Annotated in this window: 170 protein-coding genes, 1 tRNA gene and 21 pseudogenes (2 of these 192 running past the window's edge); 120 read left to right on the top strand and 72 right to left on the bottom strand. The window is 36.4% G+C overall.

Translation table 11 applies throughout. The annotated features are described in order from the left end of the window. From dapE to BAR153v2_RS06835, 3 genes and pseudogenes are all read right to left on the bottom strand, one after another. A pseudogene (gene dapE / locus BAR153v2_RS06845) lies at positions 1–494 on the bottom strand (succinyl-diaminopimelate desuccinylase); it reaches 672 nt to the left of the window's first position. 199 nt (positions 495–693) lie between these two features. Then, on the bottom strand, positions 694–1,422 hold the full coding sequence (locus tag BAR153v2_RS06840) for a M48 family metallopeptidase (RefSeq protein ID WP_078680854.1): 729 nt from the start codon (positions 1,420–1,422) through the stop codon (positions 694–696). 34 nt (positions 1,423–1,456) lie between these two features. Continuing rightward, a pseudogene (locus tag BAR153v2_RS06835) lies at positions 1,457–2,235 on the bottom strand (alpha/beta hydrolase). Positions 2,236–2,430: 195 nt separating this feature from the next. Between BAR153v2_RS06835 and infC the strand changes: the two are divergent. Further along, positions 2,431–2,949, top strand: a complete 519-nt coding sequence (gene infC, locus BAR153v2_RS06830) for a translation initiation factor IF-3 (protein ID WP_078680853.1) — start codon at positions 2,431–2,433, stop codon at positions 2,947–2,949. 199 nt (positions 2,950–3,148) lie between these two features. Then, complete coding sequence (locus tag BAR153v2_RS06825; RefSeq protein WP_078680852.1) at positions 3,149–4,915, top strand: ABC transporter ATP-binding protein; 1,767 nt, start codon at positions 3,149–3,151, stop codon at positions 4,913–4,915. A gap of 34 nt (positions 4,916–4,949) precedes the next feature. On the opposite strand, the gene BAR153v2_RS06820 is transcribed toward BAR153v2_RS06825, so the two are convergent. Continuing rightward, positions 4,950–9,605, bottom strand: coding sequence for a translocation/assembly module TamB domain-containing protein (locus tag BAR153v2_RS06820; protein ID WP_078680851.1), 4,656 nt, complete (start codon positions 9,603–9,605; stop codon positions 4,950–4,952). Beyond that, positions 9,605–11,572, bottom strand: a complete 1,968-nt coding sequence (locus BAR153v2_RS06815) for an autotransporter assembly complex family protein (protein WP_078680850.1) — start codon at positions 11,570–11,572, stop codon at positions 9,605–9,607. Before BAR153v2_RS06815 ends, BAR153v2_RS06820 begins: the two co-directional genes overlap by 1 nt. A 425-nt stretch (positions 11,573–11,997) precedes the next feature. Between BAR153v2_RS06815 and BAR153v2_RS06810 the strand changes: the two genes are divergently transcribed. After that, positions 11,998–13,530 (top strand): YifB family Mg chelatase-like AAA ATPase, encoded by a 1,533-nt coding sequence (locus BAR153v2_RS06810; protein WP_078680849.1) that lies wholly within the window; start codon positions 11,998–12,000, stop codon positions 13,528–13,530. Between the two features lie 12 nt (positions 13,531–13,542). Here BAR153v2_RS06810 and BAR153v2_RS06805 read toward each other — a convergent pair whose 3' ends face one another. Then, on the bottom strand, positions 13,543–14,406 hold the full coding sequence (locus BAR153v2_RS06805; RefSeq protein ID WP_078680984.1) for a transporter substrate-binding domain-containing protein: 864 nt from the start codon (positions 14,404–14,406) through the stop codon (positions 13,543–13,545). A 677-nt stretch (positions 14,407–15,083) separates the two neighbouring features. Between BAR153v2_RS06805 and gyrB the strand changes: the two are divergent. The 16 genes and pseudogenes from gyrB (at position 15,084) to rlmN (ending at position 41,719) form a co-directional block, all read left to right on the top strand. Further along, a pseudogene (gene gyrB / locus BAR153v2_RS06800) lies at positions 15,084–17,512 on the top strand (DNA topoisomerase (ATP-hydrolyzing) subunit B). 121 nt (positions 17,513–17,633) lie between these two features. Continuing rightward, positions 17,634–18,416, top strand: a complete 783-nt coding sequence (gene ubiE, locus BAR153v2_RS06795) for a bifunctional demethylmenaquinone methyltransferase/2-methoxy-6-polyprenyl-1,4-benzoquinol methylase UbiE (protein WP_078680848.1) — start codon at positions 17,634–17,636, stop codon at positions 18,414–18,416. 3 nt (positions 18,417–18,419) lie between these two features. Continuing rightward, on the top strand, positions 18,420–20,006 hold the full coding sequence (gene ubiB, locus BAR153v2_RS06790) for a 2-polyprenylphenol 6-hydroxylase (protein ID WP_078680847.1): 1,587 nt from the start codon (positions 18,420–18,422) through the stop codon (positions 20,004–20,006). Positions 20,007–20,078: 72 nt separating this feature from the next. Continuing rightward, positions 20,079–21,476 (top strand): bifunctional phosphopantothenoylcysteine decarboxylase/phosphopantothenate--cysteine ligase CoaBC, encoded by a 1,398-nt coding sequence (gene coaBC / locus BAR153v2_RS06785; RefSeq protein WP_078680846.1) that lies wholly within the window; start codon positions 20,079–20,081, stop codon positions 21,474–21,476. 131 nt (positions 21,477–21,607) lie between these two features. Then, positions 21,608–22,330, top strand: coding sequence for a sulfate transporter family protein (locus BAR153v2_RS06780; protein ID WP_078680845.1), 723 nt, complete (start codon positions 21,608–21,610; stop codon positions 22,328–22,330). Positions 22,331–22,755: 425 nt separating this feature from the next. Beyond that, complete coding sequence (gene accD / locus BAR153v2_RS06775; RefSeq protein ID WP_078680844.1) at positions 22,756–23,661, top strand: acetyl-CoA carboxylase, carboxyltransferase subunit beta; 906 nt, start codon at positions 22,756–22,758, stop codon at positions 23,659–23,661. A gap of 18 nt (positions 23,662–23,679) precedes the next feature. Continuing rightward, positions 23,680–24,999, top strand: coding sequence for a folylpolyglutamate synthase/dihydrofolate synthase family protein (locus BAR153v2_RS06770; RefSeq protein WP_078680843.1), 1,320 nt, complete (start codon positions 23,680–23,682; stop codon positions 24,997–24,999). Between the two features lie 42 nt (positions 25,000–25,041). Beyond that, positions 25,042–26,040, top strand: coding sequence for a complex I NDUFA9 subunit family protein (locus tag BAR153v2_RS06765; RefSeq protein WP_078680842.1), 999 nt, complete (start codon positions 25,042–25,044; stop codon positions 26,038–26,040). A gap of 297 nt (positions 26,041–26,337) precedes the next feature. Continuing rightward, positions 26,338–27,735, top strand: coding sequence for an adenosylhomocysteinase (gene ahcY, locus BAR153v2_RS06760; RefSeq protein ID WP_078680841.1), 1,398 nt, complete (start codon positions 26,338–26,340; stop codon positions 27,733–27,735). A gap of 36 nt (positions 27,736–27,771) precedes the next feature. Next, positions 27,772–30,234 (top strand): PAS-domain containing protein, encoded by a 2,463-nt coding sequence (locus BAR153v2_RS06755; RefSeq protein ID WP_078680840.1) that lies wholly within the window; start codon positions 27,772–27,774, stop codon positions 30,232–30,234. A 32-nt stretch (positions 30,235–30,266) separates the two neighbouring features. After that, entirely contained in the window at positions 30,267–31,787 is a 1,521-nt protein-coding gene (tsaE, locus tag BAR153v2_RS06750) for a tRNA (adenosine(37)-N6)-threonylcarbamoyltransferase complex ATPase subunit type 1 TsaE (RefSeq protein WP_078680839.1), read from the top strand. Between the two features lie 179 nt (positions 31,788–31,966). Next, positions 31,967–35,089, top strand: a complete 3,123-nt coding sequence (addB, locus tag BAR153v2_RS06745; protein ID WP_078680838.1) for a double-strand break repair protein AddB — start codon at positions 31,967–31,969, stop codon at positions 35,087–35,089. After that, positions 35,086–38,541: a double-strand break repair helicase AddA gene (gene addA / locus BAR153v2_RS06740; RefSeq protein ID WP_078680837.1), complete on the top strand. Its 3,456-nt coding sequence runs from the start codon at positions 35,086–35,088 to the stop codon at positions 38,539–38,541. Before addB ends, addA begins: the two co-directional genes overlap by 4 nt. Before the next feature lie 105 nt (positions 38,542–38,646). Then, positions 38,647–38,970, top strand: coding sequence for a thioredoxin (trxA, locus tag BAR153v2_RS06735; protein WP_078680836.1), 324 nt, complete (start codon positions 38,647–38,649; stop codon positions 38,968–38,970). Between the two features lie 976 nt (positions 38,971–39,946). Further along, positions 39,947–40,450 carry an invasion associated locus B family protein gene (locus BAR153v2_RS06730; protein WP_078680835.1) on the top strand — a complete coding sequence of 168 codons (504 nt, stop codon included), beginning with the start codon at positions 39,947–39,949 and terminating at the stop codon, positions 40,448–40,450. A gap of 39 nt (positions 40,451–40,489) precedes the next feature. Continuing rightward, positions 40,490–41,719, top strand: coding sequence for a 23S rRNA (adenine(2503)-C(2))-methyltransferase RlmN (rlmN, locus tag BAR153v2_RS06725; protein WP_078680834.1), 1,230 nt, complete (start codon positions 40,490–40,492; stop codon positions 41,717–41,719). A gap of 347 nt (positions 41,720–42,066) precedes the next feature. Here rlmN and BAR153v2_RS07655 read toward each other — a convergent pair whose 3' ends face one another. After that, positions 42,067–42,192: a hypothetical protein gene (locus BAR153v2_RS07655; protein WP_256385942.1), complete on the bottom strand. Its 126-nt coding sequence runs from the start codon at positions 42,190–42,192 to the stop codon at positions 42,067–42,069. Between the two features lie 237 nt (positions 42,193–42,429). Between BAR153v2_RS07655 and BAR153v2_RS06720 the strand changes: the two are divergent. The 3 genes and pseudogenes from BAR153v2_RS06720 to BAR153v2_RS06710 form a co-directional block, all read left to right on the top strand. Further along, positions 42,430–43,491, top strand: a pseudogene (locus tag BAR153v2_RS06720) (argininosuccinate synthase); the annotation flags it as partial. A 115-nt stretch (positions 43,492–43,606) separates the two neighbouring features. Further along, complete coding sequence (locus BAR153v2_RS06715) at positions 43,607–45,265, top strand: lysine--tRNA ligase (protein ID WP_371325863.1); 1,659 nt, start codon at positions 43,607–43,609, stop codon at positions 45,263–45,265. Next, positions 45,265–46,842, top strand: coding sequence for a peptide chain release factor 3 (locus BAR153v2_RS06710; RefSeq protein ID WP_078680832.1), 1,578 nt, complete (start codon positions 45,265–45,267; stop codon positions 46,840–46,842). Before BAR153v2_RS06715 ends, BAR153v2_RS06710 begins: the two co-directional genes overlap by 1 nt. A gap of 289 nt (positions 46,843–47,131) precedes the next feature. On the opposite strand, the gene lptB is transcribed toward BAR153v2_RS06710, so the two are convergent. The 3 genes from lptB to lptC all read right to left on the bottom strand — a co-directional run bounded on the left by lptB (position 47,132) and on the right by lptC (position 49,249). Beyond that, positions 47,132–47,926, bottom strand: a complete 795-nt coding sequence (lptB, locus tag BAR153v2_RS06705) for an LPS export ABC transporter ATP-binding protein (RefSeq protein WP_078680831.1) — start codon at positions 47,924–47,926, stop codon at positions 47,132–47,134. Positions 47,927–47,932: 6 nt separating this feature from the next. Continuing rightward, positions 47,933–48,532 (bottom strand): LptA/OstA family protein, encoded by a 600-nt coding sequence (locus BAR153v2_RS06700; protein WP_078680830.1) that lies wholly within the window; start codon positions 48,530–48,532, stop codon positions 47,933–47,935. 66 nt (positions 48,533–48,598) lie between these two features. Further along, positions 48,599–49,249, bottom strand: a complete 651-nt coding sequence (lptC, locus tag BAR153v2_RS06695; protein WP_078680829.1) for an LPS export ABC transporter periplasmic protein LptC — start codon at positions 49,247–49,249, stop codon at positions 48,599–48,601. 218 nt (positions 49,250–49,467) lie between these two features. Between lptC and BAR153v2_RS06690 the strand changes: the two genes are divergently transcribed. The 7 genes from BAR153v2_RS06690 (at position 49,468) to BAR153v2_RS06660 (ending at position 54,960) form a co-directional block, all read left to right on the top strand. After that, entirely contained in the window at positions 49,468–49,746 is a 279-nt protein-coding gene (locus BAR153v2_RS06690; protein WP_078680983.1) for an integration host factor subunit beta, read from the top strand. Between the two features lie 8 nt (positions 49,747–49,754). Beyond that, a complete protein-coding gene (locus BAR153v2_RS06685) occupies positions 49,755–50,066 on the top strand; it encodes a LapA family protein (protein ID WP_078680828.1) in 312 nt (103 codons plus the stop codon). A gap of 159 nt (positions 50,067–50,225) precedes the next feature. Further along, positions 50,226–51,158, top strand: coding sequence for a class I SAM-dependent methyltransferase (locus BAR153v2_RS06680; RefSeq protein ID WP_078680827.1), 933 nt, complete (start codon positions 50,226–50,228; stop codon positions 51,156–51,158). 2 nt (positions 51,159–51,160) lie between these two features. Next, complete coding sequence (locus BAR153v2_RS06675; protein ID WP_078680826.1) at positions 51,161–52,009, top strand: RNA methyltransferase; 849 nt, start codon at positions 51,161–51,163, stop codon at positions 52,007–52,009. Next, entirely contained in the window at positions 52,006–52,509 is a 504-nt protein-coding gene (lspA, locus tag BAR153v2_RS06670) for a signal peptidase II (RefSeq protein ID WP_078680825.1), read from the top strand. The genes BAR153v2_RS06675 and lspA overlap by 4 nt, the downstream gene beginning before the upstream one ends. 702 nt (positions 52,510–53,211) lie before the next feature. Beyond that, on the top strand, positions 53,212–53,985 hold the full coding sequence (locus BAR153v2_RS06665) for a Bax inhibitor-1/YccA family protein (RefSeq protein ID WP_078680824.1): 774 nt from the start codon (positions 53,212–53,214) through the stop codon (positions 53,983–53,985). A 96-nt stretch (positions 53,986–54,081) separates the two neighbouring features. Further along, the gene (locus BAR153v2_RS06660; protein WP_078680823.1) at positions 54,082–54,960 is read left to right on the top strand and encodes an endonuclease/exonuclease/phosphatase family protein; all 879 of its coding nucleotides are present in this window, start codon (positions 54,082–54,084) and stop codon (positions 54,958–54,960) included. On the opposite strand, the gene polA is transcribed toward BAR153v2_RS06660, so the two are convergent. From polA to BAR153v2_RS06635, 5 genes are all read right to left on the bottom strand, one after another. Then, positions 54,957–57,863, bottom strand: coding sequence for a DNA polymerase I (polA, locus tag BAR153v2_RS06655; RefSeq protein WP_078680822.1), 2,907 nt, complete (start codon positions 57,861–57,863; stop codon positions 54,957–54,959). The genes BAR153v2_RS06660 and polA overlap by 4 nt on opposite strands. Before the next feature lie 307 nt (positions 57,864–58,170). Continuing rightward, entirely contained in the window at positions 58,171–58,878 is a 708-nt protein-coding gene (dnaQ, locus tag BAR153v2_RS06650; RefSeq protein ID WP_078680821.1) for a DNA polymerase III subunit epsilon, read from the bottom strand. 3 nt (positions 58,879–58,881) lie between these two features. Then, positions 58,882–59,484, bottom strand: coding sequence for a dephospho-CoA kinase (coaE, locus tag BAR153v2_RS06645; RefSeq protein ID WP_078680820.1), 603 nt, complete (start codon positions 59,482–59,484; stop codon positions 58,882–58,884). A 764-nt stretch (positions 59,485–60,248) separates the two neighbouring features. After that, positions 60,249–60,845: a Maf family nucleotide pyrophosphatase gene (locus tag BAR153v2_RS06640; RefSeq protein ID WP_078680819.1), complete on the bottom strand. Its 597-nt coding sequence runs from the start codon at positions 60,843–60,845 to the stop codon at positions 60,249–60,251. Next, positions 60,811–61,674 carry a pyruvate, water dikinase regulatory protein gene (locus BAR153v2_RS06635; protein ID WP_078680818.1) on the bottom strand — a complete coding sequence of 288 codons (864 nt, stop codon included), beginning with the start codon at positions 61,672–61,674 and terminating at the stop codon, positions 60,811–60,813. Before BAR153v2_RS06635 ends, BAR153v2_RS06640 begins: the two co-directional genes overlap by 35 nt. 585 nt (positions 61,675–62,259) lie before the next feature. On the opposite strand from BAR153v2_RS06635, the gene rho reads away from it, so the two are divergent. The 6 genes from rho (at position 62,260) to BAR153v2_RS06605 (ending at position 69,260) form a co-directional block, all read left to right on the top strand. Next, on the top strand, positions 62,260–63,525 hold the full coding sequence (rho, locus tag BAR153v2_RS06630) for a transcription termination factor Rho (protein ID WP_078680817.1): 1,266 nt from the start codon (positions 62,260–62,262) through the stop codon (positions 63,523–63,525). Positions 63,526–63,554: 29 nt separating this feature from the next. Further along, the gene (gene mnmE, locus BAR153v2_RS06625; protein WP_078680816.1) at positions 63,555–64,862 is read left to right on the top strand and encodes a tRNA uridine-5-carboxymethylaminomethyl(34) synthesis GTPase MnmE; all 1,308 of its coding nucleotides are present in this window, start codon (positions 63,555–63,557) and stop codon (positions 64,860–64,862) included. 126 nt (positions 64,863–64,988) lie between these two features. Beyond that, entirely contained in the window at positions 64,989–66,857 is a 1,869-nt protein-coding gene (mnmG, locus tag BAR153v2_RS06620) for a tRNA uridine-5-carboxymethylaminomethyl(34) synthesis enzyme MnmG (protein WP_078680815.1), read from the top strand. Next, positions 66,857–67,516 (top strand): 16S rRNA (guanine(527)-N(7))-methyltransferase RsmG, encoded by a 660-nt coding sequence (gene rsmG, locus BAR153v2_RS06615; protein ID WP_078680814.1) that lies wholly within the window; start codon positions 66,857–66,859, stop codon positions 67,514–67,516. Before mnmG ends, rsmG begins: the two co-directional genes overlap by 1 nt. Next, a complete protein-coding gene (locus BAR153v2_RS06610; RefSeq protein ID WP_078680813.1) occupies positions 67,513–68,310 on the top strand; it encodes a ParA family protein in 798 nt (265 codons plus the stop codon). The genes rsmG and BAR153v2_RS06610 overlap by 4 nt, the downstream gene beginning before the upstream one ends. Before the next feature lie 41 nt (positions 68,311–68,351). Beyond that, positions 68,352–69,260 (top strand): ParB/RepB/Spo0J family partition protein, encoded by a 909-nt coding sequence (locus BAR153v2_RS06605; protein WP_078680812.1) that lies wholly within the window; start codon positions 68,352–68,354, stop codon positions 69,258–69,260. A gap of 88 nt (positions 69,261–69,348) precedes the next feature. Here BAR153v2_RS06605 and gloB read toward each other — a convergent pair whose 3' ends face one another. The 5 genes from gloB to dapF form a co-directional block, all read right to left on the bottom strand. Further along, positions 69,349–70,110 carry a hydroxyacylglutathione hydrolase gene (gene gloB, locus BAR153v2_RS06600; protein WP_078680811.1) on the bottom strand — a complete coding sequence of 254 codons (762 nt, stop codon included), beginning with the start codon at positions 70,108–70,110 and terminating at the stop codon, positions 69,349–69,351. Between the two features lie 75 nt (positions 70,111–70,185). After that, positions 70,186–70,860: a septation protein A gene (locus tag BAR153v2_RS06595; RefSeq protein ID WP_078680810.1), complete on the bottom strand. Its 675-nt coding sequence runs from the start codon at positions 70,858–70,860 to the stop codon at positions 70,186–70,188. Further along, a complete protein-coding gene (gene ftsY, locus BAR153v2_RS06590) occupies positions 70,857–72,089 on the bottom strand; it encodes a signal recognition particle-docking protein FtsY (RefSeq protein WP_078680809.1) in 1,233 nt (410 codons plus the stop codon). Before ftsY ends, BAR153v2_RS06595 begins: the two co-directional genes overlap by 4 nt. 14 nt (positions 72,090–72,103) lie before the next feature. Continuing rightward, positions 72,104–73,387, bottom strand: a complete 1,284-nt coding sequence (gene mtaB, locus BAR153v2_RS06585) for a tRNA (N(6)-L-threonylcarbamoyladenosine(37)-C(2))-methylthiotransferase MtaB (protein WP_078680808.1) — start codon at positions 73,385–73,387, stop codon at positions 72,104–72,106. After that, on the bottom strand, positions 73,384–74,238 hold the full coding sequence (gene dapF, locus BAR153v2_RS06580; protein WP_078680807.1) for a diaminopimelate epimerase: 855 nt from the start codon (positions 74,236–74,238) through the stop codon (positions 73,384–73,386). The genes mtaB and dapF overlap by 4 nt, the downstream gene beginning before the upstream one ends. Positions 74,239–74,500: 262 nt before the next feature. Here dapF and BAR153v2_RS06575 point away from each other — a divergent pair, with 262 nt between their 5' ends. The 8 genes and pseudogenes from BAR153v2_RS06575 (at position 74,501) to lpdA (ending at position 85,620) form a co-directional block, all read left to right on the top strand. Beyond that, positions 74,501–75,031, top strand: a complete 531-nt coding sequence (locus BAR153v2_RS06575) for an AprI/Inh family metalloprotease inhibitor (protein ID WP_078680806.1) — start codon at positions 74,501–74,503, stop codon at positions 75,029–75,031. 128 nt (positions 75,032–75,159) lie between these two features. Beyond that, a complete protein-coding gene (zapE, locus tag BAR153v2_RS06570; RefSeq protein WP_078680805.1) occupies positions 75,160–76,326 on the top strand; it encodes a cell division protein ZapE in 1,167 nt (388 codons plus the stop codon). 296 nt (positions 76,327–76,622) lie between these two features. Beyond that, positions 76,623–77,585, top strand: a complete 963-nt coding sequence (gene mdh / locus BAR153v2_RS06565) for a malate dehydrogenase (RefSeq protein WP_078680804.1) — start codon at positions 76,623–76,625, stop codon at positions 77,583–77,585. Between the two features lie 81 nt (positions 77,586–77,666). Continuing rightward, a complete protein-coding gene (gene sucC, locus BAR153v2_RS06560; protein ID WP_078680803.1) occupies positions 77,667–78,863 on the top strand; it encodes an ADP-forming succinate--CoA ligase subunit beta in 1,197 nt (398 codons plus the stop codon). A 3-nt stretch (positions 78,864–78,866) separates the two neighbouring features. Then, positions 78,867–79,767: pseudogene (gene sucD / locus BAR153v2_RS06555) on the top strand (succinate--CoA ligase subunit alpha). Positions 79,768–79,906: 139 nt separating this feature from the next. Beyond that, a complete protein-coding gene (locus BAR153v2_RS06550) occupies positions 79,907–82,906 on the top strand; it encodes a 2-oxoglutarate dehydrogenase E1 component (protein ID WP_078680802.1) in 3,000 nt (999 codons plus the stop codon). Positions 82,907–82,950: 44 nt separating this feature from the next. Next, positions 82,951–84,180: a 2-oxoglutarate dehydrogenase complex dihydrolipoyllysine-residue succinyltransferase gene (gene odhB / locus BAR153v2_RS06545; protein ID WP_078680801.1), complete on the top strand. Its 1,230-nt coding sequence runs from the start codon at positions 82,951–82,953 to the stop codon at positions 84,178–84,180. Between the two features lie 33 nt (positions 84,181–84,213). Beyond that, positions 84,214–85,620 (top strand): dihydrolipoyl dehydrogenase, encoded by a 1,407-nt coding sequence (lpdA, locus tag BAR153v2_RS06540; protein ID WP_078680800.1) that lies wholly within the window; start codon positions 84,214–84,216, stop codon positions 85,618–85,620. Positions 85,621–85,753: 133 nt separating this feature from the next. Here lpdA and BAR153v2_RS06535 read toward each other — a convergent pair whose 3' ends face one another. Both BAR153v2_RS06535 and BAR153v2_RS06530 read right to left on the bottom strand, forming a co-directional pair. After that, positions 85,754–86,992 carry a saccharopine dehydrogenase family protein gene (locus BAR153v2_RS06535; protein WP_078680799.1) on the bottom strand — a complete coding sequence of 413 codons (1,239 nt, stop codon included), beginning with the start codon at positions 86,990–86,992 and terminating at the stop codon, positions 85,754–85,756. Positions 86,993–87,048: 56 nt separating this feature from the next. Further along, on the bottom strand, positions 87,049–88,146 hold the full coding sequence (locus tag BAR153v2_RS06530) for a carboxynorspermidine decarboxylase (RefSeq protein WP_078680798.1): 1,098 nt from the start codon (positions 88,144–88,146) through the stop codon (positions 87,049–87,051). 167 nt (positions 88,147–88,313) lie between these two features. Between BAR153v2_RS06530 and BAR153v2_RS06525 the strand changes: the two genes are divergently transcribed. The 7 genes and pseudogenes from BAR153v2_RS06525 (at position 88,314) to mnhG (ending at position 94,993) form a co-directional block, all read left to right on the top strand. Beyond that, positions 88,314–88,796 carry a BA14K family protein gene (locus BAR153v2_RS06525; RefSeq protein WP_078680797.1) on the top strand — a complete coding sequence of 161 codons (483 nt, stop codon included), beginning with the start codon at positions 88,314–88,316 and terminating at the stop codon, positions 88,794–88,796. Positions 88,797–88,984: 188 nt separating this feature from the next. Next, positions 88,985–91,905, top strand: a pseudogene (locus BAR153v2_RS06520) (monovalent cation/H+ antiporter subunit A). Beyond that, on the top strand, positions 91,905–92,246 hold the full coding sequence (locus BAR153v2_RS06515) for a Na+/H+ antiporter subunit C (protein ID WP_078680796.1): 342 nt from the start codon (positions 91,905–91,907) through the stop codon (positions 92,244–92,246). The pseudogene BAR153v2_RS06520 and the gene BAR153v2_RS06515 overlap by 1 nt, the downstream one beginning before the upstream one ends. Next, the gene (locus BAR153v2_RS06510) at positions 92,246–93,865 is read left to right on the top strand and encodes a monovalent cation/H+ antiporter subunit D (RefSeq protein WP_078680795.1); all 1,620 of its coding nucleotides are present in this window, start codon (positions 92,246–92,248) and stop codon (positions 93,863–93,865) included. Before BAR153v2_RS06515 ends, BAR153v2_RS06510 begins: the two co-directional genes overlap by 1 nt. Continuing rightward, complete coding sequence (locus tag BAR153v2_RS06505) at positions 93,865–94,350, top strand: Na+/H+ antiporter subunit E (RefSeq protein WP_078680794.1); 486 nt, start codon at positions 93,865–93,867, stop codon at positions 94,348–94,350. Before BAR153v2_RS06510 ends, BAR153v2_RS06505 begins: the two co-directional genes overlap by 1 nt. Next, positions 94,347–94,628 carry a K+/H+ antiporter subunit F gene (locus BAR153v2_RS06500; protein ID WP_078680793.1) on the top strand — a complete coding sequence of 94 codons (282 nt, stop codon included), beginning with the start codon at positions 94,347–94,349 and terminating at the stop codon, positions 94,626–94,628. The genes BAR153v2_RS06505 and BAR153v2_RS06500 overlap by 4 nt, the downstream gene beginning before the upstream one ends. Beyond that, positions 94,625–94,993, top strand: a complete 369-nt coding sequence (gene mnhG, locus BAR153v2_RS06495) for a monovalent cation/H(+) antiporter subunit G (RefSeq protein ID WP_078680792.1) — start codon at positions 94,625–94,627, stop codon at positions 94,991–94,993. The genes BAR153v2_RS06500 and mnhG overlap by 4 nt, the downstream gene beginning before the upstream one ends. Positions 94,994–95,025: 32 nt before the next feature. On the opposite strand, the gene BAR153v2_RS06490 is transcribed toward mnhG, so the two are convergent. Further along, the gene (locus tag BAR153v2_RS06490; protein WP_078680791.1) at positions 95,026–95,391 is read right to left on the bottom strand and encodes an MliC family protein; all 366 of its coding nucleotides are present in this window, start codon (positions 95,389–95,391) and stop codon (positions 95,026–95,028) included. A gap of 1,416 nt (positions 95,392–96,807) precedes the next feature. Between BAR153v2_RS06490 and BAR153v2_RS06485 the strand changes: the two genes are divergently transcribed. From BAR153v2_RS06485 to BAR153v2_RS06475, 3 genes are all read left to right on the top strand, one after another. Then, positions 96,808–97,746, top strand: coding sequence for a site-specific tyrosine recombinase XerD (locus BAR153v2_RS06485; RefSeq protein WP_078680790.1), 939 nt, complete (start codon positions 96,808–96,810; stop codon positions 97,744–97,746). A gap of 76 nt (positions 97,747–97,822) precedes the next feature. Beyond that, positions 97,823–98,779: an acetyl-CoA carboxylase carboxyltransferase subunit alpha gene (locus BAR153v2_RS06480; protein WP_078680789.1), complete on the top strand. Its 957-nt coding sequence runs from the start codon at positions 97,823–97,825 to the stop codon at positions 98,777–98,779. A 29-nt stretch (positions 98,780–98,808) separates the two neighbouring features. Further along, entirely contained in the window at positions 98,809–99,558 is a 750-nt protein-coding gene (locus tag BAR153v2_RS06475) for a murein L,D-transpeptidase family protein (protein WP_078680788.1), read from the top strand. A gap of 96 nt (positions 99,559–99,654) precedes the next feature. On the opposite strand, the gene BAR153v2_RS06470 is transcribed toward BAR153v2_RS06475, so the two are convergent. The 3 genes from BAR153v2_RS06470 to BAR153v2_RS06460 all read right to left on the bottom strand — a co-directional run bounded on the left by BAR153v2_RS06470 (position 99,655) and on the right by BAR153v2_RS06460 (position 102,733). Then, on the bottom strand, positions 99,655–100,710 hold the full coding sequence (locus tag BAR153v2_RS06470; protein WP_078680787.1) for a GTP-binding protein: 1,056 nt from the start codon (positions 100,708–100,710) through the stop codon (positions 99,655–99,657). A gap of 8 nt (positions 100,711–100,718) precedes the next feature. Further along, positions 100,719–101,822: a D-alanyl-D-alanine carboxypeptidase family protein gene (locus BAR153v2_RS06465; protein WP_078680786.1), complete on the bottom strand. Its 1,104-nt coding sequence runs from the start codon at positions 101,820–101,822 to the stop codon at positions 100,719–100,721. Positions 101,823–101,917: 95 nt separating this feature from the next. Then, positions 101,918–102,733 carry a 1-acyl-sn-glycerol-3-phosphate acyltransferase gene (locus BAR153v2_RS06460; RefSeq protein WP_078680785.1) on the bottom strand — a complete coding sequence of 272 codons (816 nt, stop codon included), beginning with the start codon at positions 102,731–102,733 and terminating at the stop codon, positions 101,918–101,920. Between the two features lie 146 nt (positions 102,734–102,879). Here BAR153v2_RS06460 and thiD point away from each other — a divergent pair. Further along, positions 102,880–103,705, top strand: a pseudogene (gene thiD / locus BAR153v2_RS06455) (bifunctional hydroxymethylpyrimidine kinase/phosphomethylpyrimidine kinase). A 51-nt stretch (positions 103,706–103,756) separates the two neighbouring features. Here thiD and BAR153v2_RS06450 read toward each other — a convergent pair. Next, positions 103,757–103,831: transfer RNA gene (locus tag BAR153v2_RS06450), tRNA-Gly, on the bottom strand. A gap of 499 nt (positions 103,832–104,330) precedes the next feature. Here BAR153v2_RS06450 and BAR153v2_RS07595 point away from each other — a divergent pair. Continuing rightward, positions 104,331–104,666: pseudogene (locus BAR153v2_RS07595) on the top strand (integrase); the annotation flags it as partial. Positions 104,667–105,218: 552 nt separating this feature from the next. Further along, a complete protein-coding gene (gene holA, locus BAR153v2_RS06440; protein ID WP_078680784.1) occupies positions 105,219–106,262 on the top strand; it encodes a DNA polymerase III subunit delta in 1,044 nt (347 codons plus the stop codon). Positions 106,263–106,701: 439 nt separating this feature from the next. Here holA and BAR153v2_RS06435 read toward each other — a convergent pair whose 3' ends face one another. Together BAR153v2_RS06435 and BAR153v2_RS07590 are read right to left on the bottom strand one after the other, a co-directional pair. Next, positions 106,702–107,808, bottom strand: coding sequence for a hypothetical protein (locus BAR153v2_RS06435; protein ID WP_078680783.1), 1,107 nt, complete (start codon positions 107,806–107,808; stop codon positions 106,702–106,704). Between the two features lie 179 nt (positions 107,809–107,987). Then, a complete protein-coding gene (locus tag BAR153v2_RS07590; RefSeq protein ID WP_078680782.1) occupies positions 107,988–108,659 on the bottom strand; it encodes a hypothetical protein in 672 nt (223 codons plus the stop codon). A gap of 409 nt (positions 108,660–109,068) precedes the next feature. Between BAR153v2_RS07590 and tsaD the strand changes: the two genes are divergently transcribed. Both tsaD and BAR153v2_RS06420 read left to right on the top strand, forming a co-directional pair. Then, entirely contained in the window at positions 109,069–110,163 is a 1,095-nt protein-coding gene (tsaD, locus tag BAR153v2_RS06425) for a tRNA (adenosine(37)-N6)-threonylcarbamoyltransferase complex transferase subunit TsaD (RefSeq protein WP_078680781.1), read from the top strand. 35 nt (positions 110,164–110,198) lie between these two features. Next, the gene (locus BAR153v2_RS06420) at positions 110,199–110,627 is read left to right on the top strand and encodes an EVE domain-containing protein (RefSeq protein WP_078680780.1); all 429 of its coding nucleotides are present in this window, start codon (positions 110,199–110,201) and stop codon (positions 110,625–110,627) included. Here the strand turns inward: BAR153v2_RS06420 and BAR153v2_RS06415 are convergent. Further along, positions 110,624–111,186: pseudogene (locus BAR153v2_RS06415) on the bottom strand (L,D-transpeptidase). The gene BAR153v2_RS06420 and the pseudogene BAR153v2_RS06415 overlap by 4 nt on opposite strands. Before the next feature lie 67 nt (positions 111,187–111,253). On the opposite strand from BAR153v2_RS06415, the gene BAR153v2_RS06410 reads away from it, so the two are divergent. Beyond that, complete coding sequence (locus BAR153v2_RS06410; protein ID WP_078680779.1) at positions 111,254–111,937, top strand: response regulator transcription factor; 684 nt, start codon at positions 111,254–111,256, stop codon at positions 111,935–111,937. Between the two features lie 62 nt (positions 111,938–111,999). On the opposite strand, the gene BAR153v2_RS06405 is transcribed toward BAR153v2_RS06410, so the two are convergent. The 5 genes and pseudogenes from BAR153v2_RS06405 to argH all read right to left on the bottom strand — a co-directional run bounded on the left by BAR153v2_RS06405 (position 112,000) and on the right by argH (position 118,454). Continuing rightward, positions 112,000–112,734, bottom strand: a complete 735-nt coding sequence (locus BAR153v2_RS06405) for a class I SAM-dependent methyltransferase (RefSeq protein ID WP_078680982.1) — start codon at positions 112,732–112,734, stop codon at positions 112,000–112,002. A 261-nt stretch (positions 112,735–112,995) separates the two neighbouring features. Continuing rightward, positions 112,996–115,413: a TIGR02302 family protein gene (locus BAR153v2_RS06400; protein ID WP_078680778.1), complete on the bottom strand. Its 2,418-nt coding sequence runs from the start codon at positions 115,411–115,413 to the stop codon at positions 112,996–112,998. 115 nt (positions 115,414–115,528) lie between these two features. Continuing rightward, positions 115,529–116,803 (bottom strand): diaminopimelate decarboxylase, encoded by a 1,275-nt coding sequence (gene lysA / locus BAR153v2_RS06395; RefSeq protein ID WP_078680777.1) that lies wholly within the window; start codon positions 116,801–116,803, stop codon positions 115,529–115,531. Positions 116,804–116,812: 9 nt separating this feature from the next. Further along, positions 116,813–116,992, bottom strand: coding sequence for a hypothetical protein (locus BAR153v2_RS06390; protein WP_078680981.1), 180 nt, complete (start codon positions 116,990–116,992; stop codon positions 116,813–116,815). A 64-nt stretch (positions 116,993–117,056) separates the two neighbouring features. Continuing rightward, positions 117,057–118,454 (bottom strand): annotated as a pseudogene (argH, locus tag BAR153v2_RS06385) (argininosuccinate lyase). Between the two features lie 33 nt (positions 118,455–118,487). On the opposite strand from argH, the gene BAR153v2_RS06380 reads away from it, so the two are divergent. Continuing rightward, complete coding sequence (locus BAR153v2_RS06380) at positions 118,488–119,186, top strand: TlpA disulfide reductase family protein (RefSeq protein WP_078680776.1); 699 nt, start codon at positions 118,488–118,490, stop codon at positions 119,184–119,186. Positions 119,187–119,658: 472 nt separating this feature from the next. On the opposite strand, the gene BAR153v2_RS06375 is transcribed toward BAR153v2_RS06380, so the two are convergent. Beyond that, positions 119,659–120,516, bottom strand: coding sequence for a YihY/virulence factor BrkB family protein (locus BAR153v2_RS06375; RefSeq protein WP_371325868.1), 858 nt, complete (start codon positions 120,514–120,516; stop codon positions 119,659–119,661). Positions 120,517–121,210: 694 nt separating this feature from the next. On the opposite strand from BAR153v2_RS06375, the gene BAR153v2_RS06370 reads away from it, so the two are divergent. The 3 genes and pseudogenes from BAR153v2_RS06370 (at position 121,211) to BAR153v2_RS06360 (ending at position 124,809) form a co-directional block, all read left to right on the top strand. Next, complete coding sequence (locus BAR153v2_RS06370) at positions 121,211–122,383, top strand: COG4223 family protein (protein ID WP_078680774.1); 1,173 nt, start codon at positions 121,211–121,213, stop codon at positions 122,381–122,383. Positions 122,384–122,395: 12 nt separating this feature from the next. Further along, positions 122,396–123,940, top strand: a pseudogene (locus tag BAR153v2_RS06365) (heme biosynthesis protein HemY). An 88-nt stretch (positions 123,941–124,028) separates the two neighbouring features. Then, positions 124,029–124,809, top strand: a pseudogene (locus tag BAR153v2_RS06360) (gamma-glutamyl-gamma-aminobutyrate hydrolase family protein). Positions 124,810–125,128: 319 nt separating this feature from the next. On the opposite strand, the gene BAR153v2_RS06355 reads toward BAR153v2_RS06360, so the two are convergent. Then, positions 125,129–129,844, bottom strand: coding sequence for an NAD-glutamate dehydrogenase (locus tag BAR153v2_RS06355; RefSeq protein ID WP_078680773.1), 4,716 nt, complete (start codon positions 129,842–129,844; stop codon positions 125,129–125,131). A gap of 262 nt (positions 129,845–130,106) precedes the next feature. Between BAR153v2_RS06355 and BAR153v2_RS06350 the strand changes: the two are divergent. The 4 genes and pseudogenes from BAR153v2_RS06350 to rpsP form a co-directional block, all read left to right on the top strand. Beyond that, positions 130,107–130,670, top strand: a pseudogene (locus BAR153v2_RS06350) (carbonic anhydrase); the annotation flags it as partial. Positions 130,671–130,988: 318 nt separating this feature from the next. Then, positions 130,989–132,547: pseudogene (gene ffh, locus BAR153v2_RS06345) on the top strand (signal recognition particle protein). 24 nt (positions 132,548–132,571) lie between these two features. Continuing rightward, a complete protein-coding gene (locus tag BAR153v2_RS06340; protein WP_244548644.1) occupies positions 132,572–132,832 on the top strand; it encodes a chorismate mutase in 261 nt (86 codons plus the stop codon). A gap of 81 nt (positions 132,833–132,913) precedes the next feature. After that, positions 132,914–133,282, top strand: a complete 369-nt coding sequence (rpsP, locus tag BAR153v2_RS06335; RefSeq protein WP_078680772.1) for a 30S ribosomal protein S16 — start codon at positions 132,914–132,916, stop codon at positions 133,280–133,282. Positions 133,283–133,410: 128 nt separating this feature from the next. On the opposite strand, the gene BAR153v2_RS06330 is transcribed toward rpsP, so the two are convergent. After that, a complete protein-coding gene (locus BAR153v2_RS06330) occupies positions 133,411–133,626 on the bottom strand; it encodes a DUF1674 domain-containing protein (protein ID WP_078680771.1) in 216 nt (71 codons plus the stop codon). 82 nt (positions 133,627–133,708) lie between these two features. Between BAR153v2_RS06330 and htpX the strand changes: the two genes are divergently transcribed. From htpX to BAR153v2_RS06305, 5 genes and pseudogenes are all read left to right on the top strand, one after another. Next, on the top strand, positions 133,709–134,749 hold the full coding sequence (gene htpX / locus BAR153v2_RS06325; protein WP_078680770.1) for a zinc metalloprotease HtpX: 1,041 nt from the start codon (positions 133,709–133,711) through the stop codon (positions 134,747–134,749). Between the two features lie 42 nt (positions 134,750–134,791). Beyond that, complete coding sequence (locus tag BAR153v2_RS06320) at positions 134,792–136,159, top strand: RsmB/NOP family class I SAM-dependent RNA methyltransferase (protein ID WP_078680769.1); 1,368 nt, start codon at positions 134,792–134,794, stop codon at positions 136,157–136,159. A gap of 57 nt (positions 136,160–136,216) precedes the next feature. After that, positions 136,217–137,928, top strand: a pseudogene (locus BAR153v2_RS06315) (heparinase II/III family protein). A gap of 151 nt (positions 137,929–138,079) precedes the next feature. Beyond that, positions 138,080–139,696: a bifunctional phosphoribosylaminoimidazolecarboxamide formyltransferase/IMP cyclohydrolase gene (gene purH / locus BAR153v2_RS06310; RefSeq protein WP_078680768.1), complete on the top strand. Its 1,617-nt coding sequence runs from the start codon at positions 138,080–138,082 to the stop codon at positions 139,694–139,696. A 157-nt stretch (positions 139,697–139,853) separates the two neighbouring features. Next, complete coding sequence (locus tag BAR153v2_RS06305) at positions 139,854–140,006, top strand: DUF1127 domain-containing protein (RefSeq protein ID WP_078680767.1); 153 nt, start codon at positions 139,854–139,856, stop codon at positions 140,004–140,006. Between the two features lie 279 nt (positions 140,007–140,285). Here BAR153v2_RS06305 and BAR153v2_RS06300 read toward each other — a convergent pair whose 3' ends face one another. Then, entirely contained in the window at positions 140,286–141,062 is a 777-nt protein-coding gene (locus BAR153v2_RS06300; protein ID WP_078680766.1) for an SURF1 family protein, read from the bottom strand. A 246-nt stretch (positions 141,063–141,308) separates the two neighbouring features. Between BAR153v2_RS06300 and rpmB the strand changes: the two genes are divergently transcribed. Both rpmB and BAR153v2_RS06290 read left to right on the top strand, forming a co-directional pair. Further along, complete coding sequence (gene rpmB, locus BAR153v2_RS06295) at positions 141,309–141,602, top strand: 50S ribosomal protein L28 (RefSeq protein WP_078680980.1); 294 nt, start codon at positions 141,309–141,311, stop codon at positions 141,600–141,602. A gap of 106 nt (positions 141,603–141,708) precedes the next feature. Continuing rightward, positions 141,709–142,362, top strand: coding sequence for a VUT family protein (locus BAR153v2_RS06290; protein WP_078680765.1), 654 nt, complete (start codon positions 141,709–141,711; stop codon positions 142,360–142,362). A 169-nt stretch (positions 142,363–142,531) separates the two neighbouring features. Here the strand turns inward: BAR153v2_RS06290 and cobT are convergent, their stop codons facing one another. The 3 genes from cobT to BAR153v2_RS06275 form a co-directional block, all read right to left on the bottom strand. Continuing rightward, entirely contained in the window at positions 142,532–144,409 is a 1,878-nt protein-coding gene (gene cobT / locus BAR153v2_RS06285) for a cobaltochelatase subunit CobT (RefSeq protein WP_078680764.1), read from the bottom strand. A 14-nt stretch (positions 144,410–144,423) separates the two neighbouring features. Beyond that, positions 144,424–145,413, bottom strand: coding sequence for a cobaltochelatase subunit CobS (gene cobS, locus BAR153v2_RS06280; protein WP_078680763.1), 990 nt, complete (start codon positions 145,411–145,413; stop codon positions 144,424–144,426). A 184-nt stretch (positions 145,414–145,597) separates the two neighbouring features. Continuing rightward, positions 145,598–146,218: a J domain-containing protein gene (locus BAR153v2_RS06275; RefSeq protein ID WP_078680762.1), complete on the bottom strand. Its 621-nt coding sequence runs from the start codon at positions 146,216–146,218 to the stop codon at positions 145,598–145,600. 130 nt (positions 146,219–146,348) lie between these two features. On the opposite strand from BAR153v2_RS06275, the gene BAR153v2_RS06270 reads away from it, so the two are divergent. After that, entirely contained in the window at positions 146,349–146,627 is a 279-nt protein-coding gene (locus tag BAR153v2_RS06270) for a BolA family transcriptional regulator (RefSeq protein WP_078680761.1), read from the top strand. A gap of 26 nt (positions 146,628–146,653) precedes the next feature. Here the strand turns inward: BAR153v2_RS06270 and BAR153v2_RS06265 are convergent, their stop codons facing one another. Continuing rightward, positions 146,654–147,619, bottom strand: a complete 966-nt coding sequence (locus BAR153v2_RS06265) for a tyrosine recombinase XerC (RefSeq protein ID WP_078680760.1) — start codon at positions 147,617–147,619, stop codon at positions 146,654–146,656. Between the two features lie 2 nt (positions 147,620–147,621). Beyond that, complete coding sequence (locus tag BAR153v2_RS06260) at positions 147,622–148,440, bottom strand: SapC family protein (protein WP_078680759.1); 819 nt, start codon at positions 148,438–148,440, stop codon at positions 147,622–147,624. Positions 148,441–148,618: 178 nt separating this feature from the next. On the opposite strand from BAR153v2_RS06260, the gene rimM reads away from it, so the two are divergent. From rimM to BAR153v2_RS06225, 7 genes and pseudogenes are all read left to right on the top strand, one after another. Beyond that, on the top strand, positions 148,619–149,128 hold the full coding sequence (gene rimM / locus BAR153v2_RS06255; RefSeq protein ID WP_078680758.1) for a ribosome maturation factor RimM: 510 nt from the start codon (positions 148,619–148,621) through the stop codon (positions 149,126–149,128). Between the two features lie 42 nt (positions 149,129–149,170). After that, the gene (gene trmD / locus BAR153v2_RS06250) at positions 149,171–149,869 is read left to right on the top strand and encodes a tRNA (guanosine(37)-N1)-methyltransferase TrmD (RefSeq protein WP_078680757.1); all 699 of its coding nucleotides are present in this window, start codon (positions 149,171–149,173) and stop codon (positions 149,867–149,869) included. Between the two features lie 200 nt (positions 149,870–150,069). Beyond that, a pseudogene (rplS, locus tag BAR153v2_RS06245) lies at positions 150,070–150,500 on the top strand (50S ribosomal protein L19). A 732-nt stretch (positions 150,501–151,232) separates the two neighbouring features. After that, entirely contained in the window at positions 151,233–151,634 is a 402-nt protein-coding gene (sdhC, locus tag BAR153v2_RS06240) for a succinate dehydrogenase, cytochrome b556 subunit (RefSeq protein ID WP_078680756.1), read from the top strand. A gap of 15 nt (positions 151,635–151,649) precedes the next feature. After that, positions 151,650–152,036, top strand: a complete 387-nt coding sequence (gene sdhD / locus BAR153v2_RS06235; protein ID WP_078680755.1) for a succinate dehydrogenase, hydrophobic membrane anchor protein — start codon at positions 151,650–151,652, stop codon at positions 152,034–152,036. 4 nt (positions 152,037–152,040) lie between these two features. Continuing rightward, entirely contained in the window at positions 152,041–153,885 is a 1,845-nt protein-coding gene (gene sdhA, locus BAR153v2_RS06230; protein WP_078680754.1) for a succinate dehydrogenase flavoprotein subunit, read from the top strand. Positions 153,886–153,899: 14 nt separating this feature from the next. Further along, on the top strand, positions 153,900–154,679 hold the full coding sequence (locus BAR153v2_RS06225; protein WP_078680753.1) for a succinate dehydrogenase iron-sulfur subunit: 780 nt from the start codon (positions 153,900–153,902) through the stop codon (positions 154,677–154,679). A gap of 1,324 nt (positions 154,680–156,003) precedes the next feature. On the opposite strand, the gene BAR153v2_RS06220 is transcribed toward BAR153v2_RS06225, so the two are convergent. Beyond that, a complete protein-coding gene (locus tag BAR153v2_RS06220; protein WP_078680752.1) occupies positions 156,004–157,248 on the bottom strand; it encodes a ubiquinone biosynthesis hydroxylase in 1,245 nt (414 codons plus the stop codon). A gap of 190 nt (positions 157,249–157,438) precedes the next feature. On the opposite strand from BAR153v2_RS06220, the gene BAR153v2_RS06215 reads away from it, so the two are divergent. The 6 genes and pseudogenes from BAR153v2_RS06215 (at position 157,439) to BAR153v2_RS06190 (ending at position 166,140) form a co-directional block, all read left to right on the top strand. Then, complete coding sequence (locus BAR153v2_RS06215; RefSeq protein ID WP_078680751.1) at positions 157,439–159,862, top strand: DNA translocase FtsK 4TM domain-containing protein; 2,424 nt, start codon at positions 157,439–157,441, stop codon at positions 159,860–159,862. 90 nt (positions 159,863–159,952) lie between these two features. Then, positions 159,953–160,573 (top strand): outer membrane lipoprotein carrier protein LolA, encoded by a 621-nt coding sequence (locus BAR153v2_RS06210; RefSeq protein ID WP_078680750.1) that lies wholly within the window; start codon positions 159,953–159,955, stop codon positions 160,571–160,573. Positions 160,574–160,579: 6 nt separating this feature from the next. After that, the gene (locus BAR153v2_RS06205) at positions 160,580–161,398 is read left to right on the top strand and encodes an exodeoxyribonuclease III (RefSeq protein WP_078680749.1); all 819 of its coding nucleotides are present in this window, start codon (positions 160,580–160,582) and stop codon (positions 161,396–161,398) included. A 184-nt stretch (positions 161,399–161,582) separates the two neighbouring features. Beyond that, positions 161,583–162,934: pseudogene (locus BAR153v2_RS06200) on the top strand (efflux transporter outer membrane subunit). Continuing rightward, a complete protein-coding gene (locus BAR153v2_RS06195) occupies positions 162,931–164,154 on the top strand; it encodes an efflux RND transporter periplasmic adaptor subunit (protein ID WP_078680748.1) in 1,224 nt (407 codons plus the stop codon). Before BAR153v2_RS06200 ends, BAR153v2_RS06195 begins: the two are co-directional and overlap by 4 nt. A gap of 3 nt (positions 164,155–164,157) precedes the next feature. Beyond that, positions 164,158–166,140, top strand: coding sequence for a MacB family efflux pump subunit (locus tag BAR153v2_RS06190; RefSeq protein WP_078680747.1), 1,983 nt, complete (start codon positions 164,158–164,160; stop codon positions 166,138–166,140). Positions 166,141–166,325: 185 nt separating this feature from the next. On the opposite strand, the gene BAR153v2_RS06185 is transcribed toward BAR153v2_RS06190, so the two are convergent. The 5 genes from BAR153v2_RS06185 to BAR153v2_RS06165 form a co-directional block, all read right to left on the bottom strand. Next, the gene (locus tag BAR153v2_RS06185; protein WP_078680979.1) at positions 166,326–167,006 is read right to left on the bottom strand and encodes a YdcF family protein; all 681 of its coding nucleotides are present in this window, start codon (positions 167,004–167,006) and stop codon (positions 166,326–166,328) included. Between the two features lie 4 nt (positions 167,007–167,010). Next, entirely contained in the window at positions 167,011–167,985 is a 975-nt protein-coding gene (locus BAR153v2_RS06180) for an ABC transporter permease (RefSeq protein WP_078680746.1), read from the bottom strand. Continuing rightward, a complete protein-coding gene (gene ftsE, locus BAR153v2_RS06175) occupies positions 167,978–168,637 on the bottom strand; it encodes a cell division ATP-binding protein FtsE (protein WP_078680745.1) in 660 nt (219 codons plus the stop codon). Before ftsE ends, BAR153v2_RS06180 begins: the two co-directional genes overlap by 8 nt. Before the next feature lie 104 nt (positions 168,638–168,741). Further along, positions 168,742–170,697 carry an acetate--CoA ligase gene (acs, locus tag BAR153v2_RS06170; protein ID WP_078680744.1) on the bottom strand — a complete coding sequence of 652 codons (1,956 nt, stop codon included), beginning with the start codon at positions 170,695–170,697 and terminating at the stop codon, positions 168,742–168,744. A 225-nt stretch (positions 170,698–170,922) separates the two neighbouring features. Further along, entirely contained in the window at positions 170,923–171,603 is a 681-nt protein-coding gene (locus BAR153v2_RS06165; RefSeq protein WP_078680743.1) for a YggS family pyridoxal phosphate-dependent enzyme, read from the bottom strand. A gap of 130 nt (positions 171,604–171,733) precedes the next feature. Here BAR153v2_RS06165 and leuS point away from each other — a divergent pair, with 130 nt between their 5' ends. Together leuS and BAR153v2_RS06155 are read left to right on the top strand one after the other, a co-directional pair. Then, entirely contained in the window at positions 171,734–174,376 is a 2,643-nt protein-coding gene (leuS, locus tag BAR153v2_RS06160) for a leucine--tRNA ligase (protein ID WP_078680978.1), read from the top strand. Further along, a complete protein-coding gene (locus BAR153v2_RS06155) occupies positions 174,363–174,953 on the top strand; it encodes a hypothetical protein (RefSeq protein ID WP_078680742.1) in 591 nt (196 codons plus the stop codon). Before leuS ends, BAR153v2_RS06155 begins: the two co-directional genes overlap by 14 nt. A gap of 186 nt (positions 174,954–175,139) precedes the next feature. Here BAR153v2_RS06155 and fsa read toward each other — a convergent pair whose 3' ends face one another. Further along, a complete protein-coding gene (gene fsa / locus BAR153v2_RS06150) occupies positions 175,140–175,793 on the bottom strand; it encodes a fructose-6-phosphate aldolase (protein WP_078680741.1) in 654 nt (217 codons plus the stop codon). 291 nt (positions 175,794–176,084) lie between these two features. Between fsa and BAR153v2_RS06145 the strand changes: the two genes are divergently transcribed. The 9 genes from BAR153v2_RS06145 to BAR153v2_RS06105 all read left to right on the top strand — a co-directional run bounded on the left by BAR153v2_RS06145 (position 176,085) and on the right by BAR153v2_RS06105 (position 187,009). Then, positions 176,085–178,313 (top strand): primosomal protein N', encoded by a 2,229-nt coding sequence (locus BAR153v2_RS06145; RefSeq protein WP_371325867.1) that lies wholly within the window; start codon positions 176,085–176,087, stop codon positions 178,311–178,313. A 75-nt stretch (positions 178,314–178,388) separates the two neighbouring features. After that, positions 178,389–179,003, top strand: coding sequence for a hypothetical protein (locus BAR153v2_RS06140; protein WP_244548643.1), 615 nt, complete (start codon positions 178,389–178,391; stop codon positions 179,001–179,003). A 185-nt stretch (positions 179,004–179,188) separates the two neighbouring features. Continuing rightward, a complete protein-coding gene (gene atpH, locus BAR153v2_RS06135; protein ID WP_078680739.1) occupies positions 179,189–179,773 on the top strand; it encodes an ATP synthase F1 subunit delta in 585 nt (194 codons plus the stop codon). Beyond that, a complete protein-coding gene (atpA, locus tag BAR153v2_RS06130; RefSeq protein ID WP_078680738.1) occupies positions 179,773–181,308 on the top strand; it encodes a F0F1 ATP synthase subunit alpha in 1,536 nt (511 codons plus the stop codon). Before atpH ends, atpA begins: the two co-directional genes overlap by 1 nt. 20 nt (positions 181,309–181,328) lie before the next feature. After that, entirely contained in the window at positions 181,329–182,240 is a 912-nt protein-coding gene (locus tag BAR153v2_RS06125) for a F0F1 ATP synthase subunit gamma (RefSeq protein WP_078680737.1), read from the top strand. Between the two features lie 19 nt (positions 182,241–182,259). After that, positions 182,260–183,852, top strand: a complete 1,593-nt coding sequence (gene atpD / locus BAR153v2_RS06120) for a F0F1 ATP synthase subunit beta (protein WP_078680736.1) — start codon at positions 182,260–182,262, stop codon at positions 183,850–183,852. 47 nt (positions 183,853–183,899) lie between these two features. Beyond that, positions 183,900–184,316, top strand: coding sequence for an ATP synthase F1 subunit epsilon (atpC, locus tag BAR153v2_RS06115; protein WP_198934329.1), 417 nt, complete (start codon positions 183,900–183,902; stop codon positions 184,314–184,316). A gap of 23 nt (positions 184,317–184,339) precedes the next feature. Next, positions 184,340–185,998 (top strand): MFS transporter, encoded by a 1,659-nt coding sequence (locus BAR153v2_RS06110; RefSeq protein ID WP_078680976.1) that lies wholly within the window; start codon positions 184,340–184,342, stop codon positions 185,996–185,998. Between the two features lie 6 nt (positions 185,999–186,004). Further along, positions 186,005–187,009: an HlyD family secretion protein gene (locus BAR153v2_RS06105; protein WP_078680734.1), complete on the top strand. Its 1,005-nt coding sequence runs from the start codon at positions 186,005–186,007 to the stop codon at positions 187,007–187,009. Positions 187,010–187,174: 165 nt separating this feature from the next. On the opposite strand, the gene BAR153v2_RS06100 is transcribed toward BAR153v2_RS06105, so the two are convergent. Then, positions 187,175–187,462, bottom strand: coding sequence for a hypothetical protein (locus BAR153v2_RS06100; RefSeq protein WP_078680733.1), 288 nt, complete (start codon positions 187,460–187,462; stop codon positions 187,175–187,177). A 256-nt stretch (positions 187,463–187,718) separates the two neighbouring features. Between BAR153v2_RS06100 and ispG the strand changes: the two genes are divergently transcribed. Beyond that, complete coding sequence (ispG, locus tag BAR153v2_RS06095; RefSeq protein ID WP_078680732.1) at positions 187,719–188,957, top strand: flavodoxin-dependent (E)-4-hydroxy-3-methylbut-2-enyl-diphosphate synthase; 1,239 nt, start codon at positions 187,719–187,721, stop codon at positions 188,955–188,957. 170 nt (positions 188,958–189,127) lie between these two features. On the opposite strand, the gene BAR153v2_RS06090 is transcribed toward ispG, so the two are convergent. Beyond that, on the bottom strand, positions 189,128–190,030 hold the full coding sequence (locus BAR153v2_RS06090; RefSeq protein ID WP_078680731.1) for a polyprenyl synthetase family protein: 903 nt from the start codon (positions 190,028–190,030) through the stop codon (positions 189,128–189,130). A gap of 124 nt (positions 190,031–190,154) precedes the next feature. On the opposite strand from BAR153v2_RS06090, the gene mtgA reads away from it, so the two are divergent. Both mtgA and rpmF read left to right on the top strand, forming a co-directional pair. Beyond that, on the top strand, positions 190,155–190,817 hold the full coding sequence (gene mtgA, locus BAR153v2_RS06085) for a monofunctional biosynthetic peptidoglycan transglycosylase (protein ID WP_244548661.1): 663 nt from the start codon (positions 190,155–190,157) through the stop codon (positions 190,815–190,817). A gap of 163 nt (positions 190,818–190,980) precedes the next feature. Beyond that, the gene (gene rpmF, locus BAR153v2_RS06080; RefSeq protein WP_035006774.1) at positions 190,981–191,160 is read left to right on the top strand and encodes a 50S ribosomal protein L32; all 180 of its coding nucleotides are present in this window, start codon (positions 190,981–190,983) and stop codon (positions 191,158–191,160) included. Between the two features lie 566 nt (positions 191,161–191,726). Here the strand turns inward: rpmF and BAR153v2_RS06075 are convergent. From BAR153v2_RS06075 to BAR153v2_RS06065, 3 genes are all read right to left on the bottom strand, one after another. Continuing rightward, positions 191,727–192,302 (bottom strand): CarD family transcriptional regulator, encoded by a 576-nt coding sequence (locus BAR153v2_RS06075; RefSeq protein WP_078680729.1) that lies wholly within the window; start codon positions 192,300–192,302, stop codon positions 191,727–191,729. Between the two features lie 278 nt (positions 192,303–192,580). Then, complete coding sequence (gene fdxA, locus BAR153v2_RS06070; RefSeq protein ID WP_078680728.1) at positions 192,581–192,919, bottom strand: ferredoxin FdxA; 339 nt, start codon at positions 192,917–192,919, stop codon at positions 192,581–192,583. A gap of 40 nt (positions 192,920–192,959) precedes the next feature. Next, positions 192,960–194,483 carry a hypothetical protein gene (locus BAR153v2_RS06065; RefSeq protein WP_078680727.1) on the bottom strand — a complete coding sequence of 508 codons (1,524 nt, stop codon included), beginning with the start codon at positions 194,481–194,483 and terminating at the stop codon, positions 192,960–192,962. Positions 194,484–195,033: 550 nt separating this feature from the next. On the opposite strand from BAR153v2_RS06065, the gene BAR153v2_RS06060 reads away from it, so the two are divergent. Next, positions 195,034–195,945: an RNA polymerase factor sigma-32 gene (locus BAR153v2_RS06060; RefSeq protein ID WP_078680726.1), complete on the top strand. Its 912-nt coding sequence runs from the start codon at positions 195,034–195,036 to the stop codon at positions 195,943–195,945. Between the two features lie 72 nt (positions 195,946–196,017). On the opposite strand, the gene BAR153v2_RS06055 is transcribed toward BAR153v2_RS06060, so the two are convergent. Then, positions 196,018–197,520 (bottom strand): M48 family metalloprotease, encoded by a 1,503-nt coding sequence (locus BAR153v2_RS06055; RefSeq protein ID WP_078680725.1) that lies wholly within the window; start codon positions 197,518–197,520, stop codon positions 196,018–196,020. A 149-nt stretch (positions 197,521–197,669) separates the two neighbouring features. Between BAR153v2_RS06055 and BAR153v2_RS06050 the strand changes: the two genes are divergently transcribed. From BAR153v2_RS06050 to BAR153v2_RS06040, 3 genes are all read left to right on the top strand, one after another. Then, on the top strand, positions 197,670–198,305 hold the full coding sequence (locus tag BAR153v2_RS06050; protein WP_078680724.1) for a thiamine diphosphokinase: 636 nt from the start codon (positions 197,670–197,672) through the stop codon (positions 198,303–198,305). Positions 198,306–198,444: 139 nt separating this feature from the next. Next, positions 198,445–198,837 (top strand): glycine zipper domain-containing protein, encoded by a 393-nt coding sequence (locus BAR153v2_RS06045; protein WP_078680723.1) that lies wholly within the window; start codon positions 198,445–198,447, stop codon positions 198,835–198,837. Positions 198,838–198,845: 8 nt separating this feature from the next. Then, a complete protein-coding gene (locus BAR153v2_RS06040; RefSeq protein WP_078680722.1) occupies positions 198,846–200,669 on the top strand; it encodes an ABC-F family ATP-binding cassette domain-containing protein in 1,824 nt (607 codons plus the stop codon). Here the strand turns inward: BAR153v2_RS06040 and BAR153v2_RS06035 are convergent. Then, entirely contained in the window at positions 200,666–200,923 is a 258-nt protein-coding gene (locus BAR153v2_RS06035; RefSeq protein ID WP_078680721.1) for a DUF2312 domain-containing protein, read from the bottom strand. The two genes, BAR153v2_RS06040 and BAR153v2_RS06035, sit on opposite strands and share 4 nt — an antisense overlap. A 295-nt stretch (positions 200,924–201,218) precedes the next feature. On the opposite strand from BAR153v2_RS06035, the gene BAR153v2_RS06030 reads away from it, so the two are divergent. Then, on the top strand, positions 201,219–201,773 hold the full coding sequence (locus tag BAR153v2_RS06030; RefSeq protein ID WP_339373811.1) for a DUF1036 domain-containing protein: 555 nt from the start codon (positions 201,219–201,221) through the stop codon (positions 201,771–201,773). A 250-nt stretch (positions 201,774–202,023) separates the two neighbouring features. Here the strand turns inward: BAR153v2_RS06030 and BAR153v2_RS06025 are convergent, their stop codons facing one another. Together BAR153v2_RS06025 and BAR153v2_RS06020 are read right to left on the bottom strand one after the other, a co-directional pair. Next, positions 202,024–202,389 carry a cell division protein ZapA gene (locus tag BAR153v2_RS06025; RefSeq protein WP_078680719.1) on the bottom strand — a complete coding sequence of 122 codons (366 nt, stop codon included), beginning with the start codon at positions 202,387–202,389 and terminating at the stop codon, positions 202,024–202,026. 12 nt (positions 202,390–202,401) lie between these two features. Beyond that, positions 202,402–202,677, bottom strand: a complete 276-nt coding sequence (locus BAR153v2_RS06020; RefSeq protein WP_078680718.1) for a DUF4164 domain-containing protein — start codon at positions 202,675–202,677, stop codon at positions 202,402–202,404. A 310-nt stretch (positions 202,678–202,987) separates the two neighbouring features. On the opposite strand from BAR153v2_RS06020, the pseudogene tkt reads away from it, so the two are divergent. From tkt to BAR153v2_RS06000, 4 genes and pseudogenes are all read left to right on the top strand, one after another. After that, a pseudogene (tkt, locus tag BAR153v2_RS06015) lies at positions 202,988–204,993 on the top strand (transketolase). Next, entirely contained in the window at positions 204,990–205,997 is a 1,008-nt protein-coding gene (gap, locus tag BAR153v2_RS06010; protein WP_078680717.1) for a type I glyceraldehyde-3-phosphate dehydrogenase, read from the top strand. The pseudogene tkt and the gene gap overlap by 4 nt, the downstream one beginning before the upstream one ends. 227 nt (positions 205,998–206,224) lie before the next feature. After that, the gene (pgk, locus tag BAR153v2_RS06005) at positions 206,225–207,418 is read left to right on the top strand and encodes a phosphoglycerate kinase (protein WP_078680716.1); all 1,194 of its coding nucleotides are present in this window, start codon (positions 206,225–206,227) and stop codon (positions 207,416–207,418) included. A gap of 80 nt (positions 207,419–207,498) precedes the next feature. After that, positions 207,499–208,530: a class I fructose-bisphosphate aldolase gene (locus BAR153v2_RS06000; RefSeq protein WP_078680715.1), complete on the top strand. Its 1,032-nt coding sequence runs from the start codon at positions 207,499–207,501 to the stop codon at positions 208,528–208,530. A gap of 274 nt (positions 208,531–208,804) precedes the next feature. Here the strand turns inward: BAR153v2_RS06000 and tolB are convergent. From tolB to BAR153v2_RS05950, 10 genes and pseudogenes are all read right to left on the bottom strand, one after another. Next, positions 208,805–210,126, bottom strand: a pseudogene (gene tolB, locus BAR153v2_RS05995) (Tol-Pal system beta propeller repeat protein TolB). A 41-nt stretch (positions 210,127–210,167) separates the two neighbouring features. After that, entirely contained in the window at positions 210,168–211,301 is a 1,134-nt protein-coding gene (locus BAR153v2_RS05990; RefSeq protein WP_078680714.1) for a cell envelope biogenesis protein TolA, read from the bottom strand. Between the two features lie 85 nt (positions 211,302–211,386). After that, on the bottom strand, positions 211,387–211,839 hold the full coding sequence (gene tolR / locus BAR153v2_RS05985) for a protein TolR (protein WP_078680713.1): 453 nt from the start codon (positions 211,837–211,839) through the stop codon (positions 211,387–211,389). 11 nt (positions 211,840–211,850) lie between these two features. Then, positions 211,851–212,564 (bottom strand): protein TolQ, encoded by a 714-nt coding sequence (gene tolQ / locus BAR153v2_RS05980; RefSeq protein WP_078680712.1) that lies wholly within the window; start codon positions 212,562–212,564, stop codon positions 211,851–211,853. A gap of 150 nt (positions 212,565–212,714) precedes the next feature. Further along, positions 212,715–213,188, bottom strand: a complete 474-nt coding sequence (gene ybgC, locus BAR153v2_RS05975; RefSeq protein WP_078680711.1) for a tol-pal system-associated acyl-CoA thioesterase — start codon at positions 213,186–213,188, stop codon at positions 212,715–212,717. Then, positions 213,181–214,263, bottom strand: a complete 1,083-nt coding sequence (gene ruvB, locus BAR153v2_RS05970) for a Holliday junction branch migration DNA helicase RuvB (RefSeq protein WP_078680710.1) — start codon at positions 214,261–214,263, stop codon at positions 213,181–213,183. Before ruvB ends, ybgC begins: the two co-directional genes overlap by 8 nt. Beyond that, positions 214,263–214,907: a Holliday junction branch migration protein RuvA gene (gene ruvA / locus BAR153v2_RS05965; protein ID WP_078680709.1), complete on the bottom strand. Its 645-nt coding sequence runs from the start codon at positions 214,905–214,907 to the stop codon at positions 214,263–214,265. The genes ruvB and ruvA overlap by 1 nt, the downstream gene beginning before the upstream one ends. Then, positions 214,904–215,413, bottom strand: coding sequence for a crossover junction endodeoxyribonuclease RuvC (gene ruvC, locus BAR153v2_RS05960; RefSeq protein ID WP_078680708.1), 510 nt, complete (start codon positions 215,411–215,413; stop codon positions 214,904–214,906). The genes ruvA and ruvC overlap by 4 nt, the downstream gene beginning before the upstream one ends. 214 nt (positions 215,414–215,627) lie before the next feature. After that, on the bottom strand, positions 215,628–216,146 hold the full coding sequence (locus BAR153v2_RS05955) for a DUF1465 family protein (RefSeq protein ID WP_078680975.1): 519 nt from the start codon (positions 216,144–216,146) through the stop codon (positions 215,628–215,630). 176 nt (positions 216,147–216,322) lie between these two features. Then, on the bottom strand, positions 216,323–217,444 hold the full coding sequence (locus BAR153v2_RS05950; protein ID WP_078680707.1) for an OpgC family protein: 1,122 nt from the start codon (positions 217,442–217,444) through the stop codon (positions 216,323–216,325). 119 nt (positions 217,445–217,563) lie between these two features. Here BAR153v2_RS05950 and BAR153v2_RS05945 point away from each other — a divergent pair, with 119 nt between their 5' ends. The 4 genes from BAR153v2_RS05945 to BAR153v2_RS05930 all read left to right on the top strand — a co-directional run bounded on the left by BAR153v2_RS05945 (position 217,564) and on the right by BAR153v2_RS05930 (position 220,821). Continuing rightward, complete coding sequence (locus tag BAR153v2_RS05945; RefSeq protein ID WP_078680706.1) at positions 217,564–218,238, top strand: thiamine phosphate synthase; 675 nt, start codon at positions 217,564–217,566, stop codon at positions 218,236–218,238. Then, positions 218,235–219,305: a tetratricopeptide repeat protein gene (locus BAR153v2_RS05940; protein ID WP_371325866.1), complete on the top strand. Its 1,071-nt coding sequence runs from the start codon at positions 218,235–218,237 to the stop codon at positions 219,303–219,305. The genes BAR153v2_RS05945 and BAR153v2_RS05940 overlap by 4 nt, the downstream gene beginning before the upstream one ends. Positions 219,306–219,438: 133 nt before the next feature. Next, on the top strand, positions 219,439–220,011 hold the full coding sequence (gene efp, locus BAR153v2_RS05935; RefSeq protein WP_078680704.1) for an elongation factor P: 573 nt from the start codon (positions 219,439–219,441) through the stop codon (positions 220,009–220,011). 18 nt (positions 220,012–220,029) lie between these two features. Then, entirely contained in the window at positions 220,030–220,821 is a 792-nt protein-coding gene (locus BAR153v2_RS05930) for an inositol monophosphatase family protein (protein WP_078680703.1), read from the top strand. 187 nt (positions 220,822–221,008) lie between these two features. On the opposite strand, the pseudogene BAR153v2_RS05925 reads toward BAR153v2_RS05930, so the two are convergent. Further along, positions 221,009–222,855 (bottom strand): annotated as a pseudogene (locus tag BAR153v2_RS05925) (ABC transporter transmembrane domain-containing protein). A gap of 188 nt (positions 222,856–223,043) precedes the next feature. Between BAR153v2_RS05925 and rpmE the strand changes: the two are divergent. Next, positions 223,044–223,265, top strand: coding sequence for a 50S ribosomal protein L31 (gene rpmE / locus BAR153v2_RS05920; RefSeq protein WP_078680702.1), 222 nt, complete (start codon positions 223,044–223,046; stop codon positions 223,263–223,265). Positions 223,266–223,717: 452 nt separating this feature from the next. Here rpmE and BAR153v2_RS05915 read toward each other — a convergent pair whose 3' ends face one another. Further along, positions 223,718–224,464: a YebC/PmpR family DNA-binding transcriptional regulator gene (locus BAR153v2_RS05915; RefSeq protein WP_078680701.1), complete on the bottom strand. Its 747-nt coding sequence runs from the start codon at positions 224,462–224,464 to the stop codon at positions 223,718–223,720. 331 nt (positions 224,465–224,795) lie between these two features. Here BAR153v2_RS05915 and BAR153v2_RS05910 point away from each other — a divergent pair, with 331 nt between their 5' ends. The 4 genes and pseudogenes from BAR153v2_RS05910 to ftsH all read left to right on the top strand — a co-directional run. Further along, the gene (locus BAR153v2_RS05910) at positions 224,796–225,491 is read left to right on the top strand and encodes a DUF1013 domain-containing protein (RefSeq protein WP_078680700.1); all 696 of its coding nucleotides are present in this window, start codon (positions 224,796–224,798) and stop codon (positions 225,489–225,491) included. A 214-nt stretch (positions 225,492–225,705) separates the two neighbouring features. Continuing rightward, complete coding sequence (pal, locus tag BAR153v2_RS05905) at positions 225,706–226,212, top strand: peptidoglycan-associated lipoprotein Pal (RefSeq protein ID WP_078680699.1); 507 nt, start codon at positions 225,706–225,708, stop codon at positions 226,210–226,212. 1,070 nt (positions 226,213–227,282) lie between these two features. Next, positions 227,283–228,740, top strand: a complete 1,458-nt coding sequence (gene tilS, locus BAR153v2_RS05895; RefSeq protein ID WP_078680697.1) for a tRNA lysidine(34) synthetase TilS — start codon at positions 227,283–227,285, stop codon at positions 228,738–228,740. A gap of 152 nt (positions 228,741–228,892) precedes the next feature. Continuing rightward, positions 228,893–230,686, top strand: a pseudogene (ftsH, locus tag BAR153v2_RS05890) (ATP-dependent zinc metalloprotease FtsH); it runs 296 nt beyond the window's last position.

Genomic DNA, 230,686 nt, shown 5'->3' with positions numbered 1-230,686 from the left:
GGCTGCATTCCATTTTTCACCTTTTTGTACTGCCCATTCTAAAAGCTTGACTGTACCGTTTATCGCAGGACCTTCTTCATCACCGGTTATTAAAAAGCTTACCTTTCCCTTGAGTGTTTTTTTCTCCAGAAACCGAGCCAGCGCCGCTATAAAACAAGCGATCCCACCCTTCATATCAACAGCGCCTCGCCCATATAATTTTCCCTGATTTATTACTCCCTCAAAAGGAGGATAAGTCCAATTTTCTAGTTTACCGGGTGGTACTACATCACTATGGCCAGCAAACATAAGATGCGGACCTTCACTGCCTATCTTTGCATAAAGATTTTCAACATCTTCTGTATTTTTATCAACAAAAACAGGACGCTCAACACAAAATCCCATTTTTCTTAAAAAGTGCTCCAAAGTGGATAAAGCTCCTGCTTCATGGGCGTAATAGAAGGGCAACGAATAAGTATCTGTAAAAGCTGAACAGGATCTGTAAGAACAAGCATAAATGCTATTCCAATCTAAAAAGAGCAATTTTAAAATGCTAAACTTAATCACACAAAAGATAAAGTAAAAATATTGAGTCTATCACCAAATAAAGCAAAGCTTCGTTATTTCATCCCCCCTATAGCCCAGATTATATCACGTAACACTATCCAGCATACAAAAACAATACATACATAAAAAAAGAATCATATTTTTACATTAGTGAAAATTAATCCTTTGAAGTGTATAGCCATTTTTCTTTAACCAAGCTTGATAGGTTTTTCTCTCAGGACACAGCTTTTCACAAAGAGACCAAAATCGTTCTCCATGATTCATTTCAACAAGGTGAGCTACTTCATGTGCAACAACATACTCAACAATTTCTTTTGGCGCCATAATAAGACGCCATGAAAAAGAAAGACGACCACCTGTTGAGCATGATCCCCAACGTGTTCTAGTATCTTTATAACTAATTGATTTAACCTTTCTCCCCACCTTGTTTGCATAATGAACCACTAACGGTGCTATAATAATTTTAGCTTGTTTTTTTAAAACATCAGCAACACGTCTTGGAAGATGTTCTGATCGACTGTAAATAATGATCTGTGATTCTTGTCCAGCATCACCTGTAATAATTTCAGCTACTCCACGTTTCTCTTTACGCAATATAACATGTGAAGCCCCCAATACAGGAATTCGTGACCCCTCTTTGAGATGAGAATCTTCGTTGATAATTCCTCCACGAGCAAAATGCTTTTCAATCCAAGATCGATGTTTTGCAATGAACCACTGAATCACACTTAGCGCTACTGCAGGCGGAGTTATCAAATAAATCTCTTGTCTGGCTACATCAATACGCAAGGTAAGACGGCGTGCATTTTTGTGTTCTTTTACCCGCAAAGGTACACGACAACTAGAGAGAATAAAGTCCTCTTCATACACAACCATATATTATATCTCTCATAATAAATGAACATAACCTTTATTCAGCATTGAATCGATCAATCAAAGACATCAACACCTTTTCAAGACAATCCAAATCTTGGGGACGTGAAAATCGGTGATCTGCATCACGCACAAGAGTTAATGTTACATCATGCAAAGGCAAATAATCAAGTAAAGTCAATGTATGCTGATAAGGTATCTTATCATCTTCCATCCCTTGCAGAATATGAATTGGACATCCAACATCTATGCATTCTTTCATAACACTGTTGTTTCGCCCATCTTCAATTAATGCCTTTGTAAAAAGTAATGATTCTAAACCATCCACCGAAGGTCGTTCACAATAGCCTTTTTCCTCGAGCATCCTCCATTCCTCTACGCTTAAAGCAGGTTCCACCAAAGTCTGCGTAAAATCAGGAGCAGGTGCAATTAAGATCATCCCAACAGGCGCCTTGTTTTTTTGCGCGAGTATCATAGCAAGCCTTATAGCAATCCACCCCCCATAGAAGAACCAATCAAAATTTGCGGACCTTCACAATAAGCCTCAATAACAGCTAAACTCTCTTTAACCCAGCGCGAAATTGTTCCTTGAAAAAAATCTCCTTTCGACTCTCCATGACCAGAATAATCAAAACGCAAACAAGAAAAATCATTTTTTTGCGCAAAACTATTAACTACCGTCGCTTTACTCCCTAACATATCAGATCTATAACCAGATAACCAAATTAAACCAGGAGAGCGACTGCCTTTGTGGTGACGAACAGCAAGAATCGTATTTTCAAATGAAAAAAATTGGCAAGGAATATTCTGATCCATTATCACCCTTTCTTCAGAGAATATTCTTTTTACAAAAAGGGAATCACTGTATTTCAAAGTAATATAACAAATAATCTTTATAATGATAATGAAAAAAGCGCGAATTTCTGTTGTTTTTCTCTCTATATATTGTATACTGCTCCGTTAGGAATTAATTGATATTAAGGAGCATAAACCATTCGTCGACCATTTAAAATAACCCCTAGCCCCAAAGATGGGTTGCGTTCAAATCGCGATATTCGAGTGCCTCATGTCCAATTAATTAATGATGAAGGACAACATCAGGGGATTGTTACAACACAAGAAGCGCTCTCTATGGCAGCAGATGCTGGGCTTGATTTAGTTGAGATTGTGCCAAATGCAGAGCCACCTGTATGTAAAATTATTGATTTAGGCAAACTAAAATATCAAAATCAAAAAAAAGCAGCTGAAACGCGTAAAAAACAAAAAACTATCGAAATTAAAGAAATTAAAATGCGACCTAATGTTGATATTCATGATTATGAGGTCAAGCTAAAAGCGATCCGTCGTTTTATTGACAATGGTGACAAAGTGAAGATTACTTTGCGTTTTCGTGGTCGTGAAATGGCGCACCAAGATCTTGGAATAAAGCTTCTTCAGCGGGTTAAAGAAAATACAAGCGAAATTGCCAAAATCGAATCTGAACCAAAGTTTGAAGGTCGTCAAATTATGATGGTAATAGCGCCTAAATAATTTTAATGACAATTTCAACCTTATAAAGCTTATTGAAAATGTATAAATGTAGTTTTGTACATTGCAGGGTTGTCGCGTTATACTTTTTTAATAAGAAATTAATGATTAATCCGTAGAAAAAAGGTTATTTATCAGAAGCCCTCAAACTCTCCTATAAAGGATGATTTGATATTGCATAAAAAAGTGATAGAAGTGCTGCATGGCCAAAACACAAATATCCTCTTCTGATAAACATCTCATCATTCGGCTTTTAAAAGAAAATTTTCATAAACATATATGCTGCTATAGTGTAGCCATTGTTTCAATGATCATTATTTCCTTTACCACTGTCATCAGCGCATGGATTATGCGCGATGTGGTCAATCATATTATTGATGGACAAAATTTTCATATGATTGTTTTTATTTCCAGTGTTATTGCTTTTATTTTCATTCTTAAGGGGATTGCAACTTTTACTCAAACTTATTTTCTAAGCAAAGCAGGCAATAGTATTGTTGCTGAACAACAACGTAAAATTTATAGACATCTCATCAAACAAGGCGTCTCTTTTTATCAAAATAATACTTCATCTGATCTTCTTGTCCGTGTAACCCACAGTGCAACAGCAGCGCGCAATATTATTGATATTATTATCACAACATTTGTGCGTGATTTACTTTCTGTTACTGGTCTTTTGTTTGTTATGTTTATTCAAAATTTCACATTAATTGCCATTACCTTAATAGTGGGTCCATTAGCATTTTTAGGAATTCGAATAGCCTTAAAGCATGTTCGTAACCTTATGGAAAAAGAACTTCTTTCACTCGGAGAAATTATCAAAATCGTACAAGAAACAACGATTGGTATTCATGTCATAAAAGCTTTTTCACTCGAAAAATTGATGCAAAAACGCATGAATAAAGCTATTTATGATGTTGAACAACAAGCAAATAGTATCGCAATGCTTGAAGCTGCTACAAATCCAATTATGGAAACACTGACTGGCATTGTGATTGCAGGTATTATTTGTTTTACCGGCTATCTTGCAAACCAGCGTACAGGCGTTCAAGGTGAATTAATGTCCTTTATTGTTGCTTTACTTTTAGCCTATGAACCAGCCAAAAGACTGGCAAATGTGCGTGTTAAAATTGAATCTGGTCTGGTTAGCATCCATACAATGTTCGAAATACTCGATCATCCTCTTACAGTTATGGAACATAAAGAAGCTAAAGATCTTAATAAAATAAAAAATTCTATACGCTTTGAGCATGTTTCCTTTGCTTATACTGATAATCATATGGTGCTAAACGATATTAATCTAGAAATTGAAGCAGGAAAAATGACAGCATTAGTGGGGCCATCGGGTTCAGGAAAATCAACCTTTATTAACCTTCTTATGCGTCTTTATGATCCCACTCAAGGCCGTATATTGATTAATGATCAAGATATCCGCTACGTCACATTTCGTTCCCTTAGAAACCTTATGGCCTACGTAGGACAAGATACTTTTCTATTTCAAGGAAGTGTTAAATACAATATCAGACTTGGAAAAGAAGGAGCAAGTGATAACGATATTATTAAAGCTGCAAAAGCAGCCAATGCTCATGACTTTATTATGGCGTTACCCAATGGGTATGATACACAAGTTGGAGATAATGGTAATAATCTGTCAGGTGGACAAAAACAACGTATTGCCATCGCTCGCGCCATGCTTCATGATAGTGAAATCTTGCTTCTTGATGAAGCAACAAGTGCATTAGATTCACAAACTGAGATACAAATCAATGAAGCTCTTGATCAGCTTACACAAGGGCGTACAACTATTGTTATTGCTCATCGTCTTTCAACGATTGCACGTGCTCATAAAATTATTGTGATACAAAATGGGCGTCTCATTGAACAAGGAACCCAACAAGAATTACTAGCAAAGAAAGAAGGCGTCTATAAAAAACTTCATCACATCCAATTTAAAGAACAGAACTTTTAAATAATAAACTTTATCACTATCACTAATTCTTAAGTTAATAATCTTTTTCATAAAACAAGCCAAAACTCCTATTTTCTTCACTGCCTATAGCCCCTTTAGCTTTAAGATGGCGTGAAATATCCAAATTAATTGTTCCTTTCGTTGTTCCATTGGATCCTGCTTCAAAACCCAAGTAAATATTATCATGGATATAGCGTCCAACACGTAAACCTGTGTTGCCTTTTTTATCGACAACAACATCAAGATCATCGAGACCAATATGGGTGCGTAAAGTATTCAATAAAGATGTATTAGAAGCACCAGCAAACTCAGCTGCCGCTGCTGTAAGCTGAACAATTTGAAATGGCGATAATTCGTTAAGGGAGCGATTGAAAATCAAACGTGCTAATACTTCATCCTGTGGCAAAATAGGCTGTGAAGAAAACTGAATATCAAGATTATCAATTGTCCCTCTTACTATCACATTAACACGAATATCGCCATTATTATTATTGGTAATAAAATAAACAGTAGGATTAAGATTACCGTTAAAGCTTGCCTGTCCTTTTTCGAAATTGAGACGTTGTGAAAGAATATCAAACCTTCCGCGAATCATTTGTAATTCACCAACCGGACGCATAGCTTGTAAAGGACCTTTTAAATTAATACTCCCTCCTAATTCAGCATCTACCCCTCGACCACGTACAAAAAACTTGTTGTGTGCATTAATTTTTACATCCAACCGCACAACAGAAGAAGACTTTTCAGAAACATTTTGATTATGACCATAAGTTTTAACATTAGCTCGTTCAAGTGTTTTTTGAATCGGTGCAATTAAATTCTTATGTTTAAGATCTAAAAAAGCCGAATTTTTAAAATTATCAGGGATAAGAAACTCTGCTTTTTCAACTGTGATATCTCCACCAATAACAAGATCACGCAAAAAATAACCAGTTACTGTCATTTCGCCTGTTAATGTTGCAAAAACCATAGATCCATCATTATAATGGGCATGATCAAGATAAATCACTAAATTGGTCTGTAAATCATTAGAAATGCGGCCTGAAGCAGAAAGAGACCCTCCATAAGATGAAGAAGCATAAGCATTCTCTAAAATTATATGATCGCCATTCAGTTTGGCTTCAAACCTTATATTATTCAATTCTAAATTTGTTTGTGTATCCAAAAAATGACCATTAGATACAGAAAAGTGTCCTTCTAATTGTGGCTGAGACAATGCACCACTGATGGTGCTATCTATTTTTACTATTCCCGCTACATGCGCACCACGTTCAGCTACAAATTGATTCATAAAGCCAAGAGGCATCATGCCTTTAATACGCAATGCAACTTTCGAATTATTCAAAGAAATTTGTCCATTAACAGAAAGATCCAAATCCTTAGCACCTGATGCTATTATATGCTCAATATGAAATATCGATTGTTTATAAAAACCACGGATATTCATATTAATTGACTCTTGTCCTTTATGAGTCATAACTGTCAAATTTTGACTAGAGAAATCAAAATGGGTAGACAAACTCTTCCAATCTCCACCAATATCAACCTTACCAACCACTTCTCCTCCAAGAAGCTGTCTCTTAATAAAACCATTGATCAAATGTGCAGGAAAATTTTTTAAATTAACATGTAAATCAAAACTGCTCTTATCTAGAGGGACTTTTCCTTGTGCTTGCGCTTGCAATCCATCTCCACTCAGCTCAGCATATAAAAGAAGGTCCTGATTAACCGTTTTACCCTTAGCAGAAAAAGCAAAAGGCTTTACTTTCTTTTCTTGAAAAGAAGCAATCGTCAACTCTTGACCCCTTATATCATAAATTATCTCAGGCTTTGTAAAACTCCCATGAACCATAATATATCCTGTTAAAGTCCCGGCAGCATCAAGATCTGGTTTCCAAAGATTCGCTAATGTGGCAGGAACGGCACTCATTGTAAGATGCAAACTAAGAGTATCTTGAATATTGCCTGAAAGCGCGATCTCACCTTCATTGATAGAAATTCCTAACTTACTCATCGTTATTCCATTTTTATCGAAGAGGATGCTCACTGGTTTAAGTAACGCTGCGTGCAAACTGGCTTGTTTCAAATCTATAGTTTCAAGCTGCACTTTTTGTTTCACATCTGCAGGTAGCCCTTCTGTTATAACGCGTCCAGAAAGCTTTGCATTCGTATCATTATGCAATACTGCCTGAACATTAAAAACTGTTTGTCCATTGTTATTCACAGCTTGAGCATTCAAATGATTTACCATCACGAATGGTGTCCGAATATGTTCTGCATTAACGGAACCTTTAAATTGTATCGCACCAAAAGGATTAAATATATCAGCTTGTATAGCCAATTTTTTTATTTCATTTTTTGCAAGTATAAAATGGTTAACATCAGCTTTTAAATTTGCTATTTGTTGGTTATTTACTTTATCAAAGATAAAATCTCCTTTCACTTTCCCACTCCCTTTTTGCAAAAATAATGCAGAAAGAATTGAAATATCGTCCGCATCAATATGCAAATTTCCTTTTAAAAAACGTTCAAACGTTTGAGCAATATCACCGGTTATACGCGCACTACCCCCTTTAATATTTATATCCTGAAGTTTCCAGATATGGGCGGTATTGTTAAAAGCAGCGGATAGCTCTAATGGTTTCTCAGCAAAAGTCCCCTTTCCCTCTATAAAGCCCGTTAAATAGGAGTCAACTGGTGATGTATTATCCATAAGCGCATTAACATTGAATATTGTATTTTGAAGCTTTTTCCCAACCAAAAAAGCTTCAACAATTTGAGCCTTTGTACTGATTGTTATAAGACTATTATGTCCTCTAGCTGCACCTTTAATTGTAGCAGAGCCCTCCATTTTTGGATCTAACAGAGTAAGATTAGATATTTGGGCAGAAAAATCCATTTTAGCACTTTCTCTGCCAAAATAGCCATCAGCTTTTATATTGGCAAACTGATTTTTTAAATGGAAATCGTTTACAATTAAACCTATTGCATTCCGCGCAATATCACCTGAAAGAAAAAGCTCTCCCTTTAATAAATGATCAATTGCTCCCCTTCCTATTGTAGCATTGTCAGTTATGCCTAAAAATTTAAGATCAAAAGTACCTTTAATTAAATTAAAATTTCCTTTTGCTTTAATATCCGCACTACCAGAAAATGACTGCCCATTCAACAAACCCAAAGGTGCTAATGTCCGCGCTTTTACGCTAAGATCGCCTTTAAAAATGAAAGAATCCATTTGTCCTTTTAACCAAATAGAAAAATCCTGAGCTGTAATACTAAAATTATGGATTGACATTGGTTTTCCAGAAAAAATATCCGTATCAAGATGCATATAAATCGGTTGATTTAGATCTTCTGAAAAACCATCCTTAATCTTTGTAACTCCCTGAAGAGTACCATTAATCTGAATACCTACATGACGAGAAACTAAATTATCAAGATTTTCACTCACACCCCCCATATCAAAAACGGCATCACGAATATGAACATTGTCATTGCTCAAATGATGTATGGCAAGCCGTCCTTTCCAAGTTTGTTGTCCTTTACGGCCATAATCAACTGTTAAAGCAAGATTATCTAGGCGTGTTCGTGTCTCTAATTGTGGTAAGGGAGCTGATGATTTTTCTTTATCAAAAGCTATTTTGCCATCAATAAAAAGACGTCGTAAAAATCCATCATTCGCTATTTCAGCATTAGCTACAACATCAATTGCATCTCCTTGAATAGTCATATGATTAAGCTGCATTGCACCTTCGTTTGTCACCGTTGCTTTTGCTTTTAAAGCAACATTAGATTCAAAGAAACTACGATATTGAGATTGAGCAGGCATTAAAAAACCGATTATTCCTTCTAAATTCGTTATAAGACTATAACCTTCTAGAACTCCTGCAAGAATAAAATTGCCCTCTACAATAGGTTGCTGATTAGCTTTTAAGTTAATCATAATAACCAAATCATCAAAAGTTCCATTACCTTTAATTGAGAGGTTTAATGCAGGACGCTTTTCAAGATCAAGAATATTAGCCATAATACCATTTTGCGGTTCGTCAGCAATAATATCAATTGTAGCTGTACGATCGTCCTTGGATATTTTTGTCAAGATAGAAAAATAACCTAATTCATCTAAACGTTGAAACTCTATATTGGTATCCAGCTCATTATTATCTAAGGTTAAATGCCCTTTTAATGATACATCAGAAGCAAAGCCAAAAATGTCCTTTTCAAAAGTCAGGCAATCAACCATTAATGTATTAACAAAAATTGCCATAGGCAATTTGGGTATAGAAAACTGATCAGCTTCAAAAAAATAAATTGAGGATGAGTTTTGTGGTTGGCGTAAAAATATAATTTTTTCTGCTGAAAGTTGATTAATTTCAACATGTCCTCGCAACAAAGCTAAACGATTCCAATCGACCTTAGCGTTGTTAATTTTAAGCCAAATACCTTTGTTATCACTTATAGTAATTGTATCAATAGAGGCCTGTGAAGATAATACTCCCTGGACGTTATGCAAACGAATTTGTCGATTAGGTGCTGAAATTTTACGTTCAATAAAAGAGACAAGCCATGAACGATCATTTCTTATTTCTTCTCCAGTGAATGAATTTCCTCTCTGAACAAGTAAAAAAAAGCTTATCATCAAAAGAGAAAATCCAAATAAAAAAAACCTCAAATACCACATTTTTTTCATTAGAACGCTTGTCCTATACCCACATAAAAACCAACACGAGGATCACCTTTCTCTCGCTTAAAAGGAAAAGCTACATCAAACCGAAAAGGGCCAAAACCAGTCATATAACGACCTCCAATACCCATTCCCCATTTCATTTGTTGTGAAAAATTAAAATGCGTTTTTTCCCCTACAAAACCGCCATCAATAAAACTCACAAATCCTATTTTATTGTTAAAGAAAAAGCGTAATTCAGCTGACCCTTCAACAATAGAACGCCCACCAATAATAGTATCATTTTCTGTTTTTATGCCAATATTGCGATAAGCATAACCTCTAACAGATCCACCACCACCAGCAAAAAAAAGAGTACCTGAAGGCAATTCAGCTATATTACCTCCAATAATCGTACCAAACTTTACTCGTGTTGAAAAAATAAAATGATCTTTTACATCAAACGCCCAATAAGACCGACCTTCTATTGTCATTTTTGTCACAAAACTATCAAAACGCATTTCATAAAGCGATTCAAGAACTGCTTCACCATATAGGCCTTTTGTTGCATTAACTGTACTATTACGGCCATCATAAATCATACCACTCAATAATCCAATTGTAGTGAAATGACGGTTCCCAAAATAATCATCACGTGAATAACCATTAAAAGTAGCTAAAGCAACTCGCCCTGATAACTTATCATTAAAGATATGCGTAATCCCTAACTGCGCTTTGAGAGCTGTCGTAGTATAATTATCTAAAACATCTTGTTCTCCTTTCAGTTCTGCCGCAAAATCCGTATCAGGAGTAATGATGCCAGGCTTAATGAATGTCGCTCCCAAAAGATAATCAAAATTTTTCGGATGATAAGATTCTTCTTTTCTACTACCAATATCACTTATTTTAGTCTCAATTTTAAGGTGTTCTGCCTGCCCAAAAAGGTTATTGTGCATCCAATAGGCTTCAAGCCCTGCACCATCTAATGTTGAATAGCTACCACCAATGCCAAAACGTCGTGGTTTACGTTCTTCTAAAGTAAGTGTCAGTGGTAAATGACCATCGGAACTAATTGTTTCAGCCTCACGCAAAGTCACTGCACGAAAAACATCAAGTCGTGCAAGCCGTTTATTTGCTTTGATCAACGCATCAGGATTATATTGTTGACCTAATTTTAATCCTGTCATCCATGCAATATAGGCTGAATCCATACGTGGTTGTTCACTCACATTACGCACATTTAAAGAGCCGTAATAAGCCTTTTTTCCAGGATTAACTGTAATCTGCGCATCAACAAAGCGCGCTGCATGATCAGCAACCATATCACGATTCACAATATTTGCCTTAGCATAACCTTGTTGGCGCCATCTTTCTATTAACCACCGTTCTGCTTTAAGAACAGTCTCAGATTTTGCAACAGCACCAACCTTATAACCTAAATTTTCCACTGAAAGAATTTCACCTATTTTATACTTTTCAAGAGAAAAATCTTTATTGAAATTCGCAACATTAAAAACATATTGTGGACCAGCATCAATTGTAATGATAATACTCGACTGGGCAGGTAATTGAGCCAAAGGGCTTAAGTCAGAAACTTCTAAACCATTAATTTTAATACTAATGATACCACCATAACGTCCATCAGCATAGAGAGCTGCAAGTATCGTCCGATAATCTGAACGGGCTTTAGCTAACAAACCAGATGAATTTGCTACTGTTTTACCTTGATCAGAAACAAGAGAAGACGCAGCTTTAGCTATTTTAATCCCTTCTGATGAAGCCTCCGGTGGAGCAACTACCTTAATTGTATAAGATTTTTCTGCACTATTTATTCCATATGGAAAAGAAGCTGAATTTTTTTTTCCAAATAAATGAAAACCAAAAAGCTCAAATGCTACAACTGACCGTGTAAAAGTAAAAATTAGGCATAAGGCTACCACTACGCTATATGCGGTTATTAATTTCAGCGAAATTCTTGTCTGACATATTACCAAATTAGGTACCCTTAACAAACATTTTAACGTTTTTTCTTATAAATAAAATCGACTAAAGAATGATAAACATTGTTTTTTATTTAAATTCTTCACCCCTTTAATTACATTAAGTAATATACTTTTCTTAAATATGTTATTTCATAGCTCTTTTCCCTTTTTTCTTCGTATTCACAAGATTTTCAAGAACTGTGAAACAAGGCTTTGTGTAGTGTTATATTTTTATGTTTTTAATACATTCATTTAATTGATTTTAAATACTTTATTGAAGCATATATTATTATAGTTAAATTTATACAAATGGTCCTCCATTACAGTGCTATCAAATCTTTCTATATAACTTCATTAAAAAGCGTGTAGAAGCACTTCTTGATTTTTATACATAGATATGATTGTGTCTTTCAAATAAAAGAAGGGGGGAAAAAATAATGGTCGCGCATATTACAACGGTTGCTTTTCGTGGTTTAGAAGCAATTCCTGTTGATGTACAGGTTATGATTTCCTCTGGTAAAATAGGAATGGCTATTGTTGGATTAGCCGACAAAGCAGTCGCAGAAAGCCGTGAACGGATACAAGCAGCTCTTCATGCTTGCGGACTTTCTATGCCAAACAAACGAGTTACTGTTAATCTTGCACCAGCTGATTTACCCAAAGAAGGTTCACATTATGACCTTCCCATTGCCATAGGCTTAATGCTTGCTATGAATCTTCTCCCTTCCGAGATAGGTCAAAAATACATCATTTTAGGTGAATTATCACTTGATGGATCTATTAACTCTGTTAATGGTGTTTTACCTACTGCAATGACGGCATTATCGCTTGATAAAGGGTTAATTTGCCCTCACAAATGTGGTCCCGAAGCAGCATGGGCAAATGCAGAAATGGATATCCTTGCTCCTGAAACTCTTCTTACTATAATCAACCATTTTAAAGGAACACAGATTCAAAAAAGACCACAACCACGTCAATATACCACATTAACCGAATTACCAGATCTATGTGAGATTAAAGGACAACAATCTGCAAAACGGGCATTGGAAGTTTGTGCAGCTGGACGGCATAATCTTCTATTCGTAGGTCCTCCTGGTGCAGGTAAATCCATGTTAGCCCAATGCTTACCCTCCATTTTACCACCTCTTGATAGCCGTGAGCTTTTAGATGTCGCTCTCATTTCTTCTATTACAGGAGAAACAACACATAATGCTATATCACGCCATTGTCCCTTTCGTTCCCCACATCATTCTGCCTCTATGGCGGCAATGATCGGTGGTGGGCTCAAAGGACGACCAGGAGAAGTATCACTTGCTCATAACGGTGTTTTATTTCTAGATGAATTTCCTGAATTTTCTCCTCAAGTTCTTGATTCTCTTCGTCAACCTTTAGAGAGCGGAGAATGTGTTATTGCCCGTGCCAATCATCATATAAGCTATCCTGCTCGTATTCAACTCATCGCTGCAATGAATCCTTGTCGATGTGGTATGGCTGGTGAAAAAGGCTATGTTTGTTCCAAAGGTATACGGTGCCAAATTGATTACCAATCCCGTATTTCTGGTCCTCTACTTGATCGCATTGACTTACGTATTGAAGTTCCTGCTTTAACAGCTATGGATCTCATGCAACAAAAACAATCAGAAGAAAGTTATAAGGTCGCAAAACGAGTCGCACAAGCGCGTTCTATTCAAGCTGAACGTTTTGCAACACTTGATCTTCCCCACATCCGCACTAATAGCGACTGTCCTGCAAAAATCATTGAACAAATTGCTATTCCCGATCAAAATGCAGCTACATTACTACGCGATGTTAGCGAAAAGATGCACCTTTCCGCACGTGCTTATCATCGTATTCTCAAAGTCGCACGTACTATTGCTGATCTTGATCAAGCACAGCACCTTGCACGCCATCACCTTGCAGAAGCCATTTCCTATCGGTTAAACAATGAAAGACTTGTAACTATCACTTAATGAGTTTTTGAATTAATAAAAACTAACTGGAAAATAACGTAAATAAAGCTCTGTAAGCTTTCCATCACGCTCCAAAGATTTTAGAGCATAATTAAGAATATCAACTAATTCTGCATTCTTTTTTGCAACAGCGATTCGCATTCCTGCTCCTAAAAATTGTGGAGCTATGTAAGCTTCACCAACAAAAAGACAACAATCTATTGATTGCGGATCATTTATCCATAAAGACAAAGCCAGCCCATCATCAAAAATAAGATCAATTTCATGATCCTGTAATGCTTTATAGAGCATTTTTCTATCATTAAACCCTTGCCATTTAGCTTTAGGAAAATAACTATGAAATAGTTTTTCATATGCACTATTAATCAAAAATCCACTCTTTAAATACTCAAGTTTATTATTTATCAGGTCATTAAGATTCAAAGATTTATATGATACAAAACGTGCAGGAAAACGCAAATAAGTTTGGGTAAAAGCAAAATATTGATGCATTTCCGTTGTTTCTTCTAAACCAGCAATCATTGCCTCTGCTTCATCGCTGTTGAGATGATTTACCAATTCCTCCCGAGGAACAACTTCTACTTCACACAGTTTTTCAAGTGTCAGCTTTATGCAAATAGCACGTAATAAATCAGCATTATAACCTGCAAGATGGCCTGTTTTATCAAGAAAGTTAAAAGGAGGAAAATCAAACGTTGTAACAAAACGTAAACGTGCTATATTGGCTATATCAGGCTGTATCAAATGTTCGTGCGCATTAAAAAAAGAAGGGAGCCTTCCTCCCATCCCAGCCTGTATAAAAGGTGAAAAAAAAAGGATTAACGTTATAAACAAAATTCTAATAAAAGAATTTAACATATTAATATATATATTCATTTTTAAAATCTTTCCCCATAAATTATTCATAGCTAAACTGCTTTTTTCTCTTTGTCATAATGCTAAAAACTCAACTAAAAAGAGTTGGTATTTTAAATAGGTTAAAGTATTTCATATTCCTCACAATTATTAAAAAATTTAATAGTTTCCATGTATTTTTAGAATATCTATAATATGGGCTTTATAGCGTGCTTTTTGTAGATAAAAATATGGAAAACAAGAGTTCTTTTAGTGCAGAATAAATTTCTATAGTAGTATTGGCTTTATTCCAGTTTTCCTTGTAACTATTGTGACTTTTATGTAAAAATGATACCTTAATTTTGTAAATACCATTTCTAGACACGATCAATTTAAAACAGTAAGGCAATAACTTCCTTTTAAGGAACGTAAATCTTATTTTAAAGCTATAAAATATAACCAAGGTAACCCTTCACTTTGTTACAATAAAGGTCTTTTTTCCTCATCATTTTATGATATCGTGCAATACGTATCGACAAAACATCACCATTTCAATACGAAAAAACCTTTATATCTATTCTAGACATGACACATGTTGAATATAGATTTGATATACGATAAACATCTAATATTGTTATTCGATAAATAACCAGCTAAAATATCCAAGCGCACAAAAAATTGATGAAATATTGAAATTAAATACAGAAATGGATTGACCTATGAGTGATGAAACAACTTCGCCAATGTGTGGTGACTATGGTGCATCTTCCATTAAAGTGCTTAAAGGTCTTGACGCTGTGCGCAAACGTCCTGGCATGTATATTGGTGATACCGATGATGGTTCAGGCCTGCACCATATGGTTTATGAAGTTGTAGATAACGCTATTGATGAAGCTTTAGCCGGCTACGCTACTCTTGTAAATGTCACGCTTCACGCTGATGGATCCTGTTCTGTTCATGATAATGGACGTGGAATTCCAACAGATATTCATCCAACTGAGGGTGTTTCAGCCGCTGAAGTCATTATGACGCAACTTCATGCTGGTGGAAAATTTGATCAAAACTCTTACAAAGTTTCTGGGGATTGCATGGTGTTGGTGTCTCTGTGGTTAATGCACTTTCTGTTTGGTTGCGGTTACGCATTAAGCGTGATGGCAAAATTCATGAAATGTCGTTTACCCATGGAGTCGCCGATTCCGCATTAAAAATTATTGGTAATTGCGATTCAGAAAGCGGGACAGAAATAACTTTTTTACCAAGTTCTGAAACCTTTACAATGGTTGAATTTAATTTCGAAACTTTAGAACGTCGTCTACGGGAATTAGCTTTTTTAAATTCGGGCATACACATTCTTCTTACTGATCAACGTCGTGCAGATGTTCAATCAGTAGAATTGCATTATGAAGGTGGATTAATTGAATTTGTCAAATATATAGATCAATCAAAAAAAGCTCTCATTGATAATCCTATTTATATCACAAACGAAAAAGATGGCATGAGTGTAGACGTTGCTTTATGGTGGAATGATTCCTACCACGAAAAAGTATTGTGTTTTACTAATAACATTCCACAACGAGATGGAGGAACTCATTTAGCAGGTTTTCGTAGCGCTTTAACACGTCAAATTAATGGTTATGCAGAATCCTCAGGGATTGCTAAAAAAGAAAAAGTTAGTTTAACCGGTGATGATTGTCGTGAAGGCTTAACAGCTATTCTTTCTGTTAAAGTACCTGATCCAAAATTTTCCTCTCAGACAAAAGATAAATTGGTTTCTTCAGAGGTGCGCCCTATTGTTGAAAATTTGGTAAATGAAGGTCTTTCAGCGTGGCTAGAAGAACATCCTAATGAAGCAAAAATTCTTATTAGTAAAGTAGTAGAAGCTGCAGCAGTCCGTGAAGCGGCCCGTAAAGCACGCGAACTTACACGACGTAAAGGAGCTCTCGATATCACTTCTTTACCAGGAAAACTTGCTGATTGTCAGGAACGTGATCCTACAAAATCAGAAATCTTTATTGTTGAGGGAGATTCAGCCGGTGGATCCGCTAAAAGTGGGCGTTCACGTCAAAATCAAGCAATTTTGCCCTTGCGTGGTAAAATTCTTAACGTCGAACGAGCACGTTTCGACCGAATGCTCTCATCTGAAATGATCGGAACACTCATCACCGCTCTTGGTACTTCGATTGGAAAAGACGAATTTTCACCAGATAAGGTACGTTATCATAAAATTATTATTATGACAGATGCAGACGTTGACGGAGCACATATTCGTACCTTACTTCTCACCTTCTTTTTTAGGCAAATGCCTGAATTAATTGAACGCGGATATTTGTATATTGCCCAACCACCTCTTTATAAAGTATCACGTGGTAAATTTTCTCAATATATAAAAAATGAAGCAGCATTCGAAGAATTTTTAATTGATAGTGGATTAGAGGAAACAACATTAGAACTTTCAACAGGTGAAATTTTTGCCGGCACTGATTTGCGTAAACTTGCTGAAGATGCTCGTATGTTACGCCAACTTCTGAATGGTCTTCACACACGCTATGATCGTAATATTGTTGAGCAGGCAGCAATTGCTGGTATTTTTAGCTTTGAAGCCTTTACGACACCAGAAAAAGCTCAAGAAATAGCAGACAATGTAGCAAATCGCCTGGATTTAATTGCTGATGATATGGAGCGTGGTTGGAAGGGTATCTGTACACCAGAAGGAGGACTGTATTTTGAGCGTATTTTGCGTGGTGTTAAAGAAATTATCACGCTCGATGCAGGGCTTATAAATTCATCGGATGCGCGTCAAATTGATCGTATTGCTCAAAATCTCATAGAAGTCTATAGTTTCCCTCCTCTTTTGCATCGCAAAGATAAGTCAGAGCGCATTTTTGGACCTATTGGTTTATTAGAAAGTATTTTTAAAAATGGCAAAAAAGGTTTGACTTTACAGCGTTATAAAGGTCTTGGAGAAATGAATGCCGACCAATTGTGGGAAACGACCCTTGATCCTGATGCACGGACTCTTTTACAAGTTAAAATTAATGACGCAACTGATGCAGATTCACTCTTTTCTCGCTTAATGGGTGATGAAGTTGAACCACGGCGCTCTTTTATCCAAGATAATGCTTTAAGTGTTGCTAATCTGGATATCTAAAAGCACTTTTTTATCTTAAACTGTATATAAACATTATGATTTTATCTGTTATTTTTTCGTATTTGGGTACTTTTTCCACATGTCGTTTACAATAAAAGAAAAATAAGAAAGGTCATGTATTATGGCAGCGGAAACAGAACGCATAGGAGTCGAAGGAGGCATGGAACATTCTTTTGGCTTCACAAAAGTTGACGAAATGCAAAAACAATCTATGGTTGATAATGTATTTCATTCTGTCGCTGAAAACTATGACAAAATGAATGATATCTTATCTCTTGGACTCCATCGTATATGGAAAAATTCCATGGTAGCATGGCTGTCTCCCCCAGCCATTTCTAACTGGAAAGCTCTTGATGTAGCTGGTGGTACCGGTGATATTGCTTTTCGTATTCTCAATGCCTCACGTAAAAAAGCTCATGTTACAATCCTTGATATTAATGGCTCAATGCTAAGCATTGGTAAAAAACGTGCACAAAAAAATAATCTTGCTTCCCTTATTGACTTCATTGAAGCCAATGCAGAACTTTTGCCTTTCGAGGATCAAAGTTTTGATGCTTATACTATCGCCTTTGGAATTCGTAATATACCACATATTGATAAAGCTCTCAGAGAAGCTTTTCGTGTTTTAAAACCAGGTGGACATTTTTTATGTTTAGAATTTTCAAATGTTGAAATGCCTCTACTTGATAAAATTTATGACCTTTGGTCTTTCCATGCTATTCCAAAACTGGGTCAATTCATTACAGGTGACCGTGATGCATATCGTTATTTGGTTGAATCAATTCGTAAATTTCCTAAACAAAATGACTTTGCCCATATGATTAGAAAAGCAGGTTTTTCCTCGGTATCATATCGCAATCTTACAGGTGCTATTGCAACACTGCATTCAGGTTGGAAGACTTAAAAAATGGTGCAAATTTCTACCTATTTTCAACTACTACGTGCATTGTTTATCTTTACGCGAGAAGGAGTTATTAGCGCTCTCCCTTGCGATGACCTTCAAGGATTTCCAGCAGTATACCACCGTATAGCGAGCGCCTTAGCGCGCCGCAAAACGAAAAAAAAGCACCGATCTGAAAATATATCATATGCTATCAATAAACTTGGCCCGTCTTACGTCAAACTTGGTCAATTTCTTGCTACTCGGCCAGATATTGTCGGACGCGATATCGCAGAGGACTTAGCTCAACTCCAAGATCGTGTTCAAACTTTCCCCTGTACTGATGCAATTATTCAAATAGAAAATTCTCTTGGCCAATCTATTAATGATTTATTCACAGATTTTCACCCACCTATTGCAGCCGCTTCTATTGCCCAAGTTCATCCAGCTGAATACTATGATAAAGTAGGTCACAAAAAAAAATGCGCTGTTAAAGTTATCCGTCCTAATATTAGAAATCGTTTTGCAAAAGACCTTAAAGGCTTTTATCTCATTGCCCATTTACAAGAACGTTATATACCTGCCTCCCGACGTTTATGTCCTGTGCGTGTTGTTGATACTTTGGCACAAACAACACAAATTGAAATGGATTTGCGCTTAGAAGCTGCCGCTATATCAGAAATGGCTGAAAACATCCAATATGATGCAGGTTTTCGGGTACCTAAAATTGATTGGGAACGAACAGGAAGAAATGTTTTAACAATGGAATGGATCGATGGCATAAAAATGTCTGATATTCCAGCACTTAAAAAAGCTGGTTTTGATTTAAAAGCTTTAGCCATTACGCTCATTCAATCCTTTCTCCGTCATACTTTACGAGATGGCTTTTTTCATGCTGATATGCATCCTGGTAATTTATTTGTTGATCCACAAGGATGTATTGTTGCAGTTGACTTAGGAATTACAGGACGGCTTGGAAAAAAAGAAAAGCATTTTCTTGCTGAAATTCTTTATGGTTTTATTACTCGCGATTATCATCGTGTAGCACACGCCCATTTTGAAGCAGGCTATGTCCCATCACATCATAATATGGAGAGTTTTGCTCAAGCTAACCGAGCTATTGGTGAGCCTATTCACGGACAATCTGCACAAAGTATTTCTATGGCCAAATTGCTTACACTCTTATTCGAAGTCACTGAACTATTTGATATGAAAACGCGACCTGAACTTTTATTATTGCAAAAAACCATGGTTGTTGTTGAAGGAGTAGCACGCTCATTAGATCAAGATTTTAACATGTGGAAAGCCTCTGAACCAATTGTCAAAGAATGGATTAGCAAAAACCTGGGACCGGTTGGACTTGTAAAAGATTTGAGTGAAGGAACACAAGCATTGCTTTCACTCGTACGTCAAACTCCACAATTGATACAAAATTTCCAACAGATAGAAGAAGGATTAAGTAAAATGACAAAGACAGGACTTTATCTTTCTCCTGCTACGCTTAAACAACTTGCTTTTGAACAAAGTCGCACTAACCGTTATGGCCGCTATAGCTTATTCATTATTGCTTCTTGTTTGCTTCTTGTCACTTTTTTTCTTTTTCCTTCTTTCTAACTTACGCAATATATTAAAGGAAACACAATTAATGAAATTATTGCTATCATTTTAATATCTCGGAGATATATTATGGCCAATATTACCCTTCGAAATGTATCACTTGAGATTCAAGAATTTCTACGTATACGCGCTGCACAAAAGAATATTTCTATAGAAGAAGAAATTTTTCACCTATTAAATAATCTCGCAGAGACATCTATTATATCACCACGACAAGCAAGTGCTACTGAACAACAATCATTAAAATCAAAATCGATTCTTCTTATTATTGGCGGAAGTATTGCCGCATATAAAGCGCTTGATCTGATTCGCCGTTTGCGAGAACGTGGAGCTCATTTAAACATTGTTATGACAAGAGCAGCTCAAAAATTTATTACCCCTCTATCCGCTGAAGTTCTCAATGGTGGTAATGTATATAACGATTTATTTTCACGTGAAGAAGAACAAGACGTCGCTCATATCCGATTAGCGCGTCAGGCAGATTTAATTATTGTAGCTCCAGCCACTGCGAATCGTATTGCAAAAATAGCTACTGGAATAGCAGATGATTTAGCCAATTGCACCATTTTAGCAGCACGTTGTCCACTTTTGATTGCCCCTGCAATGAATCAAACTATGTGGACACATCCAGCAACTATTCGTAACATTGCAAAATTGCGTGAGGATGGAGTTCACATAGTAGGACCAGAAGTGGGTGAAATGGCTGAACAAAACGAAAGAGGTTGTGGACGTATGAGTGAGCCTCTAACCATCGTAGCTTCAACAGAAGCGCTTTTAGGTGCACAAAAAAAACCACTTTCTGGTCGTTACTTCACTGTAACTTCCGGGCCTACTCATGAACCAATAGATCCAGTACGTTATTTAGCTAATCGCTCATCAGGTAAACAAGGACATGCCATTGCAATAGCCTTAGCTAACTTAGGTGCAACCGTGACGCTTATTTGTGGACCTGTTGATCTTATGGATCCAGAAGGAGTAAAAACTATTCACGTGAAAACAGCTTGCCAAATGTTACAAGCCGTACAAGAAACACTCCCTGCTGATGGTGCTATTTTTGTTGCTGCTGTTTGTGACTGGCGCAGCCAAACACAATCTTTACAAAAAATAAAAAAGGAATCCAACAAAACACCATTTTCTCTGCAAATGGTTGAAAATCCTGATATTCTGGCTACAATCGGTCATGCTACAAATCGTCCCCCACTTGTGATTGGCTTCGCTGCTGAGACATGCGATATCATTGCTAATGCACAAAAAAAATGTATTCAAAAAGGGGCAAACTTCATTCTTGCAAATGACGTTTCTCTTCATGCGGACGGTACAAACATCATGGGTTCTGATACAAATGAAATTTTTTTCGTTAGCAAAGACAACGTCGAACATTGGCCATATATGAGCAAACAAAAAATAGCTGAGAAATTAGCAAGTGTTATTGTATCATTTTTTTCTTCTCTTACTCTCATTTCATGAATAACAGATAAAATCTTATTCTAAATGAAAATAATTGATCCTAAAGATATAATTTACGCAATAAATATCATATATAAAATACTTTTCACTCTATCTCTTGTTTTTTATTCTTCATCTCTTACTTATTGCTCATGATTTTTACAGCTGCTTATTATGCTCTACAACGTCTTTTCACTCAGCAATATCGCTCAATGATATGGAAAGTATTAGGGCTCACTTTTATCATCCTTGTTATTATATGGTTATGTACATACCAGTTGTTTATGTCCTACTTTTGGCTTTGGATTGCTCATTTTTCTTCTGGATTAACTAATTGGGAAAACTGGATAGAGTTAAGCATACTTATTATTTTTAACCTTGGTTTGTCTTTATTGATAGCCTTTTTTATTGCTCCAATCGCAGCAATGATTGGCAGTTTTTTTATTGATAACGCCGCTGCAATTATTGAAAAAGAGGATTATCCCAATGAGTCTACTGGACAAGCTATGTCATGTGGATATTCTTTTATTTTTGCTTTTAAATTTCTTATTTTAAGCCTTTTCGGAAATGGAATTGCTTTTTTCTTGTTTTTTATACCGAATATTAATTTAATTGCCTTTTATATAATTAATGGATATCTCTTTGGCCATGAATATTTCGTATTTGCTGCTTATCGTTTTCGATCTAAACAAGAAGCTCATGCTTTTTTACATACCCACCATACCACTGTTTTTTGTGCAGGCTTATTGATAGCGTTTTTTGTTTCTATTCCTATCCTTAATTTAGTCACGCCGCTTTTTGCAGCTGCCTTTATGACGCATTTACATAAAATACTTTCTTCCACACCAGTCTCTACATCCGTCAGACTGAAATAATAGCATTTGATCAATTAAAATAAGAATATACTTATATAAAACTAACACAACTTAATACATTTTTATAATATAAAAAACATGCACTCAAATTTAGAATATGCCATCTTAAAATTATTGAAATAATCAATGTTAGGATAAAAGATCACATCTGTTTTCTAATTATATTTTCTCAAAAATCCCTTACAATAAAGTTATTATTGCCAATTACTCACATAATAGCACCGCAATGTAATTTGACACTAAAATAAAAAACTAACAAAATAAATTATCTTAATTATAGAAAACATTTTTATTTGAGCTATTATCATCGCATTAAATGAAGCAGTTTATTGTCTGTTTGGAGCAAAGATAAGTTTAATCATTCGGTCCTACATTCCCTCAACCCACACATAGAGTATATAATATTTCATAGAGAGGTGACAAAGATGAACTGGATTACAAATTATGTTCGTCCTAAAATCAATTCCATATTAGGGCATCGTGAAATTCCAGATAATCTATGGATCAAAGACCCCACTAATGGTCAAATGGTCTTCCATAAAGATCTGGAAGCTAATCAATATGTGATTCCTAACTCTGGCTATCATATGCGTATTAGTGCCAAAAATCGCCTTATGCATTTCTTTGATGATGGAAATTACACACTAATTGAAAATCCGAAAGTTGTCATAGATCCATTAAAATTTCGCGATGAAAAACGTTATATTGACCGATTAAAAGATTATCGTTCTAAGCTTGGTGTTGAAGATAATATTTTAAATGCACGAGGAACTATTGAAGGTTTACCAATTATTGCTACTGTTCAAGATTTCGCTTTTATGGGTGGATCACTTGGCATGGCTGCAGGAGAAGCGATCATAAAAGCTTTTCATACTGCCATTAAAGAAAAATGCCCTTTAGTTCTTTTTGCAGCTTCAGGTGGAGCAAGAATGCAAGAAGGAACATTATCATTGATGCAAATGCCGCGTACAACGGTGGCAATTGAAATGATAAAAGAAGAAAAAATACCTTATATTGTGGTTCTTACCAATCCGACCACTGGTGGTGTTACTGCTTCTTATGCTATGCTAGGCGATGTCCATATTGCTGAACCTGGTGCTATGATTGGCTTTGCAGGACCACGTGTCATTCAACAAACAATTCGTGAAACTTTGCCCGAAGGTTTCCAAAGTAGTGAATATCTTTTTGAACACGGTATGATTGATATGGTTGTCTCTCGTTTGCAAATGAAAGCTACTATTGCACGACTTTTACGCTTAATGACAAAAAGTCCTGCAATTCCTAAATCTTCTAATCCATCGCCAATTAAATCTGCAAAAAGTGCCTTCTAAAAACAAGTCTATCAAATTATGAAAAAAAGCTGCATGCAACAAGTGATAGACGATCTACTAAAAATCTATCCGCAAAAGTGTGATCTTTCTTTAGACCGTATTTTACGTCTTTTAAAATGTCTTGATAACCCACATTTAAATCTTGCTCCTGTTATTCATATTGCTGGAACAAATGGTAAAGGATCTGCTTCAGCTATTTGTCGTGCTCTCTTAGAAAGTGCAGGCTATCGTGTTCATGTATATAGTTCTCCTCACTTAGTTAATTGGAATGAGCGTTTTCGACTAAATTACAAAGGAGAGAGTCAATTTGTCACAGATAGCCTATTAATCAAAACAATTCATCAAATTATAGAAATAAATTACAACAAACCTATCACTATTTTTGAAGTTTTTACGGCTGCTGCCTTTATGCTATTTAGCACATACCCAGCTGATGTTATTATTTTAGAAGTTGGATTAGGAGGACGTTTTGATGCTACGAATGTCATTAACAAGCCAGCTGTATCACTTATCATGCCTATTGATTATGATCATGAATCTTTTCTTGGTAACACAATTGAACAAATTGCCTTTCAAAAAGGAGGAATCATTAAATCAGAAGTTCCCGTAGTTATTGGTAAGCAAGATCATGATATAACTTATTCTTTTCTCAGTTCTCTCGCTGTCAAAAATAAAGCACCTTATCATCTTTTTGACCAAGATTATCAAAGCTATGAAGAATACGGGTATATGATATTTCAAAATAATCAAGGTCTAATGAATCTTCCGCTCCCTAAGCTTATTGGTGCTCATCAAATTGCCAATGCTGGTGCTGCTATCGAGGCAATTTACCAAGCAGGTTTTCAACTTTCAGAACAAGCCATAAGCAACGCTTTGCAAAATATTTATTGGCCAGCACGAATGCAGCATCTTACTTACGGAAAATTAGTCGATCAACTTCCTCCTGATTTTGATTTATGGTTAGATGGAGGTCATAACCCTGCCGCTGGAAAAGCCATTGCAAAAATATTAACCCAATGGAAAAAAAAATCAAATTATCCTATTGTGATGATTGCTGGTATGCTTAATACTAAAGACAACATTGGTTATTTTCGCCCTTTAGTCAATCTCGTTAAGAAAGTATATACAGTTCCTTTAACTTCCAGTAATGCAGGCATTTGTCCTAAAATTTTAGCAGAATTAGCTCAAAAAGCAGGGCTTATCGCCAATCCACAGGCTAATCTACAAGCTGCATTTCACAAAATTAGTTCAGAATACAAAGAAGCAATTGTCCTAATTGGTGGTTCTCTGTACCTTGCAGGCGAGATTTTGCGTGACAATCAAACGCCGCCATGTTAGCAATCAGGTGTTTTTAGCATTTTAATGATAGAATTTTTGATCATGAAACTTGATTACGCTCTTTATCAAAATCCTAAACTTATTACTGTTTTTGGTGGATCCGGTTTTGTAGGACGACATGTTGTGGAAACCTTAACTAAGAGAGGTTATCGGGTGCGTATTGCTGTGCGTTGTCCACAAAAAGCTTATTATATGTTACAAATAGGCGAAGTAGGACAAACACAAATGCTTAAAACTGATGTCAGGAATTATGCTTCAGTTAAACATGCATTATTCGGAGCAGATGGTGCAGTTTTTCTTCCTGGAAGCTTAGCCCAAACAAACAAGCCAAATTTTCAAAATATACAGGTTGATGGTACGAAAAATGTTTCTGAGTTAACAGCTAAAGCTGGAATTCCTCTCATCTATATGTCAACACTTATTACTGATGAAAATGCCTCATTTTCTTATGCACGTACTAAAGCTATAAGCGAACAAATCGTTCGCAATACGCATTCTCAAGCAGTTATTATGCGTTCATCTGTTATTTTCGGACCAGAAGATTATTTTTTTAATTTTTTAGCAAATTTATCTCGTTTTATGCCAATCATGCCACTTTTTGGTGGTGGACAAAATAAATTGCAACCTGTTTATGTTGGTGATATTGCTAAATTCGTTGTATATGCTTTAGAAAAACGTGTTATCTTAGGAAAAAATTATGACCTTGGTGGACCCAAAGTTCTTACATTCGAAAATACTCTTGAAGAGATATTAAAAGTTATTCACCGCAAAAAAAGAACATTTCCTGTACCTCTTGCTATTGGATTTTTTATCGGAGGTTTCTTCGGAGCTCTTGGCAAATTACCCTTTTTTCCAACACTCATAACAGCTAATCAAATACGTTTTTTACAGAAGGACCATATTGTTTCCCAAGAAGCTAAAGATAATGGATATACTTTAGAAGGAGTAGGAATTACTCCTAAATCAATAACTGCTATCTTGCCAAGTTATCTGTGGCGATTCCGTCCGCAAGGACAGTTTTCTCATAATTTATCAATTTAATGTATTTCGCTTTTATAACCTAATTCACTTTCCTATAAAAAAGAAAAAGTTTAGAAATATCTGTAAGTTTTACATTTTACTCAAAATAAAATTTTATAAGAGTTTTGCTTGTATCTAAAAAACTTTAAAATTTTCTACTCAGCTTCTCACATCACTATTTAAAACGTTAATACATATTTGTTGCGCAAACTTATGTACGTTTAAAAAGGTTTTTTCATATAGACAAATATTTGTATTCGCTTGCATTTCTTTTTAATTTCTCCTACCGTTTCGGAAAAATAATTTTGAAAGAAAAAAATGACTGCTCAAGATTATGTTATCAAAGATATCGCACTTGCTGCTTATGGTCGTAAAGAACTTGATATTGCAGAAACGGAAATGCCTGGTTTAATGGCTTGCCGTAAAGAATTTTCTTCCAGCCAACCTTTACGTGGAGCGCGTATTTCCGGTTCATTACATATGACCATTCAAACAGGCGTTTTGATTGAAACATTAAAAGCAATTGGTGCCGATATACGGTGGAGCTCTAGTAATATTTTTTCTACACAAGATCATGCAGCAGCAGCTATTGCAGCGATGGGGATCGCCGTCTTCGCAGCCAAGGGGGAAACACTTGAAGAATATTGGACCTATATTGATGCAATCTTTCAATGGCCTGATGGTAAACTTTCTAATCTTATATTAGATGATGGAGGCGATGCCACCAACTATATTTTAATAGGTAGCTGTGCAGAGGAAAATAAAAACATCCTATCCAATCCTAAAACAGAAGAGGAAGAATTATTTTTCAAACAAATTCAAAAACGTATAGCTACCACACCAGGATTTTTTACGCGTCAGTGTGCAGCAATCAAAGGTGTAAGCGAAGAAACTACAACGGGAGTACACCGTCTTTATCAATTACAGAAAAAAGGGCTTTTGCTTTTCCCTGCTATTAATGTCAATGACAGCGTTACAAAATCAAAATTTGATAATAAATACGGATGTAAAGAATCATTAGTCGATGGTATCAGGCGTGGAACAGATGTGATGATAGCAGGTAAAATAGCCATTATCTGTGGTTACGGTGACGTCGGCAAAGGGTCAGCAGCTTCTCTTTCAGGTGCTGGAGCACGTGTAAAAATAACAGAAATTGATCCAATTTGCGCTCTTCAAGCCGCTATGGATGGTTATGAAGTTGTTACTTTGGAAGACGCAGCTTCTAGCGCCGATATTATTATAACAACTACTGGAAACAAAGATGTTGTCCGCTTAGAACATATGCGACAAGTTAAAGATATGTGTATTCTAGGAAATATTGGTCACTTTGACAATGAAATACAAGTATCAGCTCTTAAAAATCTACCATGGACAAATATTAAACCACAAGTTGATATGATTACATTTCCTGATGGTAAACGCATAATTCTATTATCTGAAGGACGTTTATTAAATCTTGGTAATGCCACAGGCCACCCTTCTTTTATTATGTCCGCTTCATTTACTAACCAAGTATTAGCGCAAATTGAACTATTTACCAATGCAAAAAACTATAAAAATGAAGTAACATGTTTGCCTAAACATCTTGATGAAAAAGTTGCACGTCTTCATCTTGATCGGCTAAAAATAAAATTAAGCGTTTTATCAGAAGAACAAGCAGCCTATATTGGGGTTCCCCTACAGGGACCGTATAAGCCAGAACATTATCGTTATTAGGATATTGTCTTAGTGCAAAAGAAAAAAAGACGCATTATGCATAGCTTTGATGACTATACATTCAAAAAAAAACTACAAAAAATTACTCGAATTTGTGTTGGCGTTTTGTGTCTCTTATTTCTTTTATTTCTAGCACATGCTGCCACTCAAATCTCAGTATTTCATTTATTTTCTTTTTTCGCTCGGCCAAATGAACCGTGGCTTATCATAGTAATCTTTGGAAGTATTGCTTGCTCATCACTTCTTATATGTGTAACAATTATTATAAATACAAAAAGAGCTTTATGGAAATCTTGGACAATGATTCAGGCTCATCTTTCTGAAAAGCTTGAACAGTATGAATGGCTTCTTGAAAAAACAGGACAATGCCTCTTTATTTGGGACAATCCAACAGCCTTACCTTATACAGTTGGTAATATTCCTACATTACAAAAAGCAGGTATTTATAAAAAAGATTTTCAGTATTTTGATAAATGGCTTGAAAAAAGCTCTTTGCAGCAACTTGATCAAGCACTCATTGAACTACGTTATAACGGTTGCTCTTTTGAATTTTCTGTCACTACTACAACTAAAATACTCTTGCAAGTTACAGGAATTATTGCTGGAACAGCAGCCATTGTGCGATTTCAAGATATTTCAGTACAGCAGAGTGAAAATATCCGATTACAGAAAGAAGTAACCCAAATTCTCACGGAGTTGAAAATACAGCATAATCTTCTTGAGCATATTCAAGAACCAGTATGGATTCGAGATTGTGAAGGAAAAATTTGTTTCACCAACCGCGCTTTTCGGGAAATGACAAATTTTCAAGAAAAGAATAACACTGTTGATCTTTTTGATGAAACAACACAATGCACAACAGATGAAACAGAAACAATTTTTCAAAAGCATGTTTATACAGTGGTTAAAGGAGAACGACATCATTTTCATCTCACACGTATTACAACAAAAGAAGGAATGGCAGCCTTTGCGCGTGATGATAGTGCGTATGAAAATCTTGTCAAAGAAATGGAACGAATTCTTCAAAGTCATTGTGAAACACTTGACCAAATTTCAACGGCTGTAGCAATTTTTGATGCCAACCAAAAATTAAAATTCTGCAATCATGCTTTTAAAATTTTATGGCCATTGGAAATTTCTTTTCTAGAAAATGAACCAAGTCATTCATTGCTTCTCGAGCATTTGCGTGAGAAAGGTTTTATTGGTGAATATCCTGATTGGCGTGCATGGAAAGAAGAACTTTTTAAAGCTTATCGACAAACAGAATCGAATCAACAAATTTGGAATCTTCCTGATGGACGTACAGTACGTGTCATTTCTAGTCCTCATCCTCAAGGAGGTATTACCTGGCTTTATGAAAATCTTACAGAAAAAATTGATCTTGAGCGACGTTATAATACACTCATTAAAATACAAGGTGAAACACTTGACAAACTATCTGAAGGAGTTGTGGTTTTCGGTACTGATGGGCGTCTGCGTTTATCAAACCCATCTTTATCGAAATTGTGGTCACTCCCTCATAATTTACCTGTAGAAGGAACACATATTACCGAATTAGAAAACCACTGTTCTGCTTTAACAATAGGAGAAGAATGGAAACAATTTACACAATTCATTACTGGTTTTGCTGAAAAACGTGATATCTATTCAGGCCGCATAGATTTAAAAAGTGGAATAATAATTGATTATACACTTACACCTTTATCTAATGGACAAACAATGCTCACATTTGCTAATGTCACTGACACTATCCATATCGCACGAGCCTTACAAGAAAAGAATGAAGCCCTAGAAAAAGCTGATCGTCTACGCAACGAATTTGTTCAGCATGTTTCTTATGAATTACGCACGCCTCTTACTAATATTATCGGATTTTCTGATATTTTACGCGATCAAATTTTTGGCTCTACCAATGAGCGTCAAAAAGAATATCTCGGTTATATTCATTCAGAATCAGGCGTTCTTTTGAATATTGTTAATGATATTCTTGACTTAGCAACTCTTGATGCGGGTATTATGATATTAGATATAAAACCAGTTCAAATTGCTGAAGCGATGGCACAAGCAGTCGCACGAGTAGAGGAACGTCTCCATGGACGTCACATCACACTTTTACAAAACATTTCTCCTTCCTTGAAATTTATGTCTGCAGATGCAACACGTTTACATCAGATTTTCGTGAATGTTCTGAGTAATGCTATCAATTTTGCAACGGAAAAAAGCACAATTGAATTTTGTGCAGATACACAAGATAATTATATAGTCTTTAGTGTTCATAATGAAGGATCTGATATTCCAACCGATATTCTTGATCGGATTTTCAAACGTTTTACTTCTCATTCCCATCATGGTGGACGTGCAGGAGCAGGTCTCGGTCTTTCTCTTGTTAAAAGCTTTGTTGAACTGCATAATGGACGCGTTGAAATTTTTACTGGTATGGGCAAAGGGACAACAGTTCGGTGCTTTTTCCCTAATCAAAAAGACACAGGAGTCTTATAATCTTGTTTTTTGTTGTTTTTATGGAAATTTGAATGAATTTTAGTTTTTTTCTTGAAAATGAAGAAGCAACTATACTTTTCGCACAAGATTTAGCTCTTGCTTTAAAATCGGGTGATCTTGTTACATTTCAAGGTGACCTTGGAGCAGGAAAATCGACTCTTATACGCGCACTTATTCGTGCACTTGCCAATAATTGTACTATGGATATCCCAAGTCCTACTTTCACTCTTGTTCAAAGCTACCAACTTCCACAATTTGAAGTTCTTCACGTTGATTTTTATAGGATTTCAAGCATTGAAGAAATTTATGAATTAGGGCTTCATGAATCACGTAAAGAAAATGTTTTGCTCATTGAATGGCCAGAAAAAGGAGTAGAGGTTTTAGGACCGGTTACTTTTGCTATCACTTTACAACACAAAGGATGTGGACGTCATATCACCCTTGCCTCTGCGGAAAATGCTACTGAACGTTTGCAACGATCTTTTGCAATTCGTACCTTTTTAACAATACATGGACGCGGCCATATTCAACGTCGTTTTTTAGCTAGTGATGCCTCAGCACGTTCTTATGAACTGTTAGATAATGGAAAGAATCAAGAAGTCCTTATGAATGCACCAACCATGCAAATGGCGCAAAACATAGATTCTTCCTATGCAGATACAACACATCTTGCGAAAGATATCAGCCAATTTGTAGGTATTAGTCAGATCATTTTAGATAATGGTTTCTCTGCTCCCCGTATTTTTGCTCAAGATCTTGAAAATGGTATTTTGATTTTAGAAGATTTAGGATGCGAAGGAATTGTAGATCAATCAGGTAATCCTATAGAAGAGCGTTATATTGCTTGTAGTGAATTGCTCGCTACTTTTCATCAAAAGCCATGGCCTTTTAAAAAAAAATTTGCAACATTCCAGCTTCAGATCCCCTTTTATGATTGCCAAACTATGCAAGCAGAACTTTCTTTATTACTGGACTGGTATCTTCCTTTTCAGCAGAAAAAAACTTTAAACATAGAACAGCGTAAAGCTTTTTTTACCTGTTGGCAACCTTATCTCGATCTTTTAACTCAAGGAGAAAATACCTTTGTTATGCGCGATTATCACTCACCGAATATTCTTTGGCGTCAACATAAAAAGGGTATTGACCGCATTGGTCTCATTGATTTTCAAGATGGTGTAAGTGGACCAACAGTCTATGATCTTGTTTCTTTAGCACAAGATGCACGTATTTTTATTCCACCAGAACTTGAAGATAAAATTTTTAACACCTATTGCAGTGCACGCAATCAAACAGTCCGCCCCTTTGATGAAGATGAGTTCCACAAACTTTACGTACTTGCAGGGACTCAGCGAGTTTCGAAAATTTTAGGAATTTTTGTACGACTTCACCAACGAGATGGGAAATCATTTTATCTTAAACATCTATCCCATCTTCAAAGTTATCTCATTCGTAATCTTTCACATCCAATCCTTGCTCCTTTAAAAAGCCTTTATCAAGAAATGGGGCTTTTATCAGAAAATGAAGCGCTTAACAGAGATATTTTAAACACCTAACTATTTTATTCCCCCAAAAAAACATCCTCTAGGTAATTATGCATGCATTTTTTTATATTCACTTCCGCTCAACTTTTGACAAAAATAAATAAACAGGACTTTTTGGTTTCCTCTTGAATAAAAATTGATATACAGTGGAAAATAATCAATACAGTAAATTATGCACAAAATGAAGCAAAATGACTCATAAACCCCGTGTATTTTCTATTTCTCCCGGAACCCCTTTTCTGCCTCATTTTGTTGATGCACTCCTTTCTGGAACTCTTATTGATAACTTTGCACCAAACGGGAATATCCAAATAGCTCTTACTGACACTCTTATTTATGTACCAACACGTCGCGCCGCTCGCGCTTTACGTACAGCTTTTTTTGAAAAAAGCCATACGCAATCTAGTTTTTTGCCTACTATATGCCCTTTAGGGGATATAAATGAAGAAAGTTATTTTTTTACTGAAAATAATACAAATACTCTGGTCAATACTTCCCCTATTGGAGAGAGTGAACGTCTCCTTCTTTTAGCACGTCTCATCCGCCTTTGGCGTGAAAACTTGCCAACTCATCTACGGTCTATGTTTGGCACAGAAGATATTTTTATACCTGCCACTACTGCTGATGCAGTCTGGCTTGCCCAAGATTTAGCACGCTTGATGGATGAAGTCGAAACAGAAGACGTGGATTGGTTAAGACTTAAAGAAATTGTACCCGATATGGTTGCCGAATGGTGGCAAATAACCCTAGATTTTCTCACTATTGTGACACAAAGCTGGCCACAAATTTTAAAAGAAAGACAACAATGCAACCCTGTTGAATGGCGTAATCAAGCATTTAAAATACATACAGATATTTTATACCGCACACAACCTCATAAAACTATTATTGCTGCTGGTGTAACAAGCTCCATTCCTACAATTGCAAATCTTTTAAAGGTAATTGCCTGCTTACCAAAAGGAGCTGTGATTCTTCCAGGCCTTGATCTTCAAATGGATGAAACACAATGGAACGCCTTAGGTGCGCTTAATAAAGAAAAAACAATCTTTGATCCTTCTCACCATATTGCTGCTTTTAGCCATCCTCAATATCATTTAAAAAAACTTTTATCTCTCATGGAGTGCCAACGCATTCATGTCCGCGAAATTGGTCAGCAAAACACTATAAAAACCCAACGTGCTGCTCTTTTATCGGAAGCATTACGACCAGCCTCTACGACAGATTTATGGGCCAAAATCATACGTGATGATTATGAAAATATTTGCGCAGATTGGTCATTGATTGAAGCTCCCAATGAGCGCGAAGAAGCTTTAGCTATTTCTATTGCTTTACGCAATGCCATTGAGGACCCTAAAAAAACTGCAGCACTTATTACAAATGACCGCAATTTAGCACGTCGTGTAGCAGCTGAATTACAAAGATTCGGAATTGAAGCCAACGATTCAGGTGAAATACCACTTGCACAAACTTTACCTTCAACTCTATTACGACTTCTTTTAGAAAACATTTTTAAACCTGGTGATCCCATTGCTTTTCTTTCTCTTCTTAAACATCCACTCACAACATTAGAATATAATCGTAATTATTTGCGTGAGATGGCTGAAAATTTTGAATTACTTGTTCTTCGAGGGAATGCTTGTCGTATTAATCTTTGTGAATGTGATCAATTTTTTAGAACATGGAAGCAAACACATTCTCATGAAATTTCTAATAATTGTATCTCTGATTTACAAAAGATTGAAGAAGCAGATTTTCTTTGTCATCTTTTAGTCAAAGCAGTTGAACCTTTAGTATCCTTAATAAAACAAGAGAGAGAATGCACCATCAATGAAGCTGCTATAGCAACTGTTGAAGTTTTTGAAAATTTTGGTCGTGATGTTGATAATTCTCTCGCACATCTTTATCAAAATGAAGCAGGAAAAGCCTTAGTAACTTTTTTGCGTGAATTGGTTAGTGATCAATCAGGATTAAAATTTTGTCTTCACGAATGGCCCGCTCTGTTTTCAGCTCTTATGGCCACCCGTTCTGTGAGTCCTTCTCCTGGAGGACATCCGCGTTTGTTCATCTGGGGAACTTTAGAATCACGATTACAAACCGTTAATACAGTAGTTATCGGTAGTTTGAATGAGGGATCATGGCCGATAAAAACCCACAACGATGCTTTCTTATCACGGCCAATGAAAATAACTTTAACTCTTGAACCACCAGAACAACGTATTGGCCTTTCTGCCCACGATTTCCAATGGGCTATGGGAATGGATAAAGTGATTATGAGTCGAGCCACACGTGTTAATCATACTCCCTCTGTTCCCTCACGTTGGTTACAACGTTTAGAAACAGTTGTAGGGAAACAAGTTTGGAAGCAAATCTGTACACGAGGAGAACTATTACTGCATTGGGCAAAAATGCTGGATAATACAAACAGCATCACCCCTGCAGAACGACCTTGCCCTGTACCACCACTCGATATACGCCCACGCCATTTTTCAATCACTGAAATAGAAACATTACGGCATGATCCTTATGCCATTTATGCAAAAAAAATCTTGCGACTCAAACCACTTAAAGCACTCATTCATGATCCTTGCTCTGCTGAACGCGGAACACTTTATCATACCATTCTAGCTGCTTTTTGCACACAAATAAAAAATCACAACGCTACTGATATGCTCGATATATTGCTCACTATTGGACGTAAAGAATTTGATAAATTAAATTTACCTCCTGATATTGAAGCAGTTTGGTGGCCGAATTTTGAAAATTTTGCTCCTTTTCTGATTCAATGGGAAAAAAGCCTTGGACCACGAAAGCGATATGCTGAAGTCATTGCCCAAAACACGCTTATAGGAGAAACAGGAGTAACTCTTTCAGGACGCGCTGATCGTCTTGATATTTTGCCAGATAAAACAGTTGAAATTATTGATTTTAAAACCAGTATTCCCCCTTCAGCAACACAGGTTATTAACTTATTTTCTCCACAATTAGCATTAGAAACAGCTTTATTAATGCAAGGAGCTTTTATAGACTTTAAAGGTCTCATTCCCTCAAATTTACTTTATATTCCCTTAAAAAGAAAAGGGGAAATTAAACCCATAACCGTTATAAATAAAAAGACAAAAGACCAAGAAAATGCAATCTCTCTTGGTAAAAAAGCATGGAAGTACCTTATCTCACTGATTAATTATTATCAGAATCCACAACAAGGCTATCTTTCACATGCAGTTCCTTTAAAAAAATCTTATGAAGGTGACTATGACCATTTAGCGCGATTGTTGGAATGGTCTATCGGTTTCGATAAAGCAGATCAAGCATGACTATTTTTTCTATTCCTCAAACAGCTCTTGATACACAAGCAAAAGCTACCCATCCAACAACAAGTGTATGGGTTTCTGCTAATGCAGGATCCGGAAAAACACATGTTTTAACCGAACGTGTCATCCGCTTACTTTTAAATGGAACACCTCCAGCGCGTATTTTATGTCTTACCTATACCAACGCAGCCGCTTCTGTTATGCAATCGCGTATTTTTTGTACACTTTCCAGTTGGAATGAGTTTGATGATAAACAGCTTCAAACAATCTTATCGAATCTCGAAGATAAACCTGCTAATGCACAAAAACTTGCCAATGCACGTCAATTATTTGCCCGTGCTCTTGAAACACCAGGTGGCTTAAAAATTCAAACTTTTCATGCATTTTGTGAATCTTTATTACATCAATTTCCACTAGAAGCTAACATTGCTGGCCATTTTGAACTGTTAGATGATATAAACCGAAAAAAATTATTACAACAAGCTCGTCGCAAACTTTTAACCCATCGTGATGCGCAATTAGTATTAAAAAAATTGTTTAAAATCATCAGTGAAAATACACTTTATCAATTGCTCTATGAGGCTGCCCAAAAACAGCATGAATTATCTGATTTTTTTCCTTTTATCTTTTCTGAAAGTGGAAAAGAGAAATTTCGTGCATTTTTTAATTTAGCACCCGACGAAACAAACCAACAACTGCTAGACAAAATCCAACAAACTGCTGCACTCCCTTCTTATGCAATCAAACATTATCAAACCTATAATACCTCAAAAAACAAACACATAATTGAGAAATTTGTACAGTTAGCAACAGCATCTGATGAAGAAAATATCATCAATCTTGTTTCAAATATTTATTTTGAAAAAACAGGAAAACCACGTAATTTTTCACGCTTATTCTCTAAAAAATCAGACGAAATCTGGCCTTTTGTTGAAAAGGAAATTGAAAACAAACAAAATCAACTTCTTATCCTTTTAGAGAAATATCAATGTGTAAAACTTATTACACTTAATATGGCTGTTTTTCAGCTTTGTGATATTTATCTCAAAATCTATGCTGATTTAAAAAAAGCCAATAGCTTTTTAGACTTTGACGACCTTATTGAACGTACACTCAATTTATTACAGCACAAAGATGCAAGCCAATGGGTACAGTATAAACTCGACCGTGGAATTGATCATATTTTGCTTGATGAAGCACAAGATACCAATCCTAAGCAATGGCAAATTATTCAACTTTTAGCGCAAGAATTTTTTACAGGTCACAGTCAACGCACAAATACACGAACTGTTTTTGCTGTTGGTGATGAAAAACAATCTATCTATTCTTTTCAAGGAGCTGTACCAGAAAATTTTGCTGAAAATGGCCGAATGTTTCAAAAGAAAGCTCAACAAATTGAACAAAAATTTGAAAAGATACAACTCAATTATTCTTTTCGCTCTACAGCTGATATCCTTAAAAGTGTTGATCTTGTGTTTGAAATACCCGAAAATTATAAAGGGCTTTCAGCAGAACATGTAAAGACAGTGCATGAACCTATCCGTACTCATAGTCCAGGTGATGTCATTATATGGGACGCCATTTCTCAAAAAACAAATGAACTTCCTGATGACTGGCTCTCAACTGTTGATCATCTAAATACACCTCAAATACGTTTAGCAGAAAAAATTGCTGAAACAATTGCCAATTGGTTAAAAAATGGTGAAATTCTCTCAGCAAAAAAACGTTTATTGCGTGCCGGTGATATTATGGTTTTGGTGCGTAAACGTGACCAATTTGTTCCTGCCCTTTCTCGTGCACTCAAACTACGTCATGTTCCTGTAGCTGGTGCTGATCGTTTACAACTAACTGCCCATATTAGTGTACGTGATTTAATGGCACTTGCGCGTTTTGTTTTGCAACCACAAGATGATCTTTCTCTTGCCTGTGTTTTAAAAAGTCCACTTTTTGCTCTTAGCGAAAACGAACTTTATCAGCTTGCCGCTCAACGAACGGGATCTCTTTGGGAAAGCCTTTGGACTCATGCTTCATCACATACCTCTTTTAAAACTATTTTTGATCGTCTAAACACATATCGCTCTTTAGTTGATAAAATGCCTGTTTTTGAATTTTATAGCTATATTCTCAACAACGATAAAGGACGACAGAAAATCCTTGCCCGTTTAGGAACTGAAGCAAATGAAGTGCTTGATGCTTTTATGGATCACACGCTCGCTATTCAAAAAACTGGACTACCAGGATTACAAGCTTTTTTAGAAATATTGAGTATAAATGAGCCAGAAATCAAACGTGAACTTGATCAAAACTGTGAAGAAGTAAGAATTATGACAGTTCACGCTGCCAAAGGACTTGAAGGAGCTGTTGTTTTTCTGGTTGATCCAGGAAGTGCAATATGGCATCCACAATACGCACCATACTTTCTTAAATTTTCTTTAGGAGATAAACAAGCTTTCATCTGGCGTCCAAATGCACAACACCACACAAAGCATTTTGACAAGTTGCTCTCACGTTTAAAAGAACGTGCCGAAGAAGAATATAAACGTCTTCTCTATGTCGGGATGACGCGTGCTGAAGATCGACTCATTATTTGTGGTTATTCTAATCAGAAAGAAACCCCAAACACATGGCTACAATTAGTGAAGAAAGCCCTTAAACCTCATGCAGTTCCTATAAAAGGTCCTGCAGAAGATATTGCAGCTTGGCGTTATTGTATCACCTCCTCCTGTTCAACACCAACGTATAAAGAAATGCCTTGTGAAACTCACCAAGCTTTTCCACCTTTACCTGCTTTTTTTCATGATAAAATGCCTACAGAATCAACCTTATCAAAACCTTTAAGACCTTCTGTTGCGGATATCATTGATACCAAGACTAAATTTTCCAATAATAAACACTTTAGCCTCTCACCTGTTTTAGGAGAAAAAAATACCAAAAGAACTTTTTCTATTGAATATGGTAATTTTATTCACCAATTACTGCAACATCTGCCTGATCTCCCCCCTATAAAACGCCACGATTATGCGCAATTTTATTTAAATACCAAAGCTTCTCATTGGCATAAAAGCCAAAGAGAAAATGCTCTTCATCATATTTGGACAATCTTAGATAATCCGCAACTTATACCACTTTTTTCTAGCCTTTCACACGCTGAAGTTGCGCTCATAGGTATCGTAAAAATTAATGGTAAAGAACAAATGGTTTCTGGTCAAATTGACCGCTTATGTATCACCCATAATAGTGTTTTTTTTGCTGATTTCAAAACTGGTCTTCCACCCAAAAATGATACAGATATTGCGCAACGCCATTTATTACAAATGGCTCTTTATCAAAAATTGTTGCAAGCTATTTATCCTAATAAAAATATGCAGGCTCTTCTCATTTATATTAAAAAAGCCAAAATTTTTAAACTGATTCCTGAGAAACTTGACCTACTCCTTGATGAAATCATTTTATAAAAATAAAAGGGAAAATTTTTTCTAAAAAATCTAGTATAATTTATTTTTGCAATAATTTACATAAATAAATCATACTCATGTATAAAAGTAGTAAAGGATAAATCAATGACATGTATAAAAATTGATAGTAGCAACTTTGAAAGTGAAATTCTCACTTCTCCTCTTCCTATCGTTGTTGATTTTTGGGCAGAATGGTGTGGTCCTTGTAAAAGCATTGCACCAATCCTTGATGAAATTGCAACAGAAATGCAAAGTCAAATTAAAGTTGCTAAAATTAACATTGATGAAAATCCAGAATTGGCTACCCAATATGGAATACGATCGATTCCTACTTTATTGATGTTTAAAAATGGAAAGGTATCATCCAATAAAGTTGGCGCTGCTTCTAAAGGACATCTTGTTGAATGGATTAAAAATAACCTTAATTAAATTCCTTCGTGACTCTTTTTCTACAATAAAGGAGCTCAAGTCGCTCCTTTTCATAAAAAAACAGCTTTTTAGAATTGTAAGCTTAAGCTATTAAAATTCTTCACAATAATTATGTTAAGTGTTCTATGTATCAAATTGTTTATTGTATTATTGATCACGATATATAATAAATGGTAAATAAGATTATGAGCTTATATTTTTTAAAAAATATGAGCCTTAAAATACTAATGTTGTTTTAGCTTACTATGTATCAACTTTATTAATACAATTTAAGAAAAAGAAAATCATTTAAAAGATGATGAATTATTATTAAAGTTGAAAAAACTGATAAATGCATCAAATAATAACTGTTATTGTTGATGTAATTATAACGGTTAATGTTTCTTTGTTTTTTCAATTTCTACTTAGATTAACTTTTAAAATGATTATTGTAGTGATTATTTTTTATCTTTTATAAAGTAAAAATAAATATGTATGTAAATATTAAAAATTTTTAAAATTATTATTGCTTAAGTAAGTATGTAGACGTTTAAAAAGAAAATAAACCATAGATCCAAATAAATTAATTGCAACGAACATAACTATTTCAATATTTAAGGAAAATTGGAAAAAATTTACAAATGTTAGTTAAAAAAGTTGTATTGTTACAAATTATCCTTCAATCAAAGTAGCTTTATGGAGAAAAAAGTTATTTTTGTGAATATTCTTCTTCCCTATTTTATTTTGTGTCATTCTGATTGATGATTTTATAACAGATACAAAAGTCTTAATGTTAAAAAAAACTAGCTATTGAATAAAAAATTCATGTTTTAGTAATAACTAAAAGGTCACAATTGAACGAAAGACTTATTTTAACTAGAATAATATTTTCTTTTATGAACAATTGAAAAAATTACCTTATATATTACACTAGCCTTTACTAAACATTTGCTAATGTAAAGAAATTTAAAAAAATAAAAAAGTGAGCGAGATGAAGATGTTGAAAAAGATTTTTATTGTTGTATGTACTATAATCATGCCTCTTATTGGTCCAACTTGGGCACAAACACCAAACCGTTTACAGCAGTTTGAAGCTTGGGGAGCTTATTCTTATAAATCACCAGAAAATATGATTTGTTATATATTATCAGTTCCTTTAAAAGCGCTCCCAACAACCGTTAAGCATGGCGATAATTTCTTTTTGGTAACCAAACGCTCTAATTCCCCTATTTCGTTTGAACCACAGTTTATGGCTGGTTATACCCTTAAAGAGGGATCAAAAGTTACTGTCACTATTGGAGATAAGAATTTTGACTTTTTTACAAAGGATTCATCTGCTTGGTTAATGTCATCAGGAATGGAAAAACAGCTCGTTGCGGCTATGCGTTCAGGAGCAAGCATGACAGTAAGAGCTATATCAAAACGAGGGACGCACACTACCTATACTTATTCTTTAAAGGGAGTAACTGCTGCGCTAAATATGGCACAAAAATGTTACTAAATATTTGCAATTCTAAAATAGCTGATAAAATGGAAAACCATGGCCATTTCATATGACCTTAGATCTGTTAAAACAGATCAAATACTAAAAGCAAAGAGTACTATAGTAACGAAACAACCTAAATTACCTTTAATTGGTTTATCGCAAGATGAAATGGCACAGGCTTTACGGATTATTGGTGTTCCAGAACATCAAACGCGAATGCGTGTACATCAACTTTGGCATTGGCTTTATGTACGTGGAGTTTCTCATTTTGATGAGATGTTAAATATTTCTAAGCCAATGCGAAAGATGCTCAAAGATCATTTTTCTATTGCGCGTCCCGAAATTGTTGCGGAACAAATATCACAAGATGGTACTCGTAAATGGCTTTTACGATTTCCAGCTTCTGGAACTGAGAGACCTGTCGAAATTGAAATGGTTTATATCCCTGAAGAAGGGCGTGGTACTTTGTGTGTTTCATCTCAGGTAGGATGCACATTAACGTGTTCTTTTTGTCATACGGGAACACAAAAACTTGTTCGCAATCTAACAGCTGAAGAGATTTTAGTGCAATTACTGGTTGCTCGTGATTGTTTAGGTGATTTTCCTGATAAGAATACACCTAATGGTGCAATTATTCCAATTGAAGGACGTAAAATTACTAATATCGTTATGATGGGCATGGGAGAACCGCTTTATAATTTTGAAGCAGTTAAAAAAGCTTTATTAATTGCTTCTGATGGTAATGGATTTTCTTTGTCGAAACGTCGAATTACCCTTTCAACCAGTGGAGTGATTCCTGGAATTATACGGACAGGAAAAGAAATTGGTGTTATGTTAGCGATTTCGCTTCATGCAGTGCATGATACATTGCGAGATATACTTGTTCCAATTAATAAAAAATATCCTCTTGCTTTGTTAATGGAAGCTTGCCGTAATTATCCTGGCCTTTCGAATGCTAAGAGAATTACATTTGAATATGTTATGCTGAAAAATGTTAATGATAGTTTAGATGATGCGAAAAAATTAATTCAATTGCTTAAAGGTATTCCTGCTAAAATAAATCTGATTCCTTTTAATCCATGGCCTGGAAGTAATTATCAATGTTCTGATTGGGAACAGATTGAACGTTTTGCGGATCTCATTAATAAAGCAGGTTATGCTTCACCTATTCGTATGCCACGTGGACGTGATATTTTGGCGGCATGTGGGCAGCTTAAATCAGCTTCAAAGCGTTTATGTAAATCTGAACGTATGCGACTTGAAAACATCACTAATAATGAATAGATTCAATTTTTTCAGATAAGATTAAGAGTAGAACAAAACTGGTAAAATTCCTACAATCAATCAAGAAAACAAACGCCAAAAGGATTGTGCAGAAAATTTTTAAAAAGTTTATTTGTCACAAAAACTATAGAAATTATAATGGGAAAAGAAATAGGAATATTAAGAAATTCCCTAAATAAGAAATTTTTGTGTAACCATAGGATCATCAACATTGATAAATTGTGGCAAGAAAGTTTCTATAAAAAAATAACTTTAGGATTTAAGAGATTTATTGCAATATCGGTTAAGTAGTTGCATTTAAGATTATGGCGTTCTGAAAATGTTTCTTCTAGATAAAATATTGAGTGTTAACGCAAGATTTGAAAAGTGAGCCATAAAAGCGCATAGTGATGTGAAAAATGCTGATAAGCCGTAACTGCAGCAATAACTTCGATAGTAAAACAACCTATTGCATTTGCGAAAGCGCATACCATTTCAGTTTATTTACCTTATGTAATAACAAGCTCCACTGAGAAAATAATATCATGTTCTGGAATAAGAACAAAAATTAACATCACTATAGCTAAATTGTGCAAGAATAAACTATTCTCGAGTAAAAATGACACACTAATTTCTTTTATGCTTTAAAATAAGTGGTCGTGACTTATATCTTCTATAGACTTTTTCTTTACACTTTTTCATTTTTTTGCATCTTTTTTATGTTGCTTTAAAAAGTTGTTTTAGCTTATTCAGGAGGATTAGACACATCAATCATTCTCAAATGGTTCAAAGTAAACTAGAGGCTAAAATTGTAACTTTTACGGCAGATTTAGGTCAAGGAGAGGAACTAGAACTTGCAAGTCGTAAAACCGAAATGTTTGGTGTTAAAGAAAATAAATTTATATTGAAAATTTACAGGAAGAATTTGTACGTGATTTTGTGTTCCCGATATTTCGAGTAAATGCGGTTTATGAAGGAGTTTATCTTTTAGGAACGTCGATTGCTCGTCTACTTATTTCAAAACGTCTTGTTGAAATTGCCCAAAAAACCAATGTAGACGCTATCGCTCATGGAGCAACGGGAAAGGCAATGATCAAGTACGTTTCGAATTTTCTGCTTATGCTCTTAATCTTGATATTAAAACTATTGCTCCTTGGCGTGATTGGAACTTGAAAAGTCGAACAGATTTAATTGAATTTGCACATACGCATCAAATTCTATTAGAGCAAGATAAACAAGGTGAAGCGTCTTTTTAGTGTATGTAAATTTATTGCACTCATCATCGGAAAGAAAGATTTTAGAAGATCCAGCAGTTTCTGCTTCTGAATATGTCATATGCACACTCTTTCACCAGAAGTTGCACCAGATCAAGCAATCATAATCACGATTTTAAAAAAAGAGATGCTATTTCAATTAATGGGGAAGTTTTATCTCTTGCTGATTTGTTAGATCAATTAAATAGTTATGGGCGTGAAAATGGTATTTGGCCGGTTAAATTTAGTAGAAAATCGCTTTGTAGGTATGAAATCACGTGGTATCTATGAAACACTAGGAAGAACTGTTCTTTTAATAGTTCATCGAGCAATAGAATCCTTAATACTGGATCGTGGTGCAACTCACTTAAAAGATGAATTAATACCACGTTATGCGAAACTTATTTATTACGTTTTTTTTCACCTGAGCGTAAAATGTTACAAGCAGCTATTGATTTATCTCAAGAAAATGTTGAAGGAGAAGTAACACTAAAACTTTATAAAGGAAATGTGATTGTTGAAGGTCGCCAAAGCAAAAAATAACTTTATTCTGATAAGTTGGTGATTTTTGCTGCTTTTAAATGACTATTATTGACGAAAAAGTTTAACAATCATACACCTTGTTATTAAGTAATTAATTTTTAGGACAAAGATGATGGATAATCCGTATGGTACCTATAACCTTCCACTTGAATTAATAGATTCAGCAGCTCAATCAAAAGCTTGGCCGTTTGAAGAAGCGCGTAAGCTTATTAAGCGTTATGAAAAAACCGGCCATCCAGAGCATATTTTATTTGAAACAGGTTATGGACCTTCTGGTTTACCGCATATTGGAACTTTTGGAGAAGTTGTACGTACAACTATGGTGCGTCATGCGTTTCATATTCTTACCAAAAACAAAATTAAAACAAAACTTCTTTGTTTTTCTGATGATATGGATGGTTTGCGCAAAGTTCCTGATAACGTGCCTAATCGAAAAAAAATGGAAGACTATCTTGGTCAACCGCTTAGCCGCGTTCCTGATCCTTTCGGAGATGTATATCCTTCTTTTGGAGCTGCTAATAATGCACGCTTACGTACTTTCCTTGATCGTTTCGGTTTCGATTATGAATTTGCTAGTGCTACTGATTATTATAATTCAGGCCGTTTTGATGAAATACTTTTAAGAATACTTTCCTATTATGATAAGGTTATGGAAATTATTCTACCAACATTGGGTGAGGAGCGGCGGGCAACTTATTCACTTTTTTTACCTATTTCTCCACTTTCTGGAAAAGTATTACAGGTCCCCATGATTGCTCGAAATGTTGAGAAAGGAACTATGACCTATATCGAACCTGAAACAGGTGATGCCATTGAAACAGAAATTACAGGTGGAAAAGTTAAGTGTCAGTGGAAAGTGGATTGGGCAATGCGCTGGACTGCACTTGGAATTGATTATGAAATGGCGGGAAAAGATCTTATTGATTCAACAAATCTTTCTTCTAAAATTTGCAAAATTCTTGGTGGAAAGCCTCCTGAGGGATTTAACTATGAGCTTTTCTTGGATGATAAGGGACAGAAAATTTCTAAATCTAAAGGAAATGGTTTGACTATCGATGAGTGGTTAACTTATGCACCAACAGAAAGTTTAGGACTCTATATGTTTTTAAAACCAAAAACAGCAAAACGGCTTTATTTTGATGTTATTCCAAAAGCTGTTGATGAATATTATGCACATCTTTCAGCTTATGAGCATCAGCAATGGAAAGAGCGCCTTAATAATCCCGTATGGCATATTCATCATGGGCGTCCTCCTAAGGTCAATTTACCTGTTTCTTTTGCTATGCTGTTAAATTTGGTCAGTGCTTCTAATGCTGAAAATAAAGAAGTTCTTTGGGGATTTATTTCTCGTTATGCTAAAGAAGCTAACGCGCAAATATATCCAATGCTTGACCAGTTAGTAGAGTTTGCTCTTAAATATTTTGATATTTTCGTAAAACCAAACAAAAAATTTCGTATACCTGATGAAAATGAACGCTCAATATTGATTCAAATTGATGCAAAATTGGCTAGTTTGTCAAAAACTGTTGATGGAAATACCATTCAAAATGCACTTCTTGATATCGCACGCTTGACGGAACGTTATCAAGATCATAACAAAAAAGGTCCAGAAGGGGGACCTGGTGTTTCAAGTTTATTTTTTCAAATGCTTTATGAAGTACTTTTAGGACAGGAACGAGGACCACGGTTTGGATCATTTATAGCGCTGTATGGAGTTGATGAGACACGCGCACTCATTGTTGCAGCACTCGCACGATCGGTGGAGGAATAATGGAACGTAGAGTGCAAGAAGTAAAACGACGGCGTACATTTGCGATCATTGCGCATCCTGATGCGGGAAAGACAACCCTAACAGAAAAGCTGTTATTATTTGGCGGTGCTATTCAGCTGGCTGGTGAGGTGAAAGCAAAAAAAGACCGTATTCAAACCCGTTCTGATTGGATGAACATTGAACGTGACCGTGGTATTTCTGTTGTCACATCAGTAATGACATTTGAATATCAAAATCATATTTTTAATTTGTTAGATACCCCAGGTCATGAAGATTTTTCGGATGATACATATCGTACTTTAACAGCTGTTGATAGTGCAATTATGGTACTCGATGGGGCACGCGGAATTGAACCGAGAACACTCAAACTGTTTGAAGTATGCCGACTGCGCGATATTCCTATTGTTACTTTTGTTAACAAAATGGACCGAGAAGCGCGTGATCCCTTAGAAATTTTAGATGAAATTGAAGAAAAACTTGCACTTGATACTGCTCCAATTACTTGGCCTATTGGTATAGGAAAGAATTTTGTTGGCACTTTTGATCTTCATCATAATTGTTTTCGCCAACAAGACCATGAGGTTATTTCACAAACGATTTCTGATCTTCGTGAAGTCGCAAATTTACTTCCTGAAAATCAGCAGGCACTCTTTGTTGAAGGAGTAGAGCTTGCTCGCAGTGCTTGTAAAAAATTTAATCTTCAAGCTTTCTGTGAAGGGCATATGACACCTGTTTATTTCGGCTCAGCTTTACGAAATTTTGGTGTTCGTGATTTGATTAATGCATTAGTTGATTTTGGTCTAAGTCCTCGTGATCAGGTAGCCGATCAACGCAACGTAGTGGCTACTGAAGCCAAAATGACCGGTTTTGTCTTTAAAATTCAAGCTAATATGGATCCCAATCATCGTGATCGTATTGCATTTTTGCGGGTGTGTTCAGGAACACTTGAACGCGGTATGAAAACGAAATTAGTACGGACAGGAAAATCAATGACACTCTCAGCACCGCAGTTTTTCTTTGCTCGTTCACGCCAAATTGCTGATCAAGTGTATGCTGGTGATATAGTAGGTATTCCTAACCACGGAACTTTGCGTATTGGAGATACTTTGACTGAAGGAGAAGATATTCTCTTTAAAGGTGTACCAAATTTTGCACCAGAAATTTTACGTCGTGTCCATTTAAGCGATCCTATAAAAGCAAAAAAACTAAAAGAAGCTTTGCAACAAATGGCTGAAGAAGGAGTAGTACAATTATTTATCCCTTATGATGGTTCGCCTGCTCTCATTGGTGTAATTGGTGCTTTGCAAATTGATGTTTTGACAGAACGGCTTAAAGCAGAATATTCTCTACCTGTAAGCTTTGAAGCATCGCGCTTTAACATATGTCGTTGGATTTCTGCAGAAAATAAAGAAGAACTTAAAAATTTTCTTGCTTGTCATCAATCCGTTGTTGCATATGATTTGGACAATGATCCAGTTTTTTTAGCAGAAAATCATTTTTCGTTAAATTATGAAGCAGAAAGAGCACCAAAAATTAAATTTTTAGCCTTTAAAGATTATCAGGTACGCTCTAAATAAAAAACGTCAAAAATGAGCTATGATTCTTTCGTTAAGTTTAAAAAGTTTATAATGAACTAGGCTATTGTTATAATCCTTATAAAACACTTATACTTTATACAACAATACTTTTATTAATTTGAATGTTTTAACGATAGCATCATGATTTCTTACAAAAATATACATTTATATTGCTTATATTAAAACAGAATAAAGCCCCCTTTAAAATCAATAAACGCTATTGACTACGATAAAAAATTGTATTTATTGTAAGATTTTTAAACTTGAATATTCTTTAGAAACGAAGAAACTAAAGAGAAAACTGATTTCCCAAATAAATTTCACGAACATCAGCATTATTGATAATGTCGTTCGGGCAACCGTGAACTAACACTTCTCCTGCGTGAATAACATAAGCACGATCAACAAGCTCCAATGTTTCGCGCACATTATGATCCGTTACTAAAACGCCGATACCACGTTGAGTTAAATGACGAACAAGCTGTTTAATATCAGAAATCGCGATGGGATCAATTCCTGCGAATGGTTCATCAAGTAACATAAAATTAGGGCTAGAAGCTAAAGCACGCGCAATTTCAAGACGCCTGCGTTCACCTCCCGATAAAGAAAGAGCTGGCATTTTGCGTAAATGATCAATTTTAAATTCATGCAAAAGCGCATCCAACTCTTCACAGCGTTTCAAGCGATCTTTTTGAATTAATTCCAGAACAGCTTTAATATTATTTTCTACTGAAAGACCACGAAAAATTGAAGCTTCTTGCGGTAAATATCCAATCCCTAAACGAGCACGCCGATACATTGGCAAATGGGTAATGTCAAACCCATCAATCTCGATTGAACCACCATCCGATTTAACTAAACCTGTAACCATATAAAAACAGGTCGTTTTTCCAGCACCATTAGGACCTAAAATGCCGACAATCTCTCCAGCACAAATATTAAAAGAAACACAATTAACAACCTGTCTTCCTCGATAAACTTTAATTAAATTATGAGCAACTAAAGTCCTATTTGAGTTTTTTTTCAAAGCCTTACTCATAAGGTTATGTTCAATTATTTGCTTTTCTCTTTTGATTCCAAACATGAAATCTTAACGACCATTCTTTGAGCTTGCTTCTAAAATAATCGAAACACGATTCTTCTTTCCAGGCTCCTTACATCCTTCAAGAGAAGCTTTTCCTGTTTTCATATTAGCTGTTAATATGCACCCTTCAGCCACATTATCACCATCGGTTAACACAACATTATTACCTGTTAAGATTATCATATTCGATTGTCCATCAAAAATAGCTTTATCACCCTTAGCAGTTTGTGTTGCTACTTTGATATAAACTTCACCTAAAGCTTCTACTTTTTTAATATCTGTTGAACCAATCTTTTCAGGAAAAATTGATTGTGTTCTCAACTGATTTATACCACCTGTTATATGTGCTTTATTATAATAAATAGCTAATTTTGACGTTTGTAAAAGTCGCTCGCCCTGCATCACTGAAACATTGCCATTTAAAATAGCAATGCCTTCTTTATCACGTATTTCTAAAGAATCTGCGTAAAGTTCCATTGGCTCTTTTCCATTTAACCCATCAAATCCGAAATGAGTTACTGCAGCATATCCATTAATTGATCCTAATATAGCCAAACTTAAAGCTAAAATACTCACTCGCTCTTTACACGATTTTTTTGCCTTCATTCTTGATCTTTTTTCTCGTATAAACCTACATATGCCTTCTATAAACACTACTCCAAATTCCTTCTGTTATTTTTCCTTCTGATCAAGAACAATACGTACTCCTTTTTGAAAATACATAACTTGCTCTTTCCCATAAATTTGCAGAGCATTCGCCATAAGATGAAAACCCGCACTTTGAATATTTACAGGTTGATCTGTATTAAATTGACTTTTAGATAAATCAATCTTTGCAGTTGTAAATTTTGCAATTATTCCATCTTGCGTTGTAACCGTAAAAGGTTCATCCAATTTTAAATGACTCTTAATATTGTCATAAATTCCTCCTTGTGCATCAATAAAAATTTGCCCCCGTCCTTCTGTAGGCACTTCAGCTGTAATATTCTTTAATCCAATAATTCCAGAAGACTTACGATCTTGAAACGCTTTTTCTGCTTTAATCTTGTAAGGCTTATGAAAATTTGTATAGCCTTCTAATCTCGGATTAAGCATTGTTAATTGTGCTATTTCCTCTTCTTCATGATTCAAAAGGACCTTATCAAAAGAAACAAAAATAGAAAAAAATGTAAACCAGCAAAAAATTAACGCTATAATCAATGCAAGAAGTGGTAAAAAAATTTTTAGCAAGCGAACTTGATGGGAATGAAAATATGTTTTTTTTAAAATATTGCTAAAAGGTGATTCTATCGAAAAAAATTCATATTGATCATGCACAGTCATGTTTTTAATTTCTCAGATATTTCGTTTTTTTATTTATAGAGTTTTTATAAGACATATTTTAAATTTTATTTATTGCAATCTTCCTTTTACTAGCTTTATTTTACTTTTAATAATTTATATATTGGAATATGCATATTCTATATATGTAACGTGCATATATGAAACACACAATTGCAACAAAAAATCTTTTTTCGTATGAATATGAAAGAGAGGCTATTTTGGTTAAATCGAAACTTGTACAAATCATTGCTCGTCATAATCCGCATCTTATGCAACGCGATGCAGAAAATGTTGTAAGTGCTATTTTTGAAGAAATTTCAGCAGCTCTTGCCAATGGTCAACGTGTTGAACTCCGCGGTTTCGGTGCTTTTTCTATAAAAGCACGTTCAGCCCGCAATGGCCGCAATCCACGAACAGGTGAAGCTGTTATGGTTGAAGAGAAATGGGTCCCTTTTTTCAAAACAGGTAAAGATTTACGCGACCGGCTTAATAAATGAGTAAATCCATGATCATTAAACGCTTTCTCTTCGCGGTTATTTTGGTGCCTATTACAGCTTTCTTAATCAGCTTCATCGTTGCTAATCGCCAAATCGTTATACTAACTCTTTATCCTTTTCAAAACAACTCTGAATATTTTACTTATCAAGCCCCTCTTTTTGTTTGGCTTTTTATTTTTTTTTGTTTTGGTATTTTGTTGAGTAGTATAATCAATTGGTTTGCACAACATAAAAACCGCAAAGCCTTAAAAGAAAGCAAAACTGAGATAGAAAAATTAAAAATATCAATTGCTAATAAATCTAATATAACGGCACTCTAGGAAAATTTCCTCTATAGTGCCCGAAAGATAATAAATCTAAAGATATTTTCTCTTGTTTCCTATACATAGTTTAATTAACTTATAGCTCTTAACCTCGTAAGGATTTTAGCGAATATTTAAAATAATCCCTTTTTAGAATAATATATTACGACACTTAATATGCATGCACAATGTTTCCAACCACTCTCTAGTAAAGTATACCCACGAGAGAAATTACCTTTTATTTTAGAAACAAAAACGAGCACAGATTATGCTTTAATTGATTCTGGTAATCGAAAAAAACTAGAGCGTTATGGTTCCTACCGTATTATTCGACCAGAAAATCAAGCGCTATGGCAACCAGCTTTATCACAAAAAAATTGGGCTAATGTCGATGCAATTTTTACAGGTAATCGAGATGAAGAAGGGATTGGTCGCTGGTATTTTCCTAAAAAGCCTCTTGGTGAAACATGGCCACTTTCTTGGAATGGTTTATCTTTTCTGGGACGTTTTACTTCCTTTCGCCATGTAGGTGTTTTTCCTGAACAAGATGCTCATTGGCGTTCACTAGAAGAACAAATTATTAAAACAAACCGTCCTGTCAAATTGTTAAATCTCTTTGGCTATACAGGCATTGCTTCTCTAATTGGGGCACGTTCAGGTGCAATTGTTACCCATGTTGATGCTTCCAAAAAGGCTATAATCTGGGCGAAAGCTAATCAAGAAAAAGCAGGATTATTAAATCGTCCCATTCGTTGGATATGCGACGATGCAATAAAATTTGTTGAACGTGAATTACGCCGTCAAAAAAGCTATGATTTGATTCTTCTCGATCCTCCTGTTTATGGACGCGGACCTCATAACGAAATTTGGCAATTGTTTGATCACTTACCAACCATGATTAAAAACTGCCGCAAACTTTTATCGAACAAACCACTTGCCGTCGTTCTCACAGTTTATTCTATTCGTGCTTCCTTTTATACATTTCATACTTTAATGCGTGATGCATTTACAAATCTTGGTGGTACAATAGAATCAGGAGAATTGATTTTGCGTGAAGAATCGGCTGGACGTGCTCTTTCTACTTCTCTTTTTAGCCGTTGGATTGCTTAAACATGTGTAAACAAAAAATCGGCAAAGTTAAAGAAATTACATCCCTTAGCAATCCTATCATTAAAGATCTTAAAGCGCTAAACAAAAAGAAAAATCGCAATCGAGAAGGTATTTTCATGGCAGAAGGACTAAAACTAGTCATTGATGCTTTCAATCTTGGTTGGACAATTCACACACTTATCGTTTCTAGAAATTCACTGCGTAATTCCATCATTGAAAACACCGCTGCAAACACTATAGCCAATGGTGGTTCTGTAATTAAAGTCTCACAAAAGGTTCTAGAATCCATTACCCACCGTGACAATCCGCAAACAGTTGTTGGTATTTTTAAGCAACAATGGCACTCTATTGAAAAAATAATCAGACGAGTCGATGATGTCTATATCGCACTTGATCGTGTGCGTGATCCTGGAAATCTTGGAACTATCATCCGTACTGCTGACGCAGCAGGAGTAAAAGGAATTGTTTTGATTGGAGAAACAACAGATCCTTTTTCACCAGAAACAGTACGTGCAACAATGGGATCTATATTTTCCATCCCACTTTATCGTTGTAATGAAAGTACTTTTCTAAATTGGTCTACCCATTTTAGAGGTATGATTGTTGGTACGCACCTTAAAGGACCTGTCGATTACCGCACAATTGATTTTAAAAATGGTCCGATTATACTTTTAATGGGAAATGAACAACAAGGTTTATCGGATGTTCTCGTAAATCACTGTAATAATCTTGCGCGTATCCCACAATGTGGACATGCAGATTCACTTAATTTAGCAGTAGCAACAGCTATTATGCTCTATGAAATTCGCCGTTCTTACTTAACTTTTGAATCATGCAAGGATCAAAAATGACACGCAAGTCATTGCTCTTTCTTTTTTTCACCTTAATCTTTACAGTAGGATTTGATCAGGCAATCAAATATTGGATTATACATACCCTACAATTAGGAGAAGAAATACCGATTTTTTCTTTTATTTCTCTCTATCATGTCCGAAATTCTGGCATTGCATTTTCATTTCTTTCTTCGTATCCTCATTGGGGGATTGTTGCTCTTACGCTCCTTATTATTGTTTTTCTTTTATGGTTGTGGAAAAATACTGAAAATGACAAATTTTTATCGCATTTTGGTATTACCTTTATCATTGGTGGAGCGGTTGGTAATCTCATTGACCGCATTCGTTTTCATTATGTCATAGATTACCTACTATTTCATATTAGTGATATCTTTTCTTTTGCTGTTTTCAACCTTGCTGATGCTTTTATCACGCTTGGTGTTGTTGCTGTTTTAATTGACGAATTTTGTATACGGACTAAAAAAAAATGTTATTCTAACAACACACCTCTTGAATAAAGAAAATCAGATTTTTTCAAATTCTACATTATTAGTTTCTGACTTTTTTCTATGGGACTATAACAACGTGAGAAAAAAGTGTTTTTCAGTGTTAGTGCATAAACAGAAGTAAATAGAAAGGTCATACTTTCTCCTAAATCTGTTAAGTTTTTTATGATTCTAGGATATAGATAAAAACTATTTACAAATTCTAAAACTAAAGATTAACGCTCACAGAAATCATCTTTATAACTAATTATAAAAAATTAATAGAGCTTACTCAAAAGAAAAAGAATTCAAAAGCGTTCTTGCCTCTTATGAAGCGCAGTGTATTCACTTTTTTCATTTTACAAGTGTATAGAAAACATCAACCATATTATATTTCTTTGAGTATCCATTTTATTTTTCTTTAACCATTAAAACTGACAAAATCTGTATTATTGTCATGATACCGTTTTTTACATCAAGCACATTACACTTCATTTTAATAATTTAGAAAAAAATAACCTTTCACTACTAATTTTAAACTTTATTTCCAACAAAAAACTCTTGTAATTTTCAAATAAATCCCCATAATAGAGAGAAGTGTGCTAGAATTCTGTTAGGGTCTTAAGAGTATTTATATTTGCCTTATAAATAAAGGCTTATATTGTAGAGCATAAAGGAGTGTAAGCTTCTTTTAACTTAAGTGCCTTGCAGAAAATATGCTAAAGGACTTATATTATGGCTGATTTTAAAAATTTACGTTCGGCATCTGTTTCTCATGCCGATGCATCAATTGATCAAGGCTTGCGCAATTACATGCTAGGCGTCTATAACACAATGGCCATTGGTTTGCTTGTTACAGCTGTTGCCGCTTACGCGATTGCCTCATTAGCTACAACAACAAATATGAGTCAAGCTGCAGCTCAAATTAATGGAAGTGTTTATTTAACATCATTTGGTGTGACGTTTTATATGTCACCGTTTTCTTATGTTATTATGTTTGCACCGCTCGTAGCTGTATTATTTCTCAGTTTTAAAATTAATGCGCTTAGTACTGGTGTGGCGCGGAGCCTCTTTTTTGCTTACGCTACTCTCGTAGGACTCTCGCTATCGTCGATTATTCTGCGTTATACGTCAGAAAGTATCGTACAGACATTTGTTATTACTTCTGCTGCTTTTGGTTCTTTATCACTATACGGTTATACTACAAAACGTGATCTCACCGCTGTAGGGTCATTTTTGTTTATGGGTCTAGTTGGTTTAATGCTTGCTGCAATTGTGAACATTTTTCTTGCATCAAGTGCCTTGCAATTTGCGATCTCTGTGATTGGTGTTCTCGTTTTTGCTGGTTTAACAGCTTACAATACACAAAACATAAAGTTGATGTATTATGAAGGAGACGGATATGATACTCGCGGCCGTAAAATTATAATGGGTGCGCTAAATCTTTATCTTGATTTCATTAATATGTTTGTTTTTTTGTTGCAATTTCTTGGTTCAAACCGCGATTAATAGAACTATTTAATTTAGAAGCCTTGCTTTCTTTGGAAAGCAAGGCTTTTTATCTTTAATACTAAATGCTGTCTTTAAACACATTAACATGATTAAATATTAGAAAATAACAAAAAACTAGAATTTTATTGGCTTTTTATATTGATCCAGAAAAAATTTCATAATCCTTCACTAAGGACAACTTATAATCACTCTGGTTATCATAAAAATGTAACCAATCGTAATGATAGCTATGATCTTACTGTAGCCTCTTATAATATCCATAAATGTGTTGGTGTTGATAAAATTTTTAATCCTGTTCGTATTGTACGTGTTATTACTGAATTACAAGCAGACATTCTTGCTCTTCAAGAAGCGGATAGGCGTTTTGGAAAACGCACAGGTTTGATTGATCTTCAACTCTTAAAAGCTGAAACAGGATTAATTCCAGTCCCTCTAAAAACTATGTCACCAAACGGCCATGGCTGGCACGGCAATGCTCTTTTTTTGCGCCAAGGACGTATACATAATATCTCACAAATCACTTTACCTGGTTTTGAACCCCGTGGTGCTATAATTGTAGAATTAAAAATGAAATCAGGTTTTATTCGTGTTATAGCAGCCCACTTTGGTTTGTTCCGCCATTCTCGTAATAAGCAAGTAAAAATGCTTCTTGCACTTCTTAAAAAATATTCTGTTATGCCTACACTTCTTGTTGGTGACTTAAATGAATGGCGTAAAGGTAAAAGTTCATCATTAAACTTTTTTTTCCCTTACTTTGATATCACATTTGGTAGCGTACCAAGCTTTCCTTCTCCCTTTCCTTTTTTAGCTCTTGATAGAATTTTTGCTTTTCCTCATCAATTAATAATAAATGTTGAAAACCATTATTCACCACTCGCGCGTATTGCCTCTGATCACTTGCCTATCAAAGCATATCTTAACCTTTCAAAAGCAATGGCTACTCTTAAACATAAAATAAATGAAACAAATTAATGTGCTTCGTCCCAATTTTGAGCTGTTATAACTTTTACTTCAAGCGGTACAGATAAAGATAATGCAGGCATTGTAGCATTTTCCATAACTTTTCTAACGAGAATCGCAGTTTTTGTACTTTCGGATTTAGGTACTTCGAAAATGAGCTCGTCATGTACTTGTAATAACATTTTAGCTGATAATTTTTCTTTTTCTAAAGCATTTTCCATTTGAATCATAGCACGACGAATAATGTCTGCTGCTGATCCCTGGATTGGTGCATTGATAGCAGCTCGCTCATTAAAGGCACGAACTTGTGGATTAACTGCTTTTATTTCAGGACAGTGGATACGACGTCCAAAAATGGTCTCTACATAACCATGATGACGTGCAAACATTTTTGTTTTTTCCATATAATCCTTTATTCCCGGAAATCTTTCAAAATATAGCTGAATATAATGGCTAGCTTCCTTGCGCGAAATTCCTAATTGGTTCGCTAATCCAAAGGGCGAAATTCCATAAATAATACCAAAATTAATGGCTTTTGCACGCCGACGTATCTCTGATGACATTCCTTCAACCGCAACTCCAAACATTTGAGCTGCAGTCATAGCATGAATATCCTGACCTTGTGCAAATGCTTCTTTTAATGCCGTTATATCAGCAAAATGTGCAAGGACACGTAATTCAATCTGACTATAATCAGCTGATAACAGTAAATATCCTTTTGAAGCAATAAAAGCTGTCCGGATTTTTCGTCCCTCAGCAGTTCGTACTGGAATATTCTGCAGATTAGGTTCTGATGATGACAATCGTCCTGTCGATGTTGTTGCTAGAGAATAATTTGTGTGAACACGACCAGTTTTAGGCAAAATATAAGAAGGTAAAGCATCTGTATAGGTAGATTTTAGTTTTGTAAGTTGACGCCAATTAACAATTTTTCTTGGTAAAATATGGCCTTCAGCAGCTAACTCTTCTAAAGTTTGTGCTGATGTTGACCATTGGCCATTTTTCGTCTTAGAACCACCAGGTAAGCCTATTTTACCAAAAAGGATATCTCCTAGTTGCTTTGGTGAAGCAATATTAAACTTTTCACCAACGAGCTGATAAATTTCCTCTTCTAAATTTAAAGCAGCCTGTGCCAACTCTCCTGAAAGGCGTGATAAAATCTGTCGATCAACAAGAATTCCACGTTCTTCCATTCTTGCGAGAATTTCTATTAATGGACGATCAAGACGTTCATAAATTTTTGTCATCCTTTGCGCAACAAGCTGTGGTTTTAATACTTGCCATAGACGAAGCGTTATATCAGCATCTTCTGCTGCATATAGAGTTGCTTGTTTCAAATCTATTTGGGCAAAAGAGTTTACTTTTCTTCCATTATAAGTCAAATCTTTATAGGTGATCGATTTATGCCCAAGCCAACGTTCAGATAAAATATCCATACCATGTGTTGAAATTCCAGCCTCTAAAGCATAAGATAAAAGCATTGTATCGTCAAAAGAACGCATTACAATATTGTATTGTTTCATCACTAACCAGTCATATTTTATATTTTGGCCAATTTTTAATATGGCTTGGTTTTCCAGTATAGGCTTTAAAAGTGCTAAAGCTTTTTGTGTCTCAATTTGTTGAACAATACGCCTATCTCCCCAAAGATCATCCTCTCCTGCAACATGTTCAAGCGGAATATAGGCTGCTTTCCCAGGCTGTAAGGCCAATGAAAAACCAATAAGTTTTGCCTGCATAGGATCGAGAGAAGTTGTTTCAGTATCAAAAGAAAAATAACCTTGTTCTTTTGCTTCTAGCAGCCATTCTTTTAAAGTTTCCTCATCAAGAATAGTCTTATAAGCACCTCTTACAATTTTTTGAATGAGAACTTGATCTTTGCGTTTTTGTGCTAAATTCTGTGGAGAATTATCAGAAAAGTCGTGAAATAAGGCTGTATCATCTTCCTTGGCTCTCAAATCAGGCTCGCACGTAATTTTTTTCCACTCAATATCTATCTCTAACGCATCAATAACCGCAGCATTACATGATGTCTCTTTTGCTACACGACGTGTTAGTGCTGTAAACTCCATAGCTTTCAAAAAAGCGATCAAACGCGGACCGTTCTGTGGTTCCAAAACAAAATGATCTAAATTTTTATCTATAGGAACATCTTTTTTAAGTTTAACTAGTTCACGAGAAATTTTTGCTTGCTCACTATAAGCTTGGATATTTTCACGCCGCTTTATTTGCTTAATTTCTGTCACACGTTGTAGTAAAAGATCAAGAGAACCAAATTGATCTAATAACTGTGCTGCAATTTTGGGGCCAATACCTGGTATGCCTGGTATATTATCTGTTGGATCTCCAGTTAAAGCCTGAAAATCAATCATTTTTTCAGGCATTACACCCCATTTTTCTATGACTTCAGAGATACCTATATGCTTATCTTTCATGCTGTCATATAAAGACACATGCGTGTTTACTAATTGCATCAAATCTTTATCAGAAGAAATAATAGTTGTTTTTGCTCCAACCTGTGTCGCTAATTGCGCATAGGTAGCAATTAAATCATCTGCTTCAAATCCTTCTTTTTCGATACAAGGTAAATTAAAAGCTTCTGTTGCTTGTCGAATTAGTGCAAACTGAGGAATAAGATCCTCTGGAGGTGCTGTCCGATTGGCTTTATATTGAGGATAAATTTGCTTACGAAAAGTGTTAGATGAATAATCAAAAATGATAGCAATATGAGTTGGGACAATACCAATAGCGGTATTACGAGCATCACAGAGTAATTTCCATAGCATATTACAAAAACCAGCTACGGCTCCTACAGGAAGCCCATCCTTTTTGCGTTTTAAAGGTGGTAGAGCATGATAAGCACGAAAAATATAGCCTGATCCATCAACTAAAAAAAGGTGATCATTTTCTTTCATAACGATTTTCTCTCTCCCTTTTCATACAAATAAAATATACTTTTATGTTTTTATTGATCCTATTTTAAAATTCACTGGTTTTGCCTCTAAAAAGCCATTTTTTATTGTCATAGATTTAGGATATCGTTGCATTTTATGTTCAGTACCTAGAGCTTTTCTTTGCTGTTACAGGATATAATAGCTTTATTTTGTTCCTCCTATGATAGCTGAGGTACAATGTAGCGATGAGGCCGTTGTGGTGTTCCCCTCCCCACAACGGCCGTATTTTTTGAGAAATTTTCTGACAAAAACGCAGAACAGCTTTTATTTAAGTGATTTCGAAGCGATTCCACAAAGCCTTATCACCTATCTTTTTGATTAAATTAGCATGCATATTTTTTTCCTGTTTACTTAATCTTTGAGGCAAAGCCTGGGAGCGCATTTTGACTGTATAAAAAACATTTTTGCTATCTTGAACATTCATAACATCAAAATTTTCATAATTATCAAAACTAAATATTCCTTGTTTCCCACCAATTAACTCGATATATACATCGGCAAGAATTTCTGCATCAAGTAGAGCCCCATGAAGTACACGATGACTATTATCAATTCCAAAACGTTTACATAAAACATCAAGGGAGTTAGGCCCCATAGGAAATCTGCGTCGTGCTATGGATAATGTATCAATGACATTATCACTACTGACAAGAGGTTTATTAACCCGTCCTAATTCTGCGTTAAGAAAACCGATATCAAAATTTGCATTATGAGCAACGATTGTTGCATTATCAATAAAATCCAAAAGCGCATCGACAATATCTTCAAAATTTTTTTCATCTTTTAAGTGTTCATTGGTTAATCCATGAATAGCGATAACTTCATCAGGAATAACAACTCCTTGTGGATTTAAATAAACATGGAATCTGCGTCCTGTAAGATAACGGTTGATCATTTCTATACAACCTATTTCAATTATGCGATCACTTTCTTTATTTAATCCTGTTGTTTCAGTATCAAAAATAATCTCACGCATTCTTTAACTCTCTTTAGAAGCATCTTTTAATAGGCTTTTTATCACCTGTAAAACTTGTTGACGAGTATCTTCCAAATCTTTCCCCGTATTAATAACAAAATCAGCACATTTTCGTTTTTGTTTATCAGATACTTGTCTAGTATTAATAATTGAAAATTTTTCTTCGTTCATATTCGGTCTGTTCATCGCACGTGCCTTTTGTATTTCTGGTGGAGAAGATACAACGACTATGCTATTAACACGATTTTCACTCTTTGTTTCAAAAAGAAGAGGAATATCAAGAACAACTAATTTTTTTTTCTGCTGACGTGCTATGTTAATAAACTCCTCTTCTTTTTTTTGTACCAAAGGATGAATTATTTTTTCTAAAATCTTTAATTTTTTACTGTTGTTGACTAAAATGTCAGAAAGTTTCATACGATTAACCAGATTGTTTTCAGTAACACCAGGAAAAGCGCGTTCTATAAGAGACACCGTTAGTTCACTGCTGTAAAGTTTGTGTACAGCTTCATCTGCACTGAAAACAGGAACACCTGCTTGTTTAAAAAAATCAGCCGCTGTTGATTTTCCCATTGCTATTGATCCAGTTAGTCCTATAATTTTCATAATTTATCTTCACACACGCTTTCTACAATCGCTTTCCGCTCTTTCTTTGTTATCAAAGATTTCATTCCAAACGACTGTTTTAAATAAGGAACAACTTAGTGTAAAAGCATTCTAAATCCATCAACCATTTTTATTTACCTGTTATAAAAGATATTATTAATGAAATATAAAGAATACCTGTTGCTAATATTATTGGCTCAGTTTTATAAAAATCACATTTTTTTCATTTTTACAAATACTTGGCATAAGCTATCGACGTCCCAGAACATTTAACCATCCCCTCTGTATGTTGTTTTATACTACCAAGTAAAGAATTTGTTCAATTTTATGTTTTTTAAAAGTATACAGAATAGCACTTACAATCACCACCCATATAAAAACGAGAGTTATTTCCCCAACGCATTTAGGAAAAAAATCATCAAGATTAGCAAAAAAACATAAGTATCGTAATTTGTGGTGTAAAGCTTTTTCCTAAAAATCATATTGTATTAACAACACCAACAACGGCAGCTATCTGATCTTTATAAGTTACTAAATGGAAAGCATCCTGCTTAATATAATAAAGTAACATCACGTTCATGAAAGTTTCTTCTTTTTATAGATATAGGGAGAATTTTTGAATTTTACCCAAATTACTTTTGTGCAATCTATTCATTTATCAAATTGTATTACTTGAGCTCAAAACTATGAATTTAAAATGATAAATTAAATAATCAATAATAAAAGCACGTAGATACATTCCCTTTTTATAATTCATTACCCAATCAGTCATCAATAATTCCTAAATGACGTAATTTTATTAATAAAGGTAGTAAAGGTAAACCAACAATAGTAAAAAAATCTCCTTCAATTTTTTCAAAAAGGCGGATTCCTTCTCCTTCAATCTGATAGATTCCTGTACTTCTTAAAACATCTATTCCTACACGTGCTAAATAACTTTCAATAAATTTGGGTGAAAGAGAACGTACCATCATGTAAGCACTAAAAACCTCAGTCCAAATTTCTTCACCATTTCGAACTAAAGAAATGGCACTATGAAGAATATGTTTTTTTCCTGACAAAATAAGTAAACGTTGATGTGCTTCCTGATCGTTTTTTACTTTATGAAGAATTTTACCTTCAAAATCAAAGACTTGATCACAACCAATTACTAATGTGTTAGGAAAACGATCAGAAACATTTTTTGCTTTCATATTTGCAAGAAAGCAACTGAGTTTTTCAGGTTTCTCTATTTTTGCTATTTTTTCTATTTCTCTTTCGTCAAAAGAAGCTCCTTCAACAGAAAATTTTAAACCGGCTTTTTTTAATAGCTGGGCGCGATAAGGACTAAGAGATGCTAATATTAATGATTTTTTTATCATTTTTTTCTTTTTTTCCTTCGCGAAATTGTGATAAAAGTTCAAGAACAGCCGCGGCTGTCTCTTCAATGGAACGCCTTGTAACATCAATAATAGGCCAAGAAAAACGTTCACAAATACGTTTTGTATAAATAAGCTCTTCCGCTATACTAATACGATCAGTATAACTCTCTATAAAAAAATCATCTCCTAAATCTCTATTTTCACGAATATGTGAAATTCTTTCAGCTGAAGCAATAAAACCAACAATTAAAGCATTACTTGCTTCAAAAATGGTTTTTGGTAAATCAATTCCTTGAATAAGAGGAATATTAGCGGTTTTAACTCCACGATTTGCTAAGTAAATACTTGTTGGTGTTTTAGAAGTCCTTGAAATACCTATAAGAATTACATCCGCATCTAATAAACTATTAGGAGATTGCCCATCATCATGCTCTATTGTAAAATCTAAAGCCTTAATACGACGAAAATAATCTGCATTAAGTTCATGTTGTGCACTTACACGTAAATTTTTAGGTATTCCAATATAAGATTGAAAAACATTAAAAATAGGATCTAATATATCAACACAAGGGATAGATATTTTTGCGCAAGTCTCATCAATCAACTGTTTAATTTCTTTATCTATAATAGTGTAAAGAACAATCCCTGGTTTTTTTCTTATCTCATTAATAACTCGCTGCAACTGCATTTTACTGCGAATCATTGGATAAACATGTTCTATAGCCTGCCTTATCTTATATTGCGATGCTACAGCTCTTCCAGCAGAAATTAATGTCTCTCCTGTTGCATCAGAAATCATATACAAATGGAAAAATTTTTTTTCACCCACAGAAAATTTAATCCCTTGTTAATAAATGTGTATAAAATTTTATAAATTTTAGAAAACTAAATTTTTTTATAAAAATTATTATAATTATGCACAAATTCAAAAAAAATAATAAATAAATTCACCCTGTGGAAAAAAACAAAGATAATACTCTTAAAAGTTTATTTATTATTGTTATTTTTTCTTTTTCCTTGTTGATAAAATTGAGGATAAATAAAGTGTAAATAATAATTCACACTAAACACAGGTTTTAATAAGAAGAATCTTTTTAAATTTTAAATTTATTTATTATATATTCCAGCGTCTAATCAATATGCTTTTATTAAGGTATGAATGATATATACTCTAACTATTAAGTTCATTTGAGCTTAAATAGGATCTTATTATAAAGGGCTAAAGGATATATTACCTAAAATAACTTATGAAAAAACTCTTTCAGAGAACAAATCTGTTTTTTCTTTAATATTTATGATTGAGTAATGCTTGCAGTTTAAAAAAGTTGAGTATATGATATCCTTATCTATAGGAATATTCTTTTCCTTTTTAAATTCTAGAAACAGTTCCCCCATTAATCAAAGAGCATATTTTATGCAAGAAATGAAATTACAAGAACTCAAAAGTAAAAATCCAGTTGAACTTGTTTCTTTTGCTGAAACATTAGAAGTTGAAAATGCTTCATTAATGCGCAAACAAGAATTAATGTTTGCTATTTTGAAAAAACTTACCTTACAAAAGGTAGAAATTATAGGTGAAGGTGTTGTTGAAGTTTTACAAGATGGATTTGGATTTCTTCGATCGGCTGATGCTAATTATCTTCCAGGACCAGATGATATTTATCTTTCACCAACACAGATACAAAATTTTTCATTAAAGACAGGAGATACCGTTGAAGGTCCGATACGAGGGCCAAAAGAAGGAGAGCGTTATTTTGCCCTTCTTAAAGTTAATACAATTAATTTTGAAGATCCTGAAAAAATTCGTTATAAAATTCATTTTGATAATCTTACTCCTCTTTATTCAAATGAACGTTTCCAGATGGAAGTGCAAAACCCTACAGATAAAGATATGTCATCGCGAGTAATTGATTTGATATCTCCTTTAGGAAAAGGGCAAAGAGGTTTGATTGTTGCACCACCGCGAACAGGAAAAACAGTTTTATTGCAAAATATTGCTCATTCTATTACAACAAATCATCCTGAATGTTATCTTATTGTTTTGTTAATAGATGAGCGGCCAGAAGAAGTTACTGATATGCAACGTTCTGTAAAAGGAGAAGTTATTTCTTCTACTTTTGATGAACCAGCAATACGTCACGTACAAGTAGCCGAAATGGTTATTGAAAAAGCTAAGAGATTAGTTGAATACGGACGTGATGTCGTTATTCTTCTTGATTCAATTACACGTCTTGGACGTGCGTATAATACTGTTGTTCCTTCATCAGGAAAGGTTTTAACAGGTGGTGTGGATGCGAATGCTTTACAACGTCCTAAGCGTTTTTTTGGTGCAGCTCGTAATATTGAAGAAGGTGGATCTCTAACTATTATAGCAACAGCTTTAATAGATACGGGAAGCCGTATGGATGAAGTTATATTTGAAGAGTTTAAAGGAACTGGTAATTCAGAAATAGTTCTTGATCGTAAAGTTGCTGATAAACGTACTTTTCCAGCTATGGATATTCTAAAATCAGGGACACGTAAAGAAGAACTTTTAGTAGCTCGTCAAGATTTACATAAGATTTTTGTTCTTCGTCGTATATTAGCACCTATGAGTGTAACAGATGCTATTGAATTCTTAATAGATAAATTAAAACAAACAAAAAATAATAGTGAATTTTTTGATTCAATGAATACGTAATTTTTTTGTTTTGAATTAGGATTAAATCTGTGGATACAATCTTTGCTATCTCAAGTGGGTTGTTGCCTTCAGGAGTTGCAATTGTTCGACTTTCTGGTCCTCAGGTTAGGAATATTGTTAAGACACTTTGTGGTTGTTTGCCTAAAGCGCGATTGATGCATTATGGAGATCTTATTGCTCGTGATGGAAGTTTCTTAGATTCTGCTTTAACAGTTTTTTTTCCTGCACCTCATAGTTTTACAGGAGAAGACTGTGCAGAATTTCATTTACATGGAAGCAAAGCTGTCGTTAATCGTTTTTTTGATGAATTAATTACTTTTGAAAACTGTCGTCTTGCAGAAGCGGGAGAATTTTCACGTCGAGCATTTGTTGAAGGTAAATTAGATTTAATTCAAGCAGAAAGTCTTGCTGATTTAATTCAAGCAGAAACGGAAAGTCAAAGACGTTTAGCTATTATAGGAACAAATGGTACTTTAACAAAACTTTATCGTGATTGGCGCCAAAGACTCATAACAGCGCGTGCTTTAATAGAAGCAGAGCTCGACTTTTCTGATGAAAGTGATATTCCTAATTCTGTGTCTGGTAAGGTTTGGCAAGATATAGAGAAACTGCGAGATTCACTATATGAACATATTTCTGCAGGAGAGCGTGCAAGTATTTTAAATGATGGAATTAGAATTGCTATCGTAGGTGCTCCAAATTGTGGAAAATCAAGTATTATCAATCGTCTTTCTGGAAGATCTATTGCTATTGTATCAGAAGAAGAAGGAACAACACGTGATGCTTTAGAAGTTAGATTGATACTTGGTGGTTTGCCTGTTTTTTTTACCGATACTGCTGGGTTAAGAGAGACAGAAAATAAGATAGAATTATTGGGAATAGAAACTACAAAAAAAAACATTATAGAAGCTGACTTAGTTATTTTTGTTTATGATATGAATAATCCTCAAGAAGTTCTTTTACCAAAGACTTCAGCTGAGATTTGGCATGTAGGTAATAAAATCGATCTTTGTGAAGGCGATAAAACACGCTGGCCAATACAATTTTCGACATTAAATGGCTTAAATTTTGATTATTTTATAAAAGAAATTGAATTATTTTGTTTGCGTCGTAATACTGAAATTGGAAATGTTATTCCAGCAAGAAAAAGGCAACTTCAATTATTGAAGGAGGTTGTTGAGGAAATTAATGCATCATTGAATTCTTTTTCTCTTGATTTAAGTTTACGCGCAGAACACCTCCGTCGAGCAAGTCATGCGCTTGGACGAATTACAGGTGATATTGATATTGAAGATTTACTTGACACTATTTTTTCGCGATTTTGTGTCGGTAAATAATGATTCACGTGAAACATTTTAATTTTTCTGTAATTATTGATAGACAGATTTATAATATAATATTATGTATTTTATACATTCTCTTTTATATGAGATTTAAAATCAATTCTTTATGGAATGAATTAAATGCAATCATATGATGTCATTGTTATAGGAGGTGGACACGCTGGTTGTGAAGCAGCTTCAGCTTCAGCACGTGTTGGAGCAAGGACAGCACTTGTTACATATCAAGTATCAACACTTGGAACGATGTCATGTAATCCAGCTATTGGTGGACTTGGAAAAGGACATTTAGTTCGTGAAATAGATGCTTTAGATGGTTTGATGGGGCAAGCTGCAGATGCTGCCGGAATTCAGTTTAGGCTTCTTAATAGACGAAAAGGACCAGCAGTGAGAGGTCCACGTACACAAGCTGATAGAGAATTGTATAAAAATAAAATTCAACAACTATTACAGAAACAAGATAATTTAATTCTTATTGAAGATGAAGTTATTGATTTAATTGTTAAAGATGATCATATATCAGGTGTCTTTTTAAAAAAAAAGGGAAAGATTCTTTCGAATGCAGTTGTTTTAACAACGGGCACGTTTTTACGTGGACTTATCCATATTGGTAATAAAATATGGCCTGCTGGTCGCATGGGGGAGAGAGCAAGCATACAACTCGCTGAACATCTGGAAAATTATGGTGTGCATCTTAGACGATTAAAAACAGGAACACCTGCTCGTCTTAGCAAAAAAACAATTTCTTGGAATAAACTTCCTAAACAACAGGCTGATGAAGAACCTATTCCGTTTTCTTTATTAACAGAGAAAATTGAGCAGCCTCAAATTGAATGTGCAATAACACGAACAAATGAAAAAACGCATCAAATCATTCGTGAGAATATTCATAAATCAGCATTATATTCTGGAGCTATTGAAGGATTAGGACCACGATATTGTCCTTCGATTGAAGATAAAATTATCAAATTTGGTGATCGTGATGGACATCAAATTTTTCTGGAGCCAGAAGGATTAGATAATGATACGATTTATCCCAATGGTATCTCCACATCTCTTCCTGAAGAAATACAATTCTCTTTTTTGAGAACAATTGAAGGACTAGAAAATGTCGAAATTTTACAACCTGGCTATGCAATTGAATATGACTTTGTTGATCCTAGACAACTTTCCAAAACTTTAGAATTAAAATCTTTGCCAGGTTTATTTTTAGCCGGACAAATTAATGGTACAACAGGCTATGAAGAAGCAGCTGCTCAAGGTCTTTTAGCTGGCTTAAATGCGGCTCGTCAGGTTGGTGGTTTGGAAGAAATTATTTTAAGTCGTTCTACAGCTTATATAGGTGTTATGATAGATGATTTAGTTTCACGAGGGATTTGTGAACCTTATCGAATGTTTACATCACGGGCTGAATTTCGTTTATCACTTCGAGCTGATAATGCGGATACTCGTTTAACACCTTTAGCCCAAAAATGGGGAATTGTTAGCCAGATTCGTTGGATTCGTTATCAACAAAAACAACAGCTTCTTGATCAAGCACGTTTAATGTGTCAAAAACTTTTTTTAACACCTAACGAAGCATCTATTCATGGCTTGCAAATAAATCATGATGGAATTAGACGTTCTGCTTATGATCTTTTAGCACGTCCTCATATGAGTGTAGCTCGTCTTGCACATTTTTGGCCACAATTACGTTCAATTGACGCTAAAACAGCTGAAGCTTTGGAAATTGAAGCTCAGTATGCGGTCTATTTAGAAAGACAAACACAAGATATTATAGCTCTTCAACGAGATGAGCGTTTAGAAATACCTTCTTCTCTTAATTTTCAAGAAATTTCTGGTCTTTCGAATGAGTTAAAAGCAAAAATTCAACAAATATCACCGCGGTCAATTGCTGATGCACAGAAAATTGATGGTATGACACCAGCAGCATTATCATTAATCCTTACATATATTCAACGCCAACGACGTGAAAAAGCGAAATTAGCTTAATGATTATTTCTTCAGAACAAAAATATCAAGATACTTTAAAAATAATACCCTCCGTTTCACGTGAAACGATAAAACATTTAATAGAATTTGAAACTTTAGTAATTCAATGGAATATACATATTAATTTGATCTCTGCTACAACAATACCAATTTTATGGACACGTCATATTTTAGATTCTGCACAAATTTATCCTTTAAAAAGTCAATTTTTACATTGGTGTGATCTTGGATCAGGAGGAGGTTTTCCTGCTATTGTTATTGCTATTTTTCTCAAGGAGAAAAAAGGTGGACATATTGATTTAGTTGAAAGTAATGGAAAAAAAGCAGCTTTTTTACGAAATGTTATTGCACAACTTAACCTTCCAGCAACAGTTCATCATTGTAGAATCGAAGATGTATATGAAAAAATAAAAAAACCGGATATCTTAACAGCAAGAGGTTTAGCTTCATTAGACACTCTTTTACACTTTATGTCACCTTGGTTAACACAAAAAACAATTGCTCTTTTGCAAAAAGGTAGGGATTACGTTAAAGAAATAAAAAATGCTACTGCCAATTGGCACTTTGATCTGCTAAAACATGAAAGTAAAATTGATGAAAATTCTGTTATCTTAGAAATTTCTCATGTTCGATCATGTAAAAAGGGTAAAGCAAAATGAGCGAAACACGAATTATCGCTATTGCAAACCAAAAAGGTGGGGTAGGAAAAACAACAACAACAGTTAATCTTGCAACAGCTTTGGCTGCTGTTGGTAAAAACATTCTTATTATGGATATTGATCCACAAGGAAATGCAAGTACAGCTTTGGGAATAGATCGTAATAGTCGTCCTTTATCATCTTATGATGTTTTAGTTTCTGGAGTTTCAGTTGCAGATGCTGCTTTGAATACAGCTGTGCCTAATCTGCATATTGTCCCGTCTACACTTGATTTATTAGGCATTGAAATGGAAATTGCTTCTTCACAAGATCGTATTCAACGATTGCGTAAGGCTCTTTGTCATGACGACAAAATAACCACAAAATTTAACTATATTTTAATTGATTGTCCTCCTTCTCTTAATCTTTTGACATTAAATGCTATGGGAGCTGCAAATTCTGTTCTAGTGCCAATGCAATGTGAATTTTTAGCTCTTGAAGGTTTAAGCCAATTACTTGAAACTGTAAAACAAGTACGGTCTGTTTTAAATACATCTTTAGAAATTCAGGGTATTGTTTTAACAATGTATGATGGACGGAATAATCTTTCAAATCAAGTTGTTGAAGATGTTCGCTCTTTTATGGGAGAAAAAGTTTATCGTACTGTTATTCCACGTAATGTACGTGTATCTGAAGCTCCTTCTTTTGGCAAACCAGTATTACTTTATGATCTCAAATGTGCTGGTAGCCAAGCCTATTTGCGGTTAGCATCGGAAGTTATTCAACGTGAAAAACAAGGACAAGTTGCAGCTTAGAAAGTGTAAAAAATAATTGTAAAAAGTTAAAGAGAAAAATTATGAGTGATGATCAATCAAAAAAAAGACTAGGACGTGGGTTAGCGGCATTGATTGGGGATATCAACTTAAACGGCAATCCTGCATATTCAGCAAGTTTTGACAAATTCACGTCAAAACCAAGTGTTGCTCCTATCGCTTCTGAAAGGTTTGTTCCTATTGAATTTATTTCTCGTAATCCAAATAATCCAAGACGTCAGTTTACCGATGCGGAACTTGATGATTTAGTGCAATCAATTCGCCAGCATGGGATTGTTCAACCCATTATTGTTAGACCTTCACGTACTCACCCTAATCAATTTCAATTAATTGCTGGTGAACGAAGATGGCGGGCTGCACAACAAGCTAATTTAAATCAATTACCGGTTATTATTCGCGATGTAGATGATAAAACTGCTTTGGAATTAGCAATTATTGAAAATGTTCAACGGACTGACCTTAATCCTATTGAAGAAGGAATGGGATATGAGCTTTTATTAAATGAACATGGATATACTCAAGCAGATTTAGCTGAAATTATTGGAAAAAGTCGTAGTCACGTTACAAACACCCTTCGCTTGTTAAAGCTGCCACAAAAAGTGCAACAATTTTTAATAAGCGGTCAAATTTCGACTGGCCATGCACGCTGCCTTATTACAGTTGAAAATCCACAAGAATTAGCTGAAAAGGTTATTCGTGAAGGACTCTCTGTGCGTCAAACAGAAATACTTGTACAAGAGTACGGAAATTCTAAGATAAAAAAACAAATTCCATTTAAAAAAGATATAGAAACACAATCCTTAGAAAAATTACTTACCGATGTGATCGGAATGAAAGTCATCATTCGTCATGGTAAAAAAGGTGGTGATTTAAAGATTCATTATTCTTCATTAGAGCAATTAGATGATATTTGTCGACGCTTGCAAAGCTAATCTAAAGATAATAAATCCAATTAGATGTATTTAAAACTGAATTTCAGATTGTTCTTTAAGAAAGAGAGGATAATTATCATGAATATAGCTAAAAATTATCTTTTCTTCTACGGATTTCAGCAAAAACTTCTTCATCTGTTGCTTTTTCCATTGCAAGATTTTTTCGTAAAATAGAAGCATCCCAACGAAGAAATGGATTCGTTTCTTTTTCTTTTCCTAAAGTTGTTGGTAAAGTCATAGCATTTTGTGCACGTAACGAAAAAACCTCTTCTACTCTTTGATGAAGTTTTCTATTTTGGGGATCAATAGTCAATGCGAAAAGAGCATTTATTTGAGTGTATTCATGTCCGCAATAAAGAATTGTTTCATCAGGAAGTTGACGGAGTTTTTTTAAGGATGTTAACATTTGTGAAGGTGTTCCTTCAAAAAGACGCCCACAACCAAGCGAAAAAAGTGTATCTCCAGTAAAGAGTAAATTGGCCTGAGAAAAATAATAGGATAATGCTCCTAATGTATGTCCAGGTGTTGAAAGAGCCGTAAGAGTGTATGTCCCAAAACAAAAATTTTCGTCAGGTTGTAGTGCATAATCAAGAGGGGTAATTTTTTTTCTTTCTGCTTCTGGTCCAATAATCATAGCATTATAGACTTGTTTTAATTCTGCCAGTGCTTCTATATGATCATGATGATGATGAGTGACAAAAATAAATTGAAGTGTCCAGTTACGCTGCTTTAACATGTCGTGAATTGCATTGCTTTCAGGCGCGTCAATCGCAGCTGTGTAACCGCTTTTTTCGTCATGAATGAGAATACCGAAATTATCTTTTCGACAGATAAATTGTTCAATTAACATCTATCTTCTCTACAGTATATGTTAAACTTATGACGCAATTCATTGTGATGAATTCGCGATGTAAAAATAGGATTGTTAATCTTCTTTTGTTAAATTTTTTGAATGTTTTATGATAAGAGGCATTTGTGTAAGCATAAATAGAAATGTTATAGGCATAACACCAAATACTTTAAAGTTGGTCCAAAAATTATCACTAAAATTACGCCAAATGAGTTCATTCAAAACAGCAAGAAAAATAAAAAAATATGCCCAACGATAGGTAAGTTTATTCCATCCATAATTATCAATTTTTAGACCGGAATCAAAGACATAACGCAAAAGCGGTTTTTTAAAAAATAAGCCACCCAATAAAATAAAAGAAAATAAGCCATTAATGATCGTAGGCTTCATCTTAATAAAAGTATCATCGTGAAGCCAAAGAGTTAGAAAACCAAAAACAAGGATGAATATTCCTGAAATAAGTGGAATTATAGGAATTACACGCGCAAGAAACCATGATAAGCTTAAGGCAAAAGTGATTGCTATCATAAAAAGAGCTGTTGCAGGGAAAATCGGTTTATCAAAGTTTTTAAAAAGCTCAATATTATTTATCAACCACTCACCTTTATAGTTAGCAAGGAAAAAAACAACTAGTGGTCCCATTTCCAGAAGAAATTTAAGAATTGGCAGAGAGGTTTTTTTTTGAGTGTTATCATTTTTTTTAAAATTAGAGTCATTAGGTGAATTCGGTTTTAAAAGAGAAGTTTTCATGCATATTTTCCTATAATAGCCTCGGCAAAATCAGAGGCAGAAAAAGGCTCAAGATCCTCAACATTTTCGCCTATACCAATAAAATGAACAGGTAGTTTATGTTTAGATGCAATAGCAACAAGAATTCCCCCACGGGCACTACCATCAAGTTTTGTCATAACTAAACCATTCACACCAGCAATATCACGGAAAACATTCACCTGATTAAGTGCATTTTGCCCCGTGGTTGCGTCAAGTGTTTGAAGAACTGTATGAGGTGCTTGAGGATTATGTTTCCCTAAAACACGAATAATTTTTGCCAATTCATCCATTAATTCAATTTTATTCTGCAAACGTCCTGCTGTGTCAATAATTAAAACGTCACTATTTTCTTTTTTAGCTTTTCCATAAGCATCGAAGGCTAAGCTTGCAGCATCTGCACCAAGTTTACCTGAAATAACAGGAGCTTTTGTGCGTTCACCCCAAATATGTAATTGTTCAATAGCTGCAGCGCGAAATGTGTCTCCAGCAACAAGCATAACTTTTAGACCTCCTGCAGTTAGTTTAGCAGCTAATTTTCCTATGGTTGTGGTTTTTCCAGTTCCATTTACGCCGACTAATAAAATCACATGGGGTTTATGATTAAGATCTATTTCTAATGGAAATGCAACTGGTTCGAGTACTTTTTTGATTTCGTCAGTTACAATAGTATAAATATCTTTTGAAGAAAAATTTTTTTCATAACGACTAGTAGCTAAGATATCAATAATACGTGTGGTTGTTTCTATACCAAGGTCTGCTTGAATGAGGATATCTTCTAATTCTTGTAGTGTGTTTTCATCGAGTTTTTTCTTGACAAAAAGTGTACCAATTGAATCACTTAATTGCTGTGAAGAGAGAGATAATCCTTTTTTAAGGCGTTCAAACCACACTGCTTTTTTTTGTTCAACAGTTGGGATAGATAAAGACGTTTCAATTTTTTTTTCTATAATCGTATCAGAAACGATCACTTTACGAGAAGATTCCTCAGAAGGAAAATTTTTAGTGAGTGTGATCTCTTCTATTTTCTTTTGCTCTTGTTTTTCTTTTTTTACATCTATGGAAGAAACTTTGCTTTTTGTGTTTTCATTTTTATATTCATTTTGTTTTTCCTCATCGATTTCGTGAGGGGTAAGAATCTGCCTTTTTTTAATTTCTTTTTCTTTAGATGTATTAAAGGAGAATATTTTTTTGATAAAAGACTTTGTCATGAAGACTTTCCCGCTTAGGCTGCATTCGATTCAGGAAGTGCGGCAATTAATTTATTTCCATCGTGACCAATAATGAGAGCTTTAACAATTGTTCCAGCTTTAGCACCTTTTATTTGTGTAAGTGTATAATCCTCTGTTCGTCCAATTTCGTCTTTTTCAACAAGAATTGTTTGTTGACTATTTTTTAGATGCATGAGATGTTTTTTGTATGCTTTTTCTCCCTCTTTACGTAATTTTTCTGCGCGAATTTTGATTGTTTTATGGTTAATTTGTGGCATACGCGCAGCTGGTGTTCCCTTCCTTGGGCTGAAAGGGAATACATGGAGATGCGTCAAACCACATTCGTTAATTAAATTAAGACTATTTTGAAACATTTCTTCTGTTTCGGTAGGGAAACCAGCAATTAAATCAGCACCATATACTATTGTGGGGCGTTTAGCACGTAAGCTTTGGCAAAACTCGATAGCATTTTCCCGCAAATGTCGTCGTTTCATTCTCTTTAAAATCATATTATCGCCTGCTTGTAAGGATAAATGCAAATGTGGCATTATTCTTTTTTCATAAGTTAAAAGATTAATCAATTCTTGATCCACTTCAATGGAATCAATGGATGAAAGACGCAATCTTGGTAAATCAGGAACATGGTGCAAAATAGTTGAGACCAGTTTTCCTAAAGTAGTTTTTCCAGGTAAATCGGGGCCATAACTTGTTAGATCAACTCCTGTTAAAATAATCTCTTGAATACCATTGTCTACGAGCTTTTTAATTTGTTCAATAATGATCCCCATGGGGACAGAACGTGATGGTCCGCGGCCATAAGGGATTACGCAAAATGTACAACGATGATCACATCCATTTTGCACTTGGACAAAGGCACGTGTACGTCCTTCTAATGCATTAATCATATGTGGAGCAATTTTATGGACTTCCATAATATTATTGACGCGGAGTTTCTCATCATGATTAATACCGAAATCAGGAAGCTGACGATAGGAATCGGCGTGAAGTTTTTCTTCATTGCCTAAAATCAGGTCGACTTCTTTCATAAGAGCAAAATTTTTTGCTTCTGTTTGTGCTGCACATCCCGTAACAATAATGCGGGCATGAGGATTTTCACGTCTCGCTTTTCGAATTGCTTGTTTCGCTTGTCGTACAGCTTCAGCGGTAACTGCGCAAGTATTGAAAATAATGGTGTCATCTTTAAGTTTATCAAGGCCAGCGGAAGTACTTTCTTTGCGTATGATCTCCGATTCATAACTATTGAGGCGACAACCAAAAGTCATAATTTCTATTGTCATTTAAAAGCATCCTTTTTGTAGTCTCCCGTTAAAGGATTTAAAAGACCGCTAAATTCATGTTCTACTGGGCCTGTCATAATGATATGATTATTTTCTTGATAAAAAATAGAAAGATTTCCTCCCGGTGAATTAATATCAATACGGCGTTCTGTTAACCCGCGGCGATAGGCCGCTACTGCACTAGCGCAGGCTGCACTGCCACATGCTTTTGTTAAACCTACTCCACGTTCCCATGTTCGTAAAATTAAACTGTTTCGTGATGTTACAAAGGCAATAGAAATATTACACCGTTCTGGAAAAAGTGGATCATGTTCGAGTTTGGGTCCGTATTTTTCTAAAGGAATATGCTGAATGTTGTTCTCAACAAAAAAAATAGCATGAAGATTTCCAATAGAAATAAGAGAAGCATCTTTTAAAGGTCCAGCTGTTATTTCTACGTGATTGGTATCAGCTATTTCATGAGCAATAGGCATGTTTTTTGCATCAAAATTTGGGCACCCCATGTTAACAGAGATCAGACCATTGGTTTGACGTTTTCCTTTAACAATACCAACAGGTGTTTCTAGTTGAAAACTTTCACCAAGATTATGATTTGTAAGCCATTCGACAACGCAACGCGTACCATTACCACAAGCTTTTGCTTTTGAACCATCAGCATTCCAGATTTCAATGCGAAAATCAATTTCACTTTTGGTTGACGGATGAATCGTCATGATTTGATCAAAATGAGTTTGTGGATTTTTAGCTAAAGTAAGAATTGCTTGCAATGTAATATTATGTGTGCTTTCACGCATATCAGCAACAATAATTTTGTTTCCAAGACCGTTCATTTTGCTGAATGGTGTTTCCATAAGATTTCTCTATTTTTTGTGCAATAGTAAGTCTAGCAGAAAATATAATGACTGAAAATTTTCAAAATTACCAGTATTGACAGAAATAAAATGAGTGGGAGTGAATATGTTATTAAAGATGAATAATTTTCGTTGTGATCACATATTTTTTATTAGGTTTTTCTTATTTATTAATTTATCCTTGTAAAATGGCATATTTATATAAAATATGCTCACTTATTTTTTGAGTGAGTTTGTCATTGTCATGAGAAAGAGTAAAAATATGACATTTTCAAAAATTTCATTTTTCGTTGCATTGTCCATTATAACGATCTTAAGTGGTTGTTCAACGTCAAGGTTTGGTAAAAGTGATGGAAATAACATAGCGGAAGTTTTTTATCCTGTTCAGCAATTATTAGAACCTGAAGCATCTGATATATTAAAGTCTGAAGTGTTAACTTCCTCAAGTGATGAAAAAGAATATACTCAAAATGATGCACAGTTAACTCGCTTTGAAGTACCAAACAATGCGATTGATTTGTTCCCTGCAAATATTGCTGGTGTATGGAATCTCTCTATTGGTGGTGAGTCTTGCCGAATAGCAACCCCACAAACAAAGTTTGGTTTAGGGTATCGTGCTGGTCCTTTAAATTGTCCAAGAATATTTGCTAAAGTCAACTCATGGGCTGTTAAGGGAAAAAAATTATATTTTTATGATCGATCTGGAAGTGTTGCTGCAGTTTTTTATTCCTTTGGGAGAGATTATTTCGAAGGACATACGTTCGATAACCAACCCGTTGTTTTAGATCGTTAATTTCTTTATAAAAAGGGAGATATATGTGCACAAATTTGCATCATTTAATCACAGAATGATGCAAAAGGGAGTATTTATGTCTATGAAATTTGTATTTGTTGAGAATGATTTGAAAAAAGGATGTTTGGATGGTTTTAGTTTCAGAGCGTTATGAAGAACTTGTTTCCAAAGGAGAAATTAGTTTTGATACAGCTCAACGGAATTTAACAAAACATTTTGATTGTTTATTACAAGAAATTTCAACACAAAAGATTTCTCGACCTTGGATGTTCTGGCGTTTTTTCAAAAAACAAACGCATTCTCATGCCTCAAAACAATGTGGTACTGATGATTTTGTCCAGGGATTGTACATTTATGGTGAGGTCGGGCGAGGCAAAACCATGCTTATGGATTTGTTTTTCTCTTGTTTGCCAGAAGAGAATAAAAAACGCGCTCATTTTAATGATTTTATGGCTGATGTGCATGAGCGTATTAATGCACATCGGCAAACGTTTAAACATGCAAAATCCGAGCAAAGTGATCCTATTTTAGTGGTTGCAGAAAATCTTGCACGAGAAGCACGTGTGTTTTGTTTTGATGAATTCACGGTAACAGATATTGCAGATGCGATGGTTCTAGGTCGTCTTGTTACTGCTTTATTCAAGCAAAGAGTTATTTTTGTTGCTACGTCAAATGTTGCTCCTGATAATCTTTATTACAATGGTTTGAATCGAGAGCTTTTTATACCTTTCATTCAAATTTTGAAAAAACATGTTCGTGTTATTAATCTTGACGCAAGGACGGATTATCGTCTTGAAAAATTAAATCCACAACATGTGTATACAACCCCATTGGGGAAAGCTGCAGATGAAAATATGGATCAAGCATGGATATTAGTTTTACAAGGACAAAAAGAAATGTCTGGTGATCTACCTGTAAAGGGACGTTCTATTCATATTCCACGTTTTGGTGCAGGATGTGCACGCTTTGATTATCAAGATCTTTGCGCAAAGCCTTTAGCAGCAGTAGATTATTTAACGTTAGGAGAGCATTACCATACGATTTTTATTGATCATGTTCCTGTTATGGATGATGCACATCGCAATGAAACTAAACGATTTATTTTGCTTATTGATGTTCTTTATGAACGCCATATAAGACTCTTTATGTCGGCGGAAGCAGAACTTGAGCAGTTATACAAAGGGCAGGCACAAACAACAGAAACATTTGAGTTTCAAAGAACGCAATCGCGCCTTTTTGAAATGCAAAGCCAGAGTTATCTCAATAGTTGGGCAGAACAATTTTTAAAACAATAAATGAATCTTTACTTTACCTTTACGTAAACTGCTAAAATAATAACCCATTGAATTTAAAAATGTTGTAATAATTCTGTTGTATTTTTTTTTGATTCATTTTATCGATATTATTATAATCAATCACTAACTTTAATATTTAGGAATCAATTTCTAGCAGTTTAAAAGGAGTTTGATTAATTTTGATTATCTTATTTCTAAGTTTATTCTTAAGTGGTCTTATAAAAAAGGATTAGATTTAAGGGAAAATATTTAATCTGTTAGCGCAGGGGATCTTGCGTTTAATAAAAGGAAATACAATGGCACGAAAGAAAATAGCTTTAGTTGGCTCAGGTATGATTGGTGGTACTTTAGCGCATTTAATAGGACTCAAGGAGCTTGGAGACGTTGTTTTATTTGATGTCGCAGAGGGAATGCCGCAGGGTAAAGCTTTGGATATTGCGGAATCATCACCAATTGAAAATTTTGATGTAAATTTAACAGGGACCAGTACTTATGAAGCTATTGTAGATGCTGATGTTGTTATTGTAACAGCAGGTGTTGCACGTAAACCTGGTATGAGTCGTGATGATCTTTTGGCTACTAATTTAAAGGTTATGGAACAAGTTGGTACGGGAATTAAGAAATATGCGCCTTCAGCGTTTGTGATCTGTGTTACCAATCCTCTTGATGTAATGGTGTGGGCATTACAGAAGTTTTCTGGTCTTCCAACACAAAAAGTTATTGGTATGGCTGGTATTCTTGATTCAGCACGTTTTCGTTATTTCTTATCTGAAGAATTTAAAGTTTCTGTTAAAGATGTGACAGCATTTGTTTTGGGAGGTCATGGTGATTCGATGGTCCCTCTGATTCGTTATTCCACTGTTGCTGGTATTTCTTTACCCGATCTTGTGAAAATGGGCTGGACGACACAGGAAAAGCTTGATCAAATTATTCAACGTACAAGGAATGGAGGGGCAGAAGTTGTGAATTTGCTAAAAACAGGTTCTGCTTTTTATGCGCCGGCTTCTTCCGCTGTTGTGATGGCTGAGGCTTATTTAAAAGACACTAAGCGTGTTGTTCCTGTTGCTGCTTACCTTTCAGGTGAATATGGAGTTAGGGATACGTATGTTGGTGTTCCTGTCGTTATTGGTGCTGGTGGTGTTGAACGGGTTATTGAAATTGATTTTAATGACGATGAAAAAGCTGCTTTTGAAAAATCAGTAAATGCAGTGCACGAGCTTTGTAAAACATGTGTTGCTATCGCACCTAATCTCGGATGACACAAAAGAGTTTTGCTAGGTAAAGTGTCTTAAATGTTTTTAGGATCAATTTAGTCTTGTATAGAAGAAAAGGACAAATAAATGAATATCCATGAGTATCAGGCCAAACGTCTGCTTTATGAATATGGTGCACCAATAGCGAATGGTGTTGCTATTTATTCTGTAGAACAAGCTGAAAAATGGGTGAAAAAATTACCAGGACCACTTTATGTGGTTAAAAGTCAAATTCATGCTGGAGGTCGTGGGAAGGGGAAGTTTAAAGAACTTGGTCCTAATTCAAAAGGTGGTGTTCGGCTTGCAAAATCAGTTGAAGAAGTTATTACTAATGTAAAAGAAATGCTTGGTAAAACTTTGATAACTAAGCAAACAGGTCCAGAAGGTAAGCAGGTTAATCGTCTTTATATTGAAGATGGAGCTAATATTGAACGGGAACTGTATCTTTCACTTTTAGTTGACCGTACAGTTGGGCAAGTTTCTTTCGTTGTGTCGACAGAGGGAGGCATGGATATTGAAACGGTTGCTGAAGAGACACCGGAAAAAATATTTACTCTTCCTATTGATCCTACAAAAGGTGTTACTCCTACTGATTGCACGAAACTTTGTGACTCATTAAAATTATGCGATAGTGCACGTGAAGATGGCGAAAAGCTGTTTCCAATACTCTATAGGGCTTTTTGTGAAAAAGATATGAGCCTTCTTGAAATCAATCCCCTTATTGTAATGGATAATGGCCGTTTACGTGTTCTTGATGCGAAAGTTTCTTTCGACAATAATGCTTTATTTCGTCATCCAGATATTTTGGAGTTACGCGATCTTTCAGAAGAAGATCCAAAGGAAATTGAAGCATCAAAGCATGATCTTGCTTATGTTGCTCTTGATGGGACGATTGGTTGTATGGTGAATGGTGCTGGTCTTGCTATGGCAACAATGGATATCATCAAACTCTATGGGGCTGAACCAGCAAATTTTCTTGATGTTGGTGGTGGTGCTTCAAAAGAAAAAGTAACTGCTGCTTTTAAAATTATTACGGCTGATCCGAATGTCAAAGGCATTTTGGTCAATATTTTTGGTGGGATTATGCGTTGCGATGTTATCGCTGAAGGTGTGATTGCCGCTGTTAAGGAAGTTGGTTTAAAAGTTCCTTTAGTTGTTCGCCTTGAAGGGACTAATGTTGAACAAGGTAAAGCAATTATCAGTGAAAGTGGTTTGAATGTTATTTCTGCTGATGACTTAGATGATGCTGCACAAAAAATTGTTGCAGCAGTGAAGGGAGCTTAAACCATGTCAATTCTTATTAATAAGGATACAAAAGTTCTTGTTCAAGGACTTACGGGGAAAACGGGGACATTTCATACAGAACAAGCGCTTGCTTACCATGGTACGCAAATGGTTGGTGGCATTAATCCCAAAAAAGGGGGAGAGACATGGAAGGGATTAAAAGGTGAAACTCTTCCTATTTTTGCTAGTGTTATGGAAGGTAAAGAAAAGACTGGAGCTGATGCTTCTGTTATTTATGTTCCTCCTGGGGGGCTGCTGATGCTATTATAGAAGCTATTGAAGCTGAAATCGGTTTAATTGTCTGTATTACAGAAGGTATACCGGTTATGGATATGGTTAAGGTTAAAGCTAAATTAGAGCAATCAAAATCACGTCTAATTGGTCCTAATTGTCCAGGTATACTCACTCCTGATGAATGTAAAATTGGTATTATGCCAGGTTCTATTTTCAGAAAAGGTTCTGTTGGAGTTGTATCGAGGTCAGGAACTCTAACGTATGAGGCGGTTTTTCAAACGAGTCATGAAGGACTTGGACAGACGACAGCTATTGGTATTGGGGGGATCCTGTTAAGGGGACTGAATTTATTGATGTGTTGGAAATGTTTTTAGCTGATGAGGAAACCCAATCTATTGTTATGATTGGTGAAATTGGTGGTTCTGCTGAAGAAGAAGCGGCACAATTTTTAAAGGATGAGGCAAAAAAAGGCCGCAAAAAACCAATAGTTGGCTTTATTGCTGGTCGGACAGCTCCTCCAGGACGAACAATGGGACATGCTGGCGCAGTGATTTCTGGTGGTAAAGGTGGTGCAGAAGATAAAATTGCTGCAATGGAAGCAGCAGAAATTCGGGTTTCTCCTTCACCGTCACAAATAGGCAAGACTTTAGTTGCAGTGTTGAAGGGTTAAAGGAAAATTTTATCTGAATGGGTGATATCCATTCAGATAATATAGAAAAAAATAAAAACTTTTTACAATTTTCCGGTTCTTATTTTAAAAAGAAAAGCGGGTATATTGAGGAGACGGAACAGCTGTTCCGGAAATATATATGGCAAGGCAGGATGAGAAGAATGATCTTTTTACACAAACATCATTTTTATATGGTGGAAATGCGGATTATATAGATCAACTTTATGCTGAATACAAAAAAAATCCTACCAATTTTGATCGACAATGGCATGATTTTTTTGAAACTTTTCAAGATAGTAAAGAAGATGTGTTTAAAAATGCTGAAGGAGCAACCTGGCAACGGGATCATTGGCCATTAAAAGAAAGTGGGGAGCTGGTTTCTGCTTTAGATAACGATTGGTCTGCACTCGAGAAGCATTTGGGGGATAAATTAAAAGAAAAAGCAGCCGTTAATGCTGTACAAAATGGAAAGACGTTTCGCAAAGAAGATATTATTCAAGCAACACGTGATTCTGTTCATGCACTTATGATGGTTCGTGCTTTCCGAATTCGAGGACATCTTCATGCGCAGCTTGATCCGCTTCAACTGGCTGAAAATTCAAAAAACTATGAAGAATTATCTCCAGAAGCTTATGGTTTTAGTCCTGCTGATTACGAACGTCCGATCTTTATTGATAATGTTTTGGGATTAGAGTACGCAACCATTCCACAGATGCTTGAAATTCTTAATCGTACGTATTGTTCGACGATTGGTGTAGAATATATGCATATTTCAGATCCTGCTCAAAAAGCATGGATTCAGGAGCGTATTGAGGGAACAGATAAACAAATTGCTTTCACACAAAAGGATAAAAAAGTTATCCTTAACAAGCTTATAGAAGCGGAGGGTTTCGAACAATTTTTGGATACAAAATATAAAGGGACAAAACGTTTTGGTCTTGATGGGAGTGAAGTACTTATCCCAGCTCTTGAACAGATTATTAAACGTAGTGGTGCTTTAGGGGTACAAGAAATAGTTTTGGGGATGGCTCATCGTGGTCGTTTAAATGTTCTTGCTCAAGTTCTTGAAAAACCGCATCGTGCTATTTTTCATGAGTTTAAGGGTGGTTCTTATAAACCTGATGATGTGGAAGGATCAGGTGATGTAAAATATCATTTGGGGACTTCTGCTGATCGTGAATTTGATGGTAAAAAGGTTCATTTGTCACTTTTACCTAATCCATCTCACCTTGAGATTGTTGATCCAGTTGTGATTGGAAAAACACGTGCTAAGCAAGATCAACTTGTTGGTTCTGAGCGTACAGAAGTTATACCATTAAGTGAACGTTCAAAAGTTTTGCCGCTTCTTATTCACGGTGATGCGGCTTTTTCAGGACAAGGCGTTATTCAAGAAATGTTTGGTCTTTCAGATTTGAGAGGTTACCGTGTTGCTGGCTCAATTCATGTGATTATCAATAATCAAATCGGATTTACAACTGATCCACGCTTTTCACGTTCGTCGCCTTATCCATCAGATGTTGCGAAAATGATCGATGCACCAATTTTCCATGTAAATGGAGACGATCCTGAAGCTGTTGTGTTTGTAGCAAAAGTAGCAACAGAATTTCGTCAAATCTTCCATAAACCAGTGGTTATTGATATATTCTGTTATCGTCGTTATGGACACAATGAAGGCGATGAACCTTCTTTTACACAGCCGCTTATGTATAAAGCGATTCGTAATCATAAAACAACAGTTCAACTTTATAGTAGTCAGCTAATAGCTGAAGGAGTTATTGATTCTCAAGAAGTTGAACAAAAGAAAAAAGTGTGGCGTGATAAGCTTGAAAGTGAATTTGAAGCCAGTGCTTCTTATAAACCTAATAAGGCTGATTGGCTTGACGGGAGCTGGACGGGTTTTAAAGCTGCCAGTAATAGTGATGAACAACGTTGTGGAACAACAGGTGTTGAATTAAAAACTTTAAAGGAAATTGGACGAAAACTTGTCGAGATTCCATCAGGGTTTCATATACATAAAACGATTCAGCGTTTTTTAAATAATCGTATTCAAATGTTTGAAACTGGTGAGGGCTTTGATTGGGCAACAGCTGAAGCTTTAGCTTTTGGTTCTTTGTGTTTAGAAGGGTCACCTGTTCGCCTTTCTGGTGAAGATGTTGAACGTGGAACTTTTTCACAACGTCACGCGGTTCTTTATGATCAAGAAAATGAAGACCGTTATATTCCTTTAAATAATTTACAACAAGGGCAAGCTATTTGTGAAATCGTAAATTCCATGCTTTCCGAAGAAGCTGTTCTTGGTTTCGAATATGGATATTCACTTGCTGAGCCACGTGGTTTAACACTTTGGGAAGCACAATTTGGTGATTTTTCTAATGGTGCACAGGTCGTTTTTGATCAATTTATTTCATCTGCTGAGCGTAAATGGCTTCGTATGTCTGGTCTTGTGTGTTTATTACCTCATGGTTTTGAAGGACAAGGACCAGAGCACTCTTCAGCGCGTTTAGAGCGTTTTCTGCAACTCTGTGCAGAGGATAATATGCAGGTTGCAAATTGTACGACTCCTGCAAATTATTTTCATATTTTGCGTCGCCAAATTAGACGTGATTTTCGTAAACCATTGATTTTAATGACACCAAAATCACTTTTGCGTCATAAACGAGCGGTTTCTTTTTTAAGTGAAATGGGGCCTGAAACAAATTTTCATCGTTTATTATTTGATGATGCAGAATTCCTTAAGAACTCTGTGATTAAATTACAAAAAGACAATAAGATTCGTCGTGTTGTTCTTTGTACAGGTAAAGTTTATTATGATCTTTATGAAGAGCGTGAGAAGAGAGGAATTGATAATGTTTATTTGTTACGTGTTGAACAGCTTTATCCTTTTCCAGCAAAAGCTTTGGTAAATGTGTTGTCGCGCTTTTTAAAGGCAGAAATTGTTTGGTGCCAAGAAGAACCCAAAAATATGGGTGCGTGGTCATTTATTGAGCCTTATTTAGAATGGGTTCTAACTCATATTCGTGCACGTTATTCACGTGCACGTTATGCTGGGCGTCCTGCAAGTGCATCGCCTGCAACTGGTTTAATGTCGAAACATCTTGAACAGCTTGCCGCGTTTCTTGAAGACGCGTTAGGTTCTTAATTTATTATTATATTTATTATTACTCTGATGTATGGAAAAATATTATGGCTACTGAAATCCGTGTTCCTATTTTGGGCGAATCAGTTACTGAAGCAACAATTGGCAAATGGTTTAAGAAAATTGGTGAAGCGGTGGCTATGGATGAGCCTTTGGTCGAATTAGAAACTGATAAGGTAACTGTTGAGGTTCCTTCTCCTGTTGCTGGAAAGTTATCTGAAATCATTGCAAAAGAAGGTGATACGGTTGAAGTGAATGCTCTCTTAGGGATGGTTGAAGCAGGAGCTGATGGTGTTTCTGCATCACCTGCTGTTTCTGCATCACCTGCATTGTCATCTTCTGTAACATCTACACCAACATTTGCTCCTATGGCAGCGTCTGTATCAGCCTTCTCTTTAGGAGGAACAATGCCTCCTACACCTTCAGCAGCAAAATTAATGGCTGAAAATAACATAGAGAAAAGTGATCTTGCAGGTTCTGGGAAGCATGGACAGATTCTCAAGGGAGATGTTCTTGATGTTTTAGCACAAGGGAAAGAAACATCAGCTTCTGTTTCTTCTGTTGCATCTATGGATGCAGTGAATGAAGAGCGTGTTCGTATGACAAAATTGCGTCAGACAATTGCACGCCGTCTTAAAGATGCGCAAAATACAGCAGCAATGTTAACCACATTTAATGAAGTTGACATGTCTACTGTGATGGATTTGCGTAAACGTTACAAAGATCTTTTTGAAAAAAAACATGGTGTTAAGCTTGGCTTTATGGGCTTTTTTACCAAAGCTGTTTGCCATGCGTTAAAAGAACTTCCTGCTGTTAATGCGGAAATTGATGGAACAGATATTGTTTATAAAAACTATGTTAACGCTGGGATTGCTGTTGGAACAGATAAAGGGCTTGTGGTTCCGGTTGTTCGCAATGCAGATCAAATGTCAATTGCAGAAATTGAAAAAGAAATTGGTCGTTTAGGGCGTCTTGCTCGCGATGGAAAATTGGCGGTCGCGGATATGTTGGGTGGAACATTCACTATTACTAATGGTGGTGTTTATGGGTCGTTGATGTCGACACCGATTTTGAATGCACCACAATCCGGTATTTTGGGAATGCATGCGATTAAAGAACGTGCGATGGTGGTTGGAGGACAAATTGTAATTCGTCCAATGATGTATTTAGCGCTTTCTTATGATCACCGTATTGTAGATGGACAAGAAGCTGTTACTTTCCTTGTGCGTGTTAAAGAAAGTTTAGAAGATCCGGAACGTCTTGTTCTTGATTTATAAATAACCAGTTTTTGAGGATGAAAGGGGAGACAGATGTCTTATGATATTGTTGTGATTGGAGCTGGTCCAGGTGGTTATGTAGCAGCAATAAAAGCTACTCAATTGGGTCTCAAAACTGCGATCATCGAAAAACGTGCAACATTGGGTGGTACGTGTCTTAATATTGGCTGTATTCCTTCTAAAGCATTGTTACACGCCTCAGAATTATTTGCTGAAACACAACATGGCTTTGATAAGTTAGGTATTTCTGTTTCTCAAGTTAAGCTTGATCTTGATAAAATGATGGCACATAAAAAGGCTGTTGTGACAGCCAATACAAGTGGCGTTTCTTTTTTGATGAAAAAAAATAAAATTGATACTTTTCATGGCCACGCGAAAATTTTAGGTGCAGGTCAGATTGAAGTTCTTACCAAAGATGGGAATCAACACAAGGTTGCAACAAAAAATATTATTATCGCTACGGGTTCAGATGTATCAGGTATTCCAGGTGTGAGTGTTGAAATTGATGAAAAGGTGATTCTGTCTTCGACAGGAGCGCTTGCACTTGAAAAAGTTCCTACACGCATGGTAGTTATTGGTGCGGGTGTTATCGGTTCAGAGCTTGGTTCAGTGTGGAGTCGTTTGGGCGCTAAAGTTACTATTGTAGAGTTTCTTGATAAAGTTTTAGGATCAATGGACGGTGAAGTTTCACGGCAATTTCAGAAGTTGATGGAAAAACAAGGAATTGAATATAGGCTTGGTGCGAAGGTAACAGCCGTTACTCAATCTAATTCAGTTGCTAAGGTAACTTTTGAAGCTGTTCGAGGCGGTGCTGCAGAGACTTTAGAAGCTGATGTTGTTTTGATTGCCACAGGACGCTCTCCCTATACAAAGGGGCTTGGTTTAGCTGAAGCAGGTGTTCAGATGGATGAACGCGGTTTTATTAAGATAGATGCACAGTGGCAAACCAATATTCCAGGAATTTATGCGATTGGTGATGTCGTCAAAGGTCCAATGTTGGCCCATAAAGCTGAGGAAGAAGGTGTTGCTGTGGCTGAAATTTTAGCTGGTCAAAGAGGTCATGTTAATTTTGATGTTATTCCCAGTGTTGTTTATACACAACCAGAAATCGCTAGTGTAGGTAAAACAGAAGAAGAGCTTAAAGCGTTAGGTATTAATTATAACATTGGAAAGTTTCCCTTTATGGCAAATGGGCGTGCTCGCGCAATGCAAAAAAATGATGGATTTGTTAAAATTCTTGCTGATAAAAAGACAGATCAGGTTTTGGGTGGGCATATTCTTGGGTTTGGTGCGGGTGAAATGATTCATGAAATCGCAGTTCTGATGGAATTTGGTGGTTCATCGGAGGATTTAGGGCGTTGTTGTCATGCACATCCTACCTTATCGGAAGCAGTGCGGGAAGCAGCTTTAGCGACATTTTCTAAACCTATTCATACCTAAAATTACTTTTTAACAGGGTTTCGTAGTCCTTTTTGAAAGCAGGATGGAGGATTTGTCCCCCCTAATATCTTTATGTTTTGATAAAACCGCCTTTAAAAAAGCGGTTTTATTGTATTTTCGTTGTACGAATAAACTAAAATTGTAATTTCTTATCGTTCTGTTGTTCTCTTACATAAGTTGGAAGTCCCATATGATCGAGATATTTTAGAAAAGGATGTGGTGGCAGTTCTTCCACATTCACCATAGTTTTTACATCCCATTCGCCTGTAGCAATAAGGATGGCAGCAGCTGCTGCAGGGACTCCAGCTGTATAAGAAATTCCCTGTGCACCAGTTTCGTTAAAAGCTTGTTTATGGTCAGCTATATTATAAATAAAAACTTCTCTTGGATTTCCATTTTTTGTGCCTTTCACAAGATCTCCAATACAAGTTTTTCCTGTATAATTTGGTGCTAAAGAGGCTGGATCAGGTAAAACAGCTTTTACAACTTTTAAAGGAACAACTTCTTGACCCTCTGCTGTTTTGATAGGCTGTTCGGATAAGAGACCAAGATTTTTAAGAACGGTAAAGACAGTAATATAACGTTCACCAAAACCCATCCAAAAACGAATATTGGGAACATCAAGATTTTTGGACAATGAATGGATTTCATCATGTCCTGTCATATAAGCTTTTTGTTTTCCAACGATGGGTAAATCCCATTCACGACTGATTTCAAACATTTGGTTAGAAGTCCATCGTCTATTTTGCCATGACCATACTTGTCCTGTAAATTCCCGAAAATTAATTTCTGGATCAAAATTTGTAGCAAACCAACATCCATGATTTCCAGCATTGATATCAATAATATCAATATCGGTAATCGTATCAAAATAATTATCACGTGCTAATGCTGCATAAGCGTTAACAACACCAGGATCAAAACCTGCTCCTAAAATAACAGTGATGCCAGCTTTTTTGCATTCTTGACGTCTGGGCCATTCATAATTGCCATACCAAGGGGGGGTTTCACAAATTTTCAAAGGGTCTTCATGAATTGCTGTATCTATATAAGCGCATTTGGTTTCAGTACAGGCTGAAAGAACTGACATATTAAGAAAAGAGGAACCAACATTGATAACGATTTCGCATTTTGTTTTTTGAATAAGTTTGACAGTTTCTCCGACATTCATTGCATTGAGTGCATGGCTTTTAATTGTGCCCTCTATTTTCATGGCTTTTTTTTCTTGAATGGAAGAAATGATTGCATCACATTTTTTTTGTGTTCGTGAGGCAATATGGATTTCACCAAGAATATCATTGTATTGGGCACATTTATGTGCAACAACTTGTGCAACACCGCCAGCACCAATAATGAGAACGTTTTTTTTCATTGTGAGTTCATCTCCTTTTAATATTGCTGCATGATGATTTTTATCTGTTATGTTCGTTATGAAAGGCTATTTTTATAGTCGTTATAGCTAAATTTACGTTGAAGTGTTAAGACGCCATTGCATTCTTTAGTAACAATGGCAGGCATTGCAACGCCATTAAACCAGTTTTTTTTAACCATTGTATATCCTGCAGCGTCTTGAAAGGATAGTTTGTCACCTATTTTCAGAGGTTTAGGAAATTGAAATGTTCCAAAAATATCTCCAGCAAGACAGGATTTACCGCAAACCATAATCTCATAGGGACCGTGATTTGGTTCTAATTTGGCATTTTCACGATAGATTAAAAGATCAAGCATATGCGCTTCAATTGAACTGTCAACAATAGCGAGATTTTTTTTATTATATAATGTGTCAAGAACGCTAACTTCTAATGTGGTGCTTTTGGTAATAGCGGCTTCTCCTGGTTCCAAAAAGACAGTTATGCCATAAGTTTGAGAAAAACATTTTAAACGTTCTGCTAAATCTTCTAAAGGGTAATTTTCAGCGGTAAAGTGAATTCCCCCGCCGAGGCTAACCCAGTCAACTGCAACAAAGAGGTCTTTAAATTTTTCCTCAATTTGGTTAAGCATTTGATTAAAAAGATTAAAATTACTGTTTTCGCAATTGTTATGGATCAGTAAACCGTTAATGAGAGGTAAGACTTTTTTAATAGCATCCTGATTGGTTTCTCCTAAACGACTAAAAGGACGAGAGGGATTTGCAAGATCAAAATTTGATGCACTTATCCCTGGATTCAATCTTAAACCCCGTTGAATATTTTTTGTTGCGTTAGCAAAACGTTGCAATTGTTGAATTGAATTAAAAATGATTTTATCTGCATAACTACAGGCTTCATCAATTTCATCATCGGCCCATGCAACTGAATAAGCATGAGTTTCTTTGCCAAATTTTTCTTTTCCTAAACGGAGTTCATAAAGAGATGATGATGTGGTGCCATCCATATACTGGGACATAATATCAAAGAGACTCCATGTTGCAAAACATTTTAAAGCAAGTAAAACTTTCACTCCTGATATTGCTCGTAAATGAGCAATAGTCTTCATATTTTTTATGAGTTTAGATTTATCGATAAGATAATAGGGAGTCTCAATCATTTGTTATTTGTTCTCATTTGAAGGATCTTATTGTTCATATTAACGTTTAGTACATATAGCAACAGAATGTCTCAAGGAAAAAATAGCAGTGAGAAAATCTATTTTTATTTGGCAGTAAGAAGACTTTCTGTAATTTGTTTTTATTCAATTGTTTTGAGATGTATATTATGTTTACTATTAAAAACTTAAATTCCATTTTGTCTATTGTAACGATTGTCAGTATTTTCATTATAACGACCAATATTTCTAATATTGTGTACAAGAATGATGCTAAGGCAAAAGCGGTTGATCAGCTTTCTGTTCAAAATGATTCACCTCTTTTGACAATTACTGGGCGTAAGGAACTGAATGGTTTTAAAGGTTATCGTCATTATCGGCATGGTTATCGCAAATATAGCGATGGCTGGTGGTATCCTGAAAAAGCATTTGTTGCGTATACATCTTCAGATGTGAAAGATATGCCCCTAAAGATTATATCAACTCAAAAAGATAAATTCATTACTTCTTTAGAAAAAAAAGAGCTGTGGAATGTGAAGCAACATATTGATTATTGTAAAGCTCATTATCGTTCTTATACTCAAAATGATAATAGTTATCAACCTTTTCATGGGCCCCGCAAGCAATGTTTGTCAAGTTTTTTCAAAGGGTAAAGAATATAAAAGGTAAAAACTTTGAAATATTTTATATGGGTTTTGTGCATGAAGTGATCATTTTGTAAAAATTTTTTACATTTTTAAGTTTTATTTAAATCTATTATTGTAAGTGTGAAAGGAAGAATGATTTTACATTTTTTATTTTACCAATGATAGAATATTAAAAATAAAATGGAGTTCAGCTAATGACAACACGGGAAGCAATATTAATATTGCTTGTTTTGCTTCCTTTTAGTGGTAGTGTTATCATTGGTTTTTTTCGTTCAACTGCTAGAAATAATGAAGCCTGGTTTGCCGGAGCTGTTGCACTTTTTAGCCTTCTTTTGACAATTATGCTGTATCCAGCGATTTGTAGAAGCGGTGTGGTACGTTTAGATCTTGCTTGGATTCCAGAGTGGGGAGTTAATCTAACCCTCCGCATAGACGGTTTATCATGGCTTTTTTGCCTTTTAATTACAGGGATAGGATTTCTTGTTGTTGTTTATGCGCGCTATTATATGAATCCAGCAGATCCAGTTCCACGATTTTTTTCCTTTTTTCTAGCCTTTATGGGATCAATGACAGGAATAATTTTATCAGGAAATCTCGTATTTTTGGTGATTTTTTGGGAACTTACCAGTATTTTTTCTTTTTTATTGATTGGTTATTGGTATCATAATGCCAGTGCACGTGATGGTGCGCGTATAGCTTTAACAATTACCGGTTTAGGGGGTTTTGCACTGCTGATCGGAGTTTTATTGATTGGCCATATTGTTGGCAGTTTTGATCTGGATAAGGTGTTAGAATCTGGAAATCTCATTCGGTCGAGTTCTCTTTATATTCCGGTTCTTATTTGTGTTTTATTAGGGGCATTAACAAAAAGTGCACAATTTCCATTTCATTTTTGGTTACCCAACGCAATGGCTGCTCCAACACCCGCATCGTCTTATTTACATTCGGCGACAATGGTAAAAGCGGGTTTATTTTTACTTGTTCGATTATGGCCTGTTTTATCTGGAACAGAAGTTTGGTTTTGGCTTATTGGGATTTCGGGATTGATAACATTGCTTCTTGGTGCTTATTGTTCAATGTTTCAGCAAGATTTGAAAGGGCTGCTTGCTTACTCAACGCTTAGCCATCTTGGTTTAATTACCACGCTTTTGAGTCTTGACAGTCCCCTTGCTTGTGTTGCAGCAATTTTTCATATGGCTAATCATGCTACTTTTAAAGCATCATTATTTATGGCAGCTGGTATTATTGATCATGAAACAGGTACGCGTGATATGCGTAAACTGACAGGCCTTTTTCGTTATATGCCTATTACAGGAACTCTTGCTTTAGTTGCGAGTGCTGCAATGGCTGGTGTTCCTTTACTTAACGGTTTTTTATCAAAAGAAATGTTTTTTGCTGAAACAGTTGAAATTCATATGGAATCTTGGTTGAATAGGATCACACCTTATATAGCAACATTAGCCAGTTTGTTTAGTGTAACCTATTCTATACGCTTTATTTATAGTGTTTTTTTTGGATCTGATCCTGTTCATTTATCCAAACAACCGCATGAACCACCACGTTTTATGCGTTTTCCAATAGAATTATTAGTTTTTATTTGTTTGGCAGTGGGTATTTTTCCTAATTTAACAATGGGAGCTATTTTAGATAATGCTATAGTAGCTGTTTTAGGACCAACAACATTTTCCTATAATTTGGCTGTTTGGCATGGTTTTAATGCTCCATTAATTATGAGTTTTGTTGCTTTATCAGGGGGGCATTGCTTTATATTTTAGGTCATCGCTATTTTCTATCATGTGATGAGGGAGTTCCTCTTTTTCGTTCTTTAAAAAGATTGCGTATTTTTGAGCGAATTTTTATAATTATTTCTTGGAAATGGGCATGTGCAGCAGAATCTCTTTTATCAACACGTCGTTTACAAGTTCAATTATGTTGGGTACTTTACGTGTGCTTTGCATTTGTTGGTCTTTTACTGTGGCGTGACGGGTTAGTTTTAGCAGGACCAGTGCCGCTTTTTCCTCTTGATTTTCCTTTTATTGTTATTTGGTTGATTGGTGGATTTTGTGCATTTTTAGTTGCCTGGCAGGCAAAGTTTCACCGTTTTGTGTCATTAATGCTGCTGGGAGGTGCTGGTTTAATGACTTGTGCAACATTTTTGTGGCTTTCTGCTCCTGATTTAGCGGTAACACAATTGGTTGTTGAAGTAGTGACAACAGTATTGTTACTTCTTGGTTTGCGCTGGTTACCTAAGCGTTTGCATTATTCTACCTCTTCTGTATCTGTTGGATCTTTAGTGTATTTACGTCGTGTTCGTGATTTTATCATAGCATTTGTCAGTGGTGCAGGTATAGCATGGTTATCATTTGCGGTAATGACGCGTCCACAAAGAATGACAATTTCTGATTTTTTTCTAACACGAGCTTATTCTGATGCTGGTGGGCGCAATGTTGTAAATGTTTTGTTAGTTGACTTCCGTGGTTTTGATACAATGGGAGAAATAGTAGTTTTAGGCGTTGTTGCACTTACTGTTTTTGCGCTTTTACGACGTTTTCGTCCTGCACCTGAAAGCATAACTCCTTTTCAACAACATACGCATATGACTTTTAATAAAGAACAGCTTAATCGTCAAGACGAGGATACTTTGTTCGATTATTTAGCCGTTCCTTCTGTTATTATGCATTGGCTTTTTCCTATTATTATTACTTTTGCAATTTATTTATTTATGCGTGGCCATGATCTTCCAGGAGGTGGATTTGCTGGAGGTATTACTTTGGCAATAGGATTTATTTTACAATATCTCGCTACTAATATTCGTTGGGTGGAGAGTCATTTAAGGGTTTTGCCTTTGCGTTGGATGGGTTTCGGTTTATTATTATCGGTAGCAACAGGGGTCGGTTCTTGGTTTTTTAAATATCCTTTTTTAACGTCTTTTTTTCAATATACGAATCTTCCTTGGATTGGGAAAGTTCCTACTGCATCTGCCTTTTTATTTGATTTAGGTGTGTTTTCTTTAGTGATGGGCGCGACTGTTCTTATTTTAATTGCAATTGCGCACCAATCAATTCGAGTTTATCGAATTGGTAAGAAACCTAATTTGAAGAAAGGGGAAAATTAATGGAAGTGGTTCTTTCTTTAGCCATTGGTGTTCTCGTTGGGTCAGGTATTTGGCTTCTTTTACGTCCACGAACTTTTCAGGTTATTCTTGGTTTGTCATTAATTTCTTATGGAATAAATCTTTTTATTTTTTCAGTAAGTAGACCTCGTAGTAATGCAGCCCCTATCGTTGATCCATCTCATACGATCAATCCAGCAAATTATGCTGATCCTCTTCCGCAGTCTTTGGTTTTAACAGCAATTGTGATTAGTTTTGCGACGACAGCTTTATTTCTGGTTATTCTCTTGGTATCACGTGGCTTAACGGGTTCGGATCACGTTGATGGACATGAGGCAAAGTGATGGAAGCCTGGTTACATCATTTACTTATTTTGCCTATTCTTTTGCCATTAAGTACTGGAGCATTTCTTCTTTTTTATGATGAACGTAATTCACAGCTTAAATCGCTTATTAGTCTTTCTTCTGCGGGTTTGTTGATTATTATTTCTATTTTGCTGTGTATGCGTACTCTTGAGGTAGCGCCGGCTTCAGATGTTTATCGGCTTGGTAATTGGCCTTCTCCTTTCGGTATCATTTTGGTTCTTGACCGTTTAAGTGCTTTGATGCTTTTACTTTCAAGTTTATTGATTGCCGCTACATTTGTTTTCTCACAAACTTATTGGTGTAAGGTAGGGCCTCATTTTCAGTCATTGATGCAGTTTTTAATAGTAGGGATTAATGGTGCTTTTTTAACAGGTGATTTATTCAATTTATTTGTATTTTTTGAAGTTATGTTAACCGCTTCTTATGGGCTTGCTTTACATGGATCGGGACAGTCACGAGTTCGTGCTGGTATGCATTATATAGTGATTAATCTTTTTGCTTCATTTTTGTTTTTAACTGGTACGGCTTTGATTTATGGAGTAGTAGGCACGCTTAATATGGCTGATTTGGCAATTAAAATAAAATATATAGCTTCTACAGATATTATTTTATTTGAAATAGGTGCAGCACTTTTGAGTGTTGCTTTATTGCTTAAAGTGGGTATGTGGCCACTTAATTTTTGGTTGGTACCAACTTATGATGCAGCAGCAGCTCCTGTGAGTGCTTCTTTCGCGATTTTGAGCAAGGTGGGCATTTATGTTATTTTACGTTTAACATTGTTATGGTTTGGTCCTGAAAGTGGATATTTTACCCATTTCGGTTATACGATTTTATTTTATGGTGGACTTGCGACTTTAACTTTCGGTTTTATTGGAGTATTGGCGAGTCAAGCTTTGGGACGTTTAGCGGCTTATAGTGTTCTTGTATCTTCTGGAACATTGTTAACAGCAATTGGAACAGGAAATATAGGGTTAACAGCGGGGGCACTTTTTTATATTGTTTCTTCAACTTTAGCCTTGGGAGCTTTTTTTCTTTTGATAGAATTAGTTGAGCGGAATCAGGATGTCGCTGCTGATGTTTTAGCTGTTACAACAGAAGCGTATAATGATGAAGAAGAGGAAGAGGAGGATGAAGTAGGTACTTATTTACCAGTAACTTTAGCAATTCTTGGTGCTTGTTTTGGTATTTGTGCTATTTTAATTATTGGATTACCACCTTTGTCTGGTTTTATTGCGAAATTTATGATGATTATGGCAATTTTTAATCCAAAAGAAGGGGGTTCTGCTGTATATATACCAGGTGTACAAGATTGGCTTTTTATAATTTTTGTTATTATTTCTGGTTTTTCAACTTTAATTTCAATGACAAGAGCCGGTATTCGGATTTTTTGGGTTTCTCTTGAAGGTAAAATTCCACATGCGCAAGTAACCGAATTTACACCTATTGCTGCTCTTTTAGCATTATGTTTTGTTATAACAATTATGGCTGGATTTGTTAGCCATTATATGTATGAAACGGCTAAAGTTTTACATTATCCTAAAAATTATATCAGTAGTGTTTTAACTGATTTTTCTCTACAAAATATGGAGAAAAATTGATGAATCGTTTTTTTTCTTATCCTTTTTTTAGCTGTGCGATTGTTTTAATGTGGATGATTTTAAACGGTTTTAATTTAGGTCAATTTCTTTTAGGCATTATTATTGCTTTGTTAAGTAGTTTTATGATGCAGCTTATTGAGGTGAAGACAGCCACCATTAAAAATTGGAAAGCGGTTTTTCTATTATTATTTCGGGTATTTATAGATTCTATTTCTTCAAATATTTCAGTCGCTTGGTTAATTTTAACAAAAAGGTGTAAAAAACAAAAATCTGGTTTTGTTGTTATCCCTCTAGTGCTTGAGAGTCAGATAGCTTTAACTATTTTAGCATGCATCTTGGCAGTAACTCCAGGCACCGTTTGGATTGCTTATAATAGCAATAATAGTGAACTTTTAATTCACGTCTTAAATTTAATAGATGGGAATGATTATGAACAGTTGATCAAACAGCGATATGAGCAGTTACTTTTGGAGATTTTTTCATGAGTATGGTTATTCTTTATTGGGGACTTTATTTTTCACAGCTTTTTTTAAGTTTGGCAATGATTCTAGCATTTTTTCGATTGATTCGTGGTCCAAGAGCACAAGATCGAATTGTTGGTTTGGATGCTCTTTATATGGCAGCTATCCTTTTATTTCTGACGTTTGATATTCGTTCAGGGACAACTATCTCTTTTGAAGCTGCTCTCATTATTAGCCTTTTAGGCCCTATATCAAGTATCGCTTTAGCAAAATTTTTAATGCGTGGAGAAATTATTGAATGAAGGATGATATTTCACTTTGGGGCGCTATTATAATTAGCATTTTTTTAATATTGGGATCTAGTCTTACTCTCATTGGAACGATAGGGCTTGTACGTTTTTCCAACTTTTATGAACGTTTGCATACATCTTCATTGAGTACAAGTTGGGGGGGAAGCAGTATTATTATTGCTTCCTTTTTTTATTCAATATTTGTCGATCATGAATTTGTTGTTCACGAAATATTGTTGATGATTTTTTTGTTTATGACAACACCAATAACTTCTATGTTGTTGTCACAAACAGCAGCCTATCGAGATCAATCAGAGAATTCTTTAAAAAAACCACTTTCTCTTTTATTTAGTAAAAAGAAGAAACATAAAGTTTAAACGAATGTAAAACTAATCGATAAAAACTTATTTTATTGCTTATCTTCTATTTTACAAAAAATAGGTTTTTTTTCTTCTGGATCATTTATAAGATCAAAAAGTGTAACTTCATTTTTAGATTCCCACCAAATATACTGGGCTCCTGCATATTTTGATCCTGAAGCAGCGATAACATTTGAACCGATAATGCGCTCACCTTTCCATTTAAAATCAACTAACGAGATATTATCAGCATTAAGATAAGTTGCTTCGACTTTTTCTTTATTTGTTCCAGTATCACATTGATAAACAACATTAGTTATTATAGGTTCCGGAACATCTGGTACATTAATTACCAAAGAGCCCGCGAAGGCAGTAATTGGGTTGAACAATAATAAACTTAAGTAGAATTTTTTCATAATGTTTCCTTAATTATTCAAAGTAATGATTGTAATTTATGGAGTGGTGTCTACGGCAGGATTCGAACCTACGACCCCAGGATTCATACCACTTCGATTTTCACCGCCAGCTTTATCAAAAAAACTGTTTGTGGTCTGGACTGTCTCTTCACCTTAAAGCTTATGCTTTTTAGGTGCTGCCCGTTCAGTCTCTACACTTTTCTCTTTGTTTAAAAAGAGACTTAGCTCGGGATTGACATACAAATTCTTGTGAAGTTTTCCCCGAATTTGAGCAGATTCACTTTTAGAATTTCTTCTGAAAGTGCCCAATTTTTTAGGAATCCTGTGCTCTATCCTACTGAGCTACGCAGACCCAATCACGTTAATTTTATAGCGAAAGCGGTGAAGTTAATCAATCATTATAAATATTTATTAATGCGGTTTCATTAATTTTTGTTTTTAAAAATTTAGTTAGAATGACATTCGGTGTAATATGTTTTGCAATAAATAATTGACTGAGTTCCCGTGTTAGGATGGATAGTTAGACTATTTTCTGAGATTTTCTTATCTTATGCTATAAAGGTCATTAACATTTCAGTCTCTGGAATATCCTGTAATTTTGTAGGTAAACCAAATGTGTTGCCAAGATTTAGTAAATTGTGTGCTCTAGTTTCATATATTTTTTTGTGCAAGGAGCATTATGCGGATCGTATAAATTTTGTGCTACTCTACGTTTTCTGTGATTAATCATTAAGTTTGCTTTTAAATGGATAGGGTAGCGTTGTTCTATAAGTTCTTGATGATTTTTTTAGTCTTTTTTTGAAGCAATAGTCGAGTGGGATGCTTTAAAACATATTCAATGAGAATATTAAGATCTGTTTTGAGCCATATGGATACCTCATTTTGTATATGGTTTTCGGTATATAAGCTCCTCCGCTTGTTGCTAAAATGAGAGAGATTTTTAAAAGATATTTAAATGATGCTTTGCTCAAGAGTGTGAAATTCTATTTTATTAATATCATAAAAAAGTAAATTACGCATGATGACAATATGTTTTTCAATGATTGATTTTCCTGCGCTCATAAGACAAACGAATATGAGCGTGTTCATTAGTTAATATAAAGTAACAGTTGATTTTTTATTTGTGTTGTGAGGATATTCTTAGAACAATTATTATTTATGATTTTATTTTGATATCTATCTATCTTAAAGTCAATACCTGTTAATCTTTATCAGATATGATAGAAAATTAAGATTTTTTTTTAGAATAGTTTGTTTCATGCCAACATTAACCCGATTTTTAATAATATTTTTCATTTTAATTATTATTCTTTTTAGCATTATGATCGCACTTGTAGTTTATGTTCAACCAGTGATGGTGGATATAAACGTTGATGTGCCTTTAGATTTGTTAAAGGAATCTTCGAAAGAAAATACATGAAAAATAATGCTGTCATAGATCGTTTCCTTGAAATGATGAGTGCGGAGCGAGGTGCTTCTGTTCGTACACTTTTAGCTTATCAACATGATTTACAATGGGCACAAAATAAATTATCTTCGCGCTCTATTTCATTTTTTTCGGCGCAAAGAGAAGATTTGATCAATCTTTTATCGCTCATGCAGATTGCTGGTTGCGCTGCAACTTCACAAGCACGTCGGTTATCAACTTTACGTCAATTTTTTCAATTTCTTTATGCTGAAGGATTAAGAGAAGATGATCCTTCTAATGATATTGATTCACCGCGTCAAGGACGCCCTTTGCCGAAAATTATCAGTGAAGATGCGGTGACAAAATTACTTGATTTTGCGCAATTGGAGACAGATCAAGCGGAGTATGGATCCCAGAATTATTACCGTGCTTTGCGTCTTTGGGTGTTTCTTGAAATGCTTTATGCGACAGGATTACGTATCAGTGAGCTAGTCAGTCTTCCGGTTCAAGCTGTACGAAGAAAAGAGGCATTTATTTTGGTTCGCGGTAAAGGTGGAAAAGAGCGAGTGGTACTTGTATCAGAGAAGGCACGTCAAGTTCTGTCGCAATGGTTGATTTTGCGTGATCAGGGAAAAGATGCAACAAGTTTTTACCTTTTTCCTGCTCGTTCATCGACTGGATATATTGCACGCCAATTTGTTGCTCGCGGATTAAAAGATCTCGCTAAAAGAGCAGGAATACAAAGTGAAAACTTTTCTCCTCATGTGTTGCGCCATGCTTTTGCAAGCCACCTGTTGCAAAATGGGGCTGATTTGCGTGCGGTTCAACATTTATTAGGTCATTGTGATATTTCTACAACTCAAATTTATACACATGTACTGGAAGCTAGGCTGCATCGTTTGGTTAATGAACATCATCCGCTTATTGATCAGTGTAAGAGTGGGTAAAGAAAAGATTATCTTTTGAAAAATACTTTAAAAATAAATTATAAGTATATAAATTATACAAAATAAGTTGGATGCAATGTATAATTATCTTGATTTTGAAAAACCAGTTGCCGATCTTGATCTGCAAATTCTTGAATTAAAAAAAATCGCTCAGGAAAAAGATAGTCTTAATATGAGTGATGAGATTGCGCGTCTTGAAATGCGTTCTCAAACAGCTTTGAGAGATCTCTATAAAAAATTATCACCGTGGCAAAAAACACAGGTAGCTCGTCATCCTGATCGACCTCATTTTATGGATTATTCAGCGCAATTGTTGACTGATGTTACACCTTTGGCAGGTGATCGTAAATTCGCTGAAGATGCAGCTATTCAAGCTGGTTTTGCACGCTTTAAGGGTGAAGCAATTGCTTATATAGGTCAAGAAAAAGGTTATGATACACAAACCCGTTTGCACTATAATTTTGGTTCTGCACGTCCAGAAGGATACCGCAAAGCTGCACGTATTATGGAAATGGCTGATCGTTTTCAATTGCCATTACTGACTTTTGTTGATACGGCAGGTGCTTATCCTGGAGTGAGTGCTGAAGAACGTGGACAGGCAGAGGCAATTGCTCAATCAACAGCTGCAACTTTACGCTTACAGGTTCCTGTTGTTTCTGTTATTATTGGAGAAGGAGGTTCTGGGGGAGCAATAGCAATTGCTGCAGCCAATAAAGTTTATATGTTGGAGCATTCGATTTATTCGGTTATTTCACCAGAAGGTGCGGCTTCTATTTTATGGCGTGATTCAGCTCGTGCAAAGGATGCTGCAACGAATATGCGCATTACTGCTCAAGATCTTTATAAGTTACAGATTATTGATGGTATTATTCCTGAGCCTTTGGGAGGAGCTCATCGGGGAAAAGAAATTGTAATTGAATCAACAGGTAATATAATTACAGATGCTTTAAAGTCTATGGCTGGAAAAGATGGAGAAACTATTAAAAAAGAGCGTTGGGAAAAATATCTTCAAATTGGTCGTTCTTTGAGTTGATATATTTACCGTCGGAGCCCTTTTATTCAATGAAATTAAATAAATTGTTTTCAACAGTATTTTTTATTGTAACGGGAATGTTGATGGCATGTCAGGAGAGATTACCTACTTCTTTCAAAGCTAAAATTGCACAGTCATTGCCTCGAGAAATCCTTGATAAAATGGCTATTCATGATATTGATCAATATGCACCGATTATGATGCGATTTTTTAAGGAAGATAATATTGCTGAAATTTGGAAACAAAATCGTTCAGGAGTATTTGTTCTTGTTGTAAGTTATGATATTTGCAAATGGTCAGGCCAGCTTGGACCTAAATATCGAGAAGGCGATTTGCAAGCTCCAGAAGGTTTTTATACCGTTCAGGAAAATCAAATGAACCCTTATTCGAAATATTATCTTTCTTTTAATATAGGTTTTCCTAATCTTTATGATCAAATTCATGGCCGTACAGGGAGTTATCTTATGGTTCATGGAGCCTGTGCTTCTGTAGGTTGTTATTCAATGAATGATAGGAATATGGCTCAAATCTATGCCTTTGCGCGAGATGCTTTTAGGGGTGGGCAAAAAGAGTTTCAGTTACATGCTTTTCCTTTTCGTATGACCGATGTTAATATGCAACGCCATCATATGAGTCCTCATTATGAATTCTGGATGATGCTCAAAGAAGGCTATGATTTTTTTGAAAGAAATCGTAAACCTCCCAAAATTACTGTTTATAATAAACGTTATGTTTTTGATCATTTTGCTAATGAAACTTCAGTTTCGGTAGCTTTATAAGGATGAGCTATATTGAGCATATACGATCCTTCAGTTATAAGAGTGATATAAAATAAGTTGTGTGTGAGTAGTTGATTTGTTAATGTGCAAAGGAGATTAAAATTTTACTCCTGGAATAACTAAAGGATTATCTAAAATAGCAGTTTTGTCTGGAGTATCTATTGCTGGTTTATTTAAACAAGCATCAAGCAGTTTTTGTATTGCCTCTTTTTCAATATTGTGAGTAATGATGACAAAGCGAGTCTTTGTGATGCCTTTTGGCCATGCCGGAAGCCTTATTGGTGGATGAAAAAATGTTTGTACCCCATGAAGAATAAGTGGACTATGCGGATTATCTTGCAATGCGATAATGGCTTTTACACGGAGTAATTTTTCACCATAAAGATCTTTTAAGAGATTTAGAAAAATGTTTAAAGTAGCAGGGTGAAGCGGTTCATTACAGTCTAATGAAAAAGCGCGAAAATTTTGATAATGATTATGTGAAAAAGTGGGGAGCCATTTTTTTAGCTCTATGTTAGCTTCTCTTTTATTCCAAATTATTTTATTTACTAATTCATGTGGACTGCATTGGTCAGAATGGGAAGTGATAATTTGCGCTGCGGGATTAAGAGCTTTGAGTTTGTTGATGAGAAAATCTAGGGGAATTGTATGGTCTGTAAGATCGGTTTTTGTAAGAATAATTTTGTCAGCAAGAGCCAATTGTTTTTGTATTTCAGGATGAGATTCGAGAATAGGAGGAGAGTTTAATGCATCAAATGTTGTAATAACAGCATCAATATCTAATGCTTGAGCTAAGATAGGATGGCTTAAAAGAATTTGTAAAATAGGGGCAGGATCAGCTAAACCTGTTGTTTCAATTATAATGCGATTCAATTTTTTAAGATATTTTGTTTGAGTGTAATCAATTAAATCAACTAATATATCGACTAAATCACTGCGTAAATTGCAGCATAAACAGCCATTTGTTAATTCAATAATTCCTTCTGTTGCTTTTTCAACAAGAAGATGGTCAATGCTTATTTCACCGAATTCGTTAACGATAACAGCACTGTTAGCTAAAAGAGGATCTTGCAGCAAATAATTAAGCAAAGTTGTTTTACCAGAACCTAAAAAACCGGTAATAAGAGTGACAGGAATACGTGTTGTTTGCATTTGAAATATTAAATGTGATTAACTGCTTTTGTCATATAGTGATAGGGAGGCCGTTTACGTGGAATGGGAATTTCTCGTACTACTTTTCCATTGATTTTCAATGTTTTCGGTGCGCTAATGAGTTTTACTTGCAAAGGAAGAATAGAAGGAGGTAAAGCAGTGATTAAAGGCGAGGTGAGAATAATATTTCCTTTTTCATCATAAGAATCTAAACGCGTTTTTATAGCTTCAGGTGTACATATTTGTTGTCTCATATCGGTTATTTGTGATATTTTTGTACCATAAGGTTCTAATGTTGCTAATGTTGATTGAGGAGACCCTTTATCTGAAAATCCTGCATTAAGCAATTCTGCTGCTTTTTCTTCTCTTTTATTGATACTGTCTGATCCTAAAATAACAACGATAATTGTTCGCTTATTTCTGGTTGCTGAAGCGACAAGATTGAAACCGGAAGCACAAATAAATCCTGTTTTCATGCCATCTATGCCATCAAAACGACCAATAAGATTATTTGAATTAGATTGAATTTTTTGCCCATTACCGAAATCAATGGCTGGAATAGAAAAATAATGAGTATATTGAGGAAATTCTCGACGGATTTGAACCGCTAAAAGAGCAATATCCCGTGCTGTGGAGTAATTATTTGGATTTGGCAATCCACTTGTATTTGTAAAATTGGTTCCAAACATACCTAGACGTTGAGCTTCTGCATTCATTTGTTTCACAAAGGCTTCTTGTGAACCGGAAATAGCTTCACTTATAGCGATAGCTAAATCATTCGTGGATTTAACCAAAGTAATTTTTAAGGCCGTATCAAGTGTAAGAACAGAACCGGCTTTATAACCTGAATTGATGGCAGGCGCTTGCGCTGCGTTTTTGCTTATGGTGATATGCTTATGGGGTGAAATTTCTCCTGTGCTCATGGCTCGGAAAATAACATAAGTCATCATTAATTTTGTTAAAGAAGCAGGATACCAACGTTCAAAAGCTTGGTTATGCTTTAATATTCGTCCAGTTGTAGCGTCAACAGAGATGAAAGGATGGGCTAGAGTTAGAGAGCCTATCATACTTAAAATGAAAGAGAAAAAAAGTGTGTGGAAGAGTTGGCGCATAAAGTAAATTCCCCCATTATTTTTAGATTTAAGTAATCCAGCACTGTTTTAATTTTATTATAAGGATTTTGTATATACATAAAGAAGATGAATATTTAATCACGCACAGGTCCTTTCCAATTATGACCAAGTGTTTGAAGTCTTTTAACCGCAGAAGGTGGCATAGGAGGAGGATTGGGGTCTTGAGCAGCTAATAAAAGTAACTCATCACAAGCTTTTTCTGTTTTTTGAATGAGTTGGTCTAAAAAATCACGTTTACTTAAGCCGGTTTTAATAGGCGGAAGAATACGGACACGAATTGTTCCTGGATAGCGACGAAAATTATTACGTGGCCAATATAAACCAGCATTGTGGGCAATGGGTACAACTTGAAGTTTAAGTTCATTATAAAGAGCAGTAATTCCTGGTTTATAATCTGGATCTTGACCAGGTTGTTTACGCGTCCCTTCAGGAAAAATGAGAATTTCACGCCCTTGCTTCGCTTTTTGTTTTGCATTGTGTAAAATAATTTTAAGAGCTTTAATAGGACTTGTCCGGTTAATCGGAATGATTTGTGTTTTTGCCATGTACCAACCGAAGAAGGGAATCCACATTAATTCACGTTTTATAATGAGAGCGGGATCATTAAAATAGGGAACAAGGCTAAAAGTTTCCCATGCGGATTGATGTTTTGGAGCAATGATGTAAGCCCCACTCGGGAGGTTTTCTATGCCTTCAATTTCATAATTTGTTCCAGCAATGTGTTTTTGCAAAAACAGTGTAATACGCGCCCATATTTTGGGCACAATCCACGCTTGCTTACGCGGCATTAAAAAATAGAAAGGCGCGTAAAGAATCATCTGTACAAAGGTTGTTATGTAAAAAACGAATGTAAAAAGAAGAGAGCGAAAGATAAGCACTACATTTTCCATTTCATGTATACCAAGAAATTCTATTTATAATGCAATTTATATGAGAAAACATCTTTAATTAAAACTTTTTTAAGTACTTCTTTAAAGTATTTAAAATTATCAGGAAAGAACCATATGACATTACAGATTGGTAAAGAGTGTATTCCATGAATTTTATCCATATTGCTGGTATTGACCCTTCTGGGAGGAGCTGGAATGCAAGTCGATTTAAATTTTTCAGCAATGAAAGCTTATGGTATGAGCGTAGTTACAGCTGTTGTTGCACAAAATATACAGGGTGTACGTGCTTTTCAAGCATTGGATTCATCTTTTGTTACCGACCAAATTGATTTGGTGTTTGAAGATATTTGTGTGGATGCTGTTAAAATTGGGATAGTGGTGAATGCTCAGATTGGACAAGTCATTGCAGAACATTTGGCTTATTATAAGGCCCGTTTCATTGTTTTTGATCCAATTATGGTGGCAAAGAGTGGTGATGTTCTTTTGAAACTTGATGTGATTGAAATTATTCATAATATTCTTATTCCTATATCAACATTGATTACACCAAATTTACATGAAGCAAAAATATTATTGAATCGTGAAATACAATGGTCATTAGACGCTATGTGTCAGCAAAGTCCGCAACTTTTGGCATTGGGTTGTGGTACTGTTTTATTGAAAGGAGGGTATTTAGATGTTCTTGCTTGAAAGACTACAAATCATTACGATTTTACTAGTCCTGATATTTATTGTAATTCCAAGGGGAGTGTGATGCTGGAAGCTTCTCGTCTCAGTACAACTAATAATCATGGTACAGGTTGTACCATTTCCGCTGCAATTGCAGCATTTTTACCTACAGAACCTTTATTTGATGCAGTCAAAAGAGCTAAAGATTATTTAAATAGCGCTTTGTCTGCTTCAAATATTTTAGACGTAGAAAAAAGACGCAGCCTACTTCAGCGTTTTTGTGAACTTTGGGATCATAGATAAGAAAGACTCTTAAAAAAATCTATAGCCTGAAAATAAATTTACATTAACTAATGGAGCGGGCGATGGGATTCGAACCCACGACCCCAACCTTGGCAAGGTTGTGCTCTACCCCTGAGCTACACCCGCTTAAGAATTTGAACTACTTTTTATTTAAACGCTATCTGTATGGCGTAGGCTTTTCCGAATTGCAACAAAAAAATAACGTTTTAGTAGATTTATTTTTTGTTGTTTTAAAAATAAGAATAAAAATTGATTTTAAAAGTGCTTAAGCTCTACAATTATTTTACACACAATGGTAATATGATAGCGTTGAAAATAGTGAGATAGTGTACTGTTGTAATTATTTCGGGGGACACCAGTGGTTTTTCTTTTGCATAATCCGCTGATTTTATTTATTTTTTAAGATGCGAAAATAGAATCTTAAATGCGTTTCTACAATAATTATATTCACTAAACGCCTTTTAAAATCTGTGTTTTTTTATCACAACATTTGAGCATAATGTTTTCTAAGAGAATGATATTTGTCTTGATTTCTTGTTTCTATTTTAGGATCGAAACCGATAAATGCTCATTAAAAATAGAGTCTTTTCTTCTGGTACGATAACGTTCATCAAATAGGTGTCTTTTGTCTATTTTGCCTGAACTAACAAAACTCTTAAAATTGGTCCTGTCAGAGATAAAATATTCATTTGTGGAAAAGGGAAAAAAAAATTAACTCAAAAAGGCTTTGATAATTTATTTAGAGAGTTTTGTAATTGAAGTAGGCATAAAAAATCAGCTCATGGTTTAAGGAAAATTAGCGACATCAAAAGCTGTAAACTCAAATGCAACAGTGTTACAATTTAAAGCGATTTTTGGCTGGACAAGTGATAACATGGCAGCTCTTTATATAAAAGGCGTTGATTACGAAAGGCTAGCTGTCGAAATGATAAAAAGCTCCAAAAAGGAAGGAATAGGATAAAAAAACGCAATAAAACCAATAACTATAAAATCCTTTACCTTTATAATAAAATATTGATTTATTATTATTTTACTTTTGGGCATGGAAATTAAATAAACGCAGAAAATCAAATTAGCATTGCTCTGATAGAAGACTGTAAATGATTAGCAACAGTAATTTTGAGAAATAAGAATGTTTAATGGAACCTTAAAAATATCTTCAGAATTACTAAACAATAGCTTTAATAGGCACTATCAAGGAAATTGTAGTTAGCTACTTCATATAAGCCAATACTTTGTTGTTTGATGTCATTTTTTAGTATTAGTTCAGAAATAGTTGATTTTATGATATTTTGACTGAAGAATTATTAAGGGGAAATTGTTATTATAGTGGTGAATTTCGTGTATTAGGTTTTTGATTGTAAGGGATCAGATTCTAATGTTGTATAGTGCAAAGTCATTTTGGACAGTTGTTAAGAAGAGTATAAAAGTTTAGATATAGGCAATGAAATTAAACTATTTCAGAAGGTTTGTAGTGAAGTTTTTGATGATAGATTTTTAATGGATTAATATTTTGGCTCAGAAAAAAGCACATGAAGTTGATCAGTTTTTAAAACATTTTTCGCGTTCTTTTCCTATCGTTTTAATTTATGGACCGGATCGGGGTCTTGTTTGTGAGCGTGCACAACGTTTTGCTAAGCTCTCTCAGGTAGCGATAGAAAATCCTTTTACCACTGTTCGTTTAGATGCGGCTGAAATTGATAAAGATCCTGCACGATTAGGGGATGAAGCACGCACTTTATCGCTCTTTGGTGGTGATCGTTTAATATGGGTATCTAATGGTGCTAACCAACAAGGTTTTCTTAAGGCGCTTAAACTTTTAATAACAGAACCACCAGAAGCAAGTTTCATTTTAATTGAAGCGGGAGATCTAAAAAAAGGAGTAGGACTACGTAATATTATTGAAATGGCATCAACTGCGATTGCTTTGCCCTGTTATACGGATAATACCCATTCTCTTGATATCTTGATTGACGAAATTTTAGGTGAATTCAATATAACTCTCTCTTTGGAAGCACGTCAATGTTTACACCAAAATATCGGAGAAGATCGTCTTGCATCACGTAGTGAATTGGAAAAGCTTTGTCTTTATACCTTTAAAAAGGCTCATGTTGCTTTTGAAGATGTAAAAGCTATTGTTAGCGATGTGAGTACCCTTTCTCAAGATGAAGTAATTGATGCTGTTTTACTAGGAGATTTAGTAGGTTTTGAAACTTATTTTAGCTGTTGTATAGCTGTAAACAAAACATCTCTCTTTGTTTTAAATACGGCTCAAAGGCATTTTCAACAATTACAGCTTTTACGTTATCAAATAGAAATTGAAGGTAAAAATTCTTTTGTAGTAGTTTCTCAGGCACAACCACCAATTTTTTTTCAAAGGAAAAAAATAGTTGAACAAGCCTTAAGATATTGGAACTTAGAGAAAATTTTGTATGCAATGAAAAAAATACAATCGGCTATTTTAGAAAGTCGTAAAAATCCACTTTTAAGTGAAGCAATCATTCATAAAGTTTTACTGAAACTAACGATTATTGCAAAGAACCAAAAGAATTCTTAAGATATTTGATTAAGATTGATAATTATTACTTTTAATAGTACGATATAGCAAGGCATTAGCTATCATTTGTTTGTCTATATTAAGAAGTAATGATAAATCACTTAATTCTATTAATACCAGAAAGACTATTGTACAAATTACTTTATACATCATGTGAATTCTTGGTTGGTAATATCATTAAGAATATTTACATAATTAGCTTCTCATATCTCTCAAGAATAGATACTTCTTATTACTAAATCTTCTTAGATTCATATTTTTGTCAGAATTTTTAATAGAAAAACTTCTCATAAGTAAATTATAATTCGTTGTGATATATCTAAGACTTAAAAACACATAAACTAAGAATCTGATCTAATTTATCCTACCCTTATAAGTAGTTATCACTGGTTTGAATAACTACTTATGGTGATCGCTTTTCTAACATTTCCCCTCATACTTAAATAGTAAGCTGTGTAGGCCTAACACGAGGACGAACTTTGAAAGCACTGTGATCAGTAAGGGTATTGTTATTATTATCAGTTATATGAACCTTCTCAGCTGTATGAAGCTCTTTAACTATATCAATCTTTTCAGCCATATGAACCTTTTCAGCTGTATGAACCTCTTTACCTACACTAACCTTAGGAGTTATAACCTTGCTATCATTATCATTTTCAGCTATGCTTTCATTAAGAGTTTCAGTTATGCTTTTATTAAAAGCTTGAGTTTTTCTTTCATTAAAAGCTTTCTCTTCTTTGTTATGAAAAACTTCAACTTGTTTTTTATCAAGAACTTCCATGTCGCGATTAATAATAACGCCTGTTGTGTAAACTGTATCATAATCAGAAAGTTGTACATCACTAACTTCAGCATTACCGAAAACTTTGGCTTGATCAGCAATTATGGAATTCCCTAAAATTTTTGCATCACCAAAAATTCTGGCACGTCCATGAATTATAGCATTACCATAAATCTTAGCATTTTCAGTAATTGCAGCAGCTTCATAAACTTTTGTATCATTAGATATCTCGCTATTTCCAAAAACCTGAGCGTCTCCGAAAATACGAGCATTCCCACTAATTTGGGCAGACTCCCAAACTTCGGCATTTTCATAAATTTTGGCATATTGATAAACTTTGACGGTACCAGAAATTTTGGCATTATCGAAAATTTTAGCATTTCCGAAACATTGAACTTGCTCATTAATTATAGCATTTCCATAAACTTCAGCACTATCATGCACTTGAGCGTTTCCTCCAATTATAGCGTTCCCAAAAATACGAGCATCGCTATAAATTGAAGCATAATTGCAAATTTGAGCACTATCATAAACCTTGGCATCACCAAAAATTATACTGTAACCATAAACTTTGGCATTTCCCCAAATTTTCGCATTGCCTTTAATATAAGCATTTTGAAAAATCTTGGCTTTTCCACTAACTTTGGCGTTTCCATAAACCCGAGCATTATCATAAACGCGAGCTTTACCAAAAATTTTTGCAGTTTCATAAATCTTGGCGTTTCCATAAATCTCGGGCTTATCACGAATTTCTATATTACCCATAATTTCTGCATTGCCGTAAATCGTACCACCGGCAATTGAGGCATTTTGGCCAATATGAGAATTGCCGTAAATCTTGCAATTTCCAAAAATCTTTGCATCATCATAAATATTAGCAGAATCATAAATCTGGCTTTTGCCATGAATGTCACTGTTCCCACTAATTTTAACATTACCATAAACTACGGCTTTCTCATAAACTCTGCTTTTTTGAGTAATATAAGCATTTCCATAAATCTCAGCATTATCAAAAATTTGGGCGTAGCCAGTAATTTGAGCTTGGCCATGAACCTTTGTAGTACCACAAATTTGTGCATATCCATGAATATCGGCGTGTCCATACACTTCCGCCTTACCACGAATTTTAGCATTACCATTAATGTGACACTTGCCATGAACTTTAGCATGATTATAAATTTCAGCGCCCCAGCAACCACAGCTTTGCCATAAACTTGGGCATGTCCGTGAACCCTGGCAGTATCCTGAATCTTAGCATCCCCATAAACTCTAGCGTTTCCAAGAACTTCAGCGGCACCATAAATCCAACACTTACCCTCTTGCGATAAATTATCTTCATTTTCAACAAAACCACCCCAATCACCTTCTGTTACATCTGCAAAGGATCTAACTGCTCTAATACGATAAGGTGCAGGATTTTTCTCTGTTAATACACAGATATATTTCAGTTTTGGGGTCTCTTTTAGTAGTTGCAAATTCTTTTTAAATTTTGGTATGGAAACTTTCTTTTTGGCTTCTGATGAGGAAGCTTCATTTTTGGGCTCTGATGAGGAAATTTTATTTTTTGATGATTGTTTAGAAATTGCATTTTTCAAAAACTTCAAATTTTTAGGCATGTGCAGTTCTCCATACTCTACGATAAATGAAGACTATTTTAAATAATAAATTTTTTCAAGCATAATTACATTAGGTGTTTTTAATTTTTACTTATTGTGTTATTTAAAGTACATAATACTAAATGTTAATAGTGATAATCAAAAAAGTAACACATTTAAAATATTTAAAAATAATTTGTAATCAAAGTTGAATAATTTTCATGAATTATTCATGTGTTTTATTGCTGCTAAACAAATAGTAATTTATTGAAATGGTTTTAACCCGTAAGTTGTATTACTAACTATTTCAATGGGATAATAAGTAAAATCATTAAGGATTCTACTTGCAAAGTGAAGTTCTTTGCATCTTTATTTATTCATGATACGTGTGTCTTTTAAAGATAGTCTATAATATGAGATTGGGCTTGAAATGCGTTTGTTGGGAATAGAAACAAGTTGTGATGAAACTGCCGTTGCTGTTATTGAGCGCAATAATGAAGGCAAAAGCCGTATTCTTTCCAATATTATTTGGAGCCAAATTGATCACCATGCACCTTATGGTGGTGTTGTTCCTGAAATTGCTGCACGTGCTCACGTTGAAGTTCTTGATGGTTTGATTCTCCAAGCGCTTACAGAGGCCAATTTAAAACTTAAAGATATTGATGCCATTGCAGCAACAAGTGGTCCTGGTTTGATAGGAGGGCTTTTAGTTGGACTCATGAGTGCAAAAGCGTTAGCTTTTGCTACCAAAAAGCCTTTTATTGAAGTTAATCATTTAGAAGGACATGCTTTGACAGCTGTTTTAACGCATAATATTAATTTTCCTTATTTGTTGCTCCTAGTTTCAGGTGGTCATACCCAAACAGTTCTTGTTCATGATGTGGGTCATTACCAGCGTTTAGGAAGCACTATTGATGATGCATTAGGAGAGGCCTTTGATAAAACCGCAAAACTCTTAGGTCTTTCCTATCCTGGTGGTCCAGCACTTGAAAAAGCTGCTTTATTGGGGGATAAAAATCGTATTTTTCTTCCACGACCTTTGAAAGGTGATAAGCGATTAGATTTTTCCTTCTCTGGTCTTAAAACTGCTGTTCGACAAGTTGCAACAGCTATGGCACCTTTGACAGAAAGTGATGTTTACAACATTGCTGCAAGTTTTCAAGAAGCTGTTATCGATATATTGCAGGATCGGGTTAGTTTATCATTACAACAATTCATTTATCATTATCCTTTTTCTCATCATGAGGCATCCACTCTTCCTGCTTTAGTAGTTGCTGGAGGAGTTGCTGCTAATCAAGCTATTCGTTCTAGTTTGCAAAATCTTGCTCATCAACACCGTTTTGAATTTATTGCTCCACCTCTTTCTTTATGTACAGATAATGCTGCAATGATTGCTTTTGCTGGTGCTGAACGTCTAGCACGGGGACAAGTAAGTTCTCTTGATATCGGACCTCGTTCACGCTGGCCATTAGATGAAAAATCTCTTCCTTTAATCGGAACAGGGCGTCGTGGAATAAAAGTATAAACGTGAAAACGCATAAATTTATAAAAGGAGATTTCATGGCCTATTGGCTTTTCAAATCTGAACCGCATAAATGGTCATGGGACATGCAAAAACAAAAAGGAGGTGATGGCGAACAATGGGATGGTGTGCGCAATTATCAAGCGCGCAATAATATGCGGGCTATGAAATGTGGTGATAAAGGTTTTTTTTATCATTCAAATCAAGGGTTAGAAATAGTTGGTATTGTAGAAGTATGTGCTGAAGCACATCCTGATTCTACTAGTTTAGATCCACGCTGGGAATGTGTAGATATTCGTGCTATTTGTGATATACCAAATCCCGTTTCATTAAAACAAATTAAAGCTAATCCAAAATTAAAAAACATGACGCTGGTTAAAGCTATGCGCTTATCGGTACAATCAGTTACAGAAGATGAATGGAAAGAAATCTGTTCTATGGGAGGATTGAAACTAGCATATCTTTAACCTAAAACGATAATTTTTGTTTGCTGATTAATGTAAGGCAAAATACGTTGCATATCACGATATGAGAGTGCAATACATCCTTCTGTTGGCGTATAATTGTTTCGTGCTAAATGTATAAAAATAGCACTTCCTTTTGCCATCTTTCGTTCTCTAATATTCCAATCCAGAATAAGCCCCATATCATAAATGCCATCTTCACGTTGCATCTTTTCAGCACTTTTGGGATAAGGAAGACGTACCAAACGATTATAATTAGCATCTCCGCTTGCATCACACCAGCCATCGTGTGCTTGAATATGACGGATTGCTAAATTTGAACGTGGGAAATAACGGTAAAAATTATTACGAAATCCCCTAAACAACGCATATTTGCTAAAGGAGTAGCACCATCGCCTTCACGTTTAAAAGCAGAAATACCAGCTCGCCCTAAAGCACAAAAAAAACGATGCTGACCGATACAAAGAATACCCCGTGTTTGCATACCTGTTTGTCGACGGATGACAATAGAAGAAACGAAAGTTTGTTTTATATATATTTTCTTTTTTAATGCCACTTGCATGCAATCCTATTTTCATGAAATTATTCTTCATCCAATTTTATTGTAAATATACCTTATAGGGAAAAAAATGAAGGATCATACCCTTTTAATCGTTGAGGATGATAACGATCTTCGTTCTATTCTTGTAGAACAATTGCAAATTCATAAAGAATTTGAAGTGCTTCAAGCAGAAACTGCTGAAATAGGGATTACAGTGGCCCAAAAAGAAAATGTTGATCTAGCTATTTTTGATGTAAAACTTCCTGACCTTGACGGTCGTGAAGCCGTAAAAAAATTACGTTCTCAAGGATTTCGCGCTCCTATTATTATGATTACTAATTGTGATACAGATTGCGATACTATTTTAGGTTTTAAAATAGGTGTTAATGATTACGTGATAAAACCTTTTCGCTTTTTAGTGTTGTTAGCTCGTATTCGCGCCCAATTACGGCAATATAAATACAATGAAAATGCAATTTTTTATATTGGCCCTTATATTTTTAAACCTAGGGAAAAATTCCTTATTGATAAACAGAACGATAAAATCTACCTCACAGAAAAAGAAACAGCAATTCTTCAATATCTTTATGATAACAGAAATAAAATTGTAAATCGTGAAACATTATTGGAACACATTTGGGGCTACAACACAGGTATTATCACTCATACATTAGAAACTCATATTTATCGTTTGCGTAAAAAAATTGAAAAAGATCCTTCTAAAGCAAAAATTCTTGTTACAGATCATAATGGATATCGTTTGAATCTTTAATTGTTCTGCATGCGCATTATTTAAATACAGTTCGGAGAACATTTTCTCTAAAATAAATCAGATTAAGGTGATCTATCTCTTTCACATGCTTGTGGTGTTAACGTAGGAATAAAAACGCGTCGCGACTGACGACGCTGTACAAAAGAACCTTGATAGACATGTTTTTCTGCTGAGCACACTAAAAGTCCACCAAAATAAGGAAAAATATGACTTGCTAATGATTCATAAAAGAATGAAAATAACCGCGATACATAGCTTAAAGAAGGTGTATAATGTAGAATTTCTTGTACTGCTCCAGTAATAAAATTAGTTTCTTTAAATAAACGAACAATTTGTTGTCGGCTATAAGACACTCCATAGCCAAAAGGTGTGTGATCATTACGTGCCCATAATCCACAACGATTGGGAACAATAACAATAAGACGGCCATTAGGAATCAAAACACGCCATATTTCGTTTAGTGTTTCATGTGAATTTTTTGTATATTCAAGTGCATGCACCAATAAAACGCAATCAATCGAAGCATCGGGAAGAGGCAAATCTTCTTCAAAAACAAGTGCTGTGGCGACCTTATCAGGATAAGGCCAAGGTGATGCTCCTTGACTAGCAGGCATAAAAGCATAACATTGCTTCGCACGTTTACGCAATACAGAGAGATAAGGAAGCGCGTAACCAAGGCCCATAACTTGTTTATCTGTAAGATCAGGCCAAAAGATATTTAATTGATCACAAACTATCGTTTGTACACGTATACCAAGCGTAGAAGTATAAAAATCTTTTAATGTAATTATGTCCAATTTAAAATACCGTTTAGAAGCAAATTTTAAGTATAGCAAGTTTTTACATACTTAAATTTATATGGAATTCTGCTTTTTTGTCTCAAGAAGAAAAATATTAATCTTTAATTTTCTTCATTCAAATGATCTTAAAAGCACAGTAAAAAAGTTGTTTTATAGTCTCCTTCATTATAAGTGATGAACTTTATTATTATCTGTAGTGCTTTTCTTCCCATAATTATTTGCAATATATTTTTCAAAAGAGTAGTAAAAAATTATTCTTCAATTAAAATGAAGCAATCTTTCAAGATAATTCTTTTCTTCTTCTGAAATATGCTCATTGCTAAGGCGTTTGCGAATTTCATCCAAAATTTGCCGTGCGCGCATCTTATCATTTTCTTTTGGTTCAATTACACCTTCTTGTTTTTGGTCAATTTCTGGGGAGAGTGGACGCCCTAACGGATCTTTACGATTATGAATGGCATTCTGATTATTTTCTGTTTTGTTGAGCATTTCACGCATCTTTTTTAACACATTTTGTGCGCCTTGTCGTAAAGCTTCTAAAGCATCTGATTGATTTTGTATCGACAGTTCATGATCTTGTTTATCAAGAGCATCTCTTGCAGAATTCATTTTCTCTTCTGCTTCTTTCAGGGCATGACTTGGTTCAAATCCTTCTGCTGTCAATTCTTTTTTCAATATTGATAATTCAGATTGCAATTCATTTTGGCGTTTTTTCAAGGTTTCACTCTGTGCTTTGGGCGTAATTTTTCCATGTCGCTGATCTGTTTCTAAATTGTGTGTATCATTGAGAATTTCTTGCTGACGGCGCATTAAATCACCAAGTTGATCTATTTTTTCTTTCATTTGTGTTGTTTGGTTCTTGTTTTGCTCATTTGTTTGATGATTTTTCCGTATTTGCAAATGATCAAGTGTTTGTTCAATTTCAGCTAAAAGCTGTTCAGCTGCAGAAGAAGAGCCCATTTTAGCCATTTCCTCAATCGAATTCAGTTTGTTTTGTAATATATCTGTAGAAAGATTAGCCTCTTTCGAATCGTTATCTTCTGGTGCTTTTTCAGCTAAAACATTGATATAATCACTTACAGCTTGTCGTAAATCTGCCATAAGTCGCTCGATTTCAGCAGTAGAGGCACCATGCCGCAACGCGTCACGGAGAGCAGCTTGTGCTTGTTTTAATCTCTGTTGAACAGACTCGAACTGATTATCTTCAATACCTAAAGCAATTTTCCATAAATGATCAACGACATCTCGCAATTGATCCTCTGTTTGTGCCATAGAAAGCCTTGTCCATACGCTCTGTAAAAGAAGAAAATGAGTTGTATTTTGAAGACCATTTTCTGGACGTAACAGCAGAGCAGAAAGCATATCAAGCACATACTCGGCGTTAGACGCGTTAAGAGCCAGTAAACGACGTTGTTCATTGATTGCACGTGCAACAGGATTCGCAAAAATACGCTGTGGTAATATCATGATAAAAGTTTTACTGCGCCCCTGTTGGCCAGCTCCATCTTTTACTACCAAAGTGATTTTTACTTCTGAACCAGCCCATGGATGGCTTGATAAATCTTGCACTGTCCGCATTTTACCTTTTCCACCACGTGCTAAAAGAAGCTTTATTTCAGGTGCTTTATAAAGGGGAAGGCTATTTTTTTTCTGATCAAAAAAAGGTTCTATTTCAACAAAAGCATTTGTAACTCCATAATCATCATCCATTTCATACTTTAATTCTAGTGATCCAGATAAAATTCTCTCTGGTTTTTCTAACCAATGAATCGTCGGTAACTGATCTTTAATCACATGTAAATGCCATTGTTGTTGCTTATGGCGTGACGATAAAGATAAATATATTGAACGCTCTAAATGTGTTTCAAAACGAATAATTGAATTATTTAAAGCCGATTGTTCGTTCTTCTTAGTAAGTGGAATTTTCTGTCCATCTTCTTCAGAGATTGCTGTTACTATAATACCAGCACCATTGACAATACGAACAACAACCTCACTGCCTTCAGGAACAGTAAATTGTGTTGTTTCATTTTGCGTTAAATAAATGGGCGCAACTCCTGTATAAGCAGGCGGTGTAACCCAAGCATCAATTCGCATTGATGTTTCATCAATGGGAGGACGGAAATCAAATGCATCTGCTAAACGTCCACCTGATGAACCAAAAGAAAAACTGAAAGCACAGACACAAAATAGAATAAATAAAGCTCTAAGAGCCATAGGATCATAGGAAGCACTCTTAAGATGAATTAATCCGATTTGCAAATGATGCAATTGTTCTGCCATACGGCGCTGATGTTCGCGCCAAATATTTGTAGTTATATCTTTTTCATCTTCAAAATGTAAACGATCCGTTTGAACATTTAGAGGCTGGTGTTTGAGATTATTTGTTCGTTCAATATGGTTATTAATATCTTTAATTTTAGGAAAACGGAAACCGAAAAGCAGAGAAAGACTCCCTACTGCTATAAAAAGCACTAGCCACAGAAGAAATAAATGCGCCCAATAACCAAGAGCATTGAAAATGCCAAACCAACTAAGCGAAAATAAAAGGCTTAGAGCAAGAAAAAAAGGTAATAATCGTGGCCATATTTGCTCACAAAAAAGGATACACCAAACAAGAATGCGCACAAACAAAAGCTTTAGTTCTGAAAAACTTTTGATGTTTTTATTTTTCATAAATAAATATTTACCCTCTTTTTATAGCAGCGCGTTAAAATCATAAGATTCTACAAAATAATTATCAGAAAATAAATTGTTTCATTAGAGTTGAGTGAAAATAAGACTAAGATATTTAAAAATTCTCAATCCAATTTGGAATTTGATCGAGGCCTATTAATTGTCCATAATCAAGACGTGGACGAATAACCGCATAATGCGCGTCTTGAACTAAAACCTCCGGTATTAAAAGCCGACTATTATAAGTATTTGACATTACCGCGCCATAAGCCCCTGCTCCTGTAATTACCAAAAGATCTCCTGTTGACAATATCGGCAAAGAACGATTCAAGCCTAAATAATCACCTGTTTCACAAACAGGACCAACAATATCTGCATTGATAAGTAAAGTATCTATTGGTTTCTCCTTTACCAGTAGCACATTTTGCCAAGCTTCATAAAGTGTTGGACGAATGAAATCATTCATTGCTGCATCAACAATAACAAAATTTCGCTCTTTTCCCCTTTTTAAATGTATAACAGATGTGACTAATATACCAGCTTCACCGACAATACTGCGTCCAGGCTCTAGGATAATATTGATCCCTAAAGGAGCAATATGTTTTCTAACGAGTGCAGCATAATCAAAAGGAGAAGGCACGGAATAATGTTCAGAACCATAAGAAATGCCAAGTCCTCCTCCAATATCAACATGTGTTATAGCATAACCATCATTCCACAACTGACGTACAAAATCTGCTGTAATAAGAAAGGCATCTTCAAAGGGTGTTAAATCACAAATCTGACTGCCGATATGTATATCTACACCACAAACATATAAACCAGGCAATTGAGCGGCTTTTTTATATACTTCTCGTGCTGATGAGAGTGGAATACCGAATTTATTTTCAGATTTGCCTGTTGTGATTTTTTTATGAGTTTTCGCATCCACATCTGGATTAATTCGTAATGAAATGCGTGCTGTTGTCGAAAGTGCAACAGCACGTGCTGATAATTGTTCAAGTTCTGGTTCTGACTCAACATTAAAACAATGAATATTTTGTGTAAGAGCAAAATCGATCTCTTTAACTGTTTTACCAACACCAGAATAAACAATTCGGTGAGTAGGGATACCGGCTGCAAGTGCACGTCGCAATTCACCTTCTGATACCACATCAGCTCCTGCACCACTCTGTGCTAAGAGCCGTAAAATCGCTTGATTAGAATTAGCTTTGACTGCATAAGCAATCAGATAAGGCATATTTTGAAATGCTTGCTGATAATTTTCAAAATTTGTAATAAGTGTACGAGCTGAATAACAATAAAAAGGTGTTCCTACTTCTTGCGCGAGCATAGAAAGTGAAAGATCTTCAGCGTGAAGTTCGCCTTGATAATAAGAGAAGAAGTGCATAAAAAAAACCTATTGTATCAGCTGATCGAGAATAAAAGGCTTATCTGCTTTACTTTCAGAAATAAATGCTTCTTGCGAAGGATTTATTATCATTGAAGGTGGTAAATCTAGTATTTCTCTACGTCCACACCCAATTATGATAACATTGCAGAAAAGAATAATTATTAAATTTTTCACAATGGATATCATATATCTTTTCCCTTTATATGGATATTGTTTCTGGTTTATTTTTTGCATTAAACAATAAAATCACTTAAGCAGCTATAAGGTGCTTTTTCCGATAAGCAATTTGACGCAATACTTTTGAAGGTGCTGTTCCACCAAAATTTTTTCGGCTTTTAACAGATTTCTTAATTGTCAAAATATCAAAAATAACTGCATTGATATTTGGATGTATCGTTTGAGGTTCAACTAATGATAACTCATTAAGATTGCACTGTTTTTTTTCTGCTAATCCCACAATACATCTAGTGATATGGTGTGTCTCACGGAAAGGAAGTTCTAATTCACGAACAAGCCAATCAGATAAATCAGTCGCTGTTGCATAGCTAAAATGAGCTGCTTGTTTCGTGGCTTCTTTATTAACTTTAAAATCATCAATAATTCCTGTTATTGCTACTAGTGATAATTCCAAACTCAAAACCCCATCAAACACATACTCTTTATCTTCCTGCATATCTTTTGAATAAGCAAGGTGTAAACCTTTCATTACCGTTAGTCGCCCAATCAAAGCAGCATTTAGCCGGTCTGCTTTAGCACGTATAAGCTCAGCAGCATCGGGATTTCTCTTTTGTGGCATAATAGATGAACCCGTTGAAAAAGCATCTGATAAATGAATAAAATGAAATTGTACACTCGACCAAAGAACAATTTTTTCTGCTAAGCACGAAAGATGCATGGCACAAAGAGTTCCAACGCTTAAGAATTCTAATGCAAAATAACGATCCGAAACACTATCAATTGAATTGCGTGTTGGCTCACGAAAACCCGATGCTTCTGCTGTCATAAAACGCTCAATTGGAAAACTTATACCTGCTAAAGCAGTAGCTCCTAAGGGGGATTCACTCATTCGTTTAATCGCATCACGCATACGCGATAGGTCTTGACTAAACATTTCAACATAGGCCATCATATAGTGACCAAACATGACGGGCTGTGCAGTTTGTAAATGCGTGAACCCTGGCATAAAAGTATCGACATGTTGTTTTGCTCGAATCAGTAATTGTTTTATCAGCCCTTTTAAAGCTTGTACCATTTTTTGCATTTCTTCTCGTATCCACAAACAAAAATCAACAGTGACTTGATCATTCCCTGAATGTGCTATATGTAAACGTCCTGCAACAGAGCCAATTAATTCATTCAGTCGTGCTTCAATATTCATATGTATATCTTCAAGTTTTCGTGAAAATGTGAATGTACCCATTTTAATTTCTTGACGAATTTTTTTAAGCCATGGGTCATTTTTTATAGTCAGATTGCGAGATGATCTTAGTTTGAGCTAGCATTGCTACATGACAAAGTGAACCTTTAATATCTTGTTTATAAAGTTTTTGATCAAAATCAATTGAAGCGTTAATTTCTTCCATAATTGCAGCAGGTCCTGCTTTAAATCGGCTGCCCCACACTGGTTTTTTAATTCCTTATCTGTCATACTTTAAAATACTTCTTGAGAAGGACAAAAATTATGAGCCATCAAATTTTTATTAGCCGAAAAAATAAGAATAAAAAAATACAATGCTTCTTTGTGTTTTTTACCATTGTTTTAAGTTTATACATAACAATCAATCAAAATAACAATGGGAGAGTACTCTTTCCAAATTTTATTTCAAAGGCAAGAGCTCAAGCAACAGATATCAAGCAAAAACAGACGGAAAAAGTAGAAAAAATTAAAAAAGCAGCAAAGGGCTTTTTTACACATATACGATTTGCTGATACTTTCTATGATATGAACCAATTTTCTTTTAAAGATATTGAGGGAAAAGATCATAAATTGTCTGAATTTATGGGAAAACCAATACTCGTTAATTTATGGGCTATTTGGTGTGCGCCTTGCCGTGCAGAAATGCCAGAATTAGCACAATTGAAACGTGATATGGGAGGAAATAATTTTGATATTATAGCTATTAATATTGATAAAAGTACTTCTGCTGAAAAAATTCAAAAGTTTTTAAGTGATGCTCATGCTGATAATTTAGTTTATTATCGGGATAACACAATGAATATTTTCCAGGATATTAGAAAAAAAGGGCTTGCTTTAGGTTTACCTATCACATTTCTCATAGGTAAAAATGGTTATCTTATTGCTTCATTCAATGGAGTTGCTCCATGGGCTGATAATGATGCAAAAGCGCTTATAAAAGCCGTTATTGAAGAGGATTTATAGCTTTAATAATTTTTAACGTAGTGCGATTAAATCTAATACTATGGAATAAAGAAGGTGTATTTTGGCAATAAAAAAGTAAGCTTCATCTGTTAGATAGCTTTATTCCTAAAAATCTTTCATAATTAACAACTTGACCAGTTACAATTTCGCATAAGAAAATATCTCATTGGCGAAAGCTACATTCACTTAGATTGTGCAACTTGTATTTCACACTAAAAAAGAAATTCCATTTGTACAAATGAGATTAGTTTCATGATTATAATTTAAATTTTGTTATCTATATCAATAGTAACAGTTGCCCCCAGAATAAGGGATTTTTAGGAGAGAACAAACAATTAGTTACAATAAATATTTAGAACTGATAAAAGTTTTATACTATCAATTCCAGATTTTTAAAAGATTAGCGTCAATACTATCTCCAAAAGTGATATAAGTTTTTTGTGTTTTTCTTTTGCTTTTAATCAATAGAAGCCTACTTTAATTTATCTACGCGTTTTGAATGATCACGGTAAAATATAATTGCTGCATTTATTTCTCCTCCTAAAATAAAAATTGCACTTAATATGTATAGAAAAATAATTGCAATCATAATAGAAGTTAATCCTGCGTAAGTAGAAGTATAATTAAACATTATTAAATATTGCGCGAAGGCAATAGAGGTTAAAAACCAAACAAATATTGTCACTAAGATACCTGGTAAAATGTCTATTACTTTCCGCTGTCCTGCCGGCAACCATTTGTGAACGATTAAAAGACTTGTAAAAAGAACAATTATCGCAATTACATAACGCCATAAACGAATCATACTAATATATTCAGTGATGTGGCAAGGGTAGTTTTGCATGATTTTAATCAGCAAAGGTGCTAAAACCAATAAAAAACTAATAACAACAAGACCTATTGTCCCAATAATCACGAAAAACAAACTTTGAAAACGACAAAAAAACAAGCTGCGTCGATCAATAACACGGTAAGCTTTATTTAATGCTGCACGCAAAGCGCTCACACCATTTGAAGCAAAATAAGCTGCTCCAATAACTGAAAGCGTTAATAAATCTCCTCGTTGTGTGGTTAGGACAGTAATGATTTCTTTAGAAAGAGGTTCTGCAATTGCATCCGGCAACAATTGCACAAGTGCTTCAATTTTTTGCGGCGTATATGTAAATGCTCCGAGAAAACTAGCAAGAGATGTCCCAAAAATAAAAAAAGGAAAAAACGCTAAAAGTCCAGAAAGTGCAACATGGCTCGCAAAGGCATTTCCATTATCACGTAAATAATGGCTTACTGCATTACAAAAAATATGGTAGCTATACCACAATGCTCTTTTTATCAAATTTAAATACCTTTGGATAATATCTTCACAAATAGCATAGTTTTCTTGTTAGGGGTATATGAAAATGAAAAACATTTGCATAATAGGAACTGTTTACCAGAATGTTCGTATACGTTAGAAAAAACTATTGTATACTTTTTTCTAAAACATTTTTTTTACTGTGGGGAATATATCGAAAATAAAAGGAGAAAATCGATTTTAAAGCGTGATAAGGTTCTACTGGATTTATAGTAAGAAACATTCGCAAACGAAGCTGAATTATTTTAAAAACAATGAAGTTATGAAGAAAGTTTTAAAGAGTTTATATTGTTCAACTATATTCATAAAAATATTAGATAGCATTCAAGCCAAGTATTTTTTCGTATGCACTATGGAGAGCATCCTGTAAAGTAAAATTAGAGGAATAAAGCTGTTTAGATGTTTATATTCTTGCGGCTTGTGAGAGTTTCCATTCTAAATTATTGCCTAATTGTTCATAAAATATTATAGGACTGAATATATTCATCATTCTTATTTTTAAAGGGAATCTTCAGTAAGGAAAATTTTAAAAGATTTTTCTACATTTATTATACACTGTTCGCAAGAAGCACTATGCAACAAAGAATATTATTTGAAAAACATTTAATTTTTAAAGTTTTTTTCATTTTGTTATCGTATTGTAAAAAAGCATGTGATAAGAAAAGTGATCATTATGGTGAATTCTTCAAGATCAAAAGAAAAATTAAAAAATCATAAGGCATCTGTTGTTCAGTCTGAAATTATAGCTCATGACTCAGAGCAAGAAGCACAACATTCAGCAGAGTCAATAACAACAAAGCAAAGCAGTGTCGAGAAAAAAAATATATGCGGGCTTGGTATTGCTTTGACTTCTTTAGTGGTTTCAGGGATTATTGGTGGTCTTATCACTGTAAGTTTTTGGATAGGTATTCAAAAAGCAGGTTTTCTTCCTTCTTTTTTAGTAGTTGATCGTTTTGAGGAAGAAAAAAATCTTCAGATTATTATACGCGCAAAAGAAAAAGCAGAAGAAACAGAAAAACAGTTGAATCGTGTGCTTCAACAGTTTGATACATTGAAGAAAGATTTCTCTTCTTTTTCGTCACAATGGGTTGAAGCTTTTCAGCAAGATGAATCTTTTCAAAAAGAGAGAAGCAAAGTTTTTACAATCTTAGAAAAAAAAGTAGATGCTTTCGAAAAGCATATACAAGCTTTGACTGGAATATCAGAAGATATAAAGACAGCTTTATTGGTTGGGCAAAGTAATAAAAACGATATTATCACCTTAAAACAACGATTAGATAATATACAAAAGGAAATAGTCACTCAAAATAACGAAAAAGATGGGATAAATATTGCGATGTTTGTTGCAGTAAATGCATTAAAAAACGCTATAGATCGTGGTGGATCTTATGTGCGTGAATTAGAAACAGTGCAACATTTTTCACCTTCTATTGCGGGATTTGATTTGTTACAGAAAACAGCAAGTACGGGTCTTCCAAGTCCTGCAAGGCTTTCAGCTGATTTTGCTTATGTTGCAGATAAAATTGTTGGTACGCAAAATAATGTTGTACCGAATGCTGATTTTTTAAAGAAGGTTGAGGTATGGATAAAAAGTCTTATTGTTTCGCGTCCAATTGGATATGTTGAAGGGACAACAGTCCCTGCAGTTGTGGCTCGGATGGAAGTTGCGATTCAAGCTGGAGATTATGAAAAAGCTTTAGCTGAATGGCAAACTTTACCTCAAAATGCTAAAGATATTTCGATAGATTTTATTGATCAGCTTAAACGACATCTTGCTGTCCACAGCGTTCTTCAACAGATGTTGATTGTTAAGCCAAAAAGATCTTCCGGAGCTGCAAAGATGTAAATAGGATCAAAAATGATACGGATTTTTATTTATATTTTTGCCGTTTGTGCGATCGGTGCAGTTTTTAGCTGGGGTAGCAATAATAATAACTTTTTGGTCATAACATTTTTGCAGATGCGGTTTACTGTCTCGTTGCTTACGATTATTAGTGGGCTTGTTATACTGTTAACGATATTAGTGTTTTTATGGAAGTTTTTTAGAATTATTTTTTCCATTCCTGGAACTTTATACAGCTTTTTTTCTGGACGTTACCAAGAATATGGACGCAAAGCTCTTATACAGGGTTTGCTTGCAGTTTTCGCAGGTGATTATATAGCTGCACAAAAAATGGAAATACGCGCGTTAAAATACCTTGTAAAAGATTATGAACCATTGATAAAGCTTTTAAGAGCTCAAATCTTATCTTTGCAAAAAGATTCTATGAAAGCTATTGCTCTTTATGAAGAGATGCAAAAAGAAGAACCGACAAAGCTTGCTGGGCTTTATGGTTTGTTTCGTGAAGCTATAAATACAAAAGCTTATGATGTAGCACAGCACTATGCAGAAGAGGCACTAGCTTTGTCACCAGCGCTTTCATGGGCTCAACAGTTTGTTCTCGATCGATTGAGTGCTGAGGGGCAGTGGAATAAAGCACTTGATGTTTTTCATCGAGCGCAAAGAGCTTTGCCACATTCTGATCATTATACTTCAGAGCGTAAGTATACCCATGCTCTTTTATTAAGTGGGTTAGCACTTCATCTTATTGAGACTCAGCTCATGGAAGCACGTAAAGCTATTTTAAAGGCCCATAAATTGATGCCTGATTTTGTACCAATAACGGTGATTATGGTAGATATCCTTTATCGATTAAAAGAAGTTCGCAAAGCTGATAAAATGATTATTAAAGCTTGGCAGAAAAATCCTCATCCTGATTTTGGCACACTTTATCTTAGGAGAGAAGAAAGTGCAGTTGGGCGTTTGAAAAGAGCTAAAACACTTGCTTCTTATAATAAAGATATATTTGAGTCATCTTTTATTGTTGCAAAAGCTGCTCTGGATGCAGGGGAATTGGAATTAGCAAGAGAGTACGCACAAAGAGCACTAACCTATCATCCACGTGAAAGCGTTTATTTATTGTTGGCAGATATTGAAGAAGCACAAGGTAATGGTCAAGGGAGTCGTCAATGGTTGTCTTTAGCATTATGTGCAGAACGTGATCCAGCATGGGCGTGTGATGGTTCTTTTTTTCCTTTTTGGTCGGCAGTTTCTCCAATCAGCGGTCGATTAGGTCGTTGTGAATGGAAAGTACCTCCCCGTTGTCCTCCTATAACATTAGAAATTGATAACATGGCGCTGAAAAAAGAAGACAAAAAAGGTCCCGTAAATGAAAAAAAAGTTATTAAAGATAAATCCTTTGAAAAAAAGTCATTGGTCGGGCCTGATTTTTTATTAAAGTCGCACACAAAAAAAACAGAATAGAAAAAAATTGATCAGGTACTTTTAAATGCTGAAGATTTAGAGAGTAAGGAAGCAGAAGAAAGGATTTCTTTACCAAGAGAGAAATTTCAATTATTTTAGAGGTGTTGTAGATATTTTTGATAAAAATAAGACTCTTATTCATTACAAAATTAAATTAAATCTGGTTATAAAAATAATTGGTTGAAAAATATTTTTCGCGCCAACATGTCTTGATAAAAAACAAAGAAACAGTAAACTAAAAATTGCGATAGTTTTGCATCATCAATCTCCGCAGACTGGTTTTCGGGAAATTTTTACAAAGAAAAGATTTTATTCTTGATTTTTATTATCCTATTTTAGGGCAAAAACTTCCTAAAACATTGAAATATCACGCTGGTGTTGTATTTTAGATGGTCCGATGAGTGTGAATGATAAGGATGCCTATATTCATGAGGAAATTGATTGGGTTTCATTATCTTTGAAAGACAATAAACCTTTTTTGGGAATTTGCCTTGGGGCACAGATGCTTGTAAAATTTAGGTGGGCGTGTTGCTGCAAAAAGCGATAAAAGTGTAGAAATCGGTTGGTATCTCTATTGGCAGGAACTTTGCAGGGAAAGGCACTTATGAATTGGTCAGAAATGGTCTATCATTTACATAATGAAGGGATCCACGATTTGCCTAAAGAAGCTATTCTTTTGGCAAGAGGTCAGACATGTTTCACACGAGCTTTTCATTATAGCAATAATGCAGAGGGTTTACAATTTCATCCTGAATTAACGCGTACAATGATACAAGATTAGTTAATACATTCAGTTCAAGAATTAACTAAAAAAGGTGTTTAGTCTGCTTTTACACCTTTAAAAGGTTATTCACTCTATGGTCAAATTTTGAGAGAATGGTTTTCAATACATTAAACAAATTTTCGGTGTTCCCGCTGTTTGTAATATGAGAATTAAGAATTGTACCGATTCTGCAAATTATTATTAAAAAAGAATTTTAATTTAATAAAGTTATGCCAAACAATGTAATATCAAAAAATCCAAACAGGCATGATCATTATCATGTTCGTGGAAGAAAAGAGAGCAATTGTGAAAAAGAATAAGATTGGTGAATTGCTGATTGTGCTTATTCCACTCTTAGTATGATTTAATATTGATCATATTGTTTAGTATGGATAAGAATAATGCTAATAATATTTTATTCTTAATTTTAAATTCTCTTTTCTTCAAAGCAGATAATTTGTTTTTTTTCTCGCAGATTATGCGCGAGAAGATAAATAAAATTTTTTAAAATTGGTTTTAATGCTTTACGTTTGAAAAGCAATGTTTTTGAGTTGGGCAATCATACTTGCTGTAAAAGTAAAACGTGAAACATTGAGATCACCTTCAATCAAGGCACTAACGCGGTTGATAATATTGTAAATTTGATCTTCACCAGATTTTAACCAAGCTGCTAGAGGATCACTTTTTTCATTATAATTTTTAAAAATTTTTATAACGATTTGTCGCAAGCTCTCAGCAATACTTTCTTTAGCTTCACTTAAGGCCATACCATCATAATAATCAAGGATAGGAATTGCCTGGCGTGCTTCATTAATACGATTTATACGAATAATCTGAGCAAGTGAGAAATAGATTTTTGCGGTTTTCATAAGGTCACTTTTACTTTGTTTTGCAATCAAAGAAATATCACAGATCACTGGAGCAACGTCTAAAAGAGCTAATTGTGTTGCCAAAGCTTTTGGTGCTCCTTCTTCATTGTATTGCGCTGATTTTTCCTCAATTTTTTGATTGATGTCTTGACTATTGGTGTGCATAAGCTTTTTTTCAATTAAGGTACGAGCTGTTTTTATTGTTTGCACAATTTCCTCTAATGGCACTGAAAGATCCATATTACGCAAGCCCCAATTGGTTGCTTCAAAAAGCATAGAAGTGATTGCTGCATAGAATTTATTTTGATTTAATCCCGGTATTTTATTATCAAGATTATCAACTTGCTTTGAAAGCTGAGGAATTTCAAAACTATCTCGGATAACAATGAAAACACGAATGATATTTTCAGTTTTTTGACCTGTTATATCTTGTAAGTGATTAACAAAAGTAGGTCCACCACGATTCACAATATCATTAGCAATGAGGGTTGCAATAATATCACGACGTAATTGGTGTTCAATGATTTCGTTTTTAAAATTTTGATGAAGTTGGGTTGGAAAATAATTCAATAAGGTTGTGTCGAAATAACGATTATCAACAATAGGATTGTTCGCAATTTCTTCTTGCAGAGTTAATTTAGCATAAGCTAAAATAATTGCGAGTTCTTGGCGTATAAGTCCTTGATTTTGGCTAATTCTTTGGCGTAAAGTTTGTTCATTAGGGAGAACTTCAACTTTACGATCTAGAAGTTTTTTCTGTTCTAAATCGTGCATAAAACGTATTTGATAAGGTAAATCAATGACACTTCGGTTTTCAGCTAAGGAAAGCGAAAGGGTTTGCAAATAATTATTACGCAAGACTAATTGTTCAACTTGTGGAGTCATTTTTTTCAACAATTCATTACGGGCTTCACGAGTAAGTTTTTTGGCATGTAGAGCTGAGGCAAGAACAATTTTAATATTAACTTCAAGATCAGAACAATTAACACCTGCGGAATTATCAATGGCATCGGTATTACAGCGTCCACCGTTTAAAACATATTCGATCCGACCGCGTTGCGTAAGACCGAGATTGGCTCCTTCACCAATAACTTTTGCGCGCACTTGTTCGCCAGTGATGCGAATGGAATCATTGGCGCGATCGCCTACTTGAGTATCAGTTTCCGTTGTTGCACGAATATAGGTTCCAATGCCACCAAACCATAAAAGATCTACAGGGGCTTTTAAAATGGCTGAAATAATTTCAAAAGGTGTTCCTGTTTTTTTTTCAAAACCAATAGCTTGTGCTGCTTCAGGAGAAAGAGTGATTGTTTTAGCGGTTCGTGAGAAAATACCACCACCTTTTGAGAGTTTTGTTTGGTCATAATCTTGCCAGCTTGAACGAGGAAGTTGAAAGAGGCGCATACGCTCTGCATAACTTGTTACTATGTTTGGTTCGGGATCGATGAAAATATCGCGATGATCAAAAGCAGCAACCAGCTTTGTTTGTTGAGAAAGTAACATTCCATTCCCAAAAACGTCTCCTGACATATCACCAACTCCAATACAAGTAAAAGGTGTTGTTTGAATGTCGTGATTAAATGATTCTCGAAAATGTCTTTTTACAGCTTCCCATGCACCTTTAGCTGTAATACCAATCGCTTTATGGTCATATCCTGCTGATCCTCCGGAAGCAAAAGCATCGTCAAGCCAAAAATTATTTGCTTGGCTAATAGCATTGGCCGTATCAGAAAAGGTCGCAGTGCCTTTATCGGCAGCAACAACAAAATAAGGATCATCGCCATCATAACAGATTACATTTTGAGGTGGGTATATTTTACCATCGATTAAGTTATCAGTAATCGAAAGGAGTGCTGCAATGTAGTCTGTATAAGCTTGTCGTGCCGCTTCTGTTACAACGGCACGATCATTTGTTTGAGGAAGGTGGTGGGGGAAAAATCCACCTTTCGCACCCACAGGAACAATAACAGCGTTTTTAACTTGTTGAGCTTTAACGAGATCTAATATTTCAGTACGATAATCCAGTGCACGGTCAGACCAACGAATACCACCACGAGCAATAGGACCAAAGCGTAAATGGACACCTTCAACTTCAGGTCCGTAAACAAAAATTTCTCGATAAGGACGTGGTTCAGGTAAACCTTCAATTTGGTGTGGATTTAATTTGGTTGCTATAATGCGCCGTGGGCTTCCATCTGGAAGAGGAGAATAGGCGTTCGTTCGTAAGCTTGCAACAATGAGATTACGATAACGACGCAAAATAAGATCATCATCCAAACTTGGCACTTTCTGCAATTTTTCTTCAATACGTTGTTGAATAATTGCTTCATTGTTGAGTCGTTCTTTTTCTTTATGGCTTTGATGAAATTTCAAATAAAACAAAGCGTAAAGATCTTGAGTAATATCAGGATAAGCATTTAAAGTTTGAGCAACGCGTTTTTGGGAATAAGGAATTCCAGTTTGTTGGAGATAACGCCCATAATGACGCAAGATAACAATTTCACGCCAATCGAGTTGAGCTGTTTGTGTTAAGGCATTAAAGGCATCATTGTTAGTATTTTGTTTCCAAACGGCTTCAAACGTTTCAGCATGCTTTTGTGCGTTTTTATCAAGATCAATATCGAGTTGGAAAGCACTTTCCAATTGCATATCATGAAGATATACAGAATGCCCATAGCTGTCTGAGAGCTCCAATGTCTGTTCAGCAATAACACGAAAGCCCATATTTTCAAGAAGAGGTACACGTTTGGAAAGGGCAAGCGCTTCATTGCGATGAAAGAGACGCAGAGAAATATTTTGTTTTTCTTTATTGTGGGCGCGGTAAAAAGTAACGAAAAGAGCTTTTTCGTTATTAAGACTTAAAATACGATCAGCATCTTTAATGGCATCTTCGGCTGAAAATAAGTCACGATAGCTATTGGGAAAGTGACTGGCTAAAAATATTTGCTGGTCTGTTGCTTTATGAATAAGAGCTACGGTTTGGATGCTATCTTCCCAATTTCGTGTTATAGAGCGAACATGATGTTCCAGTGTGGTTCGCTCAATCACAGGAGCACTGTGATTTCCTGTACAATGGATAATGTAATGGACGCGAATAAGCGTACTTTCTAAGAAGAGTGGATAAGATTCAAAGAAGTCACCTTTATAGGTTTCAACAAGGTATATTCCAATTTTTTCCCGGATATTACTACTATATTGATCACGTGGTACGTAGACAAGAATCGAAACAAAGCGTCCAAAAGGATCGGTGTGAGCGAGTACCCGTAAGCGCGGGCGTTCATCCAATTGCATGATAAGCTCTGCATTTTTTGTTAATGTATCGATATCAGAGCGAAACATTTCATCTCTTGGATAGGTTTCTAATACACTCATCAATGCTTTTCCAGAATAGTCGGTCTGATTATATCCAAGGCGTTGAATAATGGTCTCAGCTTTTTCTTTTAAAAACGGAATTTGCAGAATAGAGTGCGTATAGGCTGAGGATGTAAACAATCCAACAATACGTAATTCTCCACATAGAGATCCTTCTTTATCAAAAATCTTAATACCGATATAATCCAACCAAACAGGGCGGTGAATTTTTGAGCGGCTATTGGCTTTTGTAACAATAAGTAAATTGTCACTTTCCATAAAAGATAAGACTTCTTTGGGGCGCTCTTCTACGCTTGCATCACCAATAATGCGAATAGAAGCATCAGTAAGAATACCTAGCTCAATACTACCGTTTTTAAAGGCTTTTTTTGGTTCTTGACCTTCGGTAAAGTTATAGGTCCGCATTCCAAGGAAGATGAAATTATTATTCATAAGCCATTCGAGAAATTCAATGGCTTTTACTCCTTCACTTTGGTAGTTCGGTGGAAGATTTGTTTGATAGGTATGAATATGCTTCTTAACTTCTTCAACCATGGGTTTCCAGTCTTGTACAGCTGCATTGACTTGTTCAAGAACTAGAGTGATTTCATCTTTAAGCTTTTTTGTCTTTTTTTGGTTTAATGATTCAATGTGGATTTGCATCAAGCTGATACGTTGTCCAGAGGCACATTCAAGAATAGGATGTGCGATCAGATAGATGTGATTTATTTGTTGCTTAAAAACATGTAAAATAGAATCGAGGAGAAAAGGTTTGTTGTCGTTAACCAGTGTAATAACGGTTATAGATTTATCATTGCGCGTTAAAGTGTGTTCAAAATAAATTGTACTTTTACCTGGTTGGTGGGATTTAAATGCTTCGAAGGCTGCATTTATGGCTTTGTGAAGCTCATCTTTTTTATAGAAAGCAATATCTTCTTTATCGGTATGAGCAAAAAGAACCTGTTCTATTTTATTTTGAGTGCTCTTTATATCTAGTTCTGTTTGTGTTGACACAATCATCCTCCCTTTATTTATTGTGGCAACCCTTCCTTTAATATTAAGAGCAGGTCTTTATGCCATTTCTACACTGTAACATCTTCCTTTTAAGGTGAATAGTTATTTATTGTAGCTGATAATAAAATTATTTTCTACTTTGTAAGAAGTGTTTGGTTGTTTTAAGAAAGTATATCTTGTGCTTAACAAGAATATTTTCATTAATTTTATTTTTGTGGAGTAAGAACATATTTTTAAAAGTATATGATGAAAGTAAATATAGCATGACATATATTTACCAGAAAAGCTTTTAAGCGGTTATCAATCTTTTATAACGAATCATTTTACGCATAAAGTGGAACGTTATTGGCAATTAGCGGTGGAAGGACAGAAATCTGAAACTTTAATGATTGCTTGTTATGATTCGCGTGCAATACCAGAAGTTATTTTGATACGAATCCTGGTGAAATGTTTGTGTTGCGTAATGTCGCCAATTTAGTTCCTCCTTCCTTTCCTGACTATCAATATCAGGCAACATCAGCGGCTATTGAATTTGCGGTGCAATTGCTGAATGTTAAGCATATTGTTATTTTGGGGTATGCGCATTGTGGGGGGATTAGGAATGTTCTTAATGGAAAATGTACATCTTTATCATCAGGTGATTTTATTGGTCGATGGATGAGTCTTTTGTTGCCTGCTGGAGAAGCAGTAACCAAGAATAAATTGATCATTCCTTTAAAGCGACAGACTGCGTTAGAACGGATTTTCTATTCGTTATTCACTGCAGAATTTGGAAACATTTCCATGGTTAAAGGCACGTACAGATCAAGAACTTTTGGCAATACACGGTGCTTAGTTTGACATTGCAAATGGTGAATTATGGAGTATGGAACAGGAAACAGGTGATTTATATGTGTTGAGAGTGGAACTTTTGCGCAGGTATAAGTGATTTTTATTTTAGTTTTCATATAAAAAGATGCTGTGTGATATATCTTGACAAAGAAAGGTTTTTGTTGTTTGAAGAAAACAGCATTCAATGACAAGATTAATTTGGAGCCACCGCCTGGGACCCTGTCGTGGTATAAAAAGATCCCAGAGGTCAACATCCGACAACGCATTGCGTCCTCGGGTGCCATGTTGATTTGTTTGTTATGAAGCAATGAGGTAAGTGATGTTTGAAACTTTGCAAGAACGCCTTGGTTCCATTTTATCTAGTTTGACGGGGCGTGGTGTTTTATCAGATCAGGATATAACAACAGCGTTGCGCGAAATTCGCCGTGCTTTGTTGGAGGCTGATGTTGCTTTAGATGTTGTTCGTTCTTTTACCGATAGAGTTCGTGAGAAAGCTGTTGGAGCTGCAATTGTTAAATCAATTAAACCTGGTCAAATGGTTGTGAAAATTGTTCATGATGAACTAGTTCATATGCTTGGGGGGGAGGGTGTTTTAAATGATTTCAATGCACCAGCACCTGTTGTTGTTATGCTGGTTGGTTTACAAGGATCAGGTAAAACAACAACAACAGCAAAACTTGCAAAGCGTTTAACAGATAAGCACAATAAAAAGGTTTTAATGGCATCGTTGGATACACGCCGTCCTGCAGCGCAAGAGCAACTCCGTCAACTAGGGGAGCAAGTACAAATTGCGAGTTTACCGGTTGTTCCTGATCAATCTGCTGTTGATATTTCTGCACGTGCAGTGCAGGCTGCTAAATTAGGGGGGTATGATGTTGTGCTTCTTGATACAGCAGGACGTAACCATATTGATGAAGCACTTATGCTTGAATTAAAAGAAATCAAAGCATCTTCAAAACCTTACGAAATTATGTTGGTGGCTGATAGTCTTACTGGGCAAGACGCGGTTAATCTTGCACGTTCTTTTGATGAGCGTATAGGGATTACGGGAATTATTTTAACACGTATGGAGAGCGATGGTCGTGGTGGAGCTGCTCTTTCAATGCGTGCAGTGACGGGTAAGCCGATTAAAGCAATTGGAACCGGTGAAAAAATGGAGGCTCTAGAAGAGTTTCATCCCCGTCGTATTGCAGATCGTATCCTCGGTATGGGTGATATTGTTTCTTTGGTCGAAAAGACTGCTGAGATAATTGATCGTGAAAAAGTAGCAGCTTTTGCGAAAAAAATGCAGGCTGGAAAATTTGACCTTAATGATTTGGCTGAACAGTTGCATAAAATGAAAAAACTTGGTGGAATGGGAGGCATTATGGGTATGATGCCAGGGTTGAGCAAAGTGAAGGATCAAGTTGCAGCTGCGGGTTTTGATGATCGTCTTTTTAATCGGCAATTAGCAATTATTTCATCTATGACGTATGCAGAACGTGCTAATCCTGAAATTTTAAAACATAGCCGTAAACAAAGAATTGCTAAGGGGTCGGGGACAAGTGCAGCAGATATTAATAAGCTTTTAAAAATGCACCGCCAAATGGCCGATATGGTAAAAGCTATGCGAGGCAAAAATAAAGGCGGTTTTTTGGAGAAAATGTTAGGGGGATCGGTTCCAAAATGGGATTTAGTGGTATGAAAGCTCCTGGAGCTATACCCGATTTATCAGGACTTGATTCAATTCAATTTTCAAAACTGCAAAAGCAGATTGAAAAGGGTCATTTAGGGAGTGGATTACCCGGACTTCCAGAGCGTGGATTAACATTTCCTGGTCTTTTAAATGATCTTTCGAAGGGTAAGGAGAGAAAATCTCCTTTTTCTAAGAAGAAATAAAAGACAAAAAGAGAGGGAAGTGTAATGCAGGAAAAAGCACCCAATAATTTAGGTCATTTGCGGGCATATATTGGTAATTTTGATGCAGCGCTTGTTAATTTTTTAGCAAAAAAGTTTTGTTGTAGGCAAGAGGTAGGAGGGGATAAGGTGCATTATGACTTGTCTACAGTTGATCGTACGTGTGAACAATGTCAGGTAGCACATTTGCAGCAATTAACGCTAGACAGTCATCTTAATCGGAATCTTGCTGAGAAATTTATAGTTCATTCCTCAAGAAGTGATTGATAATCATAAAATGATTTCTAGAGAATACAAAGAAATAAATTAATTTAAACGACAAGTCAAAGATGACAACAGGAGAAAAATATGGCATTAAAAATTCGTTTGTCCCGTGGTGGTTCAAAAAAGCGTCCTTATTATCATATCGTTGTTGCGGATGTGCGTAGTCCGCGTGACGGGCGTTTCCTTGAACGTGTTGGTGCATGGGATCCAATGTTGCCTAAAGATGGAAAACGTGTGAAACTTAATGAAGAGCGTATCCAATATTGGCTTGGTCAAGGAGCTCAACCGACAGATCGTGTTCTGCGATTTTTAGACGCTGCTGGTTTAAAAAAGCGTCCAGCACGTAATAATCCCCATAAAGGTGAGCCTGGTAAAAAAGCGCAAGAACGTATAGCTGCAGCAAAACAAGCTACTGAAGAAGCGTCAGAAACAATTCCAAAGGAAGAAGCATAATTATATTAAACGAATCAACAGTGTGAACCTTAAAAGCTCATACAGCGTAAAATTTCACTATTGGTTTTGTTTTAAAAAGTTTATTTCTTTTAGAAAATGATTTGGTTTTTTAAAAGTCAATAAAAGCTTTAAAAGTCAACGGCTCGGCCTTTCACTTCCCAGTCTCCATAACGCGCGGGATCTTTTCCGCCGCGTCCACCGTTTTCTAATGGTTGGTTTTCATTTGTTGCACATTTACGTCTTTCTTCAGCTTCTTGAAGAGCACGTTGTGCCTCAGGAGGAAACCATGTCTGTTGGGGAATAGTGGTATTTTGTTTACTCATTTTTTTGTCTTTTTTGTTCATTTTGTACCTCAATTTCATTGAAGAAATAACAAGAGAGCCCCATCATATAACAATAATAATATTCTATCATGGAGTTTAAATTATGAATAGAGTGCGTACAACAATGCTTTTAGCTTTTATGACTGCTCTTTTTATGGGGGTTGGTTATCTCGTTGGAGGAAGCAATGGTACGCTTATTGCGTTTTTAATAGCAGGGGGCTTAAACTTTTTTTCCTATTGGAATTCAGATAAAATAGTTTTGCGTATGTATGGAGCCCGTGAGATCGATCAGTATTCTGCACCAGTTTATTATAATATTGTGAGTGAATTGGCTCAAAAAGCCTCTCTTCCTCTACCGAAGATTTATATCATTGATAGTGCGCAGCCGAATGCTTTTGCTACGGGGCGCAATCCACAAAATGCTGCTGTTGCTGCTAGTACAGGGTTGTTGGAAAAATTAAGTGCAGAAGAAATTTCTGGAGTTATGGCTCATGAACTAGCGCATATTGAACATCGTGATACATTAACGATGACTCTTACAGCAACAATTGCAGGAGCTATTTCAATGCTTGGTAACTTTGCTTTATTGATGGGAAGACCGCGTAATTCTTCTAAAGGTGCAGGAACATTTGTCAGTATTATTGCTATGTTGATAGCACCTTTAGCTGCTATGATAGTGCAAATGGCTATTAGCCGTACCCGTGAGTATGCTGCTGATAGGAGAGGTGCTGAAATATGTGGTAATCCTTTATGGTTAGCTTCGGCTTTGAGAAAGATTGCAGGGGGTGGACATACGCTCTATAATGAAAAGGCAGAACATCATCCAGCGACAGCTCATATGTTTATTATTAATCCTTTAAGCGGTGAAGGTGCGGATAGCCTTTTTTCTACACATCCAGCGACAGAAAATCGCATTGCGGCATTGCAACAGCAAGCCGTAGAAATGAATATATCAACAATTGATCAAGGCATTATTAAGCACTACGAGGAGGATAAATTGAAAGGGCTAAACAATATCTTGGGCTCTGAAAATCTAAGTTTTAAGGATGAGAATAATACATTAAGCTCTCAAGAGACAAATGTTTTGCCATGGGTGAAAAATCGTCCTGCTTGGCTTCGTCGTAGAAATCCTAGGAAATCTTAATCATAGAGATTAAAAAGAAAAAAGTAGAATAAAGGCATTGTTTTGAAAGATAAAAAAGCGGGGCATATGTTTGAGATAAATGTGCCTGGGTTGATTGTTCGGCAAGTTTGCGTTCGTTTATTAGGTGCTGTGCTTGATAAGCGCACATCTCTTGCTGGTTTGACAGATAATGAGTATGGTCATCCACAATATTTAAAGCTTTCATATCGTGATCGTTTATTATGTCGGGCTATTTTGGGAGCGGCATTACGTCATCGAAGTCAGATTACAGTAGCTTTGTCACACTTTTTGGTGCAACCTTTGCCAGCGCAAGCATTTTCATTGCATCATCTTTTACATATCAGTATAACTCAAATTCTTTATCTTGATATTCCCGACCATGCAGCAATTGATTTAGCGGTACGCGTGGCAAAGATTGATTCACGTCTGCGCCGTTTCTCGGGATTAGTGAATGCTATTTTACGGAATTGTGCACGTGAGGCGGCTATTTTGCGGGTGCAAACGCCTACAATTGAAGCTATTCCAACGTGGTTCAGGCAACTTTTAGTATCGACATATGGAGTAGAGAAAGCTGACCAAATTTTAGCTATTCAAAGTATAATACCTCCTCTTGATTTGACGGTGAAATCTGATAGCGCTGGTTGGGCAAAGCGGTTGGGAGGAATTGTTTTGCCTAATGGTTCAGTTAGGCTTGTTTCTTCGGCTTATTCTGTCGCTGATTTACCAGGTTATGCAGAGGGAGCTTGGTGGGTTCAAGATGTTGCAGCTGCTTTACCTATACGTTTGTTAGGAAATATTCATGACAAAAAGGTAGCAGATCTTTGCGCAAGTCCTGGAGGTAAAACAGCGCAATTGGCTTTGCAGGGAGCAGATGTAACAGCTATCGATATTTCAGCCAATCGATTAAAGCGTTTAAGGGAAAATATTAACCGACTCAATTTTTCAGTGCACTATTGGCATGGTGATTTAAGACAGTTTCATCCTGATCAGCTTTTTGATGCTGTTCTTCTTGATACTCCTTGTTCTTCTACAGGGACAATACGCCGTCATCCAGATATTTTATGGACAAAAACAATGGAGGATGTCACCAAATTAGCAGAGATGCAATATGATTTGCTTTTAGCAGCGATTGCTTTAGTGAAAAAAAATGGACGCATTGTTTTTTCCAATTGTTCATTGGCAAAAGAAGAGGGCGAAGATCTTGTTAAGAAAATTTTATCAACACGTCATGATATTGTCTTAGAGCCTATTTTAGCAGAAGAAATGGGTGCTATGGCACATTTGGTGTCAATGGAAGGTTGCTTGCGCACAATACCTTCTGATTGTTGTGATGGAAATTTTAATACAGAGGAAAAATTATTCTTAGGAATGGATGGTTTTTTTGCAGCACGTTTCCGAAAGGTACATTAATTAACGTTTCATTTACTCAAATAGTTGAAGTTGTATTTGATAAATGTAGACGGAGATATGGTTGTGGTAATTACAGAGATTGCTCCTCAGATAAAGGCATCAACCGTTTTATATGCGATACAACAATTTCTACGACGTTTATGGGCAGGACCACTCTTTCGTTGGCGATTTTCTGGTTTTCGTCCACAAAAAATTTTAGCGCATCCAATTGATTTGCATCTAGCTGATCCAATGATGGCGCATGAATTTTATCATGGCCGTTTTTCTTTTTCTGGTTGTACAGTACAATCGGACGCTCTTTCGCCTTTTTCATTAGTGCCACCAATGTTGCAATGGGAAATAGCACTGCATGATTTTCATTGGTTGCGTCATATGACAGCTGCACGGAGTGAGTTGGCAAAAGCTTATGCGCGTTCTTTGGTGGAAGATTGGTTGGAGCATCATAGTAAGAAGATAAAAGGTCCTTCTTGGAGTGGAGCGGTTGTGGCAAGACGGCTCATTTCATGGATTTGTCATTCACAAATGTTATTAGAGGGGGGAGTGAGGACTTTGAAAAGCGTTTTTTACGTTCACTTGGTTTTCAGTTTCGCTATTTGCGCATTTTGATTCGTTGTATGGAAGCAAATGAACAGCGCTTACAAGCTGCAATTTCTTTAGCAGTTGCATCTTTAGCTTTGCCTGTTTCTGCAGCAGTGAAGAAAAAAGTACAAACTTATCTTATTTATGAACTTTCACATCAAGTTCTTATTGATGGTGGGCATATTTCCCGTAGTCCTGCTATTTTGCTCGATTTATTATCGGATTTGTTATCTTTGCGTCATCTATATATGTACAGTAATGAAACAGCACCGCGTATTTTAATTAATTCTGTTGAGCGTATGTTGCCTGCTTTGCGATTTTTTATTCATGAAGATCAAACATTAGCCCGTTTCAATGGCGTTGGGCCTATTATACCAGCACGTTTATCGGCTATTTTAAATTGTGATGAAACAGTTGGGCATCCTTTTAGTCATGCCCGTTATTCTGGTTTTCAGCGTTTACAGGCTAATCAAACGACAGTTCTTGCAGATACGGGAAAGTTTGCGCCACCTTCTGTTGCAGGATATACATGTTCAGGATGTTTATCATTTGAGATGTCTTCGCAGGGAAAACGTTTTATTATTAACACAGGGATTAATCCTTATGGTTCTGCAGAATATCAACATTTTGGACGTTTGACAGCAGCACATTCAACAGCAACAGTGAATGATTTTTCAGTGGGCACTTTTCGTAAAAAAAAGAACAATGGCGTTTCCCTTTTACTTGAAGGACCAACGGATGTTCAAGTACAACGCATAGAAGATTTAGAAAAAATTGGTTTTATTGCATGTCATGATGGCTATGTAAAGCCTTTTAATCTTATGCATGAACGTGGCCTTATTTTAGCTAGAAATGGGGAAGTGATTGAGGGTTTTGATCACTTTTTTACACCGCAGAAAAATCGATGGTATAGATATAAGACAAATCATAATGAAGGCGATAGTGTTGCTGTTCGGTTTCATCTTAATCCGCAGGTTGAGGCCCGTTATGATGGCAATCGCGTCTGCTTAACTGTAGAAAGTGGCCAGGAGTGGCATTTTACATCACTTGATGCTGAAATTTTTCTCGAAGATTCAATTGATTTTGCTGATTTAAAAGGTTCACAACGAACACGGCAAATTGTTTTATATTTCCGTCCTGCATTACAAAGAAAAATTCATTGGCGTTTTATACGTCATAGATTAGCATAATGTTCGCTTAGGAATATCAACCAAGATGATTCTATTCTTTGTGAGTTGGAGCATTTGCTGGATGTTCCTGAGGTGTGTTTTGGCAAAAGCTTATGCTATATCCATAGTGGCTTTTTTTGAATTTTAGCCATTTTATTTTAGGATTTCTATTATGGTTGTTATTGCAAAACAATTTTCTACGGTCGATCTTCGTCACATTCGTCGTGCTCTTCTTTCTGTCTCTGATAAAACTGGTTTGATTGAGTTTGCGCAAACACTGCATGCTTATGGAATTGAGTTAATTTCAACGGGAGGAACCTCCAAAGAATTAAGTGCTGCCGGATTACCTGTCATCGATGTTTCTGATATTACAGGGTTTCCAGAAATAATGGATGGACGCGTTAAAACACTCCATCCTTTGGTTCATGGTGCTTTATTAGGAATAAGAGACGATCCACACCATAGGGCTGCTATGGAACAGCATGGTATCAATGAAATTGATCTTCTCGTTGTTAATCTTTATCCCTTTGAAGAAACTGCTCGGTTGGGGGTAGATTCGCAGACAATTCTTGAAAATATTGATATTGGTGGACCCGCAATGATCCGTGCGGCGGCTAAGAATCACGCTTATATTGGCGTTGTGACAGCAGTTTGTGATTATGCATTAGTCATGGATGAATTAAAGCAGCATGATGGGTGTTTAAGCTTTTTATTGCGGCGTCAATTAGCAACACATGCTTATGAGCGTACAGCTGCTTATGACGCTGCGATAGCAGCTTGGTTTGCAAAAGATTTAAAGATTCAAGCACCGTCTTGGCAGAGTTTTTCTGGTCATCTTGAAAGTGTGATGCGCTATGGAGAAAATCCACATCAAAAAGCGGCATTTTATCTCTCTGGTGATAAACGTTTTGGTGTTGCTACTGCGACACTTTTGCAAGGAAAAAAACTTTCTTACAATAATATAAATGATACCGATATGGCATTCGAACTTGTCTCAGAATTTAATTCTCAAAAAAGCGCTGCTGTTGCTATTATTAAACATGCTAATCCCTGTGGTGTTGCAGAAGGGCAGAATTTAAAAGAGGCTTATTTGAAAGCTTTGGCGTGTGATAATATTTCAGCATTTGGTGGTATTATTGCTTTAAATCGGCCTCTTGATGAAGCCTGTGCAGAAGAGATTATTAAAATTTTCACTGAAGTGATTATTACTCCTGATGCTACAATGCCTGCACGTGAAATCATTGCTCAGAAAAAAAATCTTCGTTTATTGATAACAGGAGGAATGCCTGATCCACGTGATAACGGGTTCGTTGCTAAAACACTTTCAGGAGGACTATTAGTGCAGACGCGCGATAATGCAGTTGTTGATGATCTTGAATTGCAAATAGTAACAAAACGAGCGCCAAGCCAAGATGAATTACGTGATCTTAAATTTGCTTTTCGTGTTGTTAAACACGTCAAATCAAACGCTATTGTTTATGCAAAAAATAACGCAACAGTTGGGATTGGAGCCGGTCAAATGAGTCGTATCGATTCGGCAAGAATTGCAGCGCGTAAGGCTAAAGAAAGTGCGCAAAAAATGAACTTAACAGAATCTTTAACCAAGGGATCTGTTGTTGCATCAGATGCATTTTTCCCCTTTGCAGATGGCTTGCTATCCGTGATTGAAGCTGGTGCAACAGCGGTTATTCAACCAGGTGGATCGATACGCGATGAGGAAGTTATCGCAGCAGCCAATGAACATGATCTAGCAATGGTTTTTACAGGAGTGAGACATTTTCGCCACTAAATTTGTAATCTTTCTTTATTTTTTATTCTCAAAAATAAGAAAAACATGCTTCTGTGTTATAAATGCAAATCAGTTATGCAATTATAACACTCCTCATTTTTGTAATTTGTTTTATCTTATTTGCTTAGGAATTTAATATAACGGTTTGGTGAAAAGTATGAATATTTTCCGTTCTTATAGTCAGTGGCGTCGTTATCGTCGGACGATTAATGCGTTAAGTAGTCTTTCGACATATGAGCTTAGTGATCTTGGCATTAATCGTGCTGATATTAATTCGGTTGCATGGCGTTCTTCCCGTAAATCATTGTAATATTATTATTTGATAAAAACATAGTTTATGAAATCGTCTAGCGTTTTAAAGAGCGGTTTTTGTGTTTATAGTGTTTTCAGTAAATCTTAAAGAAAGACATTATTTTCTGCTAGTCTAGAGGGTGCAGTATGTTATCCTCTAGGGAGGGAATATAACGGAAAAACAGAAAAATAAGCTGTCATTTGTTCTGCTCTCGAGAAGTGTTAAGTATAGTTTGAGAATAAGAATTAAGTCCCTGCGTTTAGGAAGGGTATAAGGGAGGAGAGTTTTTTACTCTTTTCAGTTTTTATATCGTAGCAGAAGAAGAGATGTCCCTAAAACACCAGCAGCTAAAATAAACCATGTTATAGCATATGTTAAGTGGTTATTATGAAATTGCACAACAGTCAGGCCAGGAATGGGAAGATTTTCTTGTGGAACTGTTTGTAATTGAGCATCAATAAAATAGGGAGCAACAGGAGAAAGGTTTAGTTTTTGGGCCATAGCGGGGAGTTCGCGTGTATGCCATAAATTTTGGTCAGGTTTGTTTTTGCGTGGAAAAACCCCATTTTTTTCACTCATCCGTAAAAGGCCAGTAATTGTGGTCTGATCCAGAGTATGTGCTTGATTGTTATCAAGCGAAGCGTTTTTTTCTTCTTGTTCAAATTGATGACGTGCTTCCATAGGAATAAAACCACGATTGACAAAAGTTACTGTATCATCGGTTGTTTTTAAAGGAGTTAAAACCCAATAACCAGTGGTATTTTGTGTAACAGCGGTTACGAAAATATTTTTGTTTGTAAGCAGTTTCCCAGTGATTGTGACGGGACGATATTCATCTTTATTAAAAGTAATATTCGGCCATTGGTTGTAAGGTGGTGCTTTGATAGGTGTGAGATGAATACGTTGATTAGCACTAGTAATAAGATTTGTTTTCCATTTTAGCCGTTGTAGTTGCCATACGCCTAATGCACTAAAGACAACAAACAGAAATACCCATAAAATGCTCAATAGAACAGAAACAAGACGGATGCTTTTGCGTTGGAGGTTTATTTTAGAATGATTCAGTGTAACCATGATAAGGGCCTTTTAACATGAAAGAAGCTAAAAGAAAGTATTTTATAGGCTTTTATCCGAAAAATGATAAAATAACTGATAAAGGGGTGAAAATATCTCTAAAAGGCTTGACTTTTATAGCCAATAACTTATAAATTCGGTTCTCCAATAATGCTCGTTCAAGGTGATGGGTGGATTTGTTGTTTGCATCCATTTTATTTTTCTGGTATTGGAGTTTGGAATTTCTTAAATTTAAAGGTGAAATCTATGTCTCGTGCCTGCGAATTGACAGGAAAAGCAGTTCAGTATGGCAATAATGTCAGCCATGCGAATAATAAAACCCGTCGTCGTTTTTTACCAAATCTTTGCAATGTGACATTGATCTCGGAATTGCTTCAGCAAAGTTATCGTTTGCGTGTTTCTGCAAGTGCTTTACGTTCGGTTGAGCATCGTGGTGGTCTTGATAATTTTTTGATTAAAGCTGATGATAAAGAACTATCACAGCGTGGGCGTTTATTAAAACGTCAGATTATGAAAAAAAAAGCTGAAAAAGTTGCTTAATTCTTTATTCTTTAGTTTTGCTGCAGAATGTTTACTTTCGTTTAGGGAAAGAAAGGGTTTGACTATTTAGATCCAATATTTTGATTCTATTCCCTAGGTAAAAAAAATGTCTTCAACATATAAATCTTTAGCTGCACAAAAAGAGAGGAGTCATCTTTTTTTTGCAAGCTTTGCAATGTGTGTTGCGGTAGTTGCTTCCAATATTTTGGTTCAATATCCTGTTGGCTTATTTGATTTGGATGCGCTATTAACCTATGGAGCTTTTACATATCCCTTTTCTTTTTTAATTAATGATTTGACCAACCGTTTTTATGGTCCGTATGCAGCAAGGCGTGTTGTGTATGTTGGTTTTATTTCTGCTGCTTTTATTTCTTGGATATTAGCTACACCACGTCTCGCAATTGCTTCTAGTACAGCGTTTTTATTTGGGCAATTACTTGATATAATAGTCTTCACACCTTTGCGTCGTAAAACATGGTGGAAAGCACCTTTAATAGCAGCATTAGTTGGTTCAGCTTTAGATACAATTTTGTTTTTTTCTCTTGCTTTCGCAAGCAGTTTTTCCTTTATCGATCAATTGGTTGACGATTCTGATGGTTCTATTATTGACAGTATTATTTTCATAGGTATTGAAATTCCTGTTTGGTTTTCACTTGCTTTTGGTGATTTTTCAATAAAAATTATTATGAGCCTATTTATGCTTGTGCCTTATGGAGTAATTTTGAAGAGTTTTCGGACTCCTTTTTATCAAGGGCGTTGAGAAGAAAAGATATCTTTTGTTTATTCAGAATAACGATATTTATTATATTATGCTACAAAATAGAAAGATTTTTCTTTCTATTCTTGGCAAAAGCTGACGTGTAATAGTATTTATGCAGGGTTCAATGGGTTGGTTGGAGTCTTTATCTCTTCAAATTCTGTTCTAAAAATTAAGGATTCTTATTAAAGAGTGCTATAAGCTGTTTTGTTATGGCATTCGCTAACTCTTCGGCATTGATGATTGTTACAGCGCGTTGATAATAACGTGTTACATCATGGCCTATACCGATAGCGATGAGTTCTACAGGGGAGTTCGCTTGAATTTCTTGAATCACAGCACGCAAATGTTTGTCCAGATAATTACTGGGATTAACAGAAAGAGTTGAATCGTCAACAGGAGCACCATCAGAAATAACTATCAATATTCGACGATTTTCATAGCGTGATATAAGGCGCTGATGCGCCCAAATGAGGGCTTCTCCATCGATATTTTCTTTCAGTAATCCTTCTTGTAGCATTAAGCCCAAATTGCGTCGAGCGCGGCGCCATGGTGTATCAGCACTTTTATAAATAATATGGCACAAGTCATTCAAGCGCCCTGGATGAGAGGGTTTATTTTGATTGATCCACTTTTCGCGCGATTGTCCTCCTTTCCAAGCTTTTGTGGTGAAACCTAAAATTTCTACTTTGACTCCACAACGTTCAAGAGTTTGTGCTAAAATATCAGCACAACTTGCTGCAACGGTAATGGGGCGTTCTCGCATGGATCCTGAATTATCAATAAGCAGCGAAACAACTGTATCACGAAATTGTGTTTCACATTCCATTTTAAAAGAAGGCGGGTGCATTGGATCAATAATGAGGCGTGGAAGGCGTGTTGTGTCAAGATAACCTTCTTCGAGATCGAAATTCCAAGCACGGTTTTGTTGTGCCATGAGGCGGCGTTGGAGTCGGTTTGCTAGGCGTCCAACAATGCTTTGGAGATGATTTAATTGTTGATCAAGATAATGACGTAAATGGTCTAACTCTGTTGCAGAACAAAAATGAGTTGCATCCAAAATAGTATCAAATTCATGGGTAAAAATTTTATAATCGGCTAAATTTTCCATTTTCTGAGAAGCATTAAGAAAGTATTTTGATTTTCTTGATTTGTTTTGTTGAGAATTCTCTTGTTCGTCTTTAGGTATGTCATTATTATTTGACTGAATGGCTTTTTCTTTTCCTTTATTTTGTGCATCGTTACTTTGTTCGGTTGTTTTTTGTTTGTCACTTTGAGATTTTTTTTCCTTGGCACTTTCTTCTTCTGTTTGATTTTGCGTATCGTGGTTGTTTTTTTGTTTTTTAGAAATTTGATTATCAGAGTTTACTTTTAATGGATTAGCCATTTCGAGTACAACGAGCATTTGACGCGCTATCTGTGCGAAAACCTTTTGGTTATAAACATGAATTGTTAGTTCATGTAATTCCCTTGCGACTTTTTTTTCTATTGACTGACGCCATAACTCTAAGACGAGCCCGGCTTCTCGTGGGGGAAGGCGTTTTGTTATTTTTTCACGCAATAAAAGCGCAATCGCTTCTTGAAAAGGAGCTTCATTTTGATTCCTAATCATTTGATAACGGGCTTTTTTATATTTATCAGCGAGCATTATCTCAATATTTTGTGCGATTCCTTTCATTGTTAAAGTGCCAATTGCTTCAATACGTGTTTGTTCAAGTGTATCAAAAATAGCTCGTGCTTCTGGTTCTGTCGGGGCAAACTGGGTATGAATATGCTTATCATGCCATGCTTTGCGTAGTGCCATAGAATCGCCTAATCCACGAGTAACAGCTATATTTTTATCTGTTATTTGTTGAGGTAATTCTGGTAAACGCGCACAATTCTTGCTTAATGATGGCTTGTTATGACTAAACATAACGTTAAGTTCGCGTGTGTTAGCAATAGCACGAATACAAGTAGAAATGGCTCTTTTAAAAGTTTCAATATCAAAGTCGCTATTAGAAGAATGTTTTGCTGAATTTTTACTGTTATCGCCTACTTTTGCAGTCATGATTGACGCATTCCTTAAGGCAAGACCTGATGAATAAATGATTCAGGAAGCTCATTTCCAAAGGCGCGTTGATAAAATTCTGCAACAGTTGCTCTTTCAAGTTCGTCACATTTATTGAGGAAAGTTAAACGGAAAGCAAAACCAATATTTTGAAAAATTGTGGTATTTTCTGCCCAAGTTATAACGGTACGCGGGCTCATAACTGTAGAAATATCTCCATTCATAAAAGCTTTGCGCACCATATCAGCAACATGTACCATTTGTGAGATAGTTTTTTTACCCTCAGTAGTTTGGAAATATTTTACCTTCGAGCAAATAATATCAACTTCTTTATCATGAGGTAAATAATTTAATATTGTTACAATTGACCAACGATCCATTTGAGCTTGATTGATTTGTTGGGTACCATGATACAGCCCTGTTGTATCGCCAAGACCAATAGTATTTGCTGTTGCAAAAAGTCGAAATGCTGGATGAGGAGTAATAACGCGGTTTTGATCAAGTAAACTAAGGCGTCCAGAAGATTCAAGCAGTCGCTGGATGACAAACATAACATCTGGTCGTCCTGCATCATATTCGTCAAAAATGAGAGCAATATTATTTTGATAAGCCCATGGCAAAATACCATCTTTAAATTCGGTGATTTGTAAGCCCTCTTTCAAGACGATAGCATCTTTTCCGATTAAATCAATGCGACTAATATGTCCATCAAGATTAATTCGAATACAAGGCCAATTAAGACGTGCAGCAACTTGTTCAATATGCGTTGATTTTCCTGTTCCATGATAGCCGGATATCATAACACGTCGGTTAAAAGCGAAACCTGCCAAAAGTGCTAAAGTTGTTTGTTGATCAAAAAGATAATCAGGATCTATATCAGGAACATGAAAGCTTTTTGTGCTAAAAGCAGGCACTTTCATTTCAGTATCGATATTAAATACATCCTGAGCCCAGACTGTTGTGTCAGGCATATTTGAGACTGTAAGATTTGTTTTTGTCGTCATTTTGGGAAAGATATTCGCTGTTTATTATTTTGTTGCCAAACAATATAGAACATGGATCACTTATGCAAATGCTCTAATGGTAAAAGAGATTAGCTATAAAAGAGATGCTGTGTTGCATGATATTTTTCAAAAATCTTAAATATTTAATAATTGAACAATAGAATGGAGTATTTGAATATAGATTTTAGCATCTGCCAGATTTTTTCAGTAAATTATAGGCATGAAGTACATTACGAAAACGTTCTTCTGAAGAACGATTCCCACCATTAGCATCAGGGTGATGTTTTTTAACAAGCTCCTTATATTTTGTCTTGATATCTTCAGCTGAAGCATTTTCTTGTAATCCCAAAGTCTCAAAAGCTTTGGCTTCCAAAGGTTTTAGTTTTCGTGTATCCGGACTCTTTGAGTGTCGTTGGGTAAAAAGTTTAAATGGATCACGCATACGATTTTGGTAAGCAGCAGTTCCGGATCTGATTTTTGCATAATCGGAAGCTGTTTTTTTTGCCGTGCTGTTATTAAGGCTTGCAGACCATGTTGGCCGATGTCCTGTAAGAGAATCTTTTTGAAACTTCGCAATGTCTTTATCGCTGAGACCTGAGAAATAATTAAAATTTTTATTATAAGCACGAATATGTTCAATACAAAAATATAGATATTGGCCTTCATGATTTCGTCCTGCTGGTGCTTTATGTGCTCCTGTTTTTTCGCATCCTTCCCATTGGCATTGTTGTATTTGTAATTGACTCTGTTTGTTTTTGTTTGAGCTAATACGAATTGAGTCGAATAATTTAGATGTTGTTGTCATATTTTTGCCTTATGCAAGATCGATCTTTTTGATAAGAATTGACTTGTAAAAAATTTATTTCCACACTTAATTCTCTTAAAGTTTGTATTGAAAAATTAGCTGCAATATCCATTTTTGTGAAGGGAAAAAGATGTCTTGTACGGTTTATACAATCATTGAAACAAAACTGCGTGATGCTTTCTTGCCGCAAAAGCTTGAAATAATTAATGAAAGCCATCTTCATGCAGGTCATTCTCATGACGAATATGCTTTTGATGGTAAGGGGGAAACACATTTCCGTGTGAAAATGCTTTCTTCTTCTTTTTCTGGTATGAAGCGTGTAGAAATACATCGGGCGATTTATAAAGTTTTACAGCAAGAGTTGGCAACAAACATTCATGCTTTAGCGCTTGAGATTGAAAGTATTTAACATGTTTTTTCTCAGTTCAAAAGTTTTTAGGCACGTGGATGTGCTTTTTGGTAAATTTCTAATAAATGATTTGTATCAATATGGGTGTAGATTTGTGTTGTGGATAAGCAAGCATGGCCGAGAAGTTCTTGAATAGTGCGTAAATCTCCTCCCCGTGATAAAAGATGGGTAGCAAAAGAATGACGTAATGCATGTGGTGTGGTTGTTTCTGGTAAGCCAAGATGAGCCCGTAAGTTTTGAACAGTTCGTTGAATAATAGCGGGTTGTAGAGGTTTTCCCCGGACACCACGGAATATTGGCTGATTGTTTACTAAAGGATAAGGACAGCATTTAAGATAATTCTTTATTGCTGTATGAGCAATTGGTATCAGTGGAATAAGGCGCGTTTTCCCTCCTTTCCCAGTGATAGGTAAGCTTTTTATATTGGGATCAGAAAATTTTTCTGGAGTGAGTGCTAAAGCTTCTGATATTCGCATTCCACAACCATAAAGAAGGATCAAGATAGCGGTGTTACGAGCAATAATCCAGGGCTCAGTTTCTTGTTGATTGTCTTCTCTCACTATACGGAGTGCTGATTCTATGGTCAAAGATTTTGGTAATGATTTTGGATATTTTGGTGTTCGTACAAGTTTTGCAGCAGGGACATTAACAAGTTGTTCACGGGATAAATAGTTGAAAAAAGAACGTAAGCTCGCCATGTTCCGACTTAAAGAGCGAGCATTTATGTTTTGTGTTCGACGATAAGCTAAATAAGCGCGCAAATCAGCTACACGCAAATCAGCTAGATCGTTGAGAGTTGGTTGATATCCTAAATGTTTACAAAGAAAAAATAAAAATTGCCTTGTATCACGTTCATAAGCAACAACTGTATGAACAGCCATTCTACGTGTTTGTGTAAGATGATCCAGCCAATTCTTCCTCGCAATGAGAAGAGTATGATCAGCTGGAATTAGAGGAACTATTTCATTTTTACTATCACATTCGAGGAGCATTTTTAATTAAGGGTGCTTTTCTTTTTTTTAGGCTTTATTTCATTTTCTTGACTATTTTGCTTTTTAAGCTTTTCACTAGGGAGTCGGTTCTCGCTTTTCACAGAAAGAATTTTTAAGAGGTTATTCATTGACATAAGATGTGCAAAAATCCATCCTAGAAAACCATTTTTATGCAATTTAGCAAGTTGGTGAGCAAATAGTTTGTTAAGTTTTTCTTCATCAACCATCCAAAAGTCTTCTAATTGCGCTGATACTCCTTTGTCATTCTTTACATTAATCGATTTTTGACATAAAAGATTCATTTCTACAAGAGTATCGATAAATTCAGCGGTTTTTTCCATACTGATTTTAAAACTTTCGAGAAAGTTAATACATTCTTCCATAAAGGGTGCAATAGATCCGTCTGAATTGAAAAGATCTTTTCCTGAGATTTCATTAAACATACCTGATTGTTGATCAAAGCAAACAGAGAGTTCTTTTTCATTTTGCATTTTTGCAAGAACAAAAGGATAACGACGCACAAAAGCAGGAATATAAGTATCTTTTTTCCACTGTTTATCGGCAGAAATGTAATCATTGTCGTTATTAGAAAGACCTACGAGTGCAACGGATGTATAATGGCGTTTTTTCTGTTCATCTTGTGCACTCATAAATAGAATAGGATAATCTATAGCGGCTTGGAAATATTCAGCACTGGCTAAAGGAATCCAATGGGTACCCTGTGCAAAAGACATATCACCTGGTGGGGTAAATTTGAGGTTTTTATGAGTAACTTTGTTAAGTGGAATAACGTTTTTATAAAATAACATGACATTTGCCATAACAATCCTCCTTATGATTAATTCCTATTTTGTCACCAAAATGAACTTTTTTAGAAGATTTTATGTGGCAACAATATCGAATGCGAATTACAGGATAAATGAGATCTTTAAGTTTATAATGATTCTTTCTTTTTAATAAGGAAAAAAATTTAATAATAAGAAGTGTAATGGAAAAATTATGAAAAAGAAAGTATATCTTGCCATTATTGGTGCAGCGCATGGAATTAAGGGAGATGTTTTTATTAAAGCATTAAGTACTAAGCCTCATAGTTTAAAAGGTTATAGTGTTTTTTATGATGAAACAGGGCGTTCTTATGAAGTTGTTACATTTCGTGTACAAAAGAATAATGCAATTATACATTTTAAAGGAATAGAAGAGCGTAGTGCTGCAGAAGCTTTAAGGGGGATCAAACTTTATGTTGAAAGAAGTCAATTGGCCGATGATTTGGTTGAAGATGAATTTTATCAAATAGATTTGATAGGTCTCTGTGTTTATAATTGTGCAAAACAACTTCTAGGCAAAGTGAGTGGTTTCTTTAATTTTGGTGCTGGTGATTTAATGGAAATACAGTTGGTTTCTGGTAAAAAGGTTCTTATTTCTTTTAGCAAGGCAGTTGTCCCAAAAATTTGTGTTTCTTCTGGTTTTCTTATTGTGGATCCAATAGCTGCTGGTTTGTCTCATGGTTAAGAGTAATGTGCATAGATAAGGAAGAGATGAAGGTTTATCAATATGGGATTTCATGCACGTATTTTAACACTTTATCCTGAAATGTTTCCAGGAATTTTAGGATATTCTTTAGCAGGACGGGCTTTAAAGCAAGGAATATGGTCACTAAATACATTACAAATTCGAGATTTCACTTTAGATAAACACCATAGTGTTGATGATACACCAGCTGGTGGTGGTGCAGGGATGGTAATGCGCGCTGATGTACTAGCAGCAGCAATTGATAGTTGTCCATTGGATACACCAAGATTATTACTCAGTCCACGTGGACGACCTTTTGATCAAGCTTATGCGCGTTCTTTAGCGGTTGGGTCAGGGGTAACACTGATTTGTGGGCGTTTTGAGGGGGTAGATGAGCGTATCATTGAGGCACGGCAATTAGAAGAGATTTCTATTGGTGATTATATTCTTTCAGGAGGAGAAGTTGCTTCTCTTGTTTTGTTGGATGCAATTATACGGCTTTTACCCGGTGTGATAGGCAATAAGATTTCTGCAGAGTGTGAAAGTTTTGAAAATGGTTTACTTGAGTATCCACAATATACACGTCCTCTTGTTTTTGAAGGACGAAGCATTCCTTCGGTTCTAACATCGGGTCATCATAAAGCTATTGCTGATTGGCGGCGAGAACAAGCTGAATTGCTCACGCATCGACGTCGTCCTGATCTTTATGCTCTTTATAATAAAAAACATCAGAAAGCTTGATTTATCTCAAAAAATAATATACTAGTAAAACGATTTTCTTCAAAGAAATTTTCTGTATATTCTAAGTTTAAGTGTGTATCCCGAAATTAAGTAATGGTGTATTCGCTTTCTATATCCGACATAGCCTAAAGAATATTTTAAAATTTTTTGGTGAGGGTTGAGTGCTCTAATTGTTCGAAGAGAACACGAAGGATAAAAAGATGAATATTATAGCACAGCTTGAGGCTGAACAGTGCGCAAAAATTGAAGCAAAACGTCAACTTCCTATATTTCAGGTTGGTGATACAGTCCGTGTGATGGTTCGTGTGACAGAGGGTACACGGACTCGTATTCAGGCTTATGAAGGAATTTGTATCGCTCGTTCAGGAGGTGGTTTAAATGAAACTTTTACAGTACGCAAAATTTCTTATGGCGAAGGAGTTGAACGTGTATTTCCAGTTTATTCTCCTTTAATTGAAGGTGTTGAGCTTGTTCGTCGGGGAAAGTTCGTCGTGCAAAGCTATACTACCTCCGTGGTCTCAGAGGGAAAGCAGCGCGTATCGCTGAAAAGAGAGAGTCCCGTAAAAAAGATGAAAAAAGTGCCCCAAAAATAGAAGAGATAGTTATTGCGGACAATGTTGTCTCAGAGTGAATTGCTTAGTATTTATATGAATCAGATTTATTAAACAATGCAACTGTAAGGCTGCTTTTTTATTTTAATAGTTAAGATAAAAAAAGGATAAAAATGCCTCTTTTATTTTTTATTATTATTTTCTCATGAAAAAGAACATTTACAGAAGAATGTATTTTGTGAAAATAGAAAACTTAAGAATTTTTAATGAGAGATTATACTAAGATAGATAAAAATTTAATATTTTCAGCGACAATAATTTAAATTTAAGCTCAAATTTTAGAAGAGCGCATGATGCATATAGCAGGCGAAGGGTCTTATCAGTTTTTACTCAATAAAGTTGGTAAGGGCATAAATGTTCGATATTGGATTATAAAGAACGGCTAATTTGTCATAAAACCTTAAAAAAATGCATTTTTAAAAAGTCACAATCATACTTATTATAAAATATACCTGCTGATCTTAAGTAAGAGTAGAGTGAAATATATGTAAAAAATATATTTATATTTAAGAAATGATGTTAAACCTTTGACGTGAAGATAAAATTGTATTAAACAAAGAAAGTTTTATAGTCTATGGCTGTATAACAAATCGGTTTTTTTATGCGCGACCTTTAATCCGTCATTTTAATAACCGACCTGTAATGTTAGTTCCTTAGGACTGAACAAGTTGAAATAATCGTGCACTGAATAATTTTGCGTGGATTTCCTCGTAGTAGTAAAGTTGCAGTGAAAGCCAGGTCAGGATGTTTTTATGATAGAGACAACCACAACAAAAGATCGCCCTCGTTCTCCTCATCTGAGTGTTTATCGTTGGTCAATTACTATGGCAATTTCGATAGCACATCGTATCACTGGTATAGTGCTGTATTTTGGAATGTGTTTTTTGGCTCTTTGGTTAGTTTCAATTGCTTGTGGTGCTGATACGTTCAAAATGGTTAACCAGATTTATAGATCTTTTCCTGGGCTTTGTCTTTTATTTTTCTATACATTGGCTGGAGTTCATCATATGGTTGGATGTATTCGCCATATTGTTTGGAATATGAATCCTCGTTGTTTAGCCAAAGAAAAAGCAACCTCAACTGCTTGGGCTACAGTTTTTATTTCTCTTATTGTCACAATTGCAATTTGGATCATTGGGTATGGTGTTGTTTAGCTAGGTGTAGAAAAAATGGAAAAAGATTTGCGAACAGAACTTGGAAAAGTGCGTGGCTTCGGCAGTGCACATACGGGAACAGAGCATTTTTGGTTAGAGAATCTGGTAAGTTTTGCTAATGTGCTTCTTTGGACATTTTTTATTATTCTTGTTATGTCATGCGTGGGAAAGGATTACAGTGTTGTTTATTCGAGATTTTCACATCCCATAGTTGCAGTTTTGATGGGGTTGATTATTTTTTCAAGTCTTTATTACATGAAACTTGGTATGCAGGTCGTTATTGAAGATTATATTCCAAATGAAGGTATGCGAATATTCTTTTTAGTATTGAATATTTTATTTTGTTTTCTTCTGGGCAGTATAATGATGTTTGCCCTTTTAAAAATCGCATTAGGGGCTTAACAATATGGTGAGTGCAATATCATCTCTAGGTGCTAGAGTGGGGCGTGCTGCGTATAGCTATGTAGATCATAAATTTGATGTTGTAGTTATTGGTGCTGGGGGAGCTGGTTTACGTGCAACCCTTGGTATGGCTGAGCAAGGCTTGAGAACAGCATGTATCACAAAAGTTTTTCCAACTCGATCACACACAGTTGCAGCGCAAGGCGGTATTGCAGCATCTTTGTCAAATATGGGGCCTGATAATTGGCAATGGCATTTATATGATACGGTGAAAGGATCTGATTGGCTTGGCGATACCGATGCAATGGAATATTTAGTGCGAAATGCACCGGCAGCTGTTTATGAGTTAGAACATTATGGGGTTCCTTTTTCGCGTACGCAAGAAGGGAAAATTTATCAACGTCCTTTTGGTGGTCATACCACAGAGTTTGGTGAAGGCCCACCAGTCCAACGCACTTGTGCGGCCGCTGATCGTACTGGTCATGCGATTTTGCATACGCTTTATGGGCAAAGCCTTAAGCATAACGCACAGTTTTTTATCGAATATTTCGCACTTGATTTGGTTATGACAGATGGTGTGTGTACAGGGGTTGTGGCTTGGAATCTTGATGATGGTACAATTCATCGTTTTTCTGCGAAGATGGTTGTTCTCGCAACTGGCGGTTATGGGCGGGCTTATTTTTCAGCAACATCAGCTCATACATGTACAGGTGATGGTGGCGGGATGATTGCACGGGCTGGGTTACCACTTCAGGATATGGAATTTGTTCAATTTCACCCTACAGGTATTTATGGTTCGGGTTGTTTAATCACAGAAGGTGCACGTGGTGAAGGTGGCTATTTAGTTAATTCTGAAGGTGAGCGCTTTATGGAACGTTATGCACCATCTTTTAAGGATTTAGCTTCACGCGATTTGGTTTCACGTTGTATAACACTTGAAATTCGAGAAGGGCGTGGTGTTGGTGCGAAAAAAGATCATATTCATTTGGTGCTCAATCATATTGATCCCGCTATATTGCATGAACGTTTACCAGGGATTTCTGAATCAGCCCGAATTTTCGCAGGGGTTGACTTGACCAAAGAGCCAATTCCTGTTTTGCCAACAGTTCATTATAATATGGGTGGTATTCCTACTAACTACTATGGGGAAGTTTTAAATCCAACAACTGATTCTCCTGATCGTGTTCAACCAGGTTTGATGGCCGTTGGTGAGGCAGGATGTGCATCTGTTCATGGTGCTAATCGTTTAGGATCAAATTCATTGATTGATTTAGTGGTTTTTGGACGTGCTGCTGCAATTCGTGCAGGAGAAGTCATAGATCGCAATGCAGAGATTCCAGTTCTTAATGAAGCAGCAGTTGATGAAATTATAGCACGTTTTGACCGTTTACGCTTTGCTCAAGGACAGGTCCCAACAGCTATGCTGCGTGAAAAAATGCAGCGTGCGATGCAAGAGGATGCTGCGGTATTCCGTACGGCAGATTCTTTAGAACAAGGATGTCAACGGATAAGTAAAATTTGGGATGAACTTTCTGACCTTAAAGTAACAGACCGTTCACTTATTTGGAATTCTGATTTAGTGGAAACATTAGAGCTTGAAAATTTGATGGCAAATGCAATTACGACTGTTTATTCTGCAGCTGCTCGTTTGGAAAGTCGTGGTGCTCATGCACGAGAAGATTATCCAGAGCGTGATGATAACAATTGGCGTCGTCATACACTTTCGCATCTATCACAGGATGGAAAGGTGACATTATCATATCGTCCTGTTCATGTTGATCCATTAACGCCTGAAGAGGATGGTGGTATAGATTTAAAGCGTATTATGCCTAAGAAGCGCGTTTATTAAGGGGAAAGTGAGTTATGGTACAAATTAGGCTTCCCAAAAATTCTCAAGTTAAAACTGGAAAAGTTTGGCCTAAACCTGAAGGTGCTACGCACTTAACAGAATTTCATATTTATCGTTGGTCACCTGATGATGAGGAAAATCCTCATCTTGATACTTATTATGTGGATCGTTCAGCTTGTGGCCCGATGATTCTTGATGGACTTCTATTTATTAAGAATCATATTGATCCAACTTTAACACTTCGTCGATCATGTCGTGAGGGTATTTGCGGTTCATGTGCGATGAATATTGATGGAACCAATACATTAGCTTGTACTAAAGGCATGGATGATGTTAAACATCCAATTAAAGTGTATCCACTTCCTTCTATGCCTATTATAAAAGATTTGGTTCCTGATTTAAAGCATTTTTATGCACAGCATCGTACTATTGAGCCTTGGCTAAAAACTGTTTCTCCTAAACCTGCAAAAGAATGGCTACAAAGTTATACTGATCGTCAGAAAATTGATGGTCTTTATGAGTGTATCCTTTGTGCATGCTGTCAAACGTCGTGCCCAAGTTATTGGTGGAACGGCGATCGTTATTTAGGGCCTGCTGTTTTACTGCAGGCTTATCGCTGGATTGTTGATTCTCGTGATGAAATGAGCGGTGAACGCCTTGATAATTTAGAAGATCCTTTTCGGCTTTATCGGTGTCACACGATTATGAACTGTGCACAAACTTGCCCGAAAGGCTTAAATCCAGCTAAGGCGATTGCTGAAATTAAAAAGCTTATGGTTGAACGACGTCTTTGAAGGTTGATCAGCTAAAATAGAAAACAAGTGCGTGCTAGTAGCTAGCATATGTGTATTTTGAAAGTAGATAAGGTAGACGAGGCGTAAGTGTAAAGTCTTTTCTGTAAGTTTATTCTTTTCGAATTGGTTATCGGGAGTTTGCAAAAGATTGTCATTATACCATTGATTGCTAGTTAAGCTTTGCATTTGTTAAAAATGATATGCTGAAGCCCTAGATTTTATAGCTTAATTTGTATTTGAAACTATGTTTATAGTGAAATCTGCTTTAGTTTGTTGAGATTCTCTCAGATTGTTTTGATTTTTGAAGAAAGAAAGTATTGCTGATTGTGCTTGCTGGACTCTTTTGCTCTAAACAATAATGTTGTATCAATTACATTGAAATACGTTAATCGTATAATACACTAGCCTATTAAATTTTCAGGTTTGAGGATTAACATTCTATATGCGAATGTTGTATATAATATTGGCGTTTATAGAATAACGTTCTTATTTTAGAATGTTTTTCTCTTTGGTTGGATGGTGAGATACAATCATCTCTGTGTTTTATACAGTAGTCCTAAGGGATTGGGGTATTCGTATCGCTTTATATCCTCTCATTTTGTGAGGATCGCGTACTTTTTATGTTATTTTATTTTAATTTTTCAAGTGTTTAATTTTTAAGCGCATGACTACTTTTAACTATTCTTTCATTTGCTTTAGCTTCTGTCTTCGCTCATTCTATAATTTCTACTCATTATCCCAGGTTTGTGTAAATAGTGCTCTTTTAAAAAAAGATCGGTGATATTGATTTCATGCATATTGATAATTTTAAGGATTTTTCGCTGTGCATTTCACTTGTCTTTGTTTCAGCAGTTTTGTATCGATTCGAGCACGTATTTCCCTGTTTATTAGGGATCATATTTTGAGGATTATACACTTTTATTCCCCTTGCTAAAAAGAATTATGGTTAGTCATATTTAAATATAATCACAGCTCATTCTTAAATTGTCTTTTAATTTTTTATCAAAATTTCGATAGTGATAGCTATGAAGATACATTTTGATTGGTGTTAATTTCATTTTTTAAAATTTTGTCTATTCACGCTTGTCCAAAAGCTTTTGAAGTTGTGACTATTACGGTATAAAAATGATTTATATCGTGGATTTCTTATTCTATTTTATTGTTGAGCTATAAAAGTATTTGGTCATTTTTTCGTAAAAATTGCAATTTAATCCCAGGAATTATTATTTTAAATATGTGTAAAGAATATAGACTTTATAATTTTAGATAAAATAGAGTGTTTTCTGTTTACATATAGAGGATTTAAGGAGTTTATTTTAAGTTTTTAGAGTGGGAGCCCGCGGAGAAGACGTGGTGCATTAGAGGTGAGTCCAGCAGCTTCTTGAATAAAATATTTTTTTATTTTTGGCATTTGATTAATAAGCCCAAGGCCAACATCGCGAAATAAGCGCAAAAGTAAGATATCATTTGAAAAAAGTCTATTGATCCAGTCATTACTGAGGGCCGTTCGTACAGTCTCAAAACGCCGCCAACTTTGATAACGCTCGAGAGTTGTCATTGATCCGATATCAAGACCCAATCGTATTGTTTCGATGATGACTTCGGCTAAAGCAGCACTGTCGCGTAGTCCTAGATTAAGCCCTTGTCCTGCAATGGGGTGGATTGTATGGGCGGCGTCTCCTACGAGAGCAAAACGAGGTTTGATGTAATGATTTGCTAAAGAAAGGACTAGGGGAAATGCTTGGCGTTCGCCATTCCAAGAAAGTTTTCCAAATTGGTGACCAATACGTTTTTCAATTTCTGCTTCAAAGATTAAAGCGTCGGCTTTAAGATAATATTGTGCGGTGTGGTGTTTTTCATTCCATACGATAGCTAATCGGTTCCCTTTGAGAGGTAGGAGAGCAAAAGGTCCAGCAGGGAAAAAATGTTGGACTGCTTGACCATGGTGCGATTTTTCATGTTCGATAATGCATGTAATTGCTGTTTGTATATAAGGATGAGAAAAGCTTTTAAGACCCGCTTTTTCGCGTAGTGTAGTGTGTGCTCCACTAGCTGCAACCAGCAATTTTGTTTGCCAAATTTCTTTATTACTTAAAGTGATGGTTGTATGCTGGTTTTCTTGATGAAAATGAACGACAGTGGTCTTTTCGATAAAAGAAATATGCAAATCTTTTGCACGTTGTTTTAATGCACTGATGAGCCTTTTATTTTCAACCATATTCGCAAAAGGCTCGTTAGGTGTTATATCTCCTTCAAAGGTTAAAAGAGTTTGTTTGATTGGATCATCGAGGCGTGCGTCGGTGATGATTATTGAATGAATAGGTTGAGCGTGAGGTTTGATATGTTTCCAGCACTGTAGTTGTTCAAGCATACGAATAGAAGCGGCAGAAAGAGCAAATGCTTGTGTATTTTTTTTAGATGTGCTGCTTTGGGAAGTGGCATCAACGACATTTATTCTTAGTTCAGGGGCGGCATGTTTGAGAGCTACGGCAAGAGCTAAGCCAACAGCTGCACCGCCTGCAATAATAAGATCACATTGTTTTATTTTTTGATCGGTGTAGGAAGTCACTCTGTTTCTTTCCTTTGTGGTCAGTTTATTTAGTCTTAGATGATATAGCCATTGACCTTATTATCACTTTTTATGAAGTCTTAAAGAGAAATTGTTGTATTTATATAGGTTAAAACTGTATTAATATTTTTTATGTTACAAACTTTAGATATAACTCTTGTGTTAAGAGTTTTATGTTCGGGATTGATGAATGCATCAGGGTTCTTCTCTTTATGATTTGCCAAAAAAGCCAGAATATCGCAATTCTCATTTTATTGAAATATTTTTACAACAAATAGGGGTTTTGATTGGGCTTAGTCTTCTAGGGCTTTTGGTTTTTTGTATCTTAGCTTTAGCAACATGGAATTTTGCAGATCCATCATTGACTTACGCTAATAACAATGAGATCACAAATTTTATGGGGTGGCCTGGTGCGGTTTTTTCAGATCTTGCTATGCAACTTTTTGGTTTGGCAAGTCTTGGTATTTTGTTGCCTCCATTATTTTGGTCGCTTTTGTTACTTGCACAAAAAAGCATCCATAATTTTATTTTTCGCCTTTTTTTATGGTTGGTTTCAATAATTTTGTTTACAATTGCATTTGCTTTAATGACCCCTGTTGCCTCTTTTACCAATTGGCCATTGCCGATTGGTTTTGGAGGTGTTTGGGGAGATAAGATTTTAAATGTTATTTCTTTATTTTTATTTTCTTTTTCTTCGTCGGTAGAGAGCGTGTTGTGCGGTGTTGCTATAACATTTGTTAGTTTTGTAATGGCTGTTTTTGCTGGCAATGTAGTATGGCGACGTCAGATCGATACAAATGAAAGCGATCCAGTGCGTGTGGATCCAATTTTTGAGACATTAGAAAATGAAGAGTATTCTAATAATGAAGTCCATAGCAGTTTTTTCTCTACAGCTTTTGGAGCAGTTTTGCATTTTCTTTATTTTTTACAAGCCCGTTTTGAGCGTTTTTTTTCGTTCATGAGTTGGTTTAGAAAAACGGAAAATTCATTTGATCGAATTGAGCCGGTTTTTTTAAATGAAAAAACAAATTTTCAGGAGTTCCAAAATAAAGCTGTTTCTGCTTCTGATAACTACATGTTAAAGGCTTCAAAAGCACGTTCAAAGTATCGTTTTACCCTTCCACTGTTAGATTATCTTGCTATTCCTTCATCAGCAGTAAAAAATATGCGACTTTCTCCTGCTACTTTAAAAGCCAATTCTCAGGAACTTAAAAATATTTTATTAGATTTTGGGGTTAAGGGAGAGATTATTGACGCACGTCCTGGTCCAGTTGTAACTTTGTATGAATTTGAGCCGGCTGCTGGTATTAAATCTTCTCGTATTATTGGGTTAGCAGATGATATCGCTCGCTCTATGCGTTCTATTTCAGCACGTGTTGCTGTGGTTCCAGGACGTAATGTTATTGGAATAGAATTACCTAACGCATCTCGTGAAATAGTTTATTTACGAGAAATTTTACAGGCGCGGGAATTTTTTGATACCGAAGCAAAATTAGGTCTTGCATTGGGTAAAACAATAGGGGGTGAAACAGTTGTTGCAGATTTAACGAAAATGCCTCATCTTTTAGTGGCAGGTACGACAGGATCAGGTAAATCTGTTGCTATTAATACAATGATTTTGTCTCTTCTTTATCGTTTAACACCTGAGCAATGTCGATTAATCATGGTCGATCCTAAAATGCTCGAGCTTTCGATTTATGATGGTATTCCTCATTTATTGACGCCTGTGGTGACAGATCCTAAAAAAGCAGTCATTGCTCTTAAATGGGCTGTTCGTGAAATGGAAGAACGTTACAGCAAAATGTCAAAAGTTAATGTTCGCAATATTGATGGATTTAATGCTCGCTTAAAAGAAGCACAAAAACAGGGTGAAGTATTAACACGGACGGTTCAAATCGGATTTGATCAAAAGACTGGCGAACCGTTGTATGAAACAGAAACCCTCGATTTAAATCCTTTACCTTATATTGTTGTTATTATTGATGAAATGGCAGATCTCATGATGGTTGCTGGTAAGGAGATTGAGGGAGCTGTGCAACGTTTAGCACAAATGGCGCGTGCTGCTGGTATTCATGTCATTATGGCAACACAACGTCCTTCGGTTGATGTTATTACGGGAACAATTAAAGCTAATTTCCCTACACGCATTTCTTTTGCTGTCAGTTCAAAAATTGATAGTCGGACAATTTTGGGGGAACAAGGAGCGGAACAATTATTAGGGCAAGGGGATATGCTTTTCATGATGGGAGGGGGACGTATTCAACGTATTCATGGGCCTTTTGTAGCAGATGATGAAGTTGAACAGGTTGTCGCACACCTGAAAGAACAAGCAAGGCCTGATTATTTAGAGGCTATCACACAAGAAGTTTCAGATCGTGAAAGTGATGTTTCATCTGTTTCTTCCTTAGAAGATGAGCCTTATAGAAAGGCTGTGATGGTGGTTCTGCGTGATCGTAAAGCTTCAACTTCTTATATTCAGCGTCGTTTGAGTATTGGCTATAATCGTGCTGCTTTATTAATTGAGCGGATGGAGGAAGAAGGAATTATTAGCCCAGCTAATCATGCAGGAAAACGAGAAATTTTGGTGCCTGCTACAGAAGAACCATTTAAATAAAGTTTTTAAAGCATATTTTTAGAAAGTTCTTATCATCTGTTGCCTATAAAAAATCAATAGAGTATGATGAGCACATGAGGAGCGTTGTGTATGAGGGGTTATTTTTTTTCGTTGAGAAGAATAGTTAGTGTTATTTTGTTATTTTTTCTGTTGAGTAGTCCTGCTTTTTCGCAGTCAGCGAAGCAGTTAGCTCGGGCTCAGAATATTATTAATCGTTTTGCAGCTATCAAAACAATGACAGGTGATTTTATTCAATTTAGTCCAAAGGGAAAAATAACTAAAGGAACATTTTATTTGGAGCGTCCAGGGAAAATTCGTTTTAGTTACAAAGGAGTGCCATTGCAGATTATCGCAGATGGTAAATCTGTAGGAATTAATAATCGTGCTTTAAATACATGGAGTTTTTATCGCTTGTCTCAAACACCAATGAAATTTTTATTAGGTAATACGATTAATTTATCATCAGAAAATTTGTTAGCATTTCGAGAAGATCCGAAAACAGTTGTGATTATTTTACGGGATAAAACGATTGGAAAAGGACAGATAAAGATAATCTTTGATTCTCAAAGTTATGCATTGCGGCAATGGGCAATTCTTGATCAACAAAATTTAGAAACAACTATTCAAATCATGAATGTGCGCACAAACGTTAGATTTTCTAATGAAATGTTCGTAATTCCTTATAAAAATACTGTTACGAAGTCAGAATAACAATTAATGCTTTTTCGTATCGCTACTTGGAATATTAATTCTATTCGTCTCCGCCTTTCTCAGGTCCTTCAGTATTTGGATATTTTTTCTGTGGATATGTTATGCTTACAAGAAATAAAATGTCCAGATGATTTATTTCCACGTCAATTTTTTGAAGCGGCAGGTTATCAGCATATCGCATTGAGCGGTCAAAAATCTTATCATGGTGTAGCGATTATTTCTCGTTTGCCTTTTGTCAGTATTGAAAGGCGTTTCTTTTGTCAAAAGGAGGATTGTCGTCACCTTTCAGTTATTATTGAACTTCATGGGAGAAGAATTCGAATTCATAATTTTTATGTTCCTGCTGGTGGTGATGAACCTGATGTAAACAAGAATGAAAAATTTCGTTATAAACTCGATTTTTTAGAAGAAATGTCTTCTATTCGTTCGGATCAGGGAGATGGTTTAGCGTCTCTTTTGTTGGGTGATCTTAATATTGCTCCTTTGCCAGAGGATGTCTGGTCTCATAAGCAATTATTGAAGGTTGTTAGTCATACGCCGATTGAGACAGAGCGTTTACAAGCTTTATGTTGTGAAGGTGGATGGGTTGACTTGATGCGGATGAAATTTCCAATTCCTACCAAGCTTTATACGTGGTGGAGTTATCGTGCACGCGATTGGGCACTTGCTGATCGCGGTCGGCGGCTTGATCATATCTGGTCTTCACCAAATTTAGTGCCTTTCGTTAAAGAACTTGCAATTTTTCGTGAAGCACGGGGATGGCCTCAAGCTTCAGATCATGTTCCAGTACAAACTTTATTTGATTTTTCAGGCGATTTAAAATAAGCATCGAATGAAGAAGTCTAAGGACTTGATTTTCGGAAAATGTAGAGGAATGAATGAAGACCAGTGGTGTAAAACAGGTTTTATTAAAAGAACTTTTGTATCCTTTTTGTCTCTTTTTTTTTGTTTTGCCAGGGTGTGTTGTCGGTCCTGATTATCGTAAAACATCTTTTTCTGTTCCAACACTTTGGGGCAACATTCTTCTGCTCAAATTTCTGAACATCCGGCTGCACTCGCGGGCTGGTGGCGAAATTTTAATGACCCGGTTTTAGATCAGCTGATTAATGATGCAATCGTTGCAAATAACAATATTGCGCTCGCTAAAGCACGGGTTCGTGAAGCACGGGCTAGTTTAGGGCAGGTGATTGGACATCTTTTACCAAGTGTTTCAAGTTCAATTTTGGGCAATCATAGTTCTAGCCAGTCGGATACTTCTTTAAGACAGTATCGTGGTGGTTTTGATGCAAGTTGGGAGCTTGATCTTTTTGGGGACATAAAAGAGCAGTTGAAGCAGCGCGTTATGATCTTGATGCAACTGTAGAGGATCTGCGGGCTACAATGGTTACTCTTTTAGGGGATATCGCAACGAATTATATTGAAATGCGTGGTTGGCAAAAAAAACTGTTGATTGCACACTCTATTGCTGCGTTGCAGCGAAAAACAGCTCAATTAATAAAGGCTAAATTGGAAGCTGGTGATATCTCAGAGCTGGATAATTCAAATGCACAAGCGCAAATGATCAATACAGAGGCAGATATCATACAGATGGAAGTGAATTTATCGATGAGTATTCATCGTCTTTCCGTTTTAACTGGGCGTGTGCCTGTAGCATTGCAGGACTTTTTGCAAAAAAGCGCTGAAAAGAAACAGCTTCCAAAGCCAAAATGGCCAATCTCTGTGGGAATTCCTGCTGATATTTTGTTAACACGTCCAGATTTACGACGTGCCGAACGTCAATATGCTCAAGCGACAGCGCGAGTTGGTCAACGGGAAGCAGAACGTTATCCTTCATTAAGCTTAACGGGTAATATTTCTACAACAGCAGAATCCATTGGTCAATTAGCAAAAGGTTCAACGATTGGTTGGTCCTTTGGGCCAAATCTTCGCTTTCCTTTTTTTAATGGAGGACAGGTGGTTGCCTCTGTTGCTGTAGGACGTGCTCAGCGTGATCAGGCTTTTATTGCTTATCGAGCGGCAGTGTTAGGAGCTTTAGAAGAAGTAGAGAATGCATTGGTACGGTTGTATAAAGAACAACAGCGTTTAAAAAAGTTGTTGGCTGCAAATGCAGCTTATTCACATTCATTGCAACTTTCGCAAGGCCTTTTTGAAAGTGGTAATATCAGCTTTCTTGAATTACTCAATGCTTATCGTTCTTATTATTCTTCACAAATGTCATTGAGTGATAGTCATATTGTTCTGGCTAAGCATTATATTGCCTTGATGAAGGCATTAGGGGGAGGATGGGATGGTGTAGTTGATGTTTCTTTTCCAGAAATCGTCGATAAGACTGCCAGTTCACATGTAAAGGTGAAACGATGATGAAATATTTTATGGGGAAATATTCAACTATAAAACGCAAAAAGCTTTTTTTATTTTTCAGTGTGGTTTTTCTCATCTTTGTCTTTAAGATGCTCTTTGTTTTATTTGGGAGCAAAAATACACTGAATTATATGACAGCAGTGGTTACGCGTGGTGATATTGAAGAAACGGTTTTAGCTTCTGGAATTGTACGTCCTTATCGATTGGTGGCTGTTGGCGCGCGTGCAACAGGGCGTGTGGTTTCTGTTCGTGTTTCAGCTGGAGATGTTGTAGAAGAAGGAGATCTTATAGCAGAGATTGATCCTACGGATCAGGAAAATGATCTGAAAAGAAAAAAAGCAGTTTTGTCCTATTATTATGCAAGTTTAAAAGAGCATGAAGCTTATCTCATTTTAGCTAAACAAAATTTAGCACGTCAAAGTAAAATGGTTGAAGCACGAGCAGTTTCACGTGCTAATTTTGATGATGCAGTGACGCAAGTCAAAATACGTGAAGCTCAAATTGCTCAACTTCAGCAACAAATTGTACAGGCACAAATTGATGTGAAAAGTGCAGAAGTGAATTTAAGCTATACGCAGATAACAGCGCCTTCTTCAGGGACAGTTTTAGCAACCGTCGTTGAAGAAGGACAAAATATTAATGCAACTCAGTCAGCACCAACAATTGTTATTTTAGGAGATTTGTCAAAAATGACAATTAAAGCACAAATTTCAGAAGCAGATATTTTAAAAGTTCATACTGGACAAGACCTCTATTTCACAATTTTAGGAGATATACAACGCCGTTATGAGGGATCATTAGAGGCAATAGAACCTGCTCCTGAAGATATTCGTAGTGATATTAGTATTAATCCTAACATGTCAGGATCGAGTTCTTTAGCGTCATCGGCGATTTATTATAATGGGCTTATCCATGTTAACAATAAAGATCGTTTTTTGCGGACTTATATGACAGCTCAAGTGCATATTATATTAGGACGTGCTCGAAATGTATTGTTGGTTCCAAGTGATGCTTTACACAATGAGACGAAAGAGCATAAAGCGTGGGTGCAGCTTTTGGTTAGTCGAGACAAAGTTATTGCAAAACAAGTAACAGTCGGACTTAATAATAAAGTAATGGCTGAGATTGTTTCTGGGCTCAATGAGGGTGATGTGGTGGTGGTTGGTGCACACGATGGATTGTTAGTATCTTCTAATTTACAAAGTGAAAACAGGGTTTAAAACATGATAACAGAATCGAAGGATGCTGTTCTTATATTGGAAGATGTAGTACGTGAATTTCGTGTAGGTGAGACATTGGTCTCTGTTTTAAAAAACATCAATTTAACCATTAAGCGTGGCGAGATGGTCGCAATTGTAGGAGCGTCAGGTTCAGGAAAATCTACGTTAATGAATATTTTAGGATGCCTTGATCGACAAAGTTCAGGGCGTTATTGGATTTCTGGTAAAGAAACAGCTTTGCTTTCAGCAGATGATTTGTCAGCTTTGCGACGCAATCATTTTGGTTTTATTTTCCAACGTTATCATTTGCTCAAAGAATTAACAGCTCTCGGGAATGTTGAAATTCCAGCTATTTATGCAGGCTGCTCAGCAGAAATAAGAAAACAACGTGCACAGAGCCTTTTAACACGTTTAGGGATGTATGATCGGATGAGTCATTATCCCAATCAGCTTTCGGGGGGACAGCAGCAACGTGTTTCAATTGCTCGTGCTTTAATGAATGATGCTGATATTATTCTTGCAGATGAACCAACCGGTGCTTTAGACAAAAAAAGTGGTCAAGAAGTTTTGCATATTTTAGATGAGCTTCATCAAGAGGGAAGAACTATTATCATTGTAACTCATGATATGCAGGTGGCCGAAAGAGCAGATCGTATTATTGAAATCAGTGATGGAGAGATTATTTCTGATAATGTTTCAAAAATTAAAAAAATAAACAGTAAGAAAAAATTTCTTCCGAAAGAAGATAATCTAAAAAGCACTCAACAGTTGGGAATTTTCCGCGCTTTTATGGGACGCTTTTGTGAAGCATTTGTTATGGCTTTATTGGCCATGAATGCCCATCGAATGCGGACTTTTTTGACAATGCTTGGGGTAATTATCGGTATTGCTTCAGTTATTGCAATGATTGCTTTGGGAAATGGTACCCAGAAAAAGATTCTTGATAATTTAAATAGTTTAGGGGTCAATACATTGACAATTATGCCAGGTAAAAGCTTTTCTGATCCACAGTCAGGAAAAATAACCAGTTTAGTGGAGGCAGATGCAGAAGCACTATCTGAATTACCTTATGTTGCTGGTGTCACTTCTCAAATTTCAATAAGTTCGATGGTGTATTATAATGCAATTGAGGCAAAGGCTATTGTTATTGGTGTAGGAGAACAATTTTTTCAAATACAAGGACTAAAAGTAATTAAAGGAAGGTTATTTAATCAATCAAGCGTGCGTGATCGAGCTGTTGATTTGATAATAGAAAAAGAGGCACTTTCTGTTCTTTTTCCTCATAGTCAAGAAGATCCCATTGGAAAAATTGTGCGTGTGGGTAATGTGCCAGCTCGTATTATTGGTGTTGTGGCTTCACAAAACAACGGAGGCGTATCAGATACAATACAGATTTATTTGCCTTATACGGCGGTGCAAATGCGCTTTCTTGGTAGGACAGATGTTCGTTCTATTATTCTTAAAGTTGCTGATAATGTCGATTCGCAATTGGCCGAAACTATGATTCGGCGGTTGTTAATTATGCGGCATGGACAAGAAGATTTTTTTATTAGAAATTCGGAATTGTTTCGTGCAAAAATTATGAATAGTACAGAGATTTTAGCGCTTTTAGTGACTTCGATTGCAGCGATTTCGCTCATTGTAGGCGGAATTGGCGTGATGAATATTATGTTAGTCAATGTTTCTGAGCGGATTAGTGAAATTGGAGTACGTATGGCGATTGGTGCACGTCAGAGTGATATTTTGCAACAATTTTTAATTGAATCGATTTTGATTTGTCTGATTGGCGGAAGTTTAGGGGTTCTCTTTGGATTTGCTATTGGAGGTTTATTTATATTGTGGAATTCTCCTATACAATTGGTTTATACGGTTCGGTCTATCATAATGACTGTTCTCTTTGCAGCTTTTATTGGAGTGTGTTTTGGTTTTTTTCCAGCACGAAAAGCTTCACGTCTTGATCCTGTTGTTGCTCTTGCACGTGATTAAGAATCCTTCCTTAAAAAGATGGTGACTCTTTTCGTGATTGTAAGATTAAAGGGCGATATTGTTCAGAATGAAAGATCAGATTATTGAATAGTTTTTTGGATGTTAAGAGTTAACAATATTTATGCTTCAGAGGAATATGAAAAAAAAGATTAATTGTCTAAAGTAAAAAGACATTTGAAATTTTTTTACAAAGAAGACAATATTATTCTTATTTTTACACTGATGTTTTTGACATATTCAAGGGCAAGAAGGCGTATTTGATTGGCTTGTTTTATCCAGCTATCCGTAACATTTTGTTTTATAGGATAGGCAATAAAATTGATATTAGGCATTAAATATTTAAACTCCAGTAAAGAACGAATCATATGATAATCATGAGTAACGATATAAAGTGTTTTATAGCGATGCTTGTTGATCCAATGAGCACTTTCTTTAGCATTCCCTTGAGTGTTGGTTGCGTGATGATCAATATCAACGCAACAGGCAAAGAGTCGAGGATTGATATTCATTCTACGGATCAGTTTATTAGGATGTATTGTTGTGTTCACTCCGCTGATTAATAGCCGCGAACCAAGCTTTTTTTGTAAAAGCTCTAATCCTGTTTCTATTCTGTTTTTCCCTCCTGTAAGGACAATAATTGCGTCAACTTTCGGTAAGGGATGCGGAGGGGTAAGTTGTTCAACTTTTTCAGTAAAAGCAACAAAAGTAAGACAAAAAATTAGAATGATGATCAAAATAAAGAGTATTGTCGGTGGCAAATAGTAAAAAAATCGTTTACGTTTTTTCGTAACATTTATTTTGTGCTCAAGAGGAGAGTTTCGCGGTCTATCATAGGCAAAATTGGAATCAGGAGTGTTGTAGGTCATAAAATTAAAATAGGCCATTTTCGCATTGATCGATTTTTTTAAGTTGTGCTAGAATAGTAATTCGATTGGTGAGCATCGTGACGATAGCAACACAAAAAATAAGAATGAGAATTTTTCCATAGGTGCTGAAACTAATGGAAAAGTGTCCAAATAAAGCGATAATTTGACGCGTTTTTTCTAATCCTAAATTGTAATTTATCCAAAGAAGAAAAGCATTAAATAGCAGTGTACTTATCACACCGCCGTACAATGAACCGCGGAATGCAGTTTTAAAAAAATGCCAGTCAAACTGTTGGGCAATGAAAACGGTTTCAGTTCCGAGAAAATATAAGATATTAATGATATGTGCATTTTCTGCTAGCGCGTTACGTGTAGCGAAAATAATTGTAAGGATTAGTGAGCCAAGAATGAGGGCTAGAATTGTAAAACCAATAAAAACAGTTGTTTGTGCCATAGTGATAAATCGATTTACCCAAAAGCTGTGATCATTAAATTGAGCGCCTGGAATTTGTGTTTTAATAGCGTGACTGATTGCTTGAAAGTCAGTTTTTTCATTTTCTTTCAAAGTAACAATGATTAGCCGGGGAATGGGAAATTCTTTGAAGGATATACCTGTTCCAAGCCATGGCTCAAGTAATTTTTCGGTGGCTATTTGATCAATAATTTTTGCGTTTTGTACACCTCGAAATGTTTTCACCAATTTGACAGCATCAGAGAGAGCTTTTTCAATATCGACATTTTCAATTGGACGAATTTGAATTGTTGCTTCATAGCTAATTTCGCTGCTCCAATTATTGGCCGCGTGTTGCACTAGATCAACGCTGATTAATGTTAAGCTTGAAAGGAATGTCATGATAGCAATGACTGCAACTAATGCTTGCCCAGAGATATTACTACTTGGAATAATAGGCGTTCTTTTTTCTTTATTAACTGTAAAAATCCAGTTTGGAATGTAGAACATGAGCGAAGATTTATTCATAAATTGTCATCCGTCCTTGGTGAAGAATTAGACGCCGCGCTGCAACTTGCTCCATCAATGAGATATCGTGGGTGGCAATGATGACAGCTGTGCCAAAACGATTTAATTCAATAAATAAACGAAGTAAACGCGATGCTAAAGATGGATCAACGTTTCCTGTAGGCTCATCTGCGAGAAGAATTTCAGGTTGATCAATAAGAGCACGTGCAATCGCTACTCTTTGTTTTTCTCCACTTGAGAGTACGGGTGGTAAAACGTGAATATAATTTCCGAGACCAACCCATCGCAAAAGATCTTCCACTTCACTGCGATAGGTTGCCTCTTCTTGTCCCTTGATGCGTAAAGGCAAAGAAACATTTTCATAAGTTGTCATATGATCAAGCAGTCGAAAATCTTGAAAAACAACCCCAATACGTCGTCGTAAAGCAGGAAGTTCTTTTCGTTTAAGTAATGCTGTATCATTTCTAAATAAATTAATATGACCACGCGTTGGTTTGATCGCGAGAAACATAAGACGTATCAATGATGTTTTTCCTGATCCAGAAGCCCCAGTTATAAATTGAAAGGATCCTTCGGGAATGTGAAAGCTGATATCGTGGAGGACTTCAGGTCCCATTCCATAGCGCAAACCAACATTTTCAAAACGAATCACTTTTAAGTACCACTTCTGTTTTTGGAGTGAATATGATGAAAATTCTCTCTTAAATAATAATATTTTACTTTCTTTTTTCAGTGTTATTATTCTATTGAATAACCTCAATTATGTTCTGTATTTTGCCGATTGGCAATAAGGTCATTGATGACTTGCGGCTCGGCAAGGGTTGAAATATCTCCTAGGGCGTCAAGATTATTTTCAGCAATTTTTCGCAAAATGCGTCTCATAATTTTTCCTGATCGTGTTTTGGGCAATTGGGCAGTAAATTGAAGTTTATCTATTGTCGCGATAACCCCAATTTCTTTTCTTATATGTTGAATAAGATTTTGGTATAACTGCTCACTTGGTGCTATTCCTTCCATTAAAGTTACAAAACTATAAATTCCCTGTCCTTTAATAGAGTGAGGATATCCTACAATAGCTGCTTCTGAAACAGAAGGGTGTGAAACAAGCGCTGATTCAAGCTCGGCAGTTCCTAGCCTGTGACCGGAAACATTAAGTATATCATCAATTCGTCCTGTAATCCAATAATAGCCATTGCTATCACGTTTACAACCATCGCCTGTAAAATATTTTCCTTTATATGTGGAAAAATATGTTTGGATAAAGCACTTATGATTATTATAAAGGGTACGCATTTGACCAGGCCATGAATCAGCGATACAAAGATTTCCTTCTGCTTCTCCTTCCAAAACATTTCCTTGAGCATCAACGATTTGTAAATGGATGCCAAAAAACGGATGTGTAACCGATCCCGGTTTGAGTGTTGTAGCTCCGGGGAGAGGAGTGATTATATGTCCTCCTGTTTCTGTTTGCCACCATGTGTCAAGAATAGGACAATGGCCGTTTCCAACAGTATGATAGAACCATTCCCATGCTTCTGGATTGATCGGTTCGCCTACTGTTCCTAAGAGGCGTAGAGATGTTCTTTGAGAGCGTGTGATATATGAATCTCCTGCGCCCATTAAAGTACGAATGGCCGTTGGTGCAGTGTAGAGTGTATTGACTTTGTGTTTATCGACAATATCCCAGAATCTGCCTTTATCAGGGAAAGTTGGTGTGCCTTCGAACATTACGGTGGTTGCACCATTACATAAAGGCCCATACACCAGATAAGAGTGGCCAGTGATCCAACCAATGTCAGCTGTACACCAATAAATTTCATGGGGATGGTAATCGAAAACATATTGGTGTGTCATCGATACATAGACAAGATATCCACCTGTTGTATGCAGAACACCTTTTGGTTTTCCTGTTGATCCTGAAGTATATAGAATAAAAAGAGGATCTTCTGCATTCATTTTTTCTGGGAGGCAATCAGTTGGAGCATGAAGGACCTCTTCATGATACCAGAAGTCACGTTCTGTAACCCAGTTAATTTTTTCATTTGTGCGTTGTATGACCATAACATGGTTGACATGCACATTGTGGTGCGCTGCTATATGAATGGCTTGATCAATATTCTCTTTTAAATTAATTGTCTTTCCTCCACGTAAAGCCTGATCAGCCGTAATGATAAAAGTTGATTCACAATCAATGAGACGCCCTGCAATAGCTTCAGCAGAAAAACCAGCAAAGATAACTGAATGGATAGCTCCAATACGGGCACATGCGAGCATAGCGTAAACTGCTTCAGGAATCATTGGGAGGTAGATGATGACTCTATTCCCTTTTTTAATTCCATATTTTTTTAAGATGTTCGCGAAACGACAGACTTTTTCATAAAGGGCGTTATACGTTATTTTTTGATCAATATTAGGATCATCGCTTTCCCAAATGAGCGCGATTTGATCACCTCGATTTTTTAAATGACGATCAATGCAATTATAGGCCACATTTGTAATTCCATCTTCATACCATTTAATCGATACAGAGTCATTAAATGAAGTGTTTTTTGCCTTTGTATAGGGCTTAAACCATTCAATACGTTGACCGTGTTTTGCCCAGAAAGCTTCTGGATTGTTAATGCTTTCTTGGTATTGTTGTTGGTAGGTTTCATAATCAATGAAAGCTGTTTTTTTGAGATGCATTGGTACTGGATAAGTTTTTTCAGACATTGTTTTCCTCCTCTTCTGTTAATGTCAAAAAAGTTGCTATATTGTTGTCTTATTATTTTATTTTAAAGATCTATTTTTCATGAGTGCTTTGATAAGAATTAAAGTTTTTACGTTCAACATAAGTTCAGTCGTAGGCTTGAATGGTTAATTTTACGCAATAAATGTTATAAAAAAGCTTTTTTATTTGGTTTCGTAAAAGATGGAAAGGCTTAAAAAAGACAATCCTTAAAAGGAGCGAGAACCAAATAAAGCTGATCCAATACGAAGAACATTTGCACCAAATTGGAGAGCGATTTTAAAGTCATTAGACATACCCATAGAGAGTTTTGGAAGGCCAGTTTCTTTTGCAAGTTTTGCTAAAAGAGCAAAATAAGGGCCAGGATTTTCTTGAATAGGGGGGATCGCCATCAGTCCAATGATATCAAGTCCATAATTATTTTTGCATTGAGCAACAAAGGCTTTTACTTCTTGTGGAAAAATGCCACTTTTTTGTGATTCTAACCCTATATTGACTTGGATATAACAGGGAAGATGCTTTTTCTGTTTGTGCATTTCTTCTGCGAGTTTTTTAGCTATTTTTTCTCGATCAACAGTTTGAATGACATCGAAGATTTTAACAGCTTCTGCTGTTTTGTTGGATTGTAAGGGACCAATGAGATGAAGTTCGATTGTGTTAAATTTTTGTCGTAAGGAGGGCCATTTTTCGGCTGCTTCTTGCACACGATTTTCAGCAAAAAGGAACTGTCCTGCCTGCAGAAGAGGAACAATATTGTTTGCGGAAACAGTTTTTGAAGCAGCAATGAGTTGAATATTCTCCACGGGACGATGATAGTCCTGACATGTTTTGGCAATCTCTTGTTGGAGGTTTCTCCATGCGTCAATAGAGGAAATATTAGGTGTATTCATAGGGGTATGCTTTCTGTTTTTTGTGCAGGAATTAGATAATTTTTTATAAAAGCTTTAAAATAATTCATGAAAAGGTTGACGATAAGGTTAATCCGTGGTGAATCTTGATGAAAATTTTGAAGTTAATTTTATGAAGAGTATAACGAGAATGATAAGCGAGCGTTATAATCCACGTGCACAGGAAAAAAAATGGCAAACGATTTGGGATGAAAAGAAAATTTTTCAAGCTGCTGATGATAGTGAGCGTGAAAAATATTATGTTTTAGAAATGTTCCCTTATCCTTCTGGACGAATTCATATGGGGCATGTGCGCAATTATACCATGGGGGATGTTGTTGCGCGATATAAGCGGGCAAAGGGATTTCATGTGCTTCATCCAATGGGATGGGATGCTTTTGGAATGCCTGCTGAAAATGCTGCCATGCAAAGTAAAGTACATCCTAAAGTATGGACCTATGAAAATATCACGGTAATGCGAAAGCAGTTAAAAAAACTGGGTTTTTCTTTGGATTGGTCCCGTGAGTTTGCCACATGTGATGTAGAATATTATCATCGTCAACAAATGTTGTTTCTGGACTTCTATCAGAAAGGGCTTATTTCACGTCAGGTCGCTAAGGTCAATTGGGATCCTGTTGATCAAACAGTTTTAGCTAATGAACAGGTTATTGATGGTCGTGGTTGGCGTTCTGGTGCATTGGTTGAACAACGCGAATTAACACAGTGGTTTTTTAAAATTAGTGATTTTAGTAACGACTTATTGGCAGGACTTGAAAAGCTTGATCAGTGGCCAGAAAAAGTACGCATTATGCAAAAAAATTGGATTGGCAAATCACAAGGACTTCTTATTCGTTGGGCTTTGCATAAAACCAATACAGTGGATGATGTATGTGATGCATTTGATGAAATTGTTTGTTATTCAACGCGTCCTGAGACTCTCTTTGGTGCTTCTTTTTTAGCACTTTCTTTTGATCATCCAATTGCGAAAGCTTTAGCACAAAAGGATAAGGCACTTGATACTTTTATCGAAAGCTGTCGGTGTAATGGGACTACAGAAGCGGCGTTTGAGACAGTGGAAAAAAAAGGATTTCGTACGCCACTTTTTGCTATTCATCCTTTTGATCCGACAACACATCTTCCTGTTTATATCGCTAATTTTGTTCTCATGAATTACGGCACAGGGGCTATTTTTGGATGCCCTGCTCATGATCAGAGAGATTTGGATTTTGCTCGAAAATATAATCTTGCTGTGCGTCCAGTAATTGTACCAACAGAAGGTGATGCTGAGAGTTTTGTCATTGCTGAAACGGCTTATATGGGCGATGGTGTGATGATTAATTCAGGCTTTTTAGATGGTTTGACAGTGCAGGAGGCTTTTCAAATGGTTGCTGAACGGCTTGAGAAACAGCTGCTCAAGGATCAGCCTCAGGCACAAAAAACAGTGCAATTTCGATTACGTGATTGGGGCATTTCGCGTCAGCGTTATTGGGGTTGTCCAATCCCTATGATCCATTGTACGGATTGTGGTGTTGTACCTGTCCCATGTGCTGATTTGCCCGTTGTGTTACCCGATGATGTTACTTTTGATCAGCCTGGTAATCCACTTGCGCGCCATGATGAATGGCAAACAGTGGTTTGTCCTTGTTGTGGTCAGTTAGCAAAACGTGAAACCGATACAATGGACACTTTTGTTGATTCTTCTTGGTATTATGCACGCTTTACTACACCTTATGCTCAAGAACCAATAGATCAGAAAATAGCAGCACAATGGTTACCTGTTCAGCAATATATTGGTGGTATTGAGCATGCGATTTTGCACCTTTTATATGCACGTTTTTTCACACGTGCGATGAAGATGATAGGCTATGTTTCGGTAGATGAGCCTTTCAAAGGTTTATTTACGCAAGGTATGGTTGTTCATGAAACCTATCAAGATGAAAAAGGGTGGGTTTCGCCAGCAGATGTCGAAATTGTTGAAAAGGATGGAAAGCGTTGTGCCTATAAGCTCACGGATCAAAGTGAAGTGATGATTGGTTCAATTGAAAAAATGTCAAAATCAAAAAAGAATGTCGTCGATCCTGATGATATTATTGCTTCCTATGGAGCGGATACTGTACGCTGGTTTATGTTGTCGGACTCTCCTCCTGAGCGTGATGTCATTTGGACGGAATCTGGAATTGAAGGTGCGTACCGTTTTGTGCAGCGTGTCTGGCGTTTAGTGGCTTTAAGTGCTCCAGTTTTAAAGGGGGTAAAATCATGTGCAGGACAGCAAGGAGCTGCTTTGGAGCTTTCCAAAGCAGCCCACCGTACACTTTGTGCTGTAGAAGATGATTTAGAAAAACTTGCCTTTAATCGAGCTGTTGCACGCCTTTATGAATTATTGAATGTGATAGCTTCCTCTCTAAATAATATAGAAAATGCTGAAGATGAAATGAAGTCTGCATTGCGTCAAGCAGTGGATTTCTTCATTGCAATGATTGCCCCTATGGTGCCTCATTTAGCAGAAGAATGTCATGCTGCTTTGGGCGGGAATACACTGATGTCGCAGTGTGCTTGGCCTTCTTATGATTCTGCGTTAACGGTTGAAGAATATATTACTTTACCGGTGCAAATTAATGGCAAAAAGCGGGGTAACGTAACTCTTGCTGCGGTCGCTGATAATGTGGCAATTGAAGAAGCGGTTTGTGCTCTTGATTTTGTGCAAGCACATTTAGCTGGAAAATCTATTAAGAAAATGATTATTGTTCCAAAAAGGATTGTTAATGTCATTATTTAATGGACTTATTGCTGCTGTTTTTTCTTGTTTGTTTGCTTTTCTTAGTGGATGTACCATTGAACCACTTTATCGTCAGGCCTCACAGGGATCGACATCCACGATTTCTCTTTTGCCCGTTGAAACATCAGAAAAGATTTCTGGAGGACTTTCTGAAAAATTTGCAGCTATTGTGATTGAAGAACCCTCTGATCATTTCAGTCAAATGGTGCGTAATCATTTATTGTTTCTTCTCTATGGGCGTGGAGGAAAGCCTTCTATGCCAATTTATCAATTGTCACTGCAAACATCGGTTTCTACACGAACATCTTTCGAGATAGACAGTGACCGTGAAGAGGATGGAATAGGACACCCTTCTGTTGGAACAATCGTGAGTAAAGCTTCTTATATTTTAAAGAATATGAAAAATGAATTTATTGCGAAAGGAACAGGAACAATGAGTGCTTCTTTTGATCGACTTCGTCAAGAATATGCAACAATGCAAGCTGAAAAAAATGCGCAAAAACGCGTTGCTGAAGAATTGGCCGAACGCATTTTTATGTTGCTTGCAAAAGATCTTGCAAAAATTTCTCCTTCTTAAAAGCTCATATTCTTCGAATATTAAAATAAGTTGCATATTTTTATGAAGAAGTTTTGGACACGATATGGCCTAGTTAGAGTAAAATGAGATTTTACTCTTTAAATTTATATCTCTTGTCCGTTTAAAAACATCTTAGTTGAGATGTTTGAAGAAGAAGTACAGTATTGGTAGGGTTTTAAATGCTTTTTAAGCGATATTTTGTCCCGTTTTTGCCCAGTCTGCCGCAAATGTCTGTAAGCCTTGGTCAGTTAGAGGATGTTTGACTAGATTTTTTAAGATTGCTGGGGGAACAGTTGCAACATCTGCACCACTCAATGCTGCTTCTTTAACATGATTGACAGAGCGGATAGAGGCAGCCAAAATTTGAGTCTTGAAATTATATTGGTCATAAAGAGTGCGAATTTCGTGAAGCAGTTCGATACCATTGTATCCACAATCATCAATTCTTCCGATAAAAGGTGAAATAAATGTTGCATGCGCTTTTGCAGCTAACAAAGCTTGATTAACCGAAAAACAAAGGGTAAGGTTTGTTTTTAGTCCTTGTTCAGTGAGGGCTTTACAAGCTTTTAATCCATCAAGTGTTAAGGGGAGCTTGATGCAAATATTGTCAGCAATTTTTGCTAAAACAGCCGCTTCTTTCATCATATTATTGAAGTCAGTTGCAACAACTTCAGCAGACACTGGTCCGTTGACGAGAGCACAAATTTCTTTGATGGTTTCCAGAATATTACGTCCAGATTTGAGAATGAGAGAAGGATTGGTTGTGACACCATCGACCAATCCCAAATTTTGTAATTCTTGGATATCTTCTTTATGAGCACTATCCACAAAAAATTTCATTTCAAATCTCCTTGGGCTTTTAAAAGTTTGTTGTTTAATATTTCTCTTAGTTCTTCTTGTATATGTTATGCGCTATTCTTTGTAGCAAAAGCAAGGGGCCGATTGATGGATAGAGGAGTGGTACAAAAGGTCTTGAGAAGAAGGCAATTAAATGAAAAAAGTATATTATCACATTGTTTCATTCTGGGATAATTATTGTATTGGTTGTATAAAGAACAGGCTAGGGAAAAAGTGGGGGACGAGAATAGAAAAATGCAACAATAAGATCAAAGCACTATCGATAAAAAGGTGATATCAATTGTGACAGAAATGCAAATTGTTTCGGTTGTGGTACCGATCCCAGTTTTTCAGGCTTATAGCTATGGGGTAGAGCCACATATAGAGATAAAAGTTGGCTCTTTTGTACGTGTTCCTGTTGCAGGACGCGAAATTTGTGGTTTTGTGGTCGCTATTGGTGAGCCGATATTTGAGGAAGAACAAAGAGAGAGTTTAAAGAGAGTAACCGCTGTTCCTGTGGCGCGTGATAAATTGCGCTTTGTGACGCATGTTTTTGATTGTCCGCCATTAAAGGCTGAGATGATCGCATTTTTGCGTTTTTTCAGTCAGTATACCATGACGCCTTTCGGTCTTGTTGCGGGGTTGGTTTTACGTGTGCCGACGGCTTTAGATCCAGAAGAGAAGATGGTGGGATTGCGTTATTGTGGAGGGAACGTAGAACGGTTAACACCAGCGCGATCGCGTGTTTTAGACTTGGCGCGTGATGGAATAATTCGGACTCGTTCTGATCTTGCTCATGCTGCGAGAACTTCTCCTTCAGTGGTAGACCTTTTAAAATCACTTGGGGTTTTTGAAGAGGTTGTGGTTCCAGTACAGGCAGTGGTTGCTCTGCCTGATCCTGATTTTTGTCCACCTGTTTTAGAAGGAGCACAGAAATCGGCAGCAAATTTGCTGAGAGAAGGCGTTTTGTCTTCTCAATTTCAGGTTTTTTTGCTTGATGGAGTCACGGGGTCCGGAAAAACAGAAGTCTATTTTGAGGCGGTTGCTCAAGCGCTAAAGGGCAACAAACAGGTTTTAATTTTATTGCCAGAAATTGCTTTAACACAGCAATTTTTAGACCGTTTTCATGCACGTTTTGGAGTTTCAGCAGCTGAGTGGCATTCTGATTTAACACCACGTCGTCGTGAACGTGTGTGGCGGCAAGTTGTAGAAGGAAAAGTGCGGGTTGTTGCAGGAGCGCGTTCAGCACTTTTTTTACCTTTTCTGGATCTTGGATTAATTGTTGTTGATGAAGAGCATGATGGTGCTTATAAACAAGAAGAACGTATTTTTTATCATGCGCGGGATATGGCTGTGGCGCGGGGATCTTTTGAGCGTTGTCCTGTTATTTTATCGTCAGCGACTCCTTCAATTGAAAGTCAGGTGAATGTTTTATGGGGGCGTTATCAGCGGGTGCATTTGCCTTCACGGTTTCAAGCAGTAGCGTTACCGCATTTGCGCGTGATTGATATGCGTAAAGGGGGTGTAGAAAAAGGACGCTTTATTTCTTGTGTTCTTGAACATGCTTTGAGAAAAACTTTAGAAAAGGGTGAGCAGGCGCTTTTGTTTCTCAATCGGCGTGGATATGCGCCTTTAACACTTTGTCGGGTGTGTGGACATCGTTTTCATTGTACGGATTGTTCGAGCTGGTTGGTTGAGCATCGTTTGCGAGGACAGCTTAAATGTCATCATTGTGGTTATTATGAGCCTCTTCCAGAAGCTTGTCCAGAATGTGGGACATTGGATCATTTAGTGGCTTGTGGGCCAGGGGTGGAAAGAATTGCCGAGGAAACACAGATGCTTTTTCCACAGGCACGGTTGCTTATTCTATCTACTGATTTAAAAGGAAGAATTAGTCAATTACGACGAGAATTAGAAGCAATTGCAAGGGGGGATGTAGATATTGTTATTGGAACACAGTTAGTTGCTAAGGGGCATCATTTCCCTAGATTGTCTTTGGTTGGGGTGATTGATGCTGATTTAGGTCTTGCCAATGGTGATTTACGTGCAAGTGAACGCACTTTTCAGCTTTTGTCTCAAGTCACAGGGCGAGCCGGGCGTATGGGATTAGAAAGTTTAGGATTGTTGCAAACTTATCAACCAGATCATCCGGTTATAAAAGCTTTACTTTCACAACAGCGTGAGGATTTTTATGAGCGTGAGATTGCAATGCGCCAGCATGACGTTTTGCCTCCTTATGGACGATTTGCAGCTTTGATTGTTTCTTCAGAAAAACGTCAAGTTGCAGAAAATTATGCCCGTGCATTGCGCCAAGTTGCACCATCGGTGAAAGGTGTATCGGTGATGGGGCCTGCAGAAGCACAGTTGGCACTTGTGCGGGGTCGTTATCGTTTTCGGCTGTTATTTCATGGACAGCGCTCTTTTGATTTGCAAGGGTTTATTCGTGTTATCCTATCTCGTGCACCAAAGAAGCCTAGTTCGGTTCGGGTTCAGATTGATATTGATCCGCAAAGTTTTCTCTGAAAAGGCAATGAAAAGGCAAATAGAGAGATTTGTTTGTTAAAAACATATTTTAAAAGAGGAGTGGTTTTGAAAAAGATGGGATTTATAATTTTTATTTTTACCTGGTTTATCGAGGCAGGAGCACAGGCATCGATTTCTGATGTGATTAAAAACAATGAAAAAAAGGAAATGCAAAGCATCGATGCAACTGTTTTTATTTTTACTTATCGTTTAATGAGAGAAGTAGAAAAAGTTTTTCAGCCAATCATTGCTTCTCCACAGCAAGCAATGCGGTCTCTTTGTGGTTTTCCAGTTACGCATTCCCGTCAGTTGATTTATGCTTATGCAGTCTTTTATGATGATATAATTTTGCAAGATATTATGGCCTTTAATAAGTCACTGAATATTTATCATAGGACTATTGTTGGACCATTGACAGCACAAATTTTGCAGCATTTACAAAATCATCGCAAATTGATGGAAAAAGCACGTATATTGGATCTTTCGGTAGATGTTGTGGAAGCTCTTTTGATGGATGAAAGTTTTAAAATGGATATTTTATTATCTAAAGTTGGAAAAGAAGTTTCCTCTTCAGTATTCGATACATTTCATGAAGGGGATATGGAAAAATTAAATCAGGTATCAGCTAATATCAAAAATGGACTCAAAAAAAATTGTGTTCCTCATCCGTCAATTGAAAAGTCATTTTAGTTATTTTATCTAAAAATTTTCAAAAAGCATTGCTTTGTGGTGTTGCGAGTCGATTATGTCTATGCTAGAGATTGGAAAATTTTTTGTTCTGAGTTTCAAGAAAAAGATTTTTGGAATTTGAAATATGTGGTCCATTTTTTCTGATCAATATCGGAAAATCTTTTAAGGAAAAGAGGCAGTATTTCGTGTCAGATTCAGTTTCTCTTGTCCCATTGCCGCTAGTGAGCCAGCGTTATGCAAAAGCATTTTTTGATTTGGTTCAAGAAGCAGGTTGTATTGAACATGTTGAAAAGGAAGTGGCATCTTTCTTGAATATTTTGGAGCAAAATGAGGATTTAAAGGGTTTTGTGCATAGTCCGTTTTTTTCAGTAAAAGAACAGAAGAAAGCGTTAAATGTTCTTTGTGAAAGTATAGAGTTTGTTCATGGAGAGGCAGGCCGCATTTTTCGTAATTTTTTAGGTGTTATTGCAGCTAATCATAGGCTTTTTGCATTACCCAGTATTTTACGTGCTTTTCAGCGTCATCTTGCTCTTTTCCGTAGAGAGTTTTTTGTGCAAATTATTTCTGCACACCCATTAAATGCTTCTCAGAAAGAAATGTTGCGCACGGCATTGGAGAGTGTTGTCAGAGGAAAAATTATGTTGCAACTTTCCGTTGATCCAACAATTCTTGGTGGCTTTATCATTCGTTTAGGGTCATGCCAAATTGATGCGTCCCTTATAACAAAATTATCTTCACTTAAGTTTGCATTGAAAAAAGAGGTCAGCTGATGGATATTAGACCGTCTGAAATTTCAAAAATCCTAAAGAAACAAATCAAAAACTTTGATCAAAAAGCTGAAGTTTCAGAAGTTGGTTGGGTTTTATCTGTGGGTGATGGAATTGCTCGCGTTTATGGTTTGGATAATGTCCAGGCAGGTGAAATGGTCGCTTTTCCCAATGGTGTGCAGGGGATGGCACTGAATTTGGAAATGGATAATGTTGGGATTGTGATTTTTGGATCAGATCGTGATATTCGTGAGGGCGATACCGTTAAACGGCTCGGGGCTATTGTGGATGTCCCTGTAGGACCTGCTTTGCTTGGTCGTGTTGTAGATGCATTAGGGAATCCCATTGATGGAAAAGGTCCTATTAAGACAAAAGAGCGTCGTCGTGTTGATGTCAAGGCTCCTGGTATTATTCCACGTCAGTCTGTGCATGAGCCAATGTCAACTGGATTAAAGGTTATTGATGCCTTAATTCCCATTGGACGTGGACAGCGTGAATTGGTGATCGGTGATCGTCAAACAGGAAAAACGGCGATTTTGCTCGATACATTTTTAAATCAGAAGCGGTTTCATGAAAATAGTACTGGGCAAGATCAAGACAAAATATATTGTATCTATGTGGCAATCGGTCAAAAACGTTCAACGGTTGCACAATTTGTTAAAATTTTGGAAGAACGTGGAGCGCTTGACTATTCGATTATTGTTGCAGCTACAGCGTCTGATCCTGCTCCGATGCAATTTATTGCTCCCCTTGCTGGTTGTGCAATGGGAGAATATTTTCGTGATAATGGTCAACATGCGTTGATTGGTTATGATGATCTTTCCAAGCAGGCTGTTGCTTATCGTCAAATGTCTCTTTTGTTGCGTCGTCCTCCTGGTCGTGAAGCTTATCCAGGAGATGTTTTTTATCTGCACTCTCGTCTTTTGGAGCGGGCTGCAAAGCTTAATGCTGATAATGGTTCTGGATCTTTAACAGCATTACCAGTGATTGAAACACAAGCCAATGATGTCTCTGCTTATATTCCAACCAATGTAATTTCGATTACCGATGGTCAGATTTTTCTGGAAACAAATTTATTCTATCAAGGGATTCGTCCTGCAGTGAATGTTGGTCTTTCTGTTTCACGTGTTGGTTCTGCCGCTCAAATTAAGGCAATGAAGCAAGTTGCTGGTTCTATCAAGGGTGAATTAGCTCAATATCGGGAAATGGCAGCTTTTGCGCAATTTGGTTCAGATTTAGATGCGTCAACGCAGCATCTTTTAAATCGTGGAGCACGTTTAACAGAACTTTTAAAGCAGCTACAATTCTCACCACTTAAAGTAGAAGAACAAGTTGTTGTTATTTTTGCTGGTGTAAATGGTTATCTTGATTCATTAGCTGTTTCTGATGTTGGGCGATTTGAACAAGGGCTTTTAACACTCCTACGCAGTAATCATGAAGAGCTCTTAAATGCGATCGCTGAACAGAAACAAATAACGGATCAAATTAAAACTAAGATGGTTGTTGTTCTTGATAATTATGCAAAGAATTTTTCTTAATTGATTGGTGGAATGCGTAAATGGCGTCGCTAAAGGATCTTAGAGACCGTATTGCCTCGGTTAAGGCAACGCAGAAGATTACCAAAGCTATGCAAATGGTTGCAGCAGCGAAGTTGTATCGTGCGCAAGAAGCAGCTAAATCTGCGCGACCTTATGCTCAGCATATGGCGACTCTTTTAGCGCATGTGTCTGCTGATCTTGATCCAGTGGATGCGCCACCTTTAATGTGCGGTACAGGGAGAGATGATAAGCATCTTTTGGTTGTGTGTACAGCTGAACGTGGTTTGTGTGGTGCCTTTAATACGCAGATTGTTCGTCGTGCACGTGAACATATTAATGGCCTTCTTTCTGCAGGTAAAACGGTTAAAATTTTAACTGTTGGAAAGAAGGGAGCAGATATTTTACTCCGTGATTTTAAAGCTCTGATGATTGATCATATTGATTTGCGCTCTGTGAAACAGATCAGTTTTGCAGAAGCAGCTAAAGTAAGTCGGTGTATTATTGATCTTTTCAATGAAGGGGTGTTTGACGTTTGTACGATTTTTTATTCTGAATTTGTATCAGTCGTTAATCAGTGTCCAAAGGCTATCAATTTAATTCCAGTAGATACTCAAAAGGAATTTTCTGGTGAGATTGGTGGTATTACAAAAGGAAAAAAAAGTGAGATTGTACAATCGGCTGTTTATGATTATGAACCGGATGCAGTTTCTCTCGTGGATGAACTTGTTTCGCGTAATCTCTCTATACAAGTCTTCCATGCTTTGCTTGAAAATGTTGCGGGGGAAATGGGTGCAAAAATGAGCGCTATGGATAATGCATCACGTAATGCCGGTGAAATGATCAATAAATTGACTGTAAGCTATAATCGTCAGCGTCAGGCACAGATTACAACGGAATTGATTGAAATTATTGCGGGCGCTGAAGCGCTTTAAAGTGAGAAGGTAAAGATTAATGATGAAAGCAGAAACGTCCAAAAAAAGAGCGGTAAAAGGTGAAGAAAAAAAATCAGTTGCTCGTTCAGGCGTAAAAAAGATTTCCTCAGCAAAGTCGGCAAAAGGTCGCCAAAAATCTTCTAGTTTTGCGGATGTTGATTCTAAGACTGTTCGTCCAAAGGGATCTGTGGGTGAAATTAGGCAAGTTATAGGAGCTGTTGTTGATGTGCATTTTGAAGGAGAATTACCTAATATTCTTAATGCGTTGGAAACAGAAAATTTGGGAAATCGACTTGTTCTAGAAGTAGCTCAACATTTGGGTGAAAATACAGTTCGTACCATTGCGATGGATACAACAGAAGGTCTTGTTCGTGGTCAAAAGGTTTATGATACGGGAGCGCAAATTTGTGTGCCTGTTGGAGAAGCAACTCTTGGTCGTATTATGAATGTGATTGGGGAGCCTGTTGATGAATTTGGACCAATCATGGCGACTAAAAAACGTTCAATTCATCAAGAAGCTCCTACATATATAGAACAATCAACCGAATCAGAAATTCTTGTTACAGGGATTAAAGTGATTGATTTACTCGCACCTTATTCTAAGGGAGGAAAGGTTGGGTTGTTTGGAGGAGCTGGTGTCGGTAAGACCGTTTTAATTATGGAGCTTATCAACAATATCGCAAAAGCACATGGAGGTTATTCAGTGTTTGCTGGTGTGGGAGAGCGTACACGTGAAGGGAATGATTTATATTATGAAATGATCGAAAGCCGTGTGAATGTAGATCCGAGAAAACATGATTCAACTGCAGGCTCAAAATGTGCACTTGTTTATGGACAGATGAATGAGCCACCAGGGGCACGTGCACGTGTAGCACTTTCAGGTTTGACGATTGCAGAAAGTTTTCGTGATGAAGGGCAAGATGTGCTTTTCTTTGTGGATAATATTTTTCGTTTTACACAAGCTGGTGCGGAAGTTTCAGCTCTTTTGGGACGTATTCCTTCTGCTGTAGGGTATCAACCAACTTTGGCCACGGATATGGGAGCTTTGCAAGAACGTATTACAAGTACCAAAACGGGTTCTATCACGTCTGTTCAAGCTATTTATGTTCCTGCTGATGATTTAACTGATCCAGCGCCTGCTACTTCTTTTGCGCATTTAGATGCTACAACTGTTCTTTCTCGTTCAATTGCGGAGAAGGGAATTTATCCAGCAGTTGATCCACTCGATTCTTTTTCGCGAATGTTGGATCCATTGATCGTGGGTGAAGAGCATTATGCTGTTGCTTGTCAGGTTCAAACTATTTTGCAACGTTATAAATCTTTGCAGGATATTATCGCTATCCTTGGTATGGATGAATTATCTGAAGAAGATAAATTGTTGGTCGCGCGGGCACGTAAAATTGAGCGTTTTCTTTCGCAACCTTTCCATGTAGCGGAAGCTTTTACTGGTGCTCCTGGAAAGTTGGTTTCTTTAGAAGAAACTATTGAAGGATTTAAGGGGTTATGTGCTGGCGAGTATGATGATTTACCAGAAGCAGCTTTTTACATGGTTGGTTCGATTGATGAAGCAATTGAAAAAGGAAAACGTTTGATTGCAGAAGCTTCTTCATAAAAGGTGCTTTGTAATGAATGTTTGTCTTAGAAAGACAAGGGGTTCCCGTGGAAAATAAAAAAACAGAATCTTTCTTGTTTGAGCTTGTATCGCCTGAAAAACTTGTCTTTTCAGAAAAGGTGATGTCTGTTGTTCTGCCTTCAGTATCGGGATATTTAACGGTTATGGCTGATCATTCTCCTTTAGTGGTGAGTCTTACTCCAGGTGTTATTAGGGTTATATCTTCTTCGGGAGAAAAGGTGTTTGCTCTTTTGGGAGGGGTTGCAGACATTACATCTTCGGGATGCTCTCTTTTGGCTGAAACCGTTGTTGCCGTTAATCATTTATCTCTTCATGATCTTGAGCAGCGCATGGCAGAAGTTCGAGCTATGCTGGAAGAAAATTCAAGCGGTAACACTCATCATAAAGTGGAAGAGTTATTTCAGAAACTAACATCTGTGGATGGTGCCTCAACAGTAGCATAATGAAAAATGCGGGAATAAAAAAGATGCCTAACAAGGGGAATGATGCGGTATTTGCCGCAGAAGTTGGGCTTTCCCCTCATTCAGATGCTGTTTTTGCCGGACCTTTGCCAAAATGCTTCACTTATATTTTTGCTTCTTTTATTTTACAATGGGCTTATGGTTTAGGCGCCAATATGGTTCAGTCCAATATTATCGAGCTCACAGGAGATTTCAACACAACGCTTATTGAAACTACGTGGTTGGTCGCTGCTTATATGGCACCCAATGTAAGCATTACAATCATGTTGATTAAGATTCGTTATCAATTTGGCTTACGGAATTTTGCTGAACTATCGATTCTTGGATTTGTTGTAGTGTGTGTTTTACACTTGTTTGTTACGGATTTACGTTCGGCTTTGATTATTCGTTTTTTCGCTGGTATCGCTGCTGCGCCAATGGCTTCGCTAGCCTTTCTCTATATGATGGAGGCTTTTACACCGTCAAAGAAATATACTATTGGTCTCAGTTTAAATTATATGAATGCGGCTTTAGCAGTCCCTTTGTCTCGTTTGATTTCACCAAATCTTCTTGAAAATGGTGGGTTTTCTAGCCTTTCAGCAATGGAAATGGGGCTTGTTTTGATCGGTTTAGGATGTATTTTTTCTCTTCCACTTACGCCAATTGTTTATGACAAGGTGATTAAGAAATTAGATTGGGTAAGTTATAGTTTGATTGCGCTTGGACTTGGTTTAAATGCTATCGTAATGTCTATTGGCAAATGGTATTGGTGGACTGAAACGCTATGGATTGGTTGGGGGCTTGCACTTGCGGTTTTTTCTTTGACGATTGCCATTATAATTGAGCTGAATAGAGCAACTCCGTTGGTTGATTTACGTTGGCTTTTTAGCAAAGAAATGATCCAGGTTGTTTTGGTTTTGTTGGTGTTTCGCATTCTTTTATTAGAGCAATCAATTTTAGCTGCAGACTTCTTTAATCTTTCTGGTTTGTTGAATCGTAATATGGCTCCTATGTATCTTGCAGTTACTTGCGGTACCTTTTTAGGGGGCGCTATTTGTGTATTTTTTTTACGAATGGGTCGTGAAGATTATTTTTATCTTTTATCTTTATGCTGTTTAACACTGGGATCTTATTTAGATAGTCATGTGAGCCAGTTAACCCATCCGGTGGATATGATTATAAGTCAAGGGTTGATCGGTTTTGGTTATGCTCTTTTTTTGCCTCCTGCTTTATGTAATGGTTTTATTAAAGCGAGCGCGCGAGGGCCTAATTATGTTTTAAGTTTTATTGCGATTTTTTTGTTGGCACAAGTTACAGGAGGGCTTGTGAGTGCAGCTCTTTTTGGCAGTTTGCAATTTTTTTTCACGTGTCATCATTTTGAAGATTTAACACAAGAAATTACAACGACAAGCACACTTGTTTTCGATAAGATAAGTAATTTATCTTCTCCTTATAGTGCTTTAGTGTCTGATAATTTGGAGGGTGGGAAAACGATACTGAGTCTAACGGATCAGTTGAAATTGACAGCAAATATTTTGGCTTATAATGATGTTTTTCGACTTTATTGTTATATGTCAATGGTTGTTTTAATTATTTTTCTCCTCAAGATATTTTATAAATCATATTTTTATGAGAATTTTATGATGCTTTTCAAAAGTAAAAGTATGATCAGTAAGGGTGAGTAAAAAGGAATGATCAAATTTTTGCGATCAAAATCAACAATTGTTGCATTCTTATCTGGCATGATGGGCATTGTATTGATTTTATGGGCCTGGCAATTGCCGCCATTTGTTAGCACCCTTCAAAAAACGGATAATGCTTTGATTAAGGGGAATATTACTCTAATAAGTCCGCAAATTTCTGGTATAGTAACACGGGTTTATGTTCAAGATTATCAAAAGGTTGAAAAGGGAATGGTTTTATTTGAACTGGATGACACCCTTTTCCGGCACCAGCTTGTGCAGGCGCAAGCAATTCTTGAAGCAAAAAAGGCAAAACTCGCAAGCGTTTTATTACAGATTAAACTTTTAGAAAAGGAAATTAATACGCTAAGAACTAAAATGGTTCATTCTCAAAAATTATCTAAGAATGAATTGTCTCATCCTAAGAATTTAAATTCTCAAAAAGCTTTGCCATTATCTTCTTCTTCTCCAGATTTATCAGAAACATTTGAAACAAAAAGCCAGTTGCAGAAGAAATTGGAATTTGAACAACAAGGCTTGCAATCAGATATTGCAGGAGCAAAGGCGGGTGTTGAAGTAGCGGAGCTGAATTTAGCGCACACTAAAATTATCTCTCCTGCTGTAGGACATATTGGATCGGTTAGTGTACAAGTAGGACAATATGTAGTGCCTGGTATGCGGTTGGTTGCTATTGTTCCTGAGGATATTTGGATTATTGCTCATTATAAGGAAACACAGATTGCTGATATGCGTATTGGACAGCCTGTTGTTTTTTATGCTGATGCTTTAAACAATCAAAAATTAACAGGTCGTTTAGTGAGTTTTGCTCCTGCAACGAGATCAGAATTTTCATTATTAGGGACAGAGACTGCAAATGGTAATTTTATCAAAATTGCGCAACGCATCTCTATTCGTATTGCCATAGATCAAGAGCAGGAGGGAATTAAGAAACTTATTCCTGGAATGTCGGTAGTTACGTATGTTGATACAGCATCGCACCATTCTAGGAATTGAAATGTTCTCTTTATTCTGCGATCAACGGATTTTTAGTATGGTTTTTTGTTTTCAAGAATGGGGTAGGATTTTTATCTTATTTCGAGAGAAGATGATAGAATGCTGATTTTGGGTGGGTGGTAAAAATGATTCAATGAATCATGGAAAAGCAATGTTGGTGCGTTGTTAGTTTTTGCGCATGAGAAAATAGCTGGTTAAGACGAGGCCAGCAGTTAATAAGAGAGTTGTTTTAGGGTTGTCTTTTGCCTTCTTTTTTAACTCTTCAGCATGGTTATTGATGTGGTAAAGAGCATGGTTTCCTTTTAGTTTCCATTTTTTCAGCATTTTGGAGATGCTATCGAAACGATAGTTCTGAAGGGGCGGACGGTTGATAGTTATAAGCTCCTCTTGTAATTGCGCAATACGTTTTTTGATTTTATCATTTTTTTTGCAAAGGCTTTGAAATATATACATGAATCTGCTCCTCCTTATTTTAAATATTTTATAACAAATGTGCAAGATGGGAGTTGTCTGTGGACTTTGGTATAATGGATTGAAAATTGAAAGGTTGCATTTTTCTTTCTTAGCTTCTGTTGATTATTGATTTTTGATGTCTAAAAATAGAGACTCTTGAAAAAGTTTTCTAATCAATTCATTCTTTTGAATTGTGCTATGGTGGATATTATCATAAGGCTAAATAGGCTCAGGTTTTGAAAGTTTTGAGGAACTGATGGATGTAGCATATTATTTATCTAAACCTTTAGAGCGTCATCGATCTGTTGTTGTTGCAGTTAGTGATGTTATGATTGGGGGCGAGAATCCAATTGTTATTCAGTCTATGACGAATACGGATACGGCTGATGTTGATGCAACGGTCGCTCAAGTTGCTGCTCTTTGGCGTGCAGGATCTCAATTGGTTCGAATAACTGTTGATCGGAATGAAGCAGCAGCAGCTGTCCCTAAGATACGAGAGCGGTTGGAACGGTTGGGTATTTTTGTGCCATTGATAGGGGATTTTCATTATATTGGTCATACGCTTTTGGCTGATCATCCTGCATGTGCAGAAGCGCTTTCAAAATATCGCATTAATCCTGGCAATGTTGGTTTTGGTGCAAAAAAGGATAAGCAATTTATTCAAATTATTCAGATGGCATGCCATTATCGTAAACCTATACGGATTGGGGTGAATTGGGGATCACTAGATCATGCGTTATTAACACGGCTTATGGATGAAAATGCTCAGCGGGAAAAGCCTTTGTCTGTTACTGAAGTTATTCGGGAGGCTGTAGTTCAATCGGCACTTCATTCAGCTCTTTTGGCTGAAGAAACTGGTTTAGGACGGGAATACATTATTCTCTCTGTTAAAATGAGTGATGTACAAGATCTCATTGCTGTTTATACCATGTTGGCAAAACGGTGTAATTATGCTCTTCATCTCGGGTTGACAGAGGCCGGTATGGGGACAAAGGGAATTGTTGCTTCTTCTGTGGCTTTGGGAATTTTATTACAGCAAGGAATTGGTGATACAATTCGTATTTCATTAACACCTGAACCAGGCGGTGATCGAACGCGAGAAGTAAAAGTATGTCAAGAACTTTTGCAAGTTATGGGGTTTCGGCAATTTGTTCCTGTGGTTGCTGCGTGTCCAGGATGTGGTCGGACAACTTCGACGTTTTTTCAACAGTTAGCGCAAAAAATCGAAGCAGATTTGTGCAAAAATATGCCAGTTTGGCGTAATAAATATCCTGGTGTTGAAAGTTTAAAAGTTGCTGTCATGGGGTGTATTGTCAATGGACCAGGGGAATCAAAACATGCCGATATTGGAATTTCATTACCTGGGGTGGGGGAAAATCTAGCGGCTCCTGTTTTTATTGATGGGAAGAAAGTAAAGACTTTGCGTGGTCCTCATATTGCCGAAGAATTTGAAGCGATTTTAGGAGAGTATATTCACACACGTTTTGGGGTATAATTGATACAAGAGGGTTATGTTGTTCTATCTGCTTTGTTCTCTATTTTGCTGAGATATTTAAGGAAATTGTAGAAGAATGTATTAATGCCCATTTTGTATGAATGATCCAAAAGAATTATTTCATTCTACCTGCTTTTATTTTATTTATGATACCAAAAGAATGGGAAGTTTTAATTTTTACGTGTTGCAATAAAATGTGCTGCTTGTTTCAATGGGATCGCTTTAGCTCCAAAAGGAAGAAGAAGTTCTTCTGCTTTTGTGATGAGCTCATCTCGCTTTTTTTTAACTTCATCAAGACCATAAAGATTGATGAGTGTTGCTTTATTGGCTATTTGATCTTTTCCTACAGTTTTTCCAAGAATTTTTGTATGAGAAGTAAGGTCAAGAAGGTCATCTGTCAATTGAAAAGCTAAACCGATCTGTGTTCCAAAAGAGGCAAGTTTATCGGTTAATGTTTTAGAAGCTTGACCCATAATAGCACCTGCTTGACAGGCAAAACGTATAAGAGCGGCTGTTTTCATCTGTTGTAAAGTAATCGTTGCACTTTCATTTTGTGGTTTTTTTTCAGCTTCTAAATCGAGCATTTGTCCACCGATCATGCCACCAAGGCCAGCAGCTTGCGTGAGAGCTGTAATCAGATCAATTTTTGTTTTTGAAGAAAAGGAACAGGCTTTGTGGGCAATGATTTCAAAGGCAAAAGTGAGGAGTGCATTACCTGCTAAAATTGCGGTGCCTTCATCAAAAGCTGTGTGAACAGTGGGTTTGCCACGTCGGAGTGTATCATTATCTAGAGCAGGAAGATCATCATGAATGAGTGAATAACAGTGAAGGCATTCCAATGCTACGCCAATATCAAGAGAGTGTTCAGGAGGGATATCAAAAAGAGCCGCACTTTGAATAACCAAGAAAGGACGAAAGCGTTTGCCACCATTCAAAACACCATAGCGCATGGCATTGATGAGGATTTCAGGTCGGCTAATTTCACCATTTTGGGCTTTATGACTTAGAAGTATGTCGAGTCGCTTCTCAACATTATGAGCGTGTTTTGCAAGAAGAGTCGTGAATTCATGCATCATTTCTTCCTTTCTTCTTTGCAAAATGATAAGGTTCTTTTTATGATAAAAAAATGAAGAATAAAACGGTTATTTTCATGCTCTTAAATTTTGTGAAAAAATAAAAAGAGAGGAAAAAGTGGCGATGAGGAGAATGCGTTATGTGATTAGTTTTCTTGTGTTTTTATTTTTGTGTCCAATTATTTTGTTGTTGATTTATCGTTTGGATTTTGTTCATCCTGTTTCTACTTTAATGATGCGTGATTGGGTGAGTGATAAGAGATATAAGCGTGAATGGGTTGCACTTCCTGATATTGCATTTTCAGTACCGGCTGGAGTTATTATGTCCGAAGATGGGCAATTTTGTCATCATTCTGGTGTTGATTGGGCTATGTTGATCGATATCCTAGGAACGGATTCAAAATCTTTGCGAGGAGGATCAACAATCAATATGCAAATGATCAAAAATCTTTTCTTATGGCCTAATAGATCTTATATCCGCAAGATTATTGAAATTCCTTATTCTATTATGGCCGATATTATTTTATCAAAAAAACGAATTATAGAAATTTATTTGAATATTGCAGAATGGGGGCCTGGAATTTATGGAATAGAAGCTGCGGCTTTTTATTACTTTCATAAGCCTGCACGAAATTTATCTGTGCAACAAGCTGCAGCTCTTGTGGCAAGTTTACCCAATCCTTATTGGCGTAATCCATATCAACCAATCGATAATTTTGTGGCTTTAACCCGTATTATTGAAAAACGAATTCATTTTTCACGTGCTTATACACACTGTATTCATTGAAGAATAGTTAGAATTATTGAAAAGAAAAACAAAAAATTATATGAAAGTCTAGTCAAAAGATTATAATCAGTGTATAAGAAAGTGAAATTTTATTCTATTATTGACAGAAGTTGTCATTTTGGGCGTTAGTGCTTCTGTAGTGATGAGTGTGGAGTATCCTTTTATGGCTGTACCTAAACGAAAAACCTCTCCATCGAAAAGAGGTATGCGCCGTTCGGCTGATGCCCTTAAAGCGCCTACTTATATTGAGGATAAAAGTTCCGGTGAGTTGCGTCGCCCTCATCATATTGATTTGAAAACAGGGATGTATCGTGGGCGTTCAGTTTTGCCCGCTAAAGAATAAGCTATATACCAGATATCAAACAGGTTCATTGTTACAGATTTGGATTTAGTAAGCAAAAAACCTTTTCTATACTCTTATAGTTAGCTGCTTTTTCGTTTGAAAAAGAGGGCTTTTTATTGTTGTCGCAATTATACTTAATAAAAGTTCCGGTTGATTGCGTCACCCTCATCCTCATCATATTGATTTGAAAATAGACATATACCGTGGGTGTTCAATTTTATCTGTTAAAAGAATAAATTGTTTATCAGATGCCAATAATCAAGTTGATTGCAAATTTTGGAATTTGGGTTAAATGAACGGAAGGTTTTTTCACAATTTATATGATTAATCGCTTTTATGATAAAAACCTTTGTTGTGCTTATAATTTATTCTATAAAGCAATCATCTCTCTAAGAGAAAGAGATGATTGCGTGCATGCGAAGTTTATATGTTAAAAAAAATTTCTCAGCTTGCAATAAAGATTTTTTTATAAACCTAAAGAAGCAAACCTTGAGGAACAGATCAATTAATAACTAAAAGCTGATTTTTGCTAGTTTATTCTGTTATAATCAAAATTTTGCGGTAGATTACGCAGCGTAAACAGCATTACTCCCTTCATCAATTTCATTTTTAAATTCGCATTTTGATTTTTTAGTCAGGTATTTTTCTATTAAGTTTATCGCTTCCATTTCGGTAAGGCTATTGATAACAGCAATTTCACGGGCCATGCGATCGAGAGCAATGGTGTAGAGTTGGCGCTCTGAATAAGATTGCTCAGGTTGTAGATCTGAGCGGAAAAGATCGCGAACCACTTCAGCAATAGAAATGATATCTCCTGAATTAATTTTAGTATCATATTCTTGAGCTCGTCGTGACCACATCGTGCGTTTAATTCGTGCTCTTCCTTGAAGGATTTTAAAAGCACGATTCATAGAATCAACTGTAGATAATTTGCGCATTCCAGTAGAAAGGGCTTTTGCAATAGGCACCTTTACATCCATTTTATCTTTAGCGAAGTGGATTACAAAAAGTTTTAATTTATGTCCTGCAACTTCTTGTTCTTCAATCGCTATAATCTGGCCTACTCCATGGGTAGGATAAACGATATACTCAGAGGTTGAAAAATCTTTAGCACTAGAAGAGGTATTTCGAGGGGGTGCCATATTTTAATTTACTCCCTTTGTGACCAATAATGATATTGGCAAACAAATTAAATGCTTTAAAGCTAAATATCTTTGAACTGAGCGTTGAAGCTAAGTACTTTAAGATTAAATCAAAAATACTTTAGTAAAAAAAGCAAAAAAAATACTTAGCAAAATAGCCATATTAAAACTTTTTTAACACAAAAATTCAAAAGAATCAATCATTTCTATTAAGAATTTTGTGTGCACATTAAATAATTTAAACTTTTGGAAAGATCTCTTGTTCATAAAACGAGGTATTATTCACCACTGCCTGGATTCTCTGAAAAGTACGTTTCTAATTTATTGAGAACACCATCCATTTCTTTTGCTTGGGGGAGCGGGTCTTTTTTTGTCATTAAATTAGGCCATTTATTTGCATAGTTTAGATTGAGCTCCAGCCATTTTTCTAGTCCTGGTTCAGTATCTGGTTTAATGGCTTCAGCCGGGCATTCTGGCTCGCAGACACCACAATCGATACATTCATCAGGGTGAATAACAAGCATATTTTCGCCTTCATAAAAACAGTCAACAGGACAAACTTCAACGCAATCAGTATATTTGCACTGAATGCAATTGTCAGTCACAACATAAGTCAAGATCAAACTCCATTTTCCGTTTTAGGATCTTTAGAAGGGTTTATAAGCGTGCATCTTTATCACGTTTAAGTTGATCACGGAGCACAGCCAATTTAGCAAAAGGTGAATTGGAATCATAATTTTGTGTTCGCAATGATTTCTTGTGTAAGGAAGCAGTTTTCTTTTTATTATCTTTATAAGAATGTTGAGCTTTTAAAGGTTTTTTTTGAGAAGTGTTATAGTGTGTATTGCTTTCTTGTGTGGAAGTTTTTTTGTGCTTCTCTTGCTGTTTTTGTTTGGAGTTATCACGGTTCCGATAATGTTGCGTTTGTTGGGGATGATAACTCCACAATAAAACAGTTTTATTTTCTGCTGTATTTTGCATGTGCTTGACAAAATCCCCAACAGGCTCGGCTTTTGGTAAACAATCTGTGGCACAGGGGGATTGTTCAAGAGAAGAAGTCGTTTTTATTTCTGCTTGGAGTGTGTTGGACTGTTGTATTGTTTTCCAGAGATCACCGACACATTCTGCTTCAGGAAACAATGCTGTTGTTATTGAGGTATTATGAGAAGAGTGTTCGTGGGCAAGATTTTTTGTAGGCACAGAGTTATCATAACGATGCGATTGATAACCAAGCCCTTTAAGAATTTCGTTCATATCAGTCTCATTGGCACCAAGATTAGACATCATCGCTGGAGTGACAAAAAAACTTTTACCATCATAGGCACCATCTGGTTTTGGTTCTAATCCTGGTTTCCAATGCAGTGTAGAGCGAATAAGATTGGCAAGACGTTCTAGAATATCAATACGTACAGCACGGTTTCCTAGAATTTGATAACCCGCTAAACGATAAAGCGTTGGGTTATAAGTCGGGTCAACAACAAATGAGGTTCGTCCGTTGTTCAAAGCGGCTAATATTTCATTTAACCCGGTTTGATCACTGTTTTTATTTTTGAGACACCAAAGGAGTGTGAGTGCTTGAATTGGTGCTGGCTTGAGCATTCCCATAACATAGATATTAAAAGCACCGAAGCGAATGCCCAGCTGACGAAGATTTCTTCGTGCTTCTTGATCAAGGTTTTTAACTATTTGGGCGACACTACGACGGGGTAAAATGCCTAAAGAATTGAAAAGTCGTGAAGCAAATTGAGCTGTTGAATCTGTCAAATTATTAGCATTGCGTAAATCTAAGAGGGGTTTTAAAGTTGTTTCAAAATGAAAGATTACAAAACGCTCTAATCGCGCAATCACTTGGTCACGCGATTCGCCTGTTAATTGTACATCTGCTAAGAGAAGAACTTTAGGTTTTAAAATATCTGTTGTTGCAATTAGTTGTCCGACAGGTTGACCAATCCAGCGAATAATTCCGTCAGAACTGAGTGTAAAATCCCCATTAGCGGCAGCACAAAAACGTGTCGCACGTTTCGTAAAGGCAGCAATCAAACTTTCGTTATCGAAATTATTTTGTTCATCAGTTTCTTTATCTATATTGCTTTTATTTATATAAAAACGAAACCCTTCAAATCTGCCACTTCCACTTTTTTCAATAAGAACATCATCTTTGTGAATAATTTTGCTCTCCATGATCATCTTCTTTCTCAAAGTTTTATGGGGTCGAGGTTGTTCTTGATAATATTATTTCGCATTCTTTTGAGCATTTTAGCATGTTTATTGTACTTGCTTCAATGTGTTCTTATTGTCTTTTTGCAGGTATTTAAATTTTGAAGATTTTGTTTCATTTTTGAAATTTTCTTATCAATATACTATACAACTTTTAATTGTAATTATAGGGTTTAACTTTAAAGTTAAACTTTTATTTCACAGTTAAAGTGAGTGATAGAAGACACTCATTTCTATTTTATTTATCCTTTTTGATTTTTTTCTTTTTATTTGATTACGTTGTAAAAAACAAGCATTTGCAGGCATTCTATATTGTGAAAACCTCTGTATAAAGAAATAAATTTTATCTTTTTATAATAAGTTTTGGGGTCAAAGTAAAAAAAACAATTGCGATTGTAAAAATACACGTTAAAGTAGTTCTTTATAAAGTAAACAACTTTAAGGTTTGTTAGAGCGAATAAAGATGTCGTTATCAAAACAACTTAAAAAATAATTTTAATCGCAAGGAATTATTATGAGTAGTCATCCACATGTTGTGTATAAAAGCAGTAAGAATTCTAATAATGTTGATGCAAGTTTAGGACGTAGTATGATGCGTTCTGCAATGCGGGCTCCATATCTTGAACGAAAAAAAGAGCATGATTTAGCACTACGATGGAAAGACAAACGTGATGATGATGCTATGCATCAGATTGCAGCTGCTCATATGCGTTTGGTTATTTCAATTGCTAGTCGTTTTAAACGTTTTAAAATGCCTTTAGGAGATTTAGTTCAAGAAGGATATGTTGGGCTCTTAGAAGCGGCCGCACGTTTTGATCCTGAGCGTGAGGTGCGTTTTTCAACCTATGCAACTTGGTGGATAAGGGCTTCTATTCAAGATTATATCTTACGGAATTGGTCAATTGTTCGAGGAGGAACGAGCTCTTCGCAAAAAGCACTCTTCTTTAATCTTCGGCGTTTGCGCGCTAAATTAGCGCAAGATGATAATACTTTGACCAAACAAGAAATTTTTTCTGCTATTTCTGAAAAGCTTGGGGTTTCAGTGAATGATGTTGAAAAAATGGATTTCCGTTTTTCTGGGACGGATAATTCATTAAGTCTTTCTATTTCTGAGAGTGGTGAAACTCCAATTGCTAAAATGGATTCTTTAATAGATGATCATCCTCTTCCTGATGCTGTGATCGAGCAAGTAATTGATGGACAGCGACGGGCACAATGGCTTTATGAGGCCTTACAAATCCTCAATGAACGAGAACTCGAAATTATTCGTTTCCGCCGCTTAAAGGAAGAGGGAGCAACCTTAGAAGTACTCGGTGAAAAATTGGGGATTTCAAAAGAACGTGTACGCCAAATTGAAGCGCGGGCTTTGCAAAAGCTTCGTTGTGCTTTGTTAACAGTGAACTCTGCAGAAGTTTATCAAGTATAAGTATTGGATTCTTCTTTGAAAAAATCAAAATGATCATTGTTTAATGAGGAGACAAAAAATATTTTTATGTATTCATTCAGAAATGATTTTAACACGTGATCCTTCAAGAAGAGCTTGCGTTGGTGAAAGCCCATTAATCAGCCGAAAGAGTTTTTCTTTGTGTTGTGTATCTTGCATTTTATCTGAAAGGCTTAAAACTGTGTCTTTGTGTTGAACAGAAACAATACGGATTCTTAAAGGGGGTAATTTTCTCAGCTCTTGAGAGGAAAGGAAGTGAAAACTTTGGGTTGTATTTTTGGCGATGGCTTCAAAATTTTTGGAATGATGAGGGGCTGCTGTTAGAAAGCGGAAAACACGATTTTTAACGGGAATAACAGCTATATAAAATTGCCATTGTTCGTTAGTTGCATAGGCATGGGCTGCAGGTAAGCCTTGAATTGTTATGGGATGGACAGAGGCTTCATCAAGTCCAGCTACCCAACCGCTTTTCAAGTAATCACTTGCAGATGTGTTCGTGGGAAAAGGGATAGTATCAAAACGAATTGCAATTTTATCGGGACCACTTGCAATGACAGCTGGGGAAGAATTGTTTATGGTGAAATTGGTTGGGACAGAGAAAGTGATGCCCCATTTTGGATGAACAAATTTATTTTTTCGTATATATCCTGTATCAGAGTTACCGCCAAAGATCATGTTATTGATGCCATTAAGAAAGGTATCGCGATCAGTATTTTCAGTTTGAGGATCAGATTCGCTTATTTTACGGGCTTTATTGATAGCAAGGCGAATTCGTTGCGGGGTTGTAGGATGATGTGCTAGAAAGTCTAATGAATCATTTGTAGCTCCTGAGATGTTGTGAAAAGCCTTATAGGCTTCCATTGATTGCAAAAAGCGTGGAAAAGCAAATGAATCATATCCAGCACGATGAAGCATTTCAATTCCAATAGCGTCAGCTTCAAGCTCCTGATCCCTTGAAAATTGAGCTAGAGTTTGTTGATTTTTTACAGTGTTGTCCGATTCTACTTCAGAGGATAATTTAACATGTGAAGAAGCGCTATTCATGTGTTTTAATTCTACTTTTTTTTGTAAGCGCAAGATGCCATGATTAGCTATAATATGTGCTATTTCATGTGCTAAGGCAGCCGCAATTTCTGAAGAGTCATTAGCGAGTGCTAGCATTCCACGAGTTACATAAATATAACCTCCAGGTAAAGCAAATGCATTCACATGGGCTGAGTTTAAAATTGTGACATGATAGGTTTGATTAGGGTTATGTGAAACGGCAACGAGTTTTCCTATAATTTTTGCTAACATACGCTCAAGTTTTGGATTATTATATTCACCGCCATAGGTTTTTAAGATGCGGGGATGTTGTGCAGCACCCAATGTAGCATAAACATCGTTGTTGCTGGAAACAGCAGTTTTTATAGGGAAGTCTGAAGGATGTAAGTGATCATTCCATTTAAATTTTGTTTGACATGCTACAAGGAAAAGCAAGAAGCTTATGAGAAATATTCTATAGGTTGTATGGTAGGAAAAGAAACTTTTTTGAAAAAATCTAAACCCTTGAATCATTGCTTTTCTCATTTTTTATTATTTAGCTTTAAGATTTTGTATGCATTTTATACTTGAGAATTTTTATAAAGGATTCTTTAGATGTCTTCATGACTATAATCTATAGCAGGAATATATTAAAGGGCGTTTTATAAAAGGCGTAATATAGCATGAAAACATTTACGATATTATTAAATGGGGACATTTGTGTTACTCAACGTTTGCGTGACCAAATTTATAATAGTCGCATAATTGCTGCTGATGGTGGGATACGTCATGCTGAAGCATTATGCGTTGTGCCCGAATTATGGTTAGGGGATTTTGATTCTTCTGATCAAGATTTACTGCAGAAATATAGTCATATTACACAGGAATTTTTCCCTCCTGATAAAGATGCAACTGATAGCGCATTGGCTTGTGAGCGTGCTTTGCAGAAAGGTGCTCAACGACTTATTTTATGTGGTGCTTTTGGAGGGGAGAGAAGTGATCATGTTTTTTCTCATATGACTCAAGCAATTGCAATGGCAGAGAAAGGTATTGCAGTGTTATTAACCAGTGGTTATGAAGAAGGATGGCCAATTATACCACAATCTTTTTCTTGTGATTTGCCGAATGGGTGTCTTTTTAGTATTATTGGATTTTCTGATTTACAGGGTTTAACAATGTCAGGGGTTAAGTGGCCATTATTAGATAAAAATGTGTCTTTTGGATCTTCTTTAACACTCTCTAACCGTATTTGTGGAACTTTTTGTTGTCATTTATGTTCTGGTAAAGCTATATTATTGGCGTCTATACCTGTATCATAAATTTTTTGTATATATAAAATGAAATGAAAAGATAGGAGCAGGAAAATTAAGGGGACTATATAATAGTATAACATAATAGTATAACGTGATTTTAATCTTTAAAGTTTAATCTTTAAAGGAGAGAAAGAAAGGGTTTAATATGTTAAAACTAGTTTTAACAATGGCAGTTATTACAGTTGTTGGGTTAAGTTCGACGGCGTGTACAGTTTCTGAACGAAAAATTTCAGAATATGGTGTTGGTGGCGCTGCATTGGGCGCTTTAGCAGGTTCAGCAATTGGTGGTGGAACACTTGGATCAGTAACGACAGGTGCAGCTGTTGGTGCTATTGCAGGAACAGTAACAGGTGCTGCTGCAGTTCAGAAAAAAAATCAAAAGAAAATGTTACATCAGAGAGTAATTCAACAGTCTAGCTTATGCACCTATAGTGATGGAAAAGGTTATGTGTATAAAGCACCTTGTGCTTCTCAAACACCGCAATTGTGCACTTATACTGATCAAAGAGGGAAACGTTATCAGGCCCCTTGCCATTAATATTTTGAATGGCTATCCCACTTCTGCGGCTTGATCGTATTTTCTTAACCTTTGGAGGACATCCTTTACTCAATCAGGTGAGTTTATCAGTTGGTCAAGGTGAGCGTATAGCTCTTGTGGGTCGTAATGGGTGTGGAAAATCGACACTTTTAAAAATTGCTGCTGGATTATTAGAACCGAGTGGAGGCGAAGTTTTTCGCCACCCTCTGGCGACGTTATATTATGTGTCGCAAAATCCTGATTTTTCAGGATTTGATGATGTTAACGCTTATATACAAGCTGGTTTAAATGATACCCATGATAAACAATGGGTGAAAACTCTTTTGGGTAATTTTGGTTTTTCGGGTACAGAAAAGGGAGAGACGCTTTCTGGAGGAGAAAAACGCCGTCTCTCATTATTACAAGCAATTGCAGTGCAACCAGATATTTTATTGTTGGATGAACCGACCAATCATCTTGATTTACCAACAATTGAGTGGCTGGAGGGAATGTTATGTTCTTTACGGTCAGCAATTGTGGTTATTTCACATGATCGGAGGTTTTTGGAAACGGTGACGCGCTCAACAGTTTGGATTGATAGGGGCACAGCTAAAAGGGTTGAAAAGCCTTTTTCTGAATTTGAAAAGTGGCGTGATAAAGTACTCGAGGAGGAAGCACGTGATCAGTATAAATTGAACCGTCAGATTGAACGAGAAGAACAATGGTTGCGTTATGGAGTTACTGCACGACGCAAGCGCAATGTACGGCGGTTGGGAGCGTTAAAGGAATTGCGTCAGCGTTCTCAGAATTATAAAGGGCCTTTAGGAAAGGCATCGTTTGAGGCATCTAAAAATCAAGAATCTGGGCAACTTGTGTTGGAAGCTAGAAAGATTTCAAAGTCTTATGGTGATCGTATCCTTGTTAAGGATTTTTCATGGCGCCTTCAACGGGGGGATAGAGTAGGCATAGTTGGTCGAAATGGTGTTGGAAAAACAACATTGCTTTCTGTTTTGATAGGGCAGGAAGCTGCAGATCATGGAATCATAAAGCGGGGATATAATTTATCGATAGCTCTGCTTGATCAACAGCGTACTGTCAATGAAGAAGAAACATTAGCGCAGTATTTAACGGGAGGCAGAGGGGATACTTTTTTGATTAATGGGCAAGAGAAACATGTTGTTTCTTATATGAAAGATTTTTTGTTTTTACCAGAACAAGCACGCACACCGTTGAAGGAATTATCAGGCGGTGAAAGAGCCCGTTTAATGTTGGCACGTCTTTTATCTCGGCCTGCAAATTTTTTAATTTTAGATGAACCCACCAATGATCTTGATATGGAGACCCTTGATCTTTTGCAAGAATTTATTGCTGATTTTTCTGGAACAGTTTTGTTAGTAAGTCACGATAGAGATTTTTTGGATCGAACTGTATCTCATATATTGGCGCCTCAGGGAGATGGTCACTGGGTTTTATATGCTGGAGGATATAGTGATATGGAGGCGCAAATAAAAAAAGCTGCACTTTCTTTGCGTAAAGAGACGCAAAAACTAACAACTTTGGGGCAGAAAAAACAAATATCATTGCGTACAAAAACAGCACCATGTAAACTCTCCTATAAGCAAACATATGCTTTGGAAAAATTACCAGAACAAATTACTGCTTTGCAGAATGAAATCAAGAAAATTGAAGATTCTCTCGCTGATCCAGCGCTTTATTGTTGTGATAAAAATCGTTTTGAAGATTTAACCATAGCACTGGAAGAGAAGAAAAAACTCTGTGCGCAAAAAGAAGAAGAATGGCTAGAACTTGAACTTTTACGTGAAGAAATAGAACAAAAGCGCATCACCGATTAAGTCATGCCCAAGGCATTTTTATAAAGCTGGATTATTGCTTCTTCTTCAATTCGTTCATGATCTTCTTTCTTACGGAGTCTTATGATGCTACGGACTGCTTTACTGTCAAAACCAGATCCTTTAAGCTCCGTATACACATCTTTGATGTCATCAGAAATTGTTTTTTTTTCTTCTTCTAACCGTTCAATCCGTTCGATAAAACTACGCAATTGATTGACGGATATAGCTTGTGTAGTATCAAGCACATCGCTCATCGCATTTTCTCCGAATATATCGTTTGTTGGACTTTTGATAATAAACTATTATTGGAGATGCCTTAAGAAGGGGTAGAGAGTCAAGCTCTACGTTCTTTTTTATACATTGACTTTAATTTTTTTGTATAAACGAGCTGTTTACGTTGATGAAAAATATCAGGAAGTGGAAAAAGATGGAAAGAATTATATAGGGAGCTATAATTGTGAAAAAAGAGAAAAATGGATATTTTATTTTAATATTTACCTTGTGAAATTGAACTTCTGGATTTTAAAATGAATACAAGGAGCAAGAGCTGTGCTAAAAAAGCTTAGAATTTTATTCTTAAATATTCTTTTTCTGTTCTCTGCTTTTGAGTGGGCAAAAGCTGATTTTCGAGTTTGTAATACAACGCAAGAGGCTGTCGGTATCGCTATTGGCTATCGTACGGTTTCAAATTGGGTGAGTGAAGGTTGGTGGATTGTTCCAACAACAGAGTGTAAAACTTTAATCGATGGACCCCTTGAATCACGATTTTATTATTTATATGTCGAAAACACTCGAAAAAAAGGGAGTGGGATAGGGAAAGTTATGATGTGTGTGCAAGATAGTCAATTTACGATTGAAGGAATTCATAATTGTTTTGTAAGAGGGTTTCAAAGAGTTGAGTTTGAAGAAATTGATACCGGTGATCAAACCAATTGGATGGTGCAGTTAACCGATGAGCCTGTATTGCACGATTCAATTGCACCCAAATCCGCCTCTATATCTAAGGTTACATCTACACCCATATTTGCACTTTCTGCTAAGCCTCTTTCTATACCTAACTCTGTTTCTGCTCCTACATTTGTGCCTCCAAAATCATCATCATAAAATATATCATTGCATAAAGTGGAAATCGTTTCTCCTCTTGATGATATTTTGGGCACTCTTAATCTTAATGAGTGATAAATTTTAAAAAGCTGAGATAAAAGCTTGCTTCTTAATGTAAGAGTGTTGAAGGAAGCAAAGACTTTTCTCTTGGTCGAGAGGAGGTTCACTGGACCCACCTTGTTCTTACTGGGTTTCTTGATTATGTGCTGGCGCAGTTCTTTAAAGATCAGGACAAGCTTATATTTTATCTTTATTCCTGTAGAGAAGTCTTATCTTTATTTTCTCTGAGCAATTGATGGGTGATCTTTTCAATCCTTTTCGTTGTTTCTATTACAATTTTATCCATCATGCGGTCTCTTGTCTCATTTTTTTGGAGAAGAGCTATATAACTTTCTTGTAGTTTTTTATTTTCTCGTTTTATTTCTTCCATTTCATCCATAATCATAATACCAGCCATAAGAGAGAGACGCTGATCACCAATTTCACCAAAGTTTTTTTTAAGATGTACAATATATTGATCTAATTTAGCAGCCAGCTGAGTGAGGTACTCTTCTTGCCCTGCATCACAGGCCATACGATAAATTTTGCCATCAATTGTGACAGAAACGGTTTCCATTTGTTTAAACCTTTATCGATCAATCACAACACGAATTGTTTCCATAACTTTAATCAGTCGTTTGGAAATATCTTTATTGACTAGGGTCAACCGTTCTGTGTGCGCTTCGGCTTTATCAAGTTCTTGAGCAAGATGACTACGATCAGCATTCATTCGTTGAATTTCCTCTTCCCATTCGTTATTTTTGTCAATAATAGTATTGTGATTGATAACAGCGACTTCTAAATTTCTGAGTGCTTTTTCCAATTGTTCTAGAGTTTGTGGTAAAATAGCGGTCTCTTGGTCCATAATGAGTGTATTCCTTAACAGTCATTTATGCAAAAACGAATCACTTATATTTTTTTGTATTTTCTTCATTTTTAAAGATATAGGCTATTTTAGCAAGCAAAGCAGAAGATTGATGTGAATTAAGGACTGGATTATTTGACATTATAGGCAGAAGTGTGGTGTGCATAAGGGTTATAGAGAAAGATGATATTTTTGTTTATATGAGGTATATGTGCAGAGTGTACGCATATTTAAATAATTAGCGGCATAAGAACGGCATAAAGAATAATTAAAATAAGAGTAAGTTTTACAAAAAAGTGGTCTATCATTTATGACAAATAACGAAAAACAAAATCAAATGGCTCATGCTATTCGTTTTCTTGCTATTGATGCAATTGAAGCAGCCAATTCTGGTCATCCGGGTTTACCAATGGGAGCTGCGGATATTGTTACTGTTCTTTACACAAAATTTTTAGCCTATGATCCCCAAAATCCGCGTTGGCCTAACCGTGATCGCTTTGTCTTATCAGCAGGGCATGGTTCAATGTTGCTGTATGCTGTATTATATCTTTCTGGTTATGAGGATGTCTCTTGTGAGGATTTGCGCAATTTTCGTCAAATAGGATCTAAACTCGCTGGTCATCCAGAATATGGGCATGTCGCTGGGGTTGAAACAACAACTGGTCCTCTTGGCCAAGGACTTGCTAATGCTGTGGGAATGGCACTGGGAGAACGCTTACTTAATGCCCGTTTTGGGGAGTTGATTTGCCATTATACTTATGCTCTCGTAGGCGATGGGTGTTTAATGGAAGGGATTTCTCAAGAGGCGATAAGCTTAGCAGGACATTTAAAGCTCAATAAGCTGATTGTATTTTGGGATGATAACGATATTTCGATCGATGGGCTATTTCATTAACCGATAGTACAGATCAAATAGCGCGTTTTAAAGCATCTGGCTGGAATACTATCAAAGTGAATGGGCACAACCAAACTGCTTTAATACGAGCTATTGAGGCTGCACAAGCTTCTGATAAACCAACTTTAATTGCCTGTAAAACAACGATTGGTTTTGGAGCTCCTAATAAAGGAGGAACGAATAAGGTTCATGGCTCTCCTTTGGGAGCAAAAGAAATTGACGCAACCCGTAAAGCTTTGCAGTGGGAAGAAGAACCATTCGTCATTCCAGCGGATATTCTTGATAGTTGGCGTTTGGCTGGTTTGAATGCTGCAAAAAAACGAAAAAAATGGGAAGAAAAATTGCTTGCTTTATCTGTTACAGAGCGGGTTGAGTTTGATCGATTGATGCGGGGTGATCTAATTGGAAATTTTGAGAATGTTATTGATGATTATAAACAAAAATTAGTTGTTGATCGCCCTGTTGTTGCAACCCGTAAAGCCTCTGAAATGGCGCTGGAAGTTATCAATGAGGTTGTTGAGGAAACAATTGGTGGTTCTGCTGATCTTACGGGATCTAATAATACGAAAACAAGTCAGATGAAAGCTATCTCTGCGGATGATTTTTCGGGCCGCTATCTCCATTATGGGATTCGTGAACATGCTATGAGTGCGATGATGAATGGTCTTGCGCTTTATGGTGGTTTCATTCCTTATGGTGGAACCTTTTTATGTTTTTCAGACTATATGCGTCCTGCAATGCGTTTGTCATCTCTTATGGGGTTGCGGGTTATTTATGTAATGACCCATGATTCAATTGGTTTGGGTGAGGATGGTCCTACCCATCAGCCGATAGAGCATTTAGCAGCATTACGTGCGCTTCCGAATCATTTTGTTTTCCGGCCAGCAGATGCTGTTGAAACACTCGAATGTTGGCAATTGGCTTTAAAGGCAAAAAAGACACCTTCTACTTTGGCTTTAAGTCGGCAAAATTTACCTCTTGTACGTCAAGAATATACAAAAGAAAATCTCTGTATGTTTGGGGCATATGAATTATTAACAGCCAGTGATGATGCTCAAGTTACACTATTTGCTTCTGGTTCAGAGGTGCATGTTGTTGTCAAAGCGCACTCTGTTTTAGAAGAAAGTGGGATTCCAACACGGGTGGTTTCTGTTCCTTGTTTTGAATTATTTGCACAACAATCTGCTGCATATCAAAAAGCATTAATTGGTGAGGCTCCAATTAAAATTGCCGTTGAAGCAGCTGTTCAGCAAGGGTGGGAGCGCTTTATTGGCTGTGACGGAGTATTTATTGGAATGAAGGGATTTGGAGTAAGTGGACCAAGTGATGCTCTCTATAACCATTTCGGTATTACCTATGAAGCTGTTGTGGCGATCGTTAAAGAAAAGCTTGAAAAGATTAATAAGGAAGTAATGATATGAGTATTCGCGTTGCAATTAATGGATTTGGACGGATTGGACGTAATATTTTACGAGCCATCGTTGAAAAAAAACGCCAAGATATTCAGATTGTGGCTCTTAATGATTTAGGATCAGTGGAAACAAATGCTCACTTATTGCGCTACGATTCAGTTCATGGGCGTTTTCCTGCTCCTGTTAAGGTTGTGGGGGATAGTTTAGATGTTGGGTGTGGTGCGATTAAAGTTATCGCTGAACGTGATCCGACAAAATTACCGTGGAAATCTTTAGATATTGATATTGTTCTCGAATGTACGGGGCTTTTTACAGCGCGTGATAAGGCATGTTTTCATTTAGAGGCAGGGGCAAAACGTGTTTTGGTTTCTGCACCTTCTGAGGGGGCTGATTTAACCGTGGTATACGGAGTCAATCATCAGGCGTTGAGCAAAGAGCACCGTGTTGTTTCTAATGCTTCTTGTACAACGAATTGCTTAGCTCCTGTTGCACAAGTACTTCATAAAGCAATTGGAATCGAAAAAGGGTTTATGACAACGATTCATTCCTATACTGGGGATCAACCTGTTTTAGATACAATGCATAAAGACCTTTATCGTGCGCGTGCAGCAGCTCTTTCTATGATTCCCACATCGACAGGGGCTGCTAAAGCAGTGGGGCTGGTTTTGCCAGAATTAAATGGTTTGTTAGATGGAGTATCGATTCGGGTCCCAACACCGAATGTTTCTGTTGTGGATTTGACGTTTACTGCTAAGCGTTCCACGACTGTTGAAGAAATTAATACGGCTATTCGTACGGCTGCTAAAGGGTATCTAAAAGGGATTTTGGATTACACAGAAGAGAAACTTGTCAGCAGTGACTTTAATCATGATCCACATTCAGCAATTTTTCAGAATGATCAAACTAAGGTGATTGATGGGAAATTGTGTCGCATTTTGGTTTGGTACGACAATGAGTGGGGTTTTTCAAATCGGATGAGTGATACTGCTGTAGCTTTTGCCAAGACATTGTGAAAGGAGGATTTTTGATCCTTTTTATGTCCCATAAAAAAAGAGGGTGTTTTGGAAAAAAGAAATCTGATGTTTTTTAAGAGCATCAAAAAAATATTTTCAAGAAAGAAAAATGGTGAAAAAGTGCTATGAAGGTTTTGAAAATATAAAGAACTGATGACAGTGAGCTAAATGTGTACGTCTAAGAGAAGAAGAGTGTTTTCAAGGATAAAGAAGAAGAGAAAATAGGGATGAAATTTCAGACACTCGATGATGTTGATGTAACAGGAAAACGCGTACTGGTGCGGGTGGATTTCAATGTTCCAATATTGAAGGGGCAAGTGTGCGATGCAACACGGATTGAACGCCATAAAGACACAATTGTCGAACTTCAAAAGCGTGGCGCTAAGGTTATTATCCTGTCTCATTGTGGTCGTCCCAAAGGACAATTTGTTCCAGAATTTACAGTGCGTCCCGTCATTGAGGCCCTCGAAAAAATCATAGAACAGCCGGTTTTGTTTGCAAGTGATTGTATAGGAGATGTAGCTCAGAGCGCAGCAGGTACAGTGCAGGAGGGGCAAATTCTTTTGCTTGAAAATGTGCGGTTTTATCCGGGAGAAGAAAAAAATGATCGTTCTTTTGCTAAAGCTTTAGCGCACAATGGGGACCTTTATGTGAATGACGCTTTTTCTGTTTCTCATCGTGCTCATGCTTCAATAGAAGGGATTACACATTTATTACCTTCTTACGCAGGGAGGGCATTACAGAAAGAATTGCAAGCCTTAGAGAAGGGTCTTGATTGTCCAACGCATCCAGTAATAGCAGTTGTTGGAGGGGCTAAGGTTTCTAGTAAGCTTTTTGTTCTTAATCATTTGGTTGAAAAGGTTGATTATTTGGTTATTGGTGGTGGTATGGCCAATAGTTTTCTAGCAGCACAAGGTGTTTCTGTTGGTAAATCATTGTGCGAAAAAACGCTGATGACAACAATAAAAGAAATCATTGAAAAAGCACATCAGAATCACTGTACACTCCTTTTACCTTTGGATGTTATTGTTGGATTTCATTTTGAACAAGAAACACCACATCAGTGTTATGCTCTTGAGGAAATTCCTGAGGAAGGAATGATTTTGGATATTGGTCCTCGTTCTCTTGCGCATATTCAAGCAGCAATTGATAAGGCAAAAACTCTTGTCTGGAATGGTCCGCTTGGCGTTTTTGAAATGTCTCCCTTTGATCAGGGAACGGTGGCGGTAGCACGGTATGTCGCAAAACGCAGTCAGCAGGGACAATTGGTATCCATTGCTGGAGGAGGAGATACAGTTTTTGCGTTGAATCATGCAGGTGTTGCCAATGATTTTACCTATCTTTCAACGGCAGGTGGAGCGTTTTTAGAATGGATGGAAGGGAAAGGTCTTCCTGGGATTCTTGCTCTTCAGCAGGTGTGAAGGGAAAAAGCATCCAATGACTTTGGCAAATGTGCTAGTCAGTCATTGATTTTAGAGCGTAGAAAAAAGAGGAGCTTTATATGAGTGAGCGTCTTGAAGATATTGCAGTATCTCTAGTTCGTCCGGGAAAAGGCATTTTAGCAGCCGATGAAAGTACAGCAACGATTGGAAAACGGTTCGAAACCATTGGTGTAGAATCTACCGAAGATAATCGTCGGGCTTATCGTGAAATGTTGTTTTCAGCAAAAGAAGCAATGGAAATGGCTATTTCTGGTGTGATTTTATTTGATGAAACTATTCGTCAAAAAGCATCAACAGGGCAAATGTTAACAGATCTTATTCGTAATAATGGTGCTGTGCCAGGTATTAAAGTTGATACAGGTGCTAAGCCTTTGGCTGCTTTTCCTCAGGAGACAATTACAGAAGGATTGGATGGTCTGCGTGAGCGGTTGAAGGATTATTATGCTTTGGGCGCGCGTTTTGCTAAGTGGCGTGCGGTGATTGCAATTGATGCACACTCTTTGCCAACAAAAGGTGCAATCAATCAAAATGCTCAAGCTTTGGCACGCTATGCTGCTTTATGTCAGGAAGTCGGTCTCGTACCAATTGTGGAGCCTGAAGTTTTGATGGATGGTCAGTCGCGTCAGCATTCAATTGCTCGCTGTTTTGAAGTAACACAAACAGTTTTAAAAAGAGTCTTTGAAGAATTATTTCAAGCACGTGTTATTTTGGAAGGCATGATTTTAAAACCTAATATGGTTATTGATGGCAAAGACGCACGCAAGGCTTCTGTTGATGAAGTCGCTGAAAAAACAATTCGTGTTCTTAAACAAACTGTTCCTGCTGCTGTTCCAGGAATTGCTTTTCTTTCTGGAGGGCAATCCGATGAAGAAGCAACAGCGCATTTATCTGCTATGAATAGTTTAGGTTCTTTACCTTGGAAATTGACTTTTTCTTATGGACGTGCATTACAAGCTGCAGCTTTGAAAGCATGGGGTGGAAAAGCTGAACAAAGTGCTGCGGCACAAAAGGCTTTTTATCATCGCGCGCGAATGAACCATTTGGCGGCTTTAGGGCAGTGGACAAAAGAACAAGAACAGTCTTGTATATAGAGCAAAAATAAAAAACAGATTGTACATTTTCTTCAACCCCTGTCTGTTATGATGGCAATGGTAGACAGGGATCTGAGATGCATAAAGCTCTTTTCTTCTTCTCAAGAGATTTATGCTTTAGCAAATAACGTTTTTCGTAGTCTGGGCAGTATTGATCGGGAGCATCTGTTTGACCGAAACGACCTTGATATAGCCCTGTTGAGTATAAAGAAGAGAGTGCAGACCATAAGAGTAGTCTTGAAAGTTTAAAAGAGAAGAGTATCTTTATCCTTTTTTACTGTGTACTGAGTAGAGGAGACCATGCCGGATCAGAGGCATCATTTGGGGTGCGCAAGAGGCGTTCATTGCGTCCGGTAATATCAATCGTGTAAATTTTTGAGCCTTCTCCTGGATTTTGACGAAAGAACATGAGTACTCGGCCATTCGGAGCCCATGTAGGACCTTCATTATGGAAACCTGTTGTTAAAATCCGCTCGCCTTTTCCATCAGGATGCATCACACCAATGGAAAATTGACCCTGAAATTGTTTTGTGAACGCGATATAATCCCCGCGCGGAGACCAAATAGGAGTGGAATAGCTTCCTTCGTTAGAAGAAATACGTTGGAGATCACTACCGTCTACATTCATTGTATAAATTTGTGGTTTTCCACTACGATCAGAGGAAAAAACAATTTTAGTGCCATCTGGTGAATAAGAAGCTGACGTATCAATAGCTTTGGTTGCGGTTAAACGGGTCATTTGCCGTGTGCGTAAATCCATTGTATATAAATTAGCACTTCCATCGTTTTGTAATAAACTCATGATAACCTTTTGCCCATTAGGAGAAAAGCGGGGGCAATGGTCATGTTATCAAAGGTGCCGAGCAATTCTCGTTGTCCTATTTCCATTTGTTGAAGGTAAACATGAGGTGTTTTGTTTTTATCATAAGCCATATAAGTGATTTCTTGTCGCTTAGGAGAAAAGCGCGGCGTAAGGACAAGCTCATTGCCCTCAGAAAGATAGATTAAATTTGCTCCATCTTGATCCATCATCGCTAAACGTTTGATACGGGCATTATGTGGTCCTGTTTCATCAATAAATACAATGCGGGTATCAAAATAGCCTTTTTCACCTGTCATTTTGCTATAGATTTCATCTGCAATCATATGTGCAACACGGCGCCAGCGTTCCGTTGCTGTATAAAAGCGTTGTCCTTTAATTTGTCGCTTCCCTACAACATCCCATAAACGGAACTCAACTTTAAGCCGCCCATCTGTCTCTCTGTAAACTTTTCCTGTGATTAATCCTTGAGCGTTTATTTTTTTCCAATCAGAAAAGTTTGGTTGTTTATCAGGATTAGGAGATATTTCAGGAAAAGAAGATTTTTGTAAGGGGAAAAAAAGTCCTGATCTTTCCAGATCTGCTGCAATGACAGCAGCAATTTTTATGCCTAATGAATCATGGGAAAGAAAATCCGCAACAGCAATGGGGATGGGATTAAAATCAGCTTTTGCAATTGTGCCTTTCAGTTGTGCATATGAAGATGAAAAACCGAAAAACCATAAATATACAATGAGAAAAAACAAGGAAGAAATTGTACGTTTTATTACAGTCATGTGGTATTCATCCTTTCTTTGATATAGAAAAAACTGTTGTTTTATGGTGCTGTTTCTTGAAAAGGATCAACGTTAAAATCAAAACCTTGCCCCCATAAATTATATTGATCACGGGGAAGATTTTCATAGGGTTGGCATGAAAAAACAGCAGCATAAACTTGTTGTGTCATGATGGTAAGCTGACTTTCTTCACCTTTGAGAGGATCAATCTTTGGTTCGCCTATCACATTTCCGTTATTATTTAAACGAAATTGTAAACGCACAACAGGGCGGTTGCTCAAATTACCTCCAATCGCAACAAGTTTGAGCTTTTGTTGAATACAGGTGCCTACAATATTAACCAATGTTTGGGCTTTTTTTGCGGAGTCACCAATATTTTTTCGTGCACCTAGAGCTTCTGGTTTGTGGGAACGTTTTGCACCACCCCCTTGGGTGCGTGCACGATTGATAAGATGTGTTTCTTCCATTGCCAAAATATCTTCAATCGTTTGTTTTCCTTTAGAAGGAGATTTTTGTGTCTTTTCAAAATTAGAAGGTTTAATTGGCTTTTCCTTTGGTTTGAAAGAGGGGAAAGGAATATTATCTGGAAGCATCACTGTTGGTGTCAATTCGTTAGGTTTTTCCTGAGTAAGTTCTTCTAGCGTTTTCTGAAGAGGATCTTCGGGTTTTATTTGTTCTAAAGCTGTCGGAGAAACTGTTTGGTCTGTTGATTCTGATTTTGGGGGCGATGTTTTCATTTCATTTTTTGTGAGTTTTGGCTCTCTGTGGAGGAGGGATTCTGTTTCTGTTTTCGGGGACGATTCAGGGATATCCGATGCCTCCTGTTGTCCAAAAGAAAAAGGTGTTGCATCCATATGTTGCAATTTTTCTTTTGGCTGAAAGGGAGTTTGAAGGTCCATTGTTCCTTCGCCAAAATGACGGGCATCTTCTTTTTCTTGTGGTTGTGTCGTTCGTTTAGGAGCAGAGTCTTCAAGAGGGGGAGCATTTAATGAGCCCTCTTGGAAAGCAAGCTCTTTGTCAAGAGAAGATAAAGTAATCGGAGCGATTTCTAAGGGCTGTTGCATAAAAGAAGAAGAGGGAGTGAAGTGTATTATACCCCAGCTGAAAAGAATGAAATGCAGTGCAAATGATAAAGCCAAACTTTTCTTCATTCTATGATGAGAGCCTTTTTCCATTTGTATGCCTTACTGTTTTGTTTTTTACTTTTGCAGAGAGTTTAGAGATATATGATGCAACAGTTTATGGAAGTTTATGGAGAATTTATTGCCCTAGACTGGCTAAAGCAACCTGCGAAAAACCTGCTTTTTGAATATGCGCTAAAAGTTGCAGAACTTGTTGATATTCAACAGTTTTGGCGGCACGGACAAAAATACGTTTGTTCTTCTGCGTAGGATCTGCGGCTAATAGGGCATTGAGATGGTCAATCAAAGCTTCTTTTGTGTCATAGTAGTTTTGATTGATGGCTAAGCGCCCTTGGGCGTCAAGTGAAACGGTTAAGGGTGTACTGTCCATTTGCACGGGCCCTGCTTGGCTATGGGGAAGATCAAGAGGAACACCATTGACCAAAAGAGGAGCTGATACCATAAAAATAATCAACAAAACTAAAATAACATCTACAAAAGGTGTGACGTTAATTTCGCTCATTAAAGGAGCGCGCGAACGGCGCCGTCTACGCGTACTTGTGTGAGCAGAAGAAGCAACAGATAATCCCATAACACACCTCTTTATAAGGATGAATTGCTGGATGTTGTTTCATCAATTCGCCGTGACAAAATTGTCGAAAATTCATCAGCAAAATTTTCTATTTTGGCTATAATTTGCGCACTTTCACTTGTCAATTTGTTGTAAGCAATAACAGCGGGAATGGCTGCAAACAAACCAATCGCAGTGGCTAAAAGTGCTTCTGCAATGCCCGGAGCTACGATCGCTAACGAGGTATTTTGAGAGGCAGAAATAGAAAGAAATGAATTCATAATTCCAACAACAGTTCCAAATAAACCAATGAAAGGACCTGCCGATCCAAGAGTTGCTAAAAAACCTAATCGTGATTCTATTTTTACACTTTCACGCCCTAAGGTTAAATCCATCGCCTTATCAATTCTAGACTGGAGGTTTAAGGATGTGGGCGATCCTTTTGAGAGTGACTTTTTCCATTCTGCCATTGCGGCGAGGAAAACAATTGATATACTGTTGTTCCGTTGACTATTATAGGTGGCATAAAGATCTTCCAAAGATTGTCCTGACCAAAAATTCCGCTCAAAATGGTGGATATTACGCCGTATTCGACGATAAGAAATGAACTTATCAAAAATAATAGCCCAGCTCCATATAGAAGCAAAAATTAACCCAATCATAACAGCCTTTACAATCCAATTGGCTTGCATAAATAGGCTTAATATTCCTATTGTTTCTGGACTTGCAAATTCTACTTGTGCCATGATCTTTTAACCTCTTCAATGAAAGATTTATTCCTTTACAGTCCATTACAGCATATTGTTTTATAGTTTCTAAATTTGTCAAAACAAAATTGAGTTTTTACAAAAATCTCTAATGTCTCAAAAGTTTCTTTATTTTCTTCCAAGAGCATTTTATTCTTTAGGCACTTCTGTTCCAATATCGCTTTTAAAAAAAGCAGAGGAGAAGAGATTTTTGGGTAAACGGCGCGGTTTCGCTTCTTGATTAATGAGAGCAATTTCAACTTTTGCTTTAATTAAGATAATTTCATTGCGCAAAATGACCTGATCCATGAAAAAGCGTGCCCCTTGAACGCATTGCAAGGATGTTTTGATGGTTAAAAGATCATCAAGGATGGCTGGTTTGGAAAAGATAATGTCCATATGACGGACGACAAAAAATAATTTCTCACCTTGGCTATCTGAGATTAATTCATTGTTGCTCAATCCCATGTCACGTAAAAATTCTGAACGTCCTCTTTCTAAAAATTCAAGGTAACGTGCGTGGTAGACAACACCAGAAAAATCAGTATCAGCTACATAAATTCGTGCTTGAATATCATGAGAAAAGGAAGAAGGTGATTGAGTAAAGGATTTGGTTTTATTCATTTTCTGTCTCCCAGAAAGAAGACTGAGAATCAGTCCCTGCCGATGAAGAAACCTTTTTTATTGACTGTGCTGTTGTGGGGGGACAAAGTTTTAAATGTGTCCAAGCTTTTTCTGTTAAAATTCTCCCACGCGCTGTTCGTTGTATAAAACCTTGTTGAAGCAAATAAGGTTCAATAATATCTTCAATTGCATCACGTGGTTCTGAAAGAGCAGCAGCAATTGTTTCAATACCGACGGGCCCTCCTAAAAAAGTTTGAGCAATGAGGATGAGATAACGGCGGTCTAAAGGATCAAGGCCAAGATGATCCACTTCAAGACGTGAAAGAGCTTCATCAGCAATTGTATGATCAATTTTTTCAGCCTTTTTGACTAAAGCAAAATCACAGACACGTCGTAAAAGGCGCCCTGCAATTCTAGGGGTTCCACGGGAACGACGCGCAATTTCATGAGCGCCATCATCATTGATTTGAACTGAAAAAAGACGGGCATTGCGCTGAACAATGTATTCTAATTCTTCTATGGTATAAAAATTTAAGCGGATGGGAATGCCAAAACGATCCCGTAAAGGAGTGGTCAGTAATCCTAAACGCGTTGTCGCCGCAACTAAGGTGAATTTGGCTAAGTCAATTTTGACTGAACGAGCGGCAGGACCTTCACCAATGATAAGATCAAGTTGATAATCTTCCATGGCCGGATACAGAATCTCTTCGATAGCCGGATTTAAACGATGAATTTCATCAATAAAAAGAACATCTCGTTCTTCTAGATTGGTTAAAAGAGCAGCTAAATCACCAGCCTTGGCAATGACAGGTCCTGAGGTCGAACGAAAATTAACGCCTAATTCCTTTGCCATAATTTGCGAAAGTGTTGTTTTTCCTAAACCAGGGGGTCCAACAAAGAGGACATGATCTAAGGCTTCATGTCGTGTTCGCGCTGCTTCAATAAAGATTTTTAAATTTGCACGGGCAGCTTCTTGACCAATAAAGTCATCTAGGGTTTGGGGCCTTAAGGAGCGATCCGGATCGTTAGGAAGGGGAATAGCTCCAAGAAGGCGCTGAGGATCATCTTTATGCATTATCCATTGTTCTCTTGATTTTGTGAGGAAAGAAGTCTGAGGCTATGGCGAACAAGGAGTGCTGAGGAAATCATTTCCCCTTTAAGAGCAGAGAGGGCTGAAGCCAAAGCAGTGGTTGCCTTGTCATGATCAAAACCAAGCTTGATGAGAGCTAAAAGAGCATCGTGAGTTGGTTGATGTTTCTCTTCTGAAGAAAAGTTTAAAGAAGAGGACAAAGCAGGATTCTTATTGTCTTCTTTAGAGAGAAGAGTTTTGCTTTTGAGTTCGCTTACAATTCTTTCGCTGACTTTTTTGCCAACGCCTGGAGCACGACTGATCATCGCAGTATCGTTGAGGGTAATTGCTTGGCTGAGCTCACTAACTGATAAAGATCCTAAAATTGCCAACGCAACTTTTGCACCGACACCCGGGACATTTTGCAAAAGGCAAAACCATTCTTGTTCAGACTTTGTTGCAAAGCCAAAAAGACGAATTGCTTCTTCACGTACATGGGTTTCGATGAATAAGCTAAGACTTTCCCCTATGGCTGGTAAAGAAGAATGAAGGCGGTTAGGGATAAAAATAATATATCCGACCCCCTGCACATCGAGAATAATGTGATCATCAAAAATATGTTCAAGAATGCCTTTGAGTTTCCCAATCATGCGCTTGCCTTTAGACGGTAAGAGGAACTCGTACGGTGAGCGCTATGGCAAATTGCAAGAGCTAGGGCATCTGCTGCATCACTGCTATCAAATTCAGCGCGGGGAAGAAGAATTTTCACCATCATGTGAATTTGCTCTTTCTCTCCATGTCCAACACCAATAACTGATTTTTTGACTTTATTAGGGGCGTATTCGGAAATGGAAAGACCTTCTTGAGCAGGAACGAGGAGTGCAATAGCACGGGCTTGACCAAGTTTTAAAGTGGCAGCCGCATCTTTATTGACAAAAACATGCTCAACAGCTGCTTCATGGGGCATAAATTGATGTATAACTTTTGAAAGTCCTTCATAAATTTGGCATAATCTAGAAGCGAGGTCATTCTGAGCATTAGAGTGAAGTGTTCCCGATGCTACAAAATTGAGATGATTGCCACATAGGTCAATAACTCCCCATCCTGTACGCCGAAGTCCAGGATCAATCCCTATGATGCGAATCGTCTCTACCATAAAATTCAGTTTATTTGATTTCTCAGTATTTTAATAGATGGATTCAATGAATAGAACAAAAGAAGGAAATATAAAGTAAAGAAAGTTTCAAAATATCTCAAAACAAAGACAAAAATATAACTTGAAAAAGAAAAAATAGTTTTCTCTTCTTAAAGGCTTTGATGGAGAGAAAAGTAGAAGGACAAGTCTCATAGATAAATTAAGACAAAAGTGCTTAGAGGCGCTGAAAAGCCGTTTTAAGCAATTGAAGCTGTTTGTTTACTGGGTTGTTTTGAGATAAAGCCTGTAAAGCAGTGTGTTTTTTATCGTAGTTCATATGCCGCATTCTTTTTTCTAATCGAAGCGAGCGCTGTACAAAGTGACGAAAAACTTCTGGTAATTCTTTCCAGTGTGCAGATTTAGATTCAAGTGATGGGGTGTGAAGGGAAACTTTTGCAATCTCTTTTTGAATTTGTTCTGGTGACATTTCCCCTTCACGCTCAGCTCGAATCAATAAAAGTTGAGAAGCAATTTGCATCAAACGCGTACTCAAATACATTGCTTCTTTCCCGTAAATTTCAGAGAGTTCTACTGAAAGATCATGTGCAACTAAGCGGCCTTCTGTATCAATATAATTTGCTGTCTCTTCAATCAGGATCATTGTTTCTTCATAAAGACGATTAAACACATTATCAAAGGCATTGTGCTCAATCATGACAATGGCCTGATTTTGTGGACGCTCATGTACGTTCACCACCGCTATACTCCAAAACAAAAACAATCTTGGGAGCATTTAAAAAACAAGATAGAAATTTCTTTTTTACAATGCTCCTTCAAGAACAGTGAATACCTTTTTTAGTATTATTGTGCAATGTTCTTTTTATACTAAGGTTAATGAACTTGGAGGGGAAGGACTTCCATGTTTTTTCTTTACGGTGAAGTGAAATGCCTACTTTTTTTTTCATAATAATAAGCAATCATAAATTGAAGACTGATGCCACTCATGATTAAAAAAGTGTCCAATATAAATGTACTGTTCATTACCGTTTTTAAAATCTGTCCACACATAGCAAAGAGAGTTCCAGTTACAAAAACCGGTAAGCTCTGTTTTCCTAAAATCGCTAAAGGATGTTGTGCTGAAACATGAAGCTTTCGATGCAACCAAGGAAAACAAACAAACAAAGAAAATAAGGAAAGAATATGCAACAGACGTGGGAGGCTTAAAAAAGTTTTATTGAAATCAATCAAAGGGGAAGACCAATTAAGCCAACCGAAACTTCCCCACCAGTGTAAGCGTACCCATAACAGGGAAAAAACAAGATATATTACAGAGAATGTCAGGAAAAGACGGCGAAAGGGAAGCGATTTCTTCTCTTTGAGGAAGAGAGTCGTTGTGAGGCCAATGACAAAGAGAAACTGCCATGAAAGAGGATTTAAAAACCACTGCCCTTTAAGAGGATAAGAAGGGGGAGCAATTCTATAAAGGCCACAGAAAATATAAAGAATGAAGGAGATAAAAAGCAGAAGCCCTTTGTGTCGACAGCTCAAATAAAGTGCAAAAGGCGCGAAAATCATTAAAATGACGTAAAGTGAAAGAATGTTATTATAGCCAAGTTGATGACCAAAGCTCAAGATACTAAAAAATGCCAGAAAGGGCTCTGTAAAAAATAATCCTACGTTATTCATAGAGGTGAATTTTTCTAAATTCCACAGGAAAAAAGCTCCTCCAAAAAGGCCTAAGGTGAAAAAAGTAGTAAAGAGATATGCTTTATAAAGACGAAAAGCTTTCCCCCAAAGTTTGCCAATCAGAGCAGAAAAAGGCAGCTTATACCAACGTGTGTGAAAGCTAAGTCCAAGTGAAACTCCTGAAAGAAGTACAAATATTTCTGCTGAATCAGAAAAACCAAAGTTTTTATGGGTGAGATGTTCATAGAATGTACCAGGAATATGATTGATGAAAATTGTCAATAGCGCTAAAGAACGGCAAACATCAATCCGCGTATCACGGAAAGTATGCGAACTATGATGAGACGAAGCTCTGGAACGTGTCATGAAGGAGCCCTTAAGATATCACAAAGTCTATTTTAAAAAAATAGTCTGTTTTTAAAAGAGTATGACTATAAAATGGTTTTTAATCTTGAGCTGTGGAATGCAATGTTGAAAGGTATAGGATGACAAAACAAAAAAGTGAACCAATTGTGCAATGTTTTTGTCCTCAGTTGATTTTAACAATAGATGTCCGCCGCACACTCAATCCTGTTTTACTTCGTCAGATTTTGCAAACGCAATCTTTTGCTTGCGTTATTTTGTATGATTCGCAAGGGAAAAAAATGGGGGAAGAGTATTTGCAAAAGAGTGCACAGCTCTACGTTCATGATATTCAGCACAATGGTGCAGCTTTGATTATTGCTGAGGAAAGCCGCGTCGTTGGCCGGATCAGGGCTGATGGTTTGCATGTAGAAGACCATTTCAATATTTCCAAAATTGTTGAAAACTTGAAAAAAGAACAGAAAATAATTGGTTGTGGAAATTTTCAAAATCGTCATTCTGCGATGGTTATCGCAGAAGCAGGGGTTGATTATCTTTTTTTTGGAAAATTAGGTGCTGATAAAAAACCTCGTTCGCATCCTCGAAATATTCAATTGGCACAATGGTGGGCAGAGATTATGAAAACTCCCGCCATTATTCAAGCGGGGAGTGAATATGCGTTTTTTGATGAAGCTTTGGCAACAGCTTGTGAATTTATTGCCGTGGAAGAAATGATTTTTATGCATGATGATCCTTTGAGGGTGCTTGATATGATGAAAGAAAAATGTCAAAACGCTTCTCTAAATACGGAGAGATGAAAGTTATGAGTAGATTTTACGGGGTATTAATTCTGGGGATAATCGCGTGTGTGATGGCTTTTGTAAGTTCTACACGAGCGCAACAAGGAGAGCAGATTGTAAATATCTCTCAAAATGTCGAAAATACTCAAGAGACACAAAAAAATGTATTGCCTTTACAAGCCGGTCAATATGATGAAGCCTATGATTATTACGTCCAAGGGTATTATGTAAAAGCTTTTCGTGCAGCGCTCATGCGTGCCAAACAAAATGATCCAATTGCTCAAACTTTGATAGGGCGAATGTATATGGAAGGATATATAGGGCCTGTTGATGGTAAACAAGCCGTTTTGTGGTTTAAGCATGCTGCAGACCAAGGAGACCCACAAGCACAGCTCCGCTATGGTTTGATGTTGTTTGATGGAACTTTCACCGAAAAAAATATAAATCTTGCCGAGGAATTCATTCGAAAAGCGATGAATGCTGGCGTGAGAGAGGCTTATTTTTATTCTGGACAAATTCACCTTTATAAAGCAATGCACGAAAAAAAAGAATCTGACGAGGCCGGCGAGGATAGTATAAAAGAGGTTGATGTAAAAAATAAAAAAAATGAGAGCATAGAACAAGCTTTAATATGGTTCTTAAAAGGAGCTTCTCTTGGAGATCCTGAAGCAGCTTTTGCTGCTGCAAAAATTCTTTCTGTAGGAACTTTAACAATGCCAAAAAATGATGGTAATGCGCGCAGACTTTTGGAAGCCGCAGCACAAAATAAACATTTAATGGCTCAGTTTATTTTGGCACAATGGTTGCTGCAGGGACGTGGAGGAGAAAACGATTTTCAACGTGCTTTTGATTTGCTTCTAGACAATGCAAATAAAAATATTGTGGTCGCACAGGTTAGTTTGGCAAGGCTTTATCGCGATGGAGTGGGAACATCCAAGGATCCCATTACGGCTGCTGCGTGGTATTTGATTGCAAAAGGCCAAAAAGCCAAAATTGCCGATCTTGAAACAATGATCAAGGGTATGGATGAGACTCAGTTGCAGAAAGCAATGCAGAAAGCAAAAAAACTGACCTATAGGCTTTAGAAGGTATTTAAACCAAAATTTAAAGTTTTATAGTGGTGTAAAATATTAATAGATTCAAGAATACAAGAGCTTTGGTTTTTTGAAAAAATAAAATAAGAGGTCTCCTCTGTAATCATCAAATTGGAGATGAATAATGAAAATCAATGGGAATGAAATTCGACCTGGAAATGTGATTGAACATCAAGGAGGTTTATGGGTAGTTGTGAAATGTAATGCCGTTAAGCCAGGGAAAGGGGGCGCATTTAATCAGGTTGAGATGAAAAATATGATCGATGGTACAAAGCTGAATGAACGATTTCGTGCCGCTGAAACCGTTGAAAGAGTGCGACTCGAACAAAAAGATTTTACTTTCCTTTATCAGCAGGGGGATGTTTTGGTCTTTATGGATTCACTTTCCTATGAGCAGCTTGAATTGCAAAAAGATTTTGTGGGTGATCGCGCTGCTTTTTTAAAAGAGGGTATGACCGTAACTGTTGAGCTCTATCAAGAAAAACCAATTGGGATATCATTGCCTGATCAGGTTACTATAACCATTGCTGAAGCTGATCCTGCAATCAAAGGGCAAACAGTGACGTCTTCTTATAAGCCTGCCATTCTTGAAAATGGGATTCGTATTCTTGTTCCTCCTTTCATTAATTCAGGAGAGCGTATCGTGGTGGATACTAATGAGTTGATTTATTTGCGTCGTGCAAATGAAAAGGGATAAAAAATAAAAGGATAAGAGATGGCTCATTCTGCAATCATGCATATTATGGTGCAGGCCGCTATAAAAGCAGGCCGTTCTTTGGTGCGTGATTATGGTGAAGTTCAAAATCTACAAGTTTCTTTGAAAGGTCCAGGAGATTACGTAAGTCGAGCAGATTATAAAGCTGAGAAAATCATTTTTACTGAATTGAGCAAAGCAAGACCAAAATTTGGGTTTCTGATGGAAGAGTCTCAGGAAATTATCGGAGAAGATTCTCAGCATCGTTTCATTGTTGATCCTTTAGATGGAACAATAAATTTTTTGCATGGTCTTCCTTTTTTTGCTGTTTCAATTGCTTTAGAACGCCAGGCACAGATCGTCGCTGCTGTTATTTATAATCCTATTCTTGATGAGCTCTTTACTGCTGAACGTGGCTGTGGGGCTTTTCTCAATGATCGGCGTTGTCGTGTGGCAGCACGGCGTCAATTGGAACATTGTATCATTGCGACAGGATTACCCCATTTGGGGCGTTCAAATCACGAAGACTACTTGGCAGAATTACGTAATGTAATGGCTGAAGTTTCTGGAATTCGGCGTTTCGGAGCTGCTTCTCTTGATTTAGCTTATGTGGCTGCTGGAAGAGTCGATGGCTTTTGGGAAGATAATCTCCAAATTTGGGATATGGCTGCTGGACTTTTGATGGTTCGTGAAGCAGGTGGATTTGTAAGTGATAAAGATGGGGGACACGATATTTTTAATAAAAAAAATATTGTTGCTGGTAATGAAATTATTCACACTGAATTACGAAAAATCCTCAAAAAAGAAGTGTGATTTAAAGCGCAAACTTTTTACAGAGAAAAGCAGTTTTTATCGAGAAAAAAGAAGCGAGGTTTGGGTCAAGTAAGTATTTGGCAAGAAAAATGGCAGTGGTTTACTTTCTTCGTTTAAGTGTCGAGCAACGGTATTTGATGGGAAGCACAAATCAGTTGCATATTTTTCAGATTTGATGCTTTGGGCTTCATTCTTTTGATGCTTTTCTTTTTTTATTTTTATGAGGTTTTGTCGGTTTAGTTTTTTGTGAAGTTTGTTCAGATGAAAATTGGAGTTTAGCTAAACGCGCATAAATTCCATTTTGCTTAATCAGTTGGGCGTGAGTTCCTTCCTCAATAATAGAGCCTTGATCCATTACAAGAATACGATCTGCTTTTAACACTGTTGCTAAGCGGTGAGCAATGACTAAAGTTGTGCGATTTTTCATGAGTTCGTCTAAGGCTTTTTGCACCAACTTTTCATTCGTTGCATCTAAGGCTGATGTTGCTTCATCCAATAACAGGAGAGGGGCATTTTTCAAGATCGCGCGCGCAAGACCAATGCGTTGTTTTTGTCCTCCTGAAAGCATGATGCCTCCTTCTCCTACTTGGGTTTCAAAACCCTGTGGTAAGGAGTCGATAAATTCAGATGCATTGGCTGCTTGGGCCGCAGCAATGATTTGTTCTTCATGAGGATTGTGAGCACCAAAGGCTATGTTCTCGCGAACTGTTCCCTCAAAGATATCGATTTCTTGAGGAACGTAGGAAATCGAAGAACGTAGGTCATGAAGGGAAAGGCGGTTAATGTCAATGCCGTCAAACTGGATACGACCACTGATAGGATCATAAAAACGAAGAATAAGAGAAAAAAGGGTACTTTTCCCTGCCCCGAAGGGCCAACAAAAGCAACAGTTTCTCCTGCTTTGATGGAAAAAGATAAATCAAGCAAAATCTTTTTTTCTGGTCTGGAAGGGTAGGTGAAATGAACACGATCAAAAATAAGAGACCCTTGAATGGGAAGGGCGCGTGATAAAGGAGATGCAGGCGTTGTAATGGTGGGTTTTTTTTGTAATAATTCAACAAGACGTTCTGCCGCTCCTGCTGCTTGCACTAATTCCGCTCCAATTTCTGATAATTGTGCAAATGTTGTTGCTGCAAAAACCGCATAGAGAACAAATTGGCCAAGCGTTCCCCCTGTCATGGTTCCGTGTAAAACATCCTGCGATCCAATCCACAAAATTGCGACAACACTACTAAAAACAAGAAAGATCGCAAAGCCAGTGAAACAAGAACGAAGAATCACAGAAGTGCGGGCTGTTTGAAAAACACGTTCAATCAGTATTGAAAAACGCTCAGAGATATTTTTTTCAGCTGTAAAAGCTTGGACCGTGCGAATGGCACTCACCTGTTCCGAGGCTAACGCATTGGCTTCTGCTAGGCGGTCTTGCGTTGTGCGTGTGCGTGTGCGTACTTTGCGTCCAAAAACAATCAAGGGAATGGCAATAAAGGGAATGGCAAGCAAAACCAATAAGGAGAGCTTAGTGTTTGTGATGACCATCATGACAATGGCTCCAATCACAACAATAAGATGACGCAACGCTGTAGAGGCTGTCGATCCTACCGCTAATTTTATCTGGGTTGTATCTGTTAAAAGACGTGAAATAATTTCTCCTGAATGGGAATAATCAAAAAAATCAGGAGAAAGGTGCAGAATATGTTGAAAAACATCACGCCGTAAATCAGCAATGAATCGTTCACCCAGTGTGATGACACAATAGTAACGGATGGCTGAAGCCAGAGCAAGCAGTAAAGCTAAGATAAATAAAATACCAAAATAGAAATTCATTTTTCCATGGCTTGAAGCTGAAAAACCGTAATCAAGCATTTGACGGATAGCAACTGGTAAAGCAAGAGTGACACAAGCCGCAACCAATAAAGAGAGAAAAGCGCAAATTATAAGGCAATTGTAACGTTTTATATAAGGGCTAAAAGAAGAAAAAGAATGTTTTACTTTGAAAGGATTCTTAGATTTTTCTGAGAGGTTCAGGAATTTCATGGGATTTTGCGTCTTTATTGGGTTAATGATAAAATTTAAATAGATTCAGATATTTTGGGCACTTGTTTTTTGATACGTACTCAGCTATTGAAATTTTAATTTAACGAGTGTATCAAAAAGACAAAGAGAGCGCACTTAAAAAATACATAAAGTGCTATTTCGTTGCGTGAAGATAGAAAGTTTGTCGTATGAAAGCTAATATTCACCCTGATTATCACATGATTAATGTTGTGATGACTGATGGAACTCAGTATACAACCCGTTCAACGTGGGGCAAAGAAGGGGATACCCTGAATTTGGATATCGACCCAATAAGCCATCCGGCATGGACTGGAGGATCGCAAACATTGGTTGATCGTGGTGGGCGTGTTTCTAAGTTTAAGAATCGCTTTGGGGGCCTTGGCTTTTAAAATTTCCAATTATCTGAAGCATAAAGAGGCATGAACTTTTCAAGATTTATTTTTTCAAGAGCTCTATGAAGAGCTCCGGTTTTGTTCGCAAAAGAAAAGGAAGCGCTTAATCTCTTATGTCAAAAGAGAAGATTTTATGATGAAAAGAGAAGCACAAAAGGTCTTTGAAAAATCGCAAAAATAAGAAAAAGACAAAGAGTCCTAATCCCTAAACTAAAGAAAAGTCCTATATCAAAGGAAAAATTGCTAAAAAATTCTATGTATGAAAAACAAATGTAAAAAGCACTGCTGTTTTCAAGCAATAAAGCAGAAAAGTCTTTCTTTACTTAATAAAAAGATCAAATAAAAATTCTTTCTTAACAACCAAGCCTCTTTTTAAAACAGAATGTTTGCTCTATCTTTCTTTTCGCTTTACCTATGAAATTTTTGTTAATCAAAAGCAGAATAAAGAGTTATGCTGACAGTTTTGCTAAAATTTCATCACTGACATCAAAATTGGCATAAACATTCTGCACATCATCATCTTCTTCTAAGGTGGAGATCAAACGTAAAACAGAAAGCGCTTTTTCTTCATCAATTGGTGCGAGGGTAGTTGCTTTCCAAATGGTTTTAATAGATTCTGCTTCGCCAAGTGTGTTTTCAAGAATTTTCGAAACTTCACCAATATCTTCAAAGGCACAAAAAATGTGGTGACCTGTCTCTTCCGATTGTACGTCTTCAGCTCCTGCTTCAATTGCTGCTTCCATAATAGTGTCAGCGGTTCCAGATTCAAGTTTATAGATAATTTCACCAATGCGATTAAACATAAAGCCGACGGAACCTGTTTCTCCTAAGGCGCCTCCTGATTTTGTGAAAGCAGCACGGACATTTGAAGCAGTACGATTGCGGTTATCGGTTAAGGCTTCAACAATAACAGCTACACCGCCAGGGCCATACCCCTCATAGCGCACTTCATCATAATTTTCGGCATCACCACCTGAAGCTTTTTTGATCGCTCGTTCAATATTATCTTTTGGCATTGATTGAGCTTTTGCATTTTGAACTGCGAGTCTTAAACGCGGATTCATTGTTGGGTCAGGAGAGCCTTGTTTGGCTGCGACCGTGATTTCACGTGCAAGTTTGGAAAATATTTTTGAACGCATCGCATCTTGACGTCCTTTACGGTGCATAATATTTTTAAATTGTGAATGGCCTGCCATGGCTTACCTTTTTGTTGGATGATCAAACACTTTACTTTTTGTGGGATAAATCTACCATAAAAAAAAGAGCAACGAGATTAAAGAAAATCTTTATAAAAAAATTCTTCTCAAAGGTAAAGACATTCTGATTATGATTGTTATGTATGAGAGAGATCTCTTGTCGTGAGCCAAAAATCAGGATATAAAGATTATGATTTCATGGTTATTAAGTGATTTGTTTTGTGTGTCATCTTGTTAGGATAGGGTGAAAGTCTTCTATAATAAAAGGTTAAAGTTTCAGAGTGGGCAGTAACCTGCCTCAAGAAGAGGTCGATAAAAGGATATAATAAATATGTCAACGCAACTTTTGATGCCCAAAGCAACAGCTGTTTGGTTAGTCGATAATACAGCACTTTCTTTTGATCAGATCGCCGAGTTTTGTCAATTACATGTGTTAGAGGTCAAAGCAATTGCTGATGGTGAAGCGGCACACGGAATTAGAGGTTTGGATCCTATTAGTTCTGGTCAGTTAACACGGAGTGAAATCGCACGTGTCGAAGCAGATGCAACAGCGCGATTAAAAATTTCTGCATCAAAAGTACAGGTTCCTCAAACTAAGCGCAAAGGCGCACGCTATATTCCTTTGTCTCGGCGTCAAGATCGCCCCAATGGGATCTTATGGTTGATTCTCAATCATCCTGAATTAAAAGATGCGCAAATCGCACGATTGATTGGCACAACTAAAGGAACTATTGAGCAAATTCGTAACAGAACCCATTGGAATAGTAATAATTTAGTTCCTCTGGATCCCGTAGGCTTAGGGTTATGTTCGCAAATTGATTTGGATTTTGAATTACAACGGGCAATAAAAAATCTTCCTTTGCCTATGGAGGGAGATAAAACTTTACTTCCAACATCAGTGACAGAGAATGCCACTCTGGATGAGAGTGAATTTGAAAAAACTTTTGATAAGAATCTCGATGCTGATACGGTGTTTGCTAAACTCAACGCTTTGCAAAAAAAACCTCAAGAAGAAGAACAAGAATAAAAAATGAGCAAAGCTGTAAAAGTAAAGCAGAAAATCTTAGATAAAGCTGAAGAGAGAGGCTGGAGAGAAAAATGAGCGAAAAGCTCAGTGAAACATCTACCAAAGATGGAAGAAGGAAGAGAAAATAAAAAAGAGCAAGCTTTTATTTCGAAAAGATTATAAAAAGTAAGGCATATAATATTTATGATAATAGTAAAATAAGGAGAACGGGTTTATGAATTCTCTTCGAAATGTTATCCATTATCCACTCGGGGTAGTCTTTTGTTTGTTGTTAACTTTGATCGGTTGTGGCAAAAAGAGTATTGATACAAACAACTCTGTCAGTAATTCTGGTTTCAATAATGTACAGGCGGGTTCGTCACAAGATTTTACTGTTAATGTTGGAGATCGCATTTTTTTTAGTTTGGATTCCTCTTCTATTGAATCCGATGCCGAATATATTTTAGCACGTCAAGCAGAATGGTTGCTTCGTTATCCGCACTATTTTATTACGATTGAAGGCCATGCCGATGAACGCGGAACGCGTGAGTACAATTTAGCTCTTGGGCAACGTCGTGCCGTTGCGGTGCGTGATTATCTTATTTCTTTGGGTGTATCTTCCCAGAGAATGAATACGGTCTCTTACGGAAAAGAAAGACCTGTAGCAATTTGTGATAATATCTCTTGTTGGAACCAAAATCGACGTGCTGTTTTAGTCGTTAATAATACGAGAAGTCATTAAAAGACGATAAAGGGCTAAAAAAGAGACCAGTTGTGATAATATCTCTTGTTGGAACCAAAATCGACGTGCTGTTTTAGTCGTTAATAATACGAGAAGTTATTATAAAGACGATAAAGGGCTAAAAAAGACCAGTAAGTGGGGCTGAGTAAAGGAATAAAGTGCTGCGGAGGAATAAAAGAAAGAAGTAAATATAGGCAGAGATAGAAAGGGAATAACAGGGTAGAAAGTTTTCTCTTCATTTGAGTTCCGTTTATGCGCTTTTTTGTACAATATTTAAAAAATTCTTTTCTTCTCTTTTCCTTCAGATAAAAAGATATTCTATGCTTTTTCAAAGTAAAAAGTCTACAGGTGTGTTTGCGCATAACAGCATAACAAAAAGGAAAAAAGCATTTTTTATAAACAAGAATATAAACAAGAAAGAGTCCTTTATTGTATTCGTAATCCTTTATGTATTAGGCTTCTCGGTAGGTGTATCAGTTTTTAAAACTGCAAAGAGAGTCGATGTGGGAAAGGATTAAAAAGGCTGTGACGGTCAGATAATGATCCATGGAATGATTTTCCAGGGATAAACAAAAAGCAATTATAAATAATACGGGAAGTTATTGGAGACAACCTTAAGGCAACGAAGCACATTTTTTATACAATGCTGTGGAGGGTTTCAGTTCCATATGCTATATAATAATCACTGTGACTGGAGATTTTCGTTTTTATCCTGAGGATAAAAGAATTTATACGCCATTTAAGTAAGTGTTCTGAATTCAATTCTTTAAGAGATGCAACTTGAATGTTCTGTTGTAGCAACTTGGGGTATTTTATTGTAGCTCTTTGAGTATGCTGTTGCAGCTATAGAGTGAAAAAAGAGTTTTACGAAGCGCTATCCTCTCTTTCATGTAGAGGGTTGAGAGGTCAAAATATTTTATGATACTGAGATTTTACTGATCTTAATGAGGTGCATAATGGATTGATCAAAAGAGTAAAGTTCATGATACCTTGGAGATAAATCAAAAGAGACTAAAATATTGGAAGTGTTTGTGTCAGTGTGCTTTCAATGAGGAGTGAAGTCGTTCCCAGTGTCCATTAAATTAGCAAAAAATCTTTTTAAAAAAACAGATTTTTCTCATTGTCAGAAATTGATTTTAGGGGTTTCTGGAGGGAGTGATTCATTAGCTTTATTGTTTTTGGTCAAAGAGCATTTAAAAACATTGCCCATTGCTCCAGAAGTGATTGTTGTAACAATTGATCATCAATTACGTGAAGAATCAGCGTATGAAGCAGAAAATGTTGCAAAAATTTGCTATGCCTTTCAGATAAAACATATCATTGTACGATGGGAAGGCAAAAAACCACAAACAAAAATAAGCGAAAAAGCGCGGATTGCGCGATATGATTTATTGTTCAAAGAAGCACAAAAACAAGGTGCAACACTGATTATGACAGGGCATACGCTCAATGATCAGGCTGAAACTTATCAAATGCGTGTTCAACGGAGTCAAAAGAAAACGGAAGCGGCTCGACACGAAACTTCAGAAATGCCATGGAAAGATAGAGAAAAGGATAAGGCGCCTGCAAATGAAGAAATGGAGATATCAAAAGAAAATAGTCACAAAAGGTTGGTCCAAAAGGACGAAGAAAGATATGAGCGCGGTTTATCTTGTATGCCAAGAGAAGCTTTGTTGTATGGCAAAGTGCGTTTGATTCGGCCATTACTTGGGGTTAGACGTAAAACGTTGCGTGCTTATTTGTCTTTACGGGGATCAACATGGATTGATGATCCAACAAATGAAGACTTAAAATTTGAGCGTGTGCGTGTGCGTCATTTTCTTCATCAAAAAAAGCTTACTGAAATCGCTCAAAAAGTTCATAAAGCTACAGTGCAACGTCGGGTACAAGCGCAAAAGGTTGCAGATTTGATTTTAGCCTTGGATATCACTGTGGAGTATGGGCACTGTTTTATCGGAAAGCCTCCTTCCTTTTTACAGCAACATCATGCCTTCCCCTTTGTTGTTGGGCTTTTTATTGTTTTAATGGGGGGAAGCTCATATTTGCTGTCTTCTCAAAAATTGGCCGCTCTGGATCAAAAATTATGTTTACATGATCTAGAAAAAAAACGGTTTACTCTGGCTGGGGCGGTTATTGAATATAGCCGAAAAGGACTTGCTATATGGCGCGAAGCACGTCATATTCAAAAAGCAACTATTGCTCCGGGAGAAACCTTTATATGGGATCAGCGCTATCAAATTATTAATCATGATACAACAGCCATATGCGTAGGGCCTGCGGATTTACTTCACCTGAAAGATTATCTCAATCAAGGTAAAGGTGATCTCGAAGCTCCCCATTTTCCCTCTTTGCAATCGTTGGTGATGATTTCTAATGAAAAAGGAGTTGATATTCCAGAATTGACATATCATTTTTATTGTCGACGCAATATTATAATCAAACGCATTATGGCGCCGTTTCATTGGTTGGTGTCACAAGAAGATGCACCGATTGTCGATGTTGTAGGATCTTTCTTCAATTTTAATTGAGTAAAAATTAAGATTTAAAGAAAAAAGGGGAAAAGACGAAGAAAAATCATTTTAAAAGATAATAAATAGTTCTTGTATCTTGGCAAGGAAGAAACAAGATTATATGTTGGACGCGACTCTTAAGAATCTCTATTTAAATAAATGGGCTTAATATGAATTCCAATTATCGCTCCCTTTTGATTTGGGGGATCATTGCTGTTGTTTTAATTGTGTTATTTTCTCTTTTTAATGGAGATAGCCAGCACTCTGGAAATAGCGAAATATCTTATTCTGAATTTTTACAGAAAGTTGAGAATGGCGAGCTTAAAGCTGTAACTATTCAAGGGCAAAAGTTAGTAGGAAAAACTGTAGATCAGAGGGCTATCTCAACCTATGCACCAAGAGATCCAGGGTTGGTGCAAAAATTGGAAAACAAAAAAGTCAATGTTAAAGCTATTCCAGAAAGTTCTGGAAATAACATCTTTCTTAATTTATTATTTTCGTTGCTTCCCGTTATTATTATCGTTGGGGCGTGGATTTTCTTTATGCGACAGATGCAAAATGGATCACGCGGCGCTATGGGTTTTGGGAAGTCAAAAGCAAAATTGCTTACAGAAGCGCATGGAAGAGTCACTTTTCAAGATGTTGCTGGTGTTGAAGAGGCTAAGCAGGATCTACAAGAAATTGTCGATTTTTTACGGGAACCACAAAAATTTCAGCGTTTAGGTGGGCGTATTCCACGGGGTGTTTTGCTCGTAGGGCCTCCAGGGACAGGGAAAACTTTGCTTGCTCGTTCTGTTGCAGGGGAAGCTAATGTGCCCTTCTTTACTATTTCTGGGTCGGATTTTGTGGAAATGTTCGTGGGAGTTGGAGCAAGCCGTGTTCGTGATATGTTTGAACAAGCCAAAAAAAATGCCCCTTGTATTATCTTTATCGATGAAATTGATGCTGTAGGGCGTCATCGGGGTGCAGGATTGGGCGGAGGAAATGATGAACGCGAGCAAACATTAAATCAGCTACTGGTTGAAATGGATGGATTTGAACCCAATGAAAGCATTATTTTAATTGCTGCAACAAATCGTCCTGATGTACTCGATCCTGCTTTGTTAAGACCTGGACGGTTCGATCGACAAGTTGTTGTCCCAAATCCTGATGTATCCGGACGGGAACAAATTTTAAAAGTGCATGTGCGGAATGTGCCTCTGGCTCCTAATGTTGATCTGAAAATATTAGCGAGGGGAACACCAGGATTTTCCGGAGCTGATTTGATGAATCTTGTTAATGAAGCTGCTTTAATGGCTGCAAGCCGTAATAAAAGAGTGGTGACAATGCAAGAGTTTGAAGACGCCAAAGATAAAGTGATGATGGGGCTGAACGTCGTTCAACGGCTATGACACAAGAGGAAAAAGAACTCACAGCCTATCACGAAGCAGGACATGCTATTGTAGCTTTGAGTGTTCCTGTTGCTGACCCCGTTCATAAAGCAACAATTGTGCCAAGGGGAAGAGCTCTGGGCATGGTCATGCAATTGCCAGAAGGGGATCGTTATTCTATGAGTTATCGTTGGATGATTTCACGTTTGGCTATCATGATGGGAGGAAGAGTTGCCGAAGAATTGAAATTTGGAAAAGAAAATATCACCTCTGGAGCAGCATCTGATATTGAACAAGCAACAAAGTTAGCACGAGCAATGATCACGCGATGGGGATTTTCCGATATTCTCGGAAATGTTGCTTATGGCGATAATCAAGATGAGGTTTTTTTAGGGCATTCCGTTGCAAGAACACAAAATATCTCTGAAGAGACAGCCCGCATGATCGATGCTGAAGTGCGTAAGCTGATTGATGATGCTTACAAAAGTGCAACAAAAATTTTGAAAGAAAAAAAGAAACAGTGGTGGGCTATTGCTCAGGGCTTGTTGGAATATGAAACATTAACAGGTCAAGAAATTAATGATATCATTAAAG

Source organism: Bartonella sp. AR 15-3, assembly GCF_002022445.1.
Classification (GTDB): domain Bacteria; phylum Pseudomonadota; class Alphaproteobacteria; order Rhizobiales; family Rhizobiaceae; genus Bartonella.
Note: the sequence above shows the minus strand (reverse complement) of the source record. Positions and strands in the feature narration are given on the sequence as shown.

Coding starts and splice junctions, on each gene's coding strand:
- coaBC (WP_078680846.1), top strand. CDS start 20,079: ATGGCCAATATTACCCTTCGAAATGTATCACTTGAGATTCAAGAATTT.
- tsaD (WP_078680781.1), top strand. CDS start 109,069: ATGCGTTTGTTGGGAATAGAAACAAGTTGTGATGAAACTGCCGTTGCT.
- BAR153v2_RS06165 (WP_078680743.1), bottom strand. CDS start 171,603: ATGAATACACCTAATATTTCCTCTATTGACGCATGGAGAAACCTCCAA.
- rho (WP_078680817.1), top strand. CDS start 62,260: ATGCAAGAAATGAAATTACAAGAACTCAAAAGTAAAAATCCAGTTGAA.
- fsa (WP_078680741.1), bottom strand. CDS start 175,793: ATGAAATTTTTTGTGGATAGTGCTCATAAAGAAGATATCCAAGAATTA.
- mtgA (WP_244548661.1), top strand. CDS start 190,155: ATGAGGAGAATGCGTTATGTGATTAGTTTTCTTGTGTTTTTATTTTTG.
- BAR153v2_RS06105 (WP_078680734.1), top strand. CDS start 186,005: ATGATCAAATTTTTGCGATCAAAATCAACAATTGTTGCATTCTTATCT.
- rpmE (WP_078680702.1), top strand. CDS start 223,044: ATGAAAGCTAATATTCACCCTGATTATCACATGATTAATGTTGTGATG.
- BAR153v2_RS06810 (WP_078680849.1), top strand. CDS start 11,998: ATGGTCGCGCATATTACAACGGTTGCTTTTCGTGGTTTAGAAGCAATT.
- leuS (WP_078680978.1), top strand. CDS start 171,734: ATGAAGAGTATAACGAGAATGATAAGCGAGCGTTATAATCCACGTGCA.
- BAR153v2_RS06035 (WP_078680721.1), bottom strand. CDS start 200,923: ATGAGCGATGTGCTTGATACTACACAAGCTATATCCGTCAATCAATTG.
- addA (WP_078680837.1), top strand. CDS start 35,086: ATGACTATTTTTTCTATTCCTCAAACAGCTCTTGATACACAAGCAAAA.
- lspA (WP_078680825.1), top strand. CDS start 52,006: ATGACACGCAAGTCATTGCTCTTTCTTTTTTTCACCTTAATCTTTACA.
- BAR153v2_RS06525 (WP_078680797.1), top strand. CDS start 88,314: ATGTTTACTATTAAAAACTTAAATTCCATTTTGTCTATTGTAACGATT.
- rpmF (WP_035006774.1), top strand. CDS start 190,981: ATGGCTGTACCTAAACGAAAAACCTCTCCATCGAAAAGAGGTATGCGC.
- rlmN (WP_078680834.1), top strand. CDS start 40,490: ATGGCCATTTCATATGACCTTAGATCTGTTAAAACAGATCAAATACTA.
- BAR153v2_RS05950 (WP_078680707.1), bottom strand. CDS start 217,444: ATGACACGTTCCAGAGCTTCGTCTCATCATAGTTCGCATACTTTCCGT.
- BAR153v2_RS06110 (WP_078680976.1), top strand. CDS start 184,340: ATGCCTAACAAGGGGAATGATGCGGTATTTGCCGCAGAAGTTGGGCTT.
- BAR153v2_RS06700 (WP_078680830.1), bottom strand. CDS start 48,532: ATGAAGGCAAAAAAATCGTGTAAAGAGCGAGTGAGTATTTTAGCTTTA.
- BAR153v2_RS05940 (WP_371325866.1), top strand. CDS start 218,235: ATGAAAGTTATGAGTAGATTTTACGGGGTATTAATTCTGGGGATAATC.
- BAR153v2_RS06000 (WP_078680715.1), top strand. CDS start 207,499: ATGAGTGAGCGTCTTGAAGATATTGCAGTATCTCTAGTTCGTCCGGGA.
- sdhA (WP_078680754.1), top strand. CDS start 152,041: ATGGTGAGTGCAATATCATCTCTAGGTGCTAGAGTGGGGCGTGCTGCG.
- lysA (WP_078680777.1), bottom strand. CDS start 116,803: ATGCACTTCTTCTCTTATTATCAAGGCGAACTTCACGCTGAAGATCTT.
- rimM (WP_078680758.1), top strand. CDS start 148,619: ATGAAAAAGAAAGTATATCTTGCCATTATTGGTGCAGCGCATGGAATT.
- BAR153v2_RS06380 (WP_078680776.1), top strand. CDS start 118,488: ATGAGCCATCAAATTTTTATTAGCCGAAAAAATAAGAATAAAAAAATA.
- ruvB (WP_078680710.1), bottom strand. CDS start 214,263: ATGCATAAAGATGATCCTCAGCGCCTTCTTGGAGCTATTCCCCTTCCT.
- BAR153v2_RS06770 (WP_078680843.1), top strand. CDS start 23,680: ATGAAAAAAAGCTGCATGCAACAAGTGATAGACGATCTACTAAAAATC.
- BAR153v2_RS06575 (WP_078680806.1), top strand. CDS start 74,501: ATGACATTTTCAAAAATTTCATTTTTCGTTGCATTGTCCATTATAACG.
- coaE (WP_078680820.1), bottom strand. CDS start 59,484: ATGAAAATTATAGGACTAACTGGATCAATAGCAATGGGAAAATCAACA.
- mtaB (WP_078680808.1), bottom strand. CDS start 73,387: ATGACAATAGAAATTATGACTTTTGGTTGTCGCCTCAATAGTTATGAA.
- BAR153v2_RS07590 (WP_078680782.1), bottom strand. CDS start 108,659: ATGCCTAAAAATTTGAAGTTTTTGAAAAATGCAATTTCTAAACAATCA.
- BAR153v2_RS06040 (WP_078680722.1), top strand. CDS start 198,846: ATGGCTATCCCACTTCTGCGGCTTGATCGTATTTTCTTAACCTTTGGA.
- BAR153v2_RS06195 (WP_078680748.1), top strand. CDS start 162,931: ATGATGAAATATTTTATGGGGAAATATTCAACTATAAAACGCAAAAAG.
- BAR153v2_RS06435 (WP_078680783.1), bottom strand. CDS start 107,808: ATGGGTAATATAGAAATTCGTGATAAGCCCGAGATTTATGGAAACGCC.
- BAR153v2_RS06055 (WP_078680725.1), bottom strand. CDS start 197,520: ATGATTCAAGGGTTTAGATTTTTTCAAAAAAGTTTCTTTTCCTACCAT.
- BAR153v2_RS06510 (WP_078680795.1), top strand. CDS start 92,246: ATGGAAGCCTGGTTACATCATTTACTTATTTTGCCTATTCTTTTGCCA.
- acs (WP_078680744.1), bottom strand. CDS start 170,697: ATGTCTGAAAAAACTTATCCAGTACCAATGCATCTCAAAAAAACAGCT.
- BAR153v2_RS06355 (WP_078680773.1), bottom strand. CDS start 129,844: ATGATTGTGTCAACACAAACAGAACTAGATATAAAGAGCACTCAAAAT.
- BAR153v2_RS06045 (WP_078680723.1), top strand. CDS start 198,445: ATGTTAAAACTAGTTTTAACAATGGCAGTTATTACAGTTGTTGGGTTA.
- BAR153v2_RS06640 (WP_078680819.1), bottom strand. CDS start 60,845: ATGATAAAAAAATCATTAATATTAGCATCTCTTAGTCCTTATCGCGCC.
- BAR153v2_RS06530 (WP_078680798.1), bottom strand. CDS start 88,146: ATGATTGAGACTCCCTATTATCTTATCGATAAATCTAAACTCATAAAA.
- BAR153v2_RS06465 (WP_078680786.1), bottom strand. CDS start 101,822: ATGCGCCAACTCTTCCACACACTTTTTTTCTCTTTCATTTTAAGTATG.
- accD (WP_078680844.1), top strand. CDS start 22,756: ATGAACTGGATTACAAATTATGTTCGTCCTAAAATCAATTCCATATTA.
- addB (WP_078680838.1), top strand. CDS start 31,967: ATGACTCATAAACCCCGTGTATTTTCTATTTCTCCCGGAACCCCTTTT.
- BAR153v2_RS06840 (WP_078680854.1), bottom strand. CDS start 1,422: ATGGTTGTGTATGAAGAGGACTTTATTCTCTCTAGTTGTCGTGTACCT.
- lptB (WP_078680831.1), bottom strand. CDS start 47,926: ATGTTTGGAATCAAAAGAGAAAAGCAAATAATTGAACATAACCTTATG.
- BAR153v2_RS06780 (WP_078680845.1), top strand. CDS start 21,608: ATGATTTTTACAGCTGCTTATTATGCTCTACAACGTCTTTTCACTCAG.
- tolR (WP_078680713.1), bottom strand. CDS start 211,839: ATGGGATTATCTGTTGCTTCTTCTGCTCACACAAGTACGCGTAGACGG.
- lptC (WP_078680829.1), bottom strand. CDS start 49,249: ATGACTGTGCATGATCAATATGAATTTTTTTCGATAGAATCACCTTTT.
- mnmG (WP_078680815.1), top strand. CDS start 64,989: ATGCAATCATATGATGTCATTGTTATAGGAGGTGGACACGCTGGTTGT.
- gap (WP_078680717.1), top strand. CDS start 204,990: ATGAGTATTCGCGTTGCAATTAATGGATTTGGACGGATTGGACGTAAT.
- BAR153v2_RS06390 (WP_078680981.1), bottom strand. CDS start 116,992: ATGATATCCATTGTGAAAAATTTAATAATTATTCTTTTCTGCAATGTT.
- gloB (WP_078680811.1), bottom strand. CDS start 70,110: ATGTTAATTGAACAATTTATCTGTCGAAAAGATAATTTCGGTATTCTC.
- BAR153v2_RS06675 (WP_078680826.1), top strand. CDS start 51,161: ATGTGTAAACAAAAAATCGGCAAAGTTAAAGAAATTACATCCCTTAGC.
- BAR153v2_RS06125 (WP_078680737.1), top strand. CDS start 181,329: ATGGCGTCGCTAAAGGATCTTAGAGACCGTATTGCCTCGGTTAAGGCA.
- tolQ (WP_078680712.1), bottom strand. CDS start 212,564: ATGGCACAAGTAGAATTTGCAAGTCCAGAAACAATAGGAATATTAAGC.
- BAR153v2_RS06075 (WP_078680729.1), bottom strand. CDS start 192,302: ATGGCACCCCCTCGAAATACCTCTTCTAGTGCTAAAGATTTTTCAACC.
- efp (WP_078680704.1), top strand. CDS start 219,439: ATGAAAATCAATGGGAATGAAATTCGACCTGGAAATGTGATTGAACAT.
- BAR153v2_RS06185 (WP_078680979.1), bottom strand. CDS start 167,006: ATGACCTACAACACTCCTGATTCCAATTTTGCCTATGATAGACCGCGA.
- sucC (WP_078680803.1), top strand. CDS start 77,667: ATGAATATCCATGAGTATCAGGCCAAACGTCTGCTTTATGAATATGGT.
- BAR153v2_RS06370 (WP_078680774.1), top strand. CDS start 121,211: ATGGTGAATTCTTCAAGATCAAAAGAAAAATTAAAAAATCATAAGGCA.
- ispG (WP_078680732.1), top strand. CDS start 187,719: ATGGATGTAGCATATTATTTATCTAAACCTTTAGAGCGTCATCGATCT.
- BAR153v2_RS06490 (WP_078680791.1), bottom strand. CDS start 95,391: ATGAAAAAATTCTACTTAAGTTTATTATTGTTCAACCCAATTACTGCC.
- BAR153v2_RS06460 (WP_078680785.1), bottom strand. CDS start 102,733: ATGGAAAATGTAGTGCTTATCTTTCGCTCTCTTCTTTTTACATTCGTT.
- BAR153v2_RS06265 (WP_078680760.1), bottom strand. CDS start 147,619: ATGCTCCTCGAATGTGATAGTAAAAATGAAATAGTTCCTCTAATTCCA.
- BAR153v2_RS06270 (WP_078680761.1), top strand. CDS start 146,349: ATGTCTTGTACGGTTTATACAATCATTGAAACAAAACTGCGTGATGCT.
- ybgC (WP_078680711.1), bottom strand. CDS start 213,188: ATGAATAAAACCAAATCCTTTACTCAATCACCTTCTTCCTTTTCTCAT.
- BAR153v2_RS05910 (WP_078680700.1), top strand. CDS start 224,796: ATGTCAACGCAACTTTTGATGCCCAAAGCAACAGCTGTTTGGTTAGTC.
- purH (WP_078680768.1), top strand. CDS start 138,080: ATGGTTGTTATTGCAAAACAATTTTCTACGGTCGATCTTCGTCACATT.
- BAR153v2_RS05945 (WP_078680706.1), top strand. CDS start 217,564: ATGACAAAACAAAAAAGTGAACCAATTGTGCAATGTTTTTGTCCTCAG.
- BAR153v2_RS07655 (WP_256385942.1), bottom strand. CDS start 42,192: ATGGTATGCGCTTTCGCAAATGCAATAGGTTGTTTTACTATCGAAGTT.
- lpdA (WP_078680800.1), top strand. CDS start 84,214: ATGTCTTATGATATTGTTGTGATTGGAGCTGGTCCAGGTGGTTATGTA.
- BAR153v2_RS06025 (WP_078680719.1), bottom strand. CDS start 202,389: ATGGAAACCGTTTCTGTCACAATTGATGGCAAAATTTATCGTATGGCC.
- atpD (WP_078680736.1), top strand. CDS start 182,260: ATGATGAAAGCAGAAACGTCCAAAAAAAGAGCGGTAAAAGGTGAAGAA.
- BAR153v2_RS06090 (WP_078680731.1), bottom strand. CDS start 190,030: ATGCATGAATTCACGACTCTTCTTGCAAAACACGCTCATAATGTTGAG.
- BAR153v2_RS06305 (WP_078680767.1), top strand. CDS start 139,854: ATGAATATTTTCCGTTCTTATAGTCAGTGGCGTCGTTATCGTCGGACG.
- atpA (WP_078680738.1), top strand. CDS start 179,773: ATGGATATTAGACCGTCTGAAATTTCAAAAATCCTAAAGAAACAAATC.
- rsmG (WP_078680814.1), top strand. CDS start 66,857: ATGATTATTTCTTCAGAACAAAAATATCAAGATACTTTAAAAATAATA.
- BAR153v2_RS06330 (WP_078680771.1), bottom strand. CDS start 133,626: ATGAACAAAAAAGACAAAAAAATGAGTAAACAAAATACCACTATTCCC.
- BAR153v2_RS06805 (WP_078680984.1), bottom strand. CDS start 14,406: ATGAATATATATATTAATATGTTAAATTCTTTTATTAGAATTTTGTTT.
- BAR153v2_RS06715 (WP_371325863.1), top strand. CDS start 43,607: ATGGATAATCCGTATGGTACCTATAACCTTCCACTTGAATTAATAGAT.
- BAR153v2_RS06410 (WP_078680779.1), top strand. CDS start 111,254: ATGAAGGATCATACCCTTTTAATCGTTGAGGATGATAACGATCTTCGT.
- polA (WP_078680822.1), bottom strand. CDS start 57,863: ATGAAAGAAAATGATCACCTTTTTTTAGTTGATGGATCAGGCTATATT.
- cobT (WP_078680764.1), bottom strand. CDS start 144,409: ATGACTGCAAAAGTAGGCGATAACAGTAAAAATTCAGCAAAACATTCT.
- pgk (WP_078680716.1), top strand. CDS start 206,225: ATGAAATTTCAGACACTCGATGATGTTGATGTAACAGGAAAACGCGTA.
- BAR153v2_RS06480 (WP_078680789.1), top strand. CDS start 97,823: ATGTATAATTATCTTGATTTTGAAAAACCAGTTGCCGATCTTGATCTG.
- BAR153v2_RS06710 (WP_078680832.1), top strand. CDS start 45,265: ATGGAACGTAGAGTGCAAGAAGTAAAACGACGGCGTACATTTGCGATC.
- BAR153v2_RS06505 (WP_078680794.1), top strand. CDS start 93,865: ATGAATCGTTTTTTTTCTTATCCTTTTTTTAGCTGTGCGATTGTTTTA.
- BAR153v2_RS06610 (WP_078680813.1), top strand. CDS start 67,513: ATGAGCGAAACACGAATTATCGCTATTGCAAACCAAAAAGGTGGGGTA.
- BAR153v2_RS06065 (WP_078680727.1), bottom strand. CDS start 194,483: ATGGAGAGCAAAATTATTCACAAAGATGATGTTCTTATTGAAAAAAGT.
- BAR153v2_RS06060 (WP_078680726.1), top strand. CDS start 195,034: ATGAGTAGTCATCCACATGTTGTGTATAAAAGCAGTAAGAATTCTAAT.
- BAR153v2_RS06825 (WP_078680852.1), top strand. CDS start 3,149: ATGGCCAAAACACAAATATCCTCTTCTGATAAACATCTCATCATTCGG.
- mdh (WP_078680804.1), top strand. CDS start 76,623: ATGGCACGAAAGAAAATAGCTTTAGTTGGCTCAGGTATGATTGGTGGT.
- trmD (WP_078680757.1), top strand. CDS start 149,171: ATGGGATTTCATGCACGTATTTTAACACTTTATCCTGAAATGTTTCCA.
- BAR153v2_RS06730 (WP_078680835.1), top strand. CDS start 39,947: ATGTTGAAAAAGATTTTTATTGTTGTATGTACTATAATCATGCCTCTT.
- BAR153v2_RS06100 (WP_078680733.1), bottom strand. CDS start 187,462: ATGTATATATTTCAAAGCCTTTGCAAAAAAAATGATAAAATCAAAAAA.
- BAR153v2_RS06605 (WP_078680812.1), top strand. CDS start 68,352: ATGAGTGATGATCAATCAAAAAAAAGACTAGGACGTGGGTTAGCGGCA.
- BAR153v2_RS06550 (WP_078680802.1), top strand. CDS start 79,907: ATGGCAAGGCAGGATGAGAAGAATGATCTTTTTACACAAACATCATTT.
- BAR153v2_RS05990 (WP_078680714.1), bottom strand. CDS start 211,301: ATGGAAAAAGGCTCTCATCATAGAATGAAGAAAAGTTTGGCTTTATCA.
- BAR153v2_RS06050 (WP_078680724.1), top strand. CDS start 197,670: ATGAAAACATTTACGATATTATTAAATGGGGACATTTGTGTTACTCAA.
- dnaQ (WP_078680821.1), bottom strand. CDS start 58,878: ATGCGTGAGATTATTTTTGATACTGAAACAACAGGATTAAATAAAGAA.
- BAR153v2_RS05915 (WP_078680701.1), bottom strand. CDS start 224,464: ATGGCAGGCCATTCACAATTTAAAAATATTATGCACCGTAAAGGACGT.
- BAR153v2_RS06475 (WP_078680788.1), top strand. CDS start 98,809: ATGAAATTAAATAAATTGTTTTCAACAGTATTTTTTATTGTAACGGGA.
- BAR153v2_RS06665 (WP_078680824.1), top strand. CDS start 53,212: ATGGCTGATTTTAAAAATTTACGTTCGGCATCTGTTTCTCATGCCGAT.
- pal (WP_078680699.1), top strand. CDS start 225,706: ATGAATTCTCTTCGAAATGTTATCCATTATCCACTCGGGGTAGTCTTT.
- BAR153v2_RS06155 (WP_078680742.1), top strand. CDS start 174,363: ATGTCATTATTTAATGGACTTATTGCTGCTGTTTTTTCTTGTTTGTTT.
- BAR153v2_RS06820 (WP_078680851.1), bottom strand. CDS start 9,605: ATGAAAAAAATGTGGTATTTGAGGTTTTTTTTATTTGGATTTTCTCTT.
- ftsY (WP_078680809.1), bottom strand. CDS start 72,089: ATGACAAAGTCTTTTATCAAAAAAATATTCTCCTTTAATACATCTAAA.
- BAR153v2_RS06755 (WP_078680840.1), top strand. CDS start 27,772: ATGCATAGCTTTGATGACTATACATTCAAAAAAAAACTACAAAAAATT.
- BAR153v2_RS06515 (WP_078680796.1), top strand. CDS start 91,905: ATGGAAGTGGTTCTTTCTTTAGCCATTGGTGTTCTCGTTGGGTCAGGT.
- zapE (WP_078680805.1), top strand. CDS start 75,160: ATGGTTTTAGTTTCAGAGCGTTATGAAGAACTTGTTTCCAAAGGAGAA.
- BAR153v2_RS06595 (WP_078680810.1), bottom strand. CDS start 70,860: ATGAAAACTTCTCTTTTAAAACCGAATTCACCTAATGACTCTAATTTT.
- ubiE (WP_078680848.1), top strand. CDS start 17,634: ATGGCAGCGGAAACAGAACGCATAGGAGTCGAAGGAGGCATGGAACAT.
- BAR153v2_RS06275 (WP_078680762.1), bottom strand. CDS start 146,218: ATGACAACAACATCTAAATTATTCGACTCAATTCGTATTAGCTCAAAC.
- ahcY (WP_078680841.1), top strand. CDS start 26,338: ATGACTGCTCAAGATTATGTTATCAAAGATATCGCACTTGCTGCTTAT.
- tsaE (WP_078680839.1), top strand. CDS start 30,267: ATGAATTTTAGTTTTTTTCTTGAAAATGAAGAAGCAACTATACTTTTC.
- BAR153v2_RS06400 (WP_078680778.1), bottom strand. CDS start 115,413: ATGAAAAATAAAAACATCAAAAGTTTTTCAGAACTAAAGCTTTTGTTT.
- ruvA (WP_078680709.1), bottom strand. CDS start 214,907: ATGATTGGGAAACTCAAAGGCATTCTTGAACATATTTTTGATGATCAC.
- BAR153v2_RS06140 (WP_244548643.1), top strand. CDS start 178,389: ATGGGATTTATAATTTTTATTTTTACCTGGTTTATCGAGGCAGGAGCA.
- BAR153v2_RS06535 (WP_078680799.1), bottom strand. CDS start 86,992: ATGAAAAAAAACGTTCTCATTATTGGTGCTGGCGGTGTTGCACAAGTT.
- BAR153v2_RS06470 (WP_078680787.1), bottom strand. CDS start 100,710: ATGCAAACAACACGTATTCCTGTCACTCTTATTACCGGTTTTTTAGGT.
- BAR153v2_RS06685 (WP_078680828.1), top strand. CDS start 49,755: ATGATCATTAAACGCTTTCTCTTCGCGGTTATTTTGGTGCCTATTACA.
- BAR153v2_RS06290 (WP_078680765.1), top strand. CDS start 141,709: ATGTCTTCAACATATAAATCTTTAGCTGCACAAAAAGAGAGGAGTCAT.
- BAR153v2_RS06485 (WP_078680790.1), top strand. CDS start 96,808: ATGAAAAATAATGCTGTCATAGATCGTTTCCTTGAAATGATGAGTGCG.
- dapF (WP_078680807.1), bottom strand. CDS start 74,238: ATGGAAACACCATTCAGCAAAATGAACGGTCTTGGAAACAAAATTATT.
- BAR153v2_RS06225 (WP_078680753.1), top strand. CDS start 153,900: ATGGTACAAATTAGGCTTCCCAAAAATTCTCAAGTTAAAACTGGAAAA.
- BAR153v2_RS06420 (WP_078680780.1), top strand. CDS start 110,199: ATGGCCTATTGGCTTTTCAAATCTGAACCGCATAAATGGTCATGGGAC.
- rpsP (WP_078680772.1), top strand. CDS start 132,914: ATGGCATTAAAAATTCGTTTGTCCCGTGGTGGTTCAAAAAAGCGTCCT.
- BAR153v2_RS06260 (WP_078680759.1), bottom strand. CDS start 148,440: ATGGCAAATGTCATGTTATTTTATAAAAACGTTATTCCACTTAACAAA.
- rpmB (WP_078680980.1), top strand. CDS start 141,309: ATGTCTCGTGCCTGCGAATTGACAGGAAAAGCAGTTCAGTATGGCAAT.
- htpX (WP_078680770.1), top strand. CDS start 133,709: ATGAATAGAGTGCGTACAACAATGCTTTTAGCTTTTATGACTGCTCTT.
- BAR153v2_RS06205 (WP_078680749.1), top strand. CDS start 160,580: ATGCTTTTTCGTATCGCTACTTGGAATATTAATTCTATTCGTCTCCGC.
- mnhG (WP_078680792.1), top strand. CDS start 94,625: ATGAAGGATGATATTTCACTTTGGGGCGCTATTATAATTAGCATTTTT.
- sdhD (WP_078680755.1), top strand. CDS start 151,650: ATGGAAAAAGATTTGCGAACAGAACTTGGAAAAGTGCGTGGCTTCGGC.
- sdhC (WP_078680756.1), top strand. CDS start 151,233: ATGATAGAGACAACCACAACAAAAGATCGCCCTCGTTCTCCTCATCTG.
- odhB (WP_078680801.1), top strand. CDS start 82,951: ATGGCTACTGAAATCCGTGTTCCTATTTTGGGCGAATCAGTTACTGAA.
- BAR153v2_RS05930 (WP_078680703.1), top strand. CDS start 220,030: ATGGCTCATTCTGCAATCATGCATATTATGGTGCAGGCCGCTATAAAA.
- BAR153v2_RS06020 (WP_078680718.1), bottom strand. CDS start 202,677: ATGGACCAAGAGACCGCTATTTTACCACAAACTCTAGAACAATTGGAA.
- ruvC (WP_078680708.1), bottom strand. CDS start 215,413: ATGGTAGAGACGATTCGCATCATAGGGATTGATCCTGGACTTCGGCGT.
- BAR153v2_RS06210 (WP_078680750.1), top strand. CDS start 159,953: ATGAGGGGTTATTTTTTTTCGTTGAGAAGAATAGTTAGTGTTATTTTG.
- BAR153v2_RS06765 (WP_078680842.1), top strand. CDS start 25,042: ATGAAACTTGATTACGCTCTTTATCAAAATCCTAAACTTATTACTGTT.
- BAR153v2_RS06180 (WP_078680746.1), bottom strand. CDS start 167,985: ATGAATAAATCTTCGCTCATGTTCTACATTCCAAACTGGATTTTTACA.
- trxA (WP_078680836.1), top strand. CDS start 38,647: ATGACATGTATAAAAATTGATAGTAGCAACTTTGAAAGTGAAATTCTC.
- BAR153v2_RS06190 (WP_078680747.1), top strand. CDS start 164,158: ATGATAACAGAATCGAAGGATGCTGTTCTTATATTGGAAGATGTAGTA.
- ubiB (WP_078680847.1), top strand. CDS start 18,420: ATGGTGCAAATTTCTACCTATTTTCAACTACTACGTGCATTGTTTATC.
- cobS (WP_078680763.1), bottom strand. CDS start 145,413: ATGACGACAAAAACAAATCTTACAGTCTCAAATATGCCTGACACAACA.
- BAR153v2_RS06340 (WP_244548644.1), top strand. CDS start 132,572: ATGCAGGAAAAAGCACCCAATAATTTAGGTCATTTGCGGGCATATATT.
- BAR153v2_RS06215 (WP_078680751.1), top strand. CDS start 157,439: ATGCATCAGGGTTCTTCTCTTTATGATTTGCCAAAAAAGCCAGAATAT.
- BAR153v2_RS06680 (WP_078680827.1), top strand. CDS start 50,226: ATGCATGCACAATGTTTCCAACCACTCTCTAGTAAAGTATACCCACGA.
- BAR153v2_RS06500 (WP_078680793.1), top strand. CDS start 94,347: ATGAGTATGGTTATTCTTTATTGGGGACTTTATTTTTCACAGCTTTTT.
- BAR153v2_RS06300 (WP_078680766.1), bottom strand. CDS start 141,062: ATGGTTACACTGAATCATTCTAAAATAAACCTCCAACGCAAAAGCATC.